Consider the following 216,631-nt stretch of genomic DNA (forward strand, 5'->3'; position numbering starts at 1 on the left):
CAACACCAGGTATCTTTTCAATCTTAGGTAAAAGATCTTCTTCTACCGTATTCGTTAAATCTACAATATCTTCCGCAGAGCTACTGATGCTCAATGCTACGACTGGCATCATATTCATACTAATGGCCGTAATTTGTGGCTCTTGAGCTCCCTCTGGCAAAGTTACATTAGACAAAGCAGATTCCAATTGTCTCTTCTTTTCATCCATATCAACTCCATAATCATATTCAACTTGGATACTTGCCATGTTCGAATACGAATTGGAGTAGACCGATTTTACATCCTCTAAGTTCTCTATCGTTTTCTCTAGAGGTATCGAAACACCCTTCATAACCTCTTCTGGAGTTGCGCCCGGATAAACATCCATGACCATTAAATAGGGAAGCGAAATATCTGGAAGTGTCTCCATTTTCATTCTTGTACTTGAATAAATCCCTGTAACAATGATAATGATGGTTAGTAACCAAACTGCGAGCTTGTTTTTTAGAACAAAATTGACTAAACTTTGCATATTACACCTACCCCTTATAATCTATATCTAAATCTAATTATTAATATTAATGACCAACCGGTCATTTGTCAAACAAAAAAGAATGTAAAAAGGAGCGTGCAAAAAGCAGATGGATAAGAAAAATTTGATTATAAAAAAAGCACTCAAGCTTTTTGCTGAAAGAGGAACAGAGGCAACATCCATTCAACAAATTACCGATTATTGCGGGATATCCAAGGGAGCTTTTTACTTACATTTCAAATCAAAAGATGAGCTAATTATTAGTCTAATCGAACAGTTTTCTAAACAAATAATATACGATATTGACCAATCAGTCATAAATCATGCAAATTCTAAAGATGTACTTTATGTTTTTTACAAAACATCTCTACAATCTCTAGAAAAAAATATTTCCTTTACAAAGATATTTGTAAAAGAACAAAATCACACTTTTAACAATCAATTATTGAACATTATAAGCAAATTTGAACGGCTCATGAAAAAAAATATTTATGATTTGTTAAATCAAGTTTATGGAACGAAAATCGAAAAAAATAAATACGATTTAACCTATTGTATGTATGGACTTATTACTATTTATTCAAAGCTTTTTTTAGTCTATAAAATTCCAGTTGACTTTGAAAAACTTGCTCATTCTTTAGTTGAGATGACAGATATTTTAGCTCACCATGTAAAAAACCCTTATTTAAACTTTGATATTGACGAATTTATGAATACAAAATTTGAAGTAGATATTTCTAGTAAACAGCTGACTTATCTTATAGAGGAAGCATTAGATTCAATGAAATCAAATAAAGGTAGAGAAATCGAAGAAGAATCTTTACAGCTTTTACATAAGCATTTAAAGGGAGAGCAAACATTGGCGAATGCTATCATTAAAGGACTTTATGAAAATATTCGTCAGCAACAGGAATACAAAGAATTATCATATTTATTGCGTATTTATTTTAATTTCTAATCTCATCAACGAATGTTCTTATTGTATGTTAGATCTTCATAAAATAACCAAAAAAGCTGCTCAATAGGGTTCGTGAATTCCTAGCGAGCAGCTTAATCTTTCATTATGCTTGTTTATTAACGGTGAAATTTTCTTCTATCAGCAGCCAATTTTGTGGAAAGTCCCATCCTAATACCCAATAAAAAAAGCCTCTTAGTTGAAATTCCTTTATTAAATCAAATTTCGCTTGAATACTTCTAGCATCCTCAAACCATACCTCATGTTGTTTCCCAGCTTCATCCCAATAATTAAAGTAAGGAGATTGAGCCTGTTCGTCAAATAATATTTCCGCCTGATACTTGAAAGCAAGTTCAATCGCATCTTGATGATCAATCGCTTTAGCCCTCGTTTCTCCTTGGACATAAGGAAGAGTCCAATCATACCCGTACAAAGGAATACCTAACATGATTTTATTACTAGGCATCACAGATGAAGCATATTCGACCACTCTTCTTACTTGGTTAATTGGAGCAACTGCCATTGGAGGTCCACCCGTCCAACCCCATTCATAGGTCATTAAAAAAACAAAATCTACAATCTCTCCCTGAGTAGCATAGTCATGACCTTCATATAATACGCCTTGCATCCCTTCCATTGTTTGGGGTGCTAAAGCACTTGATAAATAAGCATTTTTTTCATCTAAACGAGTTCTAGCCTTTCGCAATAATTGATGATAAGGCTCTCGATTTTCCGCCCCTAAATATTCTAAATCAAAATCAATTCCAGCATAACCTTTTTCATCTAAAATCGATATCGCTTCATCCAATAATTTATTTTGCAAATCTTCACTTTGCAAAACAGTTGTAGCGATATCCGTATCAAATGCACCTTCTTTTAAATTTGTAATAACCATTAATGGTGCAACATTCTGATTTTTGGCAGCTTCAATAGTAGGCTGATCATTAATAGGGGTTAACGTTCCATCTGCATTTAATTCATAACTAAAAATCGTCACAAAAGTTAAATACTGCGCCACCTCAGATAATACTTGAGGTGAATTTTCACCAGTAATATTTAAATCTACATAAGCTGATACATCTACTACCGGCTTTTGTCTTGCTAAGGTTGGAATAAAGAGCGGATAACCAATTGGGATACTTTCATTCCCTCTTAGTTGATTAGCCCTCAAAATCGATTCTACCGTCACTTGATAATATTCGCTTACCTTCAAGAGTGTATCACCTTGTTTTATTCTATGATAACGTCCTGAGGTAGGAATGATTAAAGCTTGCCCTACTACTAAAGCATTCGGATTTTGCAATTGATTTGCATCACTAATCATTTCTACGCTAACTCCATACGAATTTGCTAGTTGCCAGATGCTATCTCCTCTTTTAACAACATGTATTTGCACCATCTCACTCCTCTTCGGTTTTCCATATCTCCTTTAGCCTATGTATAAGCCTAGCCACATGTGCATAATGTTATATTTGAGTAACTGATCATTACTCTTTATTGAACACTTCAAAAAACTCCTACAGGCTTTGACAGAGCGAGATACAATCCCTATTACGATCCAATTAAGGGGATTTACCCCAAAAAGAGTGATAAAGTTGGGTATAAAATACGAAAATGACTATAATAATCTCAAACTGAACTTTTGAATTCCACTTTCAAAGCTTCCTAAGGAAATAAATTACCCTTTTACTCCTCCTACCGATAAACCAGAAATAAAATATCGTTGGAAAAATAAAAACAAAATAATAACAGGCAATACAGTCATAACTGAACCAACTATCAATACGTCATAATTATTTCCATACGGAGTAAGCAAGGTAGCTAAACCTATTGGTAAGGTAAACATGTCATTAGAACGTAAAACAACTAAAGGCCATAAAAAATTGTTCCAACTTCCTAGCCCTTGTAAAATAGCCATCGCTGCAAAGGAGGGGAGCATTAAAGGGGCCATTATCTTAAAGAAAATCCCATATTCATTACAACCATCCATTCGAGCTGCCTCCATGATTTCCTTAGGCAATCCTAGCGCATATTGTCTAAAGAAAAACACAGCAATGGGGGCGACAACCATAGGCAATATGACCGCTGTATAGGTATCGATTAGCCTTAAAGTAGTCATAAGCTGGTAAAGTGGAAGCATTAATATTTCAAAAGGAACCATTAAGATTAGTAAAACTAAAATAAAAATGAGTTGGCGCCCCTTAAAATGATAAACAGCAAGAGCGTAGCCTACCATGGATGAAAAAAATAAAGAAAGAACAATAACAAGAATTGAAATTAGTAAGCTATTCCCATACCATGTCCAATAATTTCCTGCTTGAGTGAATATATGTTGATAATTGGAAAAACTTAATGATTCTAGCGGTATAAATAAAGTTATTCCATTTCTCATTAAGTCTGATGAAGGTCGAAAAGATGAAACGATTAAAGAAATCAAAGGAAACATTGCTACAAACCCAATAAAAGCCATTATTAAACTCATCAGGATTACTAAAATTTTATTCTTCTTCATCTCCTCAGTCCTCCTTCTTGAGCGCACCGAAAAACTTTAATTGAACGATGCTAACCATAAAAATAATACTCATTAAAACCACACCTACAGCAGAGCCAAATCCTAAATTGTTCATTTGAAAGCCTTGCTGATAAATATACCCTACGATTGTTAGTCCGATATTTCCAGGAGATGAATTTTCCCAAAATACAAAACTTTCTTCATACATTCTAAAACCATTAATAATAGTTAGAGTGGTAACGTATAAAGTTACTGGTTTTAACAAAGGTAAAGTAATATGGTAGAACCTTTGAAAAATACCGGCACCATCTATTTCAGCTACTTCATAAAGCTCTTTAGGTATATTAGCTAACCCAGCCATAAAATAAATGATATTTACGCCAATCCACCTCCAAGAAGCTAATAAAACCATTAAAAACATACCCGAAACTGCACCATACCTCCATTGCACTGGGTCAAACCCTAATAAACCAATAATTGTATTTGCTATTGCGGTATCGGATTCACCAAACATTAAACGGAATACGACCCCTGCTACGATGACGGAAGTCAGAGCAGGAATGAAAAGCGCAGCTCGAAATATGGAGGATAACTTTATAAAGGAGGATTTTAATAGAATAGCAAGAAAAATAGGAATCGCTACTAAAATGACTGTCGTTAATAGTACATATACCGAGGTGTTAAACAAAGCCCTAAAAAAAGTCGGATTCAAAATACGCTCATAATTAGTAAAGCCAATGTATGAATTTTGACCAGGCAATATACTTTGAAAACTCATTGAAACACCATTTAATAATGGATATAAAAATAGCAATAAAAACGAAAGGATAAAAGGTGATACAAACACATATGGAGCGAATTTTTTCGATTGAACGATTCTTTTCCATCGTTTTTGTTTAGATGGATTTTTTTTATCTACTACAGACTCCATTGTAAATTCCTCACTTCCTAGACTAATTAAAGGAGTAAGATAAACTGACGCCATCATACTCCTTTCTCAATTTTATTGATTTCGTATTTCATCTGCTGCTAAACGAAGGGCTTCTTCTGCTGATTGAGATTGAGCTCTCAATACATTGTTAAAAACAGTTGTCGTCAGCAGTTGCTGTGCTATTGGATTTTTCTCTGTAATATTAATAGAATTTATTTCATCTCTCACATCTAAAAGAGTGTCAAAAATATCGTCACCGAAGTATTCATAGTATTTATTACTTTCTCTTATTTGTTCACTATCCCATATTTTCCACATTGGAGGATCAAACCCCATAATCTCCCAAAGAGCAAGGTTCCCTTCTTCAGATAACTTCGCGTAAGCTAAAAAATCTTTTGCTAATTGAGGATGCTCTGTTTGATTCGTAACAACAGTTCCAGTACCTCCAGCTCCTGCCGAGCGATTCCCACCTTCTGTCCAGCTTGGCATTGGTCTAATAACCATTTTCCCTTTTAAATCTTCCATATAATCTGTGAATCTTCCCATATACCACATTGGCATGATTACAGATGCTGCGCCCCCATCATTCATAAAACCATAATATTCTTCAGAGTGATGTCCTCCTCCTGGAGCTATCTCGCCAATTTCATCTTTATATATTAAATCTGAAAGAAAATCTAATGTTTTAATATTTATTTCGTTATCTAAAATAACTTCTCCAGTTTCATCAAAAAAATCAGATTCTTGTTGGGCTAATAATGGCCAATATGACCAATAATCCTCCGTTTCTATCGTAAGCATTGGAGTACCTGTTTTCTCTAATACTATTTTACCTGCCTCTACATAGTCATCCCAAGTAACAATAGATTCAATATCAACTCCTGCTTCATCCATAATTTCCTTATTGTAATAAGCTACGGTTGCTCCGACATGTGTAGGAATGCCGTAATAAATTCCATCCTTAGAATAAATATCAAAACGAGATTGGATAAAATCATCTAATACAGGCTCTACATAGTCATTCATCGGTAAAATTTGCGGTTCTCCTTGTAAATAATTTGGGAATCTACCAAGTTCAATATCCGCAATATCAGGTGCTCCTGTCCCTGATTGCAAAGCCAACAGAAGATTGTTATGCATATTATCATAAGGATACGTCTCCGCTGTTAATGTAATTGGATTATCTGGAAATTCTTCATTCCATCTAATTACCGCGTCTTCATAAATTCTCATATGCAGCTCATTAAAAGTCCAAAAGGTAAGCTCTGTTGCCCCTTCTATATCTTCCCCTATTACCTTTGTTTCATCTGCATCTCCCTCAGAATCTGAACTACATCCCATTGCAAGAAATAAAAATAAAGAGATCATTAAGCTAGAACTAAATATACGCTTCATTTAAATCCTCCTCACAAGTTTTTTAAAACCCAAAGAGTCTTCCTATTTAACTTCCTTAATAAAAACACTAATAAGTATGTATATTTAAAAAGGATTGAGTATTTTATACATCTTACTATGACAACGCTTACTTTATTACAAGTTATCCTAATTCATGATAATAAAGTTAATTAATTTATGTATTTTATATCCAGTGAATTTTTTCTATCTATTTGATAGGGTTATACTAAAGAAAATATCTTTCAAAATTTATTGAAAAGGAGTCACAATGAAGACATACTTCGCAGATTTTCATATCCATATTGGAAGAACAAACTCTGGTCGCCCAGTTAAAATAACTGCCTCGCCTTCCCTCACACTGGAAAATATTCTGTATGAAGCTAGTCAAGAGAAGGGCATTGATATAGTCGGTGTCATCGACTGCCATGTTCCTGAAGTTCTTGATACATTATCACAATTAATAAAATCTGGGACATGCTTAGAGCTTGATGAGGGCGGAATTCGTTTTTTAGATACTACATTGCTTCTTGGCTCAGAAATAGAAATTTACGACGATACATGTTCAGGACCTATACATGTCCTTATTTTTCTGCCAACACTAGAAGCTATGAAGCAATTTTCAGATTGGTTAAAACCGAGAATGAAAAATCGCACTTTAAGCTCACAGAGAATTTATGAGTCAGGCATTCAACTTCAACAGAAAGTCAAAGAATTAAATGGGTTATTTATCCCAGCTCATATTTTTACTCCCTTTAAAAGCCTGTACGGAAAAGGTGTAAAGCATTCTTTAAAAGAAGTTTTCGATCCTACCCTGATAGACGCCGTTGAACTAGGTTTAAGCTCAGATACCGAAATGGTGAAACAGATTAAAGAATTAAACTCATATACGTTTTTAACTAATTCAGATGCACATTCTTTAGCCAAAATAGGAAGAGAATATCAAAAGCTTTGTTTAAAAGATGCGAGCTTTAAAGAAGTGAAATTAGCATTGTCCAATCAAAAAGGACGTTATATAAAAGAAAATTACGGGCTAAATCCAAAATTAGGGAAATATTATCTTTCTACCTGTGAAAACTGCTCCCAAACGATTAACATTAATCATTTTGAAAAATGCTCTGTTTGCGAGCATCCACGATATGTTAAAGGAGTTAGGGATCGATTAACTGAGTTAGAAAAAGACCCTTCACTAACCGTCGAACGCCCTCCTTATATTCATCAAGTACCGCTAGAATATATACCTGGGCTTGGGCCGAAAACGTTAGAAAAGCTTAAAGACCACTTCAAAACAGAGATGGATATTCTCCATCATGTTAGCTTGGAGGCATTTGACCAGGTCATATCACCTAAAATCAGTAACTACATTATTCAAGCCAGAAAAGGAATGCTTCAGGTAAAGGAAGGAGGAGGAGGTAGCTATGGAAAAATAAAATCCTAATACTAAAATGATCGTGCACCAATTAGACGGATGCTCATATGATAACTATAACTCTCTAGCTCTCATGACTTACTTATGAATAAAATAATGCCCCCGACCTTAACAAAGTCGGGAGCATTGATACTTATTTTTATTATAATTGTTTTTCTTTTATTTTATTTTCCTCTTCTAATTCTTCATCAAGCACTTCTTGTACTTCTTGCTTTGCATTCGGATCTTCTTTTGAAAGAAACCAACCACCTAGAGCTATCAACACAAGAACGATGTAGAAGAATAGCTTCCATCCAGTTGAATGAGCAAAATCTTCTGGAATAATCGCCAAATCTGGATGTGATAAAGTGAGAACCATTAATTTAACCCCAACCCATCCTACTATTAAAAAGGCAGCTATCTCTAGACCAGGTTTTGCGTGAAGAATTTTAACGAACCATGTAGCTGCAAATCGCATAATAATAACACCAATTAAACCACCTGTTAGAATAACGAAAAATTGTCCAGCATCCATTCCCCCAATTGTACCCAAACCAGTTGCCGGAAGTGCGATAGCTAATGCTACTGCAGCCAAAATTGAATCGACGGCAAAAGCAATATCAGCTACCTCTACTTTTAATACGGTTAACCAAAAACCAGATTTTCTTTTCGGTTTTTTATTATCTTTATCTATCCTATTTTTAAATACCACTTTTCTTATAATATGATTTAATGCAATTAGAAGTAAATATAAACCACCTATCGCTTGCACCTGCCATACATCTACTAAGAATGAAATGGCAAATAAGGAAGCAAATCTAAAGATAAAGGCCCCTGCTAATCCATAAAACAAAGCTTTTTTTCGTTCCTTTTCAGGTAAATGCTTGACCATAATCGCTAGAACTAAAGCATTATCTGCCGCTAAAATCCCCTCTAAAATAATTAAAATAAGCAATACCCAACCGTATTCTGCTATTAATGAAAAATCCATCGATAAATGACTCCTCTCACTTTAACCAAATTACTTTATTATTTTCTTTTTATGTTTTGCTTTTGTCTCATGAATCATTCGGTCAAGTAAAAAACCGATTATGACTACATCATCCAAATATCCAAATCCAGGAATAAAATCTGGAATTAAATCAGCGGGTAATAAAAAATATCCAATAATCCCTAAAGAGTAAAACCATTTACGGCGATTACTGACTTCCTTTGAGCGATAAAATTGAAATAATACAGGAAACGATCGCCAAAAAGTAAAAATAAATGCCGCTCTCTTAAAAATTCTTTTCACAAGTTTTACTCCTTTCTACCTGTATTTACTAATCGGGGAGTGCCTCCTTTCTCAACTAAAAAAACCTTCACCGAATGGCGAAGGTTTACAAATAGATAGACCTTTACCATCTTCAGTAAAGGTCTTGCTAACAACAAAGTTGCCAACAAAGCCGAGAGTGTTCAACACTCCGTAATGACGACTTTGCTGTAAAAGCTACTCCCCTTTAGGAGGTTTATTCAGCTGTAATATAATATCATTACTGTAATCTAAATCGGCAAAACTGTCAATCATTTTTTAAATAATCCGCTTCTTACTCTAGTAAGACTCTAAATGCTGTAAAGACAAAATGATAGTATCTACTAATTGTGGAATATCATTCATTTGTTCTTCATCTATTTTCCGATCAAAGGTAATATGAACATTACTCGTTAGATTATGTTCATTCTTTGGGTATTGGAATGATATCATTTGTTGAATAGACAACGACCTTTTCCAAACTTTTCTTAAGGTGCTATCTATTTTTAAGCAATCTGATTCGTCGCTAATCGGTATGTTGAACCTAATATGTAGATCACAGCCAGGCTTCCCGTTTTCATCTTCTAGAATTTCCATCGCTAAATTTTCTAAATCAGCCATTAGCAATACTTCAGCACTTATCGTTGCAGCTTGAACGAGTTTAAACTGAATAGCAAAACTTCTTGACAGCTTTGCCAGCTCCAGATGCTCTGAACGATTCGTTATGACAATTTCTTGGTCCAAGTTATCTAAATCATAAAGATAATTTTCGATTCCTACTTTTAAATTTTCAAATATAGTTGGATCAAACATCATTTATCCTTTCTCGTGTCCAAAAGCTTGGTTCACTTGATATAAATTCAAATCGATTTCCACTTCCATTCCTAGTACTAATTGAGCCAACTGCTTCCCTAAAAAAGGACCTGCTGTTAAGCCACTTGAACCAAGCCCATTGGCAACATACATTCTCTTGTAGCCCGGAACTTCCCCTAAGATAGGCAAAAAATTGGGTGCTACCGGTCTGAAGCCTACCCTTTGATTTTTTAGCTTACTTTTTTGAACGATAGGAGCAACATTCATTGTCTTTGATACTATTTCATTAAAAGCTTCAACAGTTGGATTTATATCAAATCCTACATGATTTTCATGTGTTGTTCCCGCTAATAACTCTCCAGATTCAGAAGTCATCATGTACAAAGCAGATGGTGCCATAATGACCGGCCAATTGCTTGTATCATCATCGTTCAGTTGCAAATCCAATAGCTGAGCCTTCTGTGGCTCTATATTAAATTGTAAACCTAGAGGCTCAAATATTTCTTTTCCCCAAGCCCCTGTCGTAACTATAACTTTTTCAGCCTGCAAGAATTCACCGTCAACAGATACTCCCGTTAACTCATTTCCAGTTACCTTAATAGCGGCAGCCCCTTTTTTAAAAGTAGCTCCCTTTTTGATCGCGGCACGTAATAATGATTGGCACAGCTCCAAACCATTTACCTTTGCTCCTCTCATCATAAAGGCACCATATAATGGAGCTTTGAGGAAAGGCCAACGCTCCGCCACCTGTTCAGGGTGTAATTTTTCAATTTCTCCAATCTCGGGAGCACTCTCTTTTCTTTTATTGGCAATCTCTATAATTTTATCTATTCTCTTTTCCTCGTGATGAATGTTTAAGACACCTGTTTGTTCATACCCAGTATGTAATTCCCCACCATTTTTTAATTCCTCTATAAGCTTACGATAATAAAGGGCCCCATTATGGGCTAAATAATACCATGCTTTGTTTCTTCTTTGTGATAACCAAGGGCATATAATCCCAGCTGCAACATTTGTTGCTTTTCCTAAATCGTCTCGATCTATAATTGTCACCTTCGCTCCAAGGTTTGTTAAATGAAAAGCAGCAGATGCTCCTAAAATTCCTCCACCAACAATCACAACATGTTCTTTCTTCAATCTACAACACCCCATCTCTCATCATTATTATAATCGAACCCATTTTTTAATTCATTTCTTTTAATGAAAACCGAGCGATTAGGTTTTTGATTTTCACTTTAGGTAGCTTTCCCAAGGGCTTTTCTTCAGCTAAATCCGATTACGTAGAGCGTCGTCAGAGTAAATCTTCAAACTGTGCTCATCCTTAGGAGTCACTACACCCGTTACAATCAACGAGCGAATTCGCAAATATTAAGGACATTTTTATCATAAATGCCTTTTTAACAAAAGAAAAAAAAATTGAAACAAAAAACTTGAAAGTCAGAAAAGGTCAAAGTATAATATAGTCAACAAAGGTCAAATATAGTCAAAGTCAAACTATAGTTTGATCATGTGAAAATTAAAGGAGGAATACGCATGTTATGTCAAAAATGTCAGCAAAATGAAGCGATGATACACATTAAATTGCAATATAATCAAACAAGCCAAGATTTAAAATTATGCTCAAGCTGTTATCAAGAAATCCAGAAAAGCAACAAGATTCCTTCAGGGTTTCATGATCAATTCCCATTTACTATGGGAGAATTTGAGTCTTTCAATTCCCATGCAAACGAACCATCATTTTTTAATAAACAATCAGCCTCTACTCAACAAGGTAGAAAACAAGGAAACGGATTTTTAGATCAATTTGGTCATAATTTAACGAACGCAGCCAAAGCAGGATTAATCGACCCTGTTATTGGTAGAGATGAAGAAATTAAGCGTGTTATTGAAATCTTAAATAGAAGAAATAAAAACAATCCAGTACTTATCGGAGAACCAGGGGTTGGGAAAACAGCTATTGCAGAAGGTCTTGCTTTAAGAATTGTCGAAGGAAATGCCCCTGCAAAACTTCTAAATAAAGAAGTAATCTCACTTGATGTTGCTTCCCTAGTTTCAAACACAGGAATTAGAGGTCAATTTGAAGAACGAATGAAGCAGCTAATTTCCGAATTGCAGCAACGTAAAAATGTCATACTCTTTATAGATGAATTACATTTAATTGTCGGTGCTGGATCAGCCGAGGGCTCTATGGATGCTGGTAACATATTAAAGCCTGCATTAGCTCGAGGTGAACTACAGTTGGTTGGAGCCACTACCTTAAAGGAATATCGAGAAATTGAAAAGGATGCGGCCTTAGAAAGAAGATTTCAACCTGTCACTGTCAATGAGCCTAGTATAGATGAAAGTTTACAAATCTTAAAAGGAATTAAAAAGAAGTATGAAGAATTTCATTCGGTTAGCTATTCTGAAGAAGCTTTACGGGCATGTGTCACCTTATCCCAAAGATATATACAGGATCGCTTTTTACCAGACAAAGCAATCGATTTAATGGATGAAGCTGGCTCTAAATTAAATCTGCAATTAGGAGCCTTAGATGAAGAAGACCTTACTAAAAAGCTTCAAGACATACAAATAGCTAAAGATGCAGCAACCAAGAAAGAACAGTATGAGAAGGCTGCGAAGCTAAGAGATCAGGAAAAAGCATTAGAAAACCAACTAAAAAATCAAAACAATACCGTCGAGAAATTACAGGTTACCATTGAACATATTGAAGAAATAATCGAAAAGAAAACAGGAATACCTGTAGGAAAAATTCAAGAGAATGAATCGACCAAAATTAACTCTTTACAAAAGCATTTAATGGATAAAGTAATCGGACAGAACGAGGCTGTCGAAAAGGTTGCAAAAGCGATAAGACGTTCGAGAGCTGGTCTAAAAGCTAAATACCGCCCGATTGGTTCCTTTTTATTCGTTGGGCCAACCGGAGTTGGAAAGACGGAATTAAGTAAACGGCTTGCTGAGGAATTATTCGGCTCTAAAGAGTCGATGATACGCTTAGATATGAGTGAATATATGGAAAAACATTCGGTATCTAAATTAATTGGGTCTCCTCCAGGCTATGTCGGACATGAAGAAGCAGGACAACTAACTGAAAAAGTTAGAAGAAATCCTTATTCGATTATATTGTTAGATGAAATTGAGAAAGCACACCCTGATGTGATGCATATGTTTTTACAAATTCTAGAGGATGGTCAGCTAACAGATAGTCAAGGCAGAAAGGTAAGCTTTAAGGATTCAGTGATTATTATGACCAGTAATGCTGGAGTTGCCGTCAAAAAAATAGAGGTCGGATTTGAAAATCAATCAGCTGTGCGTGAAGCATCCATCCTTGATTCTTTATCAGATTTTTTCAAGCCAGAATTTCTTAATCGTTTTGATAATATTATCGAGTTCAAGCATCTTGAAAAAAACGATTTAATACAAATTGTTGATATTATGCTATCCGATTTGAAAGAGATGGTAGCAGAAAAAGATATTGAGTTACAGGTGACTGCTTCAGCCAAGGAAGCATTGGCAGAGCTAGGTTATCATAAAGCATTCGGTGCTAGACCACTAAGAAGAACGATACAAGAGCAACTAGAAGACAAAATAACAGACATTGTATTAGACGACGAGCAAGCTACTGTTATAACAGTAGATGCACCTGATCAATCTATTGTAGTTAGCAGTAACTCAGAAAATCATAGCAGCATCTCAAACTAATGATAAAAGCCGGTTTTAGATGTTAACAAAAAATGGTGTTTAATAATAACGAACAAGAGGCTAGGACAATACCTCACGAATGAATAATTCCACACATGTTATGTCCCCGGCCGTTCGCACCCTCAAGACACTTCGCGTTTGGTTGGGAGCTGCCGAACTTACTTTTTTTAAAAGTGAATTTCGGCATGGTCACTTCCTCTCATTGGAGGCTTCGTGTCTTGTGTCCGCAGGCCTACGATTTTCATAGAGAATTTACCCGTTCAAAACCCCTTCTTTTTGCAAAAAAGGAGGGGTTTTTCGTTTTTTTGTATTCGCAAGTGAACAGCCGAAGATGTGGATTTCCTTATTCAAGAGTATTTCTCCGATTCTTTTATTGATAAAAGAGCGGAACCTCTCTCTTAATTACCTTACGAATGATAATCAGTTCGGTGCTTGATTACCGATATCGTTAATAAGACGACTATTAAAAATGAAGTAGTAGCTAAAGCACCCCAAAATGAAGAATGAGGAGGATTTATCAATAGATAGGCTGCATCTAACTGAAGTTGAATAGGACTCCATTTCATAAAGTTTGGAAGCAACATATGAAGAAGTGCAAGAATGGCTAAAATCCCTATACTTGCTCCCGCTATCCCTCCACCATTTTTTAAAAATAAACTAAGAGTAATGACTATGGAGATGACAAATGCTATCCAAATACAATAAATGAAGAAGCTAGATAAAAAAGCCCCAAAATCGATAAATTCAAACAGCTCTATCGTATAATACCAAGATAAAATGTAGCTAAGAAAGAAACCAATCATCAAAATAGTTAGTATACCAATAAATTTGCTAAGAATATATTGTAGACTTGAAATAGGTCTAATCATGATAAAGGTAATCGACCCATTATTTCTTTCATGGGATATGATATTCATTGAAGAAAGTACAAACAATAGTGTCCCTAATAACCCAAATTGTGATAAAACTCCTGCTAACACCTCAGTTGCTGACGGAGTAGGAATCTCGATGATCGTACCATCTGGTAAGCCTCCAGCAAATTCTAATAATTGCGGCATGTAGTAGGTACTTAGTGGTTGAGATATCCCTAAAATACAAAGGGCAATAGGTAACCAAATTAATTTACCATTCCTTAAACTTTCGAGCCATTCTTTCTGTACCAATACAAATCCTTGATTCATCTTTTCAACACCTCCATATAAGCATCTTCAAGGGTAGCTTCATCAGCATTGAAAGACAGCAGTTCTAAATGTTCATCGGTTATTTTTAGTATCAGTGATTGAGTATCGAAGTGATCTGTTACCTGAATCTTAACCTCATTATCACTTACATAATCGACTTTTTCGACTCCTTTTATATTTTCTAATAAGCCTTTTAACGATTGAGCCGTTTTTATGGTGATATAAGGCTTTCTTAATGTCTTTTTTAGTTCTATCAACGTGCCGTTCCACTTTAAAATTCCCTCTTGCATGATAAGGACCTCATCACAAACCTGCTCTGCATCGTGAAGAATGTGTGTTGAAAATATAATGGTTCTCTCTTTTTTCATTTCGCGTATTAATTCTAGAACTTCCTTTCTTCCTGTCGGGTCGAGGGCAGATACTGGCTCATCTAAGATTAGTAGTGGTGGTTCATGCAATATCGCCTGTGCTAAACCAAGTCTTTGCTTCATACCGCCTGAAAATCCAGCAATTCTTTTGTTATTTACCTTCATCAAGCCAACAAAAGCTAAAACTCTTTCTATTCTATCTTTAAGCTTCTTTTTATCCATTCCTTGCAGCTCGCCACACAACTTCAAAAATTCACCTGCTGTCAACCATCCAAACATCTGAGGAACCTGTGGTAGAAAACCGACGTTTGAGCGTACATCTCCTAGTTCACTATGGAAATGGATCGTTCCTGATGTTGGTGACAGCATTCCTGAAAGCATGTTTAATGTGGTCGTTTTTCCAGCACCGTTAGGACCTAACAAAGCTATACATGTTCCTTTTCTTATTTCAAAAGAAAGATTATCTACGGCTACCTCTGTTTTAAATGCTTTAACTAATTGGCTTGCTTGTAGAAGAAGATTCGGCTCTTTACTCAATCTGATTTCCTCCCACACACAAAATATAAAATAGGACCAATAATATTAATAAACACAATAATGAATACCCACATCATTTTAGGCCCTTTTGTTTCTTCTTCTTTATAACAATTGATTAAAGCAAAGGTCATTAAAATGAGTTGTAAAATTACCAGAGGAATAATTAAATTCCAATTAAAATCTATATTCATTTATTCCACTCTCCCCAATTTTTCTTGTTTTCTTTTAGACGGTATATAAACAAATAATAGGTAAAAAACAGTTGGCATAGGCAATTGTGTTAACCCCCATATCCCCCAAAACCACGGGTATTTATTTTTTTTCTTTGCGTCAATAAATAAACATACACTTTGAATCAAAAGTGCGATTATTAACAAAGGAATAAATACATATAATTCAACCGGCGTTAATTCATCAAATGAAGTATTCATAACGCTCTCTCCTCTTTTTCCTTTTCCTTTTTAAATAGTAGAAACCCTATAATCGGACCGACTGTAAAAATAACTCCTTGTACAATCATAAAGAACAGAACAGATTGAAATAAAATATAAAAAGCTGTTGCTAACAAAACGACCGCTGTTAGCAGAAAATAAGCGAGCTCCTTTAGTAATCTTTTCTTTTTTTCTAAGGCAAAATATTCCATTTTCTGATGAATTTCTGAAGGTGAAAGCTTAGAATCACCAGTAAGATTATCTAGCTTCTGCCAGTCCTCTTGTAGATTTGAAATCTTGTTTTTATTCTTATCCATCCTAACTTTCCCCCATTTCAAAAGTGGTCTCTTTTAATTTTTTTAACCCATTATGAACTCTCGATTTTACCGTACCCTCTCTCATTCCTAACATGACTGCAATTTCCTCATAGGTATAGCCATAATAATGTTTGAGTAGGATCGGCACCTTCAATTTAGGATCTAGTTCATTAAAAGAAAGAAAAGTATCACTCCAGGAAATATTCTGTTTATCTGCTAGCCAAATTATTTTTCTTGATAAATCACTCTTCAGATTAGATAATTTTCTAGCTTCTTTTTTTCTTTTTCTTAAAAAGTCCATATAGAGCCTTGTTGCTATCGAGATAAGCCAGGTTGAAAACTGACTTTTCCCCTGAAAAGTATTTAATTTTAAATAAGCTTTTAACATCGTTTCTTGAGTCAAATCCTTGCTTAATTCCTCATTTGTCGTTATTTTCAATAAGTATTTAAAAAGAAATGAATAATACCTTTCGTACAATTTGGCAAATGCCTCTTTTTCACCTAATAAAGCTTTCTCTATTAAAACAAAATCATTTTGAGTTTCCATTTGCCCCCCCATTATTTGACTTCATTTATATGACGGTACTATTATGTAGATCGTTCAAAAATATTTTTTATTTAATTGAATTCATCATTCATATCTTTTAATCAAAACTGAATGATTAGGTTTGATTTTCACTTCAGGTTAGATGCTTTCCCAAGGGCTTGTCTTCAGCTAACTCTGACTTCGCAGAGCGTCGTCAGAGTGGATCTTCACACGGCGCTCATCCTTTGGGAGTCACTACCTAGCGTTACAATCAAAAGTGATTTCGCAAACATTCAAGACAATTTTATAATGAATGGTCGGTTTTGTTCACTTATAGAGCAATGATGAAATTCACTCAAATATGCATCAATAAAAAAAGCTCAAGCCTCGAACGCATGATCAATACGTTCAAAGCTTGAACCAAAGAATTAGAGTTAAATATAGGCTGCCAATGTTTTGTTTTTCCTCATAACCCATTCATATTGATGGACTCTTAATTGGAATAGAGTCAATGGATCTCTATATACCTCTGGGTTTGATTTTAGTGTGCCTATTGCTTCATTGTTTCCTTCTATTTCAGATTGAGCTTCTTGAATGGCGCCTTGAACGACTGAATAAGGCTTTTTAAAGAACATTTGAATGTCTCGAGTCAATCCTCTTTCAAATAACTCAAACTGCATCATAAACTGTGAAGCGATATTTTCGGCAATTTGGCTAAAATCTTCACCTTCAAAAAACTTCATATACATTTTGTATAGTAAAGATTTATTTGCCGTTATAGACCCTAACCATTTACCTGAGCTTTTTAGAACTAGTTGTGAGGGGGTCATTTTGTTAAAAAGATTAATGTGCTCTAATTGAATACTCGTTGATAAGCGCTCGATATCACGTTGCCAATCATCTAAGATTCGGAAATCACCTTCTAACAAAAACTGATCACTTTCATAGAGAGAGTTAAACCCTTCTGCCATTTCTTTTAAATAAGATTGACTTCTAATAAAGGCAACATTTGAAACCTCTAACCACCTTGAAAAGGAATTAGAGAATTTCGGAATTAGCTTGCTTTCAAAATAGTGATTAAGCTTGAGCGTAGCCTCTCTATTTATTTGCTCCGGTAATGTTTTGAAGTTCGTATCCTCACGAATGAGATCCTTACATTCTTTTAGGATACTTGGAACAGCATTTTTTATATCCGTTTCCATTTCATCCTTTATTTCTTGATACGCATTTTTAATACTTTGTGATTCTTCTTTCTCTAAATCATTAACTTGATGGTGAGCAGCTTTTAATTTTTCGACCATTTCCTCATTCCAAGAGACTGAATGTAAATATTGCTTTTCCATCTCTGTTCGTTGCTCATATAAATAACCGATCACTTCTTTAATGAAATAGAGAATCTTTTTGTTTCTTCTTTGTTCAATTGGCTCTATTTTCAACATATTTTTAATAAAACCAGTGATCTCCTCTGCCTCTTTCTTTCCAGTAACCTTCGGTGAGAAGGATAACACTTTAGCATCAGAGAAATACTCATTTATCCTTGATTTTGTTTCAGCTAAGATACGGCCTTCTTCGTGCTCACTATATATGCCATCTAGTTTATTAAAAATAAAATGAACAGCTAAATCAGGGAATTCCTTTTTTACCTCTAACAAAAAGGTTCTTTCTTCATTCGTAAAGGGGTGATTTCCATTCAATACGAAAACCATATGGTCGGCAAAATTAATCATCGACTTCCAGCTATTATTTTGATTTTGATTTCTAGATAAAACTGGAGAATCAATAATTTGAAGTCCCATTTCTCGAAGAAGATGACTTTCCGTTTTTATTTCAATTAAATTAGTTACTGAAGCTTCATCCGTTAAAGCAAAATCCTCTTCCTTACTAATTGCTTGAACCGAATCTTTACCCTCTTTAATAAAATATAATGAATGATGATTTTCTTCTATTTCAAGAGAGCTTCCTATTAAGCCTTCTAAAAATGAATTCTTACCGCCTTTTAATGTTCCAGCTACCATTAAATTCTTTTGGTTAAACTGAAGAAGCTCTTTTATTACCCACTCATACTTTTGCCCAATCATTAAATCATGCTTCTTAGCCCAGTTTTCAATTTCTTGGAATAATACGAGACTTTTCTCTAGCCAATCTACACTTCCACTTACTAGTTCTAACTGTTCTTTCGCTTCGTGAACGAATTCTTCCTCTATTTGTTCTGGGAACATATCGTTCCATGACAGAACAGCGGTAACACTTAATAATTGATCCTCACTAGAGGAAATCATAAACCAATTCCTAATATGAAGAGGAATAATAGCCTCTATTTCTTTAAGAAAATACGTACCGCTTATCATTTCAAAATAAGATACTTGATAATAGTTTGATAAGAGAGCTAAGTTCTCCTGCTGTGTCCCCAATATATTTGCATATGAGGTATTAAAGACGAGTAGCCAGTCAAAATAAAGTTCCTCTCCGCGGTAGCTATCCCACAGTGTCGTTACTAATTCCTCATATTTATCTAAATTTAAGCTATGTAGTGACGTTAATAACGGCATAAAATAAGAGGGGTTTGTGGTTTTGGTTAAACCCTGCTCTACATATGACTTCACTTTATCAAACCATTCTATCGAGCCCGTTCGTATCGATTCATCAACAGCTAATTCTATAGCACTACTATAATCGCGGTACTCTTCAAAAAACTGTTTCGCCATAACCGTAACATTTGGATAATCAGGATTCCATTGCACGGCTTTTTTTATCGTTTCCGCTGCATCATCTAGCTTTTCCTGTTCAATGTAAATAGAAAATAATTGTAAAAACACTTCCGTTTTTAACGTTTCATCCTGGGTTTTTATTGATTGATACATTCTTTTGGCATCTTTTAATAAACCAAGCTGGTCATAGGCATCAGCTATATTTTTTTTCGCCCAATTTTGCCATTGTCCTTCTACCTTTTCCCACTTAAAAATAGCCGTTTCATAGTCTTGATGAATGAAATTGAGCTCTCCTTGACCAAATCGCACTTCAGATTTTTGATGATCGTCTAACTCATCATTTAAAAGTAATAAAGACAGCTGTTCGTACTCTGACTTAGAAGCAGTCTCTTGAATTAATTGTTTATAGTAATTTTTTTGGATTAAATCATGATTAATTTCCATTATATTGCTTCACCCTTTCTCACTAGACTTTAGATAATTCAGGTATTGTCTGATTTTTTATCAAAGGTCTAACTTACATTACATTATAGTATGTATTTTTTGATACTATTACTATCCTGCGATTGTAACAAAAATAATGGAGTAAGAGTTTTCATCTATATTTCATTTGTCCTACAATTAGAATACGAAAACGATATTTCAAAGAGTACTATAGGTTAAATTGATTAGTCCTCCCAATAAAATATCGCATCAAAGTTTTGATAGTGACCTAAATCATGATCGTGTTTATCAACTAAAATGGTGGGTATCTCTGTTTGAAAGCTTAAAGAATTCTTTAAGTAATCTTCTTCTAAAAAAAGAATACCGTATTCTTCTATCTGCTTCTTTAATTGTTGCCATTCCCACTGCCAGCTTTTATCAGGAAGTTCATTGAGCTCATTTCGTAATAGCCAGGTGTTATAGGTTTGCTGCTCGCTTAACACCTTTCCCGATTGATTCACAACTTTTCTAAATCCATATTCCCCTCTATTAAAAACAGCGACCGGAGCGAGACGACTAATATAAACACATATACCTTCTAAGTCTGTTTCAAAAATCGTGTTTTGTTTAGCAGCATACTCTCTTTTGGCCATTACATTCGTACCGTTTTTTAAGGTTAAAAACAAACACACAAAAGAAGCATAACCACTTCCGAAGTGTTCAAAATCTGCTTCGCAATGAAACACGCGAGATTTTTTCAACTGGTAATAGATTCGCTTTATAAAGTTTTCTATTAACCCTTCATCATCCTGATTGTACGGATAGCTTTCTCCAACACGCTGACCTTTTATCATTTTTTGTAATTGATCGGATGTAAAAATCATCTGCTACCCTTTTATAGCTCTTGAGGCAAATGATTCAAATACATGTCACGAACATTCGTATGAGAATGTAGCACAGCCATTGTTTTTTGATTAGGTTTAAAATAAATGACCGGGTAATCGATCTCACCTTTTAATGATTGCACTGGAAAGGCAAGTTTTTCTTCATTGATTGAAAATTGTGCATCAATGCCTTCTTTATTTCCTCGAGCATCTAAACGAATCCATTTCTTTATGTCGGATAAGAATACAGCATTTAAAGCATGGATGCAGTAGCCGCTTTCTGGTGTATCGAAGAGCACTAGTTTTTGATAGCAAAAACCAACTGGAATATCTTGACTTCTGAGAACAGCTGCCAATAAATTAGACTTTGCGTAACAGATGCCTTCTTTTGCATCCAATACATCTGAAGCTTTACACGTAACTATTTTCCCTTGTATATCCCAGGAATGGTCAATCTCATCTCGAACGAAATTAAATGCTTTTTCTACCTTAGCTTCTTCTGATTCTATACTTGAAAATAACTGTTTAGATAGCTTTTGAATATTTTCTGACCGATAATCGACCCATTCATCTTGCTGTAAATAAAATTTTAATTCACTAGATTCAGGATAAAATAGCATTCAATCCCTCCATTAGAGCTTATAATAGAGCTTATAATAATTTTGTACGTTAAACGATTCAAACCCAACTTTTTTATAAAGTGCTTCTGCTTTCGGATTAAGACCATCAACCTCTAAAAAGAGTGGACCTTTCTGTGAGTAATTATGTATGATTTGCTCTAAACATAATTTTCCATAACCCTTTCCCTGATGTGCCGGTAAAATAGCAAAACCATAAATCCACCATTGTTGGTCAATTGAATTATAAGTAAGACGTACCTTACCTATTTTCACACCTTCACTTTCAATTACATACATAATAGAATCTTTTTCTGATTCTAGCTGAGAATAAAATGAAGAAGCCTCTTCCTCATTAAAATCAAAACATTTAATATCTAAATCTATAATATGCTGTTTGTCTTCAATGGAAGCCTCTCTTAACGTCACACTGGCATTTGGGTGAGAGCTAGAAGAAATAATTGGATGATATCTCATTTGTCTTTCCGAAAAAGCTAACGATAAATTTTTGTTAGATAACCAATTTTGTGCCGATATCGAATGCGCCGGTGCATTTAAATAAACCGTTTTATTTGATTGTATCTTTGATTTTACATCCTTTAATAGGTTAGTAAAAATGCCCTTATTTCTATAGGCTGGATGTACCATTCCACATATTTCGACCTTATTTCCAAAGGAGTAAGTGGCGAGAAACCCTACTAACTGGTCGTTCTCATAAAAAAAGAAGTTCTCGTCCTCCATCCTATTTTCAGCCGTAAGCATATCCCAATTTAATTTGAGATGAATAGATTCTTTTTGTTCACATACTTGTTGTAATTCCTGAATTTCACTTATTTCCTTTTTAGAAAGCATAGTTCAACCTCCCGTTCTATCCTACTTATATATATTATATCACCCTCTGATTCTATTTTATTATATGAAAATTCATATTGAAGAAAAAGATAGCTTAATACTCCTCTATTGGGTTTTCAATAGTACGGCAAGAATGTACTGGATTCATTGAAACTAAGATTGCTTGCGAACGTAAGTCGACTCACTAAAACTCAAAAAGAGCCCGAGAGATTCGGACGCTTTTTTACTGTTTGATTATTAGCCTCTTAAGCTACTAACTCTTTACGGCACCAATCGCTACACTGCCCATTATACGTTTAGAAAAAATCGAAAATACAATGATAATCGGTACTACAGATATGGCTACACCTAGATAAAGGAGCCCATAATCAGTATTATAATATCCTTGTAGCATAGCGACAACGACAGGTAAAGGATATTTCTCCTCTGAAAATAGCAATACTAACGGACTTATAAAGTTATTCCAAGAACCAATAAAGGTGAAAATTCCGATAGCGGCCAGTGCTGGTGTTAGCATGGGAAATATAATGCGGTTAAAGATATGCCACTCACCTGCTCCGTCAATTCTAGCTGCTTCAAGTATGTCATCTGGTACACTTCCATCGATAAACTGTTTAATAAAGAAAACAGCAAAGGTATTAGCAGCTGCTGGCAAAATAATCGCAGCATGCGAATCTAATAAATGGAGCATCCCTAACCAACGATAACTCCCTATTAAAGCTAATTGAGCAGGAACCATCATCGTAGCTAGCATAAAATAGAAAAGTGGTTTATTAAATTTAAAATTAAACTTTGAAAATCCATAAGCTGTTAAGGACCCAAAATACAAAGTTAAAGCTGTCGATCCCCCAGCAATAATGAAGCTATTCATAAACCCCTGTAAAACATTGGAATTTTGTAAAAGTCGTTGGATATTGTCCAAAAGCTGAGTACCTGGTGCAATAACGAAAGTAGATACAATGTCAGCATTCGCATGGGTAGAGTACATGATCATTAAATAAAAGGGAAAAATACAAAGTACTGCTAAAATAAAGAGAATCACATATAAACCAATAGAATAACCACTCTTCTTTTCAGATGAGAATAACCTATTTAATTTTTTATTTTCTTTTTCTATAACTGAGTTAGACATGTTGATACCTCCTTAAGATTCTTTCGTACGTCTATTCGAAATAACAAAAGAAAAAATAGATAAAGTACCAATGACAAAAAACAAACAAAAGGCAATCGTTGCTCCATATCCAAAATTACCTTGCTCAAAAGATGTGCGATATAAATACATAATACTTGTCAGAGTCGAGTTATCAGGTGCACCTGTACCTTCTGTTAACATGAATGGTTGATCAAATATTTGCACTCCACCTATCAAAGATGTAATGACTTGAAATAATATGATGGGACGTAAAAGTGGGATGGTTATTTTGAAAAAGATTTGCCTCTTATTAGCTCCGTCAATTTGAGCAGCTTCTCCAAAATCCGGAGATATCCCTTGCAAACCCGCAATATAAATCAGCATAGAGTAGCCAAAATACTGAAAAAATAAAATAGCCGATACAAGAACTCTCATAAAGAAAGCATCATTTTTCCAATCAATTGGGGCGTCAATGATTTGAAGAGTCATTAGCATTTGATTCACACTACCAGTCTGCCAATCAAACATCAAACTTACGAGTAGACCGAGAGATGCTGCCGTTACGATATGTGGAAAGAAATATACCGCTCGAAAAAAGCCTTTACCCTTTAAATATTTATCTGTTAATATAACCGCTAAAATTAAGCTAATGGTTAATTGTGGAACGACCGCAATAATCCAAATAAAAAATGTGTTAAATAGAGATTGGTAAAGAACGGGATCACTAAAAGCTCGTAAATAATTACCTAACCCAATATATTGAGGATCATATAAGCCATCCCAGTTCGTTAAACTTAGGTAAAAGGAATAAATAATCGGATAAAATCCAAACAGAAAAAAGATCAAGAAAAATGGAGCAATAAATAAATATCCATAATTATCTTTTTTTATCTTATTGGCAAACATAAAGGCCTCCTTTTCACTGTACATTTAGTTCAGGAAAGTAGTTTTGAACATCCTGCTTAAATTTTGAAATAAACTCTTCTTTACTTGATATATTTCCACGAATAAAAGAATTCATATTTTGATTAAACAAGTCGTCAATATCACCATCGTATCTAGTTTGTACGACGGGCGTCACCTTTGTCGCTTCTTCATTAAAAAATTCAAAGTACTTCTGTCCATCTAAAAATTCATCTGTCATTTCATCTGCAAGCTCTTCATTTACTAGTTGATTACTTGTAAAATAGCTTTGCTCAACAGAAAGCTTTTCAAGGAAATCATGATTATAACCGTAAAATTTTACAAATTCCCATGCAAGCTCCTTATTCTCGCTTTCAGAGTAAACAGAAAAATAGGTTCCCCCTCCACTAAATGCACTAGGACCTTGAGCTAGTCCCCATAATCCACTCGTATCTGGTGCATCATTTTTTATCACATGCTGTAAGTACCATGTTGGGCCAGCATAAAAAAGAACGGATCCTGATTGCATGGATGCACTTAATCCTGGGCTCCAATCATCTAACATAGCTAATACATTCTTTTCCCTAGCCTCTCTCGCCCAATCTAAAATTTTTAAACGTTCTTCATCTATAATAAGGGTTTCATTTTCGACCCAAGGTCTTTCTACATTACCTCTTTGAACTGCTGATATCGCATTCCAATTTGGTAATGCATGAACTTGTCCGTCACTTTCCGCAAACACTCTTTCTCCAATTTCAAAAATATCATCCCAATTCGATATCATGGCACTGATTTCTTCTGGATCATCAGTTCCTAAATACTCTTTTGCTAAATCACGTCGATAATAGATTCCTCCAGGGGTCCCTTGATAACCAATGGTGCGAACATTCCCATTAACATCTTTTTGGACTTCCTGAACAAATTCATATTGCTGTTCAATTAATTCATCTGCATTAAAAGGAGCTTCTGAAAGATTAGCTGCAGATGGATGATCCATAAATTTCCTCTTATAAGCATGCTCTAAAGCAAACACATCTGGTGCTTCTATTCCTGTCGATAAAGCGGATCTTAATTTTGTCTGATATTGAGAATTAGGAATATAACGAAAGTTCACCTTTACATCTGGGTTTTCTTCTAAAAAATGCTCTACAGCATATTCTGCTTCATCCGTAAAGCTCCATATTGTAATTTCCTCTACCTCTTCACTTCCTGATGATGCACACGCACTACATACTAAAAGTAACAATATGACCCCTAAAAGTAAGCGCTTTCTTTTCATTAGATAACCTCCTTTTAAGATAAACCTACTGAACTCCATGTACACGTGTTCATTCTTGCACTCTACAAAAAAGCTGTCAATAAATAATCAGAATATTGTTGACAATTGTTAAAAATCTAAAAATATGTAGCATTTTAAATGAAATTATGTTTAACATTCATCGAGAAATAAAAAAAGCTAGAAATCAATGATTGATTTCTAGCTTAATAATGTTGTTCTTCTATTCACTAACGTTGTGATAAACCTGTTTAACGTCCTCTAAATCTTCAAGAACATCTATTAACTTTAAAAACGACTGTAAAGATTCTGAATCTAATTCAACTTCAGTTTGTGGAAGCATCGTTAGCTCAGCAACAGTAAATTCGGTTATTCCTTTATTTTTGAGTGCTTCTTGTACCGCATGAAACATTTCAGGCTCAGCGTAAATAATCACTACTTCTTCTTCCTCAAGAATATCGCGCGCTTCAACATCAGCATCTAAAAGGATTTCTAATACTTCATCGGCCGATTTTCCTTCTATACCAATAACCGCTGTCGCATCAAACATATAAGCAACCGATCCACTTACACCCATATTTCCACTGTTTTTTGTAAAAGCAGATCTTACTTCAGCTGCCGTTCGGTTCACGTTATTCGTTAACGCATCAACAATAATCATCGATCCGTTTGGACCAAAACCTTCATAACGTAGCTCATCAAAATTCTCGTCTTCTCCGCCTTTTGCTTTTTCAATAGCTCGGTCAATAATATGTTTAGGCACACTGTATGTTTTAGCTCTTTCCAACACAACCTTTAAGGCTCTATTAGATTCTGGGTCTGGTTCTCCTTGTTTAGCTGCTACATATATTTCTCGACCAAATTTAGCATAAATTCGACTCGTATTCGCATCTTTAGACGCTTTTTTTTCTTTTATATTATTCCATTTACGTCCCATAAAGAACACTCTCTTTCCTGACTGTAATTTACTTTAAACCGCTCATCATTCTCTTCATCAAAACAGAATTATCGATGCTTTCCAAAAGGCTTTCTTAGGTAACTTAGTCTCTCATTTCAATAGGAGTATGCAAAGATTGAATTCCATAAAGATTATAGCAAACCGACCATCTTTAAGCCATGTAAAATTCCATCTTCTTCTACAGCTTTTGTTACATAACGAGCAGCCTGTTTCGCTTCTTCCTCACCATTCCCCATTGCTACACTATTTTCGATTTGCTTTAGCATTTCAATGTCATTGAGTCCATCGCCAAAGGCATATTGCTGTTCTTTTGAGAAGCCTAAACGCTCGACAACTTTTTCGATACCTATTGCCTTTGAACCGCCCTTTGGAACAATATCTGCTGACATAGAATGCCAACGTACAAAATCAAAATCTTTAAATTTCTCTTCATATTTTAGCTCTTCTGGAGCCTTATTAAATAATAATGATTGGTAAATTTCACGGCCTTTATAAAATTCAGGATCATGAGAAGGAAATTGATAAATTTTTAAACTATTAATGCTCTCTTTTATATAATGGTGGTCTTCTCCAACATTCGCTTTCATTTCTTCATGATTCATGAATACAACCGGATGTTCATTCTCCAATGCGTATTCCGTTAACTTCTCTAGCCCTTCTGAATTTAGAGGATTTCTATATATAACCTCACCCTTTAGTACAACATATTGCCCATTATAACTGACGTATGTATCGATACCTAGCTCTTCCCTAAGCTCTTTAAACATAAATGGTGCGCGCCCAGTAGCGATAGCCACTTCATGACCTAATTCTTTTAATTTAAAAATAGACTCTTTAGTAGAATTGGGTAACTTCTTTTCTTCCGTTAATAAAGTTCCATCGATATCAAAAAATATCACACTTTTATCTTTTTTCATTCGTATGCTCCCTCATTCCTAAAATTCTCTCCTATATCTCTATCTTTATTATGACGTAACATAGAGTTATTAATCAACAATCTATATCATAAATGATAAAACTCTCTCTATCTACTTCTAAAAATTTGGAAAAACCTTGTATAATTTTTAACTTCATATTTGAATCCATTTCATCATTCATATCTTATAATGAAAACCAAATGATTTGGTTTTTGATTTTCACTTTAGGTAGATGCTTTCCAAAGGGCTTATCTTCAGCTAACTCTGACTATGCAGAGCGTCGTCAGAGTGGATCTTCAAACGGCGCTCATCCTTTTGGAGTCACTACCTACCGTTTCAATTATGAAGTTAATGAACAAACATTCAAGACATATTTATAATGAATGGTCTGTTTGAATCACTTAAACCCATTTCATCATCTCTGTCTTTTAATGAAAACGGAACGATTTGGTTTTTAATTTTCACTTTAGGTAGATGCTTTCCCAAGGGCTTGTCCTCAGCTAACTCTGACTACGCAGAGCTTCGCCAGAGTGGATCTTCAGACTGCGCTCATCCTTTGGGAGTCACTACCTTCCGTTTTAATCATGAAGTTAATGAACAAACATTCAAGACATATTTAGTAAGAAACATTCGGTTTTAATTTGTTTATAGAGCACTCATCTGTAAAAAAAAAAGCAACCCGAAGTAAATTCTAGTATTTACTCTCACTTTTCGATAGAATGGACATAGCTATTTTGAAGACCGATTATTTTTACATAAACTCTTCAGCAAAGGAGATGATAATTCTTGGAGGTTATCATTAATTTCGGGCTTTTTTTCCTTTTTGTTCTTTTTATTGCTGTTTTAAGCACACTAGCAAAAAAATACCCTTTCTTAAGGTCGATTGGTAAAGTCATCAAATATGTGTTAATTGCGATAGCTTTTCTTTTTTTTATATTACTTTCGATAGTTGTATACAGCTCACTTGCCTTTATTACGATTAGCACTTTTTCTTTCTTTTTAGAAAATCCGCCTTTTTTAGTGAATGGTGAGAGATTTAACGCTTTTATGGCTGATGAAGCAGTTTTTAAACTCGTTGTGTCTTTTGGAATTTTTTATTTCCTCATTAATATAATCAGTATATTTGGCTTTGGATTTTTAAAGCTTCACTACTGGGTGCAAAAACTATTCGTTACTTTGACAACAAGTCTCGCTACGATTTTCATTTTCCCTTTATTAATACAATCCTTATTCACTGATGTTTATATTAGTGTATCAGGAGGACTGATTCTTGTTGTCGTCATTTTAATACTAGCTATCTCTCAATTAATCCGCAGAGAAAAAAGAGCTTATGAGCGTTACAGGCATCCATTTAAATACTACCGCGATAGGTTAATCCCTTGGATTAAAACTGGTAAGGATCCTGGTAAAAATGATCCTTATAATTATTAATAACGAATAAAGGTGAATTTGAGTATACTCAAATTCACCTTTATCTATTGATGACTTACCCCTTTTTTGTAAAACTACAAGTAAAGCACTTTCTCATTTTTTAATAATTTACATCCAAAATTAAATCTTCATGGACTTCTAAAATTCGATCTGGATAAAGGAGATTTGTAACAGACTCTTTCATCGCTGGGAAAATTAGTTGAACTTGATCATCCTTCACTTTAAAGCCTTCTGGTGCATAATAGGCTTTCGAAACTTCGTTGAACACATACAACGCATCATACGGGAAAAATTCTAGTTCAAACTGTGGTTGCACGGTCACAATCGTTTCATTTGCTAAATATTGGATTCCTTTAATGTCGAAAGAGTAATTCCCCATTTCATAAGAGCTGTTTTCTTGAAGAAGATAGCCTTCTCTATTCTCAAAGTGATAGTCCAGTAGAAACGGTACCACTTTAAAAGAATCATTCTCTTTTGGTACGGCAAATCCAATATAGGTCTCATCATAATCATAATGAATGGTTCTATTTTCGATTAATTCTTTATGTTCATCAAAAAATACATTGTACTCCACTGCATACTGTGTCGAGTATAATTTATGTCCCTGAGTTATCCACATTCCAGCTTCATCCTGAACATAGCTATATGCAACCTGAGCGTGGTCCTGATTCTTTTCTTTTGGTGTTCTCATCCATCCTTCAAATATCGCTGTTTCTTCATGCTCTCTGTAATATTGCAACGAAATCGCTGTATTTTCTGAAATCGTGTTCGCAAAATCAATTTCTTCATAAATTAAATCTGAAGTGTTTTGCTTGGTTAGTTCTTCTGAGAGTGTCCAATTCCCTTCGATTCCGTATAAGCTTTCAATAGTAACCTCCCAATTAACGGTGTCAGCGAATAGCTCCTGGCTCAAATCTAAAAAGTTAAAGTTTAAAGAATCATATTCAATGAAGACATAATCAATTATGTGCTGATCACTATTTTCATATAGTGGACCGGTTTTATGAATTGGAACTTCATTTCCATCAATATAAACCTTCATATTATAATAAATATTCTGAGTTTCAGATAATAAAGGAACCGAGTCACTCGTTATCTCAAAAGCAAAAGCAAGCTGATTTTGGTCATAAAGAATTTCGTGTATCGCTACTTTAATTCCATCAGCTTCTGCTACTAAATCAACACTTTTAATATTGCCCTCTTGTTCTGCACGATGATAATATTCACCAATTTGTTCTAAACTTACAACATGTTCGCCTTCTCCCTGTTGGGTGCTCTCCTGATCAGAAAGAGTCAAAAGAATAACACCGACTATACCAATCATTAATATTGAAGCCATGCTCATGATGAGCTTTTGTTTTCTTTTAGGCTTTTGATTTTTCGCTATGTCAATTGCCTGATCGATAGACATTTGTAGCTTTTCTTTGGGGATTTGAATTTCATCTATTGATTCTTTAATATTTCGTTCGAACTTCTCCATATAAAACCCCTCCTTTTTCTAAGTGCTGCTTCATTTGTTCTAATGTCCGAGAAAGACGCGATTTAATGGTACCCTCTGGTTTATTTAAAATCTCTGAAATTTCTTTTATAGAATATCCATAGTAGAATCTAAGAATAATAAGTGATTTTTGCTCCGCTTTTAAACGGTCAAATTCCTTATCAATTAATAATTTATTGATAATATCACTCTCATCGTTTCTATTACTCTCTGTTCTTTCCGGGTCTAAGAAGACGACTTCTCGTTTTTTTCTAACAGCATCTATTGCCGTATTAATTAAGATTCTTGTCAGCCATGTCGAAAAATAATGGATCTCGTCTAACTTTTCAAAATTACGATAACCTTTAATAACAGCATCCTGTACGATATCTAGTGCATCCTGTTCATTTTTTACAAAGGAATAGGCAACTCGATAGAGCTTTTCTTGCTCATCTTTAAGTAATTCCTCAAAGCTAGGACGCTGGCTTTTTTTCATTCTCTGAAATATCTTCACATCTTCTCCCCTCCTTTTCATACATTAGACCTTTTACTACTTTCATTCGTTCCATTTATTTTTTCAAACTTATATTTTTTTCAATTTCAACTTTATTGAATCTGAAATCGTACCGTTATGTACTTTTAAAAAAAGCCATGTAAACTAAGCTTTTTCGCTCATTTCATCATATACTAAAAAACCAACAAAAAAAGACATTTTTATTGCTTATTATGAAAGTCAAGTAAAAATGAAACGGTGAGATTGTGTTGCCCTTCTTTCCGATTGTGTGGAATAAACAAAGAAAAGAAGTAATTCTATTGGAAGGTACAAGGCTAGATAAGGGAAAAGAGGCGAAAGAGAAGGCTCTATTGGATCGAAGAAGTCTCTAATTTAGAAAATGCGGGAAAAGAGAAAGCTCTATTGGACTAGAAATAGCTCTGATACAAAAAAAGAACGAAAGAGAGAACCCTATCCGACTGAAAATAGCTCTGATTCAGAAAAAGAGGTAAAAGGAGCAGTTCTATTGGAAAAAAAACAGTCCTTCCATTCATTTTTAGGCAATAATTCTGTCATTAACTAACTAAATAAAGAAACACCATTAACCAGTTTTCTCAATTAGCATAACGTCAACACAATAAAAAACTCCTTTGAGAATTCATTTTCTCTCAGGAGTTTTGTCTACGAACTGCTAGACTTTTAAAAATTAATTAATTGATGATATAACTCTTCTTCGTTAATTTGTATCTCTACGTTCTCAGGAACAGCGATGTGAAGAATGTCATGGTAAATTACTCCACTATAAGGCTCTCTTAACGAATGATTTTGAAATTGTTGAATCGGAAACTCTGGTTCGAAAAGCTGAACGTACCATTCTTCCTCGGGCGTTGCCCAAATTAGACGATTGCTTTCGAGCTCAAACTGAGAGGTAGGAGAAAATTCGCTAATTTCATAATCAAAAACTAATGAAGGGCCCTTTATTAGAGAAACTTCTACTACTCCATCATTTTCTCGCTTTTTTTCTATAAAAAGCTCTTCATAATAATAATAATCACCCGTTCTCACGATGGATAATGTATCTCCTTCAAAGGAATAGCTCCATTGGTGGTCAATATCTTCTGAATTAATTTGATCAAACTGACCTTCTAGTATCAAATCTCTATAGGAATCTAGCTTTTCCCCTTCTTGATGATAGCTGGCTTGATCGAATTTTTCCCAAGCCATCACTCGTTCTTCCTTCGTAAACGAAAATACTGCTGGCGATAATAATAAAATCCCTACATACACTGCCAATATGATATAAATCCCATTTTTTGATGGAGAACGGAATGCTCTCCTTTGAATGAACAAACAAATCACGAAAATAACCCCTATTATCAAAGCAAAAAATAATAAGCTAATCATAACATTCATTAATCTCGAACCTCCAATCTATTCGATACAAGTAGAGAAATACTAAAGAAAAAAGTAATAGAGACTAAGATTGCCACTACAAATAACAAAAATGATTGCTGCATAAAAAACCAATCTCCCATAAAAGCTAAAAATCCATTTAATTGATTAGGAGTTTGAGATAAAATGAGAATGGCGATAAAAAAGCTTGGAATGATGATTATAAATAATTTATGCCAATGCACGAGTATTCCTACAAAATAACCAAAAGCACTGAATAACCAGACATAGCTAATTGTTGCGATTATACCAGCAAACGTAATGATTAATGAATCCGCGCTAACATATGCCAATTGCATATCACTCAACAAAATCATTTTTACAATTCTAATTACATACCCTGATAAAAAAGCAGTCACCCCTCCTATTACCGAAGCTGTTAATAGAAAACATATATTAGAAAGTAGCTGGCTTAATTTATTTGAAACATAGGTAAAATCTTCATACCGATTAGCTTTAGAAGTTAACGTATTTCCTATAATAAATCCCCAAATAAACGTGAATACGATAACTATATTGGCATTAATCACTTCTACACTTACCAAGCTAGAACTAAACATAGACGTGTTCATTACTGAAGATAACAAAATCCCTATTATTTGTATCCAAAGTAAAGATGAGAAAAAACTGTTATTTGCGCTTATTTTAAATTTCCATTGCTTATATACAATACTGAGAAAATTTCCATTATTTGAAGACATCCTCTATCCCTCCTTTTTTCTCATCGGTTAAGTAGACACAAGTATCACTTGCTGATACTGCCGACACTTTGAAACCTAGCTTCTTCGCTTTTTCGATTTTATTAGCATCGCTATTTTGAACAATCAATGTAATCGAAGCGTCTGTCAGCTTTTTCTCCGATAACACATTCATGTGATCCGCCCATTCACGCACACCTTTTGCTTCCCCTGTAATCGCTATCGCATATTGCTTCAATTCTTCAATAGGGACATGTAGCTTTACGTTGCCTTTATCAATTAGTACAACATCCTCGATTAAGTTTTCAATTTCATCCAAATGATGGCTTGATAGCAAAATGGTACGAGGAGTTTGTATATAATCTTTTATTAAAGCTCGATAAAAATCCTGCCGAACAGAAAGGTCCATTCCAGTAGTAGGTTCATCTAATACCGTTATTTCGGCAGCTGTTGCTAAACCAAAAATGACATTAAAGGTGCTTTTCGTACCTTTCGATAATTGAGTGTGACTCTGCTTCAAGTTGATTGAAAAATAATTTAGTAACTTTTGCGCTAATTCCATATTCCAGTTTGGGTAAAAGCTCTCTCCGTGTCCGAGTATCTCTTGTAGTGTTAAGGATGGAGAAAAGTACATATGATCATCAACATAAACCGTTTTCTCTGAAACTTCTAATTGATTAAAGGGAGGTAGTCCAAGCACTTTGATTTGGCCGCTGGTCGGTTTAATAAAACCAGTAATTAATTTTAGTAATGTCGTTTTTCCTACACCGTTTCGACCCACAATTCCTGTTAGCTTATTTTCTCCGATATTCAAAGATAATTGGTCAAGTGCTATTTTTTTACGATAGATTTTAGAAACTTTTTCTACTTGAATGCTGCTGCTCATTTCTTTTCTCCTCCTTTCACCTCTTGATTCATTTCCTGCACGAGCTTAATGATCTCTTCTTCCTCTATCGAGAGTCGATAAGCCTCAAGTACGAGCTCATAAACAAGCTTTTTAAAATTTTGTTCTTTTCTCTCGACTAAAATAACTTGCTTTGCATTTTTAGTAACAAACATGCCCAGCCCCCGTTTCTTATATAAAATTCCTTTGTCTACCAATATATTTAATCCTTTAGCAGCCGTTGCCGGATTAATCGTAAACATTTCGGCCAATTGATATTGAGAAAAGACCTTCTCATCCATTTGGAAATGTTCATGTATAATTTCCGTCTCTAACCATTCTGCTATTTGAACGTAAATTGGTTTTGCATCATCTGAATGATTTAACACTATAAACACCTCCCACCTCTCAAATATAGTGCATTACTGTTGTAATGTACTATATACTTATTTCCAGCATTTTGCAACTATATTTTTAAAAATAAAATAAAAAAAGCCTGACGAGTGCTCTTTTAGAGACAAATCGCCAGACTTCCCTTATATAGATAGATAATGATTAAAGGATTATTGATTATTCATAACGTAGTGCGTCGACAGGCTGTAGCTTCGATGCCTTTAAAGAAGGTAAAATTCCAAATACGACACCTACAAACATCGAGAATAATAAGCCTCCCAAAATAGCAGGAACAGATATTAAAAATGGCATGGTCGTAAAGTGTGAAATTAATTTTGCAATCCCTATGCCCGATGCAATTCCGATTACACCACCTAAGCTTGTTAAAACGATCGCCTCTGTTAAGAATTGAAATAATATAACATGCCTTTTTGCTCCTAATGCTTTTTTAATTCCAATCTCCCTAGTTCTCTCGGTCACAGAAACGAGCATGATATTCATGACCCCAATTCCACCAACAAGTAATGAAATACTTGCAATACCACCTAAAAGCAGTGCAAAAGACTGTGTCATCGATCTCATCTGCTCTTCGATTTGCTGTAAATCCTTCACCATATACATCGCATTTTGCATATCAACGGGATGAAGGTCTGCATTTAATAAATTTGCTGCCATAACACCAGCACCTTGAATAGAGTCTGAATTAATTGCTTGTACTGATATCTGTGTCGGTGCATCAAAGCCTTCAACTAAAGGCCAAATACCTTTAGGAACGTAAGCTTTAGGTTCAGCATAATAATAACCACCAAAGAAATCATCGTCCATTTCTTCATTAGTATTATCTGAAAATATACCAATTACACGAAATGGTAGCCCTGCTAAATCAATCGTGCTTCCTAAGACAAAACCATCAGGAAACAGTTCATCCCTAGCTTCCTCATTGAGCATTATATATTGATATCTACCTTGATACTCCTCTTCACTGAGCGAACGACCTTCAATGACCTCGACAGGAAATAGTTCTAAATAGGTTTCATCAATTCCAAACATTTGAAACCAAGCCGAATTAGTTAAATAATAAGCTTCGCCACCCCAGGATTGATGGTAAGTAGAAATCACATTGACGAGTGGATCTCCCTGAATCATTTCTAGTGTTTCTTCTTTTATTGGGGGAGTAGGCATATAGGACATATCTCCTCCATAATACCATTCATCTCCCATATTTCTTGAGTCTTCATAAACAACATTAATCGTATTATTACCAAGACCAATCATCTCTCGTGTTAAAACCTCTCGTTGCCCTTCAATAATAGAGACGATTGCAATGACTGCCGCTATCCCAATGATTACACCTAGCATCGTTAAAAGTGACCTCATTTTATGAGCAAAGATGGATTGAAATGAGAGTTTAATATTTTCGAACATTAAACATGCACCCCTTCTTCCAGATCATTCTGCTCATTTTTCGAGCTATTTAATTCTCCGTCTCTAATATAGACAATTCGATCAGCCTTTTCGGCTACTTCCTTGTCGTGCGTAATCATGATAATCGTGACACCCTCTTGGTTTAACTCAGAAAATAACGTCAATATTTGTTCTCCTGTTTTTGAATCTAATGCACCCGTCGGTTCATCAGCTAAAATGAACCTTGGATTATTGACAAGAGCACGAGCAATCGCCACACGCTGCTTTTGACCACCCGATAATTTTGTTGGTAGAAAGGATAATCTTTCAGATAGCCCTACCTTCGCTAACACATCAGCAGCTTTTTCTCTTCGCATTTTCTTTTTTATCCCTGCATATACGAGGGGAAGCTCAACATTTTGCAAGGCCGTTAACCTCGGAAGTAAATGAAAGGTTTGAAAGACAAAACCAATTTCTTTATTACGGATCGATGCAAGCTTTCCCTCTTTACCTGCTATCATGTTCATACCATCTAATAAATACTCACCTGAGCTAGGCTTATCCAAACAACCTAAAATATTCATTAGGGTCGATTTCCCTGATCCTGATGGACCCATAATGGCCAAGAACTCGCCTTCTTTAATCGTTAAATCAATATTTTTTAAAATAGGCATTTCTTCTTTAGCAATTTTGTAAGATTTATTAATATTCTTCAAAGAAATCATCATGCATTAGAACCTCGCTTCCTTCCTCTAGTTCATAGGAAGGCTCAACAAGATAATCCTCAAAGGAGACCCCTTCCAATACCTCTGCAAGCCCTGTTTCTATATTTGTTTCTCCTAACACAACTACTTGTTTAAAGACTTTATTTTCTTCATCAACCTTCCAAACATATGGCTCTTCTTCATCATACCCAACGAACCAATCAAAAATTTGAACATACTCAGAGTCCGTGACTTCATCTTCTGAAAAAAGCTCAATATTCACATGAAAACCAATTTCTAAGCCTTCATGCTCATCTATTTTAACTGTAAATGGATAGTTAGAGGATTGTGGATTGCTGCCACCATCAAAATACATATCGGTCATCATTCCATTATCTTCTTCAAAGCCTACAGGAAGTGATCCAACCTCGGTGATTTCTCCATACCACTCTTCTCCGTCACCATTTTTCTTCATAATTCTAACTTGTGATCCTGCTTCTAACGTATCTAATAGAAATTCATTTACTTGACTTTTAATGATTAAAAAGTCAGTTGAAACAATTTGAATCATTGGTCCTTGTGACATTTGCTCATTTTGGATACCATCGATGATATCTTGATCAATTTTCTGAATGATTCCAGCATTTTTGCTAACAACGACATAATCTTCATCATCAGTTGATAGAGCATCAATTTGTTTTTGCGTTTGACCGGCTTCAAGATTACTAACACGTAAATCATAGTTTATTTGTTCTAGCTCTTCCTCATAGACCTCTTTTTCTTCTTTTGATTCTGCTTCTTTAATTTGTTTTTCTAATTTCTCTTTTTGCTTTTGTGTACGATTTATTTGCATATAAGACATTTCTAATTGCATTTTTAATTGATCTAATTCGAGCTCATGATCATCCAAAGGCTCATACTCAAATAATGGTGTTCCTTCTTCGACCTTGTCCCCTTCTTGTACAAAAACCTCTTTAATGGTACCTTTATCAGCCTCATAGAAAATACGTTCAGACGATTCTGGCTCTATTTTCCCTGAATAAGCATATGGAGAAAAAATATCAAAACCCATTGTCATATCAGCAACCGACATGGCATAAGGCTCATCTACCCACCCATCTACCCCTTGACTTGCACCATCTTGTCCTAAAGCTAAATATAGAGCGACACCTGCCCCAACCAAAGCTAAAAATCCTGCAACAGACAGTGTAATAATTAGACCTACCTTTTTCTTTGTCATTCTTTTACCCCTCACCTTTAGTTTTTTACTCTCTTTATTTAAATGTTTACTTAAATAAAGACGATATAAATGAGGAAAAAGTTTCAACAAATTAGATAATTTTTACTTTTTTTATGTATTAATGAAAATCGAGAGATTAGGTTTTTGATTTTCACTTTAGGTAGATGCTTTCCCAAGGGCTTGTCTTCAGCTAACTCCGACTACGCAGAGCTTCGTCAGAGTGGATGAAATGGACTTCAATAAAAAAAGCATTGTGACAGTCAGTATCCCGACTAATCACAATGCTTTAGCTAATAATGAGCGACAACCATTAATCACAATATCTAAAATAGCCATCTTTTATTTAATATATTTTAATAGTGCTTTATAACCGGTTCTAGTTAGCTTAAACTGATCATCCACGTAGTTTTCAGATTCTAAGAAGGTGATAACGTCGATATCAAGGCTTCCTTTAATCCTATTTAACTGTTCATTCATTGCTTGAATCGAATAGTCCTCCATTACTTCCGTATTGATAGCCGCAATCAGAGGTTTCATCGGATCTTCTTTGACAAAGATGTTTTTTGTATCTAAAAAGGCTTGCTGAATTTTAGTCTTCGCATTCACCATTTCATCCAAAATGGTTTTTTGTTCTGCATCTTTTTCTTTAATTTTCTTTCGATACGTTTCTTTCTCTAATTCATCTAAATCTGCTTTTGAAAATAAATCCTCTAGCAGCTGGGTTCGATCCAAGTCAATCTTTTCAAGCTCTTCCTCTTTTTCCTTGACCTTAGAATTAAAGATTAAAGTAGCCGAATCTAAATCTGCTTGTTTTACATCTTCTGCAGGCGTAAAAATTTTAGTGTTTGAAACAGCCTCTTCTTTTTTATCTATATTTGTATAGCCGACTTTTTCTTCTTCATTTTTTAATGGCTTATCCTGTTTTTGCTCTCGGATTAAGAAATTTAGTTTTTGAATAACAAAATACGAAAATCCACTTAAAAATAATAAAACAGCTGCACGATACACCTTCTCAAAATATACTGAAGAAACAACTATACCTATTACAATAAGCCAACCTATTAAACAAATAATCCATTCTTTGAATGAGGCTGGCTTTAACATAAGCTGACCTAAAGATTTGTTCATATCTTTTCCCCTTCTTTAACATTCTTTCTATATTCTGTATATGATTGTATATACACTTTAATATCATAGCACAGAAGATTTCATATAAATATTTGAAATTGTCAAAGATAATGGGGAGAGCTTTAGATTATAAATCGTAAACCTTCATAGACTATGATGATTTCTCAGCTTCTGCCACACTACGATTAACCAAACAATGGCAATTAAAGCAATAGCCACAGTTAAAACGATGGTTAATAATGAACTATCTGTTTGAACAATTATTCCAATGAAAGCCCAAATGACCGCTAAACCATAGACGACATCTTTAAAGCTCCAAGTTATAAAAATCGTTAAAAGTGTAGCAACAATAATAACAATTACAGCCCATGTCATTTCACTTAAACCAAGGAATTCGGTTTGGTCATATTGTAAAAAAGCCGTGAAAATATTTACGATGCTAGCGACCGTCACCCAGCCAAAATATAAACTGAATGGAACATAATCAAATCCTTTGGCATCAGGAGAAGCATGAATGATTCTGAAGATTAAAATAAGGGTCACTAGTAATCCAAAAATAATGATGACCGATAAAATAACATATTCTCTTGAAAAAGTAATCACCCATAATGCATTTAAAATAAAATTCAAAGGTACAAGTATCTTCAATTGCTCATAAAGACTGGATTGTATAAAAAAACCTCTTATAATCCAAGCAAAAACAAGCAAATAAATAGCTCCCCAAATACTAAATGTATAACCAGCAGGTTGTATAACTGAAGCACCTGCATTTGCTACCGTAGAAACCTGTCCTGAGGTTCCATAATTCACAGCAACCATTAAAATAAAAAATAGTAAAAAAAGAAAGCTAAGTTTTTTCATGATGTTCACTCTCCTTTAAAATGATTTTATTCGTTTTAAAACAAGTCTTCATTAAGGCTTATTCAAATTCCTGGTACAACATTCATTCCCTTTAAAGAATAAAATAAAAACTTTATTTTATTTGGATCGCATCAATTTCATAACTCATATCTTATAATGAAAAAAACCGAAAGATTAGGTTTTTGATTTTCACTTTAGGTAGATGCTTTCCCAAGGGCTTGTACTCAGCTAACTCTGACTACAAAGAGCGTCGTCAGAGTGGATCTTCAATACAATCAACGTGTGAATTAACAAACTTTCAATAAATTTTTATAATAATTTTTCGGTTTTATTCATTTATAGAGCCATTATGAAATTCACTCGACCTTAGTTTTATTATTTACAGAAAAAATCTTTTTCATTTATCATTGTTCCAGTAAAATAGGTATATACATCTATACCATATAATCCTTTTATTATTTTTATAAATTTGATGGGTTTTATAATCTTACTTAGGATTTATCTTGTAAATAGAACATTTAAGCTATTAATCAATTAATATTCTAACCCTTCACTTTAAACACCTTTAATCATCACTTGAATAATTGGTCTATACATATATACATTTTGTTGTTATACTTTTCCTAGAAGTATTCGAAAGGAGTAGAAAATGACAAATTCTATTGCTATTAACGGCGCTACTATAGTTGCAGAAAATAATACGTTTAAAAAAGGATCACTTTACATTGAGAATGATATTATTTCATCGGTTCATTCTAATCAAACAGATGCTTCACCTCATACATTAGAAATTAATTTACCTGAAAGCTATACGGTTCTTCCTGGTTTTATTGATGTTCATATTCATGGTGCTGGGGGAGCCGATATGATGGATGCTACTCCAAATTCGTTAAGTACTATCTCCTCTTATCTTGTGAAAGAGGGCACTACTTCCTTTTTAGCAACCACTATTACCCATGATTCGGAAAAAATTAGTGAGGCTCTTGAAAATGCAGCCAATTATATCTATAAAGAACAAACTAACGCATCTCTTATAGGTATTCATTTAGAAGGGCCTTTTATAAATAGTAAAAGAGCTGGTGCTCAGCCAATTAATCATATTAAGGTACCATCGTTACAAACGTTCGTAAATTGGGTAAAGAAATCTAATCAAACCATTAAGCTCGTCACATTGGCTCCTGAAATGGATGGAGGACTAGAATTAACCTCCTATATTGCTAATAAAAATATAGTCGCCTCTATTGGCCATTCTGATGCAAGCAATGAAGAGGTATTGTCTGCGATAAAAGTTGGAGCAACACATATTACCCACCTTTATAACGGAATGCGTGGCTTTCATCATCGAGAGCCTGGCGTTGCAGGAACTGCTTTGTCTGAATCAAAGCTATTTGTTGAATTAATTGCGGATGGTATACATGTCCACCCTAATATTTTGAAAGCCACTTATTTAGCAAAAAAAGCCGATCGGATCGTTTTAATCACAGATTCTATTCGTGCTAAATGGCTAGAAGAAGGACAATATGAACTAGGTGGACAATTAGTCCATTATTATCAAGGAAAAGCTGTATTAGAGAATGGTGCATTAGCAGGCAGTGTCTTAAAAATGAATGAGGCTGTTCACAACATGATACAATTCTCTGGTTGTTCTATTGAAGAAGCTTCTATGATGGCAAGCCAAAATCCAGCAAAACAACTTGGTATTTTTCATAAAGTAGGCAGCATTTCAGCTGGTAAAGACGCAGATATCACGATTCTAAATGAAAACTATCAAGTGATTATGACGATTTGCAAAGGGAAAATAGTACATGATGCAAGGAGTGATTTCCATGAAAATTATTGAAGTAGCTAATTATGAGGAAATGAGTAAAGCCGCTGCTGAAATCATCATTAAGACCATCCATGATAATCCGAAAACGGTACTGGGCTTAGCAACAGGAGGCACACCAAAGGGATTGTATAAGGAATTAATTCATGATTACCAAGAGCACAAAACGGACTATAGTGAGATGACAAGCTTTAACCTTGATGAATATATCGGGTTGAGTCCTGACCACCCAAATAGCTACTACAGCTATATGAATGAAGTATTTTTTAATTATGTAAATATAAAAAAGGAAAATATTCACATACCTAGCGGCACTAATCCCAGTCTTGAAGAAGAATGCAGAAACTATGAACAGACGATCAATAACAAGGGCGGAATAGATATTCAAATTCTTGGAATAGGCGAAAATGGTCACATTGGATTTAACGAGCCTGGAACAGCCTTTGATACAAAAACACAAGTTGTTCAATTAGCCGAAATGACACGAGAAGCGAATTCAAGATATTTTAATTCATTAGAAGACGTTCCTACAAAAGCTATTACAATGGGGATTTCTACAATAATGAATGCCAAGCAACTAATCCTACTTGTTTCAGGTGAAAAAAAGGCTCATGCCCTACATCAGTTACTTCATTCCGCTGTGATGGAGAGCTTCCCAGCATCCATTCTACAGACTCACAAAAACGTAACGATTATTGCCGATCAAGACGCACTAAGATGCTCTAAAACAGAAGAAACAAAAGGAGAGACTGAGTTTGTTACAACCATACTTGACTAAAATTCAACAATTACTAATGAAAATCGAAAAGGAAGAAAGTGAAAACCTATTACTCAATGCGAAAAAAATAGCCAATGCTTTAAAAAACAAGAAGCTTGTGCATGTTTTCGGTTGTGGTCATTCTCACATGCTAGCAGAAGAGGTTTTTTATCGCTCTGGCGGATTAGCACCCATTAATCCGATTTTTATTGAAGACTTAATGCTTCATAAGGGTGCTTCTCAATCTTCTCAGTACGAAAAGAAGCAGGGTTTCGCCGAAACCTTTCTTCAAACATTATCAATTGAGAAAGGAGATATTTTGATTGTCGCTTCTACATCTGGTCGCAATCCTGTTCCAATCGATGTCGCTCTTTACGGAAAAGAAAAAGGAGCAATTGTGATAGGAATCACATCTCTATACTATAGTAATAGTCAATCATCGAAACATTCTTCCGGTTTGCACTTATCCGATGTCGTAGATTCCGTCATTAATAACCATATTGAAGTAGGAGATGCTCTCATTTCTTTTGATGAAGAAAATATTCAAGTCGGTTCAGGTTCATCTATTGCAGGAATGACGATCATGAATGGCTTAATGGTAGAAGCTATTCAAATTTTGATAAATAACGGTATACAGCCTCCTGTTTTTAAAAGTGGAAATGTTGATGGCTCTGAGGCTCATAATGCGAAGCTCATTAAAGAGTACCAATCACGAATTCCGATATTATAAAACTTCTCTAGTTATTTCTAAGGGGCTGGGAAAGAAGTTACTTTTAAAGAAAACCCTATTGCGAAAATGGAAATGATGTGTAATGGATATAAACACCAAGAACGAACCATAAACCCTCCTTACTGTGAAAATGGAGGGTTTTTTTGAAAGAGTAGATGAAAGGTGTGCTAGCGGACACAAGACACGGAGACTCTAGTGGGAGGAAGTGGCCATGCCGAAATCCACTTTTAAGAAAGTTAGTTCGGCGCCACCCACGGACGCGAAGTGTCTTGTGGAAGCGAACAGGCGGGGACCTAATATGGCGGAATCATTCATGGGGTATTGTCCCGGACTCTTTTAGAAAAAAAGCAAGAGTCCATACTAATGTAAACCTCTTGAGGATAAGCCTTTCACCTAACTTTAGCGATTCATACTTATCATAAATTTATAACGATCAGCGCGATAGCTTGATTTGACTATCTCTAAAGGAGTGCCATCGGCTAAATGAGTTTCTCGTTCAATAAGTAATATCGGACTTTGCTTAGCTATTCCTAATAATTCTGCTTCTGCTTTGGTAGCTATCGATGATTCAATGATTTGCATCGCCTTTCCAATTTTTAAATGTAGTGTATTCTCAATATAATCATAAAGTGATTTTGCTATGATGTCTTCGGTTAAACCTTTTACTGTATTAGCAGGTATAATATTGGTTTCGATAGCAATTGGAGTATTGTCACCGAGTCGAATTCTTTTTATTTCATAAACAGGTGTATGAACATCAATTTTAAGTTTACTGGCAATTGCACTGGTTGCCGGTATCAATTTAAAATGAATCAACCGATTACTTGGCTCAAGTCCCCTTGATTTCATATCCTCCGTAAAACTAGTTAAGCCATTTAACCCTTGCTCTATTTTCTTTTCTTGAACATAAGTACCGCTACCTTTTCTCTTATAGATTAACCCTTGAGAAACTAGATTATTAATCGCTTGCCTAATGGTCATCCGACTGACCTGATAATATTCAGCATACTCACGCTCCGATTTTAATATATCGCCAGGCTTTAAAATCCCTGTTGTAATTTGCAGCTTAATTTCTTCTTCTATCTGATAATAAATGGGCATTGGAGAAGATTTATCAATCATTTATGAATCTCCTTTCAAAATAACAACAACTGGTATATACCATTATACTAACATGTTAACAGATCTAGTCAATCCTTTTAACAGCTTACCCATACGAGTAATGACTAAATCATTTAGAAGAAACTTTGAAAGTAAGAATCATAGTAAATGCTCCATTGCTTTGGGCTGTTCTATACTTTATTTAACTGCCTCATCAAGGAAAACAAGCCCTTCGGAAAACACTCATCAACTCATTTGCTTCTATTAGTAAAAAAAGACGAGTATTCCTCTTTGTTCAGGGAAAGCTCGTCTTTCAATCACTTTATTTACTTCATTCTCTTGGGTAACTTTAAGCCGTATGGCGTTCTTGATAGTGAGTTTGTTTTTCTTGAACCTTCCTAAATGCAAAATAGCAACTGATCATATTAATAAACCCAAACAAGCTTGCCCCGTATAAGGGTAACAATCCTTGTAAACGACTCATAATGAAGTAATAGCCTAGCAAGCCAAATATCATCATTAGCGTAGGAATTGGATTAATAATCATCATCATAAATGCTTTTTTTATAACATGAAATCCTTTTACATCTAGGTGAACAAAGATTGGAAAAATATATAATGAAGTAAGAATAAAGAATAGAAAGGCAACAAATAAAATCATTCCTAAACCTTGTAAAACAGCATTCTCACTCATCATAAAAAATCGATAATCAATATATAAAACAGCACCAATTGCTAATGTCATATATCCTACAATATTACTTTTAATTATTTCCTTTCTAAAATACCCTGCAAACGTTTTAAAGATAGGAATGTCTGTTTCTCGATATAGCCATTTACGGATAATAGCAAGCATAGCGGCGGTTGCCGGAAAAACACCAAAAAGGAATAATCCTGCTACTGAAAATAAAATCCAATATAGATTTAAAAGTGCTAGCCTCATAATCCATAAGGTTGCTTGATATACAGCGCTCATAATACCAGTTGTTTCCAAAGCTAACCCTCCCTTTTTTAGAAATGCTTATCCTTTTAAGCCGCTCGTGCTTATACCATCCACAATATAACGTTGGAAGATAAAGAAAATAACAAACACAGGAATTAAAGTAACAATAGACATAGCGAACATTGCTCCCCAGTTGGAAACTGTTTCGTTACTTAAAAACATATTTAAAGCCATCGATACCGTATACTTATCCGGACTATTCAAATAAAGAACAGGCCCTAAAAGATTATCCCAAGTCCAATAGAATGAGAAGATTGCGGTTGTAGCCAGCGCAGGTGTAATAAGTGGTAAAATAATTCGATAAAAAACTTTAAAGGTACTACACCCATCAATAATGGCCGCTTCGTCTAACTCACGAGGTATCGTTCGAATAAATTGGACGAGTAAAAAGATGAAGAATGGATGTCCAAAATACGCTGGTACAGCTATCGGAGCAATGGAGTTTAGCCAACCTAACTGAGAGAAAATAATATATTGTGGAATCATAACTACTTCTCCTGGCAGCATTAATGTAACGAGCATGACGCCAAACCAAAAGCCTCTCCCTTTAAACTTAAGACGGGCAAACCCAAATGCAATGAGCGCACTTGATATTAAATTACCTATCAGTACGAATATTACTAATACGAGTGTATTGGTTATAAACACTCCGAACGTATTCCCAGCAATACCTTCCCAGCCTAATGCATAGTTATCTAAAATAAATGGATCAGGGATTAATGAATCAGCAGTAACAAAGATTTCTGAGCTCGGTTTAAAGGAACTCATTAGCAACCAAAGAACTGGATATAACAGCAAAATTGCAAATCCACCAACTAAGATATGATAGAACCACCATTTAAGAGATTTCATTTTTTTCATAGCTTATTTTCCTCCTTCATAATGAACCCAGAATCTAGAAGTAATAAAAATAAGCGCAGTTAGTATACTGATAATGATAAGCATGATCCATGCCATGGCAGAGGCATATCCCATATTAAAAAATTCGAACCCTTGCTTAAACAAATATAAAGAGTAAAGTAGAGTTCCATCTAACGGACCGCCGGTGCCTTTGGAAATAATATAGGCAGGAATAAAGGTCATAAATGCCCCAATTGTTTGCATAATCATATTGAATAAAATGACTGGGCTTAGCATAGGCAAAGTAATCTTAAAGAATTTATGGATAAAATTAGCTCCATCAACACTTGCCGCTTCATAATAACTTGCCGGAATTCCCTTTAATCCAGCTAAAAAGATCAGCATAGAAGAACCAAACTGCCATATAGAAAGAAAGATTAACATCCATAGGGCTGCCATTGGGTCTCCAAACCAACGGATACTATCCAATCCAAAGAAATTTAATAGTAAGTTGATAATCCCTTCATCGCCAAAAATATTACGCCACATAATCGCAACAGCGACACTTCCCCCTATTAGAGAAGGTAAATAATACATCGTTCGGTAAATTCCCACTGCCTTAGAAGCAGCGGTTAGTACCATTGCTACGGCTAAAGCAAACGCAAGCCTTAATGGCACGCCTCCCACTACATAAATAAATGTAACCTTAAGTGATTGCCAATACTTTGGGTCTTGGGTAAACATTTTTTTGAAATTTTCAAAACCAATCCAAACTGGAGATGAAAATAAATTGTATTGAGTAAATGATAAGTACAAAGATGTGAGAATAGGAATAATCGTAAATGCTAAAAACCCAATAATAAATGGGGATATAAATAAATATCCTTTGACATTTTCCCTTAATGCCCGAGAATTCATAATTCTGCTCCTTTCTGTTAGATGCAATATTCACTTATTGAAAGGGTGATAGCTGACCAAAATGATCAGCTATCGCCTGTTCTTATTGATTTTGTGAAAGAATCGATTCAGCCTGCTGTCTAAATTCAACCGCAGCATCTTCAGCTACCGTTTGACCGTAAGCCATTCTTTCTGCTAAATCGTCTAATAAGTCAATAATTTGGCTTGCACCTACAGGATCAGGATTCCCCATTGGCGTACTATTTTCTTCAGCCCATTCGATATACTCAAATACTTGCACTTGCTCTTCTGCTAATAATGGTTTTAATCGGTCTTTTATCACTGATGAACCAGGAACACCTCTTTCACCGAGGATAATATCATTTGCTTCTTCATTATTAACGAAGAAATCGATAAATTTAGCTGCTTCTTCTTTTACATTTGAATTTTCTGATACAGAGAAAAACATACTAGGCTTTAAAAACAAACCAGCTTCAGAATTTGGTCCTGGCATATTGTGAATCTTTAATGGTCGGTCAGCCACTTGTTGGAATCCAACAAACTGATTGGACCACTGCCAAATACCAATCGCTTCTTCTACAACAGCAGGATCATCTTCGATCCCCTTTAATTGTGCTAAATAATCTGGTGTTGGTACAATTTCTTTTTCAACTAATGAAGAAGTCATTCCAAAGAAATCAATGAACTTTTGGTCATCATCATAACCAAGCCCAGTTCCTTCTTCATTATAAAGTGAATCGCCTAAAGTTCTTAAATAGTAGTTAAAGAATACATCAGCCTGAACTCCTGTATCCATCCAAAGGCCAGCATCTTTCACTTCTTGTGCAACCTCTTGATAATCATCCCAAGTCCAATCTGGGTCTAAATCATCTACACCTAAGCTTTCTAATAAATTAGGGTCGTAATGGAAGCCAACTGCATTTACTCCTAAGTTAAAGCCGTAAATACCGTCTCCTACTTGACCTCCTGATACAACCGTGTCAGGAATATTCGTAACATCTATTTGATTTCCAATAAATGGAGTTAAATCTGCTAGCTGATTGTTTTCTGCGTACTGTGAAATATAAGATAAATCCATTTGAATAATATCAGGTAATTCATTCGCTGCCGCTTGCGGAGCTAATCTTTGCCAATAATCATCCCATGCAGCATATTCAGGCTGAATCGTGACATGAGGGTTTAATTCCTCATACATTTCAATGACTTCTGTTGTATAGTTATGTCTTGGGTCAGAACCCCACCAAGCAATTCTAATCGTCACATCTTCTTTATCTTCTGTTCCTTCTGCTTCATCTTCTGTCCCACCTTCTGAATCAGCTGTTTCATTTTCATCAGAAACACCTTCTCCACCAGTGTCGCTGTCTCCACAAGCTACCATTACGATAGACATGAACAGGGCAATTAATAATAAAAGCCATTTTTTCATTATTCGTAACCTCCCCTTTTTCCTATAAACGAATCACTCACATTTTGTAAGCGATTTCAAATTAATTATAACTTGATTTATTTTTTTCGAAGATAGAAAAATCAGACTTGATTGTTTAAAAATTCGAGGTTTTTGTTCACGATTGTGATCGAATTAATTCTTTTGGAGTAGATCCAGTAACCTTTTTGAAGATTTGACTAAAGTATTGTGGATTGTGACCAAACCCTGTTCTCTCCGCTAATTCAAATACTTTAATGTCTAGTTCATTCTGAATAATCTCTACTGCTTTTTCAATTCGAACGGTTGTTACATATGCAGAAAATTTATGACCTACTTCTTTTTTGAAATTTTTCCCAAGATAATCCGCATTCATAAACATTTTCTCATGGGCAATCCACTGTAATGACAATTGTTCATCTTGAAAATGTTCTTCTATCAATTGAAGCATCGACCTTACAGATGAAGAATATTTATAACCTTGACTTATTGGCTCTTTTAAAAGTTGAGTATAGAGCTGAGAAAATACTTCCTCGTATTCTTTACAAGAATCTAATTGAGTGAAATCAAAAACATCGCTTAAACAAGAAGAGAGAGAATTAATATGCTTTATATGGACAGCCAATAACTCAGCGAAAAAAGGTTTTATAAGATTAGGATTAATCTGTTTTTCCTTTGCTTCTGCCATAACCTCTAATACATTTTCATAAGACTTTTGATAGCTGTTTTTTTCTAGATATTCTAAAATCAACTCTTTTGTCTCAGCTAATCTTTGCATTAGCGATTGTTCATTTTTGGCATGAATGTCATACACTATTTTCTTCTGTTGATAAAAAATTATTTGCTCTAATGTGCTCTTAGTTGCTTTATATAAATGAGGTAATTGTTCTACATCCCCAGTCTCACTAACAATAAAATCAATATCGTAGGAAAGAACATTTTTTATCCTTTGTTTTAAGTATGTCATATTTACATCTTTATCTTTTATTAAAATAAACAGCTGCTTCTCTATCTCAATCATCGTTAAAAAAGAAGAACCAAAAAAGACTGAACACACCTTGCTTAATTCGCGTATTTTGCCGTCTATTTTGTCTACATCGATAAAAGATAGTAACCTTAATCGTTGGTCAGCCTTTAAATCAAATATATTTAAAAACTGGACATCAGTCTCCCCACCAACCTCTTGTTTTAGCAAACAACGTCTTGCAGCCGCTTCTTTATCAAAGGTAGTTAATTCATCTTCTATTGACTTCAAATAATTACTTTCTCTTTTATTCTTTTCTAATTTTTTCACTACTTCTACAATGGCATTCATAATTAAATTTTCGTTACAGGGCTTTAACAAATAATGCATAACTCCATGCCTCATTGCACGCTGAGCATAATCGAATTCATTGTAGCCTGAAAGTAGGATCCATTCTATGTTAGGAGCTTTACTTTTACTTTTTTCTAATAATGAAATTCCATCCATCCCAGGCATAGCAATATCAGATATTACAATATCAGGATTTTTTTGTTGAATTAGCTCCAATGCTTCTATACCATTACTTGCTGTACCTGTAAGACGAACTCCACATTTCTCCCAGTTTACGATCATTGAAATTCCTTCTAAAATCGTTCGTTCATCATCAACCAATAACACATTGAACATCTTCGCTCTCCTCCTTATAAGGTAGTATCAATTGGATGGTTGTTCCTTTTTCTATCTCACTCATAATATGAATTCCATATTTTTCTCCAAATAAAAGCTGAATTCTCTCATGAATATTTTTTAGACCAAGCCCCGTCCCAGTCGAACTTATTTCACCTCTTAATAATTGCGTAACGGACCCTTCTTCTATGCCAGGTCCATTGTCAGTCACTTCTAAGAACATGAAATCATCAGCTTTTCTAGCTACAATTTTAATAGCGCAATGACCAATTCTTTTTTCTAAGCTGTATCTGATTGAGTTCTCAACTAACGGTTGAAGTACAAACTTTGGGACAGGAATTGTTAATAAATAACTAGGTATATTCGTTTCAACCGATAATCTTTCCTCATATCTATACTTTTGAATCGTTAAATAATTATTAACAATTTCTAATTCCTTGTTTAATGGAATAATTGGTTCTTTCATACTGATTGTTGATCGCAACAGATTTCCTAATGATTCAGCCATTTTTGAAATTTTCTCTTGCTTTTCAATTTTCGCCGTCCAATTAATCGATTCTAATGTGTTATAGAGAAAATGAGGATTTATTTGTGCTTGCAATGTTTTAAACTCTGAATCTTTAATAACTAATTGTTTTTTATAATTTTCAGTTATGAGCTCATTAATTTGTCTCATCATGACATTAAAGTTATCATGCATTTCAGCCGTCTCATCTTGATAAAAACTTTCTTTATTAGTCTCCACAAATAAGTCCAGCTCTCCTGATTGAACAATCTTCATTTTCTTGTTTAAACTTTCAATGGGAGCTGTAATTCCATTCATTAACCTAATGCTTAAGTATAAAATAATGATAAATAAGCCGATGTTCACAATAAATACAGCATTTTTAACATAGGTTATCGCTTCAAAAAGGTTACTAAAAGGAGTGATGATCGTATAAGTCCAATTCGTGTATTCAGCAGGAGTATACGTAACAAAATATTGCTCTCGTTCTTCATCCATTAGATGATAGCCGCTATCTCCTGTAAAATTAACCTTTAACTTTTCTTTACTAATGGGCGATTCTAATGGATAGACCACATCTCCCTCATGGAAAATTACTAAGTGAGCATTATAATCTTTTAAACTATTAGTAAAATCTTTAGCCAACTCTTCTATATTAATACGCAATGCTAAAACACCAATTGTATCAAGAGAAATATTTTCATAGGCTCGAATTTCTCTCGTTATAAGTAGAGAAGGGTCCGCATCTCCTGGAAAGACCCACCTTGCTCCTCCCTTATGTTCCTTTGCTTGCGACATGATTTGTTTGACTCTTTCCTCATGCATAATTACTTGGCGATTTCCAATTGAATAATCATAGCTGTTCATATCATACATTTGAATAGAATTAATATATTTATCAGAACCTCCAATTTCAAGTAAGCGCTTACGTAAATTCATACCTATAATGTACTGTTCATAGTTTGAGGTGCTAGATTTTAATTGTTGTAAATAATGCTGGACATAGATATCGGTTGTAAGTTGAAAAGATAACCTCTCTAATTTGATTAACTCGTTTTCGATAGAATTGGATGATACACTAAGCGATTGTGCCGATTGCTTGTAAATTTCTTCATTATAAACATGAAAGGCATACTGAAGGACCATCAATCCACCAGAACTGAAAGCAAATAAAATAAAGGTGAGCAATAAAATCATTTTATGTTTGATTTTTAAGCGAGAATAAAAGGAATGAATTTTGTTTTTCATACTCTCCCCCTATTTTTTGATTACTATTTATATTATTTGGTCATTCATTTTATAACATTTAACAACATCTTCTAAAATTCTACTCGTTTCTTCCTTTTTCCTCCTTTCTTTATCAATTTAATTTATAAACGTTTAAAATCCAACTTTCATCTGATACAAAATACGAGTCTGTTTTATTGAACAGTTACCAAAATCATATTCTTGACTGCGTCCTTAGACTTAAATATAGTAAGAATTTAAGTAGTCCACCGCTTTATAAAACTCTAATATCAAAATAGATTCTGAGACAATACTCCACGAATGAATGATTCCACCATTTTAGGCCACGCCTGTTCGCTCCCCAAGACACTTCAGTCCGTGAAGTGGCGCCGAACTAACTTTTTTTAAAGTGGATTTCGGCATGGCCACTTCCTCCCACTAGAGTCGCCGTGCCTTGTGTCCGCTAGCTTACGCCTTTTTCTCTCCTTTCTCAAAAAAACCTCCTTTCACAGTAAGGAGAGTTCTGGTTCGTTTTTGGTGTTTGTATCCATTACACTTCAATTCAATTTACTTAATAGGATTTTCTTTAAAAGCAACTTCTGTCCCAGCCCCATTGAGTGAATTCCATCATTGCTTATCAGTGAATCAAACCGACCATTCATTTTAAAAAATGTCTTGAATGTAAATGAATCAACTCTTAGATTGTAACGGTAGGTAGTGACTCCCAAAGGATCAGCGCAGTCTGAAGATCCACTCTGACGAAGTTCTGCGTAGTCAGAGTTAGCTGAAGACAAGCCCTTGGGAAAGCATCTACCTAAAGTGAAAATCAATCAAGCATCTAATCAAGCAGACAAATGATGTAGATGAAGAAAAAAGGATCCCAGTAAAAAAAAATCAATAAGAAGCTTTGTCAGAATATGTACACCCTACCCAAAATATAACCTTCACTTCTATGCACATATTGAGGGGGATTTGGTCACTTGTTTATTAGTAACTTTGATTAAACAAAAAAAGCTGGTGACCGATTACTAATAAGTAATGGTCACCTGCTTGCTTTTTTACGTTTCATTTACTAACTATCTTTGCTCTCCTGCTTCTTGTAGAGCGTTAAATGTCCAGGTTAACTCAAGCGAATCGCCTTGAAATTGGTTTTGATCTTCTCCATTATCAATAAAATTAAATTTAACAATCAAATCATGAGTTTCTCCAACAGAAAGACCTGCGTCTCCAAATGCTGGATATAAAATATGCTGATTGACGGCCTCAGGTGTCATATCTTGCAATTCAGCTAGTGTGGTCTCATAAATCACTTCATCAAAATTATTTAGATTATAAAGAAATTCTACTTCAATATGCTCACCAAAATCCTCTGTATTATCTCCCTTTGCATCGATAACTGTATAGTCGGTTTCTAAAAGAACTTTACCAATATTGAGGGACCCTTGATTTTGTAATTCAAAATCTCTAATAAAGGAATCTCCTGGTTTAATATTATCAACTTTGATTAGCTGCGTTGGATTAACAGATAAATCTAACGTTCCTGCTGCAAAGGTGTTATTCGTTTCTACCGAATCACTAAAGTAGGCAAATGTACCGCCTCCAATTAAGGTGATTCCTAAAACAGCCGACATAATTCCCATACTTAATTGCTTTTTAACACTCATGTTATTACCCCCTGTTTTCGATTGATATTTTTGAATCGATGGAACCATTTTTTTCGATGATTCGTAATACTCGCCAAATCGTAAAGATAGAATGGATAAGTAACAATACTCCAGGAATGATAAAGAGGATTAGAGCGCCTTGCTTTGATTGAATAAATTGAGTGACATAGCCTACATAGGGTACCGTTATCCCAGTATATTTCCCGACAATGTTGTCGGAAAGAACGGGCTCTATATCTGGACCGTTATTATGATCCCCTTTTGTAATATAGCTTTGTCCGTTATTTATCACTTCAATAATCCTATGTGTGATTAATACATTTTCAGCCGTTCGATACGTAACCACATCTCCTACTGTAAAGCGATCTTTTTGCTCTGCTTTTTGAATGAGTATAAGTGAGCCCGTAAGCATTTCAGGTTCCATTGAACCAGATAAGACGGTTTTAATTTGATAACCTAAAATGTTTGGCTCCCCTTCTGTTGCTCTGGAGGAAATGACGAGAATAAACATGCTCATTAAAAATAAAAGCATGAGTCCTGTACAAAAGTGATTAATAATCTTCCTCAGTATTTTCCACATTTGAATCCTCCTCCAACTCATTTCCTTCAAGCTCATCTAATTCTTCATTCTCTTGTTCATTTTCTAACTCCAAATCTAGTTCTGGTACTTCTTCTTCTTTTATTTCTAAATTTTGCTCAGATATTTCTTGTTCCATTTCTTGCTCCTCTACACTCTCTAAATCTAGTTCGGACTCTCGTTGTTTATCTAGATCTTCCTCTACTACTTCTACTTCATCAAATTCAAAAATTTGGTTCACTTCTACTGTTTGATGAAAGGAAGCCGTTGTCGGTGAATGAATCTGTAAAAAAACAAATAGAAATAGATAAAATACACTAAGAAGTTTTAATGGCAAAGGAATGCATTCGCTGATTTGTCGAATACCTATTTTAGTCAACTTTTGATCATAGATAGTACCACTCCTTCCTTCCATTAAGGCTTCATAATGGCCTTTATAACAGCACTTAGGCTGTTATAAAGGCGCTTGTTTCTATTTTAAAATGTGGCTAAAAATTGCTCTAATTCATCGACTAAGCGATCATAGGCTTCCTCGCTCATAAAACCGCTATCTAATTGATGCTGAAGTAAAATTGGAAAGCTTTCTAAATGTTGAAGAGCTCTTTCTAGCTTTCCTTGTTGAACTAACTGGTTAACTGAAATTAAGTGTGTTCTAATTAATCTCGTCGCCTGTTCGTTAGTAATCTGACCATCTTCCTCAAGCTGATTCACCAACTCGATCATTTTTTCGATAGAAGGCTCTTCAGAGTCTCCATCCTCTGGTCCACCTGCTACATAGATATTTGGTAATGTTGGTTGCTCCATTCCATGACCAATAAAAAAGCTTGGGTGTGGAGGCTGGTTATAGGCTACATTTTGCCACGCTATCGCAAGACGATATTGCGGGTCATGCATAAGAGTGTGTATTTTCGTTTCTGTTTCATCTGTTGTAAAGTAAATTCTTAAAGCACTGCTATCTTCTAATCTCCAAATGACTTCCTCTCTCCAATCTCCAAAAATATCTGCTTGTAGATTTGGAGTACCCTTCGTCCAGTTATTAGAAAAGGTGCCTTCTGCCGTTAAAATGTTGACTAATTCTTCATTTTCATAATCCCATTTATCAATTCTTCCTACTCCTGCTCCAGCTTCTTCATCAAAATCATGATCTAAAAGCTCTCGTAATACATCTCCATCCCACCAAATGGCAAAGTTAGCAGAAGGAATATTATTAGATATCAACTCTCCTGAAGCTGAATGTAAAAATCCAGTTGAACTATTCCACGCACCATCTACAGCCCATGCCTCGGCACCATCATAGCGTGGGTCAATGTCGGCAATGAGACCTCTTCCCGTATCTCGCCCGGTAAATTCTCCCCAAAGCACTTCGCCTGTTGCAGCATCACGTAAATTATAGCCAAACTGTGCCGTTCGATTTTCCTGTACCATGAACACTTCTAAACCTTCTCTGCTTGGATCGAAATTACCAACATGTAAAGCGTCACCATGACCTAAACGCGTATTGTATAAACCAGTTCCGTCATTATTAACCGTCATAGCTCCATAAATAATTTCATCCTTTTGGTCACCGTCGACATCAGCAATACTTAAGCTGTGTGCACCTTGTCCCGCATAGCTTCCTAATCCTTGTTCATTTGAATCAAAAACCCAGCGTTCTGTTAGTTCACCATCTCTCCAGTCATAAGCTGCCAATACCGTTCTCGTATAATAACCACGAGCCATGACAATACTAGGACGCTCCCCATCTAAATAAGCTACACCTGCTAGAAAACGGTCAACACGATTTCCGTAGTTGTCACCCCAGTCATTCACATTTCCTCTTGGCGGAAAATAGTCAACAGTCTCTAAAGCTTCACCTGTTTCACCGTCAAAGACCGTGAGGAATTCATCTCCTCTTAAAACATAACCAGCTGAATTTCTGTGGTCGAGATCTTCTTGACCAATCACATTTCCTACTCCATCTATTGTTCCATCTGCTGTCTTCATGACAATTTCGGCTTTACCATCTCCGTCAAAATCATAGACTAAGAACTGAGTATAGTGTGCTCCAGCTCTAATATTTCTACCTAAATCAATTCTCCATAACATCGTTCCATCTAAACGATAAGCATCGATATAAACGTTTCCAGTATGACCTGAATGAGCATTATCTTTAGAATTCGAAGGATCCCATTTTACGATAAAATCATATTCGCCATTTCCGTCTAAATCACCCACGCTCATATCATTCGCATGATAAACATACTCAACCCCATCAGGTGTTACACCACCCTCTGGTCTTTGAATCGGAATGTCTAAAAAGTTTTCTCCCATCACTTCTACGGTAGTATCATCTGCTTTTTCCTCACCATCAATCACCGGAACTATTTCGTAATGAGAGTTCACATCTCCAGTAGAATCAACAAAGTTTGTACTATCTTCTATTGGCTGCTGATTGATTTTTTCGCCATCTCGATACACATTAAAACTCATATCATAAGAGTCTGTGCCTAGCATTCTCCAGCTAATATATACACCCTCGTCAGTTTGGATAGCATATGGAGCACGATCCAAGTATTCCATCTGACGAACTAAGTTCGTTTCAACAGGTGTTTCTAAATATTCCGAAAGTTCAGATACCCCACCTTCGTTAACTGCTGCTACTTTATAATAATAAGGTGTTGTCGTTAATACACTTTCGTCCTTAAAGAAGGTATCTGATACTTTTCCTACCCGCTGATAGTTACTTGCCTTAGAGCTTGCCCGGAATACATGATATTCTAGCGCTCCATCCACCTCAGCCCAAGAAATGGTAAGATCATTTTGATTAATTTCTACTAAAGCCAAATTTTGCACTTGATTTGGAGCTTCTACGTCTGAGTTGGCCATTGATACGGTAATGGCTTCAGACTGACTCGTTTCAACACCATCTTCATTGATCGCTGTTACCGAGTACTCATAATCTACAGCTAATTCGACTTCCTCGTCTTTATATTGTGGCGTTTCTACTTCTGCTATTTTTTGTGCAACATTTTCTGTATCTTTCTTTTTATAAACACCATATTTAACGGCTTCATTTGTTTCATCCCATTCAAGTGAAACATATAAAGGATTTAAAGAAACTTCGCTAGTTCTTAAATTAGAAGGTGGTTCTTCGACAGACATAATCTCTAAGCCATTCACAATACCTGTAGAACCTCCGAAATGAAAATGAATTTGACCATTCGTGATTTCTATATCATCAAAGGTTTGTTCTGTATAATCATTTCTTGGTGCACTCATTGTGCCATAATCATGCCCGTTTATCGTAACATTTGTTCTTGCACTTCCATTAAAATCTCCTACATATACCTTTGCAGAATATAAACCATTGGGTAAATCTACTTTAAAATCCCAACCTACATCAAAATATCCAAGCCAATCTCTTAATAAATTTCCCCCTTGATTTCGATCTCTACCTATCATTCCAGAAGGATCGACAATTCCATATCCTAATTCCTCACTGTACACAGTCGATAAATTGACATCGATATAGCCCTCTTCTACAGCTTGTCCTGCTAAACCAAAATCAAATTTTAGGGAAGTGAACTCACTTTCTTCCTGTTCATCTGCTATTGCTTGTTTTATAGAAAAATGAGGAATGATAAGCAACAAGGAAAGTGAGAGTATCACAAATTTCTTTAACCAAGGCATACCTTTTTTCATCTTACTAGTCACTCCTTTCAAAGTAAGTAAAAATAATTACGAAATAGAATTCAGAATCATTTCACGGTTAAAAACAACCCTCCTCCCCCAAAAAATAAAACGCTTACATTTGTAAATACTAGATGTCTTTTTACTATATTTCTTTATAAAAAACCGTTCTTTTTGTTTAAATAACCGCTTTTTTTCAAAAACAAAAAATGACTATAACTTATAGACTATTTACCTTACGGGACTATTAGATGTTAAATATCCACGATATTGAAAACAAACAAAAAAAGAACTAATTGATAAATTCCAATTAATTCTTCCCCTCATTCTTATTAAAAATCAAACGAGTCATTATACGAGTGAATTTCATAATTGCTCTATAAAAGAATAAAACCGAACGTTTCTTATAAAATATGTTTTAAACGTTTGCAATTTACTTCTTGATTGAAACGGTAGGTAGTGACTCCCAAAGGATCAGCGCACTCTGAAGATCCACTCTGACGAAGCTCTGCGTAGTCAGAGTTAGCTGAAGACAAGCCCTTGGGAAAGCATCTACCTAAAGTGAAAATTAAAAACCTAATCGTTCCGTTTTCATTATAAAAATGTCTTGAATGTTTGTGAATTCACTCGTTGATTGTAACGGTAGGTAGTGACTCCCAAAGGGATCAGCGCAGTCTGAAGATCCACTCTGACGAAGCTATGCGTAGTCAGAGTTAGCTGAAGACAAGCCCTTGGGAAAGCATCTACCTAAAGTGAAAATCAAAAACCTAATCGTTCGATTTTCATTATAAGATATGCATTATGAAAATGATTCATACGAATAAAATCTGTACACACTCTTTAAGCTAATAATAGTTTTTTAACAATCGTTTCTGGCTTTTCCGGCTGACTAAATAAATAACCTTGTACCCAATCACAACCAGCTTCCTTCAACCAGTCTAACTGATTTTGTTCCTCTACTCCCTCCATTAATACTCTTAGGTTCATATTATGACCAAGCTGTATCATAGATTTTACAATCGATTGTTGGGTAGAGTTATCCATTATATCTTTAAGAAATGAACGGTCTATTTTCAGCATCTGTAAAGGAAGCTCATTTAAATGCTGGAAAGAGGAATATCCAGTTCCAAAATCATCGAGTGCTAATCGAATACCCATTTCTTTTAACAAAATTAACTTCTTAATCGTACTTTCCTTATAAGCTAGTGCAGATGATTCAGTAATTTCTAATTCTAAAAATTCAGGGTCCATTCCTGTTTCTTCTATTATATTTTGAACTTGGTCAATAAAGGTTTCCTGAGCAAATTGCAGTGGCGAGATATTAACCGCCATTAATATAGGCTCATAACCCAAATGCTTCCATTCACTCCACTGAAGACACGCCTTCTTTAGTACCCAAAAACCCAATTCATGGATAAATCCAATTTCTTCGGCAATCGGTATGAACTCCATTGGTGAAACAAGACCCATTTCTTTATTATCCCATCTTACAAGAGCTTCTGTACCCGTTACTTTATTGGATTCTAAATCGATTTTTGTTTGATAGACTAAATAGCATTCTTGCTGCTCTAGTGAATTTAGAATTAAATCTTCAATTAATAGTCTTCGACGTACACTACCCTCCATTTTATAATCAAATTTTGAAATTCTATTTTTTCCATTCTTCTTTGCATCGTACATGGCTAAATCAGCGACTCGAATTAATTCATCAGCACTCTTTACATCATCAGGAAAAACACTAATGCCACCACTTAATGTAATTCGTAGCTTTTGGTTTTCTATTAAAAATGGCTCCTTCATTTCCTGAATGCATTGACAGGCGATTTCTTCAATTTCATCGACTCGCTTATTGAATACAATAAATAAAAATTCATCTCCACCAACTCTAGCTAAGATTTCACCATCTCTTTTATGCTTAAGTAAGCGTTGAGCGACCTCTACTAAAAGCTTATCGCCCGCTCTATGCCCTAAAGAATCATTCGTGAATTTCAAACGATCCATATCTAGAAAAAGACAGGCAACACGTTCATTTTGTTTAATCGCTTGATTTATTTTTTCATCAACGAAATGACGGTTAGGCAAATTAGTCAGTGTATCATGGTAGGCCATATATTGTATTTCACTTTCAATTTTTTTATGAAAAGAAATATCTTTGAAAAATAAAATATACCGACTGTTTTTACCAAGTTGAAAGGGATGCTTAGAAACTTCAAAAATCATTTTTCTACGTTCTTTTGACCAGCCTTCAATCTCTTCTGCTTCTTTTTTCCACTGTGAATAAGGGGGCAATATCGAATATATATCATTGACAACTTCTGAAAAAAAATACTCTTCAAGCTTTTGAAAGGATTCATTTTTATGTCTAATTTTACCGGTATGATCAGAAATAATTAGAGCTTCCTCAAAAGAGTTCAGTAAGTTCGATTGAATATCAGTAATCACTTTTTTCAGCTTTTTTCTTTTTGAATATTCGAGCATGATAAATGTCATTAACGCCGCTGCAGCAAGATAGAATGGAAAATTGTGCAAATGTATAATGTGCATAAAGTAAATCATCCTATCACCTTTTCTTTTTAGTAGCTGATTTTTTATTCGATTTGTAAAAAGGATAGAATACTAAAAGCCTAAAAATCTATACCTTTCCACCTTATTATACCTCGTTTCATCAAACTTTAGTAGTATGTAAAAAGATATATTAAATAACTAATTAATACAAACAAACGTTTCATAACTCTATAAAACATACATTTAGTCGCAGTCTAAAAGATTTTATGCATAAATATACTACTTCAAAGGCTTTACACATACATGTTAGATGCCCGAAAACACTTTGCGTCCGCTAAGTACTGTCGAAATTCACTTTATCCACTGAAATCTTGGTGTTCACTAACTTACATCTTCCATCGAGAATCTACCCGTTCAAAAGAACCCTCCTTCTTATTTAAAAGAAAGAGGGTTCTTTGTTCGTTATTTGTGTTTGTATCTTACACTTCATTTCAAGTTTCGCTCTATGTGATGATTTAAAAAAACAGGTATGTCACAGACTTATCTCTTATTTAAGCATGCTGCGTATTATCCTTCTCTGCTTTTCTCACTTCAATCTTCCTTAACTTTTCTTCTACTTCTTCTTCAGTTAATTGATGTTCTTCGATGTAACGATTTCTTGGGTGCACTCTACACTCATCTGAGCAACCGCGCATATAGAAATGCTCGTTTTCTTCGGAAACTAGAATTTGTTTGTTACATTCTGGGTTTCCACAATTCACATAACGCTCACACGGAGTTCCATCAAAATGGTCCTTCCCGACAATGACTGGGTCGACTTGGTTTACTGGAACGCTAATACGCTGGTCAAATACATAGAGCTTTCCATCCCATAATTCTCCTTTTACCTCTGGATCTTTTCCATAAGTAACAATTCCACCGTGTAATTGACTGACATCGTCGAAGCCTTCTCTCTTCAACCAGCCTGAAAATTTCTCACATCGTACTCCCCCCGTACAATACGTCAAAACTTTCTTACCTTTAAGCTGCTCCTTATTTTCCCTAACCCAATCTGGCAGGTCTCTGAAGTTGCGAATATCTGGTCTAATGGCGCCTTTAAAATGTCCAAGATCAAATTCATAATCATTTCTAGCATCAATGACGACTGTATTCTCTTCTTTCATTGCCTCATAAAATTCTTTAGGACTTAAATAGTTGCCTGTTAATTCAAGAGGGTTTACATCATCTTCTAAACGAAGGGTTACTAATTCTGGGCGATAGCGAACGTGCATTTTTTTAAAAGCATGCTCTTCTTCCTCATCAATTTTAAAAACAATGCCTTTAAAACGCTCATCATTCTCCATATAATCCATATAGCTTTTCGTTTGCTCTACCGTCCCAGATACCGTACCATTAATACCTTCATCTGCTATTAATATTCTTCCTTTTAATCCTAAATCCTTACAAAACTGCAAATGCTCGTCTGCATAATCCTCTGCATTTTCTATATCATTATAAAAATAATATAATAATACGCGGTAAGGTTTTTCACTCATAATCCTTCCTCCTCATGGTTAAAAATTATATTCCGTTTGGTTCTTCAAAAAGTAATACAAACATGATAGATTTTAAATTTATAAAACCTACCCTTTAATCCAACATCGCATCCAAGCGCAGATTGGTGCTCTGTTTTCGTAAAAACTTCCTTCACTATTTAATCAAAATTCATTTAAAAAATCAACTGTATCTCCTTAGAACTTCATACAATAAACGACAACTAATTTATCCAAGTAGTATCGGAGTATCGGAAAATACGCGCGAATGATGAGCTCCACACATGCTTGGTGCCCTTTCATCTGCGCCCCCAAGACATTCAGCATCTACTAGGGTAACTCTGACTAACTTTTTTAATATGTGTTTCGGCATAGCCAGGGGTTTTCGAAAACCAAAAAATCCTCCTTCTTTTCAAGAAGGAAGTTTTTTGGTTTGCATTCATTACACCTCATTACATTTAGGAATCAATATGATAAGAAGATAGTGACCATTTTTGTAAAGAAAAAGAACAGCTTCCTGAACTACTAAAATGAATATGATGAGCACTCATATTTGAATAAAATCTAGCACTAAAAACTTCTTCCCCTTCATTAATAAAAATTTCTATCGCTGATGTATCTATAAAAATTTGGAGCGATGTTAAATTCCGGAGAAAACATTGTCTTCTTTCAAACTTTCCATCTACATAGCTTTTTCTCTCAAGGATAAATAGTTGTTTCTCCTTTGAGTAAATAAGCCTCACTGCTTCCGCTATATCAATCTGAAACCAATCTTCTGGTAATGTTAAGAAGTCTAGTAGTAATTCTGTTCCTTTTGTCGTTTCGTTTAAAAGCTTCCAAAACATTTCTGGTTGCAGGTGAACTTGTTTCTCAAATACATTCGGCTGTCTTAACTCTACTAATTCCTGTAATGGCCTTTGATACAATTTGTTATTTTCATACAATAATTCTCTTGGTAAAGTCATATTGTGAAGCCAATCATGAGAAATCGTTGGATGATTCTGTTCATTCTGCTCGGGTACACCCATCCAAGCAAACATTATTCTTCTACCTTGTTCATCAGTCGTTGTTTGTGGAGCATAAAAGTCAAAGCCTCGATCTAATTCATAGAACTCATCATGCTCTAAAGCACCTGTTTCATAGTCCATCACTCCAACCACATAGCCTGATTGATAGGTATTATGATAAAAATCGCCCTTTGGCTCCAACCCTTGAGGACAAAAGATTAATAGGTCATGTCCATTTAATTGAAATAAATCAGGACATTCAAACATATATCCAAAATCATTAAGAAAATCATTTTCATTTTTAATGACATTCCCCTTATACTTCCAATTTAACAAATCCTTCGATTCAAATAAGGCAATCGTTCCTTTTTCATCAAGTTTTTGGGCACCTACCACCATATAGAAGATATCTCTGTGTTTCCAAACCTTCGGGTCACGAAAATGCGCTGTATACCCTTCTGGTAAACTAATAACTGGACCTTTCTTATCAAAATGAATGCCGTCCTCCGAAATAGCTAAGCATTGATAGGTTTGTCTATTTCCTTGAGTATCCTTTACATTCCCTGTATAAAACAAGTACATTTTTTCTTCATGTATGATAGCACTTCCTGAATAACAGCCATTTTGATCAAACCACTCTGTAGGAGTGAGCGCTACTTTTTCATGTCTCCATTTTATAAAATCCTTCGTGACATAGTGGCCCCAGCATTTAGCTCCGTGATTGGTTTTAAATGGCATCCATTGGTAAAATAAGTGATACTCTCCTCTCCAATAAATAAAGCCGTTGGGATCATTAAGAAGACCTGTTGGGGGCATAAGATGAAAAGATAGCCGGTAAGGATCCCTTTCTACAGCTTCTCTTTTTTCTTTCAGTACTTTTGTTAGTTTTTCTCTATAAAGCGGTTCGCTTTGCACTGTATCCCCCCTCAATTCAATAAGTATGGATGTATCTCTTCAATAGTTGGTAAAGCCGTCATAGCCCCTTTTTTTGAAGCAGCTAATGCTCCTGATATCGAAGCAAGCTCTGCCATTTTTACCATTTCTTCAATAGATAGCTCTTCAATTTTATCCTTAGATTTTTCTAGACTATACAGCATCCCTGATACAAAGGCATCTCCAGCCCCTGTTGTATCTACTGCTAGTACTTTCCTAGCGGGAATATGCTTAATATTTGGTCCTTGACATACATAGCAACCATTCGCCCCTAATGTCACAACAATAAATGGAATTTGATAGTTCTGAAGCTGTTGGATACCTTCATTGATTTCTGATTTTCCCGTTAAAAAGAAAAGCTCTTCCTCAGATACCTTTAAAAAATCAACTAAAGGTAGTAAAGACATTATGCTCTCTTTTGCTTGTTCTTCGTCTCTCCATAAATTCAATCTAAGATTCGGGTCGTAGGAGATTATAAGTCCTTGATCCTTTGCTTTTCTAACGGCTGCCTCTGTTGCTTGTTTAGAAGGCTGTCGTATCATTGTAATAGAACCAATATGCAAAATCTTATACCGCTCAAAAATCGTCTCATCATAATCTTCTATACTTAATAATTGGTCAGCACTGGGCTCAACAAAAAATTCAAAGGAACGTTCTCCTTCTTCGTCATTTGTCACTAACACCAATCCCGTTTTCGCCTTGCCAGTCGATGTCATAGAATGAGTTTGAACACCGTAGTCTGTTAATGTTCTCTTCAAAAAGCTTCCTAGCTGGTCGTTCCCCACCTTTCCAATAAAAGCAGAGCGAACTCCTAATCGAGAAACACCAACAGCTACATTTGCTGGTGCTCCTCCTGCACTTTTTTGATATTGCAGATTGTTTAAATCTAATGGAATAAAATCAACTAAAGCTTCTCCTAAACTAATAACTCCTTGTTTCATCAATGATTCTCCTTTTATTCCGTTTTACTAGATTCTTCTTTCCAGCCTAGTAATAGAGTGGCAACAAATGCTCCTACTACTGCTAGTAAAAAGCCTATTAAATATTGAAATGGATTTTGAGCAATTGCGAACATTGGAATTCCTGTTAAGCCAATTCCGTTCGCCATCACTTGTTGAAGAACCACATAGGCTCCTCCTATAGCTCCACCAATAGCCGCCCCGATAAATGGTCGGCGATATTTTAAGTTCACACCAAAAATGGCCGGCTCCGTAATTCCTAAAAACGAGGAAACAGCTGCTGGTAAAGCGATACCCTTTGTTTTCTTATTTTTTGTTTTCAAGAAGACAGCAAGAGTCGCTCCTCCCTGAGCCACATTAGACATCGCCCAGATTGGGAGTAAATAATTGGCACCTACACTCACTAATAGCTCTGCTTCAATCGCATGAAAGCTGTGATGTACACCTGTTAAGACAATGATTGAATATAAACCACCAAAAAGGAATCCAGCTACAGGTCCAGCCGTTGCATACACGAAATCTAATGTATTTGTAATTCCCTCTMCTAATAAACGCCCCAGAGGACCGATTACTAGCAGCGCAAAAAATCCAGTAAAAATGACCGTTAAAAATGGGGTTACTAATAAATCGATCACATTTGGCACGAATTTTCTAAAAAGTTTTTCCAGTTTAGCCATAACAAAAACAGTTAGTAGAACAGGAATAACCGTCCCTTGATATCCTAGCATTTCTACACCAAAACCAAAGAAATCTAAGGTTTCTGGCTGAACATCACTTAATCCCCAAGGGTTGAGGAGATCAGGATGCGTCATAATCCCCCCAATTACTGCACCTAGAAATGGGTTGGCCCCGAACTCCTTAGCTGCACTAAAACCTATTAATATCGGTAAAATAATAAAAGAAGCAGAGGAAAACATATCAAGCATGATAAATAATCCGCTCTCTGAATCGAGCCAATTATACGTATTCATTAAGCCAAGTAGCCCCATTAGCATCCCAGCAGCCACTATAGCTGGGATAATCGGAACAAAAATATTAGAAAGTGTGCGAGCAAATCTAGCAAAAGGATTCATTTTCTTTTTGATAGCATCCTGATGATTGCTAGGTTTATCTTGATGATCCTCTCCTGATATATCAACAAGTGGAGCGAATTCCTGAAATACTTTATTGACTAAGCCCGTACCAAAAATGATCTGATATTGTCCAGAGCTAGAGAAGGCTCCTTTGACTTCATCTATTTCTTCTATTTTGTTTTGGTCTATTTCATTTTCATCCTCAATAACAAGTCGTAATCTTGTAGCGCAATGAGTCGCGCTGACAATATTTCCTTTTCCACCTAAATGTTTGACTAGTTTTTCGGCAATTTCTTTATGTTCCATCTAATTATTCCTCCTTTTTTCTTAATAGCTTTTGGGGATTATCCTGTAGAAGTAGTTTTTTTTGCACAAAAAAGACCTAAAATATATAAAGTACATACAGGTAGCTGAAGAAGAGACGACTACCTATATCGCCTTACACATTTTAGGTCTTGCCTGGTTGACCCAGTAACAATCCTCAATATTCTATTAATTATTTAACATTGTACATGCAGAGTTAATAACCGTCAACTACTACTTTCTTTTAATAATCTTTGCACATGCAACGATATATACGCAATTTCCGAGCGTGGGAATTGAATATCATATTGCTCTTCAAGATAAGCAATAACTGCTTGTGAGCATTGATAAGCTCTTTTATATTTAAACTGAATGAGCTCACTCATATCTTCATCTATTGGTTCTACATCTCTTTTTTGTTCGATTCGATTTAAAGCAAAGCGAAGATGAGTAATGAGCCTTTGATAGCTGATGCTCGACTCTTCAACCTTAAGCTGTAGATTCACCTCAACCTGCTCGATAAAATCCTTTAAAATCGCTGCACGTTCTATCGATTCACCCATCGAGTGACCGGCTAATTTAGCTGTATGAATATGAAGAGCTATATGAGCGACCTCATCAAGAGGTATGGTTAGGTCCAGTTCTTTTTTGATTTCGTCTCTAGCCCATAAGCCAATTTCAAATTCTTTTTTATACAATAGCTTAATTTCATTCGTTAATTTGTTTTGAATAAGGATTCCATTTCTTAACCTTTCCAAAGCGAAGGATAAATGGTCGGTTAAGGCAATATGAATATGATCATTCAGCGGTTCTTCTAAGTACCCCTCCGCATAACTAATAACTTTTTCGGCGATTTCTATATGCCTCTCGGGAAGTGTTCGTAATAGCTGCTGGAACTTTTCTGAGGACTGCTCATGTAATACAAATATTTTTTCTATTTTATGCTTAGGAATTAAATCATTTCTCTTTTTTTGAAAAGCAATTCCATTTCCCATGACAATCTTCTCTAACTGTCCATCTATTACAACTACCGCATTATTATTAAGCACCCGAAAAATTCTCATCGTATAACTCCTTTAATTCTTTGGAACATTATCGTAACATAAGCATTGCATAAAAAGAAGAGGCAGAGATAAAACTCACGAATAATTGATTATACCATTCTAGCTCCCCGCCTGTTCGCTCCCACAAGACACTTCGCGTCCTGTGGGGTGGCCCCGAACTAACTTTTTTAAAAAAAGTGGATTTCGTTATTGCCACTACTTCCCACTGGAGTCTCCGTGTCTTGTGTCCGCTAGTTTACGTCTTTAATAGAGAATCTATTCGTTCAAAAAACCCTCCTTTTTCCAAAAAAAGAGGGTTCATCGTTCATTATTAATGTTTTCATCCATTACACATTTTTTTGAATTTCTCTAAAGTAATTCTTTAAATCAGTTTTTGTCCCAGCCACTTCTTCATGAAACACTACCTTATAAAGTTACCCATTTTTAACTTTATTCTTCTCTAGAACTTGAACCATTTTATTTACGGCACTAAACAAGGCTTTGACAGAGGATGTCATAATGTCTGGATCAATACCACAGCCCCAATAAATTACTTGATCTTCGCCCGTTATCCCAACATAAGTCACCGCTTGCGCATTCGATCCTGTTTTTAACGCATGCTCGTTATATATTAAATTTTTATATGAAAAACCAAGGTTCTCTTGTAAAGCTTGGCTAATAGCATCAAGGCGTCCATTCCCAGATCCTTTAAACTCTTGAATTCCATTACCTGTTTTGAGTGTAACCGTCGTCTCAAAGTTGTCATGCTGATTAAATTGATAGCCGACAAACTCAAAAGGCTCCTCAAGGTTAACATATTCCTTCATAAAGATTTGATATATTTGCTCAGGCTGTAGCTCTTGATGTAGCTTATCCGATACATCCTTAACCGCATAACCAAAGCTTTCTCTCATCTCAGGTGGAAGCTCCAAGCTATAATGCTGCTTCAATATATAGCCGATTCCTCCTTTACCAGATTGACTATTAATTCTAATAATATCGCCTTCGTATTCTCTTCCTATATCAAGCGGATCTATTAGTAAGTATGGTACATTCCATTTACGATTCGTATATTCTTCACGCCATTTCATACCTTTGGCAATCGCATCCTGATGAGAACCTGAGAAGGCTGTGAATACAAGCTCCCCTCCATATGGGTGGCGCATCGGAACCTGCATTCTTGTTAACCTTTCATACACTCTCTTAATTTCTGGAAGCTTCTCAAAGTTCAACTGAGGGTCGACTCCATGAGAAAACATATTAAGAGCAAGAGTGACTATATCGACATTTCCTGTTCTTTCACCATTCCCAAACAATGTTCCTTCCACTCTTTTGGCTCCTGCTAGCATCCCAAGCTCTGCATCCGCGACCCCTGTACCTCGATCATTATGAGGATGAAGCGATACAATCACATTCTCTCCATATTTTAAATGGTCGATCATAAACTCTATTTGACTTGCATACACATGCGGCATCGACATCGATACAGTTGCTGGCAAATTAATAATGACTTTGTTTTCAGAGGTTGGCTTCCAAACATCTAATACTTCATTACAGATTTCCAATGCAAATTCCATTTCTGTTCCTGTAAAGCTTTCAGGAGAATATTGAAATTGAAAGTTCCCTTCTGTTTCAGTTGCATACTTTTGTAGCAGCTTAGCGCCATTAACCGCAATATCGATAATTTCTCTCTCTGTCTTTTTAAAAACCTGCTCTCTTTGCGCAACTGACGTAGAATTGTATAAGTGAACAACGGCTTTTTTTGCACCTCTTAACGATTCAAAGGTCTTTTTGATTATATGGTCACGAGATTGTGTCAAAACCTGAATCGTTACATCATCAGGAATCAGGTTTTCTTCAATTAAAGTTCTTAAAAACGTATATTCCGTTTCGGAAGCTGCCGGAAAACCAACTTCTATTTCCTTAAACCCTACATCCACAAGTAACTGAAAATATTCTAGCTTCTCTTCTAAACTCATTGGAATAATTAGAGCTTGATTTCCATCTCGTAAATCAACACTACACCACGTTGGCGCATTGTCTATATACTCCTTCTCCATCCACTTCTGACTTTTTACAGGTGCTGTAAAATAGCCTCTCTCATATTTCGATACTTGCTTCATGTCTCAACACTCCCTCAATATAATAAATATCTATGATGACTCCATATAAAAAAGCCTTTCATCCCTTTATTAAGAGACGAAAGACTTGAAATCTTCGCGGTACCACTCTTGTTCATACAAAAAGTATGCACTCAATCACATAAGAATAAATTCTCACATAGCCTAATATAACGTTTAGGATTCCGGCTTTACTTACTAAAGGTTCAGTAAAGCTACTTCAAGGCGAGTTCAGACTACATTGTGACTGCTTTTCACCTAACCAGCAGCTCTCTAGACACAACTGTTCATCTTACTAATCCTCTTCTTTGCATTTATCAAATATTTTGAATAGTGTACTACAAAATCGCGATAAATTCAATATGTTCAGAAAAATTTATCAAAAAACATGTTCCAGAGAAAAGAATTAAACGATCGAGGTTTTTAATTTTCACTTTAGGTAGATGCTTTCCCAAGGGCTTGTCTTCAGCTAAATCCGACTATGCAGACCGTCGTCAGAGTGGATCTTCAGACTGCACTGATCCTTCGGGAGTCACTACCTACCGCTACAATCAACAAGTGAATGAACAAACTTTCAAGACATTTTTATAATGAATGGTCTGTTGGAATCACTTAAATCCATTTCATCATCTCTGTCTTTTAATGAAAACAGAACGATTGGGTTTTTGATTTTCACTATAGGTAGATGCTTTCCCAAGGGCTTGTCTTCAGCTAACTCTGACTACGCAGGGCTTCGCCAGAGTGGATCTTCACACTGCGCTGATCCTTTTGGAGTCACTACCTACCGCTACAATCAAAGAGTGACAAACATAAACATTTTTATTTATAAATGTTCTGTTTTATTCACTTATAAAGCAATGATGTAATTACTTATTTTTTTAAAATATGCACAAACAACTATAAGAAGGAATTAAATGAATAAAAGATAAAAATTTACATTATAAATCAAAAAACAGCTCGTTCTATTTGATTTTCAAGCTTCTTGAAATTAATTTGCAGACTTTTCGATGTTTCTAAGGCACCTTTAATCGATTTACCTTGATTATGAGACAATTGATTAATGATATCATCAAATAAAATTTGCATTTCATAAACAACGGTATATGCTGCTAAATGATACAACCGAACATCAGAAAATCGACTAATACTAAAAATAGCAGAATCAATATAAGGCTTAAACTGGTCAATCATTGTAGGCAATCTAAAAATTAAACTCCCTACCCCATCCCTCAGTCCATTTATTACCTCCAATAATTCTTCTAATTTTAGAACGGCTAGATCAACAGCCAACTTAACTCCATCTTTATCAATGTCAGAAAAATGAAGAGACACTCCTAAAACAAATTTGCCAGGCTCTGCTAACGAAATTAACCCCTTAATAATTAAAGACATCGAAATTAGTATACCTTCGATAGCAACTAATAAAGGAACTAGAAAGGTCGTCGCTATACTTTTTAAATTTTGGTATACATTATCTACTAATTCTTGTTTTAATTTTATTATCGTTATTTCAACATATGGTGATTCATTCATTTTAAATTTACGTGCTTGATAACCAGAATGAGCAGACGTATCGATGCTTGTTTTCATTGCGATTTGCTCCGAAAGCTCTTCATCCTTCTTTTCAAAAGCGTTTGCCATCTCTTGCACTTGAGCTCGATAATGACCTGCTTGGTCGAGAACCTTTTCCTTATTATCAACTACGATTTCCAAATGGGCATTTAATTCTTCTACAATAGCATCCATAAACTGATTACCTCTATCGGTAAATATGTCAGGAATAATGACTGTATTTATTTCTTGAATGCCATTAGAAAATTGATTGAAATTATCTTCAAAATCGAAGAATAAATCTTTCAATCTAGATAAAGGGGTGAAATCAATAACAGAGTTTAATCTACTGCATTTATTCTCCGCTGCCAATAATTTATCTTCTACTAGATTAATCGTTCTATTACACTGAGTTTTATTACTAACTCCTTTTAAGAAGGGCTCTCCAGATAAATCATCGATCATGCTTAAAAAATTCCCTTGTAGATTTCGAATTCGATAGTCTAATTCTTCATGCTCATGTTGAACAATTTCTTTTGCATTGATTAAATATTCATGACTATGGTTTAAGCGGCTTTCCACTTGGTTCTTAATTCCATCAGCCAACATTTTTAAATGTTCGGTCGAAATATTGACTGGTTCGGAGGGACCAGAAAGAGATGTTAACGTTTCTCCCGTAAAAAAACTACTCAAAATATGATCGTCTGCACCGATATGAATTTGTCCATGTCCAGGCTTTCCTTCTACACCTATTTCATAAACAAATTCACCCTTATCATTAACCTTATAGCCCTTATGATTAGAGCCAATCATATCCATCACAGGTACTCCATTGTAGATGAGATGTTTCTTTCCTGGAATTCGGTCATCCTTACCGATTACTTGCTGAGTAATTGTTAGAAAATCATAGGAGCTATAATAGTTTACGATATTCGGATAGTCCTTATCAGGATCTATTATTCCACCAGGAAGCATAGCAGGATTAATCGTCACTGATTTCACATGAGGATTTCTAACTGCAACCGAATTGGCAAGAGCACCAGCTAATGAATTCCCCGTCACATAAGAAACCTCGCCAAAGGTCTCCTCGATAGAATCAAAATAATCCTGTGCGGCAACAAACTGTGCAGGCTCCAAATTACTTAACAGCTTCGTATTCGTTTCCAGCCAATCTTCTTTTATCTGACTACTACCTTGATAGACGACAATATACTCGCCGGTATCCAAATTTTGAACAGTGAGCGCATCAAGGCCAGTTGGGTTTAAAGTATCTATAAAATATGATGTATCCACTGTACGATAAATTGAATTATTGATTTTTATTTCACTATCTAATCTAATATTCTCATAAGCATGATATCCAGCTAATCGGATTAGTTCTTTATCAATATTTTGTTTTGGTGTAATATCATAAGACATTTTCATACTCTTAATCCTTTATAATTTCATTTGGATGTGCTCTTCTTAAGGAATTTTCTTTATATCCTTCTGCTCTTCCCTTATGAATATAATTATCATGAAGTAAAATAGAATAAGTACCTCTCGGAATATCATCCATACCTTCTATATCCTTAAGAATTTGATTAAAAATTTCCTCACTAGGTTTATCTCCTTTATTTTTCATATATAAATTTATAGTAAAAAATACATGACTTTCATTATAAGTGTAATCTTGAAAAAAATAATCCAATTCTCCATCTTGTGTAAAATTTTGTTCCTGCAAATATAACTCAATCATTTGATCTAGTGCTCTATCAGAAGGGGTTAAGTAATAATACGGAGTAGTATAACCTGTTCCCATTACATTTTTAACTGCTTTCTCAGATAATCCAACAATTGGATATTGCTTTGTTAAACTCTCTAAGTATTCATTTAAATTATTAAACTCCTCTTCAAAAGCTAATTCTAAAAGCCCCCCTTTTATTCCTATCTCAACTTTTCCTTCTGAAGCCCAAATACTTTCTGTTCTCACTTCACCAGTTTCTATATGAATTGGAACAATAACATGAGTATAAAAATCAGGTTTTCCTACTGATTCTACAAAGACAGCAACTCCGTCCACCACACTAACTATGTTATTAATTTTCACTTCGGTCTTATGGTTATCGAGAAACCACTCTTGGACTGCGGTTTCGACTACTTCTCGGTGTTGTTCCGCTACCTCAAGATTTTCTTCAACACTATCTCGAAATCGGTAGCCTTCTCCTATGTACTCTTGGACCGGTACTAAATATTCATGTATTTCTTTTTCATCAAAATTGTACGTTCTTTCGTTTTCATTTTCATTGATTTGACTTTCATTATCTTCATTAATATTCATCGTTGAACAGCCTCCTAATATCCAAATACCGGAAAATAAAAGAATGATAGCTTTTATCTTATTCATGCTTCACCTCAGTTTTATGACTTGACCCATTATATTATTATTTAAATATCTACTCTTAACAGCCTATAAAATTTTCATCTTGAAATAAAGTGATATCATACAAAATGTGGGAAAATAAGAATATTTAATCATAATTCTTTATTTCCAAACCGATAATTAGTACTTTTTTCACAGACATAAGTGACGTATCGAGAGAGGTTGATGATACTAATAGTTATTTAGTAAACCAGATTTCCCCCTATTTTTTATATATTTTATTGTTATGTCCTCTTTCTATTGAATTACCTTGATAACCATTTGCATTTCTTTTGTCAATATCATTATCATGTAATAGGATACCGTATTCACCTTTCGGAATATCATTCATTTCTTCAATATCTTTTGCAATTTGATTTAAAACTTCTTGATCCGAATCTTGCCCCGCTTCCTCCATATAAATATGAATACCAAAACCTATATCTTCAGCAGCATAATAATCTTCATTATCTAGAAAAAATTCTTTTAGATGCTTCAAAGTTTTTTCCGGATTTTCTATATATTCTTGATATAACTTTCTAAAGGTCTCTCCTGTTGGATTAACAAAATAATAGGGTGTTGAATAGCCATTACCTTTAACCTTTTCTAAGGCTTCTATTGTTAAACCTGTAAATCCATACTCTTTCGAGGCCGATTCAAAATATTGATCAAGATTTGCAAATTCTTCTTCAAATGTCATCGCATATAGCCCGCTCTTTATAGCCATTTCGACTTGACCTTCTAGACCCCAAATACCGTTCGTTCTCACTTCTTTATTTTTTAAGTCTATTGGCACGATTACATACGTATAAAAATTCGGCTTTCCTACTGATTCAACAAAGACAGCCACTCCATCAATAACACTCACAAGGTTATTAATTTTCACTTCGGTTTTATGGTTATCGAGAAACCACTTCTGCACCGCTGTTTCAACTTTTTCTCGGTGTTGTTCCGCTACCTCAAGATTTTCTTAAACACTATCTCGAAATCGATAGCCTTCCCCTGTATACTCTTGGACCGGGACTAAGTATTCATGTATTTCTTTTTCATCGAAATTATACGTTCTTTCTTCTTGGTCTTTTTCTAAAATTGAACACCCAACTAAAGTCCATAACATGAACAAAATTAACATATTATTGAATTTTATCTTCATATCATTACATATTACCTTTCTTTCGGCGTTTCAACCTTCAATTTCTCCATATAACGATAGTAAATGTCCAATATAATGTAAAATAATTTCATACATAAAAGAGAAAAATAAGAAAATTTATCCATACTATAATAAATGGCTTCATTCATATCGGATAGTTAGTCGTAGTCTAAAAGTCAATATTGTTTTTCTATAGAAGCATTTAGTTAATTACCGCAACAAAAAAACTCAAGCTAATAAACAGGCTTGAGTTACTTTGTTATTTAATGGTTTACTTTTCTTTTTAAATAATAAGGCCTTATGACTTGATCGATTATGAAAAATACAATGAGCGAAAGCCCGACCAAGGGCATTACAATACCAAAGCTAATCATTATACACCAGACCACTATATTTGCCTTTGTACTATTAGGTTTAATGGGTAGCCCAAACCCTCCTTCTGGCTTTCTTTTTTTCCACATGATGAATGAGCTAATAACGATTAACATAAGGCCAAGGCATGTTATTAAACCTAAAACCTGGTTGGGCCAACCAAATAACCTCCCTTCATGCAAGGCAATACCACCTTCAACTAATTTCGCCGCTACAGGAAAATCCTGAAAACGAACATCACTTAGAACAGCCCCACTATACTGGTCCAGATGTAAAGTCGCTAAATCTTTTGGCTTGTCAAAATGGGAAGCGGTATAAACCCCTAATTCTCCATTAGGTAAAGTAATCGTATAAGGTTTTTTTAAATCTTGTTGATTCAATAAGTAGTTAATATCATCAATAGATAATGAGACATAGCTAGAAGGATTGGAAGCGGGAACTTCTAACTGCTCATTTGTCCATGGCACATTTTCCACTATATCCTTCGTAACCGTTATAGATTGAGGTTTTTCGCCAAAGCTATAGGCATACTCTGGTGCTGTAGCCAAGCTTTGTATTTTGGGACCAACTACTCCAGACCAAGGCAAGCCGGTCGCAATAAGAATCAAAATAAAAATAGATAGCCAAAAGGCAGGAACAGCATGCAAGTCTCTCCAAAATAATCTTCCTCTCTTTCTTAATCTCGGTAATACAGTCCCCCATACTGATTTTTTATTTCTTGGCCACCATATGTACAAACCTGTCATAATTAAAATAATCGTCCAAGAAGCAGCTAATTCTACTATTCGGTTACCAATGGTCCCTGCAATCCACAGCTCACTATGAAGCTTTTTAAAAATATGCGTTAATTTTTGGTCGCTTTGAACACTACCTTGAATTTCACCATTATAAGGATTGATATAGACTGATTTAGCTATACCTTGGTCATTAATGCTAATTTCTGTTGTCTGCTTTTCATCTCCAGTGATCGTAATAGATTGAACAACAGCCTCAGGAAAATTCTCTTTTACCCTTTTTAACTGATGATTATAGGATAAGACATGCTCTCCCTCTTCTTGAACGAAAATCATATCACTGTATAGTAATGCTTCGATTTGTGGTTTGAATAAATAGACTGACCCACTAAAAGCTAAAATAAAAATAAATGGAGCAAAAATAATTCCCGCATAAAAGTGCCACCTCCATATAGATTGAAATAACATAACATTAAATCCTTTTTTAATTTTTTTATCCGATTGATTCATATACACCCTCCATTCTCATTTACTTTAGTTGAAAGATGTTAAGCGGATGTGAAATGCTTCAAATTTTCTAATAGGGACTATTAAAAACTTTTTTCTCTAAAGTGTTTTACTTACTCATTGCAAAATGATTTATTTCTCCTTATAATGGAATTATTATAAATGTGGAGGTGAGTAAAGGTGAAAGTTTTATCTGTTTTGCGCGGGTTTTTATGGTCGTTTCTATTATTCTGCCGTGCAAAATTTGCGGTTTTAGTTGCTAACGGGACAGATCTGCCCAATTTTAGCAATTAAATACGAATAACAAACAGAGAAAATCACCTTTTATCACTTGAACGGATTATGTAGGGAGCTTTTTGTCTCTCTCTTTTAATGATGGTTCTAAAGCGATGGAGATTAACATTCTCTATCGCTTTTTTTATATCTTCAGGATTTCTGTACAATTAATTTTTTATCATGAAGGTGATGCTCCTCTTTTGTTGTGAACACAATAAATGGAGGAAACAAAAATGATCGTTCAAACAAATAAAATAACAAAAAATATCGCAGGTCAACTTATTTTCGAAGACCTAACGATGCAAATTAAAGAAAGAGAGATTATTGGTTTAGTGGGACGAAATGGTTCAGGTAAGTCGACGTTCATGAAATTACTAGCTAAACAGGATGATGTCGATTCCGGAGAAATTCATTGGCGCAAACAATTAAACATTGGATATGTCTCACAAATGAAACAGCATAGGTTCAAAGGAACAGTCAGAGAGTTCTTAACAAGTACCTATCATCATTTAATAAATTTACAAAAAGAATTACATCAGCTAGAAGAAATAATGAAAAATCAGGAAGGAAAACAGCTCGAGCTTTCTCTTGAAAGATATGGAAAACTATTAGAACAATTTAGCTCATCGGGTGGATATGAAATAGAGTCTGAAATAGAAAAAGTAATAACCGGATTAAACCTAAAAAAATTAGAAAATCAAGCGATGGTGACTCTTAGTGGCGGAGAAAGTACAAAAGTAGAATTAGCAAAGGCTCTTTTAGCAAAACCAGATTTATTATTATTAGATGAGCCTACCAATCACTTAGATTTAAAAGCGATTGAATGGTTAACCCAATTTATTCAATCGTTTTCTGGAAGCGCCTTGATTATTTCACATGATCGTTATTTTTTAGATGAAATCGTTACGTCGATTATCGATTTAGAAGATGGAAGTATGCACCAATATCATACTAATTACTCTACCTTTGTCGTAGATAAAGAAGCTAAACTACTACAGGAATTTCATCATTATCAAGAGCAGCAAAAGAAAATCAAAAAAATGAAAGAAGCGATTAAGAGACTTAGAATATGGGCGAATCAAGCAAATCCGCCAAACGAAGGTCTTCATAAAAGAGCTAGAAATATGGAAAGAGCGCTAGAACGAATTGAAAAAATCTCAAAGCCGAAATTAGAGGCAAATACGATGAAATTCGATTTAAAAACGTCAAAAAGAAGCGGGAAAGATGTCGTTTCATTAGAACAGGTAGGAAAAAGCTTTCAGAACCGTTGGCTCTTCAGAGAGATGAATTTCCATGCTCGCTTTCAGGATAAAATAGCTATTATTGGCGACAATGGCACGGGAAAATCAACCTTGCTCAAAATGATGTTAGGTAAGGTAGTGCCTTCAGAAGGAAAAGTAACAATTGGAAGTCAAGTGAAAATTGGTTACCTTTCTCAGCATAGCTATTCAAACAGAAAAAACGAGACGATACTGGATGTTTTTAGAGAACAGGTTGCTGTCACAGAGGGAGAAGCAAGAAATATTCTTGCACGATTTTTATTCTTTGGGAAGCAAGTATGGACTTCTGTAGACCAATTAAGTGGCGGAGAAAAAATGAGATTAAAGCTAGCCATTTTTATGAATCAGGAAATCAACCTTCTTATTTTAGATGAGCCTACTAATCATTTAGATATTGATTCAAAGGAAATTGTAGAGGAAGCATTATCTAACTTTGAAGGCACAATTATTGCCGTTAGCCATGACCGATATTTCTTAAATAAAGTATTTACTCAAATATATTGGCTTGAATCTGGCACCCTTCTACACTTTCCTGGAAATTATAATTGGGCGCGTGAGAAAAAATTAGAAAGTTCTCAACTAAACGCTAATCCTACAGAGGAGAGGAAGAGAACCAAAAAACGTCATCTAACTGAAAAGAAATCGCTTAAGAAGCAAGTGATTGAGATTGAGAATTCCATACAAAATATTGAATTCAAGTTAGAACATACAAGTGATTACTTAACGTTACAAACTTTGTTAAAAGAAAAGGAATTATTAGAAGAAAAATGGCTCGATATAATAGAGCAGGATATCGATGAAACGGAGGAAATGCAATGAATTCAACAGTAAGCTTTCAAGATATTTATCATCTAGGTAAAGAAATAAAATGTAACGAAAAATATACACAAAACCATTCTGCAACATTATCAGAGGTTTATGATGCGAACTTTATTTCATTTAAAATGGTACCAAGCTTAGCGGAATTTAATGAGATAGAAAGAGAATATAAGAGTTTCCAAAAAAATAGTCATCAAACTCATTTAAAATTTATATTCCCAGAGAATAGCACCCTGAATGAAGAGTTAAATCATTATTTAGTGAAATCTAATTATGCGATTTCAAAATTAGAGCTATATATGATTCATTCTAATGATTTTCCGTTCAAAAGTACGAACAGGGATATATCGGTTGAATTTGTAGATTCTAATGAAAAGTTGAAGGACTTCTTATATTTACACGATATTATAGACCGCGAAATAGGTGATACCTTTGCCCAAATGAAGAAGCAATGGTATGAAAAACATTATCGTAATAAGGCTATTGATTATATAGTCGCCTATGAACAGGGAAAGCCAGTTGGCTATGTTCAGCTGTTCAAGTCAGCGCAAGGTATTGAGCTTGATTCCTTTCAAGTGCTACCCGAATGGCAAAAGCTAGGGATTGGGCATCAAATTCAGCAGCACATAATGGAAACCTTTCCTAATCATACGATATTTTTAGTCGCAGATAGTGATGATACACCGAAAGAAATGTATAAGAAGCAGGGCTATCAATTCCTACAGTATCGATACGAAGCATTACTTATGGGATTGTAAACATAAAAAACTGGTGACCATGATATGAAAGGTCACCAGTTTTTTATGTTGCATGTGAAGAATGATCGAAAGAATTCTAGTGTTCTTCCCTAGCCTTCCAGCTAAATCGCCTTTATTTCGTTAATAATGTGATCCAAAGCTTTTCCTTGATTTCCATTACGCATCGCTGTCTTTATTTCGTCCTCTTCATTTGACAGCTTATCTAGATAATCAAATAGTGAGTTTTTTGTTAAATCCTTCTCCTCCAGCATAAGTGCATAGCCTTTTTCCTGAAAGGATTTAGCGTTTATAATTTGGTCACCACGACTCTGATCTTTTCCTAAAGGAATAATAATCATAGGAATTTCTAACGCAACAAATTCAAAAATAGCGTTCGAACCACCTCTAGTAATGACGATATCTGCTAGAGCGAGAATGTCGGCTAATTCCTCATGCACATACTCAAACTGTTTATAACCAACTTGATTCTCTAATTCAGGGTCCAGATTATTTTTTCCGCACAAATGAACGATTTGGTAATTTTTTGTTAATTCATCGATGTAACTTCTAACTGTTTCATTTATTTTCCTTGCTCCTAAACTACCACCCATAATGAGCAAAACGGGCAGCTGACTATGAAATCCTAGCCATTTTCTAGCTTTTTCTGCTGAACCCGTTAAAATATCCTTCCGAATCGGTGAACCTATTGATTCTGTTTTATTTCCTGGTAAATAACGCTTCGTTTCTTCGAAGGATGTAAAAATTTTTGTTGCAAATCTTTGTGAGATTTTATTTGCTAATCCTGGTGTAAAGTCACTTTCATGAATAAAAATAGGGATTTTCAAAGTCGATGCGGCAATAATAACCGGTACTGAGACAAATCCTCCCTTTGAAAAAACTAATTGAGGTTTAAGCTTTTTTAATGTTCTTCTAGCATCTAAGCAGCCCTTTAGTACCCGAAAGATATCCTTAACGTTTTCAAAATCAATATATCTTCTTAGCTTCCCACTACTTATAGGATGATAAGGGATGCCTATTTTTTCAATTAATTCTTTTTCAATCCCATTCTTTGAACCAATATAATCAATTTGATAGTTATCTTCATTTTGAATTTCTTTAATAATCGCAAGGTTTGGAGTCACATGCCCTGCTGTGCCTCCTCCTGTAAATACAATTCTTTTCATAAATCCTCCTCATCACCTCATAAAAGGGTGAATCTCCATACTAATGTTTTTGAAGCTCCATATGTATTGTATCTTAAAATATATAATATCAAAAGCTTCAGTTACTAGGAGCTGTAGATAATCTTTTCATACATATTTTATTTAATTGATTATAATTTATGAATGATTACACTGTAAAAACCGGAATTATTAGGGTGACAGAGTTTGGTATATGATCTGTTTTTAAATCACTCATATAGAAAAAATTGAAATAATGTGTAATGGATGCAAACAAAAATAACGAACACTGTACCCTCCTTCTTCTGGAAAGAGATGGATTCTGCTGAACAAATAAATTCTTTATGAAATTCGAGAACTAGCGGAAACAAGACACGGAGACTCCAGTGGGAAGTAATGGCCATGCCGAAATCCACTTTTTATAAAAAGTTAGTTCGGCGCCATCCCACAGGACGCGAAGTGTCTTGGTGGAGCGAACAGGTAGGCACCTAGAATGTTTGGAAACATTCTAACGTCACAGCCTCACTTAGAGGAATAAATATATAAATTAATAATAAAATAAATTGATTAATGTTTTCAAAAACCAATTTATAAGAGGAGGTATTGAAATGAATAAAAGGTTAGGTTTTGTCTTTTTTACCATGTCTTTATTACTTTTCTTTTACGTACCAACAGCAGATGCAGCCTTTTGGGAATTAACGGGTGACACGAATGTTCATGATCCTACTATTATTAAAGAAGGAAACACTTGGTATACCTTTTCAACTGGCCCAGGATTACAAGTTTTACGTTCCGATAATGGATTACATTGGTATCGAGTTCCGCAAATTTTTTTACAACCGCTTTCATGGTGGAACACTTATGTACCAGAGCACTCCGAAAATGACGTATGGGCTCCTGATATCGAATACTTTAATGGGAGATACTGGCTTTATTATTCTATTTCAACCTTTCGGTCCAATCAGTCCTTAATTGGTCTAACCTCTACTCACAGTATTCATTCTGGACAGTGGCGAGATGACGGCCTTGTTATTTCAACAGCCAGTCATCATAATTATAATGCGATTGATCCACAGTTAACAATTGATGCAAATGGTGAGCCTTGGCTAGCTTTTGGCTCTCATTGGACTGGGATTAAGCTCGTCAAATTAAATGCTTCAACGATGAAGCCAACAGGTAACATATATTCTATTGCCAACCGACCTAATCATAATGGAGCCATTGAAGCACCGACAATTTATTATCGAAATGGTTATTATTACTTATTTGCATCCATTGATAGCTGCTGCCAAGGGGTTAATAGTACGTATAAAATTATTTATGGTCGTTCTACTAATATTACAGGACCTTACGTAGATCGAAATGGAAATCCAATGATGAATGGAGGAGGAACGGTTCTAGACGCTGGTAATGACCGTTGGAGAGGACCAGGACATCAAGATGTTTATAACGGGATTATTATTCGTCATGCTTATGATGCCTTAGATAATGGAAACCCTAAGCTATTAATTAATGATTTATATTGGTCAGGTGGTTGGCCAAGTTATTAAATTTTAATGGGTAGCCATTTTACGGTGGATTATTTAAAGCTATCTTTCGATTCATTCAAAATTTTCTGGACTAAGCTTCTATTTTTCATCATTTCTTCTACATCGAATACAATGGGGACTAGAGTTTGACCAGTACCTACGAGCTCATCCCCTCTCTGTTCAATGGCAAATCGATAAATGATTTTGAGCATTCGATAGAATTTCTTTTCAATTAAAGCTAAATAGAACTTAGGTTTATATTGTATAGCATGAGTATAAAAGATTTCCATAAAACCTTTAAAATACCCTTTTCTCTGATAATCTTCATGAAGACATAGCTTATCAATTTCCCAGGTTTCCTTTTGGTATTCCATAATATCGCTGTAATGAGAAAACTTCCCTCGATCTTCACCTTCAACCGTACTATGTTCACTTAAAGGGTTATAGGGAATAAATTCAATCGTTCCAATTACCTTTTTTGGCAAAAAAAAGAAACGATGAGGCAAAAGTAGATTATATCGAACCGCCTGATCCAGATAAAGATCATTATACCAACCGTTTTTTTGACAAGCGTATTCCCATGTAAAGGCAAATTTTCGCTGCTGCTGTCGTGATTGAACATGCTCGAACATTGATGACACCTCCTCTTTTAGGAATTTTTTTAAAAAAAGATAAGTAAGAGGCTGGGACATCTTTAAGAGCCGGACATGGAAAGACAAATGAAATAAAAGAGGTTTAGTTGAACCTCTACAGAAGAAACCCATGCTTTCCGGTGGCATGGCTTCTGCCTCTTTCCTAGACAACCGTCGGTCCAGAGACTTCAGACACGCTTTTTTCACCATAGTCTTCGAATTCCCCTTCTGCTCACTTCCTTTAAAACGAACGAAATTCGCTTCGTTCTAATCAGACTATCTACTTTTGTTCCAGCCTCTTCTTTTTATGCCTATCTGTTTAACTATCTAATGGGTTGCCAGGCTCTATCGGGTTTGGTTCTGTAGGATTTGTCGGATCCGGATTAGGGTTTCCTCCACCTGGAGGATTTTTTTTCATTGTCATACTTACATCCAATACTTCTAATGATAGTGAATGCCATTGCTTTTTCATCATATCACCACCTTTCCTCTTATCATAACTTTATTAAGAACAAAATAACCAATTCGTTCTTTATTAAGAATATAACGTACTTAATTTCGTTAGTCAATTGATTCTTTCGTTTTTTATTTCCTTTTCAGCGTAATTAGATTTAGCTCTGGTGTATTAAGAAAACGGAATTTTAAAAAAGGGATAAAACTACTACTTCCTAGTCCAGTACTAACATATTGTTGAATGCCTTTATACTCCCACAATCCTTTGACACGATTTTGTGGCGGTAAGAGTCCGTTGTTTGGATACCAGGGCTCCGGAACAAATAAAGCCCCTATAAATGGTAATCGTATTTGTCCTCCGTGATAATGACCGGCCATAATAAAATCATAAGCTCTTAAAACTCTACTAGAATCGCTACTCAAATAATCAATATATTCGTCCACAACCGGATAATGATTAAGTGCTATTATTAGACTATTGCTTTCGTCTATTGAATGAAGTTCCTTTGATAATTGCAGATGATGACTTTGAACTAAAGCTGATTGAGCAGACATATTTAATGAAGAAGACTGTTCTAATTCACGATCATTAATCGTTGAAATTTCAAAATCTACAAAATGTAATGTAGTCCCATTCTTCTCAATAGAATAAAGTGATTCTAGAAATGTTACTCCTCTCTCCTCCATCCCTATTATGAAAGGGGATTTTTGCAATGTTTGATCTTCTGATACCACATAGCTTGGAGGATCGGCATTTCCAGGCACAAATAATGCATGCTCCTTTTGAGAGATTCCATCAATCAATTCATAAAAAGGAGTATAATTCGTACTATTTCTTCCATCGAGCATGTCTCCAGTAAAAACAATTACATCATAGGGAGTTTGTTCAATCTTCTTAATGAGCTTAGCTTGCTGTTTTCCAAATTCCTTCTCATGTAAATCTGTCACCTGAACAATTCTAAATCCATCTAACTCTTCTGGTAAATTTTCAATGAATATTTCCTCTTCAACTAGCACGAATCGATGGTTATCATATATCGTATAGCTAACCAACAGCGTGATGAATATCAAAGAAATAACCACAACTTTTTTATTAAAAAATCTCATACTCTCTGCTCCAAACTTCTTCTTTTCACGATTGCCAACAAACCTAAACAACCTCTCTATAATGAGGCCTGAACTTGATTCAATAACAAACTTTGAAAGGTGCTCTTATTTTCTGACGACAGCTTTTCAAAGCCACCCATTTGAACAATTCGACCTTCATCTAATACAATCACTTGATCTGCATGACGAATGGTAGAAAGTCGATGCGCAATCACGATAATGGTCATTTTTCCTTTTAAACGCTCAATAGCTTCCTGTATGTTCGATTCATTCTCGGTATCTAAGGCACTAGTCGCTTCATCTAATAGAAGAATGGAAGGCTTTTTTAAAATTGCTCGTGCTAAAACGAGCCTTTGACGCTCTCCACCAGATAACTTAATTCCTCTATCTCCAATCATCGTATCCAAACCATTTGGGAGTTTACTCACAAAACCTGCAGCGGATGAAAATTCGAGTGCTTCCCAAATATCTGCTTCACTGGCATTTGGTATTACAAGCTGAAGGTTATCTCTTATACTTGCATTAAACAAAAAAGGATCCTGGGGAACGTAGCTAATTGATTTTCTTAGTGCATACACATTTTCTTTTACAAGAGGGGTACCATCTACTTTCACAGTCCCTTTTTGAGGATGATGTAGCCCCATCAAAATATCAATTAATGTACTTTTACCTGCACCCGAGCGACCTACTATGGCGGTCATTTGATTGGCGATAATCTTCAGATTTATATGTTTTAGTGCATAATCGTTCGTTCCGTATTGAAAGAAAACATCTTCACACTCAATGCTATTCATAACCTGAATAGGCTTTTGCTCTCCCTTCCGAGAGAATTCTTGCTCCTGAACACATTCATTTTGTAAATCCTTCACCACTTTAAATGAAGGTAATGTGGTTAAGATCTGCTCAAGAGAGCCTTGAATATTCATGACACTTGGCCAAAGTCTTGAGAAAATAATCAAAATCAACATTAACTGAGGTAATTGCGCCTGAAACATAAAAAGAGATACATAGATAAATAAAGCTGTTAGAACGGCTGAAGCGATTTTATAATGAAGCTGGGAGGTCGATTTAATGACCGTATAATCGATTTGCTCACGTTCAATTTCTTTCGTAATATCCTTAAACCATTCCACTCTCGATGACTCTAGCGTATTACTTTTTACATCCTTAATCCCATTAATTTGTTCAGTAATACCCGCTAAGTATTCTTTCCCTAATGTGTAATTCCGCTTCCCTAGCAAAAAGGATCGCTTTAAGAATTTTCGATTAAAGAAGATTAAAATACCTCCACATAACAAAACAAAAAAAGTAATACTAGGTGAAAGCCAAAATGCTATACCAATTTGAATAAAGGTAAAGATAAAAGAAGCTAAAAATTGTAAAAAAGAATAGGTACCAGCACTAACCTTTGATATTTCTGATGTTAATATATTAATCATATCCGATTTTCGATTTTTCACAAAGAAATTCCATTTTGCATGTAATAAGGCTTCATACGTTTGAACTCTTATATGTCTTAAAAATCCAAATTGAATTTTTGTATTTCGTATAAGTAATTGCCGATTAAAAATAGCTTGTGCAACTACAATAGAAATAAAGACTAGTAATACTAGCGGTAGACCAATAGATGCAGGTATCGAATGAAAAAGCGTTTGAATACCATCCAAAGGTGTTCCTTCTAAATCAAAGACAATAAGACCGGTAAGACTAATCAAAGGAATTAATAAAATAATTCCAAACCCTTCTAATAGCCCAATAGATGCGCTAGCCATTAAATTAAGATATAATACTTTTCCTGCATATCCATGAATTTGCTTTAAAAAATAAAGAACATCTTTCATCTTTTTTCCTCCTACGATAAAACCAGCTTTCTTGATTTACGCCAAATCCATAGAAATGGTCTAAGTGGAAAATATAAAAAATGAAGACTAGTAGGTAACGGTAAAGTTTGAGCGTCTTCAGGGAATGGATGTAGAGTACTTAGATAATATAGTGCTGCTTGCTTAAAGGATCTTAATCTTACTACGTGCATTTTATGATAATTCGCTACTTCAATTGGTAATGGAATAGTATGTAAATGCACCCTATTCACCTGATAATATAGAGCTTCATCCGCCAGTTTTATAGCTTTTTTACTTATAAATGGTTTCATTTCATTCGTTATTTTGGTATGAAATAATTGCGATAATAAAATGAATACCTGTCCACCGATATGTGGATTGCTATAGGTTTTAAAAATATCTAGTAGGATTTTCCAATCCAATTCTTGCTCTAGTAAATAATGAATATCCAAAAGCCACCGCAGCCGAGACCAGCCATGTCTAGCTCCATGAACAGTCAAAAACAAAAATAAATCTTCTCTACCTAAGAGATAAATGGCGGAACCGATGTTTTGACTTTTTCTCCTTCTTTCCCATAGCTGTTCAAACTTTTGCTCTTTTCCTGGTCCGGGGTGTAGCCTCCAATGAAGCTCAACCTTGATTTTTTTTGTAGGATGAAAATAGGTAACATGATGATGCCTCCAGCGCCAATCATTTAATACCGTTTGAATATAATCCTCCTTCTCGTAGCCACTATCTATTAACAATTTTTCGGCTATCTTTAAATCTTTTAACGGAATAAGAAGATCGATATCACTGGATGTTCGCAGTGATAAATCTCCATAGAGCTCCTCAGCCAAAACAGGGCCTTTTAAAAAAAGACTATTAATCTTCTGTTTAACTAGAATTTCATTAATGTGATTCATTTCTGCACTAAGGCGCAGCATTTGAAAGACATTTTGTTTATAGTCTAGAAAAATAGAATGTCTAACATGTTCAGGAATAGACTCTGTACGTTCTTTCATTTTTGAATGAAGCAATGGATAGACGCGATGATGCATAGCATAGGCTAAAAATTCATTCCAATTTAAATTTACATAAGAATGCTTTTGACTATCTATTAGTAAATTGATCATATAGAGAAGTTCCTTAGATAGAGAACTTTTATTAAGAGTGAGATTCATATGAAGCTCCTTTCGATACATTCTTATCCAATACTTTTGCAAACTTTGCAATCACGGTGAATTGCTCTTTTCCTTCTTCACCTGAAATATAAAATGAACCGCTTCTTAACCATGCATGAGCAACAAGCTTTCCTTCTTCATCCTTACCCGTTGCTAGATAAAGAGTACTTTCCACATTCCGTCTCTCAAGCATCTTCATCCCAGCAAGTGCTTTGACTAAGCATTGACTTTCCCATAAAGTAAATCGACTCATACGATGAATGGCCCATGAAACATCTTGAAGTACCTTTTTATTACATTCATCTGAAGCAAAAGTCGTCTCGCTCATAGTTTGACCTAAAGTTGGAGCCACTTTTTTAAAGGGAACGAGCTTGATTAATCTAGCCCATCCTAAAAAGTAGTAAGCTTCAACAAGTAGGATCTTCATCTCTTTATCTAAACTAAAAAAATATTTTATTCTATTGACCATTTTAAATACCCATTTCATCACTATTTTGAAAATAAACCAACCCTTGTTGCTTTAAATCTTCTAAAAAGCTCTGAACCTCCAACGAACATACTTCCTTCTCTACCTCATATTCTTCAACAAGCTTATTAACAATGGATTCTAACGTTTGTGGTGTTTTAATTAGCTCCCATACAGCTCCGCCGATTTTTCCAAGGTTATAATACTTCCCTTTTGATATGTTGAGCATCACTTTGTCTCCGTCCATATCTGTTACAATATTCCCTTCAACTTGAACGACCAATGCTTCTGTTGAAATTGGTTGTTTACTCATTTTACTAGCTCCCCCTGCTCATAATAATCAAAAATAACCTCTGATAATTCAAAGGCAGTAAATGAATCATTAGGTCTTGTTAGTCTCGTCATGGTGATTTGATTCAAGATTTGTGCACTTATATTAAAATGCCAATCTGTCATACCGAGTGGTGCAAGTAAAAAATTACGATAAGTGTGGGAGAACATCGTTTGTAGTTTTTCCAAGCTATGAATAGGCTTTATATTCACTCTTTGGTTACCTGACTTTACTAATTCAATAATTCCAACTAACGGCTTCACATCATCGGAAAAATGAGAAGTAACAGGTATTGCGTATTTTTCTCTTCTTTCAACAAGTGGTGTAAAGTGTTGATAATTGATTTGAAATTGTTGTAAACTTTCCATCCAAAGCTTTTGCTGCGGATAGGCAGGTGTAACAAGCACTTCTCCATTAGAACCCATCGTTACTGGAATCACATCATCACTTAATAGCTGACATCCCTTTTGCACAAAAGCCGAAGCTAGTGTCGACTTTCCAGCACCAGACTCCCCTACTATCGCATACGCTTCATTGTTAAAAACAATGGCACTACCATGCAATGGTAATATATTTCTTTGCAACAATATCGCTTCCATACAAGTTCCTAATAGATAGAGTCGAAGAAGTCCATTCGGTATACTCTTTTGATTTTGATCAGGGGACACAGTAATCTCGATTCCGCTCTTCATTGAAAATATCGCCACATTTGGAATACGAAATAAAATTTGCGATGCCGTAATGGAAAAATATTGCTCTTGTTTTTGCGCTTGTTGTTCCCATTCCCTATACAAATCACCTATTTTTATGGTCACATCCTGCTTACTATCCTCGGACGCATGGATTAGTTCTGGAAGTACTATTTCACTTTTCACAATAAGACCAAATGCTTTATATACATAATATTCCTTCATTTTTATCCTTCTTTCCTTCATTAGCTAACCGACCAGGTAATAATCACTATAGTGAACATAAATTATTTTTTGTTCTTTATTAAGAACTAAATTATCATTTTTTATCTCAGTTGTCAATGCTATTTCGTTTGTATATGAATTAATTTCATCATTCATACCTTATAATGAAAACCGATTGGTTAGGTTTTTGATTTTCACTTTAGGTAGGTGCTTTCCCAAGGGCTTGTCTTCAGCTAACTCTAACTACGCTGAGCTTCATCAGAGTGGATCTTCAGACTGCGCTGATCCTTCGCGAGTCACTACCTACCGTTACAATCAAAAAGTAAATTCACAAGCATTCAAGACATATTTATAATGAATGGTCGTTTTATTCACTTAACCCCACTTCACCATACTTCACCATTCCCATCTTTTAATGAAAACCGAACGATTTGGTTTTTGATTTTCACTTTAGGTAGATGCTTTCCCAAGGGCTTGTCTTCAGCTAACTCTGACTACGAAGAGCTTCGCCAGAGTGGATCTTCAGACTGCGCTGATCCTTTGAGAGTCACTACCTACCGTTTCAATCAAGAAGTTCATTCGCAAACGTTTAAAACATATTTTATAAGAAACGTTTGGTTTTATTCGTTTATAGAGCAATGATGAAATTCACTTCATTTATGTTCTTAATAAAAAACAGCTCCTCTTTAACAAGGAGCTGTTGCCTATAATTATATATATTCTGTTTATCTTTTTTTAAGTATTAGCTTGTAAATCGGTCCCATGTTCCTGAATCATTTCCGTCAACACCCTCTCCAGGTACATAAGCTTCATCTGTATATGGACCAATTACAGTGGATGCCATTGTTTTTTGGACTGCGAGCTGCTCTAATTTTGGCTTTTCCCATACTTTTTTCATCCTCTCACCTCCTCTCATAAAAACTTATCCAAAAATTTCGCTAGAACCATACTACGCATCAAAACTTTGCTTCTAGGATCCATGACAAAAGAGGCATCTATCCCTTTTTCTGCCTTTTGTATAGCTAATTTCAGCTCTTCACGATTTACATACATTAATAGCTTCTCATGAGTCAGCAGCTTTTTACTTTCCGTCAAAAATTGTGGCCAATGAGGAAGCATTCTGTGTACCCAATCTGCACCTTGAACACCACGTGTTTGTTGATTCAAACGAACTTTATCAGGTAGAAGCCCTTTGGTCGCTCGTCTAATTAAAGCACGGTCTAACCCTTTCATCACATATTGATCCTCTGGTAAAGATAAACAAAATTGAATGACTCTCAAATCATTGGTTGCGTCTCTTTTCCAAACGGAATAGGGTAAGGAAAGCTTCGCTGACCATGTGTTACTTGCATTCCAATGAAAGAGATCCTGAAAATGACGAGCTCTTTGTTTAAATACATTTTGGGATGCAAACCATCCTGACTCATCAATTCCATAGCTTTTTAACTTTTGATAAACCTTTGTTTTTCTAGCAAAATCCTCGTTTATTAAAGTAGGATAATCTTTTGTATTTTTTCTAAACGGAATCGGAAACGCTCTTTTAGCAATCATAGGTATTCTTTTAAGCCTTGGTCCACCAGTTCTCTGACTAAAATGCTGGAGCTCTTGTAAAAGCTTGAGCCAACGTATTCTTTTTAACAAAAAAGCATAATAATCAAGTGAGGCTCCCCAAGATATCGATAAATTGCCTCTTCCTCCATTTAGTAAAACTCCCACTCCACTACCACTTGCTTCGGCAAACATTCCTCTCATCCAATAGGAGTTTTCAAAAAATTTATAAGGCATCTCCATGATGTTCAAATTCAGCTCAATCTCTGAAAAAGAATCTTGATTTTCAAAAGGGAGTATATGCGATTCCATACCACCAATATGCTGTACCGTCGAAGTAATGTAAGCAGTTTCATTCGGTATTAAGTGCTTAGGTGTAAAATCCTTAAAATCCTTTGGTGGAATATAGCTAAAGGTTTTTAGTTTTTTTGGGCTGTCCTTTAATTCTTGATAGGCAAACGCTGCAATACTTCCAGAATCCAAGCCTCCACTAAGCTGAATTCCCACCTGTTTATGAGTACGTACTCTAGCTGAAATAGCCTTTCCAAACACATCTTGAAAGGCTTCTACATATTCATCATCTGTTTTTAATTTTAATTTTTTCACAGAATCTAAAGAGCGATATTGCTTAAGAACGACACTTTGTTTTTGAACACTTATGCTATAGGAGGGTGGAAGCTGATAAATATGTTCATAGGGAGTTAAATTCATATCCACTACATCAACCATTCCGATAATCGCTAAATATTCAGCTAGCCATTGTTCATTAAGATGATTTCTCCTGTTTGGTAAAGATAGTAATGGAGCCATTGTCGTACAAAAAAATAACGAGGAAGAATGAGTCGTATAATAGAGAGTGCGAGCTCCCGAAAAATCCCTTGCTCCAAAAAGTCGCTCTTCTCTTTCATCCCAAATCATAAAAGCAAAATCGCCTATTAAATATTTAGGACATTCCTTTCCCCATTTTCTATAAGCATATAAAATTAATTGAGTATCACTTATTTTTTCTCTTTCTCTTCTTTCCACCATTAATAATTGAAAAAGCTCCTCACGATTATCAATAATGGCGTCTGCTACTATCGCCAGTTTCCTGTCATCATCATAATAAGGATTTTCTTCCTGGATAGATTCCGGAGTAATCCATTGAGCATAGCAGCCAAAGAATAACCGCTCATTATAAATTTTCGAGATTTTATCTGCTGGAAATTGAGATAATTGATTCATTAATAATTCAGCAACCTGCTGCTCTAAAGGCTCCTTATTTTGTTGATAAATACCGACAATCGCACTCATTACTACCTCCTATAGCTCTCTAATTAAATAATAATCTGTTGACAGTTTTGATTAATTTCAACGAGCTTCCCTTTATGAATCTTATAAACAATTTCACAGCTACGAATCGTGCTCAATCGATGAGCAATCATAATAATCGTTTTCTCACCTTTTAATCCTTCAATCGCTTCCATCATTTCCTGCTCCGTCTCATGATCTAAGGCTGAGGTCGCTTCATCCATAAACAAAATCTCAGGATTATGATATAGTGCTCTAGCTATCCCGATTCTCTGTCGCTGTCCTCCCGAAAGCTTGACGCCTCTTTCACCTACATTACTATCCAATTGTTCTGGTAAATCCTTCACATATTGTAATAATTGAGCCTGTTCTATTGCTCTCCACACCTTTTGGTCATCAATGAGATCCGGTTCAACACCAAAGGCAATATTTTGCCGAATACTATCGTCAGATAAAAAAATGGTTTGAGGAATATATCCTATTCGGCGCTGCCATTCCTGCTTTATTTGATGAAGCGGGTAATGATCAATGAGTACTGAACCCTTTTCTGGCTCTAAAATTCCTAATAAAAGATCGACTAAGGTTGTTTTTCCTGCTCCAGATTCTCCTATAAAAGCGACAGAGTGTCCTATTGGAATTCGTAGTGAAATATCTTTTATCGAATATTTTTCCTGTTCTGGGTAACGAAAGGAGACATTTGATAATTGAAGCGAGTCATGGAACATTCTTATTTGTTTTTCTTCTTTTTTATGCTCTTTCTCCTTATCATCTCTTTGTCTTTGACTATTTTTGATTAAATCATCATGAATAACGGTCAACGCTGGTAGGCTATAACGAATCGTAGTTATCATCGTCATAATACGATTAATAGACGGCATTAAACGAAACGCCGCCATTGCAAATAACGCTAATATAGATACTGCCTCTGTCGTACTAGTTCCTTGAAATACGGTCATGATCATCATGAGCAATACCATGCTAACAATTAGTGTTTCAATAAAAAGCCGAGGGACTTGTTCAAGCATCTTTACATATTGATTATTCTTTGCCTGTATGAGACTTTGCTCTCGATAGGCATGAATAAAGAAATTCTCTTTCCCAGAAACTTTTAACTCTTTGCTAGCTCCTAACCCTTGATTGACCCACTTGATCATCATGCCACCTACACGCTGCTGCTCTTTACCTAATTGACTTATTTTTTCTTTAAAAAGCTTAAAGAAAATCACGATACTTCCTCCTAGTAATACAGATGCTGTTAAGGTCATAATAGGAGCAGAATAGATTAATAGAGTCAATAAGCAAAGAACAACTAACACTTCAGTTAATAAATGAAAGGTAGATAGTATAATGCCTTGGAATACTTTAGGAACCTCACTATTCACATTCCTTAATAATTCGGATGTATTCCTTTGTAAATGAAAGGTATAAGGCTTTTTTAAATACTCTTGAAAAAGCTCCTTGGCAAGCTTTACCTGGGTATTAAAAATTAACTTAAATTGAACTTTAAAAAATAGGAGCAAATAAACATTTTTACTCACAAAAGTAAAAAGTAAAGCGAGGACTAGAATTAATACAAAGGTCTCCTCACTTTGAACATTTAAAAATTGATAAACAGAAAATAATAAAGGGTTTTGTTCAATAATTGCTGGATTGGTAATAACGCTAACAACGGGTACAATTAATCCTACTCCAATGGTTTCAAGTAATGCGGCGATGATCATCATCAAAAATAAATAAAGGAATTTTTGCTTATCCTTTTTATGAAGGACTTGCATCATTTTTTTTAGAGTGTTAAACAAATTCCCCACACCTTCTATGTTTAATGGTTTAGATAAGCTTTAGCTTTTTTACTTCTTCTTCTCCGTTTCCTTTAAAGTAATTCTGAAAAATTTGTTTGACTAGTGACTCACTAAATCATTGATTCCAATCATGATTGTGCTCGTATCGTGAACCCTTGGGTAAAGGGCATAACATTAAATAACTGCGAATAGACTCCGATATCCTTTGTATCTCCTTGCGAAAAATCAACTTCCCCATTCTTTCTCGTAACGGCTTGTAAATAAGCTAATGCCTTTTTCACCTGATGGTCGGTGTGGTGTGAACCTGAATGATAGTTTGCTAGAAACCAAGCCATTACAGCTGTGACAGACGAGTCAGCTCTAGCCTCACTTCTAGTAACAACCCAGCCCCAGCTTCCATCCTGCTTCTGTAAGTCTTTACAGCTTGTCGCCAAACGTTCAAGTAATTCACCGATCTCTTTCTTTTCTGAATAATCATTCGGTAGCTCGAGCCAAGTATCCAATAACCCGATTGCATACCAAGCTAGACCTCTCCCCCATCCGTAAATGCCCATTGGTAATTTACTTGAAATCTGGTATGCATGGCATGGTAAAAACGGCTTTTGAAGCATACCGTAATGACTAAATTCTTTAATTTGTCTCACGGCTAATTGAATACATTCAGCCTTTCCATACCTCAATCCATAACACACTAAAAAAGGACATATAAAACCAATGGTATCGACATATCTATAATCGATCATTGATTTTCTATATCCCACTGTTTGATCTTCACCTATATGGTCTTTAATTAACGTCCACATATAATCATAGGCTTTTTTATACTTGCCTTCTGAATCGTATTTCATAGCAGCATAAGCAAGCATTGCTCCATCAATGTGAATCGGCCTTTTTTTCCAATCTCCGGACGTATTAAAGGTTCTTAATATAAATTGATTCAATTCACGCTGTACACTATTATCCTGATTATTGTTCATTTCCTTCAATAACCCTAATATGAGTGCCGCTTCCTGCCAATGCTGAATAGTAGATTTAGAATAATTCCCTCTTAGTTTATCTAAAATAACTAACCTCGTTTGATCGGTCACTTTCATTTTAGGTGTTTTATTTAACCAAACCTTACCTTTTTTTAATAGCTTATCTTTCCATTGATTACGATCAGTAAATCTTCCAATACCGATTCGACTTAGCCAATCCCTAAAGATTGGGACTACATCAAAAGATGCAACGATGATCATCAAAACGATGAAGGTGGCTATCAAATATGAAATCATTTTGCTCTCCTTTACCCTACTTCAAATAGGTGATAAAACTTGTTCATTTCCACCTCTGTTTGGAATGATTGATTGGCAAGTTGACTCACCAAATGGGTTCTTAATTTTTCATTCTCAAAAAGCTCCTCCAAACCTAAACAAATCGCGTTTGGATTCATTTCTACGATATATCCATTCTCTTTATGTTGTATTTGATCGTTTACTGTACTAAAATTAGTCACCAAAATAGGCTTTTGTAATACCTTTGCTTCATCAATACTAATCGACTTTCCTTCGAATCTAGAAGTCTGGACAAAAATATCGGCTGCTTCCACATAAGGATAGGGATTTTCCTTTAACCCAAGGAGGATAAAATGCTTCTGTAATTGTTTATCTCGAATCATCTGCTCTAGCTCTTTTCTCTTTTCCCCTTCACCAACCACATACCATTTTATTGAGAGACCCTTTTTTACTAATTGCTCACAGGCGAGTATAGCCAAATCATAGCCCTTTTGCTCGGTAAGTCTACCAATGGAAATGAGCGTTTTTTCAGCTTTTACCATCTCAATTTTCTCGTTAGCAAGCTTTTGAATCGTAGGGGGAGAAACAATATTGTACAAAACCTTTATCTTTTTTTGCTGTTCTGGAAATACGTGTTGTAGCACCTTGGCACATTCCTCCGAAACCGTCACAATATAATCTAATTGCCGGAAGAAAGCTGTATCTATTTTTGGGTCCATTCCTAATTTAAGATAGTCATTATGAATATAGCCAATTTTTTTTCTCGCTTTTACCTTTTCAATCACAAAATAGGTTGGATTTTTTTCTAAATATCCAATCGCTACATCATACTCTTTTTCTAAGCATTCCATATTTTTTGAAAGATATTTCCAAACCTTTTGCTCACATTTTGCAGGGTTTGACTCTGTTTTAAATACCATACCAGCGAGCAATCTAGAACAGATTAGCTTCCATTGTTTATATTTAAATGCTTTTGACAGAGCTGAAGTTATCGGTTGATCAAAAAAAGAAAAAGCATTGGGCTCCTTCAATATTTGTACTTCTTTAGTTACATTTCTTAAAAAAAGTCCATCCTTTTTGAATAGAAGTAAATCCACAGAGAACCGTTGATAATCAATATTTTCTAATAAAGATATGAGAGCTTTTTCAGCACCTCCGCAATGCAGATTATTCATGACAAATAAAAGATTTTTCTTCATTTTTCACCCCTTCTATCAACTCGTAAAATTTACCTAACTCACCTTTTATTGAATCAGGCTCTTTTTTGAGAGAGTGAATAAAACGTTTAGTTAACTCTGGTTCATTCATTAGTCTCTCAATTCCAAGGGCAATCGAAGCTGGATCCATTTCAACTATTAATCCAGTCCTTTCATGATTGATTTGATCACTTGCTGTCTCAAAATTGGTTACTAGTATTGGTTTAAATAATATTTTTGCTTCATCAATAGCAATAGACTTCCCCTCATACTTAGAAGTTTGGGCATAGATATCTGCCTGCTTGATAAAAGGATATGGATTTGCTTGAAGACCCATTAATTGTACATAATCTTCTAATTGGTGTTTATTTATTAGCTTTTGTAATGAAGAATTTTCCGGCCCATCTCCAATAATCTTCCATTTAAAAACGTATCCTTTCTCCACGAGCAACCGACTTGCTTCTATCGCCATTTCAAAGCCTTTTTCTTTATGTAATCGACCGACAGAAACAATTGTTTTTCCAAAGGTCTCATTTTTCGTCTTTTTAACGCTTACTTTCTGATTAGCTGCCTTATGAATCATGAATGGGGAATTAATGTTGTAGATGACGTTTATTTTTTCTTTTTCAGTCGGAAAAGATTGAGCTAATATAGACGCACATTTTTCTGAAACGGTCACGATATGAGTGAGTTCTTTAAAATAAGATAAATCAAAGGATTGGTCTGCTCCTAGCTTGTTGTAATCCGTATGCACCCAGCCGATTTTTTTTTTCGCTTTTACTTTATCGACACAGTAATAAGTAGCCGTTTTTTCTAAATAACCGATTGCCACATCATATTCCTTATCGAGGATATCTAAGGATTTAGAGATATATTTCCAGCCTTTCTGTTCTTTTTGAGAGGTGTTCAAATGACTTCTATTTAGAAGCATAAATTTAAATCGATCAAGCGCAAACGAACGTTTCCCCTTTCGAATAAAAGAGATCATCGATTGAGAAAATGGTAGAGAGAAGGTTCGAAAGCAATCAGGTAATGGTAACACATTTACTTCTTTTGGAAGGCACTCCACAAACGTTCCTTCTTGATGAAGTAAAAGCAAATCAACTTGATAATGTCGCCATTCTAATACGGATAATAAATTGATTAAGCTCCTTTCTCCTCCTCCGACGGTTAAGCTCGGAATGATGAATAGTAAGTTTTTTTTCATCCTTCACCACCACCCGCTAGTTCCATTAAGTAATCAACGGACACTGTAGACAATTGTTTCATTTCTGGAATTCTGCTCTCTAATTGTTTCTTAATTACATCTTCTTCTTTATATAATAAATCAAATTGCTTCAGAAGCTTATTTATATCCGAAAGCTCATCTACGCCCAGTACAAACCTTTCCTCTCCAAATAAATCCTTCGCAATCCCTCTCGATTTCACACTATATCCTAATACAAGAGTTGGAACATTCGTCGAATAAGCAGCGATTGTTGCATGAGTTCTTGCCCCGATAAAAAACCTCATTCTCGATATGTAGCCTTTATATTGAATAGCATTTAAATCGTTCGGTATAAGCAAAACTCTATTGGAACTCTTAAACTCTTGATAAAGCTCTTTCAATAAGATAAAATCGTCATTATTTTCCTGTATGACATGCGGAGTGAGAGCAATGGTCATCGAGGTTGTTTGTAGGATATGCTCGATTAATTTCCTAACTGCTATTTTGGATTGGGGGTTTCTTTTGATCATCAGCGGACTAAAATTCACCCCAATTGTATTCTCCTCCTGCCAGCCTTCAAGCAATGGTAGCTCTTCCTTCTCCATCGTAAAAGCTGGGTCGGCACACAATTTAACCTGATTTAAACCATACTTTTTTAGCGTTTCATACGTAATGGATTCACGAGCTAATATGAGGTCAAAATTTTTTAAATCCTCAAGCTTCTTTTCAGAAAGATCCTCTTCTCCAATTGAACATCCCCAAAGGACTAGCTTTCTTCCTTGCTGCTTTATTTTTCGATCAATTTCATACCAGCCTGGCTGCTCACCATAGCAATAATTATCTCCACCAATCGATAAGCAAATGTCCATATCCTTTATATGTTTAATCGTATTTTCCTCTATCTTACTCAAAGCATAGGATTCATCATTCAATAGCTTCATTCTTAGATAGGAAATAAACCATGGATACGAGAATTTAGGAATTGTTTTCTTTTCCCCATTATAAATAGCATCTAAATCAATATGCATCTGATCGGTTTCTGGCTTTTCTGAAATTAAATAGGTTTTAGCTCCTGCTATTTTTTGTTTAATTAAGGAGTTGGTTGAGCGAACAATAGCTTCACAACCCCTATTTTGACTACTATGATGGGCGAACATTAGGATGTTCATGGTTTTCCCTCCTTTTTCGATTTCTCATACGACTATAAGCTGTTAATACATATAACCCCGTAACACATTTATATTTCGTCAACCAAAACATGACTTTTTCATATCTATTAAAATTTGAATAATGCTCAGTTGAAAAGCTAGAAAATGCTTCTATCACAATAGGATGCGAGATCATATTTTTTACCCTTTTATAACTTTTACTCCATGATTCTACGTTCTCTCGTTGAAAATAAAAATGGATAAAAGACCATACACTTCTCGCTAATTTTTCCTTTTTAAGTCGTTTCACTTCTTTTGGTTCAATGCTGCTCTCAAGTCCTTCTGGGAGCTTACTTTCATATAGCAGAATGGCTTGATGAAAATAATTATGCTTCTCTATATTTCTTGTAGCACTTCCTTTTACATCTCGATAATGATAGCCACAATAATCAAGGTAAAAAGCGTTTTTAGCGGTATTAAAAAAAGCCATATTAAAATGACCGTCTTCTCCCAAAGCTATATGTGTGGGAAATTGAATGTTCCTCTTATTTACAAGACTTCTTTTATAAATTTTATTGCAAACTGAATTTAATGAATCACTTTTAAGAAAGTATGGTAAAATGACTCTCTTTATATATTCTTTATTGAGTCTTCTATCCTTTTCAAAAGGGTAAAAAACAACAGTTGATTGATGTTCGATTTCGACCTCAAACGGTGAGAAAAGAATATCTACATTCTGATAGCAGGCCTCTTCATACATCCTTTGAAACATATCGCTTTCTACATAATCGTCACTATCTACAAAGCCAATATAATGACCTTTTGCTTTTAGAAGGCCATGATTCCTCGCTTCACTTACACCTTGATTTTCTTGATTAAAGAGTTGAATTCTAGTATCTTCCTTTTGATAACTCTCAATAATCTCTCGGCTTCGATCGGTCGACCCATCATTAATAAATAAAAATTCACAGCTCGCTAATGATTGAGCTAGTAAGGATTCGATGCAGTCTGAAAGGTATTTTTCCGCGTTATAAACAGGGATGATAATACTCATGTTAATGGGCTCCATCACATCACAGCACTTCCCTTACTCGCTCATGAGGCAGGCTTCCTACCCCATTTGAATCTCCGTCTATTAATTGATAAAGCTTATTTAATTCTTGAGTATTATGATAGTTTTTCTGTAAACAATTGAATTGTAAGCTTTGACGAAGTTCTTTATCTTCAAAAAGGCGCTCTATACCTGCAATGAGGCCCTCTGCATCCATTGAACAAATGAGTCCATCTATATTATTTTCGATTTGACTTTTAGCCGTTGGATAATTAGTAATCAATACAGGTTTACTAAGGATTTGAGCTTCGACTACAGTTAAAGCCTTCCCCTCATATTTGGATGGCTGAACATATACATCAGAAGCTTTCATGTATGGGTACGGATTCGTTTTTTTCCCTAATAAAATAAAGTCTTCCTCTAACCGATATTTCTTTATTAAATAGCGAATGTGCTCTTCATCCCCTCCATAACCGACCACATACCAAACGAAATGATTGCCTCTTTCTTTTAGAGTTCGCATCGCCTCAATCGCTAAATCGATTCCCTTTGCCTGTGATAGCCTAGCGACCGTCAATAGCTTAAATCGCGGATCTTTGGTCATCTCATTTCTTTCATCTTTTAGAGCCATTTTTTTTATATATTCAGGTGCTGATATATTCTCCATCACGACCACTCGTTTACTTAATTGCGGATAAATCGTTAAAAAGGCGTCTTTACAAGCTTCTGACACAGCAATAATACAATCAAAGCATTTCCAAATTTTCAAATCCTGCTCTTTATTTATTTCAAGCTGTGAATAATCGGTATGAATCCACGCTATTTTCTGCTTCGCTTTCACTTTATAGGCCACACAATCATGTGGCCATAAATAACTAATGGCTACATCATATTTTTTCTTAACAGTAGGTAGAAACGGAACTGCATATTTCCACATTAATTGCATTTGATAATAACCGGGCTCTTGATAGCTCCTCCATTTGGCTATTAAGCTACAATGAGCTTTAGCAAGCAATCTAGTAAAAGTTAATAAATACCGTTTTTCTTGAAGAAGCACTTTAATCGATTTCCTAAATGCTGTATATGCTGGAATCTCTTCCACAAGCTGAACATTTGGGGTTAAAAAATTCAAAAACTCCCCCTGATGTCTATATAGCATAAGGTCCAATTTATAGCGATTAACATCCATCGTATCTAAAAGACTAATTAAGCTTCTTTCCACTCCACCAATTTCTAAATCGTAGGAGGCAACTAAAATATTCTTCATATATCATCACCTTTAATTTCTTAATACCATTTCCCTTATTCTTTTTATATTTTCTCCTCCAATCCATTTCGCCGCTGTTTTTTTAATATTTCCTTTTAACCTTGCCGTTAAAGGCAACCAGCTTTTATGAAAATGATGAAGAGTATAGGTTTTTTCAGATGATAGATTTCTACAATTAATATAATCATAAGGAGAAAAATACTCTTGTGGGTAAAAGGCGCCAATATTCTTTAGCTCTTGAAAGTGACCATCTCTTACCAATCCTTCTTCTTCTAGTTTTTTTGTGATTAGAGCAACATTGGTTAACTCGTTATATGAACCGTCATTTAAAAGAAATGGCATTCTATCGTACATATTTAAAAAGTCTTTAAACCACTGATTTCCTTTCACTGATCCAATCGTGCTCGTTGCAATGAAATGTTCCTGTTCAAATCCCCAAAAAGAATGATGCTTCAAAAGCGGATCAAAGCTTTGAAATACCTCTACATCTGTATCTAAATAGATGCCACCTTCATGGTATAACGCATAAACTCTCACATAATCACTTACAAAAGCAAACTTCTTTGCTGCAAATGCTTGCGAAACATATTGATTTTGATTCATATTAAAATTTTCTTCATTCCATTCTTTAAACTGATAGGTTGGTAGCTGTTTTTTCCAGCTATCCATACATTGCTGAACCATTTTAGGCTTTTCTTGAGAACCAAACCAGCAATAATGAATGATTTTAGGAATATATCTATTTTCATCCATATAGAGTGACTCCTTGGTCTGATACTCCAGTGACTTCAATAGCCTTTCGTATGCATTCAATGACTGTTTCCTGCTCTTCGTTTGTCAAATTAGAGCCTGAGGGCAAGCAAATTCCATTAGTGAAAAGGATGTCCGAAATTGATTCTTCCTCACTATGAGCATAATAGGAACAATCTTTAAAAAGTGGTTGAAGATGCAATGGCTTCCATACGGGTCTCGCTTCTATATTTTCTTTATTTAAAGAATTCAAGAGAAATTGAGAAGTTACGCCTAGCTTCTGCTCATCAATCGTCATAACGGTCAGCCATCTCGTTGACAGCATTTCTGAAGGCTCCGGCATAAATGTAATTCCTTCATACTTATTTATATGCTCAAAATAGGTTTGAAAAATCTTCCTTCTCCTATGAACTCTATCCTCTAAAAGTGGTAGCTGAGCACGACCAATCCCAGCTAAAATATTACTTAAACGATAGTTATAACCTAACTGACTATGCTGATAAAAAGGCGCTTGATCTTTAGCTTGTGCTGCTAAAAATCGAGCCTTTTTAATAGCATGAGCATTATTGGAAACGAGCATTCCGCCTCCTGAGGTGGTTATAATTTTGTTTCCATTAAATGAAAAAATCCCAAATTCACCAAAGGTTCCACTGTGTTGATTTCGGTACTGAGCTCCCAAAGATTCTGCCGCATCCTCTATAATTGGAATCTGATAGGCGTTACATAATGCTTGAATTTCATCCATTTTAGCACTTTGACCATAGAGGTTAACAACGATTACCGCTTTCGGAAGAATACCAGCTGTTGCTGAATCAATTAAGGCCTTCTCTAATGCTCTAGGTGACATATTCCACGTTTCTGGCTCTGAATCAATAAATACCGGCTTCGCTCCTAAATATAGTATGGGATTGGCACTTGCGACAAAGGTTAAACTAGAACAAAAAACAATGTCCCCTCTTTTAATCTCTAGTAAAGCTAGAGCTAAATGAATAGCTGCTGTTCCTGAGCTTACTGCTACCGCTCCTTTTACTCCTAAATAGTTCTCAGCCTCTCTTTCAAAGGCGTCTACATTCGGACCGAGTGGAGCAATCCAGTTGGTATCAAAGGCTTCTTTAATATATTGTTGCTCCCCACCACTCATATGAGGGGGAGAAAGATAAATAGGATGCTTAACGATTTTGGGCAAGCCACTCTCCTCCTTTCTTTTTAACTTTTGCCGGAATTCCTACCGCTGTACAACGATCAGGAATGTCATTAATAACCGTTGATCCTGCTCCAACAATTGCCCAGCTCCCAATTCGGATTTTAGGGATAACAATAGCTCCCGCTCCTATATGTGTTCCTTCTCCTACAGAAACCCCACCCGTTAAAGTAGCTCGCGGTGAAATGTGGACATAGTCACCTAAATCATTATCGTGTTCAATGACAGCTCCTGTATTAATAATAGAGTGTTTTCCTATTATCGCTCCTGTATTAATAACAGCAAATGGCATGATAATCGTTCCATTTGCGATAGAAGCTCCAGAGCTTACACATGCTCTGGGGTGTATGATAGAAACATAACGCTCTTCTTCTAAAGCTAGTCGCTTAGTCATTATTCTACGAATCTCATTATCTCCAATACCTATCACAAACTTTAGTTGTTTATGTCTTTTAATGAATTGATCCTTTGCAGCAATTGGTCCCTCATAAATGCCATTTCTTTTAATCAAGCGGTCAAATTGATCATCTAATGTAGCAATAAGCTTAGCTTTGCCATTCAGACGTATCATATCTTGTATAACCTTGCTATGACCACCGGCCCCTATAATGACAACCTTCATTCTTGACCACCACTCACTTTAGCTTGAATACCTTTGAAGCGCTCCATGGTATCTTGCTCAGATTGATTAATGCCTTCAGAACGAAAAACTTTTTTTACGGTCATAGCTAAAATTTTGATATCTAGAAGAAAGGAATGATTTTCTACATACCATAAATCATATTCAAATCGCTTTTCCCATGTCGTGCTATTTCGTCCATTAACCTGCGCCCACCCCGTTATTCCTGGTTTAACATCATGCCGTTTAAGCTGGGCTTCAGAATAAAGTGGGATATATTCCATTAATAGTGGACGTGGTCCTACTAAACTTAGCTCTCCCTTTAGTACATTAATAAGCTGAGGCCATTCATCTAAGCTGTACTTTCTTAAAAAGCGACCAATTGGCGTTAATCTTTTAGAATCAGTTAAATAAAATCCACTTCTGTCTTTTTCATTGGTCATCGTTCTCAATTTATATAATGTAAATGGTTTTGCATTCAAACCAGGTCGTAATTGTTTGAAAAAAACAGGAGAACCAAGCTTGAATTTAATTAGTAGCATTATGCACCCAATAAGAGGCGCTAGGATAATCAACAGTATGCTTGCAGCTAAAATATCAATTATTCTTTTCATATCATTCCTCCTTTCAAAGCGATAAATGGATATAATCACTTCTATAGTTGATGTTTAAGGATAGAACATGCTCATAGAAAAAATATAAAAAATAGCAAACAATGATGGCATAATAAATAAGCTTTTGATCCTTTTTAATAAAAAGCTTCACAATCCAAGGGAGAAGAATTAATTGATAAAGTCCAAAATAAATTGAAAATCTAGCAAAAATCCAATTTTGAGTAGAAATCATCATAAAAATCACACCTAAAAGAGCCATGTTGACGATGATATCACTTTGAGGAAAAAGCTCCTTCAATTTCTCTCGACCTAAAAAAGCTAGCCCTAATGGGATAGCTGCAACAATTACTCTAATCAAACTGGCTCCACCCTCTTGAAAGTCGCGGTAGCCTGCGTATTTTGTTCCCTCTATTAAAGAAAAAAGTAATTCCATAAACCCATTAAATCCCCAAACAATTAAAATCGTAAAGGTGAGCATTAATAAAGTCATTTTCGACCAAGCTGGCCTTCTTACAATAAAATAAATAGGGATTAAAATAAGGGCTGTTTGATGAATCGTTGAAGCGATTAAAACGACCAACATATATTTTTTCCAATCGCCTTTTAGTAAGTAGGTCGTCGCTGCAAAAATAATAGCTGCTGCTAAATATTGTCTGACTCCATTCATTGAAACTAAAAAATAGCCCATTGTAATATAGGCATACAAACTTAACTCTATTAGACGAGAGTATTTGTATAACGTAACACCAATTAACAGATTCGTTAAAACAGCTGTTGTGATGAGTAATAGTTGTGGGTCTTTTGTCCATTGCTGCAGTAGCATTTGCAGCATATTGAAGCCAAAGTCTCCTGAGCTCCCAATATTATCCCAAGTAAAATCAAATTCCCGATAAGAATGCATGTAATAATAAGTATCACCTATATTATTACGAAGTCCTGAAATTAAAGCCAAGCAAGCAATAGCGATACCTACGAAAAATATATTTGGGCTTATAAAAGATGGTTTTAAGTCATTCGGACGTCCTACTATCCTTGCTAACAAAGATGACGCATATACAAAAGCTAAATTAAAATAAAGAATCGTCATATGCGCCCTCCTTTTTTAATGAAGTTATTTTTTTACAATGGTCGCTTTTTTTGTTTTGATTAAAAAAAGGTATAAAACCAAACCAGCAGGACTTGCAATAACTGTTGTCATCTTACAAGGTGATTCTAGTAAGTAACGTTTATTTTTCATTAATAAATTACTAGATACATAATGAATAGACTCTCTCAATTTGTCTTTAAAGTTGGGAGCAAACTCCATTGCCTTCTTTCTAAAAAAGGAAAAGCCTCTTGGGTTTTTTTTATACTGATGAATCATATTTAAGCTAGATCCGTCCTCTAAATATTCAACAATACAAAGTACCTCATCCAAAATAAGTAGCGGACAAATTTGGTCGGCCATTATGTATTTATAGCTGAGTGGACAGTATTTCTCTCCTTCAAAAATCGGGTAAGGAGGGATTTGTTTCATTAGTTCCGTTCGATATACAAGCTTCTTATCTCCCTTCATTTTATGTTTGCTATATAGGTCAGTTAGTGTAGAGTCATTTAAGAATTTCGGAAGTCTAGTTCCAATTATTTGGCCACCTTTGCTAGCATCCAGTCCAACAATTCCAGCATATTCTTCGCATCCATTCTCCCTCCAGAAATGATTGATTTTTTCCACCGCTTGATCAGGCAGGTAGTCATCAGAATCGATACAAACATTCAGTTCAGTTGATATAAGCTCATACGCTCTATTATGAGCTCCATGCATTCCTTGATTTTCCTGATAATCATATTGAATTTGAATATCGTTATCACATATCCATTTCTCTACTAACTCTTTCGTTCCATCACTGGATCCATCGTCAATAATTAACCAAATAAATTCCTTCGATGACTGCCTTTTCAAGCTTTCATAGCACTGATTTAACGTATACGCTCGATTATAGGTTGGTGTAAAAACCGTTAAGAGCGGGAGTTTATTTTCTGTCATGAATCATTCAAAGCCTTTCTCGATTTCGTCATATAATACTGTGAAAGCCATTTTGCCATTGTATTCGAGTCATATCCCTTTTCCTTTAGTAGCTGAGTGGTTTCTAACCGCTCATGGTTTGCACGAACCATATAATTTGCCCAGCTTTTTGCCCTCTCTTCTAAGCTTAAAAACTTTAATGCCCCCGTTATATTTGCTTCCTTTGTCACCCGATCTGAGACGAAGCAAGTAAGCCCCGCTGCCTGTGCTTCAACTAAAGCAACAGGAAGCCCCTCATATAGTGACGGGAAAAGAAAAACATCAAAGCCTTGCATCATATCAGAAATATTCTCACACACACCAAGAAAACGAATATGTGGTAATAAACCAATAGCAATAGCTTTTTTTTCTATTTTTTCACGCAAATTTCCATCTCCTATTAAAACTAATACCGATTGTGGGTGTTCATTTAATAACTCCTTAAAAATCTCCAGTATAAATGAATGATTTTTTTGTTTGTTAAATCGACCAACATGCCCTATTACGAATTTCCCTTTTAGTCCATGCTGCTTTCTAATCTGATCTCTTTTTCTAGTATTGTATTGAAAATGCTCTATATTTATAGCATTATGCAAAACCTTCATTTTTTCTAAGGTGTGATCTTTTTTTGAAAAAAGCCACCTTCCTGCTTTTTTAGAACAGGCAAAATAGTCGGTCGGCTGATTTTCCAATACTTTTCTTGCATACAACCGAAATGGATATTTAAAATCTAGCTGCAAATCACTTAAATGACTATGAGCAATTCGATGAGGAATATTAGCTTTTTTAGCAGCCCTTAAAATAAAGGCACTGTTTTCATTTATATGAGCATGAACAATTTGATAATAGGGATGTTCTTTAAAAAATTGATTTAATTGCTTAAAATAACTTCGATAATTCCCAGGTCTAATAGGAAGCATTCTAAAAATCCTTCCCCCTAAGTTTTCTATTTCCTGATCATAGTGACCTTCTTGCTCTCTATGTACCATGAAATCAAACTGAATGTCTTTTCTATTTAATTGACGATAATAATTCATCAGCATCGTTTCTAATCCACCGCGATTCATAACCGTGACGACTTGAAGTATTCGAATAGGGTTCAATGCTCTCCCTCCTTCTACCGTTTCATTTTCCTCATTGCTTCAATACATAGTAATAATAAAAAAAGGCTTGTTGCTTTTCTCTTTTGTGCACAATAATAAAAAACCTTCCATACAATTGAGCAATGCTTTAACTCAAAATGTCTAAAGGCTTCTGTTAAAAATGGTTCATTTAGCTGTCGTTTGATACATAGAATTTTTTCTCTAAACGAAGCTTCATTCGTAGAGCTTATTTCATTTAGTCCAAGACCTAAAGTATTTAAACAAACTCGGTTATTTAAAGCCTGAATGTACTCTTCTGAGAGCTGTTTTTCTTCTATAAAAAGAGCTATTATTTCATATAAATAGTTCCATTTTTTTTGTAAGTCGGTTTTATACTTCGTTGTTAAAGAAGCATCATTTTCCTTCCAATAATGATAGTAAGGCTTATGAATAAACATAAACTTTTTCACGTAAAAAAATACATGAAGATTAAATAATGAATCTTCATTTGTCCCTATTAGATTTAAATCTATGAATTTAATTTTTTGCTCTTTTATGATTTTTGCTTTATAGAGCTTAGACCAAATCGTTCCCCATGCGTCTAGAAAGTCGGGACTTGACAACTCTTCATTGACAGGACCTATTAACCGTTTTACGATTTGGCTTACCTCTTCATTCTCATACAACGTTACTTCAGGTAAATGATAATCCTTGATTCGTGAATGTTCACCGAACTCACGAATGTAAGAGCACATAACAACCTCCAAATTGCCTCGAATCGCTTCTTCATACATTCTTTGGTACATGTCTTTCTCTATCCAGTCATCTGGATCAACGAAGCCTATAAATTGCCCTCTAGCTAATTCAATCCCTTTATTTCTACTAGCAGATACTCCTCGATTATCTTGATTAACAACGATTAAACGTTCCTCCGTTTTCGAGAATCCTTCTAGTATTTTTAAGCTGTTGTCAGTTGAGCCATCATTAATAGCAATGATTTCTATTTCCTGCAACGACTGTGAAACCAAGCTTTTTAAACACCTTGCTAAATACCGTTCCATATTATAAATGGGCACGATAATACTTACTTTCGGATTCATGGTACTCCCCCACTAAATAACTGGAATAAATAGCTCCTAACTCTTGATAGACATTCTTTAAAGAAAAACTTTGGCAGTGAGCAAAGCTATTCAAACCAAATTCATTTCTTATATTTTCATTCTTAAATAATTCTAAAAGACGTTGACCAAATTCCCGCTCATCTTGCTGAGCCACAAGAAAGCCATTCACTTGATTCATCACTAACTCACGATGCCCGCGATTATCGCTAACAATTAAAGGAAGCCTACAAGCCATAGCCTCAAGTATATTTACCGGAAGACCTTCCCGAAAGCTTGAGCCAAGAGCGACATCACTTATTCGTAATAGTTCTACAATATCCTTTCTAAACCCTAGAAAATCAACCTGTTTTTCTACCCCTAACGTGTAAGCAAGTCTTTTACATTCCTCTACTAACGAACCTTCTCCAGCTAATAAAAGACGAGCTGTCGGAAGCTCATCTTTAACGGTAGCTAATGCTTTAATTAATAGCTTTTGGTTTTTATTTTTGTTGAATTCAGCTGCATTAAACAATAAAAAATGCTCCTCACGATAACCTAATTTCTGTCTAAGCTGAAGCTTCTCCTCTGCTCCATCAATCGGTTTATATTTATCCATATCCACACCGACTCCGTGAACTCTTTCAATTCGGCTGGTTTTAAAATGATGGGCAAGCGCAAGGAAATAATCTTCATCATTAATGGTAATTAAGCAATCAGTTAATGGAGCTAATAGCTTCTCTACCGGATAATACATTAACCAATTCATAACCGAGGCTCCTTTACAAAAGTGAAAGCCATGAGCTGTATAAATAATCTTTAACCCGTTCTTCTTCTTTTCATCAACTGAAGCTAAACGAGCTAAAACACCTCCTAGTGGGGTATGACAGTGAACCAAATCATACTCGTTTAATCTAATAAGTTTTTTCAACTCTAAAAAGGCTTTTATGTTCCCATAATGAAAAGGTGACCTTTGAATAGGTATCGTAAATTTTTGATCTGTATAAGGGAGCTCGTTATTACCAGCAGCTGCAATATGAACTTCCCACCCTTGCTCCTTAAACCATTTCATATATGGTAAATGAAAGGCCTTAAAATGATAATCAACAGTCGCACAAAACAATACTTTTTTAGTCAACCTTCTTCACCTACTCACTTTAGCTTTTAAATAAAGCCTATTCCGCTCGACTCACTAGATTTTCCATAAATCGGAGCAGCTCTTCCCTTAAATCTTCATTTAAAAGGGCATGCTCTATCGTAGCTTGAATAAAACCAAGCTTCTCTCCTACATCATATCGAATACCTTCAAATTGATATCCAAATACTTTTTCGATACGAGCTAGCTTTGCAAGGGCATCTGTTAATTGTATTTCCCCACCTGCACCTGCTTGCTGATTCTCAAGAATCGTAAAAATTTCTGGAGTTAAAATATACCTACCTAAAATAGCAAGATTTGAAGGAGCCTTTTCAAGCGCTGGCTTTTCAACTAAATGATTTACTTGATAGAGCCTTTTTTCCTTTTCTTCTCCTTGTATAATCCCATATTTAGAAATATCTTTATCCTCTACTGCCCTTATTCCAACTATAGAGGAATGGTACTGTTCAAATTGGTTCATTAATTGCTTTAAACAAGGCTCTTCAGAACGGACAATATCATCTCCTAACAAGACAGCAAACGGCTCATTTCCTATAAATTTACGTGCACACCAGATGGCATGCCCTAGACCTTTTGGTTCTTTTTGTCGTATATAATGAATATCTACAAGCTGTGATGATTTTTGGACCTCCATTAATAAGTCTAATTTACCTTTACTTAATAAGCTTTGTTCTAGTTCGATAGAATAATCAAAATGGTCCTCAATCGCTCTTTTTCCTTTTCCTGTTACAATCATAATATCTTCTATTCCTGAATCTATAGCTTCTTCGACAATATATTGAATAGTTGGTTTATCGACTATTGGCAACATCTCTTTTGGCATTGCTTTTGTTGCAGGCAAAAAACGAGTACCTAAACCTGCAGCAGGTATAACGGCTTTTTTTATTTTCATAGGCCACCTACTTTCTATTAACCTGGAATTGATAGTACCTTATCCTTCATTTCAAGCTTTGTTTTCTCTTTTCTGTTTGCAAGTGAAACTAATGTACTCGCTAATTTCATTGCTTCAAGCTGGTTAAAGTTCTCAATCACCTCGTTAATTTCCTCCATAAATAATTCGGATGCTTTTCCTATATAAATTTTGGGAAAAATCTGCTTATCGTGAATTTCATTTTCATTCAGCAATTCCTCAAACAGCTTTTCACCTTCTCTTTTCCCACTAAACTCTATTCCAATTTCATCAACATTATGACCAGACAAGGTAATCAAATTTTTTGCTAAATCAACGATTTTTATAGGTTTGCCCATATCAAGAACAAATATTTCTCCGCCCCTTGCTAAGCTTCCAGCTTGTAAAACTAATTTGGATGCCTCAGGAATGGTCATAAAATACCTGACCATTTCAGGGTGAGTGACCGTTAAAGGACCTCCCATTTTAATTTGATTTTTAAAAAGCGGAATCACACTACCTCGACTGCCTAGCACATTTCCAAAACGAACCGCTATAAATTTGGTATTGCTCTTTTTCGCTATATCTTGGATAATCATCTCTGCTAACCTTTTTGTAGCTCCCATCACACTAGTTGGATTGACAGCTTTATCAGAAGATAGCATCACAAACGTATCAACACCACTCCAATTCGCTGCATCAGCTACATTTTTGGTTCCGATGATATTGTTTTTGACCGCTTCCTCTGGATTTCTTTCCATTAAAGGAACATGCTTATGAGCGGCTGCATGATACACAACACTTGGTCGATACTTTTTCATAATTTGAGTCATTTTTTCTGAGTCTTGAATATCAGCAATTTCGGTTAGGAATTTAATAGAGCTGTTTTGAAAGTTTTCTTTTAATTCCATTTCAATACTATAGATACTGTTTTCACCATGACCTAAAAGGATTAGTGTTTTCGGTGCAAATTGTGATACTTGTCGACAAATCTCAGAACCTATAGAGCCACCTGCTCCCGTCACTAAAACAGTTTTGTTCGTTATATATTCGGATATTCCATCTATATCTAATTCAACGGGCTCACGCCCTAATAAATCCTCTACTTCTACATCTCTAAATTGAGTAACATTTAATTTTCCGGTCACGATATCTTCTATCCTTGGTAAAATTTTTGTTTTTGCTACTGTTTTTGCACACTCTTCATAAATAGTATGTAACCTCTTTTTTGACAAAGAAGGAATGGCAATAATAATGTGGTCAATTTTTAATTCTTCCACAGCTTTCCTTATAGAAACCGACCCACCATAAACAGGTATTCCTAAAATCTCCAATTGATGTTTATGTGTATCATCATCTATAAAAGAAACAACATGAAATTCAGAGGGATTATTTCGTTTTAATTGGCGCGCTACCATCATTCCAGCAGAGCCGGCACCAATGATTAATGTACGTTTTTTATCAATCTCTTTTATAAAGGTGGAATCACGAAAAGTTCTCCATACAAACCTCGATCCTCCTATTAAGAGCATTTGCATCATCCAGCTTGTAAAAAGAAAACGTAAAAACACCTCTCCCCATACGAGCTGCTGAAAGACAGCCACAAATAAGAATGAGAGAAATAATGTTTTGGATAGGATAAAAAGCTCACCAACACTAACATATTCCCATGCTTTTTTATAAAAATGATACTTTATTGATAAAAGATAATAACAAGCATAAATAGCTATGATATTTCCAATAAGAGCTTGAACAGCGATTAAATTCTCTGTACCAACTAAAAAAGCACTTATAATGATAGCTAATCCAATTAGAATAAAATCAATAGAAACAAATAACACCAATCGCTTATAATAGCTCATATTACCCCTCCATTCGTTATACAGTACAAATCCTATGTTGTTTTCATCATATAGTTAGTAAAGGCCTATCTTATCCCGATAGATCCTTACTAACTATAATGAAAAAAATGGGCATCTAACCCTCCCTCACATCATACTTTCGACGATATACGTCTAAGGTACTTAACCCACAGTATGACCGAGTATCTCCATCGATATTGGAAAGGAGACATCTCCGCACATTCTTAATAAAGAACGATTTTATTAAAAAAAATAAAGTATTCATTTTTTTTAAAATGTTACTTTTCTTCTACGATTAACAATGACTCCTATTAACTTTGCTTTAGCTATTTGTAATAACTTTTTAGCTTCTATTGCAGATTGATCCTCCGTCTTTCCGTGTTGAACGATCATAATCACACCTTCACTTTTGCTGGAAATCACCTTTGTATCGGATTCGTTTAAAATGGAAGGTGTGTCAATTAATACAAAATCATAAAGCTGTTTTGCTTTTTCTAAAACCTTCTCCATCAAGGGTGATTTATATAGTCGCTCTGAATTATATGGTATAGGCCCACTAACTACCACTCCTATTAACGGGTCTCCTGTTTGTAGAATAACCTCTTCTATATGCTTCTGACCAATTAGTACATTTGTTAATCCAAGGCTATTTTTAATATGAAAAATTTTATGAATAGCTGGGTTTCGTACATTCATATCTAATATAAGTACTCTTTTGCCATCCTCCGCTAATGAAAGAGCTAAGTTAGCTGTTATTGTAGACTTTCCTTCTCCTTCATTTGCAGATGTAATCGCAATAGTCCGACACTGGTTTTCAATCGATGAAAACTCCATGTTCATTCTAATCAGATCAAATTCCTCAGAAATCTGTGAATCAGGGTGTTTTTTCACCTGTATTTTTTTTTTAAGAACCAATCGTTTCACCTCTTAATGAAGAGTTAGATTTTTTTGTTGATTTTTTAGATAATGTTTTTTTGTTCATGACAGAAACTGTCCCGAGAACTGGTACCTCTAATATTCGTTCTACCTCTCTTGAAGAGCGGAGCCTATTATCTAGACTATCCAACAAAAACACAAATCCAATTCCAAGAATGAAACCTGCTATAGCAGCAATTCTTATTAGATTATTTGTTTGTGGGTTAACGGGAACAGGATTTTCACTAACAACAGCTTCAGAAAAAACATCTATATTATGATAATCTAATGTCGAAGCAACTTCCCGTTGATAAACATTAGAAAGAGTATTCGCGATAATAGTGGCTTGCTCTTGACTTCTATCCTGAACCGTTATCGTTACAATTCGAGAATTATCCACTCTTCCTATTTGAATTTGATTGTTTAGTGCTTGAATGGATTGAGACAGCTGCAACTCGTTTTTAACTTCCTCTAAAATGGGTGGTTCTGTTAAAAAAACAAGTAAAGTATCAAAATGGTCGGTATTTTCTTGAATCAGAAGTCTAGTAGTAGATTCGTAAATCGGAATCGGTTTATTCAATTGATTATAAATTCCTGCAAGAATGACGGCCGATACTACAAATAATATAATGACCCAAAGTCGTTTCTTAATCACATCTATCATTTTTTTTATCTCTATTTCTCTTCCAGTTACTCTCTCCATTATCCCACCTACCCTTCATTTGTTCTCATTAAAGAACATAAACACCAAAAAAAATATGTAAAAAGCAAATACAAAGAAAGTAAAGATTATTATCAACAATATCAGTAAACTTATTTTCATTTTAGTTCTTTATAAAGAATATGTCAATTAGATTTTTATGCTTTTATTTTAAAATAATTTAATTTCCCTAAACATAAGCCCTACCCTTTTTTGATTGATTGAATAAAGTGAATTAGTTATATGTTTGAATCGATTTCATAACTCATAACTTATAATGAAAAACGAAACGATTCGGTTTTTGATTTTTACTTTAGGTAGATGCTTTCCCATGGGCTTGTTTTCAGCTAACTCTGACTACGTAGGGCTTCGTCAGAGTGGATCTTCAAACGCCGCTCATCCTTTGGGAGTCACTACCTACCGTTACAATCAACAAGTTAATTAACAAACATTCAATGAATTTCATAATAATTGAAAACATACAGAAACAGAGACCATACCCATTACAAAGGAGAGGAGATAAATCTAGATGATATTTCACTTTAAGCAAGGCAGTACCAATCAAACATTAACCTTATCTTTAAAGTCTTTTGATGTTGATATTGATTTATCTAATAGTACGGTTAGGTTTATCATGACTGATCATTATCGACAAAATTTATTAATAGATGAATTAGCCGTGATTGAATCAATCAATGAAGGAACAGTCTCTTATACATTTCATAGTGGACAAACTGAATTAACTGGCACCTTTAAAGCAGAATTTGAGGTTTATGGTCCAAATAATCAGTTCAAAGTCTTTCCTAATAAGGAATACTTGAGGATAAAAATCCATCCTAAGCTTCGCCATCTTCAGCAAAATCATTCCTCAAGCATTTTAGATGGAGGAGATTTTAAATGAAGAAAACCATTTTATTAAAACGAGGTTTAAAAAAGGATTTACCTACTTTATTAATCGGAGAATTAGGTTTTTGTACGGATACAGATGAGCTTTTTATCGGCTCTGAAAAAGGGAATCTTCTCATAAATCGTGGACAAGATTTACTGATTGCTCCTTCCGAAGTGAACGGCTCTTTACTCATAAATGGAGAAGAGACGAAGGTATATGACGATACGATGATTTTAGAAAGTCTTTCCTCTAAATTAACAGCAGACTCTCTTTTAAATTATGTAAAAAGTGATTCATTAGAAAAGCACCTTCTTGAAAAGCTCGATAGCGAACGTTTTGAGGTGTTTATGCTTGATTTTAAACAACAGGTTGCCCAAAAAGCTGAACGAAATCATCAACACGATATTTCCGAAATTACAGATTTAAAAAATATACTAGATACTAAGGCAAACAAGCATGAAAGTCCCGAATTAGATACTTCTCAGTTTGTCATTGATCTCGAGCGCTGGGGCATTACAAATGGGCTACCTTCTAAGCCCTATCAAGCAACGGATTATGAATTGGCCGATCAAAATATTCGAGGGCTGAATCAAGCGTTAAACCATGCTGCTGAGCTTAATGTAACAAATGTTTTTTTACCGAAGGGCGAATATGCGCTTTGTTATCCAAGAGAAATTAAAATGCTCAGTCACATAACTCTTCATTTAAATGGCTCTATATTAAAAGTGATTTATGATTCCGATCATCCATCTCCTTTTGACACGAGAAACTCGAATGATTATTTCAATTTTATCGGGAATAGCATCAGTTTTGAAAATGTGACGAACGCCCATTTAATGGGGGGAACCATTATTGGCTGCCGAGACGATCGAAGTTTCTCCTCTCCAAATGAAAGGAGGCAAGAGCATACGTACGGCGTCATTATTACGAAAGGCTCTAACCATTGCTCGGTAAAAAATTGCGTCGTTAGAGATTATATGGGGGATAATATTTCAATTAGAAGCGACTCTCCTCAAACTTTAGCCGAATTTAATTTGAACCTATCATTACAAACAGTCGATCAAAGAGGTGCGCTTATTCCAGCAGAAAATGCTCTGACATCTGGTTTTATTGATATTCCTAATCAAGAATATACTTCCTTTTTAATTGCTGGATTTGGATATGCTAGACATACATCTCTTATACGGAAAGAAGTGCATGTTCATTTTTATAATGAAAATAATGAATATCTTCGCTCTCTAAGAAATCGAAAAATTTATACCTCTATTACGATTCCTCTTACTGCCCGAAAATTGAGGATAGAGTTTCTAAATGAGACGAATCCATCTAAAAACATGAATATTACGATAAGATGGGGACTATTTCCAAATTTTAATACGATTGAGCATAATGAAATTTATAATGGACATCGTGGTGGAATTACATCTGGAGGAAGCTATAATATCATTCAACACAATATAATAAGAGATAATGGCTATAACTTTTTAGATGGAAAGCCTCTTTTTAGTGACTCCACTCGCTATGGAATTAATCAGGAAGATTCTTATGGAGATCATTGTGTAATTAGAAACAATCTGATTTATAACAGTAATCATGGAATTTTAGTAGGCTGTTATTCGATTGAAATTGAGAATAATCATATTTACCAAGTCGATTCAATAGCCATCAATATTTATAGTACTTCTTTTGCTAAAATATCAGGGAATTATCTTTATCGTTGTCAAAACACGGTTGGCTTAATGACGGCAAACCTTCCAGAATCACACATATATATAGAACGTAATTATTTATATGGTGGTACGACTCAGCTAGTTGGTTCAGGCTATGATATAAAGGTTTTAGACAATACATTTATTGATCCTTCTAACATTAGTCTATTTGATTCACCTAAAGCCGTATTTAAAAATAATCATATTCAGTATACTTCCTACTACAATGGTAATGGACAAATTACCGCTAATATAATGGAAGGCTGTATTTTTGAAGCCAAAGGACTCCGTAGAGAAATTACGCTTTATTCTTACGAGTTTTTTAGATGTCAATTTGACAATATAACGATTCAAAGTCGAACTAGAAATGATCGAACACACGTAGAATCCGTTGCATTTACGCATTGCAGATTTCAGCTTTCTCAAATAAAAAACCACGTATTCAATACGAAAAAGCGAACGCTAACGATTAATGAAAGCACCATTATTGATACTGATCTATATATCGGAAATATTAATACTCAATACGAAAATCCCCTTATCCGAATTATAAATAGTGATTTTATGATTAAATCGATTAACCATCTCATTCATACAGAAATAAATAATTCATTAGGTAATGGAATGATTTCGGTTGAAGACAGTAAAATAGATATTCGTAACTCTACTTTTCAATATTTAATCTCTAGTAACTTTACGGTCGTTAGCTCTGTTCTTAGTATGATTTTAAAAGATAGTGATGTCATTTATTCTAGCTCTGATGGAAGGCCTTTACAGCTCTTATTTTATCGCAATAAAAAAAGTGTAAAGGAATTTATCTCTAGTAATAACCAATGGAAAAACATTTCTTTACCACAAAAAGAAGAAGATAATATTATGAAATACGATCCTAAAACCCACGACAGTGAAGAGCCAGCCAAAGGCTATTACTCAAAAGGCGACATCGTCTATAATGCCTTCCCAGAACCAGGTGGGTATGTAGGTTGGGTTTGTGTGCAAGCTGGAATTGCCAACAACGAACCTTGGCAGCCTAATACAAGCTACGAACGAAATGAGCTCATTCACAGCTCTAACCAAGTGTATCAATCTCAGCTAACAGGTATAAGCAGTCAAAGTGCACAAAGAAATTGGGGAGAATCAGCCGTTGATGGAACTGTTGTATGGAAACTATTAGGTGAGAAAGCGATATTTAAACCTTTCGGATTAATCGAAAAATAAAACTGAAAAAAAGTGAAATGGAATGAATCCATTTCGCTTTTTCTATCTCTTGGCAAATGGTCTATGGAGCCTTTCCTTTTATTGCGGTTAAGCAACGTTTCTTTTTGACCCTTCTCCTTGTTGCATCGCTTTTTCAGGTGAATAGAGCCTTTCTTTTTGACCGTTTCTCTAATTCAGCGCTGTTTTCGGGTGAATAGACCGCTTCCTTTTGACCACTTTTCAGGTTCAGCGCTGTTTTCGGGTGAATAGAACTCTCTCTTTTGACCGTTTTTCTAATTCAGCGCTGTTTTCGGCTAAATAGGTTGTTTCACCCTTGAAACTCCGTTCTCTTTTACTCCTACTGCAGTTGAAAAGTTCGTTTCCTTTTCAACCACTTTTTCTAATTTAGAAGCTCTATCGGTGGATAGAGCCTTTCCTTTTGACCGTTTTATGTGTTGAGAGATTTTTTAGTTTCTAAATGTGGGATTGTTGTCTCATTCTTTTCTTTTATATCATCTAAAAATCTGAAATAGGGAAGAATAAGACCTATCAGAGAAACCGTACAAATCATAACACCTATAAATAAATACAAATATCTTACACCTATCACTTCTGCGCTCAATGTCGCAACAACTACTCCTAAAGGGATTGAAAATCTGATGAAAAATAAACGTACAGAAGCCATCTTACCTAATACAGAATTCGGAACTATTCTTTGAAATAAAGATAAATTATGGATGTTAAAAATAGCCATAGCTACACCTGCAATAGCCTCTGTTAAAAACGCAACATAAACAGAATGATTAATGGTTAAAATCGCAAAAGTTAATCCTCCGATAAATAAGGACCCGAGCATTGCTTTTCGATAGCTTTTTATCCTCATATAGTGACAAATGAAACTTCCTAGAACATACCCTAATGGGAAGCTTGCCACGAAATAGCCATACTGATGATAGTTAGCTCCAAGGATAGTCGTTATATAGGGTAAAGAAATGACCATCGTTACTCCAACGCCAAATTGAACGAAGCTAAGAAAAATAGCTAACCATACCATTGCTTTTTGTTTAAAGAAAAGGCTCATTCCTTCTCTAAAGTCATCTATCCAGCGCTTTTTTTGTAAATAAATAAATGTAGCTTCTTTAATGAATATTAATAAATAACCGCTAAAAATAGATAACAACGCGATGAGCAAAATTAAGATGCTGGTGTCTATATATTGAATAATAGCACCACCGCCAATAGGGGCGATAAAAACCATCAATCTGATAGAACCATCTAATTTGCTATTGGCTTCCTTTAATTGTCCTTCCTTCACAATAGTGGGTAATAACGCTTGGCTTGCTGGTGCATATAAGGGCGCAATTAGACCAACCATTACTTGAATGAAAAAAATCGACCAGATCCAACTTCCCTCTAACATTATCAATCCTAATAATAAACAATATAAAAAGCCTTTTAGCCATTGAGAAAAAATTAAAATAAATTTTCTACTCCAGCGGTCGATGAAAGGTCCAATAAACAATTGTAATACTAATGAGGGAATAAAATACATTAACCACATACTCCCCAAAGCCAATGGAGAGCCTGTCTGTTCATAAATGATAATAGACAAACAAAAGGTACCTAAAGCCCCACTAAATTCATAAAAGGTTTGGCTAAACCAAACGAGCATAAAGCTTTTATTTTTCCATAATGACTTGGGTTTGTCTTGTAATCTACTCATTGATTTAAATAATGCTGAAGTTCATCCGTTAAATGAGCTAATGACTGCTTTTGCAAAGTATAAAGAGAGCCTTTCTTTTTGACAAGCTGAGCACTTCTTAGCAATTTCAGATGGTGATGCACGGTAGATTTTCCGAGCACTAGCATATCCGTTAACTGCTGCAAAGAATAATCCTTTTCATATAACATTTTTACCATTCGTAATCGAACTTCATCTCCTAAAGCCTTATACTTTAAAATGAGAAACTGGTCAGGAACATATTTATCCTCTGGATTTAAACTTATATTTGAAATCGGATAATAAATCACTTTCGTTCCTTCTAAATCAGCAACGATATTCCATGGCCGATAAATGTATTGTGGAATAAGTAGCACCTTGTAAACACTGGGCTCAGCCTTATATTCAATACCTCCAGTTACCCACTTAACAAATTCTGTTGCTTCCATTTTTTTTAATGATTGCTTTTTTAAATGAATATCTAGATTGAAGGCTTCATTTAGTTCACTTTCTTTATCTTTCACTACACCTTCATACCAACCAGACATCACTTCCTTCATATGGAACTTTACCCTTTCTACCTCACAGTTACCTATAAACTCAATATATCTATGCAAGAAATTATCTTGTTCTATTTGTAATTGAAGTTCACGAAGAGCCTCTTTATTCTTATTCGCTGCTTCTTTTCTATACAGTTGATATCCTTCTCCTAAATAAGGTAGACAAACATATCTAAATTCTTCATGAGAAAGTTTGTCTATGTATGCAGACCATTCGTTTAAAGAAATAAAGCTTTGTGCATGTAATGTTAATAACAAAGCCTTCCATGTATTGTGAGCTTCCAGATAATCCAAATGCTTCTTCATATCTTTCGAAAAAGATTCACGAATACTCTCCCAATACTTTTTCGGTTTTTCTAAACTATCTATCAATGGTTGATTAGTAATAGCAGCAATTCCTAAAGCACATTCCCATAAAACCGATGAAGAAAATTCTATTTCATAGTTTTGACGCTTTCTCCCTGTCACCTCTAAAAATTCCAATGAAAAAACCTCCCCCTCTAAAAGACATTCTATATTATTGGAATTGATAATTCAATAATATTCGAATTTAAATCCAATATTATTAAAATACCCCAAACTAATCAGGCTGAAATATTATTAAAGACCAGCCTTGGAAGGACGGATGATATTGTAGATTGAGAAGGTTAAGTCGAAATCCACAAAAGGAATCTCTCTTTTGAACTCTTTCCGTGTTCAGCACTGATTTCGGGTGAATAGACCGCTTCCTTTTGACCTCTTTTCATGTTCAGCACTGATTTCGAGTGAATAGGACGCTCCCTTTTGACCTCTTTTCATGTTCAGCGCTGATTTCAGGTGAATAGCGCTCTTCCTTTTGACCACTTTCCTGCTCCGCCACCTTTTTCGGGTGAATAGAGCTCCCTCTTTCGACTCTACTCTTGCACCGGCTCTCTTTTCCTTTTATTGCGGTTGAGCAGTGCTTCCTTCTGACCCTTCTCCTTGCTTCAGCTCTTTTTCCTTTAAGAAATATTCTGACAATTTTATTGATTTGAAATGAAAAAAAGGATACGTTTACCTTTGAGAGAGGTGAGTCAATGAACACGATTATACGTCCTGTAGAATCATCTGATTTAAAGCCTTTTTTACCGCTTTTATATTCCTATATTGTTCAATTTTATAAGCAACCACCCCCAAACTTTTCTGACTTAGAAGCCTTTGTTAAAAGTTTTTTTCAAAGTGAAAAAGGAATTCAGTTTATTGCTTTACAAAACCATCATATTGTCGGCTTTGCAACTCTTTATTTTACTTACAGTACATTGAAGGTCGCTCCTGTTACTATTATGAACGATTTATTCGTTATTGAAGACAAAAGAGGCATGGGGATTGCACGTCAATTATTTCAAGCATGTCAACAGTACACGTGCACACATCAATTTGCGTATATGTCATGGATTACAGCTAAAGAGAATAAAGAAGCACAGAGGTTTTACCAAAAACTCGGGGCACAAGAAGGAAACTGGATCGGCTATATGATATAAGAAAGCGAACATAAAAATCAGAAAAGCCCCCACTTCACAATGGGGGTTTTCATTCATATCTTCTTTATTATCTTAAACTTGAACCGTCTATCTTCCATTGCCATTCATCTAAAAAGACATCGCTGATGGAAGCTAAGCCATCTCCCATTTCAATATAGTAAACTTCAGCAATATAAAAGTACATATCGTTTTTTTGGGCAAGCGATATATAAGAAATACTATTTCTACGATCTAGTTGTACTCTAGATATCTGCCCTCTTTCCACTTCTATAACTTGACCGCCACCATACTCTTCTACTGCTTCTTCAAAATAAAGTAATGCCGTTTCTTCATCTATGCCTGGTTGAAAGAATCCTACTTCAATAAAACTCTCTTCGACTGAATTCTCTAATTGAATCTCATTTTCCATTCTTGCACCTATCACTTCCTTTAATTCAGTTTCTCGAGAAAATTGAGAGACTGACCAATTCATGAAATCAAAAGGATAATAAGTCGAAAATGGCAACTCCTCAAAATCAAGTAATTGATAATTACGAGGCTCTACTTGGCCTTCTACAGTCACATCTTTTATAATCACTTCTTGTCTTCCTGATTCTCCAAACTCGTTTAATGAGTCTTGCCATGGATCATCACTGAAATCATTCGATTCATCCTGCTCTTCTTGTTCAGGATTTTCCTGATCATTATCCTGCTCATTTTCTTCATGCTCCACTTCTTCATCTTCTATAGGTGCTGGTGGTGGATCGTCTGCAGGTGTTTCTGTTACCGGACCACCATTCGTGAGGATTAAAATGGCTAACATCGTTGCTATTCCTACACCAGCCAATACACTTGCAGCCGGTACGAATTTCTTAATAGTGAACCTTTTTCGTTCATTTTTTCTACTATGCTCGATATCTTGAGAGATTTGTTGAAAAAGCGATTCTTTAAAATCTTCTCTTGCTTCTACTCGAATATGTTTAACCATTTCCTCCACCTGTTTGGATTCATTGTCCTTATTATGACTCATAGCTGTTACCCTCCCCTTCCATAAGTTGGGCTAATTGTTTTCTTGCGCGGTGCTGAAGGGACTTTACAGATAAAGCCGTTTTTTTCATGACTTTAGCTGTTTCTTGTATTGAAAATTGTTCAATAAAACGTAAAACGATAACCGTCCGATAATCCTCTGGCAGCGTATTAAGACAACGAATGAGCTCTTCTCTTATTTCATAATTTTGTTGTGGATTATAGTTATTAGATACTTCTTCCATCTTTTCTGATGGTAAACTGACAACACCCTTATGTCGTTTCTGCTTTCTATGAAAATCAATTACAACATTCCTACCTAATGTGTAAAGCCATGTTTTAAAAGCTGATTTCCCCTTAAATGTATGAAGGCTTTTTGCCATCTTACTAAAAATATCTTGTGTGACTTCCTCAGCAAAATGATAATCACCCGTTTGTATATAAGCATATTGAAATACAGATTGGAAATATCGATCATATAAGACTCGTAAAGCTTGATCGTCTCCTTCTAATATATGTGTAACTAGCACTTCATCTTCCATAACCTCACCTGCTTCTTTGTTTGTCATTATATAAGACGGTCGAGATTTCAAAAGGATGCTTTCCTTTAAAATATTTTATCAGTTGAATCCATTTCATCATTCATATCTTTTAAGAAAACCGATCAATTAGGTTTTGATTTTCACTTTAGGTAGATGCTTTTCCAAGGGCTTGTCTTCAGCTAACTCCGACTACAAAGAGCTTTGTCAGAGTGGGTCTTCAAACGGAGCTCTTCCTTTGGGAGTCACTACCTACCGTTACAATCATCGAGTGAATTTGCAAACATCCAAGACATTTTTTTAATGAATGGTCGGTTTCGTTCACTTAGAGATCAATGATGAAATTCATTCAGTGACAACGAAAATAAAAAAAGATTCTTCCCCACTTAAAGGAATAGAATCATTTAATGTATGTTGTATTAGCTTTTATACAAAGACTCTAAATATCCATGTACTTTCTTATCATCGGATTCAGGGTACTGATAACCAAGCTGCTGACCTACTTCTCTAGCAAATTTCCGAAAAAGCTCAATAGCTATAAATAAAGATTGCCAAATTTCTTCTGTCATTCCACTAGGATATGTCTTGAGAAGCTGCTCTTGATCCACTTCTGATAAATAGTCAGGGATTCTGTTATAAAACTTTCCATCACTTACTGAAAATTGTGTGATTATACCTACTCTCCAGCTGATCATTTGTAATAGCATGGGGCGAATGACTTGATTGAGGTGAGCCTGTGCATAAAGGATGTCATTCCGACATATTCCTTTTGCAACATATGTAGTCACCCACCAAAATTCATTGCAGCAGTTATCATAGAATGATTCAGACGGCTTTTTTATCCAAAAATCCGAATCAGTAGGGGCTTCAAGCTGAGGTAAATCATAATCTTTATCTAACAAAACCTTCGTCATTTTTTCTTCGAGCAAGATTTCCTTTTTTAAGGATTGAGGGACTAATGTTAAATCAATCCGATTTCCATCCTTAAATAGCATTAAAAAAGCATAACGGTCCTCTCTAACTGAAAACATCGACATCGCATCTGGCTTTTGCATAATGATTCTTTCTCCAAATACATGGAGCCAGTTTGTATTTTCAATGAACTCATTTAACGATTTCACTACATACACAATATCATAATCCTGAAAACGGTCTTTTTTTGCATGTGGAGAGGCTTTGGAGCCATTTAACCATACTGCCCGTATCCTTCTATCACTTTTGGCAACAGATAAAATTAACTCGAACATTTCTTCTTCTGTTCTCATATAATCCCCCACTTATAAAAGCTGATATTCATATATATAGAAGTTCAAGGTTTGATTATTTATCGTCACTTCTTCCGTAGCTATTTTTTTGAAATGATTTTTTTCTAATACTCTTTGAGAAGCAATATGCTCAACAAGTGTTTTGGCTTTTAATGAATGAAGCATATTTATAAAAGGTGGATCTGATAATTGTTGACATAAAAGCGAAACGGCTTGACTGGCTACCTTTCCACCAACAAATTCTTCTCCTATACGATAGCCTATTTCACCAATTTGATCTTGAATGTCAATAACATTGATACGCCCTATTATCGTCCCATCTCGTTTCTGGATAAGAAAAAACAATGACTCGTTCTTTTCTTGCTCGAGCAGTAGTTGTTTGTGCCTTTCTTTAAATTCGTTTTTCAGATAATAATCATTTCCTCTGCTTGGAACAAACTTTTCAAAGTATGTACGGTTTCTTTTTTCAAAATCTAAAAGAGACTCTTTATCGTGTATGTCTAACTTTTTCAATAAAATTTCCAACCTAATACCCTACAACTTTCTTTAAGATTTATTTCTCGTTACTCTCTGCTCAGTTTATCAGATTCATTAATTGTTCGTATAATTCTTCTGTTTGATAAAAACTACTTTCATTCAGAAAAAGAGTTTGCTCCTCCTTTTGAATCAAGAGAAATGGAGCATCTAAATTATTCAAAATAAGACGGGAATTCCCGAAGCTCTCTACTTGAAAATGACCGATCCTCTTATTAAAAATAGAAATTCCATTTGTTCTTAGATTAATGGTGGGAAGCTTTTCTAAACGTTCCACACTGTCAATCTCTTCTATATTCCAAGTGACTCCGTAAGGTCCACTTATTTTAAGCTCATCATCACTAATTTCGATTTGATTTGGAATAAACAGAATAGAAATCAAAGCGATAAAGAAAATAGAGCTCCCTATTAAAATATATTTATTACGTTTTTTAACTTTTTCATTTTCCATTCGATTAATTAAAAGCGTATTACTTAAGATAAAAATGACTAAAAACAAGTAAGAAATTTCTATCATATAAGGAATTCCTATTAGATAGAGAATCAATCCAATTAATAAAATCGTTCCCGAACGATGCAGCATTTTGCCGTTCGCTTGCGGATATCCTTTTTCAATCAACTCTTTTTGTTCATGCTTTGGCTTAGACCAGAATCCATTAATCAAGCCGTAATATTGCTTTTTTAAGATGAGATAGCTAAAAGTATAAAACATGATAACCATAACTAACTGAATGATGATCAAAACAAGCAATTTGTATTCCCCCCTACTACATATTGTTTATATCATTTTTCTATTTTTCTATCTTTTAATGAAAACCGATTGATTAGGTTTTTGATTTTCACTTTAGGTAGATGCTTTCCAAGGGCTTGTTTTCAGCTAACTTCGACTACGCAGAGCTTCGTCAAAGTGGATCTTCAAACGGCGCTATTCCTTTGGGAGTCACTACCTTGCGTTACAATCAGTAGTTGCTCCATGAACATCTAAGACATTTTTATAATAATGGTTCGATTTCGTTCACTTTATAAAGGTACAATGAAATGGACTCAATTAGAAAAAAGTTATTATAGATGACAAGGAACCCAAAATCTCTTGATGATTTGTCCATCAGAATGAACATAATCCGTTTCGGGCCTTCCTCCATTATTTTTAATCGTTTTAAAAGAGGCGATATTTTCACTATCACAGCAAACTAAAGCTTCCTTTTTCCCTAGCTTTGCCAATTCTTTCAGCGCTAATTTCAGTAATTCTGTTGCATAACCCTTTTTTCTTTCGGAAGGTCTGATCCCGTAACCTATATGGCCTCCTTGTTCTCTCAAAAAACCATTGAGCTCATGTCGTATATTTACAGCGCCGACTACCTTTCCACTATCGTTTTTTAGCCAAAAGGTAGAGTTTTTTACCTGCTCTCCTATTAGTCCTTCTCCATTTTCTTGCTCTACTAAAAACTGGATCATTCTTTCGAAAGGTTCTGGGTTTTCTTGAATCACCCATGGCACCATTTTTTCTTCACTATTTATCCAATCTCTATAAAATTCTATATATTCACTTTTTAATGTCGCCGTTGGTTTTACTAATTTTATATTTTGCATATATAATCTCCTAGTTCTTCCAGTTACCTTCTAAAATTATATCATTTTAAGGACAAGATTGTTCGATTAAAATCTCTTTATTTTATCTTTTTACTGTAAATTAGGAGCAATTGATTATGATTGAAAAGTAACACACTGCTATTGTGAGAAAATCGTTGGCGTGACATAAGCGGTTGGAGGTGCGTCTATTGATTCATAGCTAAGTAGTTTTAGAGATGGAATTATTTCACCATTTATTTCTTTTTCTTGAATAACTCCCTTTATTCTCACCCAATCGCTAGGTATTTCTTTTTCAACAGTGGACTCTACAATTAATCCATAGCCTATGCTATCAGCCACACAGCAGCTAAATGAAAATCGCGATAAAGCAAAATCAGATTCTTCAAGTTTAGGATCTCGATAAACAAATCCAGTCCATATCATTTCTTCCCCAATATATTGATCGATTCTATAGTGAATTAAGCCTAATGCTTCTAAAAAATCAGCATCCTCCACCTGCCACGCGTTATTCACCGATTTCAAATTATTTTCTACTATATCAAAATGCCTATCATAAGCACTTTGATTATGTGATAGAGATTGTTCACTCAAAGAAAACGTATATTGAACCCCTTTTAGATGAGCCATTTTTTCCGTCATAATATAATCAGGAAGTATAAATCCAATGATAATAACAAGGAAAATAAAAATAAATGATGAAGAGTTCTTTCTATGATGCGAGCATCCCTTTTCACAATCTGATTTTTTCTTAGCAGAGCTTTTCCACATCTGGGTAATACCTAATACAAAAAATACAAGCATGGCAAATAGAACAAACTTTTGCATATTTGGAGCAATATAATAATCAATGGAACCATGTAAAAACAAAGCTAGAAATAATAAAAAAAAGCCCATATAGAGTATTCCAGATATATATTGACTATATTCTTTGTTCATTAGCTCATCCCCAATAGTGAAAAGATTATCATCATTATAAACACAACGAAGAAAACGACAAAATGAAATATGATTATAAATCTCCATTTGAAAGTAGACATCATCATTAAGGTGTTTTTCAGGTCCAGCATCGGTCCTAAAATTAAAAAGGAAAGAGTAGCCGAGAAGGAAAATGTGCCACCAAATGAAGCGGCAATAAAAGCATCAGCCTCTGAGCAAAGAGAAAGTATATAAGATAGAAGCATCATTAAAATAATACTAAAAGCAGCATGTTCACTAATGAATCCAAGCCACTCTCTAGCAAAAAAAGTTTGAAAAATACTAGCTAAAAAAGCCCCTATTATAAAAAATTTCGCCATAAACAAAAAATCCTCTGAAGTATGATCGATTATATTCATTATTCCTTTTTTATGATCATGTTCATGCTCAAATCCCTTTGCCTGTTTCGAATTCTCTTTTAGAATTTCATTTGGTTGTGTGTTTTTTTTATAAAAAAAATAGATGGTTATAGCAATCACCAATGAGCAAAGAAGAGCGAGTACCATTCGCCAAACTAAAAAGGAAGTATTCATATTAAAGGCATAATAGGTCGAGGCTGCCACAACAGGATTTAATATAGGTGCAGCTGTCATAAAGGTAACAGCCACATGAACAGGCATACCTTTTTTAATAAATCTTCTAATAACAGGGACAATTGCACATTCACATATTGGCAGAATGAGTGCTAGTAATAAAGCAGGAAAGATACTAAGGATAGGGTGCTTAGGTAACCATCTAGAGAGATGAGTTGGTTTAATATAAATTCCTATTAATGCTGAAAAAATGGCACCTATTAATAAAAAGGGGAAAGCTTCTAATAGAATGCTAAAAAAAATCGTAAGTAGCCCGACGACCTCTTCTTTTATAACCGCTCCCCAATCTAGCTTTTTGAAAAAAGGAAAAGCTACCATCAACACTATTAAAAACAGAAACAACAGATAACTAAACCATTCATAGAGAAATCTTTTCATAGCTCTCCCCTCCTCTTTCTATATATAGAGAGAGATGAATATTTTAGAACAGTTTAACCAAATATTTTAATAGATTTCCTTTTTTAATAGAACCCACCATTTCTATCTTTTAATGAAAAACCGAGCGATTAGGTTTTTAATTTCCGCTTTAGGTAGATGCTTTCCCAAGGGCTTGTCTTCAGCTAACTCTTACTACGCAGAGCTTCGTCAAAGTGGATCTTCAAACGGCGCTGATCCTTTGGGAGTCACTACCTACCGTTTCAATCAACGAGTGATTTCGCAAACATTCAAGACATTTTTATTATGAATGTTCTGTTTCGTTCACTTATAAAGCAATGATGAAATAAATTCAATAGAGTTACCATCAATATTTATCTCAATTTTTCGAATAATGGATAAAAAGATCCATTTTCTAATCAATAAGTGGTAAAATGACAGAATCATTGATATGTTAAGGAGGTTTTTATATGCAAAGTGTTACGGTCTATCATTATGATGCTTTTACAAATGAACCTAATCTTGGCAATCCCGCTGGCCTTGTATTACAAGCAGATGATTTAACAGAAAAAGAAATGCAGGAAATCGCTTTTAAAATAGGCTTTAATGAAACTTCTTTCCACTTAAAGTCGGAGGTAGCTGATTTGAAAATACGCTATTTTACTCCTGGTCATGAAATGAATTTATGTGGTCATGCAACAGTAGCGACTTTATTTGCCTTAAAATCAATGAATTTTTTGTCTACTAAAAAAAAGATTACGATTGAAACGAACGCTGGTATCTTACCTATATTAATAGAAGAAGTTGATAACTCTTTTAGAATCACTATGAAACAGGCATCTCCTCAATTTCAAGATTTCAAAGGCTCCAAAAGTGATATCGCACAAGCGATTGGTTTAAAAGAAGAGGACATCTCGAATCATCATCCTATTGTATATGGTAGTACAGGTATTTGGACCTTATTAATCCCAATCAATAGCTTAGAAGCTTTTAAACGGATGAAGCCCCATAATCAAGCCTTTCCTTCTATACTTAAGGAAATTCCAAATGCTTCCGTTCATCCATTTTGTTTAGATGCCTTTGATAGTGAAGCAGATATGCATGCGAGACATTTTTCTTCTCCTTATTCTGGTACAATAGAGGATGCGGTAACGGGAACGGCTTCAGGGGTAATGGGCGCCTATTTTGCTACGTATATTGAACAGTTGTCAAAGCCTTCCTATCAATTAATTATTGAACAAGGGAATGAGATGAACAAAAAAGGCAAGGTCTACGTATCTGTTCAACAATTTGAAGAAAAAGAGTTGGAAATATTTATGAGTGGTACGGCTGTATATGTGGACGAATATGAGCTTTTATTAACAGAAAAAATCCTTTAACTAAATCAATTTCATCATGCATATCTTATAATGAAAACCAAGCGGTTAGGTTTTTGATTTCCACTTTAGGTAGATTCTTTCCCAAGGGCTTGTCTTCAGCTAACTCTGACTATTCAGAGCGTCGTCAGAGTGGATCTTCAGACTGCGCTCATCCTTCGGGAGTCACTACCTACCGTTACAATAAAAAAGTAAATTCACAAACATTCAAGACATTTTTTTAATAAACGTTCTGTTTCATTCACTTACAGAGCAATGATGAAATTCACTCAACTATTAACCCAAAAAGCTAACTCTGTTTATAGTGATTCATAAACAGAGCTAGCTTTCTTTAAATTCCTTCAACAGTTGATCCACCTTCACCGAACCTTGTTGGTCAAGATTTGAATACCCACCAAATCCTTTATTGTTGCTGTATCCATTGTAAATAATGTCTAAATCATGAAAAATCCGATGAACATAGACGATCGCTATTTGATTTTCTTGTTCAACTCCAATAACGAATAAGCTTTTTGCATTCTCTAAGTCTTCTATTATTCTTTCATCTGATATTAATTTTTTGATTTCAAGGATTTCTGTCTCTGTCTCCTGTAGCACATCTGCTAATTTATCAAAATTCAAATTTTGATAACCACCCCAACCTACTATATCATTCCATTGCTGATGAATATTTGAGATAAATTGGTGAACTTGCTCTACTTCATTTTCCTTTACTGTGGTTGTTCCATCACTTGAGAGAGCTTCTTCTAGATAAGTATCTTCTTCATCTGCATAAGTATGATTATTTTCCTCATCAGATAATGCAGAATCTAAGTAGTTTTCAATTAGATTAGGTATGATCCTATAACTCGCTAAAGCTATCAATAACAATAAACTAATAAATAAGATGATTTTTATACTACTCTTCAAACGCCTCTCACCCCTCATATTCCTATTTTAACATTTTCTTCCTATTAAATATAACCATTTTATTCCTAGCCTCCAAACAAATAAAACACGCAGTGAAGGTGTGGTATAAGACAGCCATTTAAAGGCTTTTTAAAGAAAATGATTAAGTTATTCTTACCTAGAATCTTAATCAAATAAGAGAATTGGATGATTAAAATATTTGTAAATTGGATGAAGTATAAAAATAAAAAAGAATTATAATTAATTTGTAGTCTTTTGATTACAAACCAACACAGATTTTACAATCAGGAGGTATTTAGAAATGAAAAAGGGAATAATAGTGGGATTAGCTATCATAATGATTTCTATTTTTTCAATAAAGCTCTCAGAGAACTTTAATATCCATGAAAGCTCTATTGATTTTGATATATTACCTGTGCAAGAAGTATTGTTAAAAAATCGAGCTATTTTGCTAGACGCAACTATCACTAAAGATAATGAAAAATTAAAGGATGCAAATAGAGTCTACTTTGAAATTAGAGAAGCAGGCTCTGAGAACTACAGAAAAGCTAATTCTACTAATTTAAATAATGGTACTTATAGAGTTCAAACTACCTTCCCCAGAAGTGGAGAATATTATATAAGAGCTACTGTCGAAAATAATGAACTCATAAAGACTTCGGCTGACTTTAAAGTATATGTTGATAAGGCATAAAAAACCCTCTGTTAACTAGACAACCGTACTATACACAATAAATAAGGAGACGAGGAGATACTTATACTATCCCCTCGTCTTTGCTACTTTTATGACTCCATTTAGTTCAATTATGTTCATCCAAATCTTGATTTTTTTTTATATCTCTCCTTATAAGTACTAAAATTCTAATCTTTCTTTAAAGATTTATTACACTTTATTAAATCTTTATCGTTAGCTAGATTTTTTAGATATACTTGAATCAATTTCATCATTCATACATTATAATGAAAACCGATTGTTTAGGTTCTTGATTTTCACTTTAGGTAGATGCTTTCCCAAGGGCTTGTCTTCAGCTAACTCTAACTACGCTGAGCTTCGTCAGAGTGGATCTTCAGACTGCGCTGATCCTTCGGGAGTCACTACCTACCGTTACAATCAAAAAGTTTATTAACAAACATTTTGATAAAAACCAAGCGGTTAGGTTTTTGATTTTCACTTTAGGTAAGTGCTTTCCCAAGGGCTTGTCTTCAGCTAACTCTAACTACGCTGAGCTTCGTCAGAGTAGATTTTCAGACTGCGCTCTTCCTTCGGGAGTCACTACCTATCGTTACAATCAACAATCTAATTCATAAATAGTGAGGACATTTTTATAATATTTGTTCGTTTTTATTCACTTATAGATCAATTCTGAAATTCACTCACTTTTTAAAAACATAACAATTAGGATAAACTAAAAAAAATATGTTTAAAAAGGATTGTATTGAATGGATTGGAATATTGACCCAAAAACTGAGAAACCGATTTACAAACAGATAGCAGATTATATAGAGAAGGGTATTGCTGATGGTACGTTCCCTACAGACAAAAAACTCCCCTCTGAAAGATTTTTAGCTAAAGAGCTAAAGGTTAATAGAACTACTATAGTAGCAGCATATGATGAGTTAGAATCAAATGGCCTTATACAACGAAAACGTGGAAGTGGTACTACAATTAGTAAAGATATATGGGGACTTACGAAAAAGAGGATACCTAGTTGGAATAGTTACATTGAAGCAGGTTTGTTTTTACCTAATTTACCAATAGCACAAAAAGTTCGTAAAGAAACAGAAGAAAAAAAATTAATTAATTTAGCAAGTGGCGAATTATCAAAGGATCTTTTTCCAATTAAAACTTTAAGAAAGCTTACATCTACAAGATCTTTTAGCGGAAGACTAGGTTATGACCACCCTCAAGGAAGTGCAATATTAAGGAACACAATAGCAAAGCATGTAAAGCAATATCGAGATATTGAGACCGATCCCTTATCTATTTTAATTACTTCTGGCGCTCAGCAAGCTTTACACTTAGTGGTTCAATGTTTATTAAAGCCTAATGATTCGATTGTAATTGAAGATCCATCCTATCATTATAATCTTCCTATTTTCAAATCAACAGGTATAAAAGTACACCATTTACCAGTAAAAGGAAACCGTCTAGATACTAATAAATTGTTAGAACTACATAAAAAACATCGTATTAAAATGATTTTTTTAAATCCAGCTTTTCAAAATCCTACAGGGACGTTTTTAAGTGAAAACCAAAAGAAAGCTATTTTAGAGATATCAGCTGAATATGGAATTCCAGTTGTTGAAGACGATCCATATAGTCTGACATCTTTTAACAGGGAAAAAGTCACAACCTTAAAATCAATGGATCAAAACGGAAACGTACTTTATATAAGCTCCTTGTCTAAAGTGGTTGCTTCCGGTTTACGAATTGGATGGATAATAGGCCCTACATCAGTAATAGAAAGGTTATCAGATGCTAAGCAACAAGTAGACTTTGGGCATTCTAGTTATACTCAATGGATCGCTAATGATTTTCTAGAATCTAAAATTTTTGACCCTCATTTGGAAAACTTAGTGAATGAGTTAGAAAAACGTAGTAACCAAATCGTAGAAAGTTTAAACGATTTTTTAAAAAATAAAGTAGAGTTCACTAACCCATTAGGTGGAATACATATTTGGTGTAAATTAGAAAAGGATATTGATGAAACTAAGTTATTAAAGAATTCTATAAAACAAGGCGTTATCTACACTCCTGGCTCATTGTTAGGCTCAAAAAACAGTATGTACGCTTCACCTTCGCTAGGGAAAACGAAATGAAAATAAAAGAAGGAATAGAAAGATTTAGTCATGCACTAGAGTACACCTTAAAATGCTCTGAAAGAAACGTATCTCTGGATTAATCCCTATTACAGCCTAATCTATGTTAAGTGATTAATATGGCTATAATTATTACAATAATTATTAATGGAATGAGTATACAATAAATAAACAATTGGTTTGATAAACTCTTATTAGATGAATAATGAACATCCTCTGATTTAGTAATTAGCAAAGTAATGACCAAACCAACTATACTAACAATAGCAGCAAATATAATTAAAAAAATCATGTTTAAACCTCATCTCACTTATAATTGATTTGCTTTTTAACTACTAGACTTTGCACCTTCTAACACTGTCTTAAGGTAACATTCTCTAACACTATAACTAATAAATTTATAATATTCACCGTCCAATTCATGCCTATTTAGACCATCCACTTTATCCTTTAAAGCTTAATCAAATCTAATTATTGAGAGCTATAAACCATCACATGTGCACTTAAGTGCTTAATGAATAGGAGTTTTGCTAGACACCTGCTCCTTTTGTAAAAGTGTAGAAACGAGAACAAGGCTACCACATACCAAGAGAATTTGGTATGTGGTAGCCTAAAAAAGTTATTTTATTATCTCAAATCCATCGATTAATCTAGACCGTTACTTTTGGCTTTCTAGCTACACTCATAATTCCAGCAATCAAGTAGAAAATCGCTGCAAAAATCGTAACGCCTCCAGAAAAAATAGTCGAAATGACTGCAGCTCCTATAAACAATATCCCTGCTAAAATAGGCTTTTTATTTTTTCTAAGTGCTATCATCGCTATGATTCCAGCTATTAAACTACCTGCAAATAGTAGCAATATAGACACTGCCGAAACATTTTGTATCGATGAGATAAAGAGGTCAATATCCATCACTTCTAATTGTGCAGGATTTTGTTCGACCACTCTTTGAAAAGAATCTCTCATAAGTTCTTCATTATTTTGAAACCAAATCAGTATAATACCTATGAATGTAAAAAAGGTATATCCAACAGCACCGATAATTCCTAACACAAATTCTCCTGTTCTTTTCATTCCTTATGTATCCCTCCACATATTCATTTACATTTCTATTTGATTCTAGTAAAAAGAATCCTATTATTTAATACTAATAACCTTCCAAGTCCAAGAATAAACTAGAATCGTTTGATTACTTCAATAAATAAGATACAATGACTGTATCATATTTAGAGAGGGTTTTGCACGTGTTTAAAGGAAAAGCCTTCTGTGAAGCTTTTATTTATTTATATTCTTCACAAAGCTGGACAGAACAAGAAAAAAGTAAAGTAATTGAAGACTTTCTAAAGGTGCATACTAATACATTTAAAATGACAAATGTAAGAGTTATAGAAGAGTATTTTCATGAAGAACAGCAGGAGTTTAGTTTGCAATTAGCTCTGTATTCAGAGATTTTGGTTCCATATGATAACCGCATTACTCATTTAAATGATTATCGTATTAATGCGTGTAGACTTTTTCGAAAGCAATTTCCAAAGGTTGGGGCCGTTATGGCGCATTCCATAGATGTGTATACACCGTTAAGATGGAAAGGGTATAAGGGACAAGTGTATAAGGAATCCAGATCCTAATATTCATTATAGATTATAAGGCGTTTTGAATACGCTATTTACTATTCTCAAGGGGCCCCGAACCAATTAGGCAATATAATGAAGAAAATGATCACTCCGATTAAAATCAAAGATGAAAGGATGATTAAGGTGAAGCGCAGCTTAATATTCATTGTCATATAAGCATAGAAAAACCCTACTAAACTTAGAAGTAATAAAATAGCTAATAATACAAAAATGAATATCCCCTCCTGTTTACTCGCTTTATTGAATGAATTCTATTAATCGGAAATTCCTTCTTGTGATCATTTTAGTTTAACATGCTTCGGTTTAATTGTAAAAGTTTGGTTTTTCTGTCTAAAAACACTCTATCATTAGTTATTTTAAGAATGCATTTTTCAAAACTCACAAAAAATAATCACGTTAGTTAAGTCAACGTGATTACCTTTTATTTTGTTATTTGAATTCATTTCATCATTGTTATCTTCTAATGGAAACCGAGTGGTTAGGTTTTTGATTTTCACTTTAGGTAGATGCTTTCCCAAGGGCTTGTCTTCAGCTAACTCTGACTACGCAGAGCTTCGCCAGAGTGGATCTTCAGACTTGCGCTGACCCTTTGGGAGTCACTACCTACCGTTTCAATCAAGAAGTTAATGAACAAACATTCAATAAATTTTTATAATGAATGGTCGGTTGAGCAATGATGAAATTCATTCACTTTTTATTTATTACTGTTGCCCTTTTTGAATCCAAGAAGCTACTTCTACCGTACGCTTCGCTTGGTATTTAGCTGCTTCCTCAACATCTTCCTGCATGTTTCCATCTTGACCTACAGTTACGCTTACTCCATATGGATTTCCGCCTGATGCAAACTGAACTGGGTCTGTATAACCAGGTGAAGCTACAATCGCTCCCCAGTGATGCATAGTCGTATAAAGAGATAAAATAGTTGCTTCCTGTCCACCATGAGCATTACTAGCTGATGACATTGCACTAACTACTTTGTTTACTAGCTTACCTTGTGCCCATAATCCGCCTGTCGTATCTAAGAATTGCTTCATTTGTGATGCAACATTTCCGAAACGAGTTGGAACACTGAAAATAAAAGCATCTGCCCATTCTAAATCATCATTAGTTGCCTCTGGAATATTGGCCGTTTCTTCAACATGAGCTTTCCATGCAGGATTTGAATCGATAGCAGCTTGAGGCGCTAATTCTGGTACTTTAACTAATTTAACTTCTGCACCGGTAGCTTTTGCACCTTCTTCTGCCCATTTAGCTAATTGAAAGTTTGTTCCAGTAGAACTGTAATAAATGACGGCTACTTTAATGTTTGCCATTTTAAAAACTCCTTCTCTCGTTTATTTTTTAATGTATCAACATTCTTATCCTAAATATCTCCATTCACATTACAAAAATAGTTTGACCGATATTAACGTCATTATGCAATGCCTTGAATTCAAGATATTTATTTAAAAAAAGGGAATAAACCCTACAGACTGAATCATAGCATAAGACACTTAACTAAATCAACACAATTAACTTTATTTATGTAAGTAAATTTATTGACATATTCTTCCATTTTTTTATATCCCCTCTTTCTATTTCGTACAAAATCCATTAGAATTGTAAATTATCATTGAATTAGACTTGAGGTAATAAATATTATGCTTATACAAAAATGGATACAGCCCTTCATTGGGAAAAGATTACTTAAAACAGGCTTAGCTGTTTTTATTACAGCTTGGATTTGCCAAATTCTCGATTTACCTGTTATTTTTGCCGTTATAGCTGCTATTGTAACGATTGAGCCAACAGTATATGCATCTATAACAAAAGGAATCATTCGATTGCCAGCTGCGGCTATTGGTGCAGCTATTGCCATGAGTTTTGATTTTTTATTAGGACAAACTCCTTTGACATTTGCCCTATCTGCTTTTTTTACTATTTTAATTTGTCACAGACTAGGCTGGCATGATGCTATTATAGTATCGACACTTACAGCGGTTGCGATGATTCCTATGACAGACGACCAGTTCTTTCTTAGCTTTTTAACGAGAGTTGCAACAACCTCAATTGGAATAACCGTTTCAACTTTAGTAAATCTAATCATTTGGTCACCTAACTTTATTAAGGAAATTAGAAAAAGAAAGAAAGACCTTACCTCTGACATAAAGGAATTAATTACCCAAAGCCTAAGAAATAAAAATTTAACCAAAACGAATAATGAAGATTTAAACCAAAAAGCAATGATTTTAACTGATAACCTTCAGCAAATTAATGAAATGCTAATATTACAACATGATGTTCATAAATTTAGAAAAAAAAAGCAAGACTTAAAAACCTTGTTTGAAATTGAACAGCAGGTCGAATTGATGCAGAAATTAGTCTTTCATAGTAAAAATATTATATCTTACTCCAATAAAGAAGTTTTACCTTCAGAAGATGCTCGTATTTTGGAAGAGGCTTGGTTGCTAATACAGGAAAGCTTTTATGATGATTCTTTAAAAATGGAGCTTAACCAAGTAAAAAAAGTTCGAACCGTTCTCTCACCATTAATTGAAAATCAAGCGACTGTATCCTTAAAAATCGATAAAAGCACGATGATTTCTTTAGAACTGTTAAGCATTTATCATTTGCTTCTGGAATTTCAATATTCGAAAAATCATTCACAACAGGGATAAAATGTTCATCTATTTGAAGCCACTTCATCCTTCTATCTTTTAGTGAAAACCGAGCGATTAGGTTTTTGATTTTCACTTTAGGTAGATGCTTTCCCAAGGGCTTGTCTTCAGCTAACTCTGACTATGCAGAGCGTCGTCAGAGTGGATCTTCACACTACTGCGCTCATCCTTTGGGAGTCACTACCTACCGTTTCAATCAACAAGCAAACCAACAAACATTCTAGACATCTTTTATAATGAATGTTCTGTGTCGTCCACTTCATCAACTTCATCAACTTCATCATTTCTACCTTATAATGAAAACCGAGCGATTAGTTTTTTGATTTTCACTTTAGGTAGATGCTTTCCCAAGGGCTTGTCTTCAGCTAACTCTGACTATGCAGAGCGTCGTCAGAGTGGATCTTCACACTGCGCTGCGCTCATCGTTTGGGAGTCACTACCTACCGTTACAATCAACAAGCAAACCAACAAACATTCTAGACATTTTTTTATAATGAATGTTTGTTTATATTCACTTATAGAGCAATGATGAAATTCACTCATTTAAAAGTCATTTAGACATAAACCGTTCTAAATGGCTTTGTTTTTTATCCAAAAAATAAATTGTAAGCTTGATATAATTCGTACATTTTTCTGCTTCCTTATTTATAGAAAAAAATTGTTACTGTATAATTCAATTATAATAAAGCGTTTTCATGAGAAGGAAGGGTGATTTACCTTGACCATTTGGAATCCAATTAAGGTGCTTATTGTAGATGATGAAACGTTGATTAGACAAGGAATTAAACATCTGATTGATTGGGAAAAAGAGGGCTTTACGATTATTGGTGAAGCAGCAAATGGAAAGGAAGCTCTTGAATTAATAGAATATGAACAGCCACATATTGTTATAACAGATATCATTATGCCCCTAATGGATGGTAAGGAATTAACAAAAATAATCAAGAAACAATTTCCACATATTGCAGTAGTCATATTGAGCAGCTTTGGGGAATTTGACTATGTCAGGTCAAGCTTTCAAAATGGAGTGTTTGACTACATTTTGAAGCCTAAGCTAGAAAAAGAAAGTTTTATCCAAATCATGCATAAGGCCTCTAATCACCTACCTCAAATAGCTGAAGATGTGAAAGAAGATCAACAACCCGTTCATTCATATGTCGAACAGCTATTAGAAGGTCTTGTTACCGGCTTTAATCCAGAGCTTAATGAGGAAATCGTAAAAGATTCACTTCCTCATTCCTATTATTATCTAATTGGCTTTAAAATACGGGACTTTGGCAGAGATCAATCGGTACAGTTTGTAGAAGGTATAAAGAAAAAAATTAGTTCAGCACTAATTACGTCCTTTTCATTTATACCCTATAAGCATTATTTTCTAAAAAGTGAAAAAGAGACTCTGTTCGCTTTGGTCAATATTAACGAAGAGCTTAGTTTTACCTCTCATATTAAAGCTCTTTCAATAATAACGAAAGAAGATTGTAGACTTGCAATAAGTGAACCATTTTCCAATCTACAGCGTTTAAAGGATGTTTATCAGCAATTAAATCGAATATCGGAACAATTCTTTTTTTCTCCAGAACGCATCCTTTTGTTTGAAAAAGAATGGCAAAGTGAAGCAACACAATCCGTTACCTTTCATTTAGACGATTTTCTTAATCAATTAAAACAAGAGGATTTTGACATAGCCTTTCAAGATTTAAAAACATATCTTGATTTCTTACTTCATGATCCAAAGACGAATGTTCATGAATTTAAATCATTTTTAAACAATATTCTCTTTAACGTCATCATTCTTCTCAAAAACTTAGAGTATGAAGTGTCTTCATTAGAAACGGATAAATATAAATATATAACCTCTATTGATCAAGCTAATGATGTCACTGAGACCCTTGAAATCTTAAATGATTTTATAAAAAGTGTGTCAACCCTTTCTACACGTAAGGGCTATAACAAAAACATTCAAAATTTAATGAACTATATTCATTCTCATTATATGAAACCTTTGACGTTAACGAATGTAGCGAAGCATTTTCATTTTAATCCTTCGTATCTTTCAAATCTATTCGCTACCCATAATAAAGAGAGTTTTATAGAATACTTGAATAAAATTCGAATTAATGAAGCTAAAAAGCTTCTAAGAAAGAACGGATTAACTATAGCAGAAATAAGTGAAACAGTCGGTTATTCTGATCACAGTTATTTTTGCAAAGTGTTCAAAAAAAAGACCGGATTCTCTCCGAGTAAATATAAGAAAAAACACTTAGGATAGGAGTCATCTCATGCAGCTAATCCTACAAAAAGTAAGACAGAATAGTTTATTTTTCAAGCTATTCTCCCTTACTTTCATTATTGTCATTTCGGTCTCTTTTGCGATTTCCTTAACCTCTCTTCGAATGTCAGAGCGGCTTTTTGTTGATACATTTTGTATTACAAATGCAAAAGTAATCGAACAAATTAAAGAAAACTTTGAGTCGTTTAATTATTCAGTCGTTCTTGCTGCAAATAGCCTTCACCAAAATATCATTGTCAAAGATGCCTTATCTGGTGAGTATTCTAATTCTGAAATGATGAATGTTTATTATTTGCTTCACTCTTCTATGGAGCAAATAAAAACTTATCTAGATACATATGATGCGAGCATCATGATTACAGGAATGAATTCAGTCAGCTTTTCTACTGATCGGACGTTTTGGCCTTTTACTGATGAAGAGTGGATGGAACACGAAGTTTACCAAAAGACTTTAGATAAGCAGGGACAGCTTATGTATCAGCACATCCAAATCGAAAACAGAAATCAAGATTTGGAACAAATGATTATTGCTTCAAAAGCATTAACAGACCGGACATCAGGAGTTCATTACGGTTCTGTCTATTTTTCTATAAAAGAAAGTGATTTTAGAAAATTCTATTCAAATGTAACAAGTCCCGGAAATGATATTTTTCTCATTAATCAAAAAGGCGATTTAATCTCAACCAATCGTTCTGAATTAATAGGATCTAACTCACCAGAGCTACTAACCTTAATAGAGGAAATGACAGAATCTCAAGAAAATTATATGGAAAGTGATTTTATGGGTAAGAAGCAAATTATTTTAACGGAATATCTCCCTTTTTTCGATATGTATATTATTAATACGATCGATCGTGAAATGCTAAACCATGCCATTATTGATAAAAAAAGCATAGCATTAGTTAGCGTGGGGATTGTCGTTATTGCTTTAATTATCATTTTCTTTCTTTCTAAAAGAATGACGAATTCTTTATCTTCACTCGTTAAGCATATAGGGAAAACGTCAAAAACAGGATTTATTCAGTATGCACCAATAGATGGTACGTACGAAACAAGACAAATCGGAAATGCTTTTAACTCCATGTTGGATGAATTGCATCGATATGTTGATGAGCAAGTCATATCGCAAAAGAAAATACGTCAGGCTGAATTAGCCGCTTTACAGCAGCAAATTAATCCACACTTTCTCTATAATACATTGACCTCAATTAAGTTTCTAATTCAACAAGGTAGTAAAGAAGAGGCGATCGATACGATCCATTCGTTGATCTCATTATTACAGAATACATTAGGTAATGTTAGCGAGACCGTCTCGATAGAGCAAGAAATAGAAAACCTTAAAAATTATGTCCTGATTAACCAAAAAAGATATGGCAATCGCATTTCTGTCAATTATTTTGTTGAACAAGATTCTGATTCTTATTTAATTCCTAAGTTAATACTTCAGCCTTTTGTTGAAAATGCCTTCTTTCATGGATTTAATCAAAAACAAAATGGTTCAATAACGATTATGATTTGGAAGGAAAATGAGCTTTTGCTTTGTGAAATTATCGATAATGGAGATGGTATGGATATCGCCCCCTCTGACGCGCTCCCCTCTAAGAAGAAAAAAAAGCATCAATTTTCTGGAATCGGGATCCGAAATGTTCATGAGCGTCTACAAATGCTTTATGGAGAGACATACGGGGTTGAGATGACAAGCTCTCTTGGTGAATGGACGAAAGTCCGAATATGCCTTCCTGCCAACAAAGAACAATAAATATTATAAAAAACCTAACAAAAAAACAAATTTAATGCATCCTTTTTCATTAAGCTAAAATATGAACAAATACATAAAAAAAATGTCCTAACAGTCTGATTTCAGTAAATGCTAGCATACAATTACAGCCTAAGAAAACGCTTACAACATAAAGAAAAGGGGACTTGAATATGAAAAAAATGATGATGGCTTGCTTCTCCATTTGCTTATTATTTATTGTTGTTGCTTGTTCTTCTGGAAATTCGGACACTACAAGCAATGAAGGCTCTACAGGAGATCAGGAGGATGAAAATCAATCAAGTAGTGTTGATGAAATTACGATTTGGGCATGGGATCCGAACTTTAATATCGCAGCTCTCGAGTTAGCAAAAGATACCTATGCTGAGGAAAACGCTGATGTAAACATTAACATAGTCGAAAGTGCACAAGATGACATTATTCAACGACTAAACACGATTTTAAGCTCTGGTTCTACAAGTGGACTACCTCATATCGTATTAATAGAAGATTATCGAGCACAAGGCTTTTTACAATCGTACCCAGATTCTTTTCATGAAATTACAGGTGCTTATGAATTAGATAACTTTGCTCCTTATAAAATTGCACCAACAAGCATAGATGATGCTAATTATGGATTGCCTTTTGACACTGGTGTAGCCGGCTTGTATGTTCGTACCGATTATTTTGAAGAAGCAGGATATTCTGTAGAAGACTTACAAAGCTTAGATTGGAACGAATATATTGAAATTGGAAAGGAAATAAAAGAAGCAACGGGAAAATATCTTTTAACGTTAGAACCGAATAATTTATCTCAGCTGCGTATGATGATTCAAACAAACGGTGGCTGGTATGTAGAAGAAGATGGTGTTACTCCATACCTTGCTGATAATGAAGACTTGAAAATAGCCTTCGAGGTTTATAAGACACTCATTGACGAAGATTTAGCAAAGCCTATTTCAGATTGGAGTCAATTTGTTGCAGGATTTAATAGCGGCGAAGTAGCCTCTGTTCCGACTGGAAATTGGATTACTCCTTCTGTTACAGCCGAAGAATCACAATCTGGTGATTGGGCCGTTGTCCCTTTCCCTACCTTACCTGGTGTAGAAAGCTCGATTCCAGCTACTAACTTAGGTGGAAGCTCATGGTATGTACTCAATATTGATGGAAAAGAGGATGCAACTGATTTCTTAGCTAAAACATTTGGTTCAAATGACCAATTATACGAAGATTTGCTAAATGAAATTGGAGCAATCGGTACCTATTTGCCAGCTTCTCAGAATGATGCTTACCAATCAGAAGTTGAGTTTTTTGGAAATCAAAGTATTTATGCTGACTTTGCTAAATGGTCAGAACTTATTCCACAAGTAAACTACGGTATTCACACTTATTCTATTGAGGATATTTTAGTCGTAGAAATGCAAAATTACTTAAATGGAAAAGATATCGATCAAGCCTTACAGGATGCTCAAGTTCAGGCGGAAACTCAAATTAGGTAAAAAAATGAGGAGCTCCATTATCACTTAAAAAGGTGAATGATTGAAGCTCCTTTTTTTTAATGTAGGGAGTGTGCAAAATGGAAATCACAAAAACGAATACTAAAAATAAGGAGTATCAAAAACCTCCATCCAAAAAGCTACCCAGTAAATTAATGCTAAAAAGCAAATTAACTGGTTGGCTATTTATCTCTATTTCGGTTTTACTCATCTCAGTCTTCTATTTTTACCCAATGGGTCAAGCACTCATTCTTTCTTTTCAATCGGGAATAGGAAATAATTTAGAATTCGTAGGTTTTGATAATTATCTAAGGTTATTAAATGACCCAACCTTCAAAGCAGCTTTAACGAATACAGTCATTTTCCTTTTATTTCAAGTACCTATTATGATTTTATTAGCTTTAATCATTTCCGTCTTATTAAATGACCAAAAGCTGATGGCTAGAGGCTGGTTTCGAACAGCTATTTTCTTACCATGTGTGACTTCTTTAGTCGCTTATTCCGTAATTTTTAAATATTTATTCAGTACGGATGGATTCATTAATTTAATGCTTTCGAATCTATCTATTATTTCACAGCCTATAAATTGGTTAACCGATCCTTTTTGGGCGAAGGTAACGATTATTATTGCGATCACCTGGAGATGGACCGGTTATAATATGATATTTTATTTATCTGCATTACAGAATATTGATAAATCAATCTATGAAGCCGCTAAAATTGATGGAGCATCTGCTTTGCAGCAATTTTTTAAGATTACGATTCCGATGCTTAAGCCTATCATTTTATTCACTTCTATTATATCAACGATTGGTACCTTACAGCTCTTTGATGAGGTCATGAACATAACCGGCGGTGGACCAGGAAATTCAACAGTTACGATTTCTCAATATATTTATAATCTCTCTTTTAAATATACTCCAGACTTTGGTTATGCAGCGACTGTTTCCTATGCAATCGTTATACTCATTGTTTTCTTTTCAATACTTCAATTCAGAGTAGCAGGTGATAAAACATGATTAAACTTAGAAGATTGGCCATCTATCTTGTACTTTCATTCATTTCAATGATTTCTATTTTTCCTTTCTTTTGGATGATTGTGAGTGCAACTAATCGTTCTGTTGACGTTACCCAAGGAAGGCTATTACCTGGAACACACTTACTCGAAAATTTCCAAACATTATTATCTACTGTAGATATTGTCAATGCTTTACTAAATTCATTATTTATAGCGGGAGCTACAACGATTCTCTCTCTATTCATTTCTTCGATTGCAGGATATGCATTTGAGATTTATCGAAGTAAAACAAAAGATGTTATCTTTAATATTCTACTTCTTTCAATGATGATTCCTTTTGCTGCCTTAATGGTGCCGTTATTTAGAATGTTTGGTACAGTTGGTGTATATATCCCATTTATTGGAGTGGATACCTTCTCAGCTGTTATATTCCCTACTTTAGCAACAGCATTTTTAATTTTCTTCTTTAGACAGAGCAGCAAAATGTTTGCTAAGGAGCTATTAGAAGCTGGTCGTATTGATGGATTATCCGAGCCTGGTTTATTTTTTCGTATCTATGTACCTACGATGAAAACCACTTACTCAGCTGCAGCAATAATCACGTTTATGACTAGCTGGAACAATTATTTATGGCCGTTAGTCATTTTACAATCACCAAATAAACAAACAATTCCATTACTGATTTCAAACTTAGGCTCAAGCTATTCTCCTGATTATGGAGTCATCATGCTCGCAATCGTAATAGCCACTTTACCGACCGCATTAATTTTCTTTATTATGCAAAAGCATTTTGTCGCAGGAATGATGGGGTCTATTAAATAAAGACTTAATAGTTTAAAATAGTTGAATCATTCTTAAGTCATCTACACTCTTAAAGGCTGGGATTAACGTATTATAAAGAACTTCACATATGTTAGATTCCCAGCTGATCACCTTTTATAAAAAATCTACCGGTTCAACAGAACCCTCCTTCTTTTTACAAGTAGGAGGGTTCATTGTTCGTTATTTCAGTATGCAGCCGGTACACATCATTTCAAGTTTCGTTACATAATGTGTTAAAAAATAGGTTTTGATCTACACTCGTTGAATTTGAAGATTCTCTATTAAATCCGAAACCTAGTATATACAAGACTCGTAGACTTCAGTAGATGAAGTGTTCATACTATAATCGCTATTTTGAATGTCTCAGCATCTTACATCTAGGTGCCCTCATACATGTGATTGGTTAAGGTACCTTTTTTAACTTTCAATAATCAACAATTTCTTACAATATTCTCTATTTCCAATTCTAAACAGCCATTATCTTTTTTAAAAAATTTGTCATTATTAGCAAAAATGTTATTATAAAGTCGATATATATATAGAATTTGAATGGAAGAGTAAAAAGGGGAATGAAATGTCTTACAAGAGAAAAATAATACTTTTATATATTCTAATAGGGACTGTTTGGATTTTAATAACCGATTTCCTGCTAGTTTATCTTAATATGGAAATTTATTTATTTGTCCAAAGGTTTAAGGGGTTATTCTTTGTTCTTCTTACAGGAGCCTTTATTTATTATGCTTTAGGAAAAGGAGAACAAGTAAAATTATTAAAAAATGAAAAAGAACGATTAAATACATTGATTAACTCAATGGTCGACTTTGTAAACTTTAAAGATGGTCAAGGCAGATGGATTAAAGTCAATCAATTTGGCCTCGATTTATTTCAATTAAATCATGTAGATTATCGCGGAAAAACAGACCGTGAGCTCGCTGAATATACAGATTTTTATCATGATGCTCTCGTTCAATGTTACGATTCCGATGAAGAAACGTGGAAATCAGGAGAAATCACACGTGTGGAAGAGAAAATTCCGATGCCAGATGGAACCACCAAAACATTTGAGACGATCAAAGTACCACTTTTTGAAGCAAATAAAGAGCGTAAAGGTTTAGTCGTTATTGGTCGTGAAATTACAGAAAGAATTGAGGCAACTCAATTAATGAAGGCTAGTGAGCTTAAATATCGCTCTTTATTTCATTACAATCCTGAGTTAGTGTTTATCGTTGATATTAGAGGGAATTTCATTGAAGTTAATCCTAAATTCGAGCCATTAACTGGCTACGAAGCAGATTATGCACTGGGAAGACCTATTACTGAGTTCGTCGCTAACAAAAGTGACCAACAAAGAGTGTTAGCTGCCATTCAAAAAGCTATTGAAGAAAGGGAATCTGTCCAAACACCTGAGATTGTTCTGACCTCTAAAAAAGAGAATCCTCATACTGTTCATTGTGTGTTTGTTCCTATCATTAATGAAGAACATGGGATACAGGGGATTATTGGCTATACAACTGATATGACACAAACCCTTGCTACTGAGGAAAAGCTAAGAACAACTGAAAAGCTAGCTGTAGTAGGAGAATTAGCTGCTGGTATTGCCCATGAAATTAGAAATCCACTTACCTCTTTAAAGGGATTTGTCCAATTGTTTCAATATGAAAATACGAAAGACCATTTTATTCATAATATTATGTTGGACGAATTAGAGAGAATTAATACAATTGTTAGTGAATTACTTGTCTTATCTAGACCACAGGAGCTTGTTTTCTCTCCAAAGAACCTAAATGAGATGATGGATACTATTTTAACTTTATATCACTCTGAAATGAATTTACATGGGGTTTCTGTAAGTATAGATAAAGAAGATAATAACCTTATTTTTGAGTGTGAGCCTAACCAAATTAAGCAGCTATTTTTAAACATTATTAAAAATTCAACAGAAGCATCAGCAAGTCATATCCATATTCGTACCTTTCAGGATGGTGAGTATCTCGGAGTAACCGTCCAAGATAATGGGTGTGGAATTGAAAAAGACCGTCTTAAGAAAATCGGAGAACCTTTTTATTCTCAAAAAGAAAAAGGAACAGGTCTTGGACTTACAGTGAGCTTTAAAATTATCGAGGCTCATAAGGGCACCATTCATTACGATAGTGTCGTAAATGAAGGTACCACAGTGACGATGAAATTTCCGATTAAGAGAGATTAACTTCTTTAAATGAAAAAGGGACTGTTCTATAAGATCATCAACATATCCTTATAGGTGGTCCCTTTTGTTATGGCATTATATATATGACCTCGTATTTGATATGGAGACACGCTCCCCTTAGGAAAATTCATCAAACCACTTCGTCAGGTAGCTTCACTGTCCTCTTTATATTCGATATCCAATCGCACGAGCAAAACGCGCTAAATTTCCAAATACTATCCTCTGTATGACTGGTGGTATCCCTACTAAATATCCGTCTATACACTCCCATGCTAGGCTCAACCATAAAGGATTTCGGGGAATACCTTTAGAATTAACCTGGTTTTTCATGTCTAGTGTATGAATAAGTTTGAACATATTCCAGTGGTTTCCTGGGGGGCGTACTTCATGAAGAAAGATTAAATTTTGGGAGCTCTCATTCCAAAATTGATGAATTTGCCTTGGTGAAACTTTACAATGCTGTCCAGGTATAAGGATAAAATCTTCTCCATCTACTTTTATCCTCATTTTCCCTTCCTTAACCGTAAAATATTCTGTTAATTCCGGATGCCAATGAGGCCCATTAATAGCACCTAACTTAGTGATCTTATGTTCAATAAGCAAATACTCATTGTGATGTTCAACACTTTGATCAACTAATGTAATGGTGGTTCCATCTGGATGTATGAGCTTTTCTAATTCATTCATTTTAATCCTCCTAATTAGGTCATCTAGTATCTCACATTAAGATTTATACATTTAGAACAATGATGCCTGTTCATAGTTGGATTGGGACAATAAGCCCGTTATGATGTTAAAAAGGCTTTTACTACTTTCGTAAATTCTTCAGGCCTCTCCTTCTGTGGCCAATGCTTACAAGCTTCCATTATATAAAGTTGGGAGTCTCGGATACTAGCATGTGCCTCTTTTGCATATTTCACTGGTACAGTCGTATCATGAGAGCCGTGAATAATAAGGGTTGGCATTTTTATTTCAGAATACCTCTCTGTTAAATTCGTGTTAAGCCCTTTTCTATTAATCTCACTTCTTTGAAATGAAATAAATGCCTTTCCAGCATAAGGGCCTTTTAAAACCTCATGTATTTGATCAACGAGTTCTTCAGAGGCTTTAGAAGAATCTCCAATCAAACTGTTCAATATCGTCCATTTCACAAAACTCCTACTTTTAGCTGAAAGTGCATAAGAAAGCTCATTTAAGAATGATTTGGTATACCAATAGGATAATTGATGAAATGGGAGCTTGCTGAATATCCCCCATGAATCTACTAAAGCCAACTTCTCCACCTTTGAAGGATGTTCTAGTGCAACTCCAAGAGAAATGCCGCCCCCTAGCGATAGTCCAATTAAGCTTGCACTATTTAAATTTAGCTCACTCATTAGCTCCTTCACAAAATCTATATAAAAGGATAAAGAATACTCAATATCTGGTCTTTCACTTTTCCCGTATCCCGGTAGGTCAGGTGCAAACACCTGATGATGTTTTGACAAAGGCTCTATTACTTCACTCCATGAGATATTCGCTGAATCAACTCCTCCCCCATGAAGAAGAATAACAGGCGAACCCATTTCTCCCGCTGTATAGCATTGTACGTTTATATTTTTTATTGTAAGCTTCAATATGTTTATGTTTGTTATGTTATCCATCCTTACTTACTCACCCCTTCGTTTATCTAATCCAACAATTCGATGAATACTAGATTTAACCAACCTATCTAATGGTTGATCCTGTTTGTTTAACCAGACCATTGCAACTCCTAAAGCACTAGATTGTAATAAAAAGGAAGTTTCTTTCACATCCATGTCTTCGATTTCACCTTTATCTATACTTTCTTTTAAAAGCCTTTGTACCTCCTCGTCAATGAGTACACTTCGTTCCTGAGAGATTTTACGTAATTCAGCATCTTTTACTCCTTCAGAGTAAATTTCTATCATGCTCATGATCGCTGCTGCATCACCTTTTTTGATTGGCCAATGAATCAAAAAATTTTCGAGGGTCTCAATATTAGCCTTTTTTAATTGATTTTCGTGAATGACTAACTGTGTTTGTTTCAAAGCATAGTTGAAATAATTAAGAATCAATCCCTTTTTCGAACCATATCGTTTTGACAAAATCGCCGCAGAAACATTTGCCTCCTTTGCAATCTTTTCTAATGACAGCTTTGAAAAGCCATGCAATGTTAACGCTTTGTATAACCCTAAAAATATTTGCTCATCTGTATACTTAATAGGACGCATTTTATCCTCTCCAAATTCATGAATAATTAGTAAGTAGTCATTTACTTACTAATATCATACGAAGAAGTCATCATAAAATCAATCTTTAATTTTTTTATTACTCTCTGCACTGCTTCACCATCACAACTAGAACTTATAAGTTTACACGTTAAACTTCTCTTCTTTTTACAAAAAGTGAATCAAAAGCTTGTTGTCACCTAATCGAATACTTATAATCAATTTTATAGTCTAGTAAAAATACCTGTATTAGACTTCAAATGTAGCCATTGACATTCTTCTAACAGATGAGTCCATTTAATCATTGTTTTGTAAGTGAATGAAACCGAACAGAACATCTATTATAAAAATGTCCTAAATGTTTGAAATCACTTGTTACGGGAGGTAGTACCTCCTAAAGGATGAGCGTAGTTTGAAGATCCACTCTGACGAAGCTCCGCGTAGTCGGAGTTAGCTGAAGACAAGCCCTTAGGAAAGCATCTACCTAAAGTGAAAATCAAAAACCTTTAAAAGATAGGAATGATGAAGTGAATTTAGATAAATATATTGTATTGACCCAATAATATTCTATTTTTAAAGTGTGCTGAAACTAGATTGAAATGATAAACGTAAAAGGTATGGGGGGAAGAATATGAAGTTGATAAAAAAATACCCAAAACTCTTTATCATAATTTTAATTATAATAATTTCATTGCCTTTATCTGCTGGTATTAATAGTATGGGCGAAACAGGTCAATTTATTAAATTCATCTTTTATAATCTATTGATTTTCAATTTTTTAGCTTTTATTTTAGCTTTTGTTGCTCTTTCTATTTTTCCTCTTATTGGGTATTTTATTATGAAAGGTAAGGCTCCTAAACCGTTCAAAGCAATTTTTTTATCAATTCCTCTGTTTTTAATATTCGGCTATCTTTCCTATGCTTTATTTGGGGATGGGGTACATGAAATTAAGGATGTCTTTCATTATTTTAATGGACATATCATGGAAGAAACAGTCGTAATAGATGAAGTTTCCAAAGGTAGCGTTACGTTTAAATTACGTGGACCATATGAAACTTACAAGTTATCAGATAATCGGGAATTTACTCTTTTTACAAGGGGTGTTTTAAAAGATGGTGCTTCTTCTGGAGAAACATATATCATTCGCTATCTTCCAGAAACTGAAACGATTTTAAGTATGCAGCAAAGTAAATAAATAGAGACTCTTTTTTGTGTTGCTAAAATGGTTATTCACTCCCCTAGACACTTCGCAAAGCTTGATAGACCCAAATTCAGATTTGAGCATTTAATGGATCAGGACCTTGCTTCTTGTCTTAAGAAGCAAGGTCCTGTTGGATGTTTGTGAAAGCATCTATTACGCCTTCACAAAATAACAACGTTTTCATTTTTGATTATAGTTACTGTATTTTTATCTTCTACACTCTTATTGACCATTTTTTCATTTAGAATTTTACAAGATTTTTTACTTCTACTGCCTGACCTGTGCGTAAGGATTTGTTTCCAGCAATTCCTGTTAAAATACTCATAGCTCCATCGACATGAGAAGCAGCTCTTCTGAATTGATCTTCTTTTGGCTCTCCAAAAATATCATCTAGTAATAATGGATCTCCTCCGCCATGACCACCTTGACCTTCTTGTACCTCTACTTCATACGGCTGACCAAACATAGGGATGACTCTTATTGATTTTTCCTTTAATGCACCTTCATCTGATTTTTCTCCACCTGAATTAATATACGATTGCTCTCTTACGTTTACTTCAATTCGTCCTTTACTTCCATTAAAGGAAATGACAAACCCTTCCCACGGTAAATAGGCATTTAATGAATAATTTAAAATCGCTTTATTTTTGTATTGAACCATTACTGCTAGAGTATCTTCAATACTTATACCATCTCCGAAAACACTTTGGTCACGCTGATATCCATCCTCTCTTTCAGCATCTAAATACATAGCTTTTAGATGAGGATTATCTTCTAGTTGAATGGCAAAAGGATCATTTTTTGCTACTTCATTTCCATGAGCTCTTTGATAAAACTCTGTAACACCACGAGATTCAGCATTTTCCTTTCCATAAAAACGCAATCCGCCATTTGCATAAACTTTTTCTGGCTCTGTACCAAGCCAAAAGTTAACTAAATCAAAATGATGAGTCGACTTATGGACTAGTAGTCCACCACTGTTCTGTTTATCGCGATGCCATCTTCGGAAATAGTCTGCTCCATGCTGAGTATCTAACGCCCACTCAAAGTTAACAGAAAATACTTCTCCAATAACTCCATCGCGAATTAATTCACGGATTTTCGTATTATGAGGAGCATATCGATAATTAAAGGTCACTCTTACTTCATTTCCTGTTCGATTAACCGCATCAATAATTTCTTGACACTTTTCTGCATCAACCGTCATTGGTTTCTCAGTAATGACGTCGCAGCCTAATTCTAACGCTTTAATAATATAAGTATGATGCGTACGATCAACTGTGGTAACGATTACAAAATCAGGTTTTTGCTCATTAATCATTTCTTCAAAGTGATGTGCCAGGTAGGTATTGATTTGAGGATGCTCATAACGCTCTTCTAGTAATTGGTTAGCATAATCCATTCTTGTCTGATTCACATCGCAAAAAGCAACTAATTCACTTGTTTCTCTGTAATCCCTTACTAAAGATCCATAGAAAAATTCAGCTCTTCCACCCGTTCCAATTAAAACGTATCGTTTTTTCATCTTTAAATCTCCTTTTGACTTTTGACCTCACAATTATATTAATCTGAATATTTTTAAAACACAACCCTTTATGAATAGACTTTTTAACTTTAATTTTTAAAAGCTTTTATTATAAAAGATAGATTGAAAAGGGATGAGCAGTTACTCATCTTCTACAAATCAACTCTTTATAGCGATACCCCCTTTTAGAATATTGTGATAATATCTTATTAATGAAAGCGGAAACAATTATTTTTTTTAGGAGCTGACTTGAGAGTGAAGCAAATACTATGCGAAAAGCCTCAGAAATTGAAACTTGTTCAAGTTCAAAAACCGACTATAAAAAATGGCTATGCCATCGTCAAGTTAAAACGAATTGGTGTTTGTGGAACAGATTTACATGCTTATAATGGTGTACAGCCCTACTTTACCTATCCTCGAGTATTAGGGCATGAGTTATCAGGTACTATTGCTGAAATAGAAGAAAGTGAGCAAGAATTACAGATCGGTGATAAGGTCGCTATTATACCTTATAACCATTGTGGAGATTGCCTTGCTTGTAAAAAAGGAAAAACGAATTGCTGTCAGCACTTAACTGTTACAGGAGTTCATCAAGATGGCGGCATGCAAGAGTATATAGCAGTTCCTATCACCCACCTTATGCAGGTGAATGATCTATCATTTGATGAAGCGGCCATCATAGAGCCTCTCGCTATTGGGGCACATGCGATACGTAGAGCGGAAGTCAACGAACAAGATACGATAGCTGTAGTAGGTGCCGGTCCTATCGGATTAGGAATTATGCTTTTCGCGAAAAAGATGGGCTTAAACGTTATAGCCATTGATATTAATCAACATCGTCTACAGCTCTGTCGTGAATGGCTTGAGCTAGAGCATACCTTCAATCCATTAGAAACCTCAATCGATACTTTAAAAGAAATGACAAATGGTCATATGGTCGATGTTGTTTTTGATGCGACTGGAAATAAATCATCCATGGAGCAATCTTTACATTATATTGCTTTTGGTGGAAAGGTTGTTTTTGTAGGACTCGTCAGTGATCATATCCAATTTTATAATCCTGATTTTCATAAAAAAGAAACCACCTTATTAGGTAGCCGCAATGCGACAAAAGACGATTTTATCTTTGTTTATGAAAGCTTAAAAAGCCGAGAAGCCTTAGATATAGAAAAGTATATAACTCATCGAGCTTGCTTTGAAGATACCGTATCTGAATTCCTTAAATGGTTAGACCCACAGGAGAACGTAATAAAAGCAATGATCGAGCTTTAACTTTTTTCCAGAAAAAAAGAATGGAATAATCTGCATGAATGCACCCCTCACAAATTAAGTGCTCGGATGTTCGCTCCTCCAAGACACTTCGCGTTTGGTTGGGAGATGCTGAACTAACTTTTATTTAAAGTGGATTTCGTTATTTCCATTACTTCCCACAGGAGTCCTGCTTAAGTCTTTCATATAGAAATCTACTAATCTAGCAGGACCTTCCTTCTTTTAAAAGTAGAGAGGTCCTATTACTTATTTATGTGAATTAATTTCATCATTCAATTCTTATAATGAAAACCGTGCGATTAGGTTTTTGATTTTCACTTTAGGTAGATGCTTTCCCAAGGGCTTGTTCTCAGCTAACTCTGACACGCAGAGCTTCGTCAGAGTGTATCTTCAAATGGCGCTTATCCTTTGGGAGTCACTACCTACCGTTACAATCAACGAGTGAATTTGCAAACATTAAACATTTTTTTAATAAATGTTGGGTTTTATTCACTTGTAGAACAATGATGAAATTCACTCATATATGCAATCATTTCAATATTCGCTTCATGAGCTCATATAAAAACCAGTCTCCATATCAAACGATTTATAGTCACTTCAGTAGTAAAACCGTTATATGGTTTACTTTACAGTAAAAATCAAACGCTTATAGGAAGTTAATGGCGGAGCCCCATCATCCATAACACTTAGAATAATATGCAAGGTATCACCTTCACTTTTTTCTGGAATAAGCAGCCTCGCATTCGCTGAATGTTCTCCTAAAATGACTAACTGATTACTATAGCTACTAGCTTCTCTGTGCAACTGCCAATGAAAGCTCAATGAATCACCATCTGGGTCAAAGCTTTCACTAGCATCCAGCTCTATCGTATCACCTGGCTTAGGATTTTGATTTTCTATCATCTTTACTTTGACGACTGGAGCATGATTCGACTCTTGATAGCTCTTTATACACCAGTCCATTCGCGCTTGAAAATCATTTTGAAAGGCTTGACGCCAGCGAAAAATGGGAGACCTAACACTTTTAACCCCCTCGAATTCTTCCTCAGCATCTTCATAGCATTCTCCTCTCTTCTTCACAAACCTACCACCCCATGCTCCCCATTCAGGATACTCTGGATCACTCAATCCATTTTGGATTAAATATAATAGAGATGGACTGTCACCTTCCTTCAGACCGTGGACCTCTCCCCAAGGATCCTCACCATCATATTGAGGATAGGCTGCTCCTAATGGTCCATGATTGAAACGAAGATGTTCATGAAGCCAACTATTATTTACTAAATTTTGATTTCCTTCTTTATACATCCCTCTAAAGGAATCACTTGATACGATATAAAACAAATCTGGATTTTCGTCTCTTACCATACTATTCATTTCATACTGATCACCTATTGCATAAACTCTTAATTTAGATTTAAATTTTTGATAAAACGCTCCTCCTTTCGTTTCTTTCACTCTCCATAAAGCCTGCGCTAAATCGGTTGTACCACCCCAAACAATGATCCATAACGGCCTCTCATCTAGACGATTTGCACATTCAATAATCCAATTAGAGCCCTCTGTATCGTTACCTTCACCTATAAATTTAGGGCCATCATTCTGATTCCCACATTTAATCAGTTTAGCTAGCTTTTCTTGAGATGGATACCTTTGGTCATGCTTTAAAAGATTGTTGTGAACTTTATCGTATATTTGTAAAAGAATGTGCAAATATTCTGGAAAAACAGCATGACCGTGCTTTGTATAAGTAGCAATTAGTCCTTCTATATCAAGTTCATTACTATATAGTAATAATCGAATAAATGATTGAGCATCATCTGGCTCTCCAAATCCTCCTACTATGCTACTAATATCGGTTAAAACAACCACCCTCGGTCTTTCAGTCATATCCTTCCCCCTCACTATCTTCTCCCTATATCATAAAACTATAAAGCTTATACACCTTTACTATAGAATAAACGAAACATAGCTAAATCTATACCTTAATCTTTTGACCCTTAAATTATCTGTCCAGAAGAAAAAATGCCTAGGACAATTATGAATGATTGATTCCATACCTGTTAGGTGCTCGGATGCTCGCTGTAAATCCAAGAGAATCCATGGAAAAGGAGAAAGTCAAATAGAAGCTGTCATTCAGCCCGACATGACAGCCACAGCATTGAAACAGTCAAAAGAAAAAGCTCTATTCACACAAAAAGTGCTCGCATCAATGAAAGAGGTCAAAAGGGAGCACTCTATTCACCCGAAATCAGCGCTGATCATGAAAAGCGAGCAAAAGGAAGTTTTCCTATTCACCGGAAATACGAGCGAACCCACGAAAAGAGAGACCTCCGGAGAAGAGAGTCCCTCAATGTTAACAGCATAGACAAGATTACTTAAAAATACCTTTCAATACTAGAATCCTATCAGTACTCTTTTATTGCCTTTATAAATGAAAGGCCTTTTCTAATTCTTTAATTTTTGGTTCTTCAATATGGACAATGTCACCTAAGTCCTTTGAAGCGATTAAAGCTTTTGCACTATATTCTGCGACCTCTAATCGGTCAAAGGCATTTAATAGACTAGAGCCTGTTACAATGACACATTCATTATCTACAATCGCAATGGGGGTTGAGCTTTCAAAGACATTAGCCACTTCCTCTGGATTAGTGTGAGGAGAAATAGCTGGTAGTCTCGGAATATCTCTCATTAAAATATAACTTTCTGGTATCGTTTTCGATTCTAATAACTGATGAGAAACGGCAAAAGCCATTACATTTGGAGGATGAGCTAAAATAATGGATTCAATATGCGGATGCTTATCATAAATGTACTGATGCAATTGAAAGGATCGACTAGGCACCTTACCTTTTTCTCTTCTTCCATTTTCAATACGAACGATATCACTGTTATTTAAATAATATCGATCCACATGGTAAGGAGTAATTAAGAAAGAATCATTTGAAAGCCTTTGAGAAAATGTCCCTTGAGTACTAGTAAAGAGCTTTTGTTTATAAGCTCTTTTTATAAGCTTCACCATACTTGTGCGAAGCTCTCGTTCTTTTATTCCATAATATTCGGCCATAAATTCTGGTAATTGACTTTGCTGTGAATGCATCTTAATGGTATCTATTTCTAAGCTCTTTGGCTTTCCTAATCGATGAGCCTCTGATTCAATTCTAGCTAGAAAATCTAACGTTTCAAATTGCTGAAATGCTTCAAATAGGTTCTGATGCCCAACTACTACGCCATGATTCTCTAATAAAACAGAATAGTACCCTTTTTTAAACTCTTTGGCTATTTTCTCACCTAATTCAAGGCTACCTGGTAAGCCGTATTCTGCCATACCGATTTCACCACAAGTCTGGTAAACACTTGCCATTAATCTAGTATTCGGTTTTTTTCGAATAATACTAAACGCCACTAATGCAGGAGGGTGGGCGTGGATAATCGCTTTTAAATCAGGACGAGCACTATATATCAATTGATGAAAAGGAAGTTCACTAGAAGGCCGATGTATCCCTACCGTTTCACCGTCTTTTTTGACACAAACGATATCATCACGAGTTAAAGTCCCTTTATCAATACTCGCAGGTGTAATCCAAATATCTCCATGTTCATCTAATACAGACAGATTTCCTCCAGATGTAGTGGTTAATCCACTTTGGTAGATTCTTTCCATGAACATGACTAATTGATCAGTTGGATGTAGCATATCTAGATTCATAATGAACGCCTCCATATTGTGATAGATAAAGACTTCTCTTTAATTAAAGTATAGTTATCCTGTATGAATGAAAGCAATCAGTTCATGGAATTGCCACCAAAATAACTTAATATTCACAATCTAAAACTTGAATTAATTTCATCCTTCATCCCTTTTAATAAAAATCGGTCGATTTGGTTGTTGATTTTCACTTTAGGTAGATGCTTTCCCAAGGGCTTGTCTTCAGCTAACTCTGACTAGGCAGAAAGTCGTCAGAGTGGATCTTCAAACGGCGCTAATCCTTCGGGAGTCACTACCTACCGTTACAATCAAAAAGTAAATTTGAAAATATTCATCCTTTTAATAAAAACCGGTTGATTAGGTTGTTGATTTTCACTTTAGGTAGATGCTTTCCCAAGGGCTTGTCTTCAGCTAACTCCGACTAGGCAGAAAGTCGTCAGAGTGGATCTTCAGACTGCGCTCATCCTTTGGGAGTCACTACCTACCGTTACAATCAACAAGTGATTTCGCAAACATACAAGACATATTTTATTAATAAACGTTCGGTTTCATTTCCTTATAGAGCAATGATGACATTCACTCCCTTAAGAATTTAATTGTGAAGGAGAAACTAAATAATATTTTTTAAAAGCCTTCGAAAAACTATAAATATCGGGATAGCCTAGCTGTTCTGCAATTTGCTCAATCGAATATTGATTACTATAAACTAACTCTCTAGCTCTATTCATTTTCAATTGATAGATATAACGACCAGGAGTTACTCCTATCGTTTGTTTAAAATAGTATATAAAATATTTTTCAGACATCCCAACGATTTTAGACAATTTTTCATTTCTTAAAGGTTCATTTAAATGTGTGATGACATAATCTAAGACAGGTTGAAGTTCATGGAGATTACTATTTAATTTACTTAAATTAATGTCTTGCTTGAACGTACCTTTAAATTGCTCATTTCCATAAAGTTCGATTACTTTAGCTATTAAAATCGTCAGGCTCCCTTTTAATCGAATACTAGACATTGGTTTATTTTCTTTATAATGACTATAGGATTCATTAAATAAAAGAGATTCTTCAGATACTAAATTCTTCTTCACCACTCCAAAAATTTGAAAGTTCTCTAAGATTTCATTTTGATTTCCTAAACCAAAGTCGAAATGAGTAAAAATAAAATGACATGAGCCCCGCTTCGAGGTGGCGTGATAAGCTATGCTTGGGCCAAACAGCACTAAATCTCCCTTATTAGCTGTGTATACGGAATCATTTACTCGAATCTCAATTTCTCCTTCGAGAATATACCACAAATCATAATCCTTATGCCTTTTACTTTCGTGCCAGTTTTGCTGATGAATTTGATCACCCAATGTGTTGATTCGTATCACAACATGCTCGGAAAGTTCATTAAAAATATCTAACGAATTCAAGACGTACCTCCAATCATGAACAACTTCTTTTTCTACTATTTTAGATGTAATCTTTCTGTACATACAGTAACATTTATCAGTACTTTTAAACAGATACCTCTTAATCCCTTATTAATAATAGATTTTATCCATAAACAAAATCGTACTAAATGACAAATGTAGAGTACTCTCTTACATTTTCATATCCTGTCATTCCTTTATAATGAGTAGTATTAATTCGGAGGTGATCAAATGAAGATTGAAAAACCAAAGGTAGTCGTTTTAGGTGCTGGTAGTTTATTTTTTGGCAGACAGGCCATATGGCAAATGGTTCATTCAGAGCATTTGAATAATGGAACTTTAACCTTAGTCGATACAAATAAGGATAAATTAGAAAAATTAGTAAAGCTCGCTCAAATGGTCGTAGACTATAGTGGAGTCAATTTAACGATTGAAGGTTCAACTAATCGTAGAGAAGTTCTATCTGGTGCTGATTTTGTCGTTTTAAGCTTTGCTGAAAACACCGTTAAATACCGTGGTATTGATTGTGAAGTATCCGAAAAATATGGAATTCGTATGTGTTCAGGAGATACGATTGGACCCGGGGGAATTTTTCGAGCGATGCGAGAGCTTCCTGTCATAATGGATTGCGCTCGTGATATTGAGGAACTTTGTCCAAATGCTTGGGTCATTAATTATATTAATCCAGCCACTGTTCATGGAATGGCATTAAAACGCTTTGCTCCACAATTAAAGAGCTTTGCCCTTTGTGATTCTCATCATATGCCTCATAAGAAAATCATATTAGCCGAGCGCGCTGGTATCATCGCAAATCACAAAGAATATACAGAGGAAATCGACCGTCAGTTTGATATTCGTATCGCTGGTGTTAACCACTTTACTTGGCTATTAAAAGCAGAATATCAAGGAAAAAATGTACTACCCGATATAGCTGAGTCATTAAGAAAACATGCTGAAACTGAGACAGTAGGTGGGGATACCGGAGCAAAAGCTTTGTTTAATGATTCCATTAGCTATCAGCTTTATGAAATATTTGGCTATGTTCCAACCTGTACAGCTCATACAAAAGAATATTTACCCTATTGGCAGGGGTTAGGTAAATTAAAGGATACGATTCCTCCTCTTTCTATTTGGGAGACGGAAGAGAGATATATGCGCCATCGCGAAATGTGGGATCAAATTGATCGCTTTATTAATAAAGAAAAGCCGATTGAGGAGTTCATGACCTCCTTCGGTCCAGACCATGCAACAGATATTATCGAAAACATGGTTGGAAATCTAGGGAAGAAATTTTATGTGAATACCTATAATAATGGAGCGGTTACGAATATGAATGACGACGCTCTATTAGAGCTTCTAAGTGAGGTAACTATGGAAGGCGTCAAGCCATTACCTGTCGGAGAAATGCCTCGAGGAATTAGAGGAATGCAAGAGGTAGTTCTTGATACACATGAGCTAACAGCAGAGGCTGTAGTGGAAGGTAGTCGAGAAAAGCTAAGAAGAGCAATGTTAACCGATCCACTCGTTCATTCGATAGCAGATGGAGACCAAATTATTGAGGAATTACTTGAACGCGAAAGTGATATGATACCTAAGCATTGGTATTCAGAGGCTTTAAAAAATTAAGTAGTGGAGCCAATATTGAGAATGATTAGTGCAAAAGGACCTTGCTTCTTTTAGTAAGAAGCAAGGTCCTTTTACTTGTTGTGTAGATACTAGAAAGGGTTCTTCCACTTTTAATATTCAATCTAGCTGTGTTAAAATCGTTCCTTCTAGCATTTCGGCATCTATAGTCACGGTTCCAACTTTCTTTGAAAATTCCAGCGATAGCTCTGAATAGAGAACTTGGTCTAGCCACACGTTTAGCTTTTCCTTCTTTTTCTCTATTTGTATTAAATGAAATGCATCAGAATCAATGGAAAGAGAGAGTATCTGCTTTAACTTTTCTTGACCATTTTCAACTAATCTTATTTCTAGTCTGTTTTGACTTAGAGTCCACCAAACATGATTTTGTTCGTCGATAAACAAAGCATGTCCAGAGCCCTTTTTTAAATTGCTTTCAAAAAAGTAGCTTTCTAATTGATATTGATTTAACTGCTGGTTCACTTCTACTGTTGAATCAATAAATCTTCCATCAAAATCAGGCATAGTAGGCATAGCAATCGTATCGTTAGTGGGAGGCTCTAAATCAATATGTCCATCCTTCCATTGCAATCGACCGACTCGAACACGCCTTTCTCCAAGCTTTTCCTTAGGCTCATATCCATGATAAACCATATAATCATCGATTCCGTTTGGTCCTTTGACAATCACATGGTGGCCTGGACCTAAGCATGCTTCATTCGTTTGAAGTATGGGTGTTCCATTTTGCCACTTTATCCAGCTCTTATCATTCATCCCATCATGACCTATTGGCACTTTTGATGTCGCATAATAGACACCGTAAGTTTCATCACCAAAAAAACCCGCACTATACATTTGATAGTACAATCCTCTATGCTTTAGAACAAATGGTCCTTCATTCCAGTAAAAGCTTCCTTCTTTATTTCCTTCTTCTAGTCGTTCAGGTTTTACTACCATTGTAGGGTTTCCAGTTAATGTTTCTAAATCCTTCATCCGGTCAACGACATTTCCTGTACCTATTACTCCATTTGGCCCTCTCGTATATTCATTACGAACATTATAAAACATATAGTAGCTTCCATCATCATCCTTAAAGGGGTGAGCATCAATTGACCATTCATTTGTTAACGGCTCAGGATTAAGCTGAAAAGGACCTGTAGGGGAATAACTTTTGGCTACACCAATTCTACGCACTTCATCATTTTCAGTTCCATCTTGATTCATCAGAGCAGCGGTTACATACATATAAAAAATACCATTTTCGTATATAACCTCTGGAGCCCAAAGACCTATTTGTGCCCAATGTTTGGGGTCAGTTGAGGCTTGCAGAGCGACCCCAACCTTTTCCCAATGTATTAAATTTGTTGAACGATAGACAGGTATTTCCTTTGCTGCTGTATGGTATAAATAATAAAAACCATTAAACTTTAAAACAGCAGGATCACCATGGTCTGTACCTTTCATAGAAATAACAGGATTTTTATAGCCCACTATTTTTCATCCTCACTTATGAAGTGCTCTATTGTACGCCCTTCATTAATATTTTTAATGATTTCTAAATCGACCTTAGGCTGACGGTCATAAGTTAATAACCCATTAATCTCTTGTTCTACATCCGTTAGCTGCGTATAGCAATATCCTTGAACCAGTGGTGATTCTAGCATGGCAGAGGTGACATCATAGTATCTTTTAATAAAGTCCTGATCGTTTTCTGCGCCAGAGTATCCCCACCCTTCCCACTCACTCTTTTTATAAGCAATTCCTCCAAATTCGGTTACTTGGATCGGGACTTGATTATATTGATAGCCAGGTAGATAAATCAAGCGATGTCCTGGAGTAGAGTTTAGGATATGCTCAATCTTACTATAGCGTTTCTTTAAAACATCTTTATTGCTTTCATAATCGTGAATGGTGCAAATATCAGATTTCGTATGCTCCCAACCATCATTAGACATTACTAATCGGGTTTCGTCGATTGATTTTGTTAAATAATACATCGCTAACGTATGGTCTTGTTGTCTTTTATCTCCTAAAAGCTTAGGCACACCCCAGCTTTCATTTATCGGTACCCAAGCCACAATAGACGGATGATTATAATCACGCTCTACTGCTTTTTGCCATTCAGATGTCATTCGTCTAACGGCATCATTTGAATACGTATAAGCATTCGCCATCTCGCCCCAAACTAAAATACCCAGTTTATCGGCCCAATAATAATAACGCGGATCCTCAATTTTTTGGTGTTTTCTTGCTCCATTAAAACCCATTTCCTTCGTTAACTCTATATCCCTTTTAATATCTTCATCTGAAGGAGGTGTTAATATACCTTTAGGGAAGTACCCTTGATCAAGCACTAATTTCATATAGTATGGTTTGTTATTTAGCATAATAGTGCCATTTTCAATCGATATTTTTCTCATTCCAAAATAGCTATCTACTTCGTCTAAAACTGCCCCATCATCCTGAATTAATGTAAACTTCACATCATAAAGATTAGGATTTTCTGGACTCCAAAGTCTTCCGGCATCATGAACATGAAAGTCATTTAAGAAGAAGCTACGCGAACCATTGATTGATGATACTTGTAGCTGATCGGTTAAAACCGGTATTCCATCAAAAGATATATCGATTTGCAGTTGCTGATTATGCTTCAGATTGTTAATTTTATAATCAATCGTAATTTCATCAGAATCAATATTGGGAGTCATTTTCACCTGTTCTAGATAGCTCTCGTTAAGAGCTTCGATCCAAACTGTCTGCCAAATGCCCGTTGTTCGCGTATAGAAAATACTTTCTGATTGCTCCTTCCAATATTGCTTTCCTCTTGGTTGGTCTAAATCTTTAGAAAGGTCTTCCACACGTACAACAATATGATTTTCTCCCTTTTGAACAATATTTGTAATTTCTGCACTAAAAGGAACATGCCCACCTTCATGATACATAACAAATTGTCCATTAACCCATACCCACGTACGATAATCAACCGCACCAAAATGTAAAACCATTCTTTTATCTTCCCATTGCTGAGGTAAATCCACAGTACGCTTATACCATACTAAATCATGAAATTCAGTCTCGCCAATTCCACTTAGTTCACTTTGATAGCTAAAAGGTACCGTAATATTTTTAGTAAAATCTTGAGTCCCATCAAACCAATGATGCTCCATTCCTTGATTAGAATCATCATATTCAAAATTCCATTTTCCATTTAAGTTGATCCACTCTTTTCGAACAAATTGTGGTCGTGGATATTCAGAACGCGGTATTAACATCTTGATCTCTCCTTTTTTATCTCTATTAAGCACTTTTTTTATAAGTTCATGAAATCATTTAGACGATTATGCTATTTATCTAAAATCATTTATATCACTTTGTCGATTTTTTAAATGATTGCGTATACATCTTTATATTCATTTGATTTTATTAAATTAATTAAAAAACCATTGGTTATTTTGTAATCGGCCCCTCTTGAACACCTTCACTCGGAACGCCGCCTTTGATTTCTGGCCAGCCATCTTCCCAAATAATTCGATCCATCATTAGAGGCCGACGAGTTATACCTCCATCTACCCAAGGGTTATCTGCATCAATCGCATGATAGATCATCCAATCCTGACCTGCTTCATCAGTGACCACCGCATTATGACCCGGACCTTTAAATTGATCCCCACCAGCTAAAATAACGGTTCCACTAGAATATAAAAGATCATTTCCTGATTGATCAAAATAAGGACCCTCTAAAGAATCAGCCTTCCCAACAGCCACTCGATACTCACTAAACTGCCCTTCACAGCACGAGCCTTTTGAACCGAAAAAAATGTACTCATCTTCTTTTTTGACGATATAAGGAGCTTCAAAGGAAGTACTAGCAATTTGAAATTTTTCTCCTATATAATCGAGCCCATCATCACTTAGCTCAATCCCCCATATTCCATACCAGCTCCCCCAAAACAAATAAGGAGTTCCGTCATCTTCAACAAAGAGCTGAGGGTCTATGGAGTTATTCACTTCTATCTCTTCACTATCAAATAGCTTTCCCTGGTCTTCAAAAGGCCCAGTCGGAGTATTAGAAACGGCCACTCCAATGGCAGGATTTGAGTCTCCCCAAGTGGATTGAGAATAATATAAATAATATTTTTCATTATAAAAGGAAATATCTGGCGCCCAAATACCACCATCTTCTTTCCAGCTAGGCTTTTCGTTAAAAGCGTCACCTACGTATTGCCAATCCACTAAATTTTCCGATTTAACTATTGGCACTATTCTAGGGCCCATCCCATCTCCCCAGTTATCCTCTGTTCCATAAGCATAATAGAAGCCATCTTCTCCTTTAATAATAGAAGGATCAGCGATAACAGGCTCGAATATGGGATTTTGATATTCTTCGCCAGATTTTTCTTGATTGAAAAATTGATAAATAAATACTCCGATAAGAACAATAATCAATAATCCAACAATACTCCACCACTTTATTTTCATAAATCCACCCCTTTTCCTGATAGTAAATAAAATTAATTTACTTACTCTTATGAGAAAGTATAACAAACAACCCAAGGAACTGTTAAGTTAATTTTTTATCTTTGTTTTTTTAAAGTCTATTAAAACCATTAAATAACACTATTAAATCAAGGTATTTATCACTTTTATTTTTCTTTATTTTTTTGTAAACGGATTCATTTTTAGTGTTTTTCGAAGAATTTAGGTTGAATATTATAAAAAGTTCGTGTACGATAATCCCATAAAGTAAATTAATTTAATAAATTACTTTTGGATAAAATGATATTGCTAGTTAAATACTAAACAATCCTTTTTTTTATGTGATTATGTAAGTGTTTACAATTCTTAGGGAGCTAGAATGATATTTTCATTCTTCCATAATAAATGTTAGGGGGAACTAAAATGAAAAGAAGAAATATATTTTTCCTTTCTCTATTCGCCATTCTTACTACTGTTTTTATGACAGCTTGTGGTGGTAACGAGAATGAAGGAAATAATACGGGGGAAAGTGAACAAGAAATACCAGGAGATGTTGATGTTGAAGCAGCAGAAATTGTTTTGGATTTTTGGAATGGCTTCACAGGTCCAGATGGACAGGAAATCGCGAAAATTATTGCTGATTTTAACGAATTGAATGAGGGCGAAATTGCTATTCGTACTCAAACAATGCCATGGGACAATTTCTATGACCAATACAGAACCGTTGTTGTAAACGGAGAAGCACCTGATGTTGCTATTATGGCATTAGATCGTATCGCTGGATTCGCTCAGCATGACTTATTGACTCCTTTAGATGATTTAGCGAAAGACATTGGATTAGTAGAAGAAGATTTTATTCCTGAAGTTTGGAAAGCTGGAGAATTTGAAGGAAGTAGATATGGAATTCCTTTAGACATTCACCCTTTAACACTTTTCTATAATGTTGATTTATTAGAAGAAGCTGGCTATACAGAACCACCTAAAGATTATGATGAACTATTAGAAATGTCATTAGCCGTTCAAGAAAATACCGATGCTTGGGGAATCGCTATGCCAGTATTTTGGCCAAGTAATATGATTTTTCATACTTCCCTCTACTCTCATGGTGGTACATCTGTAAGTGAAGAAGACGGAATTACTCCATTATTTAATTCACCTGAGGGTGTTGAAGCTTTACAAAAGATGGTCGATCTTGTTTATACTCATGAAGTTTCTCCTTCTGATGTTCAAGCAGATGGTGAGGTTACATTATTCCGTCAAGGAAATAGCGCCTTTCATTTAAATGGCATTTGGATGATTGCTGGATTTGAAGAACAAGAAGGATTAAATTTTGCTACAGCTCCTGTTCCGGCATTTGGTGATGAGCAGGTAGTATGGGCTGGCTCTCATAACTTTGTTATTCCAACACAGCAGGATGAAGATCCGGAACGATTAGAAGCATCTATGAAATTCATTCAATATGTAACTGAAAACAGCATTCAATGGGTATCTGCTGGTCAAGTTCCTGCAACATATAGCGTGTTAGAAAGTGATGAATTTAAAGAATTAGAGCACCAGTATAATGCTTCTCAACAAACATTTGCTTTCCCACCAACCTCTCCGTTTTTTGGTGATGCATGGGGACCAACCGGGCCGGCAGTCGATGAAGCGATGCTTGGACAATTAACTCCTGAAGAAGCTCTTGAAAGAGCTGAAAAAGAAGGAGAAGCTAATGCTCGGGAAGCTTCTGGTCAATAAATAAAGAATTTGCACTTGTTTCATCATAAGAAAACCTTTTAGGACGAGGAGAGGGCAAAGCCCCTCCTTATTCATATACAAGGAGAGTATAAAATGAGCGATGTTATCAAAAACAACCAAACCTCTCATTCAATAAAATCAAAGAAAAAGTGGAAAGAGAAATTAACTCCGATACTTTTTATAGGACCTCATTTAATCTTTTTTATCATCTTTTTAGCTTATCCAACTTTTTATGGTTTTGTGATTAGCTTTAATAATTGGAATTTCTTCACCGACATGGAGTTTGTTGGCCTTCAGAATTATGCCAATATCCTCTGGAACACAGATAGTCTTTATTTTGACTACTTTTGGTCAGCCTTTCAGGCAACATTAACATTCGTGGTATTATCTGTCCCATTTTTAATTATCGTGCCACTATTTTTAGCTATTGGTATTCATGCACGCCCATTCGGACATAACTTTTTCCGTGCTTTATTTTATGCTCCAAGTCTACTTTCTGTTGTAACAGTCGTCCTAATCTGGATTTGGTTATTAGATACGAACGCTGGAATTGTGAATTATTATCTAGGCATGGTAGGACTGGACAATATCCCTTGGTTAACTAGAGTTCCATGGGTCTGGGTATCTTTAGTCTTGATGACTATTTGGTGGACTATTGGAACCAATATGATTTTAATTCTTGCTGGTCTAGGTGATATTCCTGATCAATTATATGAAGCTGCCAAAATCGATGGAGCCAATAAATTCAAACAATTTATACATGTGACACTGCCAGGACTTAAAGGTCCCTTAGCCTTTGTGTTAGTCATGACAACTCTCGCCTCCTTTAATGTCATGGCGCAGCCTCAATTGGCTACAGGTGGAGGACCTGGTTATGACACGAGAGTTCTGATTCTTTATATTTATGAAGTTGGATTTACTGGAGGTAATCCAAGAGCTGGATTAGCAGCAGCCCTGTCCGTTGTATTAGGTATGATTTTACTTTGTATTAGCCTTATACAATTCAAATTGATGACAAAAGAGAAATAGATTGGAGGAATATCCATGGCTCTAGGAGATAAATCATCTAAATGGTCAAGTTTTATATTTTTAAGCATTATGGCTTTATTTTGGGTCTTGCCTTTATTATGGGTTCTATCTACCTCTCTGAAACCAGAAAGCCAAGCCATCTCATGGCCTATTCGCTGGATACCGGAGACCCTTACTTTTCAAAATTATATCGATGTATTCGCAAGACAGGATGTGCCGATTTTACGTTGGTTTTGGAATAGCTTTTTTATTGCAACCATTCATACAGCATTAATATTATTATTAAACTCAATGGCCGCTTACGCCTTTGCCCGCCTTAAATTTAAGGGAAGAGATTTATTATTTTGGAGTTTAATGGCTACGATGATGATACCACCTGTTATGAATTTAGTGCCTTTATACGGAATGATTAGTGATATAGGTTGGGTTAATAACTATTCAGCTATGATATTCCCTGGCCTAGGTAGTGTGTTTGGAATATTTTTATTGCGCCAGTTTTTTATAGGCATTCCTTTTGAGCTTGAGGAGGCCGCAAGAATAGATGGTGCTTCATCATTCTTTATTTATCGGAAAATTATTATACCACTTGCAAAGCCTTCCTTAGTGGTACTGGCGCTATTTACTTTTATGGGGAATTGGAATGATTATTTATGGCCTTTAATTGTTACGACAAGTACAGACATGAGAACATTACCAGTCGGATTAGCGATTATGCAAGGACAATTCAATATCCAATTCGCTAAATTAATGGCTGCAACGATATTCTCAGCATTGCCTGTTATTATCCTATTCTTATTTGCACAAAAGTTTATTGTAAAAGGCATCGCTCTAACTGGGATTAAAGGATAATCACTATGAAAAATGCCATGACCGTTTTTAATCGCTCCCTTTATGATAGCTATCAAATGCTAGGTACGATGATTTGGGCCACCTTTTTTTGGTGGCTTTGTGTTCTCCCTATCTTTACTATCGGACCCGCCACACTCGCTCTTGTTTCTATCATTCAACAATCTTCAAGAGGAGCGGCGGTATCACCGAGGGATTTTTGGGCGAGCCTTCGAAGTCATTTTACATTCGGTACGAAATTATTAGTATTACACGTTCTTATCATCTTCCCAGGAGTTGTATACTTTCTTACATTAATAAGTATGGGTCACTTCCTAAGTTATGTTATAGCCATCCTACTACTATTCGGTATCGTTATGTGGCACTGTTTAATGATGTATATCATTCCACTTTCTCTAGAGCAAGATGAAAAAAGATTTACGATTCTCTTTAAACGGGCATTTAAGCTATTCGTAGAACATTTCCTTTTCACGATGAATATCGTTCTTTATATGGTGTTCATCAGTATTATTTGTTCCATCATAACCATCGCCTTAATTATTTGGGCTGGAATAATAGCTTTTCTAGCCTACAATGCTCTTCGCTACCTACTCAATCAGTACGAGCCCGAGCATTATTCCTTCGAGCTTGAGACAAATTGGAGAGGCATTTGGAGGCCTTGGAAATAAAATCATTTTTCCTTTTCTATAAAATAAAGAAGCAGGCTTACCATATTAAACGAATTATTTCAAAAATGTATTTACTTGTAGGAGGATTATAGACAACACTCTTTCACAAGTAATATGATATAGTTAGTACTAACTAGAAGAATATAGGATTTCTAAGCATAATTTTTATAGATTTTTAAACAAATAAAAGGCGGATGGAAATATGGTCTACACTACTGGTAGCTTTGAAGGAATGAAATCATTAAATCAATCAACCATTTTAAATGTAATTCATAATCAAGGACCCATTTCACGAGCTAATATTGCAAAGCTTACCAAATTAACTCCACCAACTGTTGGCGGTTTAGTGAATGAATTAATCGATAGAAACCTTGTTATAGAAGAGGAAGCTCTACAAACAAATGGTGGTGGCAGAAGACCTATTATGTTAAGTATTAATTATTCTGCCTATTATATTGTAGGAGTGTATGCTGCGGCTGAAATTATTCGTGTCGTTCTATCTAAATTAAATGGTGAAATTATCTTTGATTATGTGCAAAAATTAGCAACTCTTCCAAAAGAAGAGGAATTTATTGAAATGATAAAAGAAAACATTTCTTATGTGTTAGAAGAAAAAGAAGTCGATAAAAAACAAGTCTTTGGTATCGGCGTGGCTATGCACGGACTTGTTGATCCTGATAAAGGAATCGCGATTTTCGCCCCTCATCTACAGCTAAGGAATTTACCTTTAAAGGAAATATTAGAGAAGCAATTTGATATACCTGTTATGATAGAAAATGATGTTAGAGCTTTAGCTTTAGCTGAAAATTGGTTTGGACAAGGACAAGGTATCTCCGATTTTATCTGTATTAGTGTAGGTAGAGGTATTGGCTCTGGAATCGTTCTTAATAGCGAGGTATACAAGAGCTCATTCAATACCGCTGGTGAAATCGGACATACCGTTGTTGATATAAATGGACCTAAATGTCACTGCGGTAACAACGGTTGTTTAGAGGCCTGCGCTTCTGAGACCGCTATCTTAGATCGTTTAGATGAAGAATTAAAACTAGATCAAGATTCTATCCTAAAGAATCGTCTTGAAAATAATAGACAAGAGCTTTCTATTGATCTACTTTTTAAAGCGGCTCGAGAAGGCGATGCATTAACGATTAAGATACTTGAGGAGTCTGGAAAATCATTAGGTATTGCGACTGCCAATATGATTAATCTTTTAAAGCCTTCCAAAATTATTTTAGAAGGTCAAATCTTTAAAGATGATTTTGTTTTTAACCCTTTACAACAAATGATTGAACAATATTCTCTAAAAGGTGCACAGGAAGAGATACAAATTGTTCGCTCAGAACTAGGAAAAAAAGGGATGGTATTAGGTGCTGTCACTTTATTCATAAATAAATTGTTTATGCCCGGTGGCTTATAAAAAAAACTCTCATCTTCAAAATGGATGAGAGTTTTCTATTTCTATTATTTTCCTGGATAAATCATCACTTTTATACTTTTCTCTTTTTCTGTTCTCGCTACTTCAATGGCTGTTTTAATTTCACTTAACGGATATTTATCGGTAATCACTTTTTCTATAGAGACTCCTTGCTGTCCTAGACTTTTGATAACAGCTGGATAAGTATTTACATATCGAAATAATCCCATTATATCGATCTCACTATCTATAAGAGAAAGCATGTCCATTGGAATCTTATCTTCAATAGGCATTCCTACGTAAACAATTCGTCCGCCTCGTTTAACGAACTTCACAGAATCACTCATCACTCTAGCATTTCCAGAGGTTTCAATCAATACATCGATTCCGTTTCCATCTGTCAAAAAATCTAATTGATGCTCGGTGTTCTCTGCAATCGGATCAATAACCGCCTTTGCTCCCATATCAAGTGCAAGCTCTCTTCTCGAAGCTAATACATCACTGGCGTATATTTCTGTAATCCCAAATAATTTAGCTGCCTCAATGGTTAGTAGTCCAATTGGTCCTAATCCAGTAATGAAAATACTGTCCCCAGGCTGCACTCTACCTCGCTTCATCGCATGAAACCCTACAGATAAAGGCTCTATTAAAGCACCTTCCTCATAAGAAACATCGTCCGGTAATTTGTGAAGAAAGTCACTTCGCACGCTCACATATTCAGCCCAAGCTCCATCGACAGGAGGCGTTGCCATAAAGCTGACATCTGGACATAGATTATATCTTCCACCCTTACAATATTCACACTTCCCACAAGGTATACCAGGCTCAACAGCAACCCGATCTCCTACTTGGACATCTTTTACATGCTCCCCTACCTCTACTACCTCTCCAGCTAATTCATGACCTAATATAAGTGGCTTCTCTACCACATATCTTCCTATTTTACCGTGTTCATAATAATGAACATCTGACCCACAAATCCCGATACAATATACTTTAACAAGAGCCTCATCATTTCCTGGCTTCGGAATATCAATTTGTTTTACCGTCATTTCAAATGGCTTTTCAAGTATAGCTGCTGTCATCAATGGTTGACTCATGTTAGACCCTCCGGTTTACGTTGAAATGTTGTGTGTTATTTTAAAATCTATGATTCTATCTTACATGGTAGCGCTTACGAATTCAATCAGTTAATAGTCAGAGAATTAAAAATGTTAATGAGAAAGTGAGAATAATAGAAGTATCCCATTTAGAGGAAAATCTTAAATCTCCATAAAAAAAACCGTCTTATTCAGGCGCTGAAACCTTTAAAGACGGCTCTTTCTAAAGAATTAATTTAAAATTTCTTCTATTTTCTGAATGACTTCATCCGCTAGGATTATGTCAATTGCTTTTACGTTTTCCTCTACCTGACTTGGTCTACTTGCACCAATCAATGTACTTGCCACATTCGGTTGTCTTAAAATCCATGAGAGAGCCAGACTAGGTAGCGTAATATCGAGTTCTTTTGCTAAGTGATCTAATTGGTCGACTTTTTGTAAAACATCTTCATTAATCATTCCTTTGATGAATTGATTAATGGAGCTTTTCGAAGCACGACTATCCTCAGGAATTTGATTTCCTTTATATTTACCTGTTAACACTCCTTGAGCTAAAGGTGAAAAGACAACTTGACCAATTCCGTGCTTATCACTAACGGGAATGACCTCTTTTTCAATATAACGATGAAACATATTATATTGTGGCTGATTGACGATAATACGGTCAAGTAAAAATTGATCAGCAATTTTTACCGCTTCTTCAATTTGAGCAGCACTCCACTCACTGACTCCTGCATAAAGAATCTTACCTTGACGCACAAGATCATCTATCGTTCGTAACGTTTCTTCAACAGGTGTTTCAGGGTCATAGCGATGACAATAAAAAATATCGATATAATCCAAATCCATTCTTTTTAAGCTAGCATGCACTTGCTCGAACACATGCTTTCTAGATAATCCACGGTCATTGGGGCCTTCTCCCATTGGCCAAAAGGCTTTTGTCGTGATGACATAAGATTCACGAGGATAGGATTTTAAAGCTTGAGACATCACACGCTCTCCTTTGCCACGCTCATACACATTAGCTGAATCAAAAAAGTTAATTCCTAATTCATAAGCTTTATGTATCGTTTGCTCAGCTAATTGATCTTCAACCGTTTTTCCGTAGGTTAACCAGCTCCCTAAGCTCACTTCACTAACCTTCAAGCCACTTCGACCTAAATTTCTATACTTCATCATGAATCCTCCCATTCGATATTTTTTAATCTAGAGCCCTTTGAAGAAAGTATAATGATTCATTCTATAGTTTTCAACGAATACCTCTTCAAACATTAGGAAAAAATTCAACTTAGCTTTTTTTAAAGGTGAGGAAGGTCTAGAAGGAGTTAACGGCTTCTCTAAAGATTATTATGCAGAAGTGTGTCCAATCCTTCGTTTCAATAAACAAACAGAAGAACTCAACAGATGTTAGATGCATGACAGTCCACTAAGACTACATAGAGGTTATCTCCATTCAAAAAGGCCCCCCTTCTTATCAAAAAGAAGGAAGGCCCATCGTGTATGAGTATGCACCTAGCAAGCACCATTAACTACTTAGGCGAAAAATCGGCTTTGTGTCAGCCCTTATGATTACACATGTAAATTAATTAGGAGGAAAACTTGTTGAATATTTATTTATCCGATTTGGTTAATTGTTCAATTTTTTGATTTAAAAGATTGATTTGATTTTCCAGTTGTTTTAAACGGGCTTCTTGTTCTTGTGATTCTCTTCTGTCTGTAATCGTGCTTTCAATCGCTTCATTCACTGCTAAGCTTGCGGCATAGGTTGCAATCGCATCACCAATAGTCGTAATAATCCCTCCAACTACAGCAAGCTTTAGACTCATATCTAAATTCAAATCATTCACGTCGTTAATGGGGTAATTATTGGTTACGTTATTCATTGGATAATTACTTCTTAAGTCATTATTCTTCATTAAATCGACCTCATCGCCTAGAAGTTAATACAATAGCATATTCATTTTAGGCTTTAGTCGTGCCTTTTTTAGTTAGGTAGTGTCATTCAAATTATAAGAAGTCATAACGATTTCCACTTTAGGTAGATGCTTTCCCAAGGGCTTGTCTTCAGCTAACTCCGACTACGCAGAGCTTCGTCAGAGTGGATCTTCACACGGCGCTGTTCCTTTGGGAGTCACTACCTACCGTTACAATCAACGAGTGATCTCATAAACATTCAAGACATTTTTTAATGAAAACGGAGCGATTAGGTTTTTGATTTCCTCTTTAGGTAGTTGCTTTCCCAAGGGCTTGTCTTCAGCTAACTCTGACTACGCAGAGCTTCGTCAGAGTGGATCTTCAAACGGCGCTGTTCCTTTGGGAGTCACTACCTACTGTTACAATCAACAAGTAATTTTTCAAACATTTAAGACATTTTTATAATGAATGTTGACTCATAAAAATAAACATTTGATAAGAAAAAATGAATTATTTAGTAGAGTAGTTCACTGAATGAAAGGCTTTAAGCGCGACTACAAAGACAAAGCTATCAGCTGTTGTCTAATGTTTTCGACTATCTCGTCAATGGGTAGAGAACCATCGACAATAAAATCAGAATTGGGTTTTGTTGAGACTAGCATATCAAGATAGCCACGCCTTCCTTTTAACAAATAATTTTTCATATCTAATAAAATATCTTCGCTGGAAGATTGACTAAAATCCCTCATAATCCTTCTAGCCATAGCGATATCTAATGGAGTATCAATAAAAATCGTATAGTCGAGATAATCACTCACCTCATTATGAGTATAGGCAAAAGGATAATCTAAAAAAAGGTAATCCAATGGTTCACTGATTAAATTTTCTAAATCCTTCAAAAAGGGCGTTAAATTCCATTCCTCTCGATTTGCACCTCTGTCCACCCAATCTATGATATCTTCAGGTCCTTCCAAATCATAATCATCAAAAAACAGCGTTTTACTATTCGGAAAAATCCTCTGTAACTTAGAAGTAATGGTTGTTTTACCTCCTCCTGAAACAGCAGCTAGTGCAATGACCCTCGGTCTTTTTTGATTCATAAAAACCTCCCGACTTTTCATCGAATATTTACCGTCTATCTGTAATAAATAGTTTAACACTTTTTTACTAGATTGGGCTTTTTCAGTAATTCGAATTTCACACTAAAAGACTTCTACTACGGGTTCTATAAATTACTTCATCAAAATGAAATGAGGGTACAACGCGCATAAATGAAGAACTTTATATAGTTCCCCGCCTATTCGCTTTCCAAAGTCACTTCGGTGGGTTTGCGCTGAACTAACTTTTTTTTAAAGAGGATTTCGTTATTGCCACTTCCTCTCACTGGAGTCTCCGTGTCTTGTGTCTGCTAGCTTTCATAAAGAATCTATAAACTCAACAAGACCTTGCTTCTTTTGATAAGAAGAAAGGTCCGAGTAAAGATAATTACTAAATCATTTAATTTTCAATCCAAGTAAAGAGGCAAATTGTATCGCTTGATGAGTAGAGACGGTACATCCAGATACATTTTCAAGCCCAACCGTTAACGTATCAAAATGAGAGGAACTAATATCGACCCCTTTTAAAGGGCTCCGTATGAAATTGGTCCCCGTTATTTGACAAGTATCAAAGAGCACTTTCTTAAAGCGACACTCATAGAAATCAGCGTTTAAAATAGAGCCATTCTGAAAAATGACTTTTTCTATTTTTGAATTTCCGAACATCGCCATATTTAAAATAGAATCAGTAAACTTCACATTACCAATCGATGAATCAGTCAAAACGGTACCGAGTAGTTTACAATTTTTAAATGCTACCCTATGAATAGAAGCTTTCTGCATATTCGCATTAGAGAAATCACAATTCTCAAAATGGACATCGGTTAAATCAATTCGACTAAAATCGGTATTGGAGAAGTTCCCATTTTTTATGACCGTATTGTATAAGCGAACTCTTTCTAATTCTTCATTAGAAAAATCGGAATCCGTAATAATCGCACCCTCAATCTCTGGATCCAGCTCTTCCAAAATATCCGAAAAATTCTTAGGAGTTAAATTCTCTAAAGGTGAAATCTTAGGCTCATCTATTTTCATTATTAAAACCTTCTTTTTAATTTGAACTATAACATAATGAGGTTTTACTTGTAAGTTTATTAGAGGGAAGAAGAATTTTTTATAGAAATGAACCCCTTTCATCATTACTATCTTTTAATGAAAACCGAGCGATTAGGTTTTTAATTTCCACTTTAGGTAGATGCTTTCCCAAGGGCTTGTCGTCAGAGTAAATCTTCAAACGGCGCTGATCCTTTGGGAGTCACTACACCCGTTACAATCAAAGAGTGAATTCGCAAACATTCAAGACATTTTTATAATGAATGTTGACTCATAAAAATAACCATTTGATAGAGAAAGAATAATCATTTAGTAGAGAGGCTCGCTGAATGAAAAACCACAGCGCTACTACAAAGGCAAAGTTATCAGCTGTTGCCTTATTTGATCTACTATCTCATCAATAGATTGAGAACCATCGACAATAAAATCAGAATTGGGTTTTGTTGAGACTAGCATATCGAGATAGCCACTCACCTCATTATGAGTATAGGCAAAAGGATAATCTAAAAAAAGGTAATCCAATGGTGCATTGCTTAATCTTTCTAAATCCTTCAAAAAAGGCGTTAAATTCCATGCCTCCCGATCTCCACCTCTGTCCACCCAATCTATGATATTTTCAGGTCCTTCCAAATCATAATCATCAAAAAATAGCGTTTTAATAAATCCTCTGTAACCTAGAAGTAATCGTTGTTTTACCGCCTGAAACAGCAACTAATGCAATGACCTCGGTCTTTTTTTGATTAATCATACTCTCCTAACTTTATTATGAAATTTTCTCCAAATCTTTTACGAATATTTTAACATGGTATTTTCTAATTTAGGCATTTTTCGGGTCCTATTGACTCAACAAAAGGCTTCTAACAAAAAAACATAAGAGCTATTAAACTCTTATGCTTTCTGTTTTATTCATTGATTCTCTATAATCAAACTTCTCCTTTCCAATATAACACCTCATTGAAAAGAAAGTATTAATCTTTATCGCTTTAATATCTTCAAAATCGGAATTATTTTCAATGTTAACTTTTCCAACATATTTCATAATCTCTTTTTCACCTGATGGAAAGATAAACATATTCTCTACTTTTGTTATTTGCAGAAGCCTTTTCTTTAATCTTACATTAGAAAATTTTAATTTACTTGATTTTATATTTTTAAAAATGGTAAAAGCATAAAACATCTGTTTCACAATGTCATGCCAACCTGGTAAATTCTTGTTGATATCATAATACTTAGCATCTAAGATGTACAAAGCATCATTTTCTATGTACATAATATCCGGTCTTTGCGATTGAACAATTGCATCTGAATCAATCTCCCAATTTATTTTTGGGATTAACTTTCTAAGACTCTGATATTCGTTGTTAAATAATTTACTACAAATAGCTTCCCATACGTTGTAAAAATAAGGAGTAACCAAGACATCTAACTTATTTTCAACTTGTTCCGCTTTGATTCCACGAAGAAAATTAATCATTAAGTAGATAAGTTTTACTTCTCTCTCTACAAAAGTATCCCTCATTTCCATTTCTAAAAAATTCAAAGCATAATTAATATCACACGGAAGCTCTATAACCCTTTTCTCAATTGAATAGTCGAATAACCAGCCGTAACGTTCAAAACTTCTATTAATACAATAATCATGTAACATCATTAACATGTGCTGCTTATCAATTGTTTTTCTATTTGAGATCGTATCCACATATACCACAGTATTGTCAGATACAATTGGTTGCTTTTTTACGATGGTCGATGGCCAATCGACATGTCCATTAAAATGGATAGACTTCAACTTTAATTCCTTCTGTATTAAACCATTTTGATTAAAATCTTCTATAAGATCAAAGGCAGTAACTAGGCTTTCTCTTTGTTCTCCAGTTGTTCCACCAAGTAACTGCATTTCAAGAGTATCTAATGTAGCCTCTTTTCTATATTTCATTAAGACATGTAGAAGAGTAACAATATGCCCTCTACACTCATCATCATTTTTTGGGAGCAAATAACCTTTAGGAAAAACAATTATAAATTCATCCTTAAAAACAATAAAACCAACTACTCTAAATCGAATCTTAGGTCCATTTATAATACATAGTTCATTTTTTAAAAAATTATTTATAACATCCTTGGGGAAATCATTATTATAGTTTGTATACTCTGTATATATTTTAAAATTCGATTTCAATTCCATACTATATCCCACCAATTTACCTAAAAGTTATTCTTCATCTAATTCTTGAATTTCTTCTAACTCCATTTCTTCTTCTTCCAATATACTTTCTTTACTAATCATTTTATTTAGGTCATCAACAATCTCCATAATATCTACTTCATTGTAATAAGCATTAACAAGCTCAGAATATGTTCTAATTCCATCAACAAAAAAATCATTATGCTTATATCGAACAACATCATCCCATAGATATATTAATAATTTGGCAGCAACATTTTTATTATCTTCAATTTCATCAGGGCTAATAAAATATGGTCCAATAAGCCTATCTTCATTAATCTCAAGCTGCTTCAGCTTATTATTAATAGAAGCCAATAACATTCTCCATTTAAAAGTGGCACCAGCATACTTAACTAAGATGTCCTCATGAACAAAGCCACTCTCTTTAATTTCCATATACTTGTATTTCCATCTCCGCTTAAATGCTGAATCTAATACAAATACACCTTGATCGGCACTATTCATCGTTGCAACAATATTCATATTATTAGGGATATATAACCCCTTACTTAGATGCTGAACGGTCCCGCCTAGAGAGCTCAAGTATTTTGCCAGTTCGACATTTGGAATAATTACATATTCACTTCTTCCATCTTTATTACGGTCCATCAGTTGAAAAATATCTCCAAATACAGATGGAGCATTCGCTCTATTTATTTCTTCTATTAACAGAGTAAACTGTTCTGTTGGATTCTCTATAGCCTCTATTAACACATTGATAAATGGTCCTGGAACATATTGATAATTAATTCTTGGCTCTCCAAGCGAAAATTCTTCCCCATCTACTCCGTATAGCGTCTCTCCTCTTTTGTATACTGGAACTGGCTTATAACTCCCCACAAAATCATAATAAGAATATTCGGAATGAAAGACAACTCTTGTTCCATTAAAGAAATTTTTCTCCAGGTAGTTACTTTTTCCCGTACCAGGAGCTCCATAAACAATTATATTTTCAGCAACATGATTGCTATTATCAACAATATTACTTGCTTCATCAGCTCTTTGTTCTTGTAATTCTAATCCCATAGTAAATAATTGTTCGTTTTCTGCCATATAGCTTACAATTTGTGATACATAAGATTGACTAACATTAACTAGCTCTAACAAATTTAAGCAAGGCGAAACATAATAGTCAGTTCTATCAATCGTTTTTTGCCCATACCACCAAGAATAATCTGTTATAAACGTTATAAGATAGTCCTTATTTTGCTGCTCGTTTATAAAATGTTCTTCTATTGCCTTATTTAAATTTGGAGTAATATCTTCAATCTCACTACCTTTCAAATCCTTTATTTCGTTCCAAAACGCTTTAGAATTGCTGAAATATGCTTCACATACATCCTCTAAACACTTCTTATACTTTATTAATTCTTTTACATAATCAACTACAAATGTCGCAATATAGAACCATTGGTTCGGGAAGAAAATTTTATTTCCCGAATTTCGAATTATCTCAGCTGTATAATCATTGTAATGAATTGTTGCATCATTAGAATTTAATACTTCCGAAAATAAATCTTTAAAATCTCTAGGGAGTTTAAAATCTTTACTATTAAAATAATGACTATAATTATGTTTTGATTGATTTGCTAACTTATTTAAATCTCTGAGTTCCATAACTTCCTCCCACTTCTTAAACACCAACTTTTTTCCTATAATATACCTTAAAAGTAACTTTAAGTACAATTATTACTACTATACTCTAAAACATAAATACAAAATTACATTGACACCCGAATAAACGTTTGGTAAAATTGTGTCAACAAAAGGACAATACGACCTAACAAATACACATTTGGAGTGTAGTGAATGAGTACATATAAAATAATTAAAGAAAAAAGAATTCGATTAGGGATGACTCAAAAAGAATTAGCAGATTCCCTTGGAATGGGGAAAAATGGGGACAGAACTTTAAGAAGATGGGAAAACGGGGAAACAGAGCCCTCATCAATAGAACTTCAAGCAATTTTAAAATTTCCGGAGATTCCCCCATTTCCCCCTTTAGAAAACCCAACATTTAAAATGATAGATCTCTTTGCAGGAATTGGTGGAATTCGACTGGCATTTCAAAGGCAAGGTGGTCAATCTGTATTCGCTTCAGAATGGGACAAATTTGCTTGTAAGACATACAAAGCAAACTTTGGAGAAGTTCCAGTAGGTGATATTACTTTAATTGATCCACACTCAATTCCTAACCACGATATTCTACTAGCTGGATTCCCTTGTCAGCCATTTTCTCAAGCAGGATTAAAAAAAGGATTTGAGGACACTCGTGGAACCCTCTTTTTTCACATTGCAAATATATTAAAAACAAAACGTCCCAAAGCATTTTTATTAGAAAATGTAAAACAATTAAAAGGACATAATAAGGGACAAACACTGGCAAAAATAAAACAAGTTTTAGAAGAATTAGGTTACTCATTGCATATTGAGGTGCTAAGGGCGGCCGATTTTGGAATTCCTCAAAATAGAGAGAGAATTTTCATTGTAGGATTTCATTCATCAATAGGGGGACACGATATCTTATTCAAATTTCCAAGCCCTTCATATGAAAAAACGAATGTTGGTTCGATTTTACAAAAAGATGTAGATAACAAATATACTATATCAGATCGACTATACCAAGGACACTTACGAAGAAAAGCAGCTCATAAGGAGAAAGGTAATGGGTTTGGATTCTCCCTCTTCAATGCTGAAAGTCCGTATACAAACACTATTAGCGCTAGGTATTATAAGGATGGTAGTGAAGTATTAATTGAACAAAAAGGAAAAAACCCAAGAAAGATAACACCTCGTGAATGTGCAAGATTACAAGGTTTCCCTGAAAATTTCATTATACCCGTTTCGGACACCCAAGCTTACCGACAATTTGGTAATTCAGTTACCGTTCCAGTTGTTGAATTAATTGCAAAAAATATGGTTAAAGCAATTCAACCATATTTTCTGAATGATACTAATGAAATTGTAAAAATATCAACACAGTAGAGATTTTCTTTACTGTGTTGATATTGTCTTTATGAATTTCACGCCCCGTTACTGTAAAGTAGTATCAATCATCATCTGTTGTAATAATAACCCTTCTTAAAAGTATGATTTCCACTTTCATCTTGTAGTTTGCTTGAATTTAGGTCTTTTTTTCCATCTTACTTTTCAATCTTTTTTTAATCTTCATTAGTTTGGAGCTTATTTGAATAAACAATTTTAGAATTATTTATTAGCTTTTGTGTAACCGTTAAATTCCATGCCCTCACTTTACTATGCCATTTTTTATTTTTCAAGAAATTTATCCAACTTAGCTCTATTATCTTTTCAAGAACATAACCTTCATAAAATTTCATTACTATGATGTATTCAAACTTTTGAGATTCTGGTTCATTAGTATTTGGCTCATTCAATCAGTAAAAAACACCTGTTACTTTTCCTGTAGTAGATTTAATACTATATCTGTCAACTTTTACGCTTATTGCATCTATATTTTGAGTGTCTATAGGTGCTGGCTGTAACTTTGGCAAACCTATAGTATTACTATAATAATTTATTGCTATATATTCACCCAAGTCACCTAATAAATTTTTACTCCTAATAATTCCTCTTTTTTTTAATTCATTAATTACTTCACTTTAGGCTTTAATTAAATCGTTATCTGATAATCCATTTATTAAATTCATTTTTTCCCCCTTAATGAATTGCTCACTTAAACAATTTGTTTCTTAACTGTAATAAACGTATTATATATTTATCATGAATTTTCTATTACACGATACTTTATCTTATTTACTTCTATGTAAGTGGATAATTATCAGCAATTAATAAATGTCACTTTTCGTATAGTTAGTGGTGTGAATATATATAGTTATACAAAATTATTTTTCTGTTATATATGTTTACCTTAATTTCATTAAGCAGCTCTTAACGTTGCATATTGGATTTTCTTACATTTAAAATTATAGTTACTAGCTGATGTAAATAACCCGTTATCTCTTTCTTTCTGTATTGTTTAAAATTATTCACATATTTACTCTAATTAATTCATTTGTATTGGCATCCATACTAGTTAACACCTCAGATGATGTATAATATTAAAATCTGGATTACCTTATCACGTATGCAAATGTTTCATTAGACGATAAATTAGGAATACTAAAAAATAATGACATAAAAACCCTTACTTAGAAGCGCTGGTTCGGTCACTCAAACACCTAATGAATTTTCCACAAAAAGGTTTTGCCTCACATAAGGAAGCAAGACAATAACCTTTCATCCCATACACTTACAAAATTAATTCTCTTTTGGATTATAGTATTAGTTCTTTCTATACATTTATACAAATTGCCGACCGCGTATAGTGAAATAATATCCTTAATAACTATTCTCTACTTCGCGTGTATTTTTTTCAGATAATCTTCAAAAAAACCAACTCCCTGGACATTTGGTAACCCCACAATCAATGATCTGTCTAAAAATCTATTAAACTCTTCACATGACGTTTCGGGAAGATAAGTACAGTTATGACAAGCGGCTATATTTAATGAATGGATTCCTTGACCCGATGTTACTCCAATTTCTGTGCAGACTGGGTCTGATGAACACCATTTAGCTTTATTAATAGATCTTTCTAGTATCTGTAGTAATGTATCCTTTTCTCCTAACCTAACTAAGCCACCCATAGTTCCTTCAGAGTCACCAGAAGCAGTATATATCAAAAAGCCGTTCATCTCTTTTCCATTTTCTTTTGATATAAATAAACGTTCCCGTAAAGCTGAAGTACTATATCCACATTCAAAGATCATCTCAGAAATTAACAAATGAGCTAGCGTGTGCAACATGACATACCTAGGATTCAACTCTCTTCCCATCACTATACCCGCTGCTTCTATCTCGTTATACCTAGACTGTAGTAAATTAAAATGTTCATTTACCAGTTTACTTTCCCAATTAGTTAAAGCTTCATCATTGAATTCAATAAATATACCTTCTCCGTAAACTGTATAACCCGGCAACCAATTATTTTCTGGACTACTAGGATTCCTAAAAAGTAATTCTCTTCCTTTAATTATTTTATCTCTATTTATAGATTGATTACTATTAAGCCTTTCAAAACCAAACAATACCCTAGTATCACGTAATTTAGGTACCAGATGAATTTTAGATATCCCTAATTTTTTAAACTCCATTAGTGAATTCAATTTTTCATCGAACTCTGAAACAACTTTTAGATGCTGATTATCTATTGTTTCATTGAGAGAACAAAATTCCTGATACCTAAGTTTCTTTTCAATATCTTCTAACTCATTATCTTCTACTACCAGACTCTCGCCTTCAATTACAGTAAGTGCCTTAATAATAGTTTGATTGTTTGCTGTTTGGAGATCGACACTAAACTTACTTAATAGATAAGTTGCAATCTTTTCTTTTTCATCAATAATAATTTTCAATGTCTCAATTTCATGAGCAATTGGTTCCTGCTTTAAAAATTCAATTACTTCTTTAAGTTCACTTGAGTAATCTCCAGGTAAATAAAGAGCGCTAATAACGTCAGGATAATAAACGTTATTCGAGTTTCTTAACAACACAAAAGGTTGTTCAAGACATTCTTCATGTGCAGTTTCATTAGTACCATACCAATGTTTTCTACCGGTACATAGAAAAGTTTTTCCTTCTTGTACTTGTGTTACAAGAGGAGAAATATTTCCATTGTCTAATTTAGAGGTAATCCCTTTTAATGACCTTTTATAGTTCTCTCCACAAACAGTACATTCAACACGCATACTTGTAAGTGTTGCTCCTCCTGTTGAGACAAGTTTTAAAGGGCCTTTACATTTATTCGATATATCTCTATGAACCCACTGATTCCAAGGAAAATCATCAATATGCCCATGCTTACAAACTGTAACAAACGGTACTTGAACTAAGTAACCATTATTACAATGTTTGCACTTTTTCTTACTAATATCAGCAAGATGAAGCTTCTCCATTTTCCTACAACGGTTACAGTAAAACCATGTAGGAAAAAGTATCATAGGAATTTTAAGATCTACATTTTTAAGACTGCCTCCATTTTTACCAAATGTTGATCTATAATCGGGAGGAAGACGAAATTCCTTAACTCCTAGGATATTCTCAAGTCTTGACTCATTAAACCTATAATCAGCTAAATCTACATTACTTCCTTTAAACCACTGATCAAGTACGCCTGTCATCATATTAATACCTTCATTGTTTGTTGATATAGCACCTACACCAAAAGGTGATATCAACTCAGCTCTTCTTAAAGGGATTCTTGTTTCATTTTTATTTTTCATACAAGAATTTCCTCCAACTCTTTCACAAGATAAGAGTTCGTGACTTCACCTTGACATGAAGCATCAACATTTCTCATTGACATAGGAACAGGTAGTGCAGTACCTTTGTATCTTTCCTCAATATAGCTTCCTGACTGATACATTAAAAAATATCCTCCATCACTTTTCTCTTCCCAACTTGTTGCACCTAAATTCATAATATGTTTTACGTATATATCAAAGTTTTCCTTTACCACTGGGGTTTGCTTAGGATCAATCAACTTTACACGGTTTAATAGTAAATCTTTAAAACTATTTAACGAGTTTATATGCTCCCGTACATACTCAGGTGACTGTGCTACTTGTTCATCATGTAACTGTCTTAGATATCCGATAATTAATCCATATAAAGATCTATTAATACATGGATCTGAATAAGGAGTTACACTTGTTGGCTCAACTTTTGAATACAGACGTTCATGATATTCCCTAAAATGCTCAAAGTGGGATTTATCTCTAGAGATTCCCGTTTTATATAAAGTAACTACAAGACCAGGACGCTCTTTCCAATTGCGTCCAACCCTACCTGTAACTTGAATATATTGTGCTGTATTCTTAGGTTGACCCACTACAATCATTAATGAAAGCCGATCAATATCTACCCCTACCTCTATTATGTTGGAAGCTAGACATACATCTATAGAATTCTTTTTATCTTTTAATTTGTGAATTACATCTGAAACTTCTCCACTATCTAATCGTGAAGTAAGTTCAAGAAAATTATTAAGCCATCGTGTCTGGTTTCTATCTGTAATATTGTGTTTTTTACGTACTTGATTGAGATAACTAGGTATATCTGTTTGTAATAATGTGAGCGCCCCACCTAATTCTCTTAAACTATTAAAGAAACTTAATAATGTCCAAAAAGGGTCTCTCTTGTCCTCATGAAAATTCATTACAGATTGCAATAGTATAGAATAAATTTTCACCTGTAACATTTGCATCCCAATTACTGGAGAATAAACGCCCACATACTTTCTTCCTTTAGCCGGAAGATTATTTTCGTCAACAGCTACTTTCGCAAAAAAGGAATCGTCATGGGAAAGCCCAGGACTTGGGAATAGTTTAGCTTGATTTTTATCTCTTCCATATAGAGCCATTATTTGTTCTTCATAACGACGTATTGTTGCGGTTGAACATATTATTTTTGGTTTAATTGAATTACCCGTTCTTCGATCCGTTGATAATTCTTCTATTAATATTTCATACATCCCCGTCATTGACCCTAACGGACCTGATATAAGATGAAGTTCATCCTGGATTATTAAATTAGGAGGTGAGTATTGCCTTTTCCCAGTCATATCAATCCCGAACAATGCACGTGCTTCTGGTTTCCATGATAACATAGCAAATTTGTCTATTGTCCCAATAATAAACGTAGGCTGATTTTCATAAATAGATTCGTCTACAATATATACATCTACTTTGTTATGAAATGGGCATTTCTCATCTGGGCAATAAATTGTTAATTCTTTATTATTCCGGCTATAGTCATAGCCAAAAATACGCTCTTCCTTTTTCATTGTTTTTTTACGTCTAGAAGCTAATCCTTTTGACACAGTCTCATCTTTGACTGTATATTTCCCCAATTTTGCCCCGCACCATGGACAAGACTTTACTATGAAAGACTTACTGTCATTTCCTTCTTTCCATTGTTTTAGTTGTTCTTTAGCACCATGAGAACCTTCATTTTGATTAGGTGTTACTTTCGAACCTAACCAGATTCCTATTGAGAAAGGAGTTCCCCCAAGGTCCTCAGAGAATTTTTTGCGCAACATTTCCATTGCACAAATTAATCTAGAAGAACGTTGAAATTGGTCAGTTGTTAACAAACGAAGTGTGTACCTCATGATTATATCTGTACCAGTGTCATTATTATCTTTAAGTCTTTTTAAGAACATTGAGAAAGCTGCTACACCTAGATAAGCCTCCGTTTTTCCACCACCTGTAGGAAACCAAATTAAGTCAACAACCTCTCTATCGATCGAGTTTCCTTCAGCTACAGAAGGAATAGACATTAGGAAAAATGCAACCTGAAAGGCTCTCCAGTTCCCCTTCCCCCTCCGAAAAATGTCATTATACCCGGGTATTTCACTGAATTCTATTTCTTGGTAAAAAGAAATATCATTATCCTTAACTTCACCATCTCTAATATTGGTTCCAACAACTTGTTGTATCGCCATTGCATAGTTGGCTAATTTAAAGGCCTTCCTTACATTCTCGTCTTTTTTTAGAAGTTCAATTCCTCTTTTCATTCTTTGCGCAGATTCCCTACACTTTTCTAAATGATTTTTTGGAGTATTACCGTATTCAACTTGTAAAGATGCAACTTCTTTTTCCTTTATATCAATCCATTTTTCATATGTTTCTACAAGATTACTTAATATCTCCTCAATTGTATCAGAGTTTGGAACTATTTCAGCTAACTCTAACATTGAAATCGCATAAGTATTCCCATATTGATCAGTAATATCAGGTGTCATACTTATAGCTTCATATTCAGGTAAAAATGTAGATGAAATTCTTTCAATGTACCTACGGTCCTTATCTTTAAACCAATTTGCCGAACAACCATGCCCTAACGCAAAAGTTTGTGCTTCTCGATAAAGTAACCTATTAGAACTTTCCTCTTCATCCAATTCTGATGTACTAGTTGTTGTTGATGATGGGTAAGGACAAAACTGATTCTGAATATAATCAGATAAGGTTATTGATATTTCACTCTGAAATAAACAACATTCTTCTATTAAATTGTCAGATGTGACAGGAGTTCGGTTAGTTAGACTGATAGTTATTAAAAACTTATTATCCCCATAGTTTCGTGAAAAAAGTAATAATTGTAAAGTTAATCCATTCACATTTATGCTTTTAGTATGAGTAGATTTCTCAATTAAATCTTTTTTAGATAATTTGATTGGATCTATATTAACTGTTTCACGAGCCCACCATTTATTTAATTTCTTCCCATCTGCTAAACTTATAGTAAAATTCTTATAACTTCCTCCATTTATCTCGATATTAATTTTAGAGTTTTCATTCTCAAGTTGCACATAATAACTCAGGGCTAAACTTGCGGGTGAGAAGTCATTTTTTTGTGGCATTAAGTCGACATTTTCCTCTTCATCTACCTCTTTGTTTAAATTAAATGAGCTACCTCTTTCTATTAGCGTTTCTATATTTTTTATTCCATCTTTCGTAATAAATTTTTCTTCACTTTCATCATTAATTTCTGTTAGATCTTTCTCTTGAGTTAATACTTCATCACTTGCAGTCTCAAATGGGAATATAACGCCAACTGAATATTGTAACAAAGGAGGGTTCACCTGAATAATTTCTTCTAATGTCTGAGAATTATAATATTTCCTATAAGTTTCATCCCTGTTTGAAAAGACGACATTTTGAGTTACTTTTAATGGGGACATTTTGTCCTTATTCACTTTAACTGGACCAATCAATTCTTGTTTGATATTATCAATAAGTTCATCTCTATTCTCAATATTAATTTCAAGTCCCATATAGTCATCCCTTTTCATATATATTTTATTACTTTCTTCTCTTGGCTTAAAGGAACAGAAAAAATCTCACTCTTAAAATCTAGTATCATTTCAATAGTAAAAGAAGCCCCTTTATACTCTGGTAATTCGACAATTTGAGAACCTGTTTCATAAAGTTGTGCTAAATCTAATTGTTTTATTTTTCTTCTTAATTCATTACTAATCATTCTTCCAGCTTGAATATGGAATGCTGCAAGCTTTCGTGAAGCCTCATAATACTTCGTGGCAGCTTTCTCATTTCCCTTAGTAAGAATTAATAAAAAGTTCGCATACTCTTTATTATTCTTTAGTTTAAATGAATCATCTTTTAATAAATGATTAATTTTCAATTCGTTAATGGATTCTAATCCCTTTTTCTGTAGTATACGGCATAGCTTTGCAGTTCCATACTTTTCTACTAGTTTTTTTAAGTACTTCTTTAACTTTTTCTGTAAGTATCGGTATTCGGAAATATTTACATCAGCAAAAAGTTCATCTGCTATTGTTTTAATTAACGTGGTTTCACTTTGATTTCGAATTAATAAGTAATCCTCGGTTGTTATAGAGTCTAGTTTTCTCTTTTCAATTCTTCGAGCATTAGTAAGTATTTCATGTTTTCTTTCTTTGTTTGCTAAGAGAATAATACGTCCCTGTGTTAATTCCACTGGTACAATTTCAATAAGCTCTGTGTGTTCTTGCTTGTCTATTTTTGAAACTATATCTTGAAATATCCATGAACTTACTTTTGGTTCATCTATATTAGTGGGTGGAGTTGTATCAATTGGTTCTTCAGAATATCCCTTTAAATTTAAGTTATCTACATCATTAATATTTTTAATTTCATCATTAGTTATTGTTAAGCCTTTATACATGGTAGAATAATAACTTGCTTGATTTAGGTGTAAAAACATACTATTATTCTCAAATTTGTTATCGTAAAGACTATATGACAGATAGTAACTCACCTTAGCTCGTGGAACACTGTTAAATGAGTAATCAAAATAATTTTCATTTCCAATAAAAATAACAAAGTCAAAGGACCTGTTTGTTCTTTTAAAAGTTCTCTCTGAATAAAATTCAATAGTTTGAACACCTGTTTGTCTCTTTAAGAAACTTTTTTGACTTTCTTCAATTTCTCGTTTAGTTACTACTACATGTGTTTGTGAACTATGTTTAATTACATTTTTTTTCAGGTAATCCAATATAGGATTTCTATTACTAGAAACAATTTTTAAAAGCAAATCAAATAATTGGCTATATACTTCTTGGTCGTTATAAATTGCGTTAATTGTATCTATAACATTTCTTAATTCCGTGATCTTATCTTCGTTTATTATTTCACAGTAAGGTTTTAATGATGTAGATATATCATATAAAGCAAAGCGTAGTGGCATTAAAAATCTACCAAACAGTTCATTGTCATATTCTTCTTCAGAAAATTTCGGCCTAGATATTTTATAAATTTGATTTAATAAAGGATTCTCTATTCTTATATAATTAATTTTATAAGAGTTTGATAGTTGATAAAAGTGATTTGAACCTCTATTATTACTCATTTTTTTCCCTCCAACACAGAATTTCTATATTTGAAGGCACATTAATTAAACTAATTTTTTGTAGAAATTCCTCATCGCCATTTATTTCACCAGTTAAAAGTAAATGTTCTATTTTTTCTAGAGCGTCTAAAGTTGTATCTAACGGTGAACTTCTTGTTAAAACAATAACTTTAGGATTTATTTTAATATCTTGGTAATATCTTAAAAAAGAATTAGCGCCCTCAACTACAACTGGAATTCCGTTACCTAAAGCATATATATTTTCTTCATCCCCATTACTAGAGTAACATTCAGAAATAAAAGAGTACTGTCTTCCACCAAATTTCTTGATTCTCAAAAAATCTTGTATTGTAAAATCCTCATCCACTTTTTTTTGGGTATCTTCACGAATGTTATTTTCATTTCCAATTAATAAGAAGTAAGGACTCCCAAGATTAAATAACTGCCTAACTGAATCTGCATCATATTTCTCATTAATCTTATCAATTCCTATATCACTAGTAAGAGTTCTCTGACGTTTATATTTATTTTGTTCTGGTGCAATTCGAATATTTTTCCAAGTTTCTTTTTTAGATAATGTAGTTATCATACCTTTATTAATACCCATCCCTTTTAAGGTCGGGTAGCCTAAGTCAGATATTCCATCAAATATATAACTTTTTTCTGAAGTATTTTCGCTAGGTGAGTAAAAAACTAACGTTCCAGGTTTGATTTTACTAATCCAATTAGAGAAATCGGCCTTCTCTATTGCTCTAGTTGAATAGATTGCATGTGCTATTCCCATTGCTAATGCTATTATTATTTTGTTACTAGAGGGGACATTTAACACTATATTCAGCTTACCTTCCTCACTTGAAGAATTCTGATAAAAAAGAAAACCGAGTTCACAGAAGAACTCAAACCAATCTTCATTTATAACCTTTAAAAAATTTGGTATATTTTTGTTCATAATTGAAACAATCCTTTAAAATTTTCTTAGTTAATAATACAAAGGTAAAATTAGTAACAAATTGTTATATATTACTATTTTACACTAAATTAATCTCATAACAATTGATTTTAACAGTTTATTTAGTTAGTTCTTTAGTAGTAAAGTCACTAATTTTTAAATATAAATAATAAAATAGACATACAAAAACATTGGATAGTTTTAATTGAATATTAATAACTTCAAAGTAAAGTACCGAGTAAACATAAGAAATTTGTACTTTCATCTTTAGATCTGACTAATAAAGCTTTTTTATCTGAAAAATTTAATCATAAAAATAGTGAATATTTTTTAAAACAATCAACTAAATATATTTATAGAATGAGAGACCTATTGTGAAATTCAAAAGCCGCAAAAATAAGGCATTGGATAATATTCCAATGCCTTATTTTTGCTTATAACCCATAATTGCAGCCAGCTTGAGTTATACATATTTTTCCATGTTAAATTAATTTAAAAGTTACAGATTTTCGACTTCAGTTTCGAAAAAAATACTTTGTTACCTCCCCGCAAGAAGTCTAATCAAAACTTGACCCTTTCTCTAAATCGTATTTTTTTCTGGGCAATATTGAAACTGTCTTTTGACTTCTGTAATCTTTTCTCGATTTACGATTTAATTGGGAACCTTTTATCCTACTTCCAATCCCTTTTTTAGGATTATTCTTCCAATTGGAGATTCTCTTTTAAAAAGACATTTCTAAACTATTACTAATAGGCTTACAAGTAAAAAGTATTTTTTTTTATAATAAATATTAATTTTAACAAAGTTTCATTTAATTACAATAAGTAACGACGCAAATTGTATCACTTCATGGGTAGAGACCATACATCCAGAAACATTTTCAAGTCCAACCGTTATAACGTATCGAAATGGAAGACTTCTCGTGATAATTAATGTCTAAGCTAACTTTCTTTTATACTCAGTTAAAGAAGGTTTGATAAAAAAAACAATATCTAGATAATATGACTTTTTGTAAATATAAGATATTAATAATTTGTTATTTTATTGATAATATTATCCATCAGATATTCAATAAGAGAATCTCAATTTTTAAAAATTTGGTTAGATTTAACTGACCAATTAACATCAATACTTGTGTAAACACTTTTAGAAGGGTTCAAACACTCATATGGATTTCTGATAATAGTAACGGATGGAGATTCAGCAATGTTATTTATTACGATTAGGTAGTATCTCTTACCAAATTTTTTCGCAACGCTCCATTCCTTATCTGTAAAAAGGATACCTCCATGCTTAACAAGTAAACCTTTTATCTCAAAAACATAAAAGGGTGATTCTTCCATTTCAAAGTCATACCCACAACCATCTTCTCTCCTATCAATCAAATCTCCGGTTAATCCTTCAATTTCACCTTCTCGAAAAAATACTTCAAATAACTCTTCTGCTTTCTTACCAGTTATACCCCTAGTAGTGTATGTATGATTGCTTGTTTCTTTTACGACATCATCATTTTCTATATCATTTATGTATGTTTGTATATTTTCTTTAATAGAAGAATTTGATGCATAGTCTCTTAAAATATCTTTTACAACCTCAGTCAATGCATCTTCGCTAAAATGAGAGTATCTTTCTAAAACCTCTAAACGGCTAGGCCTGAGCTCCCGTTGATACCAACCTTTTCTGCTATTTGGGTGCAACGGATCAAACTCATCTCTCATATTTTTAATTGTATTTGGCTTAACTTTCAATGTCTCGCCTATTTCTTGAAAGGCTTGTGTATTTGTATCATAATTTAAATTTATTAAAGCTGTTTTATCAAATCTTGAGAGGTAATATGAGATTATTAATGCTAGCTTATGATTATTTTCCATTAAATCCTCCAAAAATTGAATAATGATTCTACCCTAAAAATGTAAATAAGTAACCTTTTATTCTAATTAATGCTCTATGAATTTTTAGTTTTATACTAGGGACCATCTTATTACAAAATTTTTCTATTGTATAACTTGCCTTCAAAAAAACTTGCAACTTTCTAGTTTTAAACAGATGGATGGTTGTTTTCATTAATTATTATCATATAGATTATATAAAAGACTAAGTGTAACTGTTAAACTAAAATGAAGTTTTATTACTCCAGTATCAACTAAACATCATAAATCATTTATAATTACCCTTAAAGCTAGATTTAGAAAACAAAAATTACCCCTTACTCCCTTTTAAAGTAATTCTATTTTCTCAACTCTTTCCAAACACCCAATAATCTTCTCACTTAACCATTTTTCTTCAACACCTGGTAACATAGTAATTGCTCCCATACTATAATTTTCTTGAAAATGCTCTTGAAAGAATCTCATCTCGTTTTTGTTTTTATCTTTCGTTGGTGTCAGTATGTATATCTCTTGGACTGCCCTTTTGCCTGTTTCTCTGTGAATGATTCCGTCGCGGTATTTATGCATTTCACCAAGTGCAGTTCCGAGGTTATTTGGCACACGGTATTTAGGGTCAAAGATGACCAGTACTGTTTCTCCTTCTATTACAATATCAGGGATCATCTTTTGTGTGTATGTATGAAAGGTTTTCGTATTGTATTGATAAGAGCGTTGGAATGAAAGAGAAATCCCCCTTTTTAACTGAATTCGACTCTCGAGATTTTCAGCAAGATTAAGGAAAATTCCGTCCTTTGTTGTTTTAAACAGTTCTTTCGTGTTTAGAACATATCCTGCTTCCCTGACAATGTTTACAATTTTCATATAGCACCACATTTCATATAATTGAAAGGTGTCTTTTAATGAAATTGGATATTGAAAACCAATGCCCGCTTGTTTTTGTTTGTTTAACGAGTCAAACCATTGATACCATATACGATACACAGGGTGTTTTCTAAATTTTTGCGTAATCATATAAGGTCCTTTATTTTCGGTTATTTTAGTGAGAAAAGGGGTGTTTAACCAACGTTGCACAATCATTCGATACTTCTGTGCTTTCCGACGAATGTCTTCTCGTTCGACTGTCTCGTATTTTCGTAGAAGTCGAAATAAATACTGTACTTGTTGTTTTAATACTTGGTTCTCATAGACATTTATTGTTTCAAAGGTTTTTACTGTTTTCACGTGTAACGGTATATTTATCCCATGCCCCTTCTGGTCTAACCATTGCATCGTCATTCTTTCTGAACGATGAACTTTCTCTCTTTTCATTACAAGTGGCTGCTTTTCCAATCGACGAAATGGTTGCTGGTGGATTTGTGAAAAAATTTGTCTCAGGTGATGAAATGAGCGTTCAATATAGCTCCATTGGGTCCAAGATAATTCACGGTCTCTGCCAGATGTATCAAAATTCCTCTCTAATCCACTTAGTTGAAAGCAGCTATTTGCCTCATTTAAGATATCTTCTAGCATTTGGTTGAACTGTTCTTCTGTAAGCTTACGTTCATCCGGATAAATATACGTTTCATATCGTTGATTATGAATGGAAAGATGAAGAGCTCCACTTTGAAACGGAGCAATAAATGTAGTTAAAAATTCATTTTCCTGTTCTCCTTTATAGAAAGGCAAAGGGATTCCCTCAATACGTACATCAACATCAGTTCCAACAAGACGCAATGAATATACCGTTGCTTCCGTTAAATAGGCCTCCAAAAAAGGAATCCATCCTTGTTCATTACTCCAAAGTTCCAGAAGATTATCTCCAGAATTGAGTGGCTCCATAAAACTCCAACTCCTCTTGCATACGCTTGATGAAAGTAAGCGAAATGGTTGTTTTTTCTAAGTTCTGTTTTAACCAATGTTCCAATTTAGCCAACATTTCAGAAATTCGTTCATCACCTCGAATTTTTGTTAGGATCTTTTCTGATATAACTCGGTCTAAAGCATCCATGGGATCCATTTGGTATTCTTCAGGAAGTTGAGCGTTCGCATAAAGCTTTTGCACCATTTCCCCCATCGTTCGATAACCGAAGTGAAGCTCGCAATCAATTAATAAACCGTGTAATTTTATTAACATGTTGAATTCCTTATGAATCGTTGTTTTTAATTCTTGGTCCATACGCTCCCAATACGCATCAAAATCAACATCAGATAACATCATCACAAATGCTCGGTCTAAGACTTTGTCGGAAATTGAATGTGTGGTTTCATCAACATTTATAGTCCCCAAAATATACACGTTTGGCGGTATCATTAGTTTTTTTGGTACATCTGTCACTGCTTCATCTTGATGAAGAGGAATTTCTTTTCTTGATTCCACAGCACTCAAATAATCACTTAAATAATATTCGACTCGTGCTAGATTCATTTCATCAAGCAAAATAAAATGTGGTTTTTCACGCTCTTTTAAAGCATTAAGAATCACGTTTAAGAATTCTGTTTTTACATATCTCTTTTCAAAAGAACTATAGTAACCAAATAACGCACTTGCATCTGTCCAATCAGGACGTACAGGAATAATCGTGAAATAAGGATTCTCACTTTCATAATCAAGTCCATAAACCGCATTTGCGTACAACCTGCAAAGCTGTGTTTTACCTGTCCCTGATATTCCACTTAAAAGTACAAAATGTTTATCGTCTAATGCGGTGAGGTTAAGATGTAAATCTCTTATAATTTCTTTTGAAAAAGTAAACTGACTATCTTCTATTTGCTGATAGATTTCTTGGAAATGGAAATTCGGCTCCATCCCTTCAAATACCGGCTCGCTTTCATTCCCTTTACTCGATTCCTCTTCATTCGTTGGCAACTCGATTTTTTGACTCGCATGAGCAAATAAAAGAGCAGCATTGATGAAATTTTTCTTTACTATTTCTCTTTCTTCAACAAACGATTGTGTTTCGTTATGATAACTTCCCACATAATATGTATTGTCTTTCACTTGAATTTGATGTTCCTTAAGTAACTGCATCGCTTTCGACATCACTTCTTGATTGTTTAAACTTTGAGTCGAAAATACTTTTGTTATCCACCATTCTTGAGTGTTTGCACCAATAATTTCTTTTGAACTAGTAAAAATATGGTTATGTCCTTCTAGCGGAACCATAATCGTAGGAAAAGGAGAATTCTTATCATGATACTCTAAATAACTTAAGGAACCTTTTGTGACAAGCTGTTCACCATCATAAATATGAAAGGCCTGTCTTTTTCCATCTTTATAATCTTCTAAAGCTGAAAGTTCAACTTTATAATCCCTACCTAATAAGTGCGTTTCTTTGATATATCGAGCTTCTGCCAAGACCATTAAAGCTTCATATGCTTTTCTTGAAAGGTCTATATTTGTATCTACATACTTACGGAAATTTACTAATTGTCCCCACGCTTCAACAAGCTTATCAACTACTACATTATCGTCCATCTGGCCTTCTAAAGATTGACTTAAACCTACTTGAACAGGAGGTCGCTTTCTTTGTTTAATACACCCTTTTACAAAAGAAATAAATCGTTCTTTCTCAATGATTTCTTTTTCCATTTTTCCAGCAGAAAGGGTATAAGTAGAAGGGATCGTCGCTAAGACTTGGTCCATTTTATTGTTTTTAATCCATGCCCAAAATAATACAAATTTATGCTCTGTATGAATAAAAATATTCCGAGCAATCCCATTAAACTCAAGTGTTAATAAATTATACTCCTTCCCATCAACATTCCTATAAATGCCCACCCAATATTTACGCCCAATATTTGAATTTCTTTTCTGCTCTGCATATGTCGGATTGCGAGCGTCATAGTATGTAGTTGAAAGCGTCTCATCATAACTGCGAATTACATACTCGTCTCCGATGGTCAAGCCTATGTTTTCAACAAATCGTTCAATTAGCCGTTTACTAACCGGCGAAACTTCGTCAAGTATTTTTCGGCAGCGGCTTTCCGTATTATTTTCATTAAAAAGAGATTGATAATATGTAAGATTAAGCATTAACATAACCTGCTTTCAAATAATTTGGCTTCCATTCCTTAAACGTTTTACTGTATATCCAAAGGCATAGTCTATAGACTACTCCTCCCTTTTTACCCTTAAATAAATCGCATTCGACATAAACACAAAGAACATAAAAAAAGCATTCACATTTATTGCTACTAAAATAATTAAGAAAATGACAACTTCAACATTTAAACGGTTTCCCTTTTCTATTGTTGATACAATTTTTTATTCATATCTTTTAAACAAAAATTAGAAAATAATCCCACTCTACCAATCATTGTAGCTTATCTAGAGTAAGCGAGCAATCTTCGTTTTTTCTAAAAACATCAAAACAACCACCCTACCTCAAACGAAGAGGCACGGTGGTCGTCGTCTTCTATTTTTAATTCACAATGCCTGTTCCTGAGTTTTTGTTCGACTGCTTGTCGGGCTTCATTTGCGGATTGTGCATTGAATGAATAAGGAGGTGTGAAATTCGTAGTTGAGGTTAAATGACTGTTCGGCGTGTTGATGAATTGATTCCCAGTTAGATTCCAATAACCTGTTTGTGGGCTACCGTAATACCAACCGACTGCTGTTTTAATATGACCTGTTGTTGGGTCGTTTTGACCGGAGCCAACATTATCAAAATAATTGTTTTGAACAAAGACTCTTGCGCCCATTTAGTTGATGGGGGAAATGTAGGGGAATTAAGAGACTATCCATATATATGGAGCGTGCATTTGCAAGTGAAACGGTAAGTAAACTAGCTTAGATTTCTGAGCTAGTTTTGTAATTAATTTAATTTTTAAACGCTAATCCTTCTTCTTCTAATAAATGTCTCATAATAGGTAAGGAAGCAGGTCCAATTCCATAGATTTTTAAAATTTCTTTTTCAGTGAACATTGACAGTTCTTTCAAAGTGTCAACCCCTTCGTGAAGCAATGCATTCCTTGCAGGTGAACTGAGTTTCGAAAAGAAGTCACTTTTAGGTTTATTCTCTTTATCACAGGTAGGACAATTTGGACATTCACTACTTTTAAAATACTTATGTCCCTTTTCACAAACTCTTAAACTTTTTTGAGCTGTCAAGATAACCCCTCCAACAAATGATGTATGTTAGGAAATTCCTTAGAAAGGAGCGTACTAAGCAATCGCTTTTTCCAATGCCTCAATCATGCGACCACAACGATAGTCAATGATTTCTGTAGCTTTCTTGATATAAGCAGCTACAATTTCACTATATTCTTCTTCACTATATCTGACCGGCCAATGACGAGCATGTGGAGTAAATACATCGCGTACTTTTAAAGACTGTACATCAACATACTTATCTAAATAGAACATCTTGCTTAACTGTTTAAACCCCTCTGTTCCTTGGAAACAATCAAAGAAATCACGATTTAATTTCACTAATTCTTGTAATCTGCTATCTATATTACTTATGTTTGTTCCTTCCATTATATTTTTTGTGTCTGCTAGAAATAAATCAAAATAATCAAACCAAGGCCCGCCACCCCTAAGTAAATTTAAAGTTGTTCTTGCCGAGTCAACTCGATTATTAGGAAGGACCATCATGTTCCCCAGTGTATGATATTTTTTATGGTACTCCTTTGCTAGGTTTATAATGGTTGGATCATTAGTATACTTCTGAACTCCTAAGAAGCTTGTGCCGTCTGCATTGGGCTTGCCCATCAGCGTATTAAAAGAGTTCATCGTATCGCCACGGTACAATTCTCCGCTGCCTAAATTGTTAAATGTCAGATTCGGTACGTTATCACCCCATAAGACAACATAAATTGTATTGGCAATCCTTGAATTGTCGGGGTCATAAGCTCCATACTTCTCATCGTTACTTAACTCGTCTAAATCATAATGATAGAAATTCTGTATATCACCATCTAATATCTCATCGATAAAAGATTGAATCAACTCCATACAATCTTGCTTATCCATTGTCATATGTTCATTCCTTTTTTGTTTTATTTTCAGATTAGGGCTAAAAAAGTCACACCTTAATTAGGAGCATTGTCATAGTTTCTTAATGCTTGTTGTAAATCTTTTTTTACCTTGTCTATTAATTTTTGCGGTTTCAGCACTTGCACATTTGCTCCATATTGTACTGCCCATATTTTCATTGCATGTAAGTTAACTCTTCTCGTACTAACCGTTACCTCTTCATTCGTTTCATTAAAAAAATGTACTTCTTTACCAAACCAGTCTATAACATCCCCAACATACTGTTTCTTTATCTTAAACGTCACTGGAGCCACTTCACCAGAAAACATATATAAATGTTCCGACATATATGTAGATAAATCAAATCCTTCTCTAAAGCCATTTAGTTCTGTTATAGGTTTTCTTACTTCATTTTCTAACATGCAAATATCGGTTATTCGGTCAAGTCGATAGTTGTATAACTCATCATTGTTTTTATGATTACAGATTAAATAATATCGGTTATTGAAAAAGGCAATATAATAAGGGCTGACGACATACTTCCTCGGCTGACCAGCAGCATTCTTATAGTTATATTTCTTTTTATCAGTCATGTAAAAATTATATCGAAATTGAATTTGTTTGTTTTCAGCTATGGCTTCATCTACTATTTCAATGGTATGAAACAATTCCTTGCTATCCAGCGAATGATCCGTTACCGTTTTAACATGCTTGATCCTTGATTTAAATTTTTCATTAGAAAGCCTTTCGATCTTCCCGATTAACTCTTTCTTGTGCTTATCAGCTATGTATTTGGAGAATAGCAAACTTTCTATAATGAGCCTTAATTCAGAATCTGAAAAATCTCTTATCAAATACCAGTTCGTTTTTATTTCCTCGTCTTCTCCATTTTTTCCTTTCCTATTTTGTACATCATATTCGATCTCATATCCGAGCTCTAATAAATTTTCCAAATTACGCTTTATTGCTTTTCTGCCTACTTTCAATTCATATTTTGCTAGCAATAGTTCTTCGATTTTTGCAATCGTTAGTGGACTGTCTGCATCGCTATATGTTTTCAAAATATCCAGTATGAAAATAAGTGAATTCTTCTTTTTAAGGATCGTATTTTCCATTTCTCCTCCTCTCTCTCCCCTCTTTACGAGGAGAGACGGAAACTTAATGCTTTCTTTTAATCAGAGCAAGACAGATTACAAGCGGTTACCATAGGCAAAGTATTTCTTCCTGAAGCGCATCTGTTCCGCAATCTGTTCCTCAAACGGGTTACAATTATTGTCTAAATCAGAGCGATACTCAATTTTAAGTGTGAATGGATTAACGCGCTTAACCAATTCTGATTCTTCATCAATTATCGTAATCTCGCCGAAAAGTGAACGCCAAAGTATTCCACTAACCCTCATTTCAAAATGACTTTGAAATTTCTTTTTACCTTCTTCAAATAAATCATCTACATGATTTTCTAATTGCCATTCAAGAAAAGGTACGATATTGACGTCTCCAACAATGGCCTGCCAATCCTGCCAATCGCCAGAGTTACTTTTAACTCGAATTTCATACACCGTAGTTCCTTGCTTAACCCCACCCTCATCTTCAGAGTTAAATAATTTTGAAACAATAGGGCCATCGGTATAAATTCCAACACCATGCATTCTCGTTTTAAGTTGGGAAAATTGCACTTTACCTTCACTATCTCTTTCAGAAACAATAAATGGATAATACGCCGTTTTGTTGTCGATTGAATGATTTCTTTTATCTCTCATATAAACCCTCCTGTAAACTAATTAGTTATCAATTTTTTTCATGAGCAAATCATAACATGAGGGTATGGTCCTTTTTTGACCTATAGAGAAATAATTTATGTGAACGCTTGTTGGCGCCTTTCTTTTCTATCGCATTATGTATAACGTTCTTCGAATGATTTCCAGATTTCGTAACTCTTCTCACTTGAAACCTCTTGAATGATTTGTGAATCAAATAGGATCTGAAAAGTGTTTGGATCTATCACTTTTCTAAAATCTCCATTAAAAGGATCATTCATAATTCGAGGTAGTGAATTCTCGATCCCAAGCTCTACTATACTTGAACCACTATATCGAATTTGAAAGTCTTGTTTAAACGTTTCTATTTCCTTTTCAGTTAGTGAACTATAAACCTCCGCTATTCCTCCTGGACCAAATTTATAAGTCTGAGCAACAATAAATTTACCAGCTATCGCTTGCCAAGATGACCATTTCCATTGCTCCGCCCGATTATCATAGTATTTAAAACGTATCTCAAATACAGGGTTAACCCCTTCAAACATTTCGTTATTTGCTAGAATCATAAATTCCCCTCTAGCTCCTTTACTCAAAAGTGCTCTCGTGAATGAGCGATTTTTTTTGAAAGTACGAGTATAAATAGGATAAAAACAAAGATTATGTTCATCTATCCCAATAATATGACTCATTTGTTCATTTCTAATAAGATCATAGCTACCAGCTTTAGGTTCTATTTCAATTAACTCAACAAAGGGAGAATCACTGCATTCACCGTTTTCGAATTGAATCATTATATCTTTTAAAACGTTTTCTCCAGAAGTCATATGTACTTTCCCTGCTTCATGTGCAGCCAAATGATCTTTAGTAAAATCAAACAATAAAGCTTTAATTTTTTTTCTCATTATTACAAATCTCCTTTGTCATTAAAATGCTTTCTTTTGATTATAATTTTCCATAAAACAACGATAATATAGGTACCACAACAGAGATAAATGAAGCTTTGAACCTTCCATTTGCCCTCTTCCCTGGACTACGAGCAACCACTGATGAATTTCCATTTAAGATTGCCTTCGTGAACGGTTCAGTTATCATCATCACCTGTTTCATTATGCATCTTAAATCAATACAAGCTAATAATCACTGAAAACCACCATCTGTGTTATTGCACGGGCTTTTGTCGTTATCCTTCTCGCACCCTTCAAAATCACAGTCATTCATAAGCAATTTCCTGGTTTGTCAAAAAAACGTTACAAGGGAAAATTAAGTTGATGATCGGTGGCTACGTTTTATCTTCTTCATCTAATCTTTTAAAGAATTCAAGTAAAAAAGGCACTCTCAAAAAGAAGAGAGTGCTAAATATATTCTTCTTTTTCTCCTCTAAAATAACCTTTTTCCAAAAGGTCTCTAGTTATTATTAAGATGTTCACAAAAACTAGATGAAGTGTTAACCCACCAAAAAACAATAGAAATGGCCATTAATCATCATCTTCAATTCACCATCAATGAATTATAAGAATCACTTTTTCGTTCCTTTAATACTGAATAGACAAAAGAACGAACTGTTGAAACTTCTGCCTCTTCCATAAAGAGACTTATGAGTTTGTTTTTTCTCATTCTTTTTAAATTTTTTGGCAGACCTAAATAGTAACTGTAGCGGAATACTTTAGAATAAACCTTTGTTCTGGTTCACACATCATTTGAGAAATTATGTGATTATGTTTTTCATAGAATTTGGAATTTTATATTTTTTGGGAAGTTCTCGGTTCATATGCTATATTTTTTTTAATCGTTCTCCTAGGAAGGGTATGTTACAAAATTAAACACTAAAAACAACCACCCTACCTCAAACGAAGAGGCACGGTGGTCGTCGTCTTCTATTTTTAATTCACGATGCCTGTTCCTGAGTTTTGTTCGACTGCTTGTCGGGCATCATTTGCGGATTGTGCATTGAATGAATAAGGAGGTGTGAAATTCGTAGTTGAGGTTAAATGACTGTTCGGCGTGTTGATGAATTGATTTCCAGTTAGATTCCAATAGCCTGTTTGTGAGCTACCGTAATACCAGCCGACTGCTGTTTTAATATGGCCTGTTGTTGGGTCGTTTTGACCGGAGCCAACATTATCAAAATAATTGTTTTGAACAAAGACTCTTGCGCCCATTCGACTGTTAATCGCGGTGTCTTGGATGTCTTTGAAATAGTTGTTGACCATATGAACGTCAGCATATCGAATGAGTGGGACTCTTGAATTCAAGTTGTGGAAATAATTATGATGGTAAGTGATTTTGTCTGGTGCTAGAGAGGCATTATCTGTGTGACCAACGAGCATTGTTTTCCAGTGGTCCTCGAATTTATTCCAGGATACCGTTACATACTCTGAATTTCGTTTGATATCAACAAGTCCATCGTAGAGATCAGAATTGTTGTTTCCTTGAAATTGGCTGTAAAATTCGTTGTGGTCAATCCAAATGTTTTTACTTCCTTCTGTTACTTCAATCGATGTTCCTTCTCCTGAGCTTGCTAGTACATGGTGAATGGATAAATTTTGAACAATGACATTTTGTGCATTAATTAAGCGGAGACCAATTCCGTCAAATTCACCACTTGTCCCTTGTCCGATGATTGAGATATTACGTATTTCATGAGCTTGTCCACGTGGATTTTTAACTTCGATTTTGTCTGATGAGGAGTTTTGAAGAGTAATTTTACCTGTTACGTAGATGGTGAGTGGTTCATCTGGGTTATTGCTGCGGCTTCTGTCATTAATCAACTGTTGGATTTGCGCGCCTGTACTCGCATATTCAACTCGTCCACCTTGTCCTCCAGTTGTACCACCATTCATAGAGGCATAGCCGAGAGGTTGTTCACTATTCATTAGAATAGACGATGCTTCTACTTTTTCAAATCCTACTAAGAATAAAGAAACCATCAACCCAAGCACAATAAAAAAATACGTTTTTTTATTCACTTTTTCAACACCCTTTCCCCATTTAATTTTTTAATAAAAAGCCTTATTCACCTCCATTTACCAAAGTAAGAAAACGCTTACATTTTTAGCTTAACAAATTTTTACAATCTCTGATATAGCTCAATTTTCCTATTTCTATATAGTAAATTTTTAAAGAGATGATTTGAATGTAGGATTGTTCAATGCCCATAAGTACTCACTTGCTAAATAATGGTATAATTAAATACAGGCTTTTTCTAATGAAGAAGTTCGTTGAAATAGTGGTTGATTACTTTTATTAGGAGATATATACGTGAATATTAATCAAAAAGCCATTGAAATGTTTGAACAAAATGAATCCGAGAAAGCATTGGAGCTTTTTCAACAAGCAGTAAAGGAATCTAGAGACGTACAATCGCTCAATAATCTGGCTTGGTTTTACCTTTATGAGGAAGAGAAACCGGATAGAGCGCTTGAATTAATAAAGAAGGCTGTTGAGATGACTCCTTCCTCACACTTTCCTTATAACATACTTGGTGAAATTTATTTAAAGCAGAAGCATTGGAAAAAAGCTATAGTAGCATTACAAAAGTCGATTTCGATTAATTCCTCCAATGAAGCTCACCATAATATAGCGGTCGCTTATTATCATCTTGGAGAATTCGAGCAAGCCGCAGCACACTTCCTACAGGCTGCAAAGGATTCGGACATCGTTATGTTTTATCATATTAAATGTTTGATTGACCTAGGGCGAACAACAGAAGCTAAAGAGAAGCTGGATGCGTTTAACGAAAAAGCGGATGATTTTGTAGGAGAAATCGAAGTAGCAGATTTATATATTGAATTACGTTGCTTTGAAGAAGCGATTCATTGGTTCGAGAAAGGGTACAATGAATACGCGAAAACACCTAATTGGATCGGTCGCTTTGTTTATTGTCTATTTAAAACCAATCAATTCTCACGAATAGATGAAGTTATACAGAAAGCGATTGAAATAAAGGAAGAAGAAATAAAAGATGTTCAACTTGAGGAAATAGAAGAAAACTGGACTGAAGCCGATAAGAACGAGTTATTGGAAGAGTATACAGAAGAGCTATACCAATACAAAAACATGGTAGAAGTGATCAAAGCTGGCTATGTTCCTCCATTAGAATTCGAAACATATAGTACAGGGTCATGCTATCTGTTTGGCTGTAAGACACATCAGCATCATGAATACGAGGAATAGTCGTTCTTTTAGTTTAGGGGAATTATGCGGGACAATACTCATGAATGAATGATTCCACATATGTTCGGTCACCGCATGATCGCTACCACAAGTCACTTCGCGTCCGGTGGGATGGACGCCGAACTAACTTTTTTTAAAAAGTGGATTTCGGCATGGCCACTACTTCACACTGGAGTCTCCGTGTCTTGTGTCCGCTAACTTACTTCTTTCGTAGGGAATCTACCCGATCAAAAGTCCCCTCCTTTCACAGTAAGGAGGGTTCATGGTTCGTTATTTATGTTTACATCCATTACACATTATTTCAAGTTTCTCTAGTGCAATGATTTAAGAATAGATTTTGTCCCAGTCTCATTCTATGAAACATAAGTATCCATGAGGTACTTTTTCATAGGCTTGTTTTTCAATTACCTCAGGGGTGCAAAGCCTTCCACCTGCTTTAATATTGTCTCAATTTCCTCAATGACATCACTGTGTAGTTCGACTTGAACCGCCTTTACGTTTTCTTCAATCTGTTCAGGTCTGCTTGCCCCGATTAATGCAGAGCTGACTCCTGGTTGACGTAGTACCCAAGCTAATGAAAGCTGCGCTAAAGAAATACCAAGCTGTTGTGCTACACTCTCTAGATTCTGTACACAGTTCAACACATTTTCTTGAAGATAGCTATTAATGACTCCATTGACGCTATCATTGGCAGCTCGGCTATTTTTCGGGATTTGGACTCCTGGTTTATATTTACCTGTTAAAATCCCTTGTGCAAGCGGTGAAAATACAATTTGCCCAAGCCCTTCTTCACCACTAACCTTTAGTACTTCGTTTTCAATATAACGTTCAAACATATTATAAATCGGTTGATTCGAAATGATCGGGTGAAGATTCAACCTTTTACTAATACCAGCAGCCTCCGTAATTTGGGTAGCACTCCATTCACTAACACCAGCATACAGAATCTTCCCTTGTGTAACGAGATCATGAAGTGCCCTTAGTGTCTCTTCAGTCGGTGATTGATCATCATAACGATGACAAAAGTAGATGTCGATATAGTCCACACCAAGTCGTTTCAAGCTAGCCTCACATTGCTCGATTATATGTTTTCTCGATAACCCTCGGTCATTTGGACCGTCTCCCATTGGAAAGAACACTTTGGTAGAAAGAACATAACTTGACCGACTATAGGGCTTAAGAGCGGCACCGATTGCTTCTTCACCAGCCCCTCTATTGTAAGCGTTGGCTGTATCGAAAAAATTAATCCCACAGTCAAAAGCTGTTGAAATACATGCATCCGCTGCGGCTTGCTCTGATGCTGTTCCATATGTAAGCCAGCTACCAAGACCAATCTCGCTTACTTTTATTCCACTGTTTCCAACGCGTCTATACTTCACTAATGATCACCAATCCTTTTATCATGAACTAATCTAACACTTGCCGTATTTGCTAATACATCACACTAAGAAACATTCTCCAAATGATTACTAATGTCCTTCTTTTTCAGCGTTATCCACTCTTCTTTTTTTATTAAAGAAAGCCAATGCTCTTCAAAAAGATAGCATTGGCATTAACGGAATTATTTTGATAAAAGATGAGTGAAATTCGTTTTCTTTATTTTTATTTGTATAAAACTCGCTCCTATTTCTCTAGCATTTTCATCACTTGTGCAATATTTCGTGCCGTCGCTTCGACGTTCACTGGACCTTGTTGAATTGCTTCCTCTATATTACATGGACCTTGCACAATGCTAAAGGCCGCATCTATTCCATGCTCAAAAACTGATTCATGCCCGTTGCCTAGTGTTCCGCATAAGGCGATTACGGTCGCTTCGCTATGTTTTTTTGCTGCTTTTGCTACGCCAATCGGAGTTTTTCCATAGATGGTTTGATTATCGATTTTGCCTTCTCCTGTTATGACTAAATCCGCATTCGCGACACGCTCGGCGAAATTGGTTTGTTCTAAAACGATATCAATACCTGGTTTCAGAGTTGCTCCTAAACAAGCTAGCAGCCCTGCACCTATTCCACCGGCAGCACCTGAACCTGGTAGGCTTTTCACATCTTTTCCAGTTGCTTTTTCCATCACATTATGAAAATTCTCTAAAGCTTGGTCAAGTTGCTTCACCATCTTCGGGGTGGCTCCTTTTTGCGGTCCATAAATCGCACTTGCACCACTTGGTCCTAGTAATGGATTATCCACATCACAGGCAACTAGAACATTCACTTTTTTCAAACGTGAATCTAAGGCTGTTAAATCCATTTCAATCAGGTCTTGAAGCGCTGCGCCACCTTTTGTTACAAGCTGCTTATTTTTCGTATACAGTCTTCCACCGAGCGCTTCAATCATTCCAGCACCTCCATCATTCGTAGCACTTCCACCAATACCTAGAATGATATTGGATACACCATGTTCAAGAGCTGCCTTAATTAATTCTCCCGTTCCGTATGTGGTCGTTTTTAATGGATTTCGATCTTGAGGAGAAACTAATGCAAGACCTGAAGCCTCTGCCATTTCAATGATTGCTGTTGCACCATCACCCGATATCGCATACGTAGCGATTACTTTGTCTCCAAGTGGTCCTGTTACTTCTCTTTCATGAAGTGAACCTTGAAGGGAATCAGCTAATGATTGGGTTGTTCCTTCTCCCCCATCTGCCATAGGAATTAATTCATAACTTACGGATCCTTTATAAATAGATTCAAATCCTCTTTTTACTGCCTCTGCCGCCTGTTTGGCTGTCATACTTTCTTTAAAAGAATCAGGTGCAATGACAATTTTCTTAATACTCATGGTTCTCTCCTCCCTTCTTTATAAAAACCATTGAAACACTCCATAAACTAACGTCGACACAATTGCCATCGTAAGTCCTACTAATGTTTCATAAGGAATTAATTTCAAGCGCTCTTGTATTTGCATCCCAACACTACCAGCTGTTGCGTGAAAAAAGCTACCATGTGGCATGTGGTCAAGCACAGTTGCACCAGCATGAACCATTGCTGCACCTGCTAAACCAGCTACACCAGATTCAATAATCGCTCCTCCAAATACACTACTTGCTACCGCAGAACCAGCTGTAGTCGATGCCGTTGCTGCTGACATGAAAATCCCCGATACAGGAGCAAGGGCAAATGCGGGTAAACCTAAGCTTTCTAGCATTCCAATTAAAGCAACATCAAGCGTTGAATTGGTAATGATTCCAGCGACTGCCCCTGTACCAATTAATAGAACAGCAACTGGGGCCATTTTTCCTAAGCCACTTTTTATAAAATGATTTGTTTGACGCCATTTTCCCATCACAAGCGCTCCAACTAAACCACCAGCAGGTAGGGCAATCATTGGGTCAACATTAATATCAAATAAAGGACGTAAAACAAGCAAAAGTATCGCAACAATGGGAGCGAGCGCTGCCGTCCAAAAAGATGGAAGTTCACCTTCTGCTTCTTTTTCAATTTCACTTCCATCAATGACTGTACCCTTTGTTGAAATTCGCTTTGAAATAAAATAAGTAACCGTTACCCCGAAAATCGCTGGAATAATTCCTGCAGCCATTACTGATGTTAACGATACGTCAAATGCTTCTGATATGGCAATGGTGTTGGGATTCGGTGACATAATATTTCCTGCCTTCCCTCCACCAACCATCGCAATTAAAATAGCCATTCGAGATAACTTCGCTTGCTTGGCTATTACTAAAGCAATCGGTGCAACCGTTATGACGGCAACATCGACAAAAACACCAACTGAGGTAAGAAGCATCGTCGCAAGAGCTAGTGCTAGCAATGCTTTTTTTTGACCGAATATAGAAACAATCGTTTGAGCCAGCTTGGACGCTGCACCAGATTCAATTAATACTCCTGCTAAAACACCCGCTGCTAAAATTCGTAACACCGCAGGCATAATGCCTTGAGCACCACCAATCATTAAATCAACGGTTTCAACTATGTTTGCACCACCCACAAGACCACCAGTTAAAGCACCAGTAATCAAGCTATAAACAGGAGGTATCTTCTTTAATATCATTATAATGGCCACTACAAGTCCAACAATGGCACCTAAAGCGCTTACTTCTGTCATGTTCGTCCCTCCAAAGATTGACGTATCCTTCTTTTATAAGACCTATTGTAAGCGCTACCCATACGAATATCATTATTCATCCGCACAAAAAGAAAGCGATTTCTTTAGTTTATTTTAGTCACTTGCCCATTACACTGATAATTTGTACAGCATCTGACCAAGAGTTAACTCTACTAAATCCTGCAGATTCTTCGGATTTTTCCCTGTAATCAAGTGAATCTTCTCCAAACGATAAGCTAACGTATTTCGATGAATAAAAAGCCTGTCTGCCGTCTTAGCCATTTCTCCATTCTCTTTTACAAACATATCAAATGTTTCATGCAATACGTGACCGTCACTTTCTTTGAATATTCTCCGATATGGCTCACTCATCTTAAAGGACTCCTCTTTTGCTTCTTGTAAAAACTGATAGCATAGTAGCGATAATCCTAAATCTTTCTCACTCCAAACCCCACCTTGAGGATAAAGCACTTTCGCCGCTTCAACGATTTTTTGCGCATTCTTAAAAGATTTTCTCCAGCCCTCGACCCCTACTTCGTACGTCCCTAGAGCGATCGTCACATCAGTAGCTCCAACATGGTCTAGCTTTTCTTTTAAAAAGTTTTTCAGCTTTTCATCATCTATAGGAGTTGCTTTTTTTCTTTTTAAAATTATAAACTGATTCGTATATAGCTTTACTAGCTCATCTCCTTGCTTCATCCATGACTGTATCAATCGCTCCAGTTTTCTGACCGAGTAAAGCTCTCTTCGATATGGAACTGAAATCAAAATGACCGCATACGTTGCGCCGGTATCAATGTTCAAGGACTGAGCTCTTTCTTTTATATAATCTTGATCCTTATCGGTTCCTAGCAATAAATGAGAAATAACATCATCTCGCAGTCGCTCATTGCGCTCAATCTCTCTCGTTAAAAAAGCTTGCTCTAATGTTAGCTCTGCGCCCATTTGAACAAGTTGCGAATAACCTCTTATCAAATTTGGCTCACCTGTAATCCCAATTACACCAACAATTTCATCTCGAAATCGAATTGGCATATTAATCCCTGGCAAAGACCCACCCCAATGCTCAACATCCTTGCTATCGATTTCAACAGGGTCCTTTCGCTCCATAACTTCACGCGCACCATCATGTAACTGTCCAATTCTAAACACATCACCCGAAGCGAGAATCGTTCCTGTCTTATCCATTACATTCACATTTACATCTATAATTGACATGGTTCGTTGTACAATTGCCTCAGCCAGTTGTTCCGTTAACATTCATTTCCCTCCAAATACTTGCACATTTCATTCACACAACGTTTCTATTCAAACCATTTTATCATATAAAGAGAATGAGTTTTTTTAGCGGTTATGAAAAAAGAGACGGGAAATGATTGAAGTTGAAATGAAAAAAGAGAAAGAATAATATCTTTTTTACAAGTTTTCTAACTTTAATAGTAACCTCCTAGTTCGATCCTTTGTTATACTTAATATTGTAAAATTAATCCATGTAGGTCTTTCTTTATAAAAAATAGAGTTTTAATGAAAAGGTGATGTGCGTTATGGCAAAGTACACAATAATTGATTTATTTTATGGTCGCGACCATGTAGCGGAGTTTTATAAAAGCGCTCGTAACGAATGGAGTAACATATTCTCTGATCAAAGGAGCAAAACAGTCGATGGATTGGCTGAATTACTCACTGAAAAAGAAGAATCTTTTAAAGCAAATTGTGGTCATGGAAACTTGGGCGCAGAAATACTGGCTTGGTCTGGTTTCATCTATTTTTACGATGCCCAGGAAGGGTTGCGAGGGGAAAATGGATTTCAGGCACGCCAATTAGAAGAGGCCTTTCAAAAAAGCCATTGCAGCGAAGGGGTAAAAAAAGCTGTCGAACAAGCCTCTAATGTTTTCTTTAGCAAACTGTAATCTCTTAAAATCATCTAGTAGATAAAAGAGAGTCTCTTCTCATATATAACCGACATTTATGTAGTGACTCCCAAAGGATCAGCACAGCTTTGAAAGATCCACTCTGACGAAGCTCTGCGTAGTCAGAGTTAGCTAAAGACAAGCCCTTGGGAAAGCATCTACCTAAAGTGAAAATCAAAAATCAAATCGTTCAGTTTTTATTATAAAATATGAATGATGAAATCGATTCAAGTAAGAGCATATGAAAAAGCCCAATCACTCACTATAAAAAAGGAGAAATTAGACTTTAGATTTTTGTTTAATCGTATTATAAGGTTTAAAATACCTAAGTAACGCTTTAAAAGAAGGTATTCTATGTATCGTTCCTCATTAGAACCTATGAATTCTTTCACTTAAGCTCGCAAAAATAGGAATGGTTTTAACTAAAAACGAGAAAACTGAAATATTTCATATTATATGATACTTAATAATTAGGCTTGTTCTTATTGATATAGAGAAACACGCTTCCGAAAACACTCAAGAAAAGTGTAAAATATAACAATATATCAGGAAGATATTGAGTTGAAACCATTTCAAGTAAATGGAGTACAATCAATAAAATAACACCTAAATATAAGAAATTAAATAGCATATTGTTGGTTTTATACTTTATTTCTTTCCCTCTTTCATCTTTTGCCTCATCACTAGAATGAAATCTCAAAATATACATCTGACTAAGGAATATCACAACTATAAACAAAATTTTTAATACTATCATTACTATATCTCCTCCTCATAATCAAAAACGTCCGTTAATGGCTTCTCAAATGCATGTGCAATTTTAAAAGCTAGAATAAGTGAGGGGTTATATTTGTTTTTCTCAAGAGTTGCAATAGTTTGGCGACTAACACCGACTTTTTTTGCCAGCTGTTCTTGAGTCCATCCCTTCTCTGCTCGGAAAACGACTAATTTATTTTGTAACAATCCTACCACCTCTAAGAGAATTGTAATTTATTTCTTACAATATATAAAGTATTTATTACAAAATGTAATTCATATAAGTTGTTATAATCGGTTCACGTTTTATACTATCTTTAAACAGCTTTAAAAACAGTAAATAACGGAAAATACCACTATTCTTAATGATATAACCTTAACAAACTACAATTCTATTTTTAATTATTTGTAAGTTCATTGAAATGGTTAATATCATGCCATAAAATATCTGTAGTTTTCCCATATTCTTCTACTAAATTCTCAAACTGAAAATTCTTTTTATTACTTCCAAATCCTACCGAAACTCTATCTAATGAAGTGTTTCTTAATAGTGGAACATAATCTTCTACATTCATATTTCTTGCTGACCAATGTGTAAATTCAACTAAAGATGGAGCATAACCTAAACTCTCAATCTCTTTAAGACCCTTCATATTATTTAAAGCTACTTTCTTTAAATTATTTAAGTTATTCAAAGGTGGTAATGCTTCAATGTTTCGTAAGTTTTGAAGAGAAAGATATTGAAGTCCTAGTAAAGTTGATACAAAAGAAATGTCAGCTAATCCTCTTATTTCAGATAACTCTAAATATTTAATATTGTTCATTCCCTCAATTGCTGAAAAGTTCTTAATACCACCATAATGAATAGTCAAGTTCCACAGTTTTTTTAAAGGGAATAAAAATTCTAAATTTTTTGTTGTAACTGAAGTTAAAGTTACACATTCAAGATTTTCTAACTTTCCTAAAGCCTTAATATTCTTAGTATGTCCTACAATAACGAGTTCGCGAAGCTTTTTAAATCTTTCAAGGACGGTTAAATCAGGTTTCTTAGATTTTGTTTCATCCAATACTAACTCTTCCAATGTATCTGGAATTTTGGATAAAATATCAAAACTTTCATTACCATAAATACTAAGGCTTAATTCTTTCAATTTCTTTAAAGAAGTAATCGCCTCTAAATTTTCAACCATCTCATAACACTCTAAATAGAGTCGGGATAAGTTAGGAAGTTTTTTAAGAAAACTAACATCACATTTTGAATTAGTAAAACCAAACAAACGTAATACGATGTCATCACGTACAGAAAATAAAATATCGTTCAATTTCTGAATGGTATTATGTTCTATTTCACTTTGAAATTGTATGACTTCTAGCGCCTTATAATTTAGTAATTCATGTACCTCTTCATCTGTCAATCTAGATTTTATTTGTACCCTACCTTCTGTGACTATGCTGTACATTAATTTACCTCCTGAATAATACGATTCATTTTTACAAAGACTGTTTAGTTCATAGTGAGTCATATTTCGCTTAATGAGCGGTTAATTCCTTGTAATTTTAGCATGTTGATGAATATATGATTGTCTGTGTTTTTTTGGTTTATAATTAGGCAATTATCAACATATAAAGAAAAAACGCTCCTTACAAAGTGTAAGAAACGTTAATTTCACTGCATTGACGAGCAGTGACATAATACCGATGGTCGGGGTCGAACCGACACTCCCGAAGGAACACGATTTTGAGTCGTGCGCGTCTGCCAATTCCGCCACATCGGCATAATAAATGACTTTAAAAGCAAAGTCATAGACTGAACTGACAAGAACTAGTTTATCATTAGTAACTCATAAATGTCAATTCATTTTAAATGGTAGAATAAATATCATTTATTTCTTTAAGAGATTTTTCATTGCAGCATGAACTGAACTGATGAATTGAACATCCCATTTTTGAAAAGAAAGAGAGTGGAGCTTACGAGATATCGTTTGATTTATGCTGACAAAATAGATTTTCATCCCCATTAGAGAAATAGATTGTAATAGTACTTCTAGACTTTGTAAGCCCTCATCTTCTATATCTCCGACCGCTGTGAAATCAAATAAAACATGCTCTGGCGATTCCTCATATAAATCAAAAAGTACTTTCTGATGTAAGTGATTCATTTTAGATTCTGTCAAAATTCCGAATAGAGGAATCATCACAAATTGAGGTGTTAACCTAATTACAGGGGCCGACAGTCGGTCATTATCTTCGATTAGAGTTTCTAATTTCTCTTTTTCTTGCAGTAGCTCTATATTCGTCTCATTCAATCTTTTCCTTAATAGACTTAAAGAAGTACTGATTTCGGATATCTGCTCCTCTTGCTCTAATATAATAGCATGTACGATATTATTAGATTGCCAAGCTGCATAGAGGGTCACTAATTCCATCTTACCTTCTCTATTAATCATATTAATTTCTATCGACATTTTTTGAAAATCTGGTCGTACCCAAGCATTTAATTTGTTTATGCTTCCCTCTTCCACAATATCTATGATATTTTCAATTTGTCCAAACTTATCAATGGCTTCCTTGGAGCAATCCACAACATCATACTTGTGATTTAATGTATAACTAGGAAGAGGTAGATGACTATTTAGTTGAAATCCCATTAAACTCTTTTTCCTCCCGAGTTTCTGTATTTCTTTCTTGTATCCAATTTTCTACCATCGTTAAATTATTCATAATATGAAGATAATCAGATTGGATATGATCAATTCTTGCAATTTTCTCGGCCATTCTCCCACCAACTAATATTTGTGGAGGAGAATGCAATTCCTCTAATGACTCTACATACTTTATCAAAGTCGGCAAACGATAAGGTAAGGCAACCGACACACCAACTACATCGGGCTTCCACACGTCGATAAAATTTAACATATGGCCTAATGGTAAATTAGGGCCTAAATATTTAACATCCCAACCATGCTTTTTAAAAACGATTCCTACCATTCTAAGACCTAAATAATGTTGTTCTTCTTCTAAGCCTAAAAGCATGATTTTCTGATTAGATTCAGTTCCTTCACTTAAAATAGATAACTGTGAAATAATCATATCACACACAGCAGTCGCTAAATGTTCATCTGCCACTGATATTTTATTGTGCTCCCACAACTCTCCAATATAATACATGGCAGGTGTAATGAGATCTTCGAATATCGAAATACCAGGGTATTTACATTGATAGGTATTAATTAGCTTCATTGCTTCCTTTTCATTTCCCTTTAACAAATGATCTGCCAAGTCCTTACTGTGTTCATTCACATAAACACCTCATTTATGGTTTGACTTATTCAAAGCAATGTTAGCTTCATTTATATAGCTTAAAAACGCTTTCTTTTCTTCTGATGATGTATAACTTGGTAAATGAAAGGCAAGTCGTTCAAAATTATCTATAATAATATTTGTACTCATTCCACGAGTTGTGAGTATATTATTTAACCATAATGCGTATTCAACAAAATGGGTTTCATCTTTTAATTGAAAAGCCGTTTCTAAATACTTCAAATGATGATAATTATCCTCTTTTGTTCTTTCCCAACCGTGTTCACCATACTTTTCCCAAAGAAACGGAAACTCTTCATATATTTCTTTTACCACTAGAGAAACAACCTTTTCTTTATTGGAACTATTCATGTTGCAACCACAGAATATTGTGTAACCTTTGGAACAATATTGGCTAATTCTTGGTCCGGATAATTTTTCTCTAGCTCATGTATTTTTTTAAATTGATCACTTCTAACCCATGATAAAAAAGACTCTTTTGACTCCCATATCATATGGACGGTTAACTCGTGCTTTTTTTTATCATTTTGTAAAAGGTGAAACGATTTAAAGCCCTTTACGGTGTCTACCAACTTCGAACGATTACGATATATGCTAATAACTTCATCGGTCTTCTCTTTCGGTACTTCAACAGTTGAAGTGACGATATACATCTAAAAACCCCTTTGTTTAAGTTATTTATCGAAAATTTGGTAAATTACATCTAACTCATATCATAACACAACTATCAATCTATCAAAACCAAGCTCATTTATTTGAAGACTAAATATAATCTTATTCATATACCTCATTACTTAAATTATAAAAAACAAAAAAACGATTATCATTTGATATCGTTTTGAAAAATGGCGCGCCCTGAGAGATTCGAACTCCCGACCTTTTGATTCGTAGTCAAACACTCTATCCAGCTGAGCTAAGGGCGCATATGATGGTGCCGAGGGCCGGACTTGAACCGGCACGGTAGTCACCTACCGCAGGATTTTAAGTCCTGTGTGTCTGCCAATTCCACCACCCCGGCAAATTGTTTTTGGCAGATTTTTTATTAAACACGTTGGAGGCGGCACCCGGATTTGAACCGGGGGTAAAGGTTTTGCAGACCCGTGCCTTACCACTTGGCTATGCCGCCAACTTGGAGCGGAAGACGGGATTCGAACCCGCGACCCCCACCTTGGCAAGGTGGTGTTCTACCACTGAACTACTTCCGCATTATGGCTGGGCTAGCTGGATTCGAACCAACGCATGACGGAATCAAAATCCGTTGCCTTACCGCTTGGCCATAGCCCAACAATCATAATTTAATGGGGCGGCTGATGGGAATCGAACCCACGCAATGTCGGAATCACAATCCGATGTGTTAACCACTTCACCACAGCCGCCATATAAGTTGTATTTCAGAAAATTTGGCAGGGGCAGTAGGAATCGAACCCACACCAAAGGTTTTGGAGACCTTCGTTCTACCGTTAAACTATGCCCCTATCAGAATGGTGGAGGGGGACGGATTCGAACCGCCGAACCCTGAGGGAGCGGATTTACAGTCCGCCGCGTTTAGCCACTTCGCTACCCCTCCAAACGAACAATTTCTATAATACAATACGATTGGATAAAAATCAATATTTTTTTAAGAGTGCCGGCCAGAGGACTTGAACCCCCAACCTACTGATTACAAGTCAGTTGCTCTACCAATTGAGCTAGGCCGGCATAAAAATGGTGGCTTGGGACGGAATCGAACCGCCGACACATGGATTTTCAGTCCATTGCTCTACCGACTGAGCTACCAAGCCTTATTAAAATGGCGGTCCGGACGGGACTCGAACCCGCGACCTCCTGCGTGACAGGCAGGCATTCTAACCAACTGAACTACCGGACCAAATTGCGGGGGGCGGATTTGAACCACCGACCTTCGGGTTATGAGCCCGACGAGCTACCAGACTGCTCCACCCCGCGACGTTATATAGTAATAGATGTTGTTATTTTCTAAGAAGAGACATCTTTCTCTTCTCGTCTTACTTTGTTGCTTATGCGTCGATGTTACTTGGAGCTTATTCATGATGAATGGCTCGTTGCTCCACCCCGCGACGTTATAAAGTAATAGATGTTGTTTTATAAAAACATTATATATGGTGGAGGATGACGGGATCGAACCGCCGACCCCCTGCTTGTAAGGCAGGTGCTCTCCCAGCTGAGCTAATCCTCCATTTTTTGCTTCAGATAAGCGGGCGGCGAATCTCTTCGTCCACTTCTTTATTTTCAATCAGTCACGTACGTAGTACGCTCCCTCTTTCAAAAACTCGTGCTCTTCGACCTTCTTGCTTTTCTTCGCAAAACAGTCTTTTTCTTGTGGCGAATTTCTTCGCTCACTTCTTTATTTTCATTCAGTCACGTACGGAGTACGCTCCTTCTCTCAAAAACTCGTGTTCTTCGACCTTTTTGCTTTTCTTCGCAAAACAGTCTTTTTTTATAAAAAGAATATGTTTTAAAATTATGGTGACCCGTACGGGATTCGAACCCGTGTTACCGCCGTGAAAGGGCGGTGTCTTAACCGCTTGACCAACGGGCCATTTATATGGATTATGTACAATAAGTTGGTTTCTGGCGGAGAGCGAGGGATTCGAACCCTCGAGACGGTTCTACACCGCCTACACGATTTCCAATCGTGCTCCTTCGGCCAACTCGGACAGCTCTCCGAACAATGGCTCCACAGGTAGGACTCGAACCTACGACCGATCGGTTAACAGCCGATTGCTCTACCACTGAGCTACTGTGGAATATTTAAATCGCCTGGCAACGTCCTACTCTTGCAGGGGGAAGCCCCCAACTACCATTGGCGCTGAAGAGCTTAACGGCCGTGTTCGGCATGGGAACGGGTGTGACCTCTTCGCTATCGCCACCAGACTATTTTTTTGGCTGCAGATTAGCGGCGTCCTTCTTCGTTAACGGCTCTCCTTCAGTCATGTCACGTATATGGATACGCTCCATTCTTTCAGTTGATGGTTGCCTCGGATGACTTGCTTCTCTTTGCCAAATGTTTGAACTCAGATCAGCGGCGAATCTCTTTATTAGCTGCATTTCCTCCGTCATGTCACGTATGTGGATACGTTCCATTCTTTCGGTCATGTTGCTGCCTCGATCTTCTTGCTTCTCTTTGTCAAATAGACTTCAATTGTTGAGAGAATTCTCTCAAAACTAGATAATATGGAAAACAGAATGAATATCAAGAAATATAGGAT

182 protein-coding genes, 17 tRNA genes, 1 rRNA gene, 2 pseudogenes and 1 other annotated feature are annotated in these 216,631 nt (G+C 35.0%); of the genes and pseudogenes, 37 read left to right on the forward strand and 165 right to left on the reverse strand.

The window, feature by feature from the left end:
• Positions 1-511 (reverse strand): efflux RND transporter permease subunit (locus tag AZF04_RS16550; protein ID WP_161485275.1); only part of this gene is annotated, 511 nt, incomplete at its 3' end.
• A 109-nt stretch (positions 512-620) separates the two neighbouring features.
• Between AZF04_RS16550 and AZF04_RS16555 the strand changes: the two genes are divergently transcribed.
• Complete coding sequence (locus tag AZF04_RS16555; protein WP_061949713.1) at positions 621-1,469, forward strand: TetR/AcrR family transcriptional regulator; 849 nt, start codon at positions 621-623, stop codon at positions 1,467-1,469.
• 103 nt (positions 1,470-1,572) lie between these two features.
• Here the strand turns inward: AZF04_RS16555 and AZF04_RS16560 are convergent, their stop codons facing one another.
• The 4 genes from AZF04_RS16560 to AZF04_RS16575 all read right to left on the reverse strand — a co-directional run bounded on the left by AZF04_RS16560 (position 1,573) and on the right by AZF04_RS16575 (position 6,304).
• Positions 1,573-2,862, reverse strand: coding sequence for a glycoside hydrolase family 18 protein (locus AZF04_RS16560; protein WP_061949878.1), 1,290 nt, complete (start codon positions 2,860-2,862; stop codon positions 1,573-1,575).
• Between the two features lie 282 nt (positions 2,863-3,144).
• Positions 3,145-3,978: a carbohydrate ABC transporter permease gene (locus AZF04_RS16565; protein ID WP_061949714.1), complete on the reverse strand. Its 834-nt coding sequence runs from the start codon at positions 3,976-3,978 to the stop codon at positions 3,145-3,147.
• A gap of 4 nt (positions 3,979-3,982) precedes the next feature.
• On the reverse strand, positions 3,983-4,909 hold the full coding sequence (locus AZF04_RS16570) for a carbohydrate ABC transporter permease (protein WP_061949879.1): 927 nt from the start codon (positions 4,907-4,909) through the stop codon (positions 3,983-3,985).
• Positions 4,910-4,981: 72 nt separating this feature from the next.
• Positions 4,982-6,304 carry an ABC transporter substrate-binding protein gene (locus AZF04_RS16575; RefSeq protein WP_061949715.1) on the reverse strand — a complete coding sequence of 441 codons (1,323 nt, stop codon included), beginning with the start codon at positions 6,302-6,304 and terminating at the stop codon, positions 4,982-4,984.
• A gap of 268 nt (positions 6,305-6,572) precedes the next feature.
• Here AZF04_RS16575 and AZF04_RS16580 point away from each other — a divergent pair, with 268 nt between their 5' ends.
• Entirely contained in the window at positions 6,573-7,739 is a 1,167-nt protein-coding gene (locus tag AZF04_RS16580) for an endonuclease Q family protein (protein ID WP_061949716.1), read from the forward strand.
• Between the two features lie 133 nt (positions 7,740-7,872).
• Here AZF04_RS16580 and AZF04_RS16585 read toward each other — a convergent pair whose 3' ends face one another.
• The 4 genes from AZF04_RS16585 to AZF04_RS16600 form a co-directional block, all read right to left on the reverse strand.
• A complete protein-coding gene (locus AZF04_RS16585; protein WP_061949717.1) occupies positions 7,873-8,700 on the reverse strand; it encodes a TerC family protein in 828 nt (275 codons plus the stop codon).
• Positions 8,701-8,730: 30 nt separating this feature from the next.
• Entirely contained in the window at positions 8,731-9,003 is a 273-nt protein-coding gene (locus AZF04_RS22115) for a YkvA family protein (protein ID WP_061949718.1), read from the reverse strand.
• Positions 9,004-9,300: 297 nt separating this feature from the next.
• Complete coding sequence (locus AZF04_RS16595; protein WP_061949719.1) at positions 9,301-9,816, reverse strand: hypothetical protein; 516 nt, start codon at positions 9,814-9,816, stop codon at positions 9,301-9,303.
• Positions 9,817-10,950, reverse strand: coding sequence for an NAD(P)/FAD-dependent oxidoreductase (locus tag AZF04_RS16600; protein WP_235600015.1), 1,134 nt, complete (start codon positions 10,948-10,950; stop codon positions 9,817-9,819).
• Positions 10,951-11,346: 396 nt separating this feature from the next.
• Here AZF04_RS16600 and AZF04_RS16605 point away from each other — a divergent pair, with 396 nt between their 5' ends.
• Positions 11,347-13,515, forward strand: coding sequence for an ATP-dependent Clp protease ATP-binding subunit (locus tag AZF04_RS16605; protein ID WP_061949721.1), 2,169 nt, complete (start codon positions 11,347-11,349; stop codon positions 13,513-13,515).
• 407 nt (positions 13,516-13,922) lie between these two features.
• Here the strand turns inward: AZF04_RS16605 and AZF04_RS16610 are convergent, their stop codons facing one another.
• From AZF04_RS16610 to AZF04_RS16680, 15 genes are all read right to left on the reverse strand, one after another.
• Positions 13,923-14,696, reverse strand: a complete 774-nt coding sequence (locus AZF04_RS16610; protein ID WP_061949722.1) for an ABC transporter permease — start codon at positions 14,694-14,696, stop codon at positions 13,923-13,925.
• Entirely contained in the window at positions 14,693-15,601 is a 909-nt protein-coding gene (locus tag AZF04_RS16615; RefSeq protein ID WP_061949723.1) for an ABC transporter ATP-binding protein, read from the reverse strand. Before AZF04_RS16615 ends, AZF04_RS16610 begins: the two co-directional genes overlap by 4 nt.
• Complete coding sequence (locus AZF04_RS16620) at positions 15,598-15,792, reverse strand: PLDc N-terminal domain-containing protein (protein WP_061949724.1); 195 nt, start codon at positions 15,790-15,792, stop codon at positions 15,598-15,600. The genes AZF04_RS16615 and AZF04_RS16620 overlap by 4 nt, the downstream gene beginning before the upstream one ends.
• Positions 15,793-16,032 carry a hypothetical protein gene (locus tag AZF04_RS16625; protein ID WP_061949725.1) on the reverse strand — a complete coding sequence of 80 codons (240 nt, stop codon included), beginning with the start codon at positions 16,030-16,032 and terminating at the stop codon, positions 15,793-15,795.
• The gene (locus AZF04_RS16630) at positions 16,029-16,349 is read right to left on the reverse strand and encodes a DUF5345 family protein (RefSeq protein WP_061949726.1); all 321 of its coding nucleotides are present in this window, start codon (positions 16,347-16,349) and stop codon (positions 16,029-16,031) included. The genes AZF04_RS16625 and AZF04_RS16630 overlap by 4 nt, the downstream gene beginning before the upstream one ends.
• 1 nt (position 16,350) lies before the next feature.
• The gene (sigY, locus tag AZF04_RS16635; RefSeq protein WP_061949727.1) at positions 16,351-16,896 is read right to left on the reverse strand and encodes an RNA polymerase sigma factor SigY; all 546 of its coding nucleotides are present in this window, start codon (positions 16,894-16,896) and stop codon (positions 16,351-16,353) included.
• A gap of 413 nt (positions 16,897-17,309) precedes the next feature.
• A complete protein-coding gene (locus AZF04_RS16640) occupies positions 17,310-20,027 on the reverse strand; it encodes a P-loop NTPase family protein (RefSeq protein ID WP_061949728.1) in 2,718 nt (905 codons plus the stop codon).
• A 224-nt stretch (positions 20,028-20,251) separates the two neighbouring features.
• On the reverse strand, positions 20,252-20,890 hold the full coding sequence (locus tag AZF04_RS16645) for a hypothetical protein (RefSeq protein ID WP_061949729.1): 639 nt from the start codon (positions 20,888-20,890) through the stop codon (positions 20,252-20,254).
• Positions 20,891-20,901: 11 nt separating this feature from the next.
• Positions 20,902-21,510, reverse strand: coding sequence for a transglutaminase-like domain-containing protein (locus AZF04_RS16650; RefSeq protein ID WP_061949730.1), 609 nt, complete (start codon positions 21,508-21,510; stop codon positions 20,902-20,904).
• Positions 21,511-21,522: 12 nt separating this feature from the next.
• Entirely contained in the window at positions 21,523-22,359 is an 837-nt protein-coding gene (locus AZF04_RS16655; protein ID WP_061949731.1) for a GNAT family N-acetyltransferase, read from the reverse strand.
• A gap of 253 nt (positions 22,360-22,612) precedes the next feature.
• Positions 22,613-23,491, reverse strand: coding sequence for a carbohydrate ABC transporter permease (locus tag AZF04_RS16660; RefSeq protein ID WP_061949732.1), 879 nt, complete (start codon positions 23,489-23,491; stop codon positions 22,613-22,615).
• Positions 23,492-23,503: 12 nt separating this feature from the next.
• Positions 23,504-24,397: a carbohydrate ABC transporter permease gene (locus AZF04_RS16665; RefSeq protein ID WP_061949733.1), complete on the reverse strand. Its 894-nt coding sequence runs from the start codon at positions 24,395-24,397 to the stop codon at positions 23,504-23,506.
• A 13-nt stretch (positions 24,398-24,410) separates the two neighbouring features.
• The gene (locus AZF04_RS16670; protein WP_061949734.1) at positions 24,411-25,673 is read right to left on the reverse strand and encodes an ABC transporter substrate-binding protein; all 1,263 of its coding nucleotides are present in this window, start codon (positions 25,671-25,673) and stop codon (positions 24,411-24,413) included.
• 220 nt (positions 25,674-25,893) lie between these two features.
• Complete coding sequence (locus AZF04_RS16675) at positions 25,894-26,607, reverse strand: YebC/PmpR family DNA-binding transcriptional regulator (RefSeq protein WP_061949735.1); 714 nt, start codon at positions 26,605-26,607, stop codon at positions 25,894-25,896.
• Positions 26,608-26,759: 152 nt separating this feature from the next.
• Positions 26,760-27,545, reverse strand: a complete 786-nt coding sequence (locus AZF04_RS16680; protein ID WP_061949736.1) for a Cof-type HAD-IIB family hydrolase — start codon at positions 27,543-27,545, stop codon at positions 26,760-26,762.
• Between the two features lie 786 nt (positions 27,546-28,331).
• On the opposite strand from AZF04_RS16680, the gene AZF04_RS16685 reads away from it, so the two are divergent.
• Positions 28,332-28,976 (forward strand): hypothetical protein, encoded by a 645-nt coding sequence (locus AZF04_RS16685; protein WP_061949737.1) that lies wholly within the window; start codon positions 28,332-28,334, stop codon positions 28,974-28,976.
• A 100-nt stretch (positions 28,977-29,076) separates the two neighbouring features.
• Here AZF04_RS16685 and AZF04_RS16690 read toward each other — a convergent pair whose 3' ends face one another.
• The 11 genes from AZF04_RS16690 to AZF04_RS16745 form a co-directional block, all read right to left on the reverse strand.
• Positions 29,077-30,456 carry a DUF4179 domain-containing protein gene (locus tag AZF04_RS16690; RefSeq protein WP_061949738.1) on the reverse strand — a complete coding sequence of 460 codons (1,380 nt, stop codon included), beginning with the start codon at positions 30,454-30,456 and terminating at the stop codon, positions 29,077-29,079.
• Complete coding sequence (locus AZF04_RS16695) at positions 30,431-30,967, reverse strand: sigma-70 family RNA polymerase sigma factor (protein WP_061949739.1); 537 nt, start codon at positions 30,965-30,967, stop codon at positions 30,431-30,433. The genes AZF04_RS16690 and AZF04_RS16695 overlap by 26 nt, the downstream gene beginning before the upstream one ends.
• Before the next feature lie 678 nt (positions 30,968-31,645).
• A complete protein-coding gene (locus AZF04_RS16705; protein ID WP_061949741.1) occupies positions 31,646-32,359 on the reverse strand; it encodes a hypothetical protein in 714 nt (237 codons plus the stop codon).
• Positions 32,359-33,099: a hypothetical protein gene (locus AZF04_RS16710; protein WP_061949742.1), complete on the reverse strand. Its 741-nt coding sequence runs from the start codon at positions 33,097-33,099 to the stop codon at positions 32,359-32,361. Before AZF04_RS16710 ends, AZF04_RS16705 begins: the two co-directional genes overlap by 1 nt.
• Positions 33,086-33,982: an ABC transporter ATP-binding protein gene (locus AZF04_RS16715; RefSeq protein ID WP_061949743.1), complete on the reverse strand. Its 897-nt coding sequence runs from the start codon at positions 33,980-33,982 to the stop codon at positions 33,086-33,088. Before AZF04_RS16715 ends, AZF04_RS16710 begins: the two co-directional genes overlap by 14 nt.
• Positions 33,979-34,368 carry a GntR family transcriptional regulator gene (locus tag AZF04_RS16720; RefSeq protein ID WP_082795419.1) on the reverse strand — a complete coding sequence of 130 codons (390 nt, stop codon included), beginning with the start codon at positions 34,366-34,368 and terminating at the stop codon, positions 33,979-33,981. Before AZF04_RS16720 ends, AZF04_RS16715 begins: the two co-directional genes overlap by 4 nt.
• A gap of 181 nt (positions 34,369-34,549) precedes the next feature.
• A complete protein-coding gene (locus AZF04_RS16725) occupies positions 34,550-35,797 on the reverse strand; it encodes an ABC transporter permease (protein WP_061949744.1) in 1,248 nt (415 codons plus the stop codon).
• Complete coding sequence (locus tag AZF04_RS16730) at positions 35,797-36,501, reverse strand: ABC transporter ATP-binding protein (RefSeq protein WP_061949881.1); 705 nt, start codon at positions 36,499-36,501, stop codon at positions 35,797-35,799. The genes AZF04_RS16725 and AZF04_RS16730 overlap by 1 nt, the downstream gene beginning before the upstream one ends.
• Positions 36,479-37,720: an efflux RND transporter periplasmic adaptor subunit gene (locus AZF04_RS16735; RefSeq protein ID WP_061949745.1), complete on the reverse strand. Its 1,242-nt coding sequence runs from the start codon at positions 37,718-37,720 to the stop codon at positions 36,479-36,481. Before AZF04_RS16735 ends, AZF04_RS16730 begins: the two co-directional genes overlap by 23 nt.
• Before the next feature lie 339 nt (positions 37,721-38,059).
• Positions 38,060-38,848 carry a hypothetical protein gene (locus AZF04_RS16740; RefSeq protein ID WP_061949746.1) on the reverse strand — a complete coding sequence of 263 codons (789 nt, stop codon included), beginning with the start codon at positions 38,846-38,848 and terminating at the stop codon, positions 38,060-38,062.
• Between the two features lie 144 nt (positions 38,849-38,992).
• On the reverse strand, positions 38,993-39,709 hold the full coding sequence (locus AZF04_RS16745) for a tryptophan-rich sensory protein (RefSeq protein ID WP_061949747.1): 717 nt from the start codon (positions 39,707-39,709) through the stop codon (positions 38,993-38,995).
• Positions 39,710-40,358: 649 nt separating this feature from the next.
• Here AZF04_RS16745 and nagA point away from each other — a divergent pair.
• From nagA to AZF04_RS16760, 3 genes are read left to right on the forward strand one after another with little or no spacing between them, the layout of a single operon-like run.
• Positions 40,359-41,549, forward strand: coding sequence for an N-acetylglucosamine-6-phosphate deacetylase (gene nagA / locus AZF04_RS16750; RefSeq protein ID WP_061949748.1), 1,191 nt, complete (start codon positions 40,359-40,361; stop codon positions 41,547-41,549).
• The gene (gene nagB, locus AZF04_RS16755; protein ID WP_061949749.1) at positions 41,536-42,312 is read left to right on the forward strand and encodes a glucosamine-6-phosphate deaminase; all 777 of its coding nucleotides are present in this window, start codon (positions 41,536-41,538) and stop codon (positions 42,310-42,312) included. The genes nagA and nagB overlap by 14 nt, the downstream gene beginning before the upstream one ends.
• Positions 42,290-43,021 carry a sugar isomerase domain-containing protein gene (locus tag AZF04_RS16760; protein WP_061949750.1) on the forward strand — a complete coding sequence of 244 codons (732 nt, stop codon included), beginning with the start codon at positions 42,290-42,292 and terminating at the stop codon, positions 43,019-43,021. The genes nagB and AZF04_RS16760 overlap by 23 nt, the downstream gene beginning before the upstream one ends.
• A gap of 399 nt (positions 43,022-43,420) precedes the next feature.
• On the opposite strand, the gene AZF04_RS16765 is transcribed toward AZF04_RS16760, so the two are convergent.
• From AZF04_RS16765 to AZF04_RS16875, 23 genes and pseudogenes are all read right to left on the reverse strand, one after another.
• On the reverse strand, positions 43,421-44,143 hold the full coding sequence (locus AZF04_RS16765; protein ID WP_061949751.1) for a GntR family transcriptional regulator: 723 nt from the start codon (positions 44,141-44,143) through the stop codon (positions 43,421-43,423).
• 328 nt (positions 44,144-44,471) lie between these two features.
• A complete protein-coding gene (locus AZF04_RS16770) occupies positions 44,472-45,116 on the reverse strand; it encodes a YesL family protein (protein WP_061949752.1) in 645 nt (214 codons plus the stop codon).
• Between the two features lie 27 nt (positions 45,117-45,143).
• Positions 45,144-45,986 (reverse strand): carbohydrate ABC transporter permease, encoded by an 843-nt coding sequence (locus AZF04_RS16775; RefSeq protein WP_235600016.1) that lies wholly within the window; start codon positions 45,984-45,986, stop codon positions 45,144-45,146.
• Between the two features lie 3 nt (positions 45,987-45,989).
• On the reverse strand, positions 45,990-46,883 hold the full coding sequence (locus AZF04_RS16780; RefSeq protein ID WP_045484445.1) for a carbohydrate ABC transporter permease: 894 nt from the start codon (positions 46,881-46,883) through the stop codon (positions 45,990-45,992).
• A gap of 82 nt (positions 46,884-46,965) precedes the next feature.
• Positions 46,966-48,309: an ABC transporter substrate-binding protein gene (locus AZF04_RS16785; protein WP_061949753.1), complete on the reverse strand. Its 1,344-nt coding sequence runs from the start codon at positions 48,307-48,309 to the stop codon at positions 46,966-46,968.
• Positions 48,310-48,445: 136 nt separating this feature from the next.
• Positions 48,446-49,957, reverse strand: a complete 1,512-nt coding sequence (locus AZF04_RS16790) for a response regulator transcription factor (RefSeq protein WP_061949754.1) — start codon at positions 49,955-49,957, stop codon at positions 48,446-48,448.
• Positions 49,935-51,710, reverse strand: a complete 1,776-nt coding sequence (locus AZF04_RS16795; protein WP_061949755.1) for a cache domain-containing sensor histidine kinase — start codon at positions 51,708-51,710, stop codon at positions 49,935-49,937. Before AZF04_RS16795 ends, AZF04_RS16790 begins: the two co-directional genes overlap by 23 nt.
• 1,055 nt (positions 51,711-52,765) lie before the next feature.
• Positions 52,766-53,353 carry a CalY family protein gene (locus AZF04_RS16800; RefSeq protein WP_045484425.1) on the reverse strand — a complete coding sequence of 196 codons (588 nt, stop codon included), beginning with the start codon at positions 53,351-53,353 and terminating at the stop codon, positions 52,766-52,768.
• Between the two features lie 4 nt (positions 53,354-53,357).
• Complete coding sequence (sipW, locus tag AZF04_RS16805) at positions 53,358-53,933, reverse strand: signal peptidase I SipW (protein ID WP_061949756.1); 576 nt, start codon at positions 53,931-53,933, stop codon at positions 53,358-53,360.
• A complete protein-coding gene (locus tag AZF04_RS16810) occupies positions 53,905-54,345 on the reverse strand; it encodes a hypothetical protein (RefSeq protein WP_061949757.1) in 441 nt (146 codons plus the stop codon). The genes sipW and AZF04_RS16810 overlap by 29 nt, the downstream gene beginning before the upstream one ends.
• Positions 54,346-54,407: 62 nt before the next feature.
• On the reverse strand, positions 54,408-57,611 hold the full coding sequence (locus tag AZF04_RS21965) for a rhamnogalacturonan lyase family protein (RefSeq protein WP_064504207.1): 3,204 nt from the start codon (positions 57,609-57,611) through the stop codon (positions 54,408-54,410).
• 828 nt (positions 57,612-58,439) lie between these two features.
• Positions 58,440-60,143: a bifunctional diguanylate cyclase/phosphodiesterase gene (locus AZF04_RS16820; RefSeq protein ID WP_061949758.1), complete on the reverse strand. Its 1,704-nt coding sequence runs from the start codon at positions 60,141-60,143 to the stop codon at positions 58,440-58,442.
• 512 nt (positions 60,144-60,655) lie between these two features.
• A complete protein-coding gene (trhO, locus tag AZF04_RS16825; protein WP_061949759.1) occupies positions 60,656-61,642 on the reverse strand; it encodes an oxygen-dependent tRNA uridine(34) hydroxylase TrhO in 987 nt (328 codons plus the stop codon).
• A gap of 452 nt (positions 61,643-62,094) precedes the next feature.
• Positions 62,095-63,558, reverse strand: coding sequence for a glycoside hydrolase family 32 protein (locus AZF04_RS16830; RefSeq protein WP_061949760.1), 1,464 nt, complete (start codon positions 63,556-63,558; stop codon positions 62,095-62,097).
• 11 nt (positions 63,559-63,569) lie between these two features.
• Complete coding sequence (locus tag AZF04_RS16835) at positions 63,570-64,517, reverse strand: aminoimidazole riboside kinase (protein WP_061949761.1); 948 nt, start codon at positions 64,515-64,517, stop codon at positions 63,570-63,572.
• A 14-nt stretch (positions 64,518-64,531) separates the two neighbouring features.
• Positions 64,532-65,914 (reverse strand): sucrose-specific PTS transporter subunit IIBC, encoded by a 1,383-nt coding sequence (locus tag AZF04_RS16840; protein WP_061949762.1) that lies wholly within the window; start codon positions 65,912-65,914, stop codon positions 64,532-64,534.
• 224 nt (positions 65,915-66,138) lie between these two features.
• Positions 66,139-66,975: a PRD domain-containing protein gene (locus AZF04_RS16845; protein WP_061949763.1), complete on the reverse strand. Its 837-nt coding sequence runs from the start codon at positions 66,973-66,975 to the stop codon at positions 66,139-66,141.
• A gap of 413 nt (positions 66,976-67,388) precedes the next feature.
• Positions 67,389-69,077 (reverse strand): 2-isopropylmalate synthase, encoded by a 1,689-nt coding sequence (locus AZF04_RS16850; protein WP_061949764.1) that lies wholly within the window; start codon positions 69,075-69,077, stop codon positions 67,389-67,391.
• A gap of 69 nt (positions 69,078-69,146) precedes the next feature.
• Positions 69,147-69,392: a binding site (T-box leader), on the reverse strand.
• A 627-nt stretch (positions 69,393-70,019) separates the two neighbouring features.
• Entirely contained in the window at positions 70,020-72,050 is a 2,031-nt protein-coding gene (locus tag AZF04_RS16855) for an SA1320 family protein (RefSeq protein WP_153017286.1), read from the reverse strand.
• 4 nt (positions 72,051-72,054) lie between these two features.
• Positions 72,055-73,011: a DUF1672 family protein gene (locus AZF04_RS16860; protein ID WP_064504210.1), complete on the reverse strand. Its 957-nt coding sequence runs from the start codon at positions 73,009-73,011 to the stop codon at positions 72,055-72,057.
• 238 nt (positions 73,012-73,249) lie between these two features.
• Positions 73,250-73,978: pseudogene (locus AZF04_RS16865) on the reverse strand (DUF1672 family protein); the annotation flags it as partial.
• Positions 73,979-73,996: 18 nt separating this feature from the next.
• A complete protein-coding gene (locus AZF04_RS16870; protein WP_061949768.1) occupies positions 73,997-74,179 on the reverse strand; it encodes a hypothetical protein in 183 nt (60 codons plus the stop codon).
• A gap of 263 nt (positions 74,180-74,442) precedes the next feature.
• Positions 74,443-75,795 carry a PepSY-associated TM helix domain-containing protein gene (locus AZF04_RS16875; protein WP_061949769.1) on the reverse strand — a complete coding sequence of 451 codons (1,353 nt, stop codon included), beginning with the start codon at positions 75,793-75,795 and terminating at the stop codon, positions 74,443-74,445.
• A gap of 177 nt (positions 75,796-75,972) precedes the next feature.
• Here AZF04_RS16875 and AZF04_RS21970 point away from each other — a divergent pair, with 177 nt between their 5' ends.
• From AZF04_RS21970 to AZF04_RS16885, 3 genes are all read left to right on the forward strand, one after another.
• The gene (locus AZF04_RS21970; protein WP_305765097.1) at positions 75,973-76,086 is read left to right on the forward strand and encodes an RAxF-45 family protein; all 114 of its coding nucleotides are present in this window, start codon (positions 75,973-75,975) and stop codon (positions 76,084-76,086) included.
• A 215-nt stretch (positions 76,087-76,301) separates the two neighbouring features.
• A complete protein-coding gene (gene abc-f, locus AZF04_RS16880; protein WP_153017287.1) occupies positions 76,302-78,167 on the forward strand; it encodes a ribosomal protection-like ABC-F family protein in 1,866 nt (621 codons plus the stop codon).
• The gene (locus tag AZF04_RS16885) at positions 78,164-78,925 is read left to right on the forward strand and encodes a GNAT family N-acetyltransferase (RefSeq protein WP_061949771.1); all 762 of its coding nucleotides are present in this window, start codon (positions 78,164-78,166) and stop codon (positions 78,923-78,925) included. Before abc-f ends, AZF04_RS16885 begins: the two co-directional genes overlap by 4 nt.
• Before the next feature lie 101 nt (positions 78,926-79,026).
• Here AZF04_RS16885 and AZF04_RS16890 read toward each other — a convergent pair whose 3' ends face one another.
• The gene (locus AZF04_RS16890) at positions 79,027-80,088 is read right to left on the reverse strand and encodes an undecaprenyldiphospho-muramoylpentapeptide beta-N-acetylglucosaminyltransferase (protein ID WP_061949772.1); all 1,062 of its coding nucleotides are present in this window, start codon (positions 80,086-80,088) and stop codon (positions 79,027-79,029) included.
• Positions 80,089-80,726: 638 nt separating this feature from the next.
• Between AZF04_RS16890 and AZF04_RS16895 the strand changes: the two genes are divergently transcribed.
• Positions 80,727-81,635 carry a glycoside hydrolase family 43 protein gene (locus tag AZF04_RS16895; RefSeq protein ID WP_235600019.1) on the forward strand — a complete coding sequence of 303 codons (909 nt, stop codon included), beginning with the start codon at positions 80,727-80,729 and terminating at the stop codon, positions 81,633-81,635.
• 29 nt (positions 81,636-81,664) lie between these two features.
• Here the strand turns inward: AZF04_RS16895 and AZF04_RS16900 are convergent, their stop codons facing one another.
• The 30 genes from AZF04_RS16900 to AZF04_RS17035 form a co-directional block, all read right to left on the reverse strand.
• Positions 81,665-82,246 (reverse strand): hypothetical protein, encoded by a 582-nt coding sequence (locus AZF04_RS16900; protein WP_061949774.1) that lies wholly within the window; start codon positions 82,244-82,246, stop codon positions 81,665-81,667.
• A gap of 319 nt (positions 82,247-82,565) precedes the next feature.
• Positions 82,566-82,718: a paeninodin family lasso peptide gene (locus AZF04_RS21030; protein WP_161485276.1), complete on the reverse strand. Its 153-nt coding sequence runs from the start codon at positions 82,716-82,718 to the stop codon at positions 82,566-82,568.
• A 113-nt stretch (positions 82,719-82,831) separates the two neighbouring features.
• Positions 82,832-83,806 (reverse strand): metallophosphoesterase, encoded by a 975-nt coding sequence (locus AZF04_RS16905; protein WP_061949775.1) that lies wholly within the window; start codon positions 83,804-83,806, stop codon positions 82,832-82,834.
• A gap of 56 nt (positions 83,807-83,862) precedes the next feature.
• Positions 83,863-85,647: an ABC transporter ATP-binding protein gene (locus AZF04_RS16910; RefSeq protein ID WP_061949776.1), complete on the reverse strand. Its 1,785-nt coding sequence runs from the start codon at positions 85,645-85,647 to the stop codon at positions 83,863-83,865.
• A gap of 11 nt (positions 85,648-85,658) precedes the next feature.
• Positions 85,659-86,762, reverse strand: a complete 1,104-nt coding sequence (locus AZF04_RS16915) for a nucleotidyltransferase domain-containing protein (protein WP_161485277.1) — start codon at positions 86,760-86,762, stop codon at positions 85,659-85,661.
• A gap of 31 nt (positions 86,763-86,793) precedes the next feature.
• Positions 86,794-87,279 (reverse strand): lasso peptide biosynthesis B2 protein, encoded by a 486-nt coding sequence (locus tag AZF04_RS16920; RefSeq protein ID WP_061949778.1) that lies wholly within the window; start codon positions 87,277-87,279, stop codon positions 86,794-86,796.
• A gap of 1 nt (position 87,280) precedes the next feature.
• Positions 87,281-87,589 carry a lasso peptide biosynthesis PqqD family chaperone gene (locus AZF04_RS16925; protein ID WP_061949779.1) on the reverse strand — a complete coding sequence of 103 codons (309 nt, stop codon included), beginning with the start codon at positions 87,587-87,589 and terminating at the stop codon, positions 87,281-87,283.
• Positions 87,586-88,521: a phosphoenolpyruvate carboxykinase (ATP) gene (locus tag AZF04_RS16930; protein WP_061949780.1), complete on the reverse strand. Its 936-nt coding sequence runs from the start codon at positions 88,519-88,521 to the stop codon at positions 87,586-87,588. The genes AZF04_RS16925 and AZF04_RS16930 overlap by 4 nt, the downstream gene beginning before the upstream one ends.
• 742 nt (positions 88,522-89,263) lie before the next feature.
• A complete protein-coding gene (locus AZF04_RS21035; RefSeq protein ID WP_153017290.1) occupies positions 89,264-89,419 on the reverse strand; it encodes a paeninodin family lasso peptide in 156 nt (51 codons plus the stop codon).
• A gap of 14 nt (positions 89,420-89,433) precedes the next feature.
• The gene (locus AZF04_RS16935; protein ID WP_061949781.1) at positions 89,434-91,362 is read right to left on the reverse strand and encodes an asparagine synthase-related protein; all 1,929 of its coding nucleotides are present in this window, start codon (positions 91,360-91,362) and stop codon (positions 89,434-89,436) included.
• 23 nt (positions 91,363-91,385) lie between these two features.
• Positions 91,386-93,158, reverse strand: coding sequence for an ABC transporter ATP-binding protein (locus AZF04_RS16940; protein ID WP_061949782.1), 1,773 nt, complete (start codon positions 93,156-93,158; stop codon positions 91,386-91,388).
• Between the two features lie 128 nt (positions 93,159-93,286).
• Positions 93,287-94,432 (reverse strand): glycoside hydrolase family 88 protein, encoded by a 1,146-nt coding sequence (locus AZF04_RS16945; protein WP_061949783.1) that lies wholly within the window; start codon positions 94,430-94,432, stop codon positions 93,287-93,289.
• Between the two features lie 11 nt (positions 94,433-94,443).
• Complete coding sequence (locus AZF04_RS16950; protein WP_061949784.1) at positions 94,444-95,631, reverse strand: glycosyltransferase; 1,188 nt, start codon at positions 95,629-95,631, stop codon at positions 94,444-94,446.
• Positions 95,600-96,835 carry a glycosyltransferase gene (locus AZF04_RS16955; RefSeq protein WP_061949785.1) on the reverse strand — a complete coding sequence of 412 codons (1,236 nt, stop codon included), beginning with the start codon at positions 96,833-96,835 and terminating at the stop codon, positions 95,600-95,602. The genes AZF04_RS16950 and AZF04_RS16955 overlap by 32 nt, the downstream gene beginning before the upstream one ends.
• Entirely contained in the window at positions 96,832-98,004 is a 1,173-nt protein-coding gene (locus AZF04_RS16960; RefSeq protein WP_061949786.1) for a polysaccharide pyruvyl transferase family protein, read from the reverse strand. Before AZF04_RS16960 ends, AZF04_RS16955 begins: the two co-directional genes overlap by 4 nt.
• Positions 97,976-99,037, reverse strand: coding sequence for a glycosyltransferase family 2 protein (locus AZF04_RS16965; protein WP_235600017.1), 1,062 nt, complete (start codon positions 99,035-99,037; stop codon positions 97,976-97,978). Before AZF04_RS16965 ends, AZF04_RS16960 begins: the two co-directional genes overlap by 29 nt.
• A gap of 19 nt (positions 99,038-99,056) precedes the next feature.
• Positions 99,057-100,301, reverse strand: coding sequence for a glycosyltransferase (locus AZF04_RS16970; RefSeq protein WP_061949787.1), 1,245 nt, complete (start codon positions 100,299-100,301; stop codon positions 99,057-99,059).
• Between the two features lie 12 nt (positions 100,302-100,313).
• Positions 100,314-101,054, reverse strand: coding sequence for a glycosyltransferase family 32 protein (locus tag AZF04_RS16975; RefSeq protein WP_061949788.1), 741 nt, complete (start codon positions 101,052-101,054; stop codon positions 100,314-100,316).
• Positions 101,047-102,192 carry a DegT/DnrJ/EryC1/StrS family aminotransferase gene (locus AZF04_RS16980; protein ID WP_061949884.1) on the reverse strand — a complete coding sequence of 382 codons (1,146 nt, stop codon included), beginning with the start codon at positions 102,190-102,192 and terminating at the stop codon, positions 101,047-101,049. The genes AZF04_RS16975 and AZF04_RS16980 overlap by 8 nt, the downstream gene beginning before the upstream one ends.
• A 28-nt stretch (positions 102,193-102,220) precedes the next feature.
• On the reverse strand, positions 102,221-102,874 hold the full coding sequence (locus AZF04_RS16985) for an acetyltransferase (protein ID WP_061949789.1): 654 nt from the start codon (positions 102,872-102,874) through the stop codon (positions 102,221-102,223).
• Positions 102,871-103,485, reverse strand: coding sequence for a sugar transferase (locus AZF04_RS16990; RefSeq protein ID WP_061949790.1), 615 nt, complete (start codon positions 103,483-103,485; stop codon positions 102,871-102,873). The genes AZF04_RS16985 and AZF04_RS16990 overlap by 4 nt, the downstream gene beginning before the upstream one ends.
• Before the next feature lie 13 nt (positions 103,486-103,498).
• The gene (locus AZF04_RS16995) at positions 103,499-104,572 is read right to left on the reverse strand and encodes an EpsG family protein (protein ID WP_061949791.1); all 1,074 of its coding nucleotides are present in this window, start codon (positions 104,570-104,572) and stop codon (positions 103,499-103,501) included.
• 24 nt (positions 104,573-104,596) lie between these two features.
• Positions 104,597-105,508: a glycosyltransferase family 2 protein gene (locus tag AZF04_RS17000; protein WP_061949792.1), complete on the reverse strand. Its 912-nt coding sequence runs from the start codon at positions 105,506-105,508 to the stop codon at positions 104,597-104,599.
• Positions 105,505-106,629 carry a glycosyltransferase family 1 protein gene (locus AZF04_RS17005; RefSeq protein WP_061949793.1) on the reverse strand — a complete coding sequence of 375 codons (1,125 nt, stop codon included), beginning with the start codon at positions 106,627-106,629 and terminating at the stop codon, positions 105,505-105,507. Before AZF04_RS17005 ends, AZF04_RS17000 begins: the two co-directional genes overlap by 4 nt.
• A gap of 14 nt (positions 106,630-106,643) precedes the next feature.
• Positions 106,644-107,708: a glycosyltransferase family 2 protein gene (locus AZF04_RS17010; protein ID WP_061949794.1), complete on the reverse strand. Its 1,065-nt coding sequence runs from the start codon at positions 107,706-107,708 to the stop codon at positions 106,644-106,646.
• Positions 107,671-108,843, reverse strand: coding sequence for a glycosyltransferase family 4 protein (locus tag AZF04_RS17015; protein ID WP_061949795.1), 1,173 nt, complete (start codon positions 108,841-108,843; stop codon positions 107,671-107,673). The genes AZF04_RS17010 and AZF04_RS17015 overlap by 38 nt, the downstream gene beginning before the upstream one ends.
• 37 nt (positions 108,844-108,880) lie before the next feature.
• Complete coding sequence (gene galU / locus AZF04_RS17020; RefSeq protein WP_061949796.1) at positions 108,881-109,753, reverse strand: UTP--glucose-1-phosphate uridylyltransferase GalU; 873 nt, start codon at positions 109,751-109,753, stop codon at positions 108,881-108,883.
• Between the two features lie 17 nt (positions 109,754-109,770).
• Positions 109,771-111,612: a nucleoside-diphosphate sugar epimerase/dehydratase gene (locus AZF04_RS17025; protein ID WP_061949797.1), complete on the reverse strand. Its 1,842-nt coding sequence runs from the start codon at positions 111,610-111,612 to the stop codon at positions 109,771-109,773.
• Between the two features lie 270 nt (positions 111,613-111,882).
• Complete coding sequence (locus AZF04_RS17030) at positions 111,883-112,527, reverse strand: CpsD/CapB family tyrosine-protein kinase (RefSeq protein ID WP_061949798.1); 645 nt, start codon at positions 112,525-112,527, stop codon at positions 111,883-111,885.
• Positions 112,517-113,230, reverse strand: coding sequence for a YveK family protein (locus AZF04_RS17035; RefSeq protein WP_061949799.1), 714 nt, complete (start codon positions 113,228-113,230; stop codon positions 112,517-112,519). The genes AZF04_RS17030 and AZF04_RS17035 overlap by 11 nt, the downstream gene beginning before the upstream one ends.
• Positions 113,231-113,756: 526 nt before the next feature.
• On the opposite strand from AZF04_RS17035, the gene AZF04_RS17040 reads away from it, so the two are divergent.
• Together AZF04_RS17040 and AZF04_RS17045 are read left to right on the forward strand one after the other, a co-directional pair.
• Complete coding sequence (locus AZF04_RS17040) at positions 113,757-114,128, forward strand: BppU family phage baseplate upper protein (protein WP_061949800.1); 372 nt, start codon at positions 113,757-113,759, stop codon at positions 114,126-114,128.
• On the forward strand, positions 114,125-117,043 hold the full coding sequence (locus AZF04_RS17045; RefSeq protein ID WP_061949801.1) for a right-handed parallel beta-helix repeat-containing protein: 2,919 nt from the start codon (positions 114,125-114,127) through the stop codon (positions 117,041-117,043). The genes AZF04_RS17040 and AZF04_RS17045 overlap by 4 nt, the downstream gene beginning before the upstream one ends.
• 427 nt (positions 117,044-117,470) lie before the next feature.
• On the opposite strand, the gene AZF04_RS17050 is transcribed toward AZF04_RS17045, so the two are convergent.
• Both AZF04_RS17050 and AZF04_RS17055 read right to left on the reverse strand, forming a co-directional pair.
• Positions 117,471-118,745: an MFS transporter gene (locus AZF04_RS17050; protein ID WP_061950414.1), complete on the reverse strand. Its 1,275-nt coding sequence runs from the start codon at positions 118,743-118,745 to the stop codon at positions 117,471-117,473.
• Complete coding sequence (locus AZF04_RS17055) at positions 118,742-119,785, reverse strand: ArsR/SmtB family transcription factor (RefSeq protein ID WP_061949803.1); 1,044 nt, start codon at positions 119,783-119,785, stop codon at positions 118,742-118,744. The genes AZF04_RS17050 and AZF04_RS17055 overlap by 4 nt, the downstream gene beginning before the upstream one ends.
• A 572-nt stretch (positions 119,786-120,357) precedes the next feature.
• On the opposite strand from AZF04_RS17055, the gene AZF04_RS17065 reads away from it, so the two are divergent.
• On the forward strand, positions 120,358-120,801 hold the full coding sequence (locus tag AZF04_RS17065; RefSeq protein ID WP_061949805.1) for a GNAT family N-acetyltransferase: 444 nt from the start codon (positions 120,358-120,360) through the stop codon (positions 120,799-120,801).
• 67 nt (positions 120,802-120,868) lie between these two features.
• On the opposite strand, the gene AZF04_RS17070 is transcribed toward AZF04_RS17065, so the two are convergent.
• From AZF04_RS17070 to AZF04_RS17105, 8 genes are all read right to left on the reverse strand, one after another.
• Positions 120,869-121,810 (reverse strand): hypothetical protein, encoded by a 942-nt coding sequence (locus tag AZF04_RS17070; RefSeq protein WP_061949806.1) that lies wholly within the window; start codon positions 121,808-121,810, stop codon positions 120,869-120,871.
• Positions 121,800-122,399 (reverse strand): RNA polymerase sigma factor, encoded by a 600-nt coding sequence (locus AZF04_RS17075; RefSeq protein WP_052340236.1) that lies wholly within the window; start codon positions 122,397-122,399, stop codon positions 121,800-121,802. The genes AZF04_RS17070 and AZF04_RS17075 overlap by 11 nt, the downstream gene beginning before the upstream one ends.
• A gap of 365 nt (positions 122,400-122,764) precedes the next feature.
• A complete protein-coding gene (locus AZF04_RS17080) occupies positions 122,765-123,610 on the reverse strand; it encodes an aminoglycoside 6-adenylyltransferase (protein WP_061949807.1) in 846 nt (281 codons plus the stop codon).
• A gap of 12 nt (positions 123,611-123,622) precedes the next feature.
• Positions 123,623-124,123, reverse strand: coding sequence for a GNAT family N-acetyltransferase (locus AZF04_RS17085; RefSeq protein WP_161485278.1), 501 nt, complete (start codon positions 124,121-124,123; stop codon positions 123,623-123,625).
• Between the two features lie 61 nt (positions 124,124-124,184).
• Positions 124,185-124,895, reverse strand: coding sequence for a DUF3784 domain-containing protein (locus AZF04_RS17090; protein WP_061949809.1), 711 nt, complete (start codon positions 124,893-124,895; stop codon positions 124,185-124,187).
• Between the two features lie 311 nt (positions 124,896-125,206).
• Positions 125,207-125,734 carry a GNAT family N-acetyltransferase gene (locus AZF04_RS17095; protein WP_061949810.1) on the reverse strand — a complete coding sequence of 176 codons (528 nt, stop codon included), beginning with the start codon at positions 125,732-125,734 and terminating at the stop codon, positions 125,207-125,209.
• A 138-nt stretch (positions 125,735-125,872) separates the two neighbouring features.
• On the reverse strand, positions 125,873-126,670 hold the full coding sequence (locus AZF04_RS17100; RefSeq protein WP_061949811.1) for a TIGR03943 family putative permease subunit: 798 nt from the start codon (positions 126,668-126,670) through the stop codon (positions 125,873-125,875).
• The gene (locus tag AZF04_RS17105; protein ID WP_061949812.1) at positions 126,670-127,680 is read right to left on the reverse strand and encodes a permease; all 1,011 of its coding nucleotides are present in this window, start codon (positions 127,678-127,680) and stop codon (positions 126,670-126,672) included. Before AZF04_RS17105 ends, AZF04_RS17100 begins: the two co-directional genes overlap by 1 nt.
• Before the next feature lie 467 nt (positions 127,681-128,147).
• Here AZF04_RS17105 and AZF04_RS17110 point away from each other — a divergent pair, with 467 nt between their 5' ends.
• Positions 128,148-129,056 (forward strand): PhzF family phenazine biosynthesis isomerase, encoded by a 909-nt coding sequence (locus AZF04_RS17110; protein ID WP_061949813.1) that lies wholly within the window; start codon positions 128,148-128,150, stop codon positions 129,054-129,056.
• Positions 129,057-129,374: 318 nt separating this feature from the next.
• Here AZF04_RS17110 and AZF04_RS17115 read toward each other — a convergent pair whose 3' ends face one another.
• Positions 129,375-129,962 (reverse strand): hypothetical protein, encoded by a 588-nt coding sequence (locus AZF04_RS17115; protein WP_061949814.1) that lies wholly within the window; start codon positions 129,960-129,962, stop codon positions 129,375-129,377.
• A 301-nt stretch (positions 129,963-130,263) separates the two neighbouring features.
• Between AZF04_RS17115 and AZF04_RS17120 the strand changes: the two genes are divergently transcribed.
• Entirely contained in the window at positions 130,264-130,656 is a 393-nt protein-coding gene (locus AZF04_RS17120) for a FixH family protein (protein ID WP_061949815.1), read from the forward strand.
• A 746-nt stretch (positions 130,657-131,402) separates the two neighbouring features.
• Positions 131,403-132,865 (forward strand): annotated as a pseudogene (gene pdxR, locus AZF04_RS17125) (MocR-like pyridoxine biosynthesis transcription factor PdxR).
• A 567-nt stretch (positions 132,866-133,432) separates the two neighbouring features.
• Here pdxR and AZF04_RS17130 read toward each other — a convergent pair.
• Entirely contained in the window at positions 133,433-133,858 is a 426-nt protein-coding gene (locus tag AZF04_RS17130; protein WP_061949816.1) for a DUF4064 domain-containing protein, read from the reverse strand.
• A 170-nt stretch (positions 133,859-134,028) separates the two neighbouring features.
• Between AZF04_RS17130 and AZF04_RS17135 the strand changes: the two genes are divergently transcribed.
• Positions 134,029-134,412 carry a hypothetical protein gene (locus AZF04_RS17135; RefSeq protein WP_061949817.1) on the forward strand — a complete coding sequence of 128 codons (384 nt, stop codon included), beginning with the start codon at positions 134,029-134,031 and terminating at the stop codon, positions 134,410-134,412.
• 707 nt (positions 134,413-135,119) lie between these two features.
• Here AZF04_RS17135 and wrbA read toward each other — a convergent pair.
• The gene (gene wrbA / locus AZF04_RS17140) at positions 135,120-135,731 is read right to left on the reverse strand and encodes an NAD(P)H:quinone oxidoreductase (protein WP_061949818.1); all 612 of its coding nucleotides are present in this window, start codon (positions 135,729-135,731) and stop codon (positions 135,120-135,122) included.
• A 327-nt stretch (positions 135,732-136,058) separates the two neighbouring features.
• Here wrbA and AZF04_RS17145 point away from each other — a divergent pair, with 327 nt between their 5' ends.
• The 7 genes from AZF04_RS17145 (at position 136,059) to AZF04_RS17175 (ending at position 146,663) form a co-directional block, all read left to right on the forward strand.
• Complete coding sequence (locus tag AZF04_RS17145; RefSeq protein ID WP_061949819.1) at positions 136,059-137,075, forward strand: FUSC family protein; 1,017 nt, start codon at positions 136,059-136,061, stop codon at positions 137,073-137,075.
• A 718-nt stretch (positions 137,076-137,793) separates the two neighbouring features.
• Positions 137,794-139,344, forward strand: a complete 1,551-nt coding sequence (locus tag AZF04_RS17150; RefSeq protein ID WP_082795415.1) for a response regulator transcription factor — start codon at positions 137,794-137,796, stop codon at positions 139,342-139,344.
• A 10-nt stretch (positions 139,345-139,354) separates the two neighbouring features.
• Positions 139,355-141,124, forward strand: a complete 1,770-nt coding sequence (locus AZF04_RS17155; RefSeq protein WP_061949820.1) for a sensor histidine kinase — start codon at positions 139,355-139,357, stop codon at positions 141,122-141,124.
• Between the two features lie 170 nt (positions 141,125-141,294).
• Complete coding sequence (locus AZF04_RS17160) at positions 141,295-142,620, forward strand: ABC transporter substrate-binding protein (RefSeq protein ID WP_061949821.1); 1,326 nt, start codon at positions 141,295-141,297, stop codon at positions 142,618-142,620.
• 152 nt (positions 142,621-142,772) lie between these two features.
• Positions 142,773-143,636, forward strand: a complete 864-nt coding sequence (locus AZF04_RS17165; protein ID WP_235600020.1) for a carbohydrate ABC transporter permease — start codon at positions 142,773-142,775, stop codon at positions 143,634-143,636.
• Entirely contained in the window at positions 143,633-144,457 is an 825-nt protein-coding gene (locus tag AZF04_RS17170; protein WP_061949823.1) for a carbohydrate ABC transporter permease, read from the forward strand. The genes AZF04_RS17165 and AZF04_RS17170 overlap by 4 nt, the downstream gene beginning before the upstream one ends.
• Positions 144,458-145,031: 574 nt before the next feature.
• Positions 145,032-146,663, forward strand: a complete 1,632-nt coding sequence (locus AZF04_RS17175) for a PAS domain-containing sensor histidine kinase (protein ID WP_061949824.1) — start codon at positions 145,032-145,034, stop codon at positions 146,661-146,663.
• 165 nt (positions 146,664-146,828) lie between these two features.
• On the opposite strand, the gene AZF04_RS17180 is transcribed toward AZF04_RS17175, so the two are convergent.
• The 3 genes from AZF04_RS17180 to AZF04_RS17190 form a co-directional block, all read right to left on the reverse strand.
• Positions 146,829-147,350, reverse strand: a complete 522-nt coding sequence (locus AZF04_RS17180) for a cupin domain-containing protein (protein WP_061949825.1) — start codon at positions 147,348-147,350, stop codon at positions 146,829-146,831.
• Positions 147,351-147,448: 98 nt separating this feature from the next.
• Positions 147,449-148,306 (reverse strand): alpha/beta fold hydrolase, encoded by an 858-nt coding sequence (locus AZF04_RS17185; RefSeq protein ID WP_061949826.1) that lies wholly within the window; start codon positions 148,304-148,306, stop codon positions 147,449-147,451.
• Positions 148,307-148,312: 6 nt separating this feature from the next.
• The gene (locus AZF04_RS17190) at positions 148,313-148,897 is read right to left on the reverse strand and encodes a TetR/AcrR family transcriptional regulator (protein ID WP_061949827.1); all 585 of its coding nucleotides are present in this window, start codon (positions 148,895-148,897) and stop codon (positions 148,313-148,315) included.
• A 628-nt stretch (positions 148,898-149,525) separates the two neighbouring features.
• On the opposite strand from AZF04_RS17190, the gene AZF04_RS17195 reads away from it, so the two are divergent.
• A complete protein-coding gene (locus tag AZF04_RS17195) occupies positions 149,526-150,089 on the forward strand; it encodes a hypothetical protein (RefSeq protein WP_061949828.1) in 564 nt (187 codons plus the stop codon).
• Between the two features lie 247 nt (positions 150,090-150,336).
• Here the strand turns inward: AZF04_RS17195 and AZF04_RS17200 are convergent, their stop codons facing one another.
• Positions 150,337-151,620: a Gfo/Idh/MocA family oxidoreductase gene (locus AZF04_RS17200; protein WP_061949829.1), complete on the reverse strand. Its 1,284-nt coding sequence runs from the start codon at positions 151,618-151,620 to the stop codon at positions 150,337-150,339.
• Positions 151,621-151,875: 255 nt separating this feature from the next.
• Here AZF04_RS17200 and AZF04_RS17205 point away from each other — a divergent pair, with 255 nt between their 5' ends.
• On the forward strand, positions 151,876-152,892 hold the full coding sequence (locus AZF04_RS17205) for a zinc-binding alcohol dehydrogenase family protein (RefSeq protein ID WP_061949830.1): 1,017 nt from the start codon (positions 151,876-151,878) through the stop codon (positions 152,890-152,892).
• 618 nt (positions 152,893-153,510) lie between these two features.
• Here AZF04_RS17205 and AZF04_RS17210 read toward each other — a convergent pair.
• On the reverse strand, positions 153,511-154,779 hold the full coding sequence (locus AZF04_RS17210; protein WP_061949831.1) for a DUF1593 domain-containing protein: 1,269 nt from the start codon (positions 154,777-154,779) through the stop codon (positions 153,511-153,513).
• Positions 154,780-154,933: 154 nt separating this feature from the next.
• On the opposite strand from AZF04_RS17210, the gene AZF04_RS17215 reads away from it, so the two are divergent.
• Positions 154,934-155,257 carry a hypothetical protein gene (locus AZF04_RS17215; RefSeq protein WP_061949832.1) on the forward strand — a complete coding sequence of 108 codons (324 nt, stop codon included), beginning with the start codon at positions 154,934-154,936 and terminating at the stop codon, positions 155,255-155,257.
• Between the two features lie 60 nt (positions 155,258-155,317).
• On the opposite strand, the gene AZF04_RS17220 is transcribed toward AZF04_RS17215, so the two are convergent.
• A complete protein-coding gene (locus AZF04_RS17220) occupies positions 155,318-156,598 on the reverse strand; it encodes a class II aldolase/adducin family protein (RefSeq protein ID WP_061949833.1) in 1,281 nt (426 codons plus the stop codon).
• Between the two features lie 584 nt (positions 156,599-157,182).
• Positions 157,183-158,019 (reverse strand): AraC family transcriptional regulator, encoded by an 837-nt coding sequence (locus AZF04_RS17225; protein WP_061949834.1) that lies wholly within the window; start codon positions 158,017-158,019, stop codon positions 157,183-157,185.
• A gap of 231 nt (positions 158,020-158,250) precedes the next feature.
• On the opposite strand from AZF04_RS17225, the gene AZF04_RS17230 reads away from it, so the two are divergent.
• Positions 158,251-159,645 (forward strand): family 4 glycosyl hydrolase, encoded by a 1,395-nt coding sequence (locus AZF04_RS17230; RefSeq protein WP_061949835.1) that lies wholly within the window; start codon positions 158,251-158,253, stop codon positions 159,643-159,645.
• Positions 159,646-159,762: 117 nt separating this feature from the next.
• Here AZF04_RS17230 and AZF04_RS17235 read toward each other — a convergent pair whose 3' ends face one another.
• The 3 genes from AZF04_RS17235 to AZF04_RS17245 all read right to left on the reverse strand — a co-directional run bounded on the left by AZF04_RS17235 (position 159,763) and on the right by AZF04_RS17245 (position 164,121).
• Positions 159,763-161,133, reverse strand: coding sequence for a glycoside hydrolase family 43 protein (locus AZF04_RS17235; RefSeq protein WP_061949836.1), 1,371 nt, complete (start codon positions 161,131-161,133; stop codon positions 159,763-159,765).
• The gene (locus tag AZF04_RS17240) at positions 161,133-162,914 is read right to left on the reverse strand and encodes a glycoside hydrolase family 2 protein (protein ID WP_061949837.1); all 1,782 of its coding nucleotides are present in this window, start codon (positions 162,912-162,914) and stop codon (positions 161,133-161,135) included. Before AZF04_RS17240 ends, AZF04_RS17235 begins: the two co-directional genes overlap by 1 nt.
• Positions 162,915-163,089: 175 nt before the next feature.
• A complete protein-coding gene (locus AZF04_RS17245; RefSeq protein WP_061949838.1) occupies positions 163,090-164,121 on the reverse strand; it encodes a family 43 glycosylhydrolase in 1,032 nt (343 codons plus the stop codon).
• A gap of 420 nt (positions 164,122-164,541) precedes the next feature.
• Here AZF04_RS17245 and AZF04_RS17250 point away from each other — a divergent pair, with 420 nt between their 5' ends.
• The 5 genes from AZF04_RS17250 (at position 164,542) to AZF04_RS17270 (ending at position 169,815) form a co-directional block, all read left to right on the forward strand.
• Complete coding sequence (locus AZF04_RS17250; RefSeq protein WP_082795399.1) at positions 164,542-165,855, forward strand: ABC transporter substrate-binding protein; 1,314 nt, start codon at positions 164,542-164,544, stop codon at positions 165,853-165,855.
• 93 nt (positions 165,856-165,948) lie between these two features.
• Entirely contained in the window at positions 165,949-166,884 is a 936-nt protein-coding gene (locus AZF04_RS17255; RefSeq protein WP_061949839.1) for a carbohydrate ABC transporter permease, read from the forward strand.
• A 15-nt stretch (positions 166,885-166,899) separates the two neighbouring features.
• Entirely contained in the window at positions 166,900-167,733 is an 834-nt protein-coding gene (locus AZF04_RS17260) for a carbohydrate ABC transporter permease (protein WP_061949840.1), read from the forward strand.
• Between the two features lie 5 nt (positions 167,734-167,738).
• Entirely contained in the window at positions 167,739-168,398 is a 660-nt protein-coding gene (locus AZF04_RS17265; RefSeq protein WP_061949841.1) for a DUF624 domain-containing protein, read from the forward strand.
• 202 nt (positions 168,399-168,600) lie between these two features.
• Positions 168,601-169,815 (forward strand): ROK family transcriptional regulator, encoded by a 1,215-nt coding sequence (locus AZF04_RS17270; protein ID WP_061949842.1) that lies wholly within the window; start codon positions 168,601-168,603, stop codon positions 169,813-169,815.
• Between the two features lie 44 nt (positions 169,816-169,859).
• Here the strand turns inward: AZF04_RS17270 and AZF04_RS17275 are convergent, their stop codons facing one another.
• The 8 genes from AZF04_RS17275 to AZF04_RS17310 all read right to left on the reverse strand — a co-directional run bounded on the left by AZF04_RS17275 (position 169,860) and on the right by AZF04_RS17310 (position 178,820).
• Positions 169,860-170,912: an NAD(P)-dependent alcohol dehydrogenase gene (locus tag AZF04_RS17275; RefSeq protein ID WP_061949843.1), complete on the reverse strand. Its 1,053-nt coding sequence runs from the start codon at positions 170,910-170,912 to the stop codon at positions 169,860-169,862.
• 231 nt (positions 170,913-171,143) lie between these two features.
• Positions 171,144-172,088 carry an aldo/keto reductase family protein gene (locus AZF04_RS17280; RefSeq protein WP_061949844.1) on the reverse strand — a complete coding sequence of 315 codons (945 nt, stop codon included), beginning with the start codon at positions 172,086-172,088 and terminating at the stop codon, positions 171,144-171,146.
• A 434-nt stretch (positions 172,089-172,522) separates the two neighbouring features.
• Positions 172,523-172,828 (reverse strand): hypothetical protein, encoded by a 306-nt coding sequence (locus AZF04_RS17285; RefSeq protein WP_061949845.1) that lies wholly within the window; start codon positions 172,826-172,828, stop codon positions 172,523-172,525.
• A 552-nt stretch (positions 172,829-173,380) separates the two neighbouring features.
• Positions 173,381-173,926, reverse strand: a complete 546-nt coding sequence (locus AZF04_RS17290) for a nucleoside/nucleotide kinase family protein (RefSeq protein ID WP_061949846.1) — start codon at positions 173,924-173,926, stop codon at positions 173,381-173,383.
• Between the two features lie 393 nt (positions 173,927-174,319).
• Positions 174,320-174,958, reverse strand: coding sequence for a pentapeptide repeat-containing protein (locus AZF04_RS17295; protein ID WP_061949847.1), 639 nt, complete (start codon positions 174,956-174,958; stop codon positions 174,320-174,322).
• Positions 174,959-175,324: 366 nt separating this feature from the next.
• Positions 175,325-175,687 (reverse strand): nucleoside/nucleotide kinase family protein, encoded by a 363-nt coding sequence (locus AZF04_RS17300; protein ID WP_061949848.1) that lies wholly within the window; start codon positions 175,685-175,687, stop codon positions 175,325-175,327.
• Between the two features lie 169 nt (positions 175,688-175,856).
• On the reverse strand, positions 175,857-177,161 hold the full coding sequence (locus AZF04_RS17305; protein ID WP_061949849.1) for an LlaJI family restriction endonuclease: 1,305 nt from the start codon (positions 177,159-177,161) through the stop codon (positions 175,857-175,859).
• A gap of 27 nt (positions 177,162-177,188) precedes the next feature.
• Positions 177,189-178,820 (reverse strand): AAA family ATPase, encoded by a 1,632-nt coding sequence (locus AZF04_RS17310; RefSeq protein ID WP_061949850.1) that lies wholly within the window; start codon positions 178,818-178,820, stop codon positions 177,189-177,191.
• A 192-nt stretch (positions 178,821-179,012) separates the two neighbouring features.
• On the opposite strand from AZF04_RS17310, the gene dcm reads away from it, so the two are divergent.
• Positions 179,013-180,188: a DNA (cytosine-5-)-methyltransferase gene (gene dcm, locus AZF04_RS17315; protein ID WP_061949851.1), complete on the forward strand. Its 1,176-nt coding sequence runs from the start codon at positions 179,013-179,015 to the stop codon at positions 180,186-180,188.
• A 176-nt stretch (positions 180,189-180,364) separates the two neighbouring features.
• Here dcm and AZF04_RS21675 read toward each other — a convergent pair whose 3' ends face one another.
• From AZF04_RS21675 to AZF04_RS17385, 15 genes are all read right to left on the reverse strand, one after another.
• Positions 180,365-180,598 carry a hypothetical protein gene (locus AZF04_RS21675; protein WP_235600018.1) on the reverse strand — a complete coding sequence of 78 codons (234 nt, stop codon included), beginning with the start codon at positions 180,596-180,598 and terminating at the stop codon, positions 180,365-180,367.
• A gap of 978 nt (positions 180,599-181,576) precedes the next feature.
• A complete protein-coding gene (gene drmB, locus AZF04_RS17325; RefSeq protein WP_061949852.1) occupies positions 181,577-183,505 on the reverse strand; it encodes a DUF1998 domain-containing protein in 1,929 nt (642 codons plus the stop codon).
• Positions 183,502-187,059, reverse strand: coding sequence for a helicase-related protein (locus AZF04_RS17330; protein WP_061949853.1), 3,558 nt, complete (start codon positions 187,057-187,059; stop codon positions 183,502-183,504). The genes drmB and AZF04_RS17330 overlap by 4 nt, the downstream gene beginning before the upstream one ends.
• 14 nt (positions 187,060-187,073) lie before the next feature.
• Complete coding sequence (locus AZF04_RS17335; protein WP_061949854.1) at positions 187,074-188,633, reverse strand: hypothetical protein; 1,560 nt, start codon at positions 188,631-188,633, stop codon at positions 187,074-187,076.
• A complete protein-coding gene (locus AZF04_RS17340; protein WP_061949855.1) occupies positions 188,626-189,582 on the reverse strand; it encodes a hypothetical protein in 957 nt (318 codons plus the stop codon). Before AZF04_RS17340 ends, AZF04_RS17335 begins: the two co-directional genes overlap by 8 nt.
• Positions 189,583-190,665: 1,083 nt before the next feature.
• Positions 190,666-191,454, reverse strand: a complete 789-nt coding sequence (locus tag AZF04_RS17345; RefSeq protein WP_061949856.1) for a protein NO VEIN domain-containing protein — start codon at positions 191,452-191,454, stop codon at positions 190,666-190,668.
• A 345-nt stretch (positions 191,455-191,799) separates the two neighbouring features.
• Entirely contained in the window at positions 191,800-193,290 is a 1,491-nt protein-coding gene (locus tag AZF04_RS17350) for a DUF2357 domain-containing protein (protein ID WP_061949857.1), read from the reverse strand.
• Positions 193,265-195,484 (reverse strand): McrB family protein, encoded by a 2,220-nt coding sequence (locus tag AZF04_RS17355; RefSeq protein WP_061949858.1) that lies wholly within the window; start codon positions 195,482-195,484, stop codon positions 193,265-193,267. The genes AZF04_RS17350 and AZF04_RS17355 overlap by 26 nt, the downstream gene beginning before the upstream one ends.
• Positions 195,485-195,816: 332 nt before the next feature.
• Positions 195,817-196,152, reverse strand: coding sequence for a hypothetical protein (locus tag AZF04_RS21040; RefSeq protein ID WP_153017291.1), 336 nt, complete (start codon positions 196,150-196,152; stop codon positions 195,817-195,819).
• Positions 196,153-196,270: 118 nt separating this feature from the next.
• Complete coding sequence (locus AZF04_RS17360) at positions 196,271-196,561, reverse strand: RNA polymerase alpha subunit C-terminal domain-containing protein (protein ID WP_061949859.1); 291 nt, start codon at positions 196,559-196,561, stop codon at positions 196,271-196,273.
• A gap of 54 nt (positions 196,562-196,615) precedes the next feature.
• Complete coding sequence (locus tag AZF04_RS17365) at positions 196,616-197,431, reverse strand: DUF6994 family protein (protein ID WP_061949860.1); 816 nt, start codon at positions 197,429-197,431, stop codon at positions 196,616-196,618.
• 53 nt (positions 197,432-197,484) lie between these two features.
• Positions 197,485-198,543, reverse strand: a complete 1,059-nt coding sequence (locus AZF04_RS17370) for a helix-turn-helix transcriptional regulator (protein ID WP_061949861.1) — start codon at positions 198,541-198,543, stop codon at positions 197,485-197,487.
• Between the two features lie 75 nt (positions 198,544-198,618).
• Complete coding sequence (locus AZF04_RS17375; RefSeq protein WP_061949862.1) at positions 198,619-199,188, reverse strand: hypothetical protein; 570 nt, start codon at positions 199,186-199,188, stop codon at positions 198,619-198,621.
• A gap of 134 nt (positions 199,189-199,322) precedes the next feature.
• Complete coding sequence (locus AZF04_RS17380; RefSeq protein WP_061949863.1) at positions 199,323-200,087, reverse strand: hypothetical protein; 765 nt, start codon at positions 200,085-200,087, stop codon at positions 199,323-199,325.
• A 978-nt stretch (positions 200,088-201,065) separates the two neighbouring features.
• On the reverse strand, positions 201,066-202,151 hold the full coding sequence (locus tag AZF04_RS17385; protein ID WP_061949864.1) for a pectate lyase family protein: 1,086 nt from the start codon (positions 202,149-202,151) through the stop codon (positions 201,066-201,068).
• A gap of 292 nt (positions 202,152-202,443) precedes the next feature.
• Between AZF04_RS17385 and AZF04_RS17390 the strand changes: the two genes are divergently transcribed.
• The gene (locus tag AZF04_RS17390; RefSeq protein ID WP_061949865.1) at positions 202,444-203,358 is read left to right on the forward strand and encodes a tetratricopeptide repeat protein; all 915 of its coding nucleotides are present in this window, start codon (positions 202,444-202,446) and stop codon (positions 203,356-203,358) included.
• 404 nt (positions 203,359-203,762) lie between these two features.
• Here the strand turns inward: AZF04_RS17390 and AZF04_RS17395 are convergent, their stop codons facing one another.
• The 4 genes from AZF04_RS17395 to AZF04_RS17410 all read right to left on the reverse strand — a co-directional run bounded on the left by AZF04_RS17395 (position 203,763) and on the right by AZF04_RS17410 (position 208,677).
• A complete protein-coding gene (locus AZF04_RS17395) occupies positions 203,763-204,737 on the reverse strand; it encodes an aldo/keto reductase family protein (protein ID WP_061949866.1) in 975 nt (324 codons plus the stop codon).
• Between the two features lie 244 nt (positions 204,738-204,981).
• Positions 204,982-206,133 (reverse strand): glycerate kinase, encoded by a 1,152-nt coding sequence (locus AZF04_RS17400; RefSeq protein WP_061949867.1) that lies wholly within the window; start codon positions 206,131-206,133, stop codon positions 204,982-204,984.
• Positions 206,134-206,151: 18 nt separating this feature from the next.
• Positions 206,152-207,417 (reverse strand): GntP family permease, encoded by a 1,266-nt coding sequence (locus tag AZF04_RS17405; RefSeq protein ID WP_061949868.1) that lies wholly within the window; start codon positions 207,415-207,417, stop codon positions 206,152-206,154.
• A 129-nt stretch (positions 207,418-207,546) separates the two neighbouring features.
• Positions 207,547-208,677 carry a CdaR family transcriptional regulator gene (locus AZF04_RS17410; RefSeq protein WP_061949869.1) on the reverse strand — a complete coding sequence of 377 codons (1,131 nt, stop codon included), beginning with the start codon at positions 208,675-208,677 and terminating at the stop codon, positions 207,547-207,549.
• Positions 208,678-208,961: 284 nt separating this feature from the next.
• On the opposite strand from AZF04_RS17410, the gene AZF04_RS17415 reads away from it, so the two are divergent.
• Positions 208,962-209,327 carry a hypothetical protein gene (locus tag AZF04_RS17415; protein WP_061949870.1) on the forward strand — a complete coding sequence of 122 codons (366 nt, stop codon included), beginning with the start codon at positions 208,962-208,964 and terminating at the stop codon, positions 209,325-209,327.
• Between the two features lie 463 nt (positions 209,328-209,790).
• Here AZF04_RS17415 and AZF04_RS17420 read toward each other — a convergent pair whose 3' ends face one another.
• The 26 genes from AZF04_RS17420 to AZF04_RS17545 all read right to left on the reverse strand — a co-directional run bounded on the left by AZF04_RS17420 (position 209,791) and on the right by AZF04_RS17545 (position 216,518).
• On the reverse strand, positions 209,791-210,084 hold the full coding sequence (locus AZF04_RS17420) for a hypothetical protein (RefSeq protein WP_061949871.1): 294 nt from the start codon (positions 210,082-210,084) through the stop codon (positions 209,791-209,793).
• A 2-nt stretch (positions 210,085-210,086) separates the two neighbouring features.
• Positions 210,087-210,290, reverse strand: a complete 204-nt coding sequence (locus AZF04_RS17425) for a helix-turn-helix transcriptional regulator (protein WP_061949872.1) — start codon at positions 210,288-210,290, stop codon at positions 210,087-210,089.
• A 191-nt stretch (positions 210,291-210,481) separates the two neighbouring features.
• Positions 210,482-211,543, reverse strand: coding sequence for a leucine-rich repeat domain-containing protein (locus tag AZF04_RS17430; protein ID WP_061949873.1), 1,062 nt, complete (start codon positions 211,541-211,543; stop codon positions 210,482-210,484).
• A gap of 233 nt (positions 211,544-211,776) precedes the next feature.
• Positions 211,777-211,858: transfer RNA gene (locus tag AZF04_RS17435), tRNA-Leu, on the reverse strand.
• Between the two features lie 108 nt (positions 211,859-211,966).
• The gene (locus AZF04_RS17440; protein ID WP_061949874.1) at positions 211,967-212,731 is read right to left on the reverse strand and encodes an STAS domain-containing protein; all 765 of its coding nucleotides are present in this window, start codon (positions 212,729-212,731) and stop codon (positions 211,967-211,969) included.
• Positions 212,712-213,383, reverse strand: coding sequence for a cobalamin B12-binding domain-containing protein (locus AZF04_RS17445; RefSeq protein ID WP_064504216.1), 672 nt, complete (start codon positions 213,381-213,383; stop codon positions 212,712-212,714). Before AZF04_RS17445 ends, AZF04_RS17440 begins: the two co-directional genes overlap by 20 nt.
• Positions 213,384-213,392: 9 nt before the next feature.
• Positions 213,393-213,755: a hypothetical protein gene (locus AZF04_RS17450; protein WP_061949875.1), complete on the reverse strand. Its 363-nt coding sequence runs from the start codon at positions 213,753-213,755 to the stop codon at positions 213,393-213,395.
• Positions 213,752-214,057, reverse strand: a complete 306-nt coding sequence (locus AZF04_RS17455) for an antibiotic biosynthesis monooxygenase family protein (protein WP_061949876.1) — start codon at positions 214,055-214,057, stop codon at positions 213,752-213,754. The genes AZF04_RS17450 and AZF04_RS17455 overlap by 4 nt, the downstream gene beginning before the upstream one ends.
• Positions 214,058-214,250: 193 nt before the next feature.
• A tRNA-Arg gene (locus AZF04_RS17460) sits at positions 214,251-214,327 on the reverse strand.
• Between the two features lie 6 nt (positions 214,328-214,333).
• A tRNA-Leu gene (locus tag AZF04_RS17465) sits at positions 214,334-214,422 on the reverse strand.
• 34 nt (positions 214,423-214,456) lie between these two features.
• Positions 214,457-214,530, reverse strand: a tRNA-Cys gene (locus AZF04_RS17470).
• Positions 214,531-214,534: 4 nt separating this feature from the next.
• Positions 214,535-214,609 (reverse strand) — tRNA-Gly (locus AZF04_RS17475).
• 4 nt (positions 214,610-214,613) lie between these two features.
• Positions 214,614-214,688 (reverse strand) — tRNA-Gln (locus tag AZF04_RS17480).
• 15 nt (positions 214,689-214,703) lie between these two features.
• Positions 214,704-214,780: transfer RNA gene (locus AZF04_RS17485), tRNA-His, on the reverse strand.
• A gap of 25 nt (positions 214,781-214,805) precedes the next feature.
• Positions 214,806-214,879 (reverse strand) — tRNA-Trp (locus AZF04_RS17490).
• 7 nt (positions 214,880-214,886) lie between these two features.
• Positions 214,887-214,971: transfer RNA gene (locus AZF04_RS17495), tRNA-Tyr, on the reverse strand.
• Positions 214,972-215,029: 58 nt separating this feature from the next.
• Positions 215,030-215,102 (reverse strand) — tRNA-Thr (locus AZF04_RS17500).
• A gap of 7 nt (positions 215,103-215,109) precedes the next feature.
• A tRNA-Phe gene (locus tag AZF04_RS17505) sits at positions 215,110-215,185 on the reverse strand.
• A 9-nt stretch (positions 215,186-215,194) separates the two neighbouring features.
• Positions 215,195-215,271, reverse strand: a tRNA-Asp gene (locus tag AZF04_RS17510).
• A gap of 3 nt (positions 215,272-215,274) precedes the next feature.
• Positions 215,275-215,348 (reverse strand) — tRNA-Met (locus AZF04_RS17515).
• Between the two features lie 174 nt (positions 215,349-215,522).
• Positions 215,523-215,598 (reverse strand) — tRNA-Val (locus tag AZF04_RS17520).
• A gap of 288 nt (positions 215,599-215,886) precedes the next feature.
• A tRNA-Glu gene (locus tag AZF04_RS17525) sits at positions 215,887-215,961 on the reverse strand.
• A gap of 33 nt (positions 215,962-215,994) precedes the next feature.
• Positions 215,995-216,088, reverse strand: a tRNA-Ser gene (locus tag AZF04_RS17530).
• 6 nt (positions 216,089-216,094) lie between these two features.
• Positions 216,095-216,169: transfer RNA gene (locus tag AZF04_RS17535), tRNA-Asn, on the reverse strand.
• A gap of 11 nt (positions 216,170-216,180) precedes the next feature.
• Positions 216,181-216,296 (reverse strand): 5S ribosomal RNA (gene rrf, locus AZF04_RS17540).
• The gene (locus AZF04_RS17545; RefSeq protein ID WP_061949877.1) at positions 216,297-216,518 is read right to left on the reverse strand and encodes a hypothetical protein; all 222 of its coding nucleotides are present in this window, start codon (positions 216,516-216,518) and stop codon (positions 216,297-216,299) included. It abuts the rRNA gene before it with no gap.
• Positions 216,519-216,631: the final 113 nt, after the last annotated feature.

This window comes from Alkalihalobacillus trypoxylicola, from assembly GCF_001590785.1.
GTDB classification, from domain to species: domain Bacteria; phylum Bacillota; class Bacilli; order Bacillales; family Bacillaceae_D; genus Alkalihalobacillus; species Alkalihalobacillus trypoxylicola.

Coding starts and splice junctions, on each gene's coding strand:
- AZF04_RS21965 (WP_064504207.1), bottom strand. CDS start 57,611: ATGAAAAAAGGTATGCCTTGGTTAAAGAAATTTGTGATACTCTCACTT.
- AZF04_RS16655 (WP_061949731.1), bottom strand. CDS start 22,359: ATGCTTTCTAAAAAGGAAATAAGTGAAATTCAGGAATTACAACAAGTA.
- AZF04_RS16735 (WP_061949745.1), bottom strand. CDS start 37,720: ATGACAAAGAAAAAGGTAGGTCTAATTATTACACTGTCTGTTGCAGGA.
- AZF04_RS16775 (WP_235600016.1), bottom strand. CDS start 45,986: ATGAAAAAAATGAAATCTCTTAAATGGTGGTTCTATCATATCTTAGTT.
- AZF04_RS17165 (WP_235600020.1), top strand. CDS start 142,773: ATGCTAAAAAGCAAATTAACTGGTTGGCTATTTATCTCTATTTCGGTT.
- AZF04_RS17330 (WP_061949853.1), bottom strand. CDS start 187,059: ATGGGACTTGAAATTAATATTGAGAATAGAGATGAACTTATTGATAAT.
- AZF04_RS17245 (WP_061949838.1), bottom strand. CDS start 164,121: ATGAAAATAAAGTGGTGGAGTATTGTTGGATTATTGATTATTGTTCTT.
- AZF04_RS16800 (WP_045484425.1), bottom strand. CDS start 53,353: ATGAGTGTTAAAAAGCAATTAAGTATGGGAATTATGTCGGCTGTTTTA.
- AZF04_RS17410 (WP_061949869.1), bottom strand. CDS start 208,677: ATGTTAACGGAACAACTGGCTGAGGCAATTGTACAACGAACCATGTCA.
- AZF04_RS21035 (WP_153017290.1), bottom strand. CDS start 89,419: ATGAAAAAAGTATGGGAAAAGCCAAAATTAGAGCAGCTCGCAGTCCAA.
- AZF04_RS17285 (WP_061949845.1), bottom strand. CDS start 172,828: ATGAAGAATAATGACTTAAGAAGTAATTATCCAATGAATAACGTAACC.
- AZF04_RS16980 (WP_061949884.1), bottom strand. CDS start 102,192: ATGAGTGGTGGGGAGCAACAATATATTAAAGAAGCCTTTGATACCAAC.
- AZF04_RS16895 (WP_235600019.1), top strand. CDS start 80,727: ATGTCTTTATTACTTTTCTTTTACGTACCAACAGCAGATGCAGCCTTT.
- AZF04_RS16680 (WP_061949736.1), bottom strand. CDS start 27,545: ATGAAAAAAGATAAAAGTGTGATATTTTTTGATATCGATGGAACTTTA.
- AZF04_RS16820 (WP_061949758.1), bottom strand. CDS start 60,143: ATGCACATTATACATTTGCACAATTTTCCATTCTATCTTGCTGCAGCG.
- AZF04_RS16995 (WP_061949791.1), bottom strand. CDS start 104,572: ATGACGATTCTTTATTTTAATTTAGCTTTTGTATATGCGTCATCTTTG.
- AZF04_RS17215 (WP_061949832.1), top strand. CDS start 154,934: ATGATTGATTCCATACCTGTTAGGTGCTCGGATGCTCGCTGTAAATCC.
- AZF04_RS16870 (WP_061949768.1), bottom strand. CDS start 74,179: ATGAAGATAAAATTCAATAATATGTTAATTTTGTTCATGTTATGGACT.
- AZF04_RS16660 (WP_061949732.1), bottom strand. CDS start 23,491: ATGTCTAACTCAGTTATAGAAAAAGAAAATAAAAAATTAAATAGGTTA.
- AZF04_RS16965 (WP_235600017.1), bottom strand. CDS start 99,037: ATGAGTATTATCATCCCTGTTTATAACGCGGAAAAATACCTTTCAGAC.
- AZF04_RS16950 (WP_061949784.1), bottom strand. CDS start 95,631: ATGAAGAAAAATCTTTTATTTGTCATGAATAATCTGCATTGCGGAGGT.
- nagB (WP_061949749.1), top strand. CDS start 41,536: ATGAAAATTATTGAAGTAGCTAATTATGAGGAAATGAGTAAAGCCGCT.
- AZF04_RS17270 (WP_061949842.1), top strand. CDS start 168,601: ATGGTCTACACTACTGGTAGCTTTGAAGGAATGAAATCATTAAATCAA.
- AZF04_RS16920 (WP_061949778.1), bottom strand. CDS start 87,279: ATGGTCAATAGAATAAAATATTTTTTTAGTTTAGATAAAGAGATGAAG.
- AZF04_RS16555 (WP_061949713.1), top strand. CDS start 621: ATGGATAAGAAAAATTTGATTATAAAAAAAGCACTCAAGCTTTTTGCT.
- AZF04_RS16910 (WP_061949776.1), bottom strand. CDS start 85,647: ATGAAAGATGTTCTTTATTTTTTAAAGCAAATTCATGGATATGCAGGA.
- AZF04_RS16975 (WP_061949788.1), bottom strand. CDS start 101,054: ATGGATGAAAATAGATATATTCCTAAAATCATTCATTATTGCTGGTTT.
- AZF04_RS16790 (WP_061949754.1), bottom strand. CDS start 49,957: ATGTTCAATGTGTTATTGGTTGATGATGAACGAACGATTTTAGAAGGA.
- AZF04_RS16620 (WP_061949724.1), bottom strand. CDS start 15,792: ATGAATATAGATTTTAATTGGAATTTAATTATTCCTCTGGTAATTTTA.
- AZF04_RS16710 (WP_061949742.1), bottom strand. CDS start 33,099: ATGTCTTCAAATAATGGAAATTTTCTCAGTATTGTATATAAGCAATGG.
- AZF04_RS17190 (WP_061949827.1), bottom strand. CDS start 148,897: ATGCGTCCTATTAAGTATACAGATGAGCAAATATTTTTAGGGTTATAC.
- nagA (WP_061949748.1), top strand. CDS start 40,359: ATGACAAATTCTATTGCTATTAACGGCGCTACTATAGTTGCAGAAAAT.
- AZF04_RS17345 (WP_061949856.1), bottom strand. CDS start 191,454: ATGGAAAATAATCATAAGCTAGCATTAATAATCTCATATTACCTCTCA.
- AZF04_RS16640 (WP_061949728.1), bottom strand. CDS start 20,027: ATGGAAATTAATCATGATTTAATCCAAAAAAATTACTATAAACAATTA.
- AZF04_RS17400 (WP_061949867.1), bottom strand. CDS start 206,133: ATGAGTATTAAGAAAATTGTCATTGCACCTGATTCTTTTAAAGAAAGT.
- AZF04_RS16690 (WP_061949738.1), bottom strand. CDS start 30,456: ATGGAGAAGTTCGAACGAAATATTAAAGAATCAATAGATGAAATTCAA.
- AZF04_RS17025 (WP_061949797.1), bottom strand. CDS start 111,612: ATGAGCTATTATAAGCGATTGGTGTTATTTGTTTCTATTGATTTTATT.
- AZF04_RS17240 (WP_061949837.1), bottom strand. CDS start 162,914: ATGTTAATACCGCGTTCTGAATATCCACGACCACAATTTGTTCGAAAA.
- AZF04_RS17340 (WP_061949855.1), bottom strand. CDS start 189,582: ATGAACAAAAATATACCAAATTTTTTAAAGGTTATAAATGAAGATTGG.
- AZF04_RS17365 (WP_061949860.1), bottom strand. CDS start 197,431: ATGACAATGGATAAGCAAGATTGTATGGAGTTGATTCAATCTTTTATC.
- AZF04_RS17185 (WP_061949826.1), bottom strand. CDS start 148,306: ATGGATAACATAACAAACATAAACATATTGAAGCTTACAATAAAAAAT.
- AZF04_RS16810 (WP_061949757.1), bottom strand. CDS start 54,345: ATGGAAGGAAGGAGTGGTACTATCTATGATCAAAAGTTGACTAAAATA.
- AZF04_RS16875 (WP_061949769.1), bottom strand. CDS start 75,795: ATGAATCAATCGGATAAAAAAATTAAAAAAGGATTTAATGTTATGTTA.
- AZF04_RS16970 (WP_061949787.1), bottom strand. CDS start 100,301: ATGAAGAATATTTTAGTTGCCTCCTACGATTTAGAAATTGGTGGAGTG.
- sigY (WP_061949727.1), bottom strand. CDS start 16,896: ATGGAAACTCAAAATGATTTTGTTTTAATAGAGAAAGCTTTATTAGGT.
- AZF04_RS17455 (WP_061949876.1), bottom strand. CDS start 214,057: ATGTATATCGTCACTTCAACTGTTGAAGTACCGAAAGAGAAGACCGAT.
- AZF04_RS16845 (WP_061949763.1), bottom strand. CDS start 66,975: ATGAGAATTTTTCGGGTGCTTAATAATAATGCGGTAGTTGTAATAGAT.
- AZF04_RS17070 (WP_061949806.1), bottom strand. CDS start 121,810: ATGAGTCATAATAAGGACAATGAATCCAAACAGGTGGAGGAAATGGTT.
- AZF04_RS16860 (WP_064504210.1), bottom strand. CDS start 73,011: ATGAATAAGATAAAAGCTATCATTCTTTTATTTTCCGGTATTTGGATA.
- AZF04_RS17000 (WP_061949792.1), bottom strand. CDS start 105,508: ATGACAGAAAATAAACTCCCGCTCTTAACGGTTTTTACACCAACCTAT.
- AZF04_RS16610 (WP_061949722.1), bottom strand. CDS start 14,696: ATGAATCAAGGATTTGTATTGGTACAGAAAGAATGGCTCGAAAGTTTA.
- AZF04_RS17035 (WP_061949799.1), bottom strand. CDS start 113,230: ATGGAGAGAGTAACTGGAAGAGAAATAGAGATAAAAAAAATGATAGAT.
- AZF04_RS16785 (WP_061949753.1), bottom strand. CDS start 48,309: ATGAAAAAATGGCTTTTATTATTAATTGCCCTGTTCATGTCTATCGTA.
- AZF04_RS16955 (WP_061949785.1), bottom strand. CDS start 96,835: ATGAAAAAAAACTTACTATTCATCATTCCGAGCTTAACCGTCGGAGGA.
- AZF04_RS17355 (WP_061949858.1), bottom strand. CDS start 195,484: ATGCTTAATCTTACATATTATCAATCTCTTTTTAATGAAAATAATACG.
- abc-f (WP_153017287.1), top strand. CDS start 76,302: ATGATCGTTCAAACAAATAAAATAACAAAAAATATCGCAGGTCAACTT.
- AZF04_RS17375 (WP_061949862.1), bottom strand. CDS start 199,188: ATGAGAGATAAAAGAAATCATTCAATCGACAACAAAACGGCGTATTAT.
- AZF04_RS16850 (WP_061949764.1), bottom strand. CDS start 69,077: ATGAAGCAAGTATCGAAATATGAGAGAGGCTATTTTACAGCACCTGTA.
- AZF04_RS16985 (WP_061949789.1), bottom strand. CDS start 102,874: ATGAAGGTTGTCATTATAGGGGCCGGTGGTCATAGCAAGGTTATACAA.
- AZF04_RS16595 (WP_061949719.1), bottom strand. CDS start 9,816: ATGATGTTTGATCCAACTATATTTGAAAATTTAAAAGTAGGAATCGAA.
- AZF04_RS16675 (WP_061949735.1), bottom strand. CDS start 26,607: ATGGGACGTAAATGGAATAATATAAAAGAAAAAAAAGCGTCTAAAGAT.
- AZF04_RS17170 (WP_061949823.1), top strand. CDS start 143,633: ATGATTAAACTTAGAAGATTGGCCATCTATCTTGTACTTTCATTCATT.
- AZF04_RS16780 (WP_045484445.1), bottom strand. CDS start 46,883: ATGAATTCTCGGGCATTAAGGGAAAATGTCAAAGGATATTTATTTATA.
- AZF04_RS16745 (WP_061949747.1), bottom strand. CDS start 39,709: ATGAAAAAACTTAGCTTTCTTTTTTTACTATTTTTTATTTTAATGGTT.
- AZF04_RS16650 (WP_061949730.1), bottom strand. CDS start 21,510: ATGCTATTTTATCCTGAATCTAGTGAATTAAAATTTTATTTACAGCAA.
- AZF04_RS17275 (WP_061949843.1), bottom strand. CDS start 170,912: ATGAGTCAACCATTGATGACAGCAGCTATACTTGAAAAGCCATTTGAA.
- AZF04_RS17145 (WP_061949819.1), top strand. CDS start 136,059: ATGCTTATACAAAAATGGATACAGCCCTTCATTGGGAAAAGATTACTT.
- AZF04_RS16585 (WP_061949717.1), bottom strand. CDS start 8,700: ATGGATTTTTCATTAATAGCAGAATACGGTTGGGTATTGCTTATTTTA.
- AZF04_RS16715 (WP_061949743.1), bottom strand. CDS start 33,982: ATGAGCAGCAGCATTCAAGTAGAAAAAGTTTCTAAAATCTATCGTAAA.
- AZF04_RS17415 (WP_061949870.1), top strand. CDS start 208,962: ATGGCAAAGTACACAATAATTGATTTATTTTATGGTCGCGACCATGTA.
- AZF04_RS16645 (WP_061949729.1), bottom strand. CDS start 20,890: ATGATTTTTACATCCGATCAATTACAAAAAATGATAAAAGGTCAGCGT.
- AZF04_RS17180 (WP_061949825.1), bottom strand. CDS start 147,350: ATGAATGAATTAGAAAAGCTCATACATCCAGATGGAACCACCATTACA.
- AZF04_RS16855 (WP_153017286.1), bottom strand. CDS start 72,050: ATGAAAATGTCTTATGATATTACACCAAAACAAAATATTGATAAAGAA.
- AZF04_RS16705 (WP_061949741.1), bottom strand. CDS start 32,359: ATGAATGTTATGATTAGCTTATTATTTTTTGCTTTGATAATAGGGGTT.
- AZF04_RS17065 (WP_061949805.1), top strand. CDS start 120,358: ATGAACACGATTATACGTCCTGTAGAATCATCTGATTTAAAGCCTTTT.
- AZF04_RS16945 (WP_061949783.1), bottom strand. CDS start 94,432: ATGATTTCATATTTGATAGCCACCTTCATCGTTTTGATGATCATCGTT.
- AZF04_RS17380 (WP_061949863.1), bottom strand. CDS start 200,087: ATGAGAAAAAAAATTAAAGCTTTATTGTTTGATTTTACTAAAGATCAT.
- AZF04_RS17255 (WP_061949839.1), top strand. CDS start 165,949: ATGAGCGATGTTATCAAAAACAACCAAACCTCTCATTCAATAAAATCA.
- AZF04_RS17040 (WP_061949800.1), top strand. CDS start 113,757: ATGATATTTCACTTTAAGCAAGGCAGTACCAATCAAACATTAACCTTA.
- AZF04_RS17200 (WP_061949829.1), bottom strand. CDS start 151,620: ATGAAAAAACGATACGTTTTAATTGGAACGGGTGGAAGAGCTGAATTT.
- AZF04_RS17290 (WP_061949846.1), bottom strand. CDS start 173,926: ATGAATCAAAAAAGACCGAGGGTCATTGCACTAGCTGCTGTTTCAGGA.
- AZF04_RS17295 (WP_061949847.1), bottom strand. CDS start 174,958: ATGAAAATAGATGAGCCTAAGATTTCACCTTTAGAGAATTTAACTCCT.
- AZF04_RS16990 (WP_061949790.1), bottom strand. CDS start 103,485: ATGAAAAGAATAATTGATATTTTAGCTGCAAGCATACTGTTGATTATC.
- AZF04_RS17420 (WP_061949871.1), bottom strand. CDS start 210,084: ATGATAGTATTAAAAATTTTGTTTATAGTTGTGATATTCCTTAGTCAG.
- AZF04_RS17210 (WP_061949831.1), bottom strand. CDS start 154,779: ATGACTGAAAGACCGAGGGTGGTTGTTTTAACCGATATTAGTAGCATA.
- AZF04_RS17310 (WP_061949850.1), bottom strand. CDS start 178,820: ATGGAACTCAGAGATTTAAATAAGTTAGCAAATCAATCAAAACATAAT.
- wrbA (WP_061949818.1), bottom strand. CDS start 135,731: ATGGCAAACATTAAAGTAGCCGTCATTTATTACAGTTCTACTGGAACA.
- sipW (WP_061949756.1), bottom strand. CDS start 53,933: ATGTGGAAAATACTGAGGAAGATTATTAATCACTTTTGTACAGGACTC.
- galU (WP_061949796.1), bottom strand. CDS start 109,753: ATGAAAATAAAAAAAGCCGTTATACCTGCTGCAGGTTTAGGTACTCGT.
- AZF04_RS16905 (WP_061949775.1), bottom strand. CDS start 83,806: ATGAGATTTTTTAATAAAAAAGTTGTGGTTATTTCTTTGATATTCATC.
- AZF04_RS17130 (WP_061949816.1), bottom strand. CDS start 133,858: ATGAAAAGAACAGGAGAATTTGTGTTAGGAATTATCGGTGCTGTTGGA.
- AZF04_RS16625 (WP_061949725.1), bottom strand. CDS start 16,032: ATGAATACTTCATTTGATGAATTAACGCCGGTTGAATTATATGTATTT.
- AZF04_RS16630 (WP_061949726.1), bottom strand. CDS start 16,349: ATGGATAAGAATAAAAACAAGATTTCAAATCTACAAGAGGACTGGCAG.
- AZF04_RS17370 (WP_061949861.1), bottom strand. CDS start 198,543: ATGGAAAATACGATCCTTAAAAAGAAGAATTCACTTATTTTCATACTG.
- AZF04_RS16890 (WP_061949772.1), bottom strand. CDS start 80,088: ATGAAAAGAATTGTATTTACAGGAGGAGGCACAGCAGGGCATGTGACT.
- AZF04_RS17280 (WP_061949844.1), bottom strand. CDS start 172,088: ATGAAGTATAGAAATTTAGGTCGAAGTGGCTTGAAGGTTAGTGAAGTG.
- AZF04_RS21030 (WP_161485276.1), bottom strand. CDS start 82,718: ATGAAAAAGCAATGGCATTCACTATCATTAGAAGTATTGGATGTAAGT.
- AZF04_RS16925 (WP_061949779.1), bottom strand. CDS start 87,589: ATGAGTAAACAACCAATTTCAACAGAAGCATTGGTCGTTCAAGTTGAA.
- AZF04_RS17260 (WP_061949840.1), top strand. CDS start 166,900: ATGGCTCTAGGAGATAAATCATCTAAATGGTCAAGTTTTATATTTTTA.
- AZF04_RS17350 (WP_061949857.1), bottom strand. CDS start 193,290: ATGGAGCCACTCAATTCTGGAGATAATCTTCTGGAACTTTGGAGTAAT.
- AZF04_RS17220 (WP_061949833.1), bottom strand. CDS start 156,598: ATGAATCTAGATATGCTACATCCAACTGATCAATTAGTCATGTTCATG.
- AZF04_RS16900 (WP_061949774.1), bottom strand. CDS start 82,246: ATGTTCGAGCATGTTCAATCACGACAGCAGCAGCGAAAATTTGCCTTT.
- AZF04_RS17175 (WP_061949824.1), top strand. CDS start 145,032: ATGTCTTACAAGAGAAAAATAATACTTTTATATATTCTAATAGGGACT.
- AZF04_RS16930 (WP_061949780.1), bottom strand. CDS start 88,521: ATGAAGGAATATTATGTATATAAAGCATTTGGTCTTATTGTGAAAAGT.
- AZF04_RS17265 (WP_061949841.1), top strand. CDS start 167,739: ATGAAAAATGCCATGACCGTTTTTAATCGCTCCCTTTATGATAGCTAT.
- AZF04_RS17545 (WP_061949877.1), bottom strand. CDS start 216,518: ATGACCGAAAGAATGGAACGTATCCACATACGTGACATGACGGAGGAA.
- AZF04_RS17405 (WP_061949868.1), bottom strand. CDS start 207,417: ATGACAGAAGTAAGCGCTTTAGGTGCCATTGTTGGACTTGTAGTGGCC.
- AZF04_RS16935 (WP_061949781.1), bottom strand. CDS start 91,362: ATGAGTGCGATTGTCGGTATTTATCAACAAAATAAGGAGCCTTTAGAG.
- dcm (WP_061949851.1), top strand. CDS start 179,013: ATGAGTACATATAAAATAATTAAAGAAAAAAGAATTCGATTAGGGATG.
- AZF04_RS17095 (WP_061949810.1), bottom strand. CDS start 125,734: ATGCAAAATATAAAATTAGTAAAACCAACGGCGACATTAAAAAGTGAA.
- AZF04_RS17105 (WP_061949812.1), bottom strand. CDS start 127,680: ATGAAAAGATTTCTCTATGAATGGTTTAGTTATCTGTTGTTTCTGTTT.
- AZF04_RS17100 (WP_061949811.1), bottom strand. CDS start 126,670: ATGAACAAAGAATATAGTCAATATATATCTGGAATACTCTATATGGGC.
- AZF04_RS16570 (WP_061949879.1), bottom strand. CDS start 4,909: ATGGAGTCTGTAGTAGATAAAAAAAATCCATCTAAACAAAAACGATGG.
- AZF04_RS17155 (WP_061949820.1), top strand. CDS start 139,355: ATGCAGCTAATCCTACAAAAAGTAAGACAGAATAGTTTATTTTTCAAG.
- AZF04_RS17430 (WP_061949873.1), bottom strand. CDS start 211,543: ATGTACAGCATAGTCACAGAAGGTAGGGTACAAATAAAATCTAGATTG.
- AZF04_RS16730 (WP_061949881.1), bottom strand. CDS start 36,501: ATGATTTCTTTGAAGAATATTAATAAATCTTACAAAATTGCTAAAGAA.
- AZF04_RS16605 (WP_061949721.1), top strand. CDS start 11,347: ATGTTATGTCAAAAATGTCAGCAAAATGAAGCGATGATACACATTAAA.
- AZF04_RS17335 (WP_061949854.1), bottom strand. CDS start 188,633: ATGAGTAATAATAGAGGTTCAAATCACTTTTATCAACTATCAAACTCT.
- AZF04_RS17010 (WP_061949794.1), bottom strand. CDS start 107,708: ATGAATCCGAAAGTAAGTATTATCGTGCCCATTTATAATATGGAACGG.
- AZF04_RS17305 (WP_061949849.1), bottom strand. CDS start 177,161: ATGGAATTGAAATCGAATTTTAAAATATATACAGAGTATACAAACTAT.
- AZF04_RS17050 (WP_061950414.1), bottom strand. CDS start 118,745: ATGAGTAGATTACAAGACAAACCCAAGTCATTATGGAAAAATAAAAGC.
- AZF04_RS17440 (WP_061949874.1), bottom strand. CDS start 212,731: ATGGGATTTCAACTAAATAGTCATCTACCTCTTCCTAGTTATACATTA.
- AZF04_RS16670 (WP_061949734.1), bottom strand. CDS start 25,673: ATGAAAAGAAAGCGCTTACTTTTAGGGGTCATATTGTTACTTTTAGTA.
- AZF04_RS16725 (WP_061949744.1), bottom strand. CDS start 35,797: ATGTTCGAAAATATTAAACTCTCATTTCAATCCATCTTTGCTCATAAA.
- AZF04_RS16915 (WP_161485277.1), bottom strand. CDS start 86,762: ATGATCAATTTACTAATAGATAGTCAAAAGCATTCTTATGTAAATTTA.
- AZF04_RS16960 (WP_061949786.1), bottom strand. CDS start 98,004: ATGAACATCCTAATGTTCGCCCATCATAGTAGTCAAAATAGGGGTTGT.
- AZF04_RS16580 (WP_061949716.1), top strand. CDS start 6,573: ATGAAGACATACTTCGCAGATTTTCATATCCATATTGGAAGAACAAAC.
- AZF04_RS17110 (WP_061949813.1), top strand. CDS start 128,148: ATGCAAAGTGTTACGGTCTATCATTATGATGCTTTTACAAATGAACCT.
- AZF04_RS16795 (WP_061949755.1), bottom strand. CDS start 51,710: ATGAAAAACAAAATTCATTCCTTTTATTCTCGCTTAAAAATCAAACAT.
- AZF04_RS16565 (WP_061949714.1), bottom strand. CDS start 3,978: ATGAAGAAGAATAAAATTTTAGTAATCCTGATGAGTTTAATAATGGCT.
- AZF04_RS16575 (WP_061949715.1), bottom strand. CDS start 6,304: ATGAAGCGTATATTTAGTTCTAGCTTAATGATCTCTTTATTTTTATTT.
- AZF04_RS21040 (WP_153017291.1), bottom strand. CDS start 196,152: ATGGGCGCAAGAGTCTTTGTTCAAAACAATTATTTTGATAATGTTGGC.
- AZF04_RS16765 (WP_061949751.1), bottom strand. CDS start 44,143: ATGATTGATAAATCTTCTCCAATGCCCATTTATTATCAGATAGAAGAA.
- AZF04_RS16740 (WP_061949746.1), bottom strand. CDS start 38,848: ATGAACAAATCTTTAGGTCAGCTTATGTTAAAGCCAGCCTCATTCAAA.
- AZF04_RS16835 (WP_061949761.1), bottom strand. CDS start 64,517: ATGAAACAAGGAGTTATTAGTTTAGGAGAAGCTTTAGTTGATTTTATT.
- AZF04_RS16665 (WP_061949733.1), bottom strand. CDS start 24,397: ATGTTTGCCAATAAGATAAAAAAAGATAATTATGGATATTTATTTATT.
- AZF04_RS17120 (WP_061949815.1), top strand. CDS start 130,264: ATGAAAAAGGGAATAATAGTGGGATTAGCTATCATAATGATTTCTATT.
- AZF04_RS17250 (WP_082795399.1), top strand. CDS start 164,542: ATGAAAAGAAGAAATATATTTTTCCTTTCTCTATTCGCCATTCTTACT.
- drmB (WP_061949852.1), bottom strand. CDS start 183,505: ATGAAAAATAAAAATGAAACAAGAATCCCTTTAAGAAGAGCTGAGTTG.
- AZF04_RS16885 (WP_061949771.1), top strand. CDS start 78,164: ATGAATTCAACAGTAAGCTTTCAAGATATTTATCATCTAGGTAAAGAA.
- AZF04_RS17045 (WP_061949801.1), top strand. CDS start 114,125: ATGAAGAAAACCATTTTATTAAAACGAGGTTTAAAAAAGGATTTACCT.
- AZF04_RS17450 (WP_061949875.1), bottom strand. CDS start 213,755: ATGAATAGTTCCAATAAAGAAAAGGTTGTTTCTCTAGTGGTAAAAGAA.
- AZF04_RS17195 (WP_061949828.1), top strand. CDS start 149,526: ATGAAGTTGATAAAAAAATACCCAAAACTCTTTATCATAATTTTAATT.
- AZF04_RS17080 (WP_061949807.1), bottom strand. CDS start 123,610: ATGAGAACAGAAGAAGAAATGTTCGAGTTAATTTTATCTGTTGCCAAA.
- AZF04_RS17160 (WP_061949821.1), top strand. CDS start 141,295: ATGAAAAAAATGATGATGGCTTGCTTCTCCATTTGCTTATTATTTATT.
- AZF04_RS17230 (WP_061949835.1), top strand. CDS start 158,251: ATGAAGATTGAAAAACCAAAGGTAGTCGTTTTAGGTGCTGGTAGTTTA.